The organism is Pseudomonas sp. LB3P58 (assembly GCF_054897895.1).
Map to the genome: position 1 here is coordinate 4,190,001 of NZ_JBUBVE010000001.1, position 229,071 is coordinate 4,419,071.

208 protein-coding genes, 8 tRNA genes and 1 pseudogene (1 of these 217 cut by a window edge) are annotated in these 229,071 nt (G+C 59.5%); 88 read left to right on the forward strand and 129 right to left on the reverse strand.

Annotated features, from left to right (window positions below):
* The first annotated feature begins 60 nt into the window (after positions 1–60).
* Together rhtA and ACYZTZ_RS19445 are read left to right on the forward strand one after the other, a co-directional pair.
* Entirely contained in the window at positions 61–948 is an 888-nt protein-coding gene (gene rhtA / locus ACYZTZ_RS19440) for a threonine/homoserine exporter RhtA (protein ID WP_056742334.1), read from the forward strand.
* Between the two features lie 168 nt (positions 949–1,116).
* The gene (locus tag ACYZTZ_RS19445) at positions 1,117–1,398 is read left to right on the forward strand and encodes a hypothetical protein (RefSeq protein WP_041069802.1); all 282 of its coding nucleotides are present in this window, start codon (positions 1,117–1,119) and stop codon (positions 1,396–1,398) included.
* Between the two features lie 15 nt (positions 1,399–1,413).
* On the opposite strand, the gene ACYZTZ_RS19450 is transcribed toward ACYZTZ_RS19445, so the two are convergent.
* Positions 1,414–1,974 (reverse strand): TetR/AcrR family transcriptional regulator, encoded by a 561-nt coding sequence (locus ACYZTZ_RS19450; RefSeq protein WP_461999419.1) that lies wholly within the window; start codon positions 1,972–1,974, stop codon positions 1,414–1,416.
* Positions 1,975–2,066: 92 nt separating this feature from the next.
* On the opposite strand from ACYZTZ_RS19450, the gene ACYZTZ_RS19455 reads away from it, so the two are divergent.
* Complete coding sequence (locus tag ACYZTZ_RS19455) at positions 2,067–2,795, forward strand: SDR family oxidoreductase (protein WP_102616716.1); 729 nt, start codon at positions 2,067–2,069, stop codon at positions 2,793–2,795.
* A 36-nt stretch (positions 2,796–2,831) separates the two neighbouring features.
* Positions 2,832–3,422: a 2-hydroxychromene-2-carboxylate isomerase gene (locus ACYZTZ_RS19460; RefSeq protein ID WP_461999420.1), complete on the forward strand. Its 591-nt coding sequence runs from the start codon at positions 2,832–2,834 to the stop codon at positions 3,420–3,422.
* Here the strand turns inward: ACYZTZ_RS19460 and ACYZTZ_RS19465 are convergent.
* Positions 3,419–4,417, reverse strand: coding sequence for a zinc-dependent alcohol dehydrogenase family protein (locus ACYZTZ_RS19465; protein WP_461999421.1), 999 nt, complete (start codon positions 4,415–4,417; stop codon positions 3,419–3,421). The genes ACYZTZ_RS19460 and ACYZTZ_RS19465 overlap by 4 nt on opposite strands.
* Before the next feature lie 116 nt (positions 4,418–4,533).
* Between ACYZTZ_RS19465 and ACYZTZ_RS19470 the strand changes: the two genes are divergently transcribed.
* On the forward strand, positions 4,534–5,442 hold the full coding sequence (locus ACYZTZ_RS19470) for a LysR family transcriptional regulator (RefSeq protein WP_461999422.1): 909 nt from the start codon (positions 4,534–4,536) through the stop codon (positions 5,440–5,442).
* On the opposite strand, the gene ACYZTZ_RS19475 is transcribed toward ACYZTZ_RS19470, so the two are convergent.
* The 4 genes from ACYZTZ_RS19475 to ACYZTZ_RS19490 form a co-directional block, all read right to left on the reverse strand.
* Positions 5,435–7,243, reverse strand: a complete 1,809-nt coding sequence (locus ACYZTZ_RS19475) for an aminopeptidase P family protein (RefSeq protein ID WP_461999423.1) — start codon at positions 7,241–7,243, stop codon at positions 5,435–5,437. The genes ACYZTZ_RS19470 and ACYZTZ_RS19475 overlap by 8 nt on opposite strands.
* A 65-nt stretch (positions 7,244–7,308) precedes the next feature.
* Positions 7,309–8,466, reverse strand: coding sequence for a cysteine desulfurase family protein (locus ACYZTZ_RS19480; RefSeq protein WP_461999424.1), 1,158 nt, complete (start codon positions 8,464–8,466; stop codon positions 7,309–7,311).
* 204 nt (positions 8,467–8,670) lie between these two features.
* The gene (locus ACYZTZ_RS19485; RefSeq protein WP_046054456.1) at positions 8,671–9,285 is read right to left on the reverse strand and encodes a LysE family translocator; all 615 of its coding nucleotides are present in this window, start codon (positions 9,283–9,285) and stop codon (positions 8,671–8,673) included.
* Positions 9,286–9,386: 101 nt separating this feature from the next.
* Entirely contained in the window at positions 9,387–9,656 is a 270-nt protein-coding gene (locus ACYZTZ_RS19490; protein WP_056742349.1) for a hypothetical protein, read from the reverse strand.
* 402 nt (positions 9,657–10,058) lie between these two features.
* Here ACYZTZ_RS19490 and msuE point away from each other — a divergent pair, with 402 nt between their 5' ends.
* The 4 genes from msuE (at position 10,059) to ACYZTZ_RS19510 (ending at position 14,228) form a co-directional block, all read left to right on the forward strand.
* Entirely contained in the window at positions 10,059–10,622 is a 564-nt protein-coding gene (gene msuE, locus ACYZTZ_RS19495) for an FMN reductase (RefSeq protein WP_046049228.1), read from the forward strand.
* 10 nt (positions 10,623–10,632) lie between these two features.
* Positions 10,633–11,778 (forward strand): FMNH2-dependent alkanesulfonate monooxygenase, encoded by a 1,146-nt coding sequence (gene ssuD, locus ACYZTZ_RS19500; RefSeq protein WP_461999425.1) that lies wholly within the window; start codon positions 10,633–10,635, stop codon positions 11,776–11,778.
* A gap of 135 nt (positions 11,779–11,913) precedes the next feature.
* Positions 11,914–13,101, forward strand: coding sequence for an acyl-CoA dehydrogenase family protein (locus ACYZTZ_RS19505; RefSeq protein ID WP_461999426.1), 1,188 nt, complete (start codon positions 11,914–11,916; stop codon positions 13,099–13,101).
* Positions 13,102–13,124: 23 nt separating this feature from the next.
* Positions 13,125–14,228, forward strand: a complete 1,104-nt coding sequence (locus ACYZTZ_RS19510; RefSeq protein ID WP_046049225.1) for a sigma-54 interaction domain-containing protein — start codon at positions 13,125–13,127, stop codon at positions 14,226–14,228.
* On the opposite strand, the gene ACYZTZ_RS19515 is transcribed toward ACYZTZ_RS19510, so the two are convergent.
* A complete protein-coding gene (locus ACYZTZ_RS19515) occupies positions 14,225–14,590 on the reverse strand; it encodes an antibiotic biosynthesis monooxygenase (protein WP_461999427.1) in 366 nt (121 codons plus the stop codon). The two genes, ACYZTZ_RS19510 and ACYZTZ_RS19515, sit on opposite strands and share 4 nt — an antisense overlap.
* A gap of 95 nt (positions 14,591–14,685) precedes the next feature.
* Between ACYZTZ_RS19515 and soxR the strand changes: the two genes are divergently transcribed.
* Entirely contained in the window at positions 14,686–15,153 is a 468-nt protein-coding gene (soxR, locus tag ACYZTZ_RS19520; RefSeq protein WP_461999428.1) for a redox-sensitive transcriptional activator SoxR, read from the forward strand.
* A gap of 126 nt (positions 15,154–15,279) precedes the next feature.
* Here soxR and ACYZTZ_RS19525 read toward each other — a convergent pair whose 3' ends face one another.
* The 3 genes from ACYZTZ_RS19525 to ACYZTZ_RS19535 form a co-directional block, all read right to left on the reverse strand.
* Positions 15,280–16,050, reverse strand: a complete 771-nt coding sequence (locus tag ACYZTZ_RS19525) for a MetQ/NlpA family ABC transporter substrate-binding protein (protein ID WP_046054452.1) — start codon at positions 16,048–16,050, stop codon at positions 15,280–15,282.
* A gap of 75 nt (positions 16,051–16,125) precedes the next feature.
* Positions 16,126–16,791: a methionine ABC transporter permease gene (locus tag ACYZTZ_RS19530; protein ID WP_033059210.1), complete on the reverse strand. Its 666-nt coding sequence runs from the start codon at positions 16,789–16,791 to the stop codon at positions 16,126–16,128.
* Positions 16,792–16,793: 2 nt separating this feature from the next.
* A complete protein-coding gene (locus ACYZTZ_RS19535; protein ID WP_461999429.1) occupies positions 16,794–18,008 on the reverse strand; it encodes an SfnB family sulfur acquisition oxidoreductase in 1,215 nt (404 codons plus the stop codon).
* 268 nt (positions 18,009–18,276) lie between these two features.
* Here ACYZTZ_RS19535 and ACYZTZ_RS19540 point away from each other — a divergent pair, with 268 nt between their 5' ends.
* The 9 genes from ACYZTZ_RS19540 to ACYZTZ_RS19580 all read left to right on the forward strand — a co-directional run bounded on the left by ACYZTZ_RS19540 (position 18,277) and on the right by ACYZTZ_RS19580 (position 25,377).
* Entirely contained in the window at positions 18,277–18,735 is a 459-nt protein-coding gene (locus ACYZTZ_RS19540; RefSeq protein ID WP_461999430.1) for a VOC family protein, read from the forward strand.
* 399 nt (positions 18,736–19,134) lie between these two features.
* Positions 19,135–20,334, forward strand: a complete 1,200-nt coding sequence (locus ACYZTZ_RS19545; RefSeq protein ID WP_461999431.1) for a PepSY-associated TM helix domain-containing protein — start codon at positions 19,135–19,137, stop codon at positions 20,332–20,334.
* Positions 20,331–20,873 (forward strand): thiamine pyrophosphate-binding protein, encoded by a 543-nt coding sequence (locus ACYZTZ_RS19550; RefSeq protein ID WP_461999432.1) that lies wholly within the window; start codon positions 20,331–20,333, stop codon positions 20,871–20,873. The genes ACYZTZ_RS19545 and ACYZTZ_RS19550 overlap by 4 nt, the downstream gene beginning before the upstream one ends.
* Positions 20,870–21,199 carry a hypothetical protein gene (locus ACYZTZ_RS19555; protein ID WP_461999433.1) on the forward strand — a complete coding sequence of 110 codons (330 nt, stop codon included), beginning with the start codon at positions 20,870–20,872 and terminating at the stop codon, positions 21,197–21,199. Before ACYZTZ_RS19550 ends, ACYZTZ_RS19555 begins: the two co-directional genes overlap by 4 nt.
* Positions 21,196–21,768, forward strand: coding sequence for a DUF6162 family protein (locus ACYZTZ_RS19560; protein ID WP_461999434.1), 573 nt, complete (start codon positions 21,196–21,198; stop codon positions 21,766–21,768). The genes ACYZTZ_RS19555 and ACYZTZ_RS19560 overlap by 4 nt, the downstream gene beginning before the upstream one ends.
* Positions 21,769–21,803: 35 nt before the next feature.
* Positions 21,804–22,730: a metal ABC transporter substrate-binding protein gene (locus tag ACYZTZ_RS19565; RefSeq protein ID WP_461999435.1), complete on the forward strand. Its 927-nt coding sequence runs from the start codon at positions 21,804–21,806 to the stop codon at positions 22,728–22,730.
* Entirely contained in the window at positions 22,727–23,575 is an 849-nt protein-coding gene (locus tag ACYZTZ_RS19570; protein WP_461999436.1) for a metal ABC transporter ATP-binding protein, read from the forward strand. Before ACYZTZ_RS19565 ends, ACYZTZ_RS19570 begins: the two co-directional genes overlap by 4 nt.
* A complete protein-coding gene (locus tag ACYZTZ_RS19575; protein ID WP_401354711.1) occupies positions 23,575–24,474 on the forward strand; it encodes a metal ABC transporter permease in 900 nt (299 codons plus the stop codon). Before ACYZTZ_RS19570 ends, ACYZTZ_RS19575 begins: the two co-directional genes overlap by 1 nt.
* A complete protein-coding gene (locus ACYZTZ_RS19580; RefSeq protein ID WP_461999437.1) occupies positions 24,475–25,377 on the forward strand; it encodes a metal ABC transporter substrate-binding protein in 903 nt (300 codons plus the stop codon). It abuts the gene before it with no gap.
* Positions 25,378–25,568: 191 nt separating this feature from the next.
* Here ACYZTZ_RS19580 and ACYZTZ_RS19585 read toward each other — a convergent pair whose 3' ends face one another.
* The 5 genes from ACYZTZ_RS19585 to ACYZTZ_RS19605 all read right to left on the reverse strand — a co-directional run bounded on the left by ACYZTZ_RS19585 (position 25,569) and on the right by ACYZTZ_RS19605 (position 30,152).
* Complete coding sequence (locus ACYZTZ_RS19585) at positions 25,569–25,796, reverse strand: MbtH family protein (protein WP_046049211.1); 228 nt, start codon at positions 25,794–25,796, stop codon at positions 25,569–25,571.
* An 81-nt stretch (positions 25,797–25,877) separates the two neighbouring features.
* Positions 25,878–27,290 (reverse strand): diaminobutyrate--2-oxoglutarate transaminase, encoded by a 1,413-nt coding sequence (locus ACYZTZ_RS19590; RefSeq protein ID WP_461999438.1) that lies wholly within the window; start codon positions 27,288–27,290, stop codon positions 25,878–25,880.
* Between the two features lie 77 nt (positions 27,291–27,367).
* Positions 27,368–27,853, reverse strand: coding sequence for a GNAT family N-acetyltransferase (locus tag ACYZTZ_RS19595; protein ID WP_461999439.1), 486 nt, complete (start codon positions 27,851–27,853; stop codon positions 27,368–27,370).
* Positions 27,854–28,146: 293 nt separating this feature from the next.
* Positions 28,147–29,472 (reverse strand): ATP-binding protein, encoded by a 1,326-nt coding sequence (locus ACYZTZ_RS19600; RefSeq protein ID WP_461999440.1) that lies wholly within the window; start codon positions 29,470–29,472, stop codon positions 28,147–28,149.
* Entirely contained in the window at positions 29,469–30,152 is a 684-nt protein-coding gene (locus ACYZTZ_RS19605) for a response regulator (protein ID WP_074878741.1), read from the reverse strand. Before ACYZTZ_RS19605 ends, ACYZTZ_RS19600 begins: the two co-directional genes overlap by 4 nt.
* A 153-nt stretch (positions 30,153–30,305) precedes the next feature.
* Here ACYZTZ_RS19605 and dsbD point away from each other — a divergent pair, with 153 nt between their 5' ends.
* Genes dsbD through dsbG form a run of 3 tightly spaced genes read left to right on the forward strand, consistent with a single transcriptional unit; the run spans position 30,306 to position 33,654 of the window.
* Complete coding sequence (dsbD, locus tag ACYZTZ_RS19610) at positions 30,306–32,042, forward strand: protein-disulfide reductase DsbD (protein WP_461999441.1); 1,737 nt, start codon at positions 30,306–30,308, stop codon at positions 32,040–32,042.
* On the forward strand, positions 32,042–32,908 hold the full coding sequence (locus tag ACYZTZ_RS19615; RefSeq protein WP_461999442.1) for a TlpA family protein disulfide reductase: 867 nt from the start codon (positions 32,042–32,044) through the stop codon (positions 32,906–32,908). The genes dsbD and ACYZTZ_RS19615 overlap by 1 nt, the downstream gene beginning before the upstream one ends.
* Positions 32,884–33,654: a thiol:disulfide interchange protein DsbG gene (gene dsbG / locus ACYZTZ_RS19620; RefSeq protein ID WP_461999443.1), complete on the forward strand. Its 771-nt coding sequence runs from the start codon at positions 32,884–32,886 to the stop codon at positions 33,652–33,654. The genes ACYZTZ_RS19615 and dsbG overlap by 25 nt, the downstream gene beginning before the upstream one ends.
* A gap of 94 nt (positions 33,655–33,748) precedes the next feature.
* Here the strand turns inward: dsbG and ACYZTZ_RS19625 are convergent, their stop codons facing one another.
* Positions 33,749–34,561, reverse strand: coding sequence for an alpha/beta fold hydrolase (locus ACYZTZ_RS19625; protein ID WP_461999444.1), 813 nt, complete (start codon positions 34,559–34,561; stop codon positions 33,749–33,751).
* A gap of 155 nt (positions 34,562–34,716) precedes the next feature.
* Positions 34,717–47,700, reverse strand: a complete 12,984-nt coding sequence (locus tag ACYZTZ_RS19630) for a non-ribosomal peptide synthetase (protein ID WP_461999445.1) — start codon at positions 47,698–47,700, stop codon at positions 34,717–34,719.
* 386 nt (positions 47,701–48,086) lie between these two features.
* Here ACYZTZ_RS19630 and ACYZTZ_RS19635 point away from each other — a divergent pair, with 386 nt between their 5' ends.
* A complete protein-coding gene (locus tag ACYZTZ_RS19635; RefSeq protein ID WP_458512271.1) occupies positions 48,087–48,635 on the forward strand; it encodes an RNA polymerase factor sigma-70 in 549 nt (182 codons plus the stop codon).
* 155 nt (positions 48,636–48,790) lie between these two features.
* Here the strand turns inward: ACYZTZ_RS19635 and ACYZTZ_RS19640 are convergent, their stop codons facing one another.
* The 3 genes from ACYZTZ_RS19640 to ACYZTZ_RS19650 all read right to left on the reverse strand — a co-directional run bounded on the left by ACYZTZ_RS19640 (position 48,791) and on the right by ACYZTZ_RS19650 (position 51,419).
* Entirely contained in the window at positions 48,791–49,804 is a 1,014-nt protein-coding gene (locus ACYZTZ_RS19640; RefSeq protein WP_461999446.1) for a GNAT family N-acetyltransferase, read from the reverse strand.
* Between the two features lie 99 nt (positions 49,805–49,903).
* Complete coding sequence (locus ACYZTZ_RS19645; RefSeq protein WP_461999447.1) at positions 49,904–50,698, reverse strand: substrate-binding periplasmic protein; 795 nt, start codon at positions 50,696–50,698, stop codon at positions 49,904–49,906.
* A gap of 94 nt (positions 50,699–50,792) precedes the next feature.
* Entirely contained in the window at positions 50,793–51,419 is a 627-nt protein-coding gene (locus tag ACYZTZ_RS19650; RefSeq protein WP_008145910.1) for a TetR/AcrR family transcriptional regulator, read from the reverse strand.
* A 190-nt stretch (positions 51,420–51,609) separates the two neighbouring features.
* Here ACYZTZ_RS19650 and ACYZTZ_RS19655 point away from each other — a divergent pair, with 190 nt between their 5' ends.
* From ACYZTZ_RS19655 to ppnP, 8 genes are all read left to right on the forward strand, one after another.
* Positions 51,610–53,400 carry an acyclic terpene utilization AtuA family protein gene (locus ACYZTZ_RS19655; protein ID WP_461999448.1) on the forward strand — a complete coding sequence of 597 codons (1,791 nt, stop codon included), beginning with the start codon at positions 51,610–51,612 and terminating at the stop codon, positions 53,398–53,400.
* A 12-nt stretch (positions 53,401–53,412) separates the two neighbouring features.
* Entirely contained in the window at positions 53,413–54,297 is an 885-nt protein-coding gene (locus ACYZTZ_RS19660) for an SDR family oxidoreductase (protein ID WP_461999449.1), read from the forward strand.
* Positions 54,298–54,300: 3 nt separating this feature from the next.
* Positions 54,301–55,917 carry a geranyl-CoA carboxylase subunit beta gene (gene atuC, locus ACYZTZ_RS19665; protein WP_461999450.1) on the forward strand — a complete coding sequence of 539 codons (1,617 nt, stop codon included), beginning with the start codon at positions 54,301–54,303 and terminating at the stop codon, positions 55,915–55,917.
* A gap of 23 nt (positions 55,918–55,940) precedes the next feature.
* The gene (gene atuD / locus ACYZTZ_RS19670; protein WP_461999451.1) at positions 55,941–57,098 is read left to right on the forward strand and encodes a citronellyl-CoA dehydrogenase; all 1,158 of its coding nucleotides are present in this window, start codon (positions 55,941–55,943) and stop codon (positions 57,096–57,098) included.
* Entirely contained in the window at positions 57,095–57,892 is a 798-nt protein-coding gene (locus ACYZTZ_RS19675) for an enoyl-CoA hydratase/isomerase family protein (protein ID WP_461999452.1), read from the forward strand. Before atuD ends, ACYZTZ_RS19675 begins: the two co-directional genes overlap by 4 nt.
* A gap of 131 nt (positions 57,893–58,023) precedes the next feature.
* Complete coding sequence (locus tag ACYZTZ_RS19680; protein WP_461999453.1) at positions 58,024–59,997, forward strand: acetyl/propionyl/methylcrotonyl-CoA carboxylase subunit alpha; 1,974 nt, start codon at positions 58,024–58,026, stop codon at positions 59,995–59,997.
* Between the two features lie 71 nt (positions 59,998–60,068).
* A complete protein-coding gene (locus ACYZTZ_RS19685; RefSeq protein WP_461999454.1) occupies positions 60,069–60,611 on the forward strand; it encodes a 3'-5' exonuclease in 543 nt (180 codons plus the stop codon).
* Positions 60,612–60,680: 69 nt separating this feature from the next.
* Positions 60,681–60,965 carry a pyrimidine/purine nucleoside phosphorylase gene (ppnP, locus tag ACYZTZ_RS19690; RefSeq protein ID WP_007940055.1) on the forward strand — a complete coding sequence of 95 codons (285 nt, stop codon included), beginning with the start codon at positions 60,681–60,683 and terminating at the stop codon, positions 60,963–60,965.
* 72 nt (positions 60,966–61,037) lie between these two features.
* Here the strand turns inward: ppnP and ACYZTZ_RS19695 are convergent, their stop codons facing one another.
* Complete coding sequence (locus ACYZTZ_RS19695; RefSeq protein WP_461999455.1) at positions 61,038–61,844, reverse strand: MOSC domain-containing protein; 807 nt, start codon at positions 61,842–61,844, stop codon at positions 61,038–61,040.
* 90 nt (positions 61,845–61,934) lie between these two features.
* A complete protein-coding gene (locus tag ACYZTZ_RS19700) occupies positions 61,935–62,870 on the reverse strand; it encodes a chemotaxis protein CheV (RefSeq protein ID WP_056742410.1) in 936 nt (311 codons plus the stop codon).
* A gap of 462 nt (positions 62,871–63,332) precedes the next feature.
* On the opposite strand from ACYZTZ_RS19700, the gene ACYZTZ_RS19705 reads away from it, so the two are divergent.
* The 3 genes from ACYZTZ_RS19705 to ACYZTZ_RS19715 all read left to right on the forward strand — a co-directional run bounded on the left by ACYZTZ_RS19705 (position 63,333) and on the right by ACYZTZ_RS19715 (position 65,695).
* Entirely contained in the window at positions 63,333–63,803 is a 471-nt protein-coding gene (locus tag ACYZTZ_RS19705) for a hypothetical protein (protein WP_150656970.1), read from the forward strand.
* 342 nt (positions 63,804–64,145) lie between these two features.
* On the forward strand, positions 64,146–65,039 hold the full coding sequence (locus ACYZTZ_RS19710) for a sensor histidine kinase (protein WP_462000690.1): 894 nt from the start codon (positions 64,146–64,148) through the stop codon (positions 65,037–65,039).
* Complete coding sequence (locus ACYZTZ_RS19715) at positions 65,036–65,695, forward strand: response regulator (protein ID WP_461999456.1); 660 nt, start codon at positions 65,036–65,038, stop codon at positions 65,693–65,695. The genes ACYZTZ_RS19710 and ACYZTZ_RS19715 overlap by 4 nt, the downstream gene beginning before the upstream one ends.
* Here ACYZTZ_RS19715 and yegS read toward each other — a convergent pair.
* Positions 65,679–66,596 carry a lipid kinase YegS gene (yegS, locus tag ACYZTZ_RS19720; protein ID WP_461999457.1) on the reverse strand — a complete coding sequence of 306 codons (918 nt, stop codon included), beginning with the start codon at positions 66,594–66,596 and terminating at the stop codon, positions 65,679–65,681. The genes ACYZTZ_RS19715 and yegS overlap by 17 nt on opposite strands.
* Before the next feature lie 228 nt (positions 66,597–66,824).
* Between yegS and ACYZTZ_RS19725 the strand changes: the two genes are divergently transcribed.
* Positions 66,825–67,139 (forward strand): hypothetical protein, encoded by a 315-nt coding sequence (locus ACYZTZ_RS19725; protein WP_461999458.1) that lies wholly within the window; start codon positions 66,825–66,827, stop codon positions 67,137–67,139.
* A gap of 59 nt (positions 67,140–67,198) precedes the next feature.
* Here ACYZTZ_RS19725 and ACYZTZ_RS19730 read toward each other — a convergent pair whose 3' ends face one another.
* Together ACYZTZ_RS19730 and moaB are read right to left on the reverse strand one after the other, a co-directional pair.
* Positions 67,199–68,425 carry a molybdopterin molybdotransferase MoeA gene (locus ACYZTZ_RS19730; protein WP_461999459.1) on the reverse strand — a complete coding sequence of 409 codons (1,227 nt, stop codon included), beginning with the start codon at positions 68,423–68,425 and terminating at the stop codon, positions 67,199–67,201.
* Positions 68,409–68,948 (reverse strand): molybdenum cofactor biosynthesis protein B, encoded by a 540-nt coding sequence (gene moaB, locus ACYZTZ_RS19735; RefSeq protein WP_046049182.1) that lies wholly within the window; start codon positions 68,946–68,948, stop codon positions 68,409–68,411. Before moaB ends, ACYZTZ_RS19730 begins: the two co-directional genes overlap by 17 nt.
* 81 nt (positions 68,949–69,029) lie before the next feature.
* Here moaB and mobA point away from each other — a divergent pair, with 81 nt between their 5' ends.
* Both mobA and ACYZTZ_RS19745 read left to right on the forward strand, forming a co-directional pair.
* Positions 69,030–69,632: a molybdenum cofactor guanylyltransferase MobA gene (gene mobA / locus ACYZTZ_RS19740; protein ID WP_056742422.1), complete on the forward strand. Its 603-nt coding sequence runs from the start codon at positions 69,030–69,032 to the stop codon at positions 69,630–69,632.
* Positions 69,633–69,708: 76 nt separating this feature from the next.
* Positions 69,709–69,930, forward strand: coding sequence for a YgdI/YgdR family lipoprotein (locus ACYZTZ_RS19745; protein ID WP_033059146.1), 222 nt, complete (start codon positions 69,709–69,711; stop codon positions 69,928–69,930).
* 88 nt (positions 69,931–70,018) lie between these two features.
* Here ACYZTZ_RS19745 and ACYZTZ_RS19750 read toward each other — a convergent pair whose 3' ends face one another.
* From ACYZTZ_RS19750 to ACYZTZ_RS19760, 3 genes are all read right to left on the reverse strand, one after another.
* Positions 70,019–70,909 (reverse strand): pseudouridine synthase, encoded by an 891-nt coding sequence (locus ACYZTZ_RS19750; RefSeq protein ID WP_461999460.1) that lies wholly within the window; start codon positions 70,907–70,909, stop codon positions 70,019–70,021.
* Positions 70,910–70,980: 71 nt separating this feature from the next.
* The gene (locus ACYZTZ_RS19755; RefSeq protein ID WP_046049178.1) at positions 70,981–71,298 is read right to left on the reverse strand and encodes a hypothetical protein; all 318 of its coding nucleotides are present in this window, start codon (positions 71,296–71,298) and stop codon (positions 70,981–70,983) included.
* Positions 71,299–71,466: 168 nt separating this feature from the next.
* Complete coding sequence (locus ACYZTZ_RS19760; protein WP_046049177.1) at positions 71,467–71,703, reverse strand: glutaredoxin family protein; 237 nt, start codon at positions 71,701–71,703, stop codon at positions 71,467–71,469.
* Positions 71,704–71,910: 207 nt separating this feature from the next.
* Between ACYZTZ_RS19760 and ACYZTZ_RS19765 the strand changes: the two genes are divergently transcribed.
* On the forward strand, positions 71,911–73,623 hold the full coding sequence (locus tag ACYZTZ_RS19765; protein ID WP_461999461.1) for a cation:proton antiporter: 1,713 nt from the start codon (positions 71,911–71,913) through the stop codon (positions 73,621–73,623).
* On the opposite strand, the gene ACYZTZ_RS19770 is transcribed toward ACYZTZ_RS19765, so the two are convergent.
* The gene (locus ACYZTZ_RS19770; protein WP_461999462.1) at positions 73,620–74,828 is read right to left on the reverse strand and encodes an ammonium transporter; all 1,209 of its coding nucleotides are present in this window, start codon (positions 74,826–74,828) and stop codon (positions 73,620–73,622) included. The two genes, ACYZTZ_RS19765 and ACYZTZ_RS19770, sit on opposite strands and share 4 nt — an antisense overlap.
* A 306-nt stretch (positions 74,829–75,134) precedes the next feature.
* On the opposite strand from ACYZTZ_RS19770, the gene ACYZTZ_RS19775 reads away from it, so the two are divergent.
* The 9 genes from ACYZTZ_RS19775 (at position 75,135) to ACYZTZ_RS19815 (ending at position 87,765) form a co-directional block, all read left to right on the forward strand.
* Positions 75,135–75,449 (forward strand): ElaB/YgaM/YqjD family protein, encoded by a 315-nt coding sequence (locus ACYZTZ_RS19775; RefSeq protein ID WP_046049174.1) that lies wholly within the window; start codon positions 75,135–75,137, stop codon positions 75,447–75,449.
* Position 75,450: 1 nt separating this feature from the next.
* Positions 75,451–75,840 carry a phage holin family protein gene (locus tag ACYZTZ_RS19780; RefSeq protein WP_008145878.1) on the forward strand — a complete coding sequence of 130 codons (390 nt, stop codon included), beginning with the start codon at positions 75,451–75,453 and terminating at the stop codon, positions 75,838–75,840.
* Entirely contained in the window at positions 75,837–76,178 is a 342-nt protein-coding gene (locus ACYZTZ_RS19785) for a hypothetical protein (protein WP_046049173.1), read from the forward strand. Before ACYZTZ_RS19780 ends, ACYZTZ_RS19785 begins: the two co-directional genes overlap by 4 nt.
* 919 nt (positions 76,179–77,097) lie before the next feature.
* Entirely contained in the window at positions 77,098–78,261 is a 1,164-nt protein-coding gene (locus ACYZTZ_RS19790; protein WP_461999463.1) for an EAL domain-containing protein, read from the forward strand.
* A 69-nt stretch (positions 78,262–78,330) separates the two neighbouring features.
* Entirely contained in the window at positions 78,331–79,659 is a 1,329-nt protein-coding gene (locus ACYZTZ_RS19795) for a deoxyguanosinetriphosphate triphosphohydrolase (protein ID WP_056742437.1), read from the forward strand.
* A 183-nt stretch (positions 79,660–79,842) separates the two neighbouring features.
* On the forward strand, positions 79,843–80,235 hold the full coding sequence (locus tag ACYZTZ_RS19800) for a response regulator (protein ID WP_461999464.1): 393 nt from the start codon (positions 79,843–79,845) through the stop codon (positions 80,233–80,235).
* A gap of 255 nt (positions 80,236–80,490) precedes the next feature.
* A complete protein-coding gene (locus ACYZTZ_RS19805) occupies positions 80,491–81,117 on the forward strand; it encodes a response regulator transcription factor (protein ID WP_033059130.1) in 627 nt (208 codons plus the stop codon).
* Between the two features lie 8 nt (positions 81,118–81,125).
* On the forward strand, positions 81,126–84,770 hold the full coding sequence (locus ACYZTZ_RS19810) for a transporter substrate-binding domain-containing protein (RefSeq protein WP_461999465.1): 3,645 nt from the start codon (positions 81,126–81,128) through the stop codon (positions 84,768–84,770).
* A 49-nt stretch (positions 84,771–84,819) separates the two neighbouring features.
* A complete protein-coding gene (locus tag ACYZTZ_RS19815; protein ID WP_461999466.1) occupies positions 84,820–87,765 on the forward strand; it encodes an HD domain-containing phosphohydrolase in 2,946 nt (981 codons plus the stop codon).
* Here ACYZTZ_RS19815 and ACYZTZ_RS19820 read toward each other — a convergent pair whose 3' ends face one another.
* Both ACYZTZ_RS19820 and ACYZTZ_RS19825 read right to left on the reverse strand, forming a co-directional pair.
* Entirely contained in the window at positions 87,766–88,248 is a 483-nt protein-coding gene (locus ACYZTZ_RS19820; RefSeq protein WP_076028162.1) for a GAF domain-containing protein, read from the reverse strand. It lies immediately after the preceding gene.
* The gene (locus ACYZTZ_RS19825; RefSeq protein ID WP_461999467.1) at positions 88,245–89,135 is read right to left on the reverse strand and encodes an ATP-binding protein; all 891 of its coding nucleotides are present in this window, start codon (positions 89,133–89,135) and stop codon (positions 88,245–88,247) included. Before ACYZTZ_RS19825 ends, ACYZTZ_RS19820 begins: the two co-directional genes overlap by 4 nt.
* A 166-nt stretch (positions 89,136–89,301) precedes the next feature.
* Here ACYZTZ_RS19825 and ACYZTZ_RS19830 point away from each other — a divergent pair, with 166 nt between their 5' ends.
* Positions 89,302–91,623: a hybrid sensor histidine kinase/response regulator gene (locus ACYZTZ_RS19830; protein ID WP_056742447.1), complete on the forward strand. Its 2,322-nt coding sequence runs from the start codon at positions 89,302–89,304 to the stop codon at positions 91,621–91,623.
* Here the strand turns inward: ACYZTZ_RS19830 and ACYZTZ_RS19835 are convergent.
* The 3 genes from ACYZTZ_RS19835 to msrB form a co-directional block, all read right to left on the reverse strand.
* A complete protein-coding gene (locus ACYZTZ_RS19835) occupies positions 91,607–92,068 on the reverse strand; it encodes a MarR family winged helix-turn-helix transcriptional regulator (protein ID WP_461999468.1) in 462 nt (153 codons plus the stop codon). The genes ACYZTZ_RS19830 and ACYZTZ_RS19835 overlap by 17 nt on opposite strands.
* Positions 92,065–92,550: a glutathione peroxidase gene (locus tag ACYZTZ_RS19840; protein ID WP_007983498.1), complete on the reverse strand. Its 486-nt coding sequence runs from the start codon at positions 92,548–92,550 to the stop codon at positions 92,065–92,067. The genes ACYZTZ_RS19835 and ACYZTZ_RS19840 overlap by 4 nt, the downstream gene beginning before the upstream one ends.
* Positions 92,551–92,654: 104 nt before the next feature.
* On the reverse strand, positions 92,655–93,050 hold the full coding sequence (gene msrB, locus ACYZTZ_RS19845; RefSeq protein WP_309677132.1) for a peptide-methionine (R)-S-oxide reductase MsrB: 396 nt from the start codon (positions 93,048–93,050) through the stop codon (positions 92,655–92,657).
* Positions 93,051–93,276: 226 nt separating this feature from the next.
* Between msrB and ACYZTZ_RS19850 the strand changes: the two genes are divergently transcribed.
* Both ACYZTZ_RS19850 and htpX read left to right on the forward strand, forming a co-directional pair.
* Positions 93,277–94,488: a pyridoxal phosphate-dependent aminotransferase gene (locus ACYZTZ_RS19850; protein WP_462000691.1), complete on the forward strand. Its 1,212-nt coding sequence runs from the start codon at positions 93,277–93,279 to the stop codon at positions 94,486–94,488.
* Positions 94,489–94,804: 316 nt separating this feature from the next.
* On the forward strand, positions 94,805–95,692 hold the full coding sequence (gene htpX, locus ACYZTZ_RS19855; protein WP_008145865.1) for a protease HtpX: 888 nt from the start codon (positions 94,805–94,807) through the stop codon (positions 95,690–95,692).
* A gap of 170 nt (positions 95,693–95,862) precedes the next feature.
* Here the strand turns inward: htpX and ACYZTZ_RS19860 are convergent, their stop codons facing one another.
* Positions 95,863–96,519: a thiopurine S-methyltransferase gene (locus ACYZTZ_RS19860; protein WP_461999469.1), complete on the reverse strand. Its 657-nt coding sequence runs from the start codon at positions 96,517–96,519 to the stop codon at positions 95,863–95,865.
* Positions 96,520–96,622: 103 nt separating this feature from the next.
* Here ACYZTZ_RS19860 and ACYZTZ_RS19865 point away from each other — a divergent pair, with 103 nt between their 5' ends.
* A complete protein-coding gene (locus ACYZTZ_RS19865) occupies positions 96,623–97,390 on the forward strand; it encodes a DODA-type extradiol aromatic ring-opening family dioxygenase (RefSeq protein ID WP_461999470.1) in 768 nt (255 codons plus the stop codon).
* A gap of 37 nt (positions 97,391–97,427) precedes the next feature.
* Here the strand turns inward: ACYZTZ_RS19865 and ACYZTZ_RS19870 are convergent, their stop codons facing one another.
* Complete coding sequence (locus ACYZTZ_RS19870; protein ID WP_008145862.1) at positions 97,428–98,141, reverse strand: UTRA domain-containing protein; 714 nt, start codon at positions 98,139–98,141, stop codon at positions 97,428–97,430.
* Positions 98,142–98,490: 349 nt separating this feature from the next.
* On the opposite strand from ACYZTZ_RS19870, the gene ACYZTZ_RS19875 reads away from it, so the two are divergent.
* The 6 genes from ACYZTZ_RS19875 (at position 98,491) to ACYZTZ_RS19900 (ending at position 103,847) form a co-directional block, all read left to right on the forward strand.
* Complete coding sequence (locus ACYZTZ_RS19875; protein ID WP_046049149.1) at positions 98,491–99,561, forward strand: ABC transporter substrate-binding protein; 1,071 nt, start codon at positions 98,491–98,493, stop codon at positions 99,559–99,561.
* A 176-nt stretch (positions 99,562–99,737) separates the two neighbouring features.
* Positions 99,738–100,544, forward strand: a complete 807-nt coding sequence (locus ACYZTZ_RS19880) for an alkaline phosphatase family protein (protein WP_461999471.1) — start codon at positions 99,738–99,740, stop codon at positions 100,542–100,544.
* A gap of 5 nt (positions 100,545–100,549) precedes the next feature.
* Positions 100,550–101,386 (forward strand): ABC transporter permease, encoded by an 837-nt coding sequence (locus ACYZTZ_RS19885; RefSeq protein WP_162247448.1) that lies wholly within the window; start codon positions 100,550–100,552, stop codon positions 101,384–101,386.
* The gene (locus ACYZTZ_RS19890; protein WP_046049146.1) at positions 101,373–102,173 is read left to right on the forward strand and encodes an ABC transporter permease; all 801 of its coding nucleotides are present in this window, start codon (positions 101,373–101,375) and stop codon (positions 102,171–102,173) included. Before ACYZTZ_RS19885 ends, ACYZTZ_RS19890 begins: the two co-directional genes overlap by 14 nt.
* Positions 102,170–103,159, forward strand: a complete 990-nt coding sequence (locus tag ACYZTZ_RS19895; RefSeq protein WP_046049145.1) for an ABC transporter ATP-binding protein — start codon at positions 102,170–102,172, stop codon at positions 103,157–103,159. Before ACYZTZ_RS19890 ends, ACYZTZ_RS19895 begins: the two co-directional genes overlap by 4 nt.
* A gap of 34 nt (positions 103,160–103,193) precedes the next feature.
* Complete coding sequence (locus ACYZTZ_RS19900; protein ID WP_461999472.1) at positions 103,194–103,847, forward strand: HAD family hydrolase; 654 nt, start codon at positions 103,194–103,196, stop codon at positions 103,845–103,847.
* A gap of 113 nt (positions 103,848–103,960) precedes the next feature.
* Here the strand turns inward: ACYZTZ_RS19900 and ACYZTZ_RS19905 are convergent, their stop codons facing one another.
* Complete coding sequence (locus ACYZTZ_RS19905) at positions 103,961–104,923, reverse strand: zinc-binding dehydrogenase (RefSeq protein WP_461999473.1); 963 nt, start codon at positions 104,921–104,923, stop codon at positions 103,961–103,963.
* Between the two features lie 182 nt (positions 104,924–105,105).
* On the opposite strand from ACYZTZ_RS19905, the gene ACYZTZ_RS19910 reads away from it, so the two are divergent.
* Together ACYZTZ_RS19910 and ACYZTZ_RS19915 are read left to right on the forward strand one after the other, a co-directional pair.
* Entirely contained in the window at positions 105,106–107,187 is a 2,082-nt protein-coding gene (locus ACYZTZ_RS19910; protein ID WP_177338863.1) for a carboxy terminal-processing peptidase, read from the forward strand.
* 164 nt (positions 107,188–107,351) lie between these two features.
* Positions 107,352–109,142: a bifunctional diguanylate cyclase/phosphodiesterase gene (locus ACYZTZ_RS19915; protein WP_461999474.1), complete on the forward strand. Its 1,791-nt coding sequence runs from the start codon at positions 107,352–107,354 to the stop codon at positions 109,140–109,142.
* Positions 109,143–109,191: 49 nt separating this feature from the next.
* Here the strand turns inward: ACYZTZ_RS19915 and ACYZTZ_RS19920 are convergent, their stop codons facing one another.
* The 5 genes from ACYZTZ_RS19920 to ACYZTZ_RS19940 form a co-directional block, all read right to left on the reverse strand.
* On the reverse strand, positions 109,192–109,611 hold the full coding sequence (locus tag ACYZTZ_RS19920) for an SEL1-like repeat protein (RefSeq protein ID WP_461999475.1): 420 nt from the start codon (positions 109,609–109,611) through the stop codon (positions 109,192–109,194).
* Positions 109,612–109,983 carry a hypothetical protein gene (locus tag ACYZTZ_RS19925; protein ID WP_046049139.1) on the reverse strand — a complete coding sequence of 124 codons (372 nt, stop codon included), beginning with the start codon at positions 109,981–109,983 and terminating at the stop codon, positions 109,612–109,614.
* On the reverse strand, positions 109,980–110,321 hold the full coding sequence (locus ACYZTZ_RS19930; protein ID WP_123369006.1) for a helix-turn-helix domain-containing protein: 342 nt from the start codon (positions 110,319–110,321) through the stop codon (positions 109,980–109,982). The genes ACYZTZ_RS19925 and ACYZTZ_RS19930 overlap by 4 nt, the downstream gene beginning before the upstream one ends.
* Positions 110,322–110,434: 113 nt before the next feature.
* Positions 110,435–110,890: a YkvA family protein gene (locus ACYZTZ_RS19935; protein ID WP_056742472.1), complete on the reverse strand. Its 456-nt coding sequence runs from the start codon at positions 110,888–110,890 to the stop codon at positions 110,435–110,437.
* Between the two features lie 293 nt (positions 110,891–111,183).
* Positions 111,184–111,900: an FKBP-type peptidyl-prolyl cis-trans isomerase gene (locus ACYZTZ_RS19940; protein ID WP_046056545.1), complete on the reverse strand. Its 717-nt coding sequence runs from the start codon at positions 111,898–111,900 to the stop codon at positions 111,184–111,186.
* Positions 111,901–112,170: 270 nt separating this feature from the next.
* Between ACYZTZ_RS19940 and ACYZTZ_RS19945 the strand changes: the two genes are divergently transcribed.
* Together ACYZTZ_RS19945 and ACYZTZ_RS19950 are read left to right on the forward strand one after the other, a co-directional pair.
* Positions 112,171–113,979: a di-heme-cytochrome C peroxidase gene (locus tag ACYZTZ_RS19945; protein ID WP_461999476.1), complete on the forward strand. Its 1,809-nt coding sequence runs from the start codon at positions 112,171–112,173 to the stop codon at positions 113,977–113,979.
* Entirely contained in the window at positions 113,976–115,109 is a 1,134-nt protein-coding gene (locus tag ACYZTZ_RS19950) for a catalase family protein (RefSeq protein WP_461999477.1), read from the forward strand. Before ACYZTZ_RS19945 ends, ACYZTZ_RS19950 begins: the two co-directional genes overlap by 4 nt.
* Before the next feature lie 141 nt (positions 115,110–115,250).
* Here the strand turns inward: ACYZTZ_RS19950 and ACYZTZ_RS19955 are convergent.
* From ACYZTZ_RS19955 to ACYZTZ_RS19970, 4 genes are all read right to left on the reverse strand, one after another.
* Positions 115,251–115,327 (reverse strand) — tRNA-Asp (locus tag ACYZTZ_RS19955).
* Positions 115,328–115,346: 19 nt separating this feature from the next.
* A tRNA-Val gene (locus ACYZTZ_RS19960) sits at positions 115,347–115,422 on the reverse strand.
* A 200-nt stretch (positions 115,423–115,622) separates the two neighbouring features.
* Positions 115,623–115,699 (reverse strand) — tRNA-Asp (locus ACYZTZ_RS19965).
* 19 nt (positions 115,700–115,718) lie between these two features.
* Positions 115,719–115,794 (reverse strand) — tRNA-Val (locus ACYZTZ_RS19970).
* Positions 115,795–115,954: 160 nt separating this feature from the next.
* Here ACYZTZ_RS19970 and rdgC point away from each other — a divergent pair.
* The 3 genes from rdgC to sugE all read left to right on the forward strand — a co-directional run bounded on the left by rdgC (position 115,955) and on the right by sugE (position 118,421).
* On the forward strand, positions 115,955–116,875 hold the full coding sequence (gene rdgC, locus ACYZTZ_RS19975) for a recombination-associated protein RdgC (protein ID WP_046056543.1): 921 nt from the start codon (positions 115,955–115,957) through the stop codon (positions 116,873–116,875).
* A 146-nt stretch (positions 116,876–117,021) separates the two neighbouring features.
* A complete protein-coding gene (locus ACYZTZ_RS19980; protein ID WP_056742477.1) occupies positions 117,022–117,987 on the forward strand; it encodes a bile acid:sodium symporter family protein in 966 nt (321 codons plus the stop codon).
* A gap of 119 nt (positions 117,988–118,106) precedes the next feature.
* On the forward strand, positions 118,107–118,421 hold the full coding sequence (gene sugE / locus ACYZTZ_RS19985) for a quaternary ammonium compound efflux SMR transporter SugE (protein WP_008151200.1): 315 nt from the start codon (positions 118,107–118,109) through the stop codon (positions 118,419–118,421).
* Positions 118,422–118,505: 84 nt separating this feature from the next.
* Here sugE and ACYZTZ_RS19990 read toward each other — a convergent pair whose 3' ends face one another.
* Positions 118,506–119,267 carry a TenA family transcriptional regulator gene (locus tag ACYZTZ_RS19990; protein WP_461999478.1) on the reverse strand — a complete coding sequence of 254 codons (762 nt, stop codon included), beginning with the start codon at positions 119,265–119,267 and terminating at the stop codon, positions 118,506–118,508.
* Positions 119,268–119,345: 78 nt separating this feature from the next.
* Positions 119,346–121,805: an EAL domain-containing protein gene (locus ACYZTZ_RS19995; protein WP_461999479.1), complete on the reverse strand. Its 2,460-nt coding sequence runs from the start codon at positions 121,803–121,805 to the stop codon at positions 119,346–119,348.
* A gap of 219 nt (positions 121,806–122,024) precedes the next feature.
* On the opposite strand from ACYZTZ_RS19995, the gene ACYZTZ_RS20000 reads away from it, so the two are divergent.
* On the forward strand, positions 122,025–126,197 hold the full coding sequence (locus ACYZTZ_RS20000; protein WP_461999480.1) for a hypothetical protein: 4,173 nt from the start codon (positions 122,025–122,027) through the stop codon (positions 126,195–126,197).
* Between the two features lies 1 nt (position 126,198).
* On the opposite strand, the gene ACYZTZ_RS20005 is transcribed toward ACYZTZ_RS20000, so the two are convergent.
* From ACYZTZ_RS20005 to ACYZTZ_RS20025, 5 genes are all read right to left on the reverse strand, one after another.
* Positions 126,199–128,016 (reverse strand): ABC transporter ATP-binding protein, encoded by a 1,818-nt coding sequence (locus ACYZTZ_RS20005; RefSeq protein WP_461999481.1) that lies wholly within the window; start codon positions 128,014–128,016, stop codon positions 126,199–126,201.
* The gene (locus tag ACYZTZ_RS20010; protein WP_178082691.1) at positions 128,009–128,611 is read right to left on the reverse strand and encodes a DsbA family protein; all 603 of its coding nucleotides are present in this window, start codon (positions 128,609–128,611) and stop codon (positions 128,009–128,011) included. Before ACYZTZ_RS20010 ends, ACYZTZ_RS20005 begins: the two co-directional genes overlap by 8 nt.
* Positions 128,612–128,650: 39 nt before the next feature.
* Complete coding sequence (trhO, locus tag ACYZTZ_RS20015; protein WP_046049127.1) at positions 128,651–129,592, reverse strand: oxygen-dependent tRNA uridine(34) hydroxylase TrhO; 942 nt, start codon at positions 129,590–129,592, stop codon at positions 128,651–128,653.
* 102 nt (positions 129,593–129,694) lie between these two features.
* Positions 129,695–129,994 (reverse strand): BolA family protein, encoded by a 300-nt coding sequence (locus tag ACYZTZ_RS20020; protein WP_008151216.1) that lies wholly within the window; start codon positions 129,992–129,994, stop codon positions 129,695–129,697.
* Between the two features lie 12 nt (positions 129,995–130,006).
* Entirely contained in the window at positions 130,007–130,537 is a 531-nt protein-coding gene (locus ACYZTZ_RS20025) for a DUF2059 domain-containing protein (RefSeq protein ID WP_046049126.1), read from the reverse strand.
* Between the two features lie 191 nt (positions 130,538–130,728).
* On the opposite strand from ACYZTZ_RS20025, the gene ACYZTZ_RS20030 reads away from it, so the two are divergent.
* The gene (locus ACYZTZ_RS20030; RefSeq protein WP_033053219.1) at positions 130,729–132,123 is read left to right on the forward strand and encodes a class II fumarate hydratase; all 1,395 of its coding nucleotides are present in this window, start codon (positions 130,729–130,731) and stop codon (positions 132,121–132,123) included.
* 104 nt (positions 132,124–132,227) lie between these two features.
* Here ACYZTZ_RS20030 and ACYZTZ_RS20035 read toward each other — a convergent pair whose 3' ends face one another.
* On the reverse strand, positions 132,228–133,187 hold the full coding sequence (locus tag ACYZTZ_RS20035; RefSeq protein ID WP_056742492.1) for a DMT family transporter: 960 nt from the start codon (positions 133,185–133,187) through the stop codon (positions 132,228–132,230).
* Between the two features lie 211 nt (positions 133,188–133,398).
* Between ACYZTZ_RS20035 and ACYZTZ_RS20040 the strand changes: the two genes are divergently transcribed.
* Positions 133,399–133,593: a DUF6316 family protein gene (locus ACYZTZ_RS20040; RefSeq protein WP_033055288.1), complete on the forward strand. Its 195-nt coding sequence runs from the start codon at positions 133,399–133,401 to the stop codon at positions 133,591–133,593.
* A 122-nt stretch (positions 133,594–133,715) separates the two neighbouring features.
* Here the strand turns inward: ACYZTZ_RS20040 and ACYZTZ_RS20045 are convergent, their stop codons facing one another.
* Together ACYZTZ_RS20045 and pap are read right to left on the reverse strand one after the other, a co-directional pair.
* The gene (locus tag ACYZTZ_RS20045; protein WP_461999482.1) at positions 133,716–134,900 is read right to left on the reverse strand and encodes a thiolase family protein; all 1,185 of its coding nucleotides are present in this window, start codon (positions 134,898–134,900) and stop codon (positions 133,716–133,718) included.
* A 101-nt stretch (positions 134,901–135,001) separates the two neighbouring features.
* Positions 135,002–136,525: a polyphosphate:AMP phosphotransferase gene (pap, locus tag ACYZTZ_RS20050; protein WP_461999483.1), complete on the reverse strand. Its 1,524-nt coding sequence runs from the start codon at positions 136,523–136,525 to the stop codon at positions 135,002–135,004.
* A gap of 160 nt (positions 136,526–136,685) precedes the next feature.
* Here pap and mnmC point away from each other — a divergent pair, with 160 nt between their 5' ends.
* From mnmC to ACYZTZ_RS20075, 5 genes are all read left to right on the forward strand, one after another.
* Complete coding sequence (gene mnmC, locus ACYZTZ_RS20055) at positions 136,686–138,668, forward strand: bifunctional tRNA (5-methylaminomethyl-2-thiouridine)(34)-methyltransferase MnmC2/FAD-dependent 5-carboxymethylaminomethyl-2-thiouridine(34) oxidoreductase MnmC1 (RefSeq protein ID WP_461999484.1); 1,983 nt, start codon at positions 136,686–136,688, stop codon at positions 138,666–138,668.
* 124 nt (positions 138,669–138,792) lie between these two features.
* The gene (locus tag ACYZTZ_RS20060) at positions 138,793–140,565 is read left to right on the forward strand and encodes an N-acetylglutaminylglutamine amidotransferase (protein ID WP_461999485.1); all 1,773 of its coding nucleotides are present in this window, start codon (positions 138,793–138,795) and stop codon (positions 140,563–140,565) included.
* Between the two features lie 3 nt (positions 140,566–140,568).
* Positions 140,569–142,317, forward strand: coding sequence for an N-acetylglutaminylglutamine synthetase (gene ngg / locus ACYZTZ_RS20065; protein WP_461999486.1), 1,749 nt, complete (start codon positions 140,569–140,571; stop codon positions 142,315–142,317).
* A 162-nt stretch (positions 142,318–142,479) separates the two neighbouring features.
* Complete coding sequence (locus tag ACYZTZ_RS20070) at positions 142,480–143,670, forward strand: osmoprotectant NAGGN system M42 family peptidase (protein ID WP_461999487.1); 1,191 nt, start codon at positions 142,480–142,482, stop codon at positions 143,668–143,670.
* Between the two features lie 187 nt (positions 143,671–143,857).
* Positions 143,858–144,085: a YheU family protein gene (locus tag ACYZTZ_RS20075; RefSeq protein ID WP_003199186.1), complete on the forward strand. Its 228-nt coding sequence runs from the start codon at positions 143,858–143,860 to the stop codon at positions 144,083–144,085.
* Positions 144,086–144,090: 5 nt separating this feature from the next.
* Here ACYZTZ_RS20075 and csrA read toward each other — a convergent pair whose 3' ends face one another.
* The 3 genes from csrA to ACYZTZ_RS20090 all read right to left on the reverse strand — a co-directional run bounded on the left by csrA (position 144,091) and on the right by ACYZTZ_RS20090 (position 145,642).
* Complete coding sequence (gene csrA / locus ACYZTZ_RS20080) at positions 144,091–144,276, reverse strand: carbon storage regulator CsrA (protein ID WP_046049117.1); 186 nt, start codon at positions 144,274–144,276, stop codon at positions 144,091–144,093.
* Positions 144,277–144,429: 153 nt separating this feature from the next.
* The gene (locus ACYZTZ_RS20085) at positions 144,430–144,762 is read right to left on the reverse strand and encodes a YnfA family protein (RefSeq protein ID WP_461999488.1); all 333 of its coding nucleotides are present in this window, start codon (positions 144,760–144,762) and stop codon (positions 144,430–144,432) included.
* Between the two features lie 64 nt (positions 144,763–144,826).
* On the reverse strand, positions 144,827–145,642 hold the full coding sequence (locus ACYZTZ_RS20090) for an SDR family oxidoreductase (protein ID WP_461999489.1): 816 nt from the start codon (positions 145,640–145,642) through the stop codon (positions 144,827–144,829).
* Between the two features lie 279 nt (positions 145,643–145,921).
* Here ACYZTZ_RS20090 and ACYZTZ_RS20095 point away from each other — a divergent pair, with 279 nt between their 5' ends.
* Positions 145,922–146,080: a DUF3309 family protein gene (locus ACYZTZ_RS20095; protein ID WP_174602692.1), complete on the forward strand. Its 159-nt coding sequence runs from the start codon at positions 145,922–145,924 to the stop codon at positions 146,078–146,080.
* A gap of 61 nt (positions 146,081–146,141) precedes the next feature.
* On the opposite strand, the gene ACYZTZ_RS20100 is transcribed toward ACYZTZ_RS20095, so the two are convergent.
* The 10 genes from ACYZTZ_RS20100 to ACYZTZ_RS20145 form a co-directional block, all read right to left on the reverse strand.
* Complete coding sequence (locus tag ACYZTZ_RS20100; RefSeq protein WP_461999490.1) at positions 146,142–148,235, reverse strand: LTA synthase family protein; 2,094 nt, start codon at positions 148,233–148,235, stop codon at positions 146,142–146,144.
* 994 nt (positions 148,236–149,229) lie between these two features.
* A complete protein-coding gene (locus ACYZTZ_RS20105) occupies positions 149,230–149,835 on the reverse strand; it encodes an START domain-containing protein (RefSeq protein ID WP_461999491.1) in 606 nt (201 codons plus the stop codon).
* 41 nt (positions 149,836–149,876) lie between these two features.
* Entirely contained in the window at positions 149,877–150,131 is a 255-nt protein-coding gene (locus tag ACYZTZ_RS20110) for a YkgJ family cysteine cluster protein (protein ID WP_461999492.1), read from the reverse strand.
* 163 nt (positions 150,132–150,294) lie between these two features.
* On the reverse strand, positions 150,295–150,762 hold the full coding sequence (locus ACYZTZ_RS20115; protein ID WP_461999493.1) for a translation initiation factor 2: 468 nt from the start codon (positions 150,760–150,762) through the stop codon (positions 150,295–150,297).
* A gap of 88 nt (positions 150,763–150,850) precedes the next feature.
* On the reverse strand, positions 150,851–152,290 hold the full coding sequence (locus ACYZTZ_RS20120) for an aminotransferase-like domain-containing protein (RefSeq protein ID WP_008146981.1): 1,440 nt from the start codon (positions 152,288–152,290) through the stop codon (positions 150,851–150,853).
* A 202-nt stretch (positions 152,291–152,492) separates the two neighbouring features.
* Entirely contained in the window at positions 152,493–153,305 is an 813-nt protein-coding gene (locus ACYZTZ_RS20125) for an OmpA family protein (RefSeq protein WP_123364827.1), read from the reverse strand.
* On the reverse strand, positions 153,302–153,658 hold the full coding sequence (locus ACYZTZ_RS20130) for a DUF4398 domain-containing protein (RefSeq protein ID WP_056745411.1): 357 nt from the start codon (positions 153,656–153,658) through the stop codon (positions 153,302–153,304). The genes ACYZTZ_RS20125 and ACYZTZ_RS20130 overlap by 4 nt, the downstream gene beginning before the upstream one ends.
* 9 nt (positions 153,659–153,667) lie before the next feature.
* On the reverse strand, positions 153,668–154,504 hold the full coding sequence (locus tag ACYZTZ_RS20135) for a substrate-binding periplasmic protein (RefSeq protein ID WP_461999494.1): 837 nt from the start codon (positions 154,502–154,504) through the stop codon (positions 153,668–153,670).
* Between the two features lie 80 nt (positions 154,505–154,584).
* Entirely contained in the window at positions 154,585–155,514 is a 930-nt protein-coding gene (locus tag ACYZTZ_RS20140; RefSeq protein ID WP_056745415.1) for an electron transfer flavoprotein subunit alpha/FixB family protein, read from the reverse strand.
* A 2-nt stretch (positions 155,515–155,516) separates the two neighbouring features.
* On the reverse strand, positions 155,517–156,266 hold the full coding sequence (locus tag ACYZTZ_RS20145) for an electron transfer flavoprotein subunit beta/FixA family protein (RefSeq protein ID WP_056745417.1): 750 nt from the start codon (positions 156,264–156,266) through the stop codon (positions 155,517–155,519).
* A gap of 548 nt (positions 156,267–156,814) precedes the next feature.
* On the opposite strand from ACYZTZ_RS20145, the gene ACYZTZ_RS20150 reads away from it, so the two are divergent.
* Positions 156,815–158,479, forward strand: a complete 1,665-nt coding sequence (locus ACYZTZ_RS20150) for an electron transfer flavoprotein-ubiquinone oxidoreductase (RefSeq protein WP_046049105.1) — start codon at positions 156,815–156,817, stop codon at positions 158,477–158,479.
* A gap of 60 nt (positions 158,480–158,539) precedes the next feature.
* Here ACYZTZ_RS20150 and ACYZTZ_RS20155 read toward each other — a convergent pair whose 3' ends face one another.
* Entirely contained in the window at positions 158,540–159,430 is an 891-nt protein-coding gene (locus ACYZTZ_RS20155) for an AraC family transcriptional regulator (RefSeq protein ID WP_461999495.1), read from the reverse strand.
* 192 nt (positions 159,431–159,622) lie between these two features.
* On the opposite strand from ACYZTZ_RS20155, the gene ACYZTZ_RS20160 reads away from it, so the two are divergent.
* Entirely contained in the window at positions 159,623–160,675 is a 1,053-nt protein-coding gene (locus ACYZTZ_RS20160; protein WP_461999496.1) for an NAD(P)-dependent alcohol dehydrogenase, read from the forward strand.
* Here the strand turns inward: ACYZTZ_RS20160 and ACYZTZ_RS20165 are convergent, their stop codons facing one another.
* The 6 genes from ACYZTZ_RS20165 to ACYZTZ_RS20190 form a co-directional block, all read right to left on the reverse strand.
* Entirely contained in the window at positions 160,676–161,479 is an 804-nt protein-coding gene (locus ACYZTZ_RS20165) for an IclR family transcriptional regulator (protein WP_461999497.1), read from the reverse strand.
* Between the two features lie 60 nt (positions 161,480–161,539).
* Positions 161,540–162,850 (reverse strand): MFS transporter, encoded by a 1,311-nt coding sequence (locus tag ACYZTZ_RS20170; RefSeq protein WP_149629305.1) that lies wholly within the window; start codon positions 162,848–162,850, stop codon positions 161,540–161,542.
* A gap of 160 nt (positions 162,851–163,010) precedes the next feature.
* Positions 163,011–164,159, reverse strand: a complete 1,149-nt coding sequence (dgoD, locus tag ACYZTZ_RS20175) for a galactonate dehydratase (protein WP_461999498.1) — start codon at positions 164,157–164,159, stop codon at positions 163,011–163,013.
* Between the two features lie 46 nt (positions 164,160–164,205).
* Positions 164,206–164,826, reverse strand: a complete 621-nt coding sequence (locus ACYZTZ_RS20180) for a 2-dehydro-3-deoxy-6-phosphogalactonate aldolase (RefSeq protein WP_283188808.1) — start codon at positions 164,824–164,826, stop codon at positions 164,206–164,208.
* Between the two features lie 19 nt (positions 164,827–164,845).
* A complete protein-coding gene (locus tag ACYZTZ_RS20185; protein WP_461999499.1) occupies positions 164,846–165,838 on the reverse strand; it encodes a 2-dehydro-3-deoxygalactonokinase in 993 nt (330 codons plus the stop codon).
* 191 nt (positions 165,839–166,029) lie between these two features.
* Positions 166,030–166,509 carry a GNAT family N-acetyltransferase gene (locus ACYZTZ_RS20190; RefSeq protein WP_461999500.1) on the reverse strand — a complete coding sequence of 160 codons (480 nt, stop codon included), beginning with the start codon at positions 166,507–166,509 and terminating at the stop codon, positions 166,030–166,032.
* A gap of 208 nt (positions 166,510–166,717) precedes the next feature.
* On the opposite strand from ACYZTZ_RS20190, the gene ACYZTZ_RS20195 reads away from it, so the two are divergent.
* Together ACYZTZ_RS20195 and ACYZTZ_RS20200 are read left to right on the forward strand one after the other, a co-directional pair.
* Positions 166,718–167,923 (forward strand): MFS transporter, encoded by a 1,206-nt coding sequence (locus ACYZTZ_RS20195; RefSeq protein ID WP_461999501.1) that lies wholly within the window; start codon positions 166,718–166,720, stop codon positions 167,921–167,923.
* A gap of 103 nt (positions 167,924–168,026) precedes the next feature.
* Positions 168,027–168,281, forward strand: coding sequence for a hypothetical protein (locus tag ACYZTZ_RS20200; RefSeq protein ID WP_056742783.1), 255 nt, complete (start codon positions 168,027–168,029; stop codon positions 168,279–168,281).
* Between the two features lie 159 nt (positions 168,282–168,440).
* Here the strand turns inward: ACYZTZ_RS20200 and ACYZTZ_RS20205 are convergent, their stop codons facing one another.
* The 10 genes from ACYZTZ_RS20205 to ACYZTZ_RS20250 all read right to left on the reverse strand — a co-directional run bounded on the left by ACYZTZ_RS20205 (position 168,441) and on the right by ACYZTZ_RS20250 (position 179,374).
* Entirely contained in the window at positions 168,441–169,370 is a 930-nt protein-coding gene (locus tag ACYZTZ_RS20205) for a PfkB family carbohydrate kinase (protein WP_461999502.1), read from the reverse strand.
* Positions 169,363–170,829: a purine-cytosine permease family protein gene (locus ACYZTZ_RS20210; protein ID WP_461999503.1), complete on the reverse strand. Its 1,467-nt coding sequence runs from the start codon at positions 170,827–170,829 to the stop codon at positions 169,363–169,365. Before ACYZTZ_RS20210 ends, ACYZTZ_RS20205 begins: the two co-directional genes overlap by 8 nt.
* 221 nt (positions 170,830–171,050) lie before the next feature.
* Positions 171,051–172,049 (reverse strand): ADP-ribosylglycohydrolase family protein, encoded by a 999-nt coding sequence (locus ACYZTZ_RS20215; protein ID WP_461999504.1) that lies wholly within the window; start codon positions 172,047–172,049, stop codon positions 171,051–171,053.
* On the reverse strand, positions 172,046–172,759 hold the full coding sequence (locus ACYZTZ_RS20220; RefSeq protein ID WP_008152295.1) for a GntR family transcriptional regulator: 714 nt from the start codon (positions 172,757–172,759) through the stop codon (positions 172,046–172,048). Before ACYZTZ_RS20220 ends, ACYZTZ_RS20215 begins: the two co-directional genes overlap by 4 nt.
* Positions 172,760–173,025: 266 nt before the next feature.
* On the reverse strand, positions 173,026–173,994 hold the full coding sequence (gene araH / locus ACYZTZ_RS20225) for an L-arabinose ABC transporter permease AraH (RefSeq protein WP_033056977.1): 969 nt from the start codon (positions 173,992–173,994) through the stop codon (positions 173,026–173,028).
* A gap of 9 nt (positions 173,995–174,003) precedes the next feature.
* Complete coding sequence (gene araG / locus ACYZTZ_RS20230; RefSeq protein WP_461999505.1) at positions 174,004–175,548, reverse strand: L-arabinose ABC transporter ATP-binding protein AraG; 1,545 nt, start codon at positions 175,546–175,548, stop codon at positions 174,004–174,006.
* A gap of 65 nt (positions 175,549–175,613) precedes the next feature.
* Positions 175,614–176,618 (reverse strand): substrate-binding domain-containing protein, encoded by a 1,005-nt coding sequence (locus ACYZTZ_RS20235; protein ID WP_461999506.1) that lies wholly within the window; start codon positions 176,616–176,618, stop codon positions 175,614–175,616.
* Positions 176,619–176,740: 122 nt separating this feature from the next.
* Entirely contained in the window at positions 176,741–177,559 is an 819-nt protein-coding gene (locus ACYZTZ_RS20240) for an SDR family oxidoreductase (RefSeq protein WP_095132073.1), read from the reverse strand.
* A 198-nt stretch (positions 177,560–177,757) separates the two neighbouring features.
* Positions 177,758–178,633 carry an SMP-30/gluconolactonase/LRE family protein gene (locus ACYZTZ_RS20245; protein ID WP_461999507.1) on the reverse strand — a complete coding sequence of 292 codons (876 nt, stop codon included), beginning with the start codon at positions 178,631–178,633 and terminating at the stop codon, positions 177,758–177,760.
* 24 nt (positions 178,634–178,657) lie between these two features.
* The gene (locus ACYZTZ_RS20250) at positions 178,658–179,374 is read right to left on the reverse strand and encodes a FadR/GntR family transcriptional regulator (RefSeq protein ID WP_046049087.1); all 717 of its coding nucleotides are present in this window, start codon (positions 179,372–179,374) and stop codon (positions 178,658–178,660) included.
* 191 nt (positions 179,375–179,565) lie between these two features.
* Here ACYZTZ_RS20250 and ACYZTZ_RS20255 point away from each other — a divergent pair, with 191 nt between their 5' ends.
* Positions 179,566–180,438 (forward strand): esterase/lipase family protein, encoded by an 873-nt coding sequence (locus ACYZTZ_RS20255; protein ID WP_461999508.1) that lies wholly within the window; start codon positions 179,566–179,568, stop codon positions 180,436–180,438.
* A 60-nt stretch (positions 180,439–180,498) separates the two neighbouring features.
* Here the strand turns inward: ACYZTZ_RS20255 and ACYZTZ_RS20260 are convergent, their stop codons facing one another.
* The 17 genes from ACYZTZ_RS20260 to ACYZTZ_RS20340 form a co-directional block, all read right to left on the reverse strand.
* On the reverse strand, positions 180,499–181,059 hold the full coding sequence (locus ACYZTZ_RS20260) for a DUF1285 domain-containing protein (protein ID WP_461999509.1): 561 nt from the start codon (positions 181,057–181,059) through the stop codon (positions 180,499–180,501).
* Positions 181,060–181,076: 17 nt separating this feature from the next.
* Entirely contained in the window at positions 181,077–181,685 is a 609-nt protein-coding gene (locus tag ACYZTZ_RS20265) for a DUF4823 domain-containing protein (RefSeq protein WP_461999510.1), read from the reverse strand.
* Between the two features lie 167 nt (positions 181,686–181,852).
* The gene (locus tag ACYZTZ_RS20270) at positions 181,853–182,821 is read right to left on the reverse strand and encodes a GTP 3',8-cyclase MoaA (protein WP_046049083.1); all 969 of its coding nucleotides are present in this window, start codon (positions 182,819–182,821) and stop codon (positions 181,853–181,855) included.
* Positions 182,822–182,960: 139 nt separating this feature from the next.
* Positions 182,961–183,599, reverse strand: a complete 639-nt coding sequence (locus ACYZTZ_RS20275) for a TetR/AcrR family transcriptional regulator (protein ID WP_007945721.1) — start codon at positions 183,597–183,599, stop codon at positions 182,961–182,963.
* Between the two features lie 342 nt (positions 183,600–183,941).
* Entirely contained in the window at positions 183,942–184,727 is a 786-nt protein-coding gene (locus tag ACYZTZ_RS20280; protein WP_056742763.1) for a TatD family hydrolase, read from the reverse strand.
* 14 nt (positions 184,728–184,741) lie between these two features.
* Positions 184,742–185,098: a PilZ domain-containing protein gene (locus ACYZTZ_RS20285; protein ID WP_033056958.1), complete on the reverse strand. Its 357-nt coding sequence runs from the start codon at positions 185,096–185,098 to the stop codon at positions 184,742–184,744.
* Between the two features lie 42 nt (positions 185,099–185,140).
* On the reverse strand, positions 185,141–186,130 hold the full coding sequence (locus ACYZTZ_RS20290) for a DNA polymerase III subunit delta' (protein ID WP_461999511.1): 990 nt from the start codon (positions 186,128–186,130) through the stop codon (positions 185,141–185,143).
* A complete protein-coding gene (gene tmk, locus ACYZTZ_RS20295; protein ID WP_046049079.1) occupies positions 186,123–186,755 on the reverse strand; it encodes a dTMP kinase in 633 nt (210 codons plus the stop codon). The genes ACYZTZ_RS20290 and tmk overlap by 8 nt, the downstream gene beginning before the upstream one ends.
* A 19-nt stretch (positions 186,756–186,774) precedes the next feature.
* Positions 186,775–188,031 carry an endolytic transglycosylase MltG gene (mltG, locus tag ACYZTZ_RS20300; protein ID WP_461999512.1) on the reverse strand — a complete coding sequence of 419 codons (1,257 nt, stop codon included), beginning with the start codon at positions 188,029–188,031 and terminating at the stop codon, positions 186,775–186,777.
* A gap of 3 nt (positions 188,032–188,034) precedes the next feature.
* Positions 188,035–188,850, reverse strand: a complete 816-nt coding sequence (gene pabC, locus ACYZTZ_RS20305; RefSeq protein WP_461999513.1) for an aminodeoxychorismate lyase — start codon at positions 188,848–188,850, stop codon at positions 188,035–188,037.
* Entirely contained in the window at positions 188,850–190,094 is a 1,245-nt protein-coding gene (fabF, locus tag ACYZTZ_RS20310) for a beta-ketoacyl-ACP synthase II (protein ID WP_461999514.1), read from the reverse strand. Before fabF ends, pabC begins: the two co-directional genes overlap by 1 nt.
* Before the next feature lie 108 nt (positions 190,095–190,202).
* Positions 190,203–190,439 (reverse strand): acyl carrier protein, encoded by a 237-nt coding sequence (gene acpP / locus ACYZTZ_RS20315; protein ID WP_003442511.1) that lies wholly within the window; start codon positions 190,437–190,439, stop codon positions 190,203–190,205.
* A 191-nt stretch (positions 190,440–190,630) separates the two neighbouring features.
* Positions 190,631–191,374, reverse strand: a complete 744-nt coding sequence (gene fabG, locus ACYZTZ_RS20320; protein WP_461999515.1) for a 3-oxoacyl-ACP reductase FabG — start codon at positions 191,372–191,374, stop codon at positions 190,631–190,633.
* 16 nt (positions 191,375–191,390) lie between these two features.
* Positions 191,391–192,329 (reverse strand): ACP S-malonyltransferase, encoded by a 939-nt coding sequence (gene fabD / locus ACYZTZ_RS20325; RefSeq protein WP_461999516.1) that lies wholly within the window; start codon positions 192,327–192,329, stop codon positions 191,391–191,393.
* A 125-nt stretch (positions 192,330–192,454) separates the two neighbouring features.
* On the reverse strand, positions 192,455–193,465 hold the full coding sequence (gene plsX, locus ACYZTZ_RS20330; RefSeq protein ID WP_461999517.1) for a phosphate acyltransferase PlsX: 1,011 nt from the start codon (positions 193,463–193,465) through the stop codon (positions 192,455–192,457).
* A 4-nt stretch (positions 193,466–193,469) separates the two neighbouring features.
* On the reverse strand, positions 193,470–193,652 hold the full coding sequence (gene rpmF / locus ACYZTZ_RS20335; RefSeq protein WP_008152339.1) for a 50S ribosomal protein L32: 183 nt from the start codon (positions 193,650–193,652) through the stop codon (positions 193,470–193,472).
* A gap of 13 nt (positions 193,653–193,665) precedes the next feature.
* Positions 193,666–194,193, reverse strand: coding sequence for a YceD family protein (locus ACYZTZ_RS20340; RefSeq protein ID WP_004371317.1), 528 nt, complete (start codon positions 194,191–194,193; stop codon positions 193,666–193,668).
* 106 nt (positions 194,194–194,299) lie between these two features.
* Between ACYZTZ_RS20340 and ACYZTZ_RS20345 the strand changes: the two genes are divergently transcribed.
* Positions 194,300–194,878 carry a Maf family protein gene (locus ACYZTZ_RS20345; RefSeq protein ID WP_461999518.1) on the forward strand — a complete coding sequence of 193 codons (579 nt, stop codon included), beginning with the start codon at positions 194,300–194,302 and terminating at the stop codon, positions 194,876–194,878.
* Positions 194,879–194,926: 48 nt separating this feature from the next.
* Here ACYZTZ_RS20345 and ACYZTZ_RS20350 read toward each other — a convergent pair whose 3' ends face one another.
* From ACYZTZ_RS20350 to rluC, 3 genes are read right to left on the reverse strand one after another with little or no spacing between them, the layout of a single operon-like run.
* Complete coding sequence (locus tag ACYZTZ_RS20350) at positions 194,927–195,916, reverse strand: S49 family peptidase (protein ID WP_461999519.1); 990 nt, start codon at positions 195,914–195,916, stop codon at positions 194,927–194,929.
* 24 nt (positions 195,917–195,940) lie between these two features.
* Positions 195,941–196,603 carry an HAD-IA family hydrolase gene (locus tag ACYZTZ_RS20355; RefSeq protein WP_461999520.1) on the reverse strand — a complete coding sequence of 221 codons (663 nt, stop codon included), beginning with the start codon at positions 196,601–196,603 and terminating at the stop codon, positions 195,941–195,943.
* Positions 196,590–197,552, reverse strand: coding sequence for a 23S rRNA pseudouridine(955/2504/2580) synthase RluC (gene rluC, locus ACYZTZ_RS20360; protein ID WP_461999521.1), 963 nt, complete (start codon positions 197,550–197,552; stop codon positions 196,590–196,592). Before rluC ends, ACYZTZ_RS20355 begins: the two co-directional genes overlap by 14 nt.
* A 700-nt stretch (positions 197,553–198,252) precedes the next feature.
* On the opposite strand from rluC, the gene rne reads away from it, so the two are divergent.
* Entirely contained in the window at positions 198,253–201,468 is a 3,216-nt protein-coding gene (gene rne / locus ACYZTZ_RS20365; protein ID WP_461999522.1) for a ribonuclease E, read from the forward strand.
* 184 nt (positions 201,469–201,652) lie between these two features.
* On the opposite strand, the gene ACYZTZ_RS20370 is transcribed toward rne, so the two are convergent.
* From ACYZTZ_RS20370 to ACYZTZ_RS20425, 12 genes are all read right to left on the reverse strand, one after another.
* Complete coding sequence (locus ACYZTZ_RS20370; protein ID WP_461999523.1) at positions 201,653–202,243, reverse strand: nucleotidyltransferase family protein; 591 nt, start codon at positions 202,241–202,243, stop codon at positions 201,653–201,655.
* Entirely contained in the window at positions 202,240–203,223 is a 984-nt protein-coding gene (locus tag ACYZTZ_RS20375; RefSeq protein ID WP_461999524.1) for an XdhC family protein, read from the reverse strand. The genes ACYZTZ_RS20370 and ACYZTZ_RS20375 overlap by 4 nt, the downstream gene beginning before the upstream one ends.
* Complete coding sequence (locus ACYZTZ_RS20380) at positions 203,223–205,544, reverse strand: xanthine dehydrogenase family protein molybdopterin-binding subunit (protein ID WP_461999525.1); 2,322 nt, start codon at positions 205,542–205,544, stop codon at positions 203,223–203,225. The genes ACYZTZ_RS20375 and ACYZTZ_RS20380 overlap by 1 nt, the downstream gene beginning before the upstream one ends.
* Positions 205,541–206,014 (reverse strand): (2Fe-2S)-binding protein, encoded by a 474-nt coding sequence (locus tag ACYZTZ_RS20385; protein ID WP_150657063.1) that lies wholly within the window; start codon positions 206,012–206,014, stop codon positions 205,541–205,543. Before ACYZTZ_RS20385 ends, ACYZTZ_RS20380 begins: the two co-directional genes overlap by 4 nt.
* Positions 206,015–206,260: 246 nt before the next feature.
* Positions 206,261–207,280 (reverse strand): UDP-N-acetylmuramate dehydrogenase, encoded by a 1,020-nt coding sequence (gene murB / locus ACYZTZ_RS20390; RefSeq protein WP_461999526.1) that lies wholly within the window; start codon positions 207,278–207,280, stop codon positions 206,261–206,263.
* Entirely contained in the window at positions 207,277–207,741 is a 465-nt protein-coding gene (locus tag ACYZTZ_RS20395) for a low molecular weight protein-tyrosine-phosphatase (RefSeq protein ID WP_046049063.1), read from the reverse strand. The genes murB and ACYZTZ_RS20395 overlap by 4 nt, the downstream gene beginning before the upstream one ends.
* On the reverse strand, positions 207,741–208,505 hold the full coding sequence (gene kdsB / locus ACYZTZ_RS20400; protein WP_008152377.1) for a 3-deoxy-manno-octulosonate cytidylyltransferase: 765 nt from the start codon (positions 208,503–208,505) through the stop codon (positions 207,741–207,743). Before kdsB ends, ACYZTZ_RS20395 begins: the two co-directional genes overlap by 1 nt.
* Positions 208,502–208,687, reverse strand: a complete 186-nt coding sequence (locus ACYZTZ_RS20405) for a Trm112 family protein (protein WP_007945752.1) — start codon at positions 208,685–208,687, stop codon at positions 208,502–208,504. Before ACYZTZ_RS20405 ends, kdsB begins: the two co-directional genes overlap by 4 nt.
* A gap of 25 nt (positions 208,688–208,712) precedes the next feature.
* On the reverse strand, positions 208,713–209,723 hold the full coding sequence (lpxK, locus tag ACYZTZ_RS20410) for a tetraacyldisaccharide 4'-kinase (RefSeq protein WP_461999527.1): 1,011 nt from the start codon (positions 209,721–209,723) through the stop codon (positions 208,713–208,715).
* Entirely contained in the window at positions 209,723–210,154 is a 432-nt protein-coding gene (locus ACYZTZ_RS20415; RefSeq protein ID WP_046049060.1) for an ExbD/TolR family protein, read from the reverse strand. Before ACYZTZ_RS20415 ends, lpxK begins: the two co-directional genes overlap by 1 nt.
* Positions 210,151–210,786 carry a MotA/TolQ/ExbB proton channel family protein gene (locus tag ACYZTZ_RS20420; RefSeq protein WP_046049059.1) on the reverse strand — a complete coding sequence of 212 codons (636 nt, stop codon included), beginning with the start codon at positions 210,784–210,786 and terminating at the stop codon, positions 210,151–210,153. The genes ACYZTZ_RS20415 and ACYZTZ_RS20420 overlap by 4 nt, the downstream gene beginning before the upstream one ends.
* Before the next feature lie 98 nt (positions 210,787–210,884).
* Entirely contained in the window at positions 210,885–213,107 is a 2,223-nt protein-coding gene (locus tag ACYZTZ_RS20425) for a DNA internalization-related competence protein ComEC/Rec2 (protein WP_461999528.1), read from the reverse strand.
* 135 nt (positions 213,108–213,242) lie between these two features.
* On the opposite strand from ACYZTZ_RS20425, the gene ACYZTZ_RS20430 reads away from it, so the two are divergent.
* A complete protein-coding gene (locus ACYZTZ_RS20430; protein WP_461999529.1) occupies positions 213,243–213,764 on the forward strand; it encodes a DUF2062 domain-containing protein in 522 nt (173 codons plus the stop codon).
* 45 nt (positions 213,765–213,809) lie between these two features.
* On the opposite strand, the gene ACYZTZ_RS20435 is transcribed toward ACYZTZ_RS20430, so the two are convergent.
* The 4 genes from ACYZTZ_RS20435 to ACYZTZ_RS20450 all read right to left on the reverse strand — a co-directional run bounded on the left by ACYZTZ_RS20435 (position 213,810) and on the right by ACYZTZ_RS20450 (position 216,978).
* The gene (locus ACYZTZ_RS20435) at positions 213,810–214,589 is read right to left on the reverse strand and encodes an ABC transporter permease (protein ID WP_056742732.1); all 780 of its coding nucleotides are present in this window, start codon (positions 214,587–214,589) and stop codon (positions 213,810–213,812) included.
* Complete coding sequence (locus tag ACYZTZ_RS20440) at positions 214,586–215,518, reverse strand: ABC transporter ATP-binding protein (protein ID WP_008152392.1); 933 nt, start codon at positions 215,516–215,518, stop codon at positions 214,586–214,588. Before ACYZTZ_RS20440 ends, ACYZTZ_RS20435 begins: the two co-directional genes overlap by 4 nt.
* 133 nt (positions 215,519–215,651) lie before the next feature.
* Complete coding sequence (locus ACYZTZ_RS20445; protein ID WP_461999530.1) at positions 215,652–216,275, reverse strand: glutathione S-transferase family protein; 624 nt, start codon at positions 216,273–216,275, stop codon at positions 215,652–215,654.
* 43 nt (positions 216,276–216,318) lie between these two features.
* Positions 216,319–216,978 carry a transglutaminase-like domain-containing protein gene (locus tag ACYZTZ_RS20450; RefSeq protein WP_461999531.1) on the reverse strand — a complete coding sequence of 220 codons (660 nt, stop codon included), beginning with the start codon at positions 216,976–216,978 and terminating at the stop codon, positions 216,319–216,321.
* 249 nt (positions 216,979–217,227) lie between these two features.
* On the opposite strand from ACYZTZ_RS20450, the gene ACYZTZ_RS20455 reads away from it, so the two are divergent.
* Together ACYZTZ_RS20455 and ACYZTZ_RS20460 are read left to right on the forward strand one after the other, a co-directional pair.
* Positions 217,228–219,675: an acyl-CoA dehydrogenase gene (locus tag ACYZTZ_RS20455; RefSeq protein ID WP_461999532.1), complete on the forward strand. Its 2,448-nt coding sequence runs from the start codon at positions 217,228–217,230 to the stop codon at positions 219,673–219,675.
* A gap of 83 nt (positions 219,676–219,758) precedes the next feature.
* On the forward strand, positions 219,759–220,166 hold the full coding sequence (locus ACYZTZ_RS20460) for a PA2817 family protein (RefSeq protein WP_056742723.1): 408 nt from the start codon (positions 219,759–219,761) through the stop codon (positions 220,164–220,166).
* A gap of 65 nt (positions 220,167–220,231) precedes the next feature.
* On the opposite strand, the gene ACYZTZ_RS20465 is transcribed toward ACYZTZ_RS20460, so the two are convergent.
* On the reverse strand, positions 220,232–221,230 hold the full coding sequence (locus tag ACYZTZ_RS20465; RefSeq protein WP_461999533.1) for a LysR family transcriptional regulator: 999 nt from the start codon (positions 221,228–221,230) through the stop codon (positions 220,232–220,234).
* A gap of 91 nt (positions 221,231–221,321) precedes the next feature.
* On the opposite strand from ACYZTZ_RS20465, the gene ACYZTZ_RS20470 reads away from it, so the two are divergent.
* The 4 genes from ACYZTZ_RS20470 to ACYZTZ_RS20485 all read left to right on the forward strand — a co-directional run bounded on the left by ACYZTZ_RS20470 (position 221,322) and on the right by ACYZTZ_RS20485 (position 225,385).
* The gene (locus tag ACYZTZ_RS20470; protein ID WP_461999534.1) at positions 221,322–221,948 is read left to right on the forward strand and encodes an alanyl-tRNA editing protein; all 627 of its coding nucleotides are present in this window, start codon (positions 221,322–221,324) and stop codon (positions 221,946–221,948) included.
* A gap of 92 nt (positions 221,949–222,040) precedes the next feature.
* Positions 222,041–222,811, forward strand: coding sequence for a 2OG-Fe(II) oxygenase (locus ACYZTZ_RS20475; protein ID WP_056742718.1), 771 nt, complete (start codon positions 222,041–222,043; stop codon positions 222,809–222,811).
* A 1-nt stretch (position 222,812) separates the two neighbouring features.
* The gene (locus ACYZTZ_RS20480; RefSeq protein WP_033056907.1) at positions 222,813–223,448 is read left to right on the forward strand and encodes a LysE family translocator; all 636 of its coding nucleotides are present in this window, start codon (positions 222,813–222,815) and stop codon (positions 223,446–223,448) included.
* A 197-nt stretch (positions 223,449–223,645) separates the two neighbouring features.
* Entirely contained in the window at positions 223,646–225,385 is a 1,740-nt protein-coding gene (locus ACYZTZ_RS20485) for a dipeptidase (protein ID WP_461999535.1), read from the forward strand.
* A gap of 148 nt (positions 225,386–225,533) precedes the next feature.
* On the opposite strand, the gene ACYZTZ_RS20490 is transcribed toward ACYZTZ_RS20485, so the two are convergent.
* From ACYZTZ_RS20490 to ACYZTZ_RS20505, 4 genes are all read right to left on the reverse strand, one after another.
* A tRNA-Gly gene (locus ACYZTZ_RS20490) sits at positions 225,534–225,609 on the reverse strand.
* Between the two features lie 3 nt (positions 225,610–225,612).
* Positions 225,613–225,688: transfer RNA gene (locus ACYZTZ_RS20495), tRNA-Glu, on the reverse strand.
* A 105-nt stretch (positions 225,689–225,793) separates the two neighbouring features.
* Positions 225,794–225,869 (reverse strand) — tRNA-Gly (locus ACYZTZ_RS20500).
* A 2-nt stretch (positions 225,870–225,871) separates the two neighbouring features.
* A tRNA-Glu gene (locus ACYZTZ_RS20505) sits at positions 225,872–225,947 on the reverse strand.
* A gap of 393 nt (positions 225,948–226,340) precedes the next feature.
* Between ACYZTZ_RS20505 and ACYZTZ_RS20510 the strand changes: the two genes are divergently transcribed.
* A complete protein-coding gene (locus ACYZTZ_RS20510; protein ID WP_461999536.1) occupies positions 226,341–227,099 on the forward strand; it encodes a hypothetical protein in 759 nt (252 codons plus the stop codon).
* Between the two features lie 491 nt (positions 227,100–227,590).
* Here the strand turns inward: ACYZTZ_RS20510 and ACYZTZ_RS20515 are convergent, their stop codons facing one another.
* Both ACYZTZ_RS20515 and ACYZTZ_RS20520 read right to left on the reverse strand, forming a co-directional pair.
* Positions 227,591–228,472 (reverse strand): methyl-accepting chemotaxis protein, encoded by an 882-nt coding sequence (locus ACYZTZ_RS20515; protein ID WP_371317146.1) that lies wholly within the window; start codon positions 228,470–228,472, stop codon positions 227,591–227,593.
* Positions 228,452–229,071, reverse strand: a pseudogene (locus tag ACYZTZ_RS20520) (HAMP domain-containing protein); its annotated part runs 484 nt beyond the window's last position; the annotation flags it as partial. The gene ACYZTZ_RS20515 and the pseudogene ACYZTZ_RS20520, both read right to left, overlap by 21 nt.

A 229,071-nucleotide genomic window follows, 5' to 3' on the forward strand; every position in this document is an offset into this window, starting at 1 on the left:
TGAATGCGCAGTATATTGCCCAATAACACTCTCGCTTCCTACTTCGGACGATGCCACGCCATGAATGACCAACCTCGCAGCCTTGCCTCGACCCTGTTTTCGGTTGGCCTGCTATTGATAGCCATGGCATCAATCCAGTCGGGAGCCTCCCTGGCTAAAAGCATGTTCCCCATTATCGGCGCGCAAGGGACCACCACCCTGCGGCTAATCTTCGCCAGCGTGATCATGATGCTGATACTGCGCCCCTGGCGAGCGAAGCTCACCGCAAAATCCCTGCGCACCGTCATCGTCTACGGAATGGCATTGGGCGGCATGAACTTCCTCTTCTATATGTCGTTGCAAACCGTCCCCCTCGGTATCGCGGTTGCGCTGGAGTTCACCGGCCCACTGGCGGTAGCCATCTATGCCTCACGTCGCGCGATCGACTTTTTGTGGATCGCCCTGGCAGCCGTCGGCTTGCTGCTGTTAATACCTATGGGAGAAACGACCGCGGGAATCGATCTGGTAGGCGCCGGTTATGCATTGGGCGCAGGTGTCTGCTGGGCGCTGTACATTCTGTTCGGCCAAAAGGCCGGCGCCGACAATGGCGTGCAGACCGCGGCACTGGGGGTGATGATTGCGGCACTTTTTGTAGCCCCAATCGGCATCGTCCATGCTGGCGCCGCGCTGCTCACTCCCTCGCTAATCCCCGTGGCCATCGCTGTCGCTATTCTGTCCACCGCCGTGCCTTACACGTTGGAGATGGTCGCCCTCACCCGAATCCCGACCCGGACCTTCGGCACGTTGATGAGCATTGAACCTGCGATCGGCGCACTGTCAGGCCTGTTGTTTCTCCATGAGTACCTCTCACTGTCACAATGGATGGCCATCCTGTGCATCATTCTGGCTTCCATAGGCGCGACCATGACGATGGGGAGTGCAGCCAAGCCTGCTGTCGCTGCAGATTGAGACAGGATTTGACGAGGGTCTGGTATTTGCCGCGCAATTAGGCCATGTTTAGACCCGTAACCCAGTGCCAGACATGGATTTTTCAGATAAGGACATCAGAACGCTTCAAGCGAAAGCGAATGCAGCCAGACCCGGGCGCAAAGATCCGGGGACGCTATAAGGACAGTAATGAAACGAATTTTGATACTGATCGCCGTACTTGCGGTTGCGGGCTGCGCGGCGACATCGAAAACCCAGGTAAAACACGGCAAGAAAGGGCTGCATATCAACTGTTCCGGGCTGTCGTCATCCTGGGACAAGTGCTACACCAGCGCTGCCAACTCGTGCGCTCCCAAAGGTTACAAGGTCATCGCCAAGTCAGGGGACGCTGTGGAAGAACCAGGCGATTACCCGTTCGGCCTCAACCCTGCCGGCTATACCAGCCGCAGCATGATCGTCATCTGCAAATAGATTGATGCCGCCTTGTCAGGTTCGTGGACCTGCAATCTGGCGGCCAATCTCATCGTAACTGGACTTCAGTACCGCACGCTGAATGTCCGGTGTGGCCAGCATTCGCGCAATGACCAACGCACCGATACATTGCGACAGAATCGCCCAGGCCAGGCTGTCGCTTTCCAGAACTTGCGCCCAACTCCCCTGAAGCCGACAAATCCAGTTCTCCGCCTGCTGACGAATCATCACGTCTGAACGTGCAATCTCAGCCCCCAATGCCGGCAATGCACAACCGGATTCCGGGTGCTCGACATGGGCCATACTCAGGTAGTGTTTCAGGCAGCGCTTGAGCTTGTCACGACTCTGGTCCGCCCCTAAACGCTCCAGGCTTTGAGACAGCTCACGCTCGACGATTGAAGCGAACAGCTCATCCTTCGACGAAAAGTGACTGTAGAAAGCCCCGCCACTCAAGCCGATTGCCTTCATCAAACCGTCGACACCAACCGTTGAAAAACCAGACTTCTTGGCCGACACCGCACTGCTTTCAAGTAGCTTCTCTTTGGTTTCCAGTTTGTGATTGGCCGAGTAACGCATTGCCTTGCCCTCAGGATTGATCGCCTTGACGCTTACTGAATCGTAGCATAACGTTCGTTTAGTTAACGATCGTTTAGCAAAGGGAACTACCCATGAATAACAAGAAGGTCGTACTGGTTGTTGGTGCCGGGGATGCCACCGGCGGCGCCATTGCAAAACGCTTTGCGCAGGAGGGATTTGTGGCGTGTGTCACCCGCCGCAGCGCGGACAAACTCCAGCCGTTGGTGGACGCCATCAAGGCCGATGGCGGTGAAGCCCACGGGTTTGCCTGCGATGCACGCAAGGAAGAGGACGTGATTGCGTTGGTTGAGCAGATCGAAAGCCAGATTGGCCCAATCGAAGCGTTCGTCTTCAACATCGGCGCCAATGTGCCTTGCAGCATTCTCGAAGAAACCGCGCGCAAATATTTCAAGATATGGGAAATGGCCTGCTTCTCAGGATTTCTCAACGCTCGTGAAGTGGCCAAGCGCATGGCCAAGCGTCAACGCGGGACAATCTTGTTCACCGGTGCTACTGCAGGCCTGCGTGGAGCCTCAGGATTTGCGGCGTTCGCCGGCGCCAAGCACGGGATTCGTGCCCTGGCGCAAAGCATGGCGCGTGAACTGGGGCCGATGAACATCCACGTCGCGCATGTGGTAGTCGACGGTGCCATCGATACCGATTTTATCCGCGAGAGTTTCCCCGAAAAGTACGCGACCAAGGATCAGGACGGCATTCTCAATCCAGAGCACATTGCCGAGAACTATTGGTACCTGCACAGCCAGCCCCGTGACGCATGGACCTTCGAGCTGGACCTGCGCCCCTGGAGCGAACGCTGGTAAGCCCTCCCCCACAATAATAAACAGAGCGCATCGACCATGAGCAAAACCGTGGAGTTCTATTTCGACCTCGGCAGCCCCGCCACCTACCTGGCCTATACCCAACTGCCGAAAATCTGCGAGCAGACCGACAGCCAATTGATCTACATACCGATCTTGCTGGGCGGCGTCTTCAAAGCCACAGGTAACGCCTCCCCCGCGGCTGTCCCTGCCAAGGGCCGCTACATGTTTCAAGACCTGGACCGCTATGCCAAGCGCTATGGCGTGCCACTGAAGTTCAATCCCCACTTTCCTATCAACACCCTGATGCTGATGCGCGCCGTCACCGGCATGCAATTGCGCCATCCCGAACGCTTTCTGGCGTTCATCGATTGCCTGTTTCACGCACTGTGGGTTGAAGGCCGCAGCCTCGATGACCTCGCAACCGTCGCGTCAGTACTGACACAGAACGGTTTCGAGCCCAATGCGGTGCTGGCCCTGACCGCCGACGAGGAAGTCAAAGCCACGCTCAAGGACAACACAGAGAAAGCAGTGCAACGGGGCGTATTCGGTGCCCCAAGCATGTTTGTCGATAATCAGCTGTTCTTCGGCCAGGATCGCCTGGACTTCGTCCTTGAAGCCCTGAGTTAAATCTCGACAACCAACCGCCCCTGCGCAGCTCCCGAATCGAGCACCTCATGGGCGGCCTCGGCGGTTTGCAGCGTGAACTGCCGAGGGTCGAGCAACGGTTTCAACTGACCCGCCTCGATCAACTGCGCAGCCTCCCGAAGTATCTCCCCGTGATGCTCGCGCCCCTTGCCAGTCAGCAACGGCAACAAGGTAAACACTCCGGAGTAAGTCGCCCCACGAAACGAGAGCGGCGCAAGACTGTGCTGCCCCCATCCAAGACAACTCACGACATGTCCCTCGTAGACCCGGGCAGCCTTGAATGAAGCGTCCAGTGTCTCACCACCCACCGTGTCGTAGACAATATCGAAACCCTCCCCCGCCGTGTGCTCAGCCACATACTCCTCAACCGAAGATTTACGGTAATCAATAAACGTCGCACCAAGCCCTTCAATGATCGCCTGCTTCCCGACCGACCCGGTGGCAAACACGTCGGCACCGAAAGCCCGGGCAATTTGCACCGCCACATGCCCGACACCACCCGCACCACCGTGAATCAGCACTTTCTGCCCCGCCCGAACCCGCGCCCGATCCACCAATCCTTCCCACGCAGTGATCAGTACCAACGGCAACCCAGCCGCCTCGCGCATGCTCAGATTGCCTGGCTTGTGCGCCAGCAGCCGAGCATCGACGGCGGCGTATTCAGCCAGTGAACCCTGCGCACCGCCAATGCCGGTGGCCATCGCATAGACCTCATCACCCGGCAGCCATCCACTGACGCCCTCCCCCAATGCCGCCACTGTTCCCGCCAGATCCATCCCCAACACCGCCGGCAACGGTTGACGTGCATGAGCAGCCTGACCCGACCGAATCTTTCCATCCAGAGGGTTCACTCCACTGGCCTTGATCCTGACCAATACCTGACCCGCACCAGGCACGGGGCGTTGAATGGAAGCCAAGCGTAAAGCCCCATTGGCCGAATCAACAATCAGAGCGCGCATTTCAAGTGAGTCAGTCATTTCGCAATTTCCCGTCAGAGGTGGCTGTGGGATTCATCTTCCTCCCACTCACTCATGCCGATAAGACGCTATATAGCTATAGTGACCATGCCCATTTGGCATCAACGAGAAACCCCGTGGACAAACTCAATGCAATGGCGATCTTCGTCCGCGTTGTCGAACGCGGCAGCTTTTCTGCCGTCGCCCGGGAATTGCAGACCAGCCAGCCGACCATCAGCAAAGTGCTGCGAGCACTGGAAACTGAGCTGGGTGGAAAGCTGATTTCCCGCAGCACCCGACAACTGTCCCTGACCGACGAAGGTCAGCGGTACTACAGCGAATGTCGACAAATTCTGGCAGCCGTAGACTCCGCAGAACACAGTTTTCACTCCGGCCGCGAAGCTGTTGCCGGAAACCTGAAAATCGGATCTTCCGTGAGTTTCGGGCGCTTGCAGATTGCTCCGCGACTGCCGGCTTTCCTCGAAAAATATCCCCAGGTGCAAATTGATCTGCAACTGAGCGATCAAAATCAGGACCTGGTCAGTGAAGGACTGGACGTCACGTTCAGGATCGGCGAGTTGAACGACAGCGGATTGATTGCCCGCCGCATCGGCACCACCCACCGAGTGACCGTCGCAGCGCCCGACTACCTTGCGCAACACGGCCACCCGCAAACACCGCAAGAACTGAGCGAGCACAACTGCCTGCAGTTCAACCTGCTGAACAGTCAGAACCTATGGGTTTACGAGAAAGAGGAACAACGTCACGAAGTGCGAATCAAGGGCAACGCACAAAGTAACAACTCCGAGGCGATTCGCGAGATGGTTTTGGGGGGATTGGGGATTGCACTGTCGCCGGTTTGGCTGTTCAGCGAGGACTTGAAGGCGGGACGTGTGACCGCGATTCTGCTGGAATACAGCGCGCAGTCGCTGCCAATTCATGCCGTGTCCCCGGCGAATCGTCGCCAATCCGCCAGGGTCAAAGCCTTTGTCGACTACATGAGCCAGGCGCTCGAAGAAGCGCCTGAACTCCAACCGATCAAATAGCCGCAGTCCGAGTGTTCAACCACTCAAGGGCTGCGCCGTCGAGCAATGGGCTCAAGCGCTGGCGCACCTCGGCGTGGTAGGCGTTGAACCACTGCTTTTCGTCATCGGTCAGCAGCGATGGCTCCAGGCAGCGAGTGTCGATCGGGCACAAGGTCAGGGTTTCGAACTTCAGGAATTCACCGAATTCGCTTTTGCCCGCCTCACGGTTCAACACCAGGTTCTCGATCCGCACACCCCAGCGGCCTGGACGGTAAGTGCCCGGTTCGATGGACGTGATCATGCCCGGCTGCATCGCGGTTTGCGGTGCAGCAGCGGCCTGATAGGCGATGACCTGCGGACCTTCGTGCACGTTGAGGAAGTAGCCGACGCCGTGACCGGTGCCGTGACCGTAGTCAACGCTTTCAGCCCAGATCGGCGCGCGGGCAATCGAATCGAGCAACGGCGAAAGAATGCCACGAGGGAATTGCGCACGGGACAACGCAATCACGCCTTTGAGCACTCGCGTGCAATCGCGCTTCTGCTCAGCGGTCGGCGTACCGACCGGCACCATCCGCGTGATGTCAGTGGTGCCGCCCAGGTACTGGCCGCCAGAGTCGATCAACAACAGACCGTCGCCTTCGATCACCGCGTGTTCTTCTTCGGTGGCGTGGTAGTGCGGCATCGCGCCGTTGGCGTTGAACGCGGCAATGGTGTTGAAACTCAGCGAAACATAACCCGGACGTCGAGTACGCGCGGCCGTCAGGTGTTCGTCGATGGTCAGTTCGGTGATGCGTTCACGGCCCAACGCAGTGTCCAGCCAGGTGAAGAATTCGCACAGCGCCGCGCCGTCCTGCTCCATGGCCTGACGAATGTGTTCGGCATCGGCCAGGCTTTTCTGCGATTTGGCCAACGTCGTCGGGTTCAGGCCTTCGACCAGCTTCACACCGCTATCCAGGTTTTCCAGCAAGCCAGCGGTGACGCGCGCCGGATCGACTTGCAGGCTCGCCCCGCTCGGTACGGCGCGCAAGGCGGCGGCCACTTCGCTGTAATCGCGCAGGGTCACGCCGTCCTGTTCGAGGACTGCGCGCAGTTCGGCATCGACCTTGCTCAGCGCCACGAACAGAGTCGCCTGCTCTTGGCTGATCAACGCGAAAGAAACAAACACCGGGTTAAACGACACGTCGCCGCCACGCAGGTTGAACAGCCAGGCGATGTCATCGAGGGTGGCGATGAAGTGCCAGTCGGCACCGCGATCTTTCAAAACCTCACGCAGCTTGGTCAGTTTCTCGCCGCGGCTGACTGTCGCCTGAGGCGGCAGGTGTTGATAGATCGGTTCATTCGGCAGCGTCGGACGGTCGCTCCAGACTTCGCTCAACACATCGATGTCAGTGCGCAGACGTGCGCCGCGTTCTTCGAGCTTACCACCCAGAGTACGCGCCGAAGCCACGGCCATTACCGCGCCATCTACCGCGACGACGCCGCCTTCAGGCGTTTGCTCGGCCAGCCAGTCCAGCGGGCCGGGCTGACCCGGTTGCAGCTTGACCAGTTCGATGCCGCTGCCTTTGAGTTCCTTGGTCGCTTGTTCCCAATAACGGCTGTCGGCCCAGACGCCGGCAAAGTCCGGCGTAACGATCAGCGTGCCGACCGAGCCATGGAAGCCCGACAACCATTGCCGCCCTTGCCAGTAACCCGGCAGGTATTCCGAAAGATGTGGGTCGGCCGACGGCACCAGCAGAGCATGAATACCCTCCCGGCTCATCAGTTCGCGGGTTTGCGCCAGGCGTTGAGGCACCAATCCATTGATCGAAGGCTGCGTACTCATCATGTCTCCTGCTAATCACTTCATCATTATTGTTGAGTGCCGATCAACGCCGACACTTTCAGACCTTATTGCCAGAATGCCGGAGCACTGGCGCAGGCCGCTTTAATCAGGTGTACCGCTTGGTCGATGTCTTGCTCGGTGGTGAACCGGCCGAGACTCAAGCGAATGGTGCGACTCGCCGAGCGGGCGTCATGCCCCAGGGCCAGCAGCACATGGGAGGGCGCATTGCTGGCGGAGTTGCAGGCCGAGGTCGCGGAAAACGCGATCGAGGTGCTCAACGCCGCGGAGTTGAACTCGCCTTCATTGAAGGTCAGGCTCAGGGTATGGGGGATGCGCTGGGTCGGACTGCCATTGAGGCGAACGCCGGGAATACTCAGCAGCTGTTCGAGCAAGCGCTCGCGCAACCGCTCGATCGTGGCTTTCTCTTCATCGAACGAGGCGGCCGCCAACGAGAACGCCACACCCATGGCAGCGATTTGGTGAGTTGCCAAGGTGCCGGAACGCAAACCGCCCTCGTGACCACCGCCGTGAATCTGCGCCTGCAAACGCTGCTGCGCGCGCGGCCCGACGTACAGCGCGCCGATGCCTTTTGGGCCGTAAATCTTGTGGGCGGAAAATGACATCAGATCCACTGGCAACCGGGCCAGGTCGATCACCACTTTGCCTGCACCTTGAGCCGCGTCGACATGGAACAACGCATCGCGAGCACGCACGACTTCGCCGATGGCCAAGATGTCGTTGACGGTGCCCAGCTCGTTGTTGACCAGCATCAGCGACACCAGAAAGGTGTCTTCGCGCATCGCTTCGCTGACCGCTTGCGGGGTAATCAAACCCTCGGCGTCAGGCACCAGATAGGTCACCGCAACACCGGCGTCCTGCAACTGCTTCGCCGTGTCGAGAATCGCTTTGTGTTCGATCTGGCTGGTGATGATGTGGCCGCCAGAAACGCCACGGGCCTGGGCCACGCCCTTGAGGGCAAGGTTGTTCGATTCGGTGGCGCCGGAGGTCCAGACGATCTGGTCCGCCTGGGCGCCGACCAGTTCGGCGACCTGACGCCGCGCCTGCTCAACCGTTTGCCGGGCCTGTTGACCGAACGCATGGGAGCTGGACGCCGGATTGCCGAAGTTGCCGGTAAAACCCAGACACTCGACCATGACCTTGATGACTCGCTCATCCACCGGCGTGGTGGCGGCGTAGTCGAAATACAGAGGACGTTTATTCATAGAAGACTCGCAGAGCATGTTCCGGGATCAGGAGGCTCGTCACTGAAACGTCAAAGCGCAGCCTCGTGAGCTGCGCCGATCATTCAGAGCGTTAGAAATACCTGATCGGAGGCCGTTAAAGAAGAACAACTTCATTTAAAAGTGCGTAGGAACGCTCCTGAAGTCGAGCTTAACAGGCATCGGGCAACCGGTTGAAGCAATGCGTCAGCTAAAGCTTTCGAGCAACAACGGATACAGCGAAGCCACCAGCAGCAAGGCCATGCCCCAGTTGAACAGCCGCAACCAGCGGCGATCCTTCAACACGTTGCGCAACAACGTGCCGCAGCCTGCCCAGACACTGACGCTCGGCAGGTTGATCAAGGCGAACACGGCCGCAATCACGATCACGTTGGTGAAATAACCCTGCATTGGCGTGTAGGTGCTGATGGCACCGATGGCCATGATCCAGGCTTTGGGATTGACCCACTGGAACGCTGCGGCGCCCAAATAGCTGATCGGCTTGCTCTCGCCCTTTTCACTCTCGGAAACCGGTCCCGAACGGGCGATTTTCCACGCCAGATACAACAAATACGCCGCGCCGACGTAACGCAGCACGCTGTAGAGCAAAGGATAGGTTTGAAACACGGCGCCCAAGCCGAAACCTACCGCCACGACGAGTACGAAGAAGCCGCAGGTGATGCCAAGCATGTGGGGGATGGTGCGGTTAAAGCCGAAGTTCACGCCCGATGCCAGCAGCATTGTGTTGTTGGGGCCGGGAGTAATCGAGGTGACAAGCGCAAACAGGGCAAAGCCCAGCAGCAAATCGAGCGAGAGCGTCATGGGTGGCAGTCCATTGGGGTCAGTCAGGTGTTGACCCTATCGCAGGACTTCAGGGAAACCCATGGACAGTTACGTGAAACTTCGAGCGGTACAGTTTTCGATCAGCTAGGACGACCATGAAGCTGTACAGCACGTTCGGCGTTCATCTCGCCTTGTTTGTCGAAACTGAACGACTTTTGCGGCTGGCCGAGCAATTCGGCTTTTTTCGCGTGGTATTCGTCGAAAGACAGTCCGCGACGATTCAACGCCTCAAGTGCCAATTCTCTGGTTTCTTCCGCGGTGTACGGCCGTAGTTCCGGGGAAACATGGCTGGCACATCCGGCGAGCACGGAGACCGCAAGCAGCAAGAAAGTAGCGATTAGAGGTTTCATGGTGAGCGTCCTGGTGTATCTGGGTTCGGGCAATGAACACAGGCTACGCCGGGCATCCGATCAGCAGAAATCAACGCTCTCGATAGTGGCTATCGACTTTGCCTAATACCGCTCAGTTAGAGCGTCTTATATCTCTAAACGATCTATAAATATTAATTTACGGTCTTTTACGGAATAACACTGAGCCTTTATAACAACTGTCATCGCTGCACGCACTGTTGCCCAAGCAACTGTTTGCCAAGCAACAGTCATTCAACAAACAGCTCTGCCATTCGTACAGTGTCTACCGGCCAACGCGCTGAAAGCCCCGTAAATCTGGGCTCCGAGGGATTGGTACAGCTCTTGCTCTCTGTCAGTGACTACTCACTGCTCCCTGAGCAACTGTTTAAAAAGGAACTGATCATGTCGCGTCCATTGAAAGTCGTTGCCCTCTCCGGCGGTACCTGGCGTCCGTCCCGTACGTTGGTGCTGACCCAGGCGCTGTTGGCGCAACTGGCCGAGCAATTGCCGATTGAAAGCAAACTGATTGAACTGGGTGACATCGCCCGACCGTTGGGTGCCGCGCTGTCCCGTCAGGAGTTGAGCGCCGAGATCGAAGCCGAGCTGCAAGCGATCGAGAACGCCGACCTGCTGATCGTCGCCGCGCCGGTTTATCGCGGTTCCTACCCTGGACTGCTCAAGCATCTGTTCGACCTGATCGACCTCAACGCGCTGATCGACACGCCGGTATTGCTGGCCGCCACCGGAGGCAGCGAACGCCATGCACTGGTGCTCGATCACCAGTTGCGGCCGCTGTTCAGTTTCTTCCAGGCATTGACCTTGCCGATTGGCGTCTATGCCACTGAAGCCGATTTCTCCAATTACCAAATAACCAGTGAGCCCTTGAAGGCCCGCATACGCCTTGCTGCAGAACGCGCGGCGCCGTTGTTTGGCGTGCACCCCAAAAATCTGCTGAAAATCGCTTAAGGATTTCTTCATGGATGTTTTCTGGTTTCTGCCGACTCACGGCGACGGCCATTACCTGGGCACCACTCAGGGCGCACGCCCGGTGACACTCAACTACCTGAAACAAGTGGCTCAGGCGGCCGACAGCCTCGGCTACCACGGTGTACTGATTCCCACCGGGCGCTCCTGCGAGGATTCGTGGGTGATTGCTTCGGCGCTGGTGCCGCTGACCGAACGCCTGCGTTACCTGGTGGCGATTCGGCCGGGGATCATCTCGCCGACGGTCTCGGCGCGCATGGCCGCAACACTGGATCGACTGTCCAATGGCCGCTTGCTGATCAACGTGGTCACCGGCGGTGACCCGGATGAAAACCGTGGCGACGGCATCTTCCTCGATCACAGCGAACGCTACGAAGTGACCGACGAATTCCTGAAAATCTGGCGCCGGGTGCTGCAAGGCGAATCGGTGGATTTCGAAGGCAAACACCTGCAAGTGCAGAACGCCAAGGCGCTGTATCCGCCGGTGCAAAAACCGTATCCACCGCTGTACTTCGGCGGCTCTTCCGAGGCAGCCCATGAACTGGCCGCCGAGCAGGTTGATGTCTACCTGACCTGGGGCGAACCACCGGCCGCCGTGGCCGAAAAACTGGCCGATGTGCGTGAACGTGCTGCGCGAAACGGTCGCACGGTGAAGTTCGGGATTCGCTTGCACGTGATCGTTCGCGAGACCGCCGAAGAAGCCTGGAAAGCCGCGGATAAACTCATCGAGCACATCAGCGACGAGACCATCACGGCCGCGCAAAAGTCATTCTCGCGTTTCGATTCCGAAGGTCAGCGGCGCATGGCCGCGTTGCATGACGGGCGTCGTGACAACCTGGAAATCTCCCCCAACCTGTGGGCCGGCGTCGGTCTGGTGCGTGGCGGCGCCGGGACGGCGTTGGTGGGCGATCCGCAGCAAGTGGCGGCGCGAATCAAGGAGTACGCGGACCTGGGGATCGAGAGTTTCATCTTCTCTGGCTATCCGCACCTCGAAGAGGCTTATCGCTTTGCCGAGTTGGTGTTCCCGTTGTTGCCTGAGCCGTATGCCAGCCTTGCGGGGCGCGGCGTCACTAATCTCACCGGGCCGTTTGGCGAAATGATTGCCAATGATGTGCTCCCGACCAAAGCCACGGCCTGACCCAGAAACCCTGTGGGAGCGAGCCTGCTCGCGATGGCGTCCGTCCAATCGACATTTATTTCGACTGTTATGGCGCCATCGCGAGCAGGCTCACTCCCACAGGGGGATTGCGTCGATTTTTATGAGGAACCCCGTGTGACTGCCAAACCGCAAAGCGCCCTGATATCCCCCTTGCAGACCGCCCGTCGATTGGCCGCCGAGTTTGCCCTGACCGCTGTCGAGCGCGATGAACGTGGCGGTACGCCCAAAGCCGAACGTGATGCCTTGCGCCACAGCGGTCTGCTCGCGTTAAGCATTCCCACCCAATACGGCGGCCACGGTGCCAGCTGGAGTGACACCCTGACCATCGTGCGTGAATTCGCCAAGGTCGACAGTTCGATTGCCCATGTCTTCGGCTTCCATCACCTGATGCTCGCCACCGTGCGCCTGTTCGCCCGGCCCGAGCAGTGGCAGCCGTGGTTCGAACAGACCGCGCGCAAGAACTGGTTCTGGGGCAACGCCCTCAATCCGCTGGACACCCGCACCGTGGTGAAAAACCTCGGTGGCTGGCGTGAGTTTTCCGGCAAGAAAAGCTTCTGCTCTGGCGCCAGCGATTCGGAAATGCTGATCGCCTCGGCGGTGGATGAAAGCGCCGGCGGCAAGCTGTTGATCGCGGCGATTCCCAGCGGTCGCAGCGGCATCACCTTGCACAACGACTGGAACAACATGGGCCAGCGCCAGACCGACAGCGGCAGCGCGACATTCGAACGGGTGCGGGTCGAAGAATCGGAACTGCTGCTCGATCCGGGCCCGCTGAGTACGCCATTCGCCTGCCTGCGGCCGTTGATTGCCCAGCTGACCTTCACCCACATGTTCCTCGGCATCGCCGAAGGTGCCTTCGAAGAGGCGCGGCAATACACCCTCACCGAGACCCGTCCGTGGCACAAATCCAGTGCTCAGGATGTGCGTCAGGATCCTTATGTACTCGGCCACTACGGCGAATTCTGGGTCGCCCTCGAAAGTGTTCGACTGCTGGTGGAGCGCGCTGCCGGGTTGCTCGACAAGGCCTGGGCCAAAGGCCCGAACCTCAGCGCCGAAGAACGCGGGCACCTGGCTAACGCCATCGCCACGGCCAAGGTCGCTGCCACCCGCAACGGTCTGGAGCTCTGTAGCCGATTGTTCGAAGTGACCGGCGCCCGTTCAACTCATGCCTCACTGCGACTGGACCGCCACTGGCGCAACCTGCGTACGCAAACTCTGCACGACCCGGTGGATTACAAACTCCATGAACTCGGTGACTGGGCGCTCAACCAGTCCCTGCCGATTCCGACTTTCTATTCATAGCCTTCTATTCATGGAGCCTGCCCATGCAACTGCTGACCTTACCGCCCTCGCCCGCTCTGGCCACCTCGATCCGCGCCACGGCGCAGGTGTTCGAAGACCCTAAATCCCAGGCCTTGCTCGCCCACATTCAACAAGTCGCACCGAGTGAAGCCAGCGTGCTGATCATCGGCGAAACCGGCACCGGCAAGGAGCTGGTGGCGCGACATATCCACAACCTCAGCGCCCGCCGTAACCGGCCTTTTGTGGCAGTGAATTGCGGCGCGTTCTCCGAATCCCTGGTGGAAGCCGAATTGTTCGGCCATGAAAAAGGTGCCTTCACCGGTGCGTTGAGCGCCAAGGCCGGATGGTTCGAAGAGGCCGACGGCGGTACGTTGTTCCTCGACGAAATCGGCGATTTACCGATGGCGATTCAGGTCAAGTTGTTGCGGGTGTTGCAGGAGCGCGAAGTGGTGCGACTGGGTTCGCGCAAGAGCATTCCCATCAACGTGCGCGTGCTGGCCGCAACCAATGTGCAATTGGAGAAAGCCATCAACGCCGGGCATTTCCGCGAGGATTTGTACTACCGCCTCGACGTGGTCAGCCTAGAGTTGAGCCCGCTGCGCGACCGCCCCGGCGACATCCTGCCGCTGACCCGACACTTCGTCGAAGCCTACAGCCAGCGCCTCGGCTACGGCACCATCACCATCAGCAAAGAGGCCGAACTGAAACTGCGCAGCTACAGCTGGCCGGGCAACATCCGTGAACTGGAAAACGTCATTCACCACACCCTGCTGATCTGCCGAAACGGCGTGATCGAACGCGACGATTTGCGCCTGTCGAACATGCGCATCGAGCGTCAGGACGATTACCACAGCACCGTCGACGATTCACCGGAGGCCCTGCTCGATCGGGCCTTTCAAAAACTTTTCGAAGAGCAGGCCGGGGCGCTGCACGAGAAAGTCGAAGACGCGTTGCTGCGAGCCGCTTATCGCTTCAGCCATTACAACCAGGTGCACACTGCAGCCTTACTGGGGTTGAGCCGCAACGTAACGCGCACGCGACTGATCAAGATTGGCGAACTGGCGGTGAACAAACGCCGGCCCACGGAAAACCTTCAGGGCGAGCGTGTCATGCAGCTGTCGATCTAACCCACCAGATTGCAGTGCAGCGCGTTGTCGTGGCTGCGTTCCAGGCTGTGCAGCACCTGGAACGAGCCGAAGGTCACGGTTTTCGCCTGGTGGGCGCGGATCAGTTGCCAGAAATCCTGCTCCCCGCTTTCAAAGCTTTGAAACGCGGCTTCTCCCGCTTCGCGTGTTTGCCATTGCAGGTAGTTGAGCACTCGCCGGCCATCGGCGCTGGCCTGGATGCTGGCACTCAAAAAACCTGTGAAGTCCTGGGCCAGACGTTCGGTCTGCTTCGACAGCGCCGACACCAGTGCGGGCTGTTGATGGGGTTCAATCTCGAATTCAATCAATTGGGTGAAGCTGCGATTTTTCTCTGACAGTTGCATGAAGAGTCCCCACTGACCTGTAAGCCGGATCTTGCGATCCGAAGGCTTGCAGGGTAAAACCTCGAGTTAACTTGAGGTCAAGGGGCATTTTTTAAATGATCACCTCGGAAAATCTGCATAAAGAACTCACCGTCGGCCAAGTGGCTGCGCGCAGCGGCGTCGCGGTCACCGCATTGCACTTTTACGAATCCAAGGGGTTGATCAAAAGTAATCGCAACCAGGGCAACCAGCGGCGTTATCCCCGGGAAGTGTTGCGGCGAGTGGCGTTGATCAAAGTGGCTCAACGATTGGGGATTCCGTTGGCGGAGATTGGCGAGGCATTGAAATCGCTGCCGGACAATCGGGCGCCGACGGCGGCGGACTGGAAGGTGTTGTCGGCGCAGTGGAGTCGGGATCTGGATGAGCGGATCAATCAGCTGACCTTGCTGCGGGACAAGCTCAATGGCTGCATTGGCTGTGGGTGTCTGTCGATGGAGGCGTGTCCGTTGCGCAACTTTGGCGATGTGCTGGGGGAACGCGGGCCGGGGGCGCAGCTGCTGGAGTCGACGGCTGGTCCAAAATAGCGGCGCGGCCATCGCGAGCAGGCTCGCTCCCACATTTGATCGGAGTCGGATGCAAGTTTTGCAGCCAATTGAGATCCCTGTGGGAGCGAGCTTGCTCGCGATGGCGTCCCGCCAGTCAACGAAGATTCAGAATCCCGGCGCAATCTGCCCTTTGTAGCGGGTCAAAATGAACTGCCGAACCTCATCGGAATTCAGCGCCTTGGCCAGTTTCTGCAAGCCTGGATCATTGATGTTGTCCGGGCGCGCGACCAGAAACTCGATGTACAAACTCTTGCCCTTCTCGACGATCAGCGCGCTATTGGTATCAATCCCCGCTTCCAGTGCGTAGTTGGCGAAGACAAACGCCAGGTCCACCTGACTCACCGACCGCGCCAGCAATGCACCTTCCAGTTCACGGATTTTCAGGTGCTTGGGGTTTTCGATGATGTCGCGCTGAGTAGCCAGGGTGTTGCTCGGGTCCTTGAGCTTGATCAGGCCGGCTTCGTGCAACAGCACCAGTGCTCGACCGGTGTTCACCGGGTCATTGGGAATCGACACCGTGGCGCCATCCTTCAGCTCGGCGATGTTTTTGATTTTGGTCGAGTAAGCGCCAAACGGTTCAATGTGCACGCCGACCACCGGCACCAGATCGGTATGGCGGGTTTTGTTGAAGTCATCAAGAAATGGCCGGTACTGGTAATAGTTGGCGTCGAGGTTCTTCAACGCCAGTTGCTGGTTGGGCTGGATGAAGTCGGTGAAGACCTTGATGTCCAGGTCCACGCCTTCCTTGGCCAGGGTCGGTTTGACGAATTCGAGGATTTCCGCGTGCGGCACCGGAGTGGCACCGACGATGAGTTTTTCGTTGGCGTGAGCGTTGAACGACAGGACGGCAGCCAGAATGGCCAGGGTCTTTTTCATGGTGTGCTCCTAGGCAGATTGAGTGGCCATCGTGGGGTGGACGTTGGGCCGATTTTTAAGGGTTGAATCGAGTTTTTATCGTCGGCTGTAGCGCGCCACCAATCGGTCGCCGGTCATTTGCAGGGCCTGGACCAGGATCAGCAGAAGCACCACGGTGACCACCATTACGTCGGTCTGAAAACGCTGGTAGCCATAGCGGATCGCCAGGTCACCAAGGCCACCGCCACCAATCACCCCGGCCATCGCCGTGTAATCCACCAGCACAATCGCGGTCACCGTGACCGCGGCCAGCAACCCTCCCCGTGCTTCGGGCAACAAGGTGTGGCGGATGATCTGCCACGTGTTGGCGCCCATCGCCTGAGTCGCTTCCACGACCCCGCGATCGACTTCGCGCAAGGCGGTTTCCACCAGCCGCGCGAAGAACGGCGTGCAACCCACCACCAGCGGCGGGATCGTCCCCGGCACGCCAAGTGAAGTGCCGACCAACAAAGTGGTCAGGGGAATCAGCACGATCAGCAAAATGATGAACGGCAGCGAGCGCAACATGTTCACGATCACCGACAGCACCCGATAAACACCGACCGCTTCATGCAATTGGCGCTTGCCGGTGAGAAACAACACCACGCCCAGCGGCAGGCCCAGCAGCACGGTAAAACCTAGGGCGGCGCCGAGCATGCTCAGGGTGTCGAGGCAGGCCTGGGCGATGTCGGCCCAATAGATATTTTTCAGCCACTCGGCCATGGTCACGACCAGTCGTGGCGCGGGGGTTTGACGCCATTGAGCAGCCAGTTGCCGACCACGTGATACTTCCAGCGCACCGGATCATGCAGGGTATGGACCCGGGCGTTGCGCCAGTGGCGGTCGAAGTTGTGTTTCCTCAGGGTCGAGCGGGTGCCGCCGAGTTCGAAGAGCTTGTTGCTGGCTTCGATGGCGATTTCGGTGGTCAGTACTTTGGCTTTGGCGACGGCCAATGAGGCTTGTGCAACGTTGTCTTCGTCAGGTGCCGAACGTGCGGCATCCAGCGCCCAACCGGCGCGTTCCAGCAAGGCTTCGGCCGCTTCCAGACGAATCTCCAGGCCGCCGACCTGAATGATGGTCAGCGGATCTTCACTGGCCTTTTCCACTCCGGCGTCGATCCACGGGCGAGCGAACTGCTGGACGAATGCGATGGTGTCACGCAGGGCCGCGCGGGCGATGCCGGCATCGATGGCGGCGGTGGTCAACTGCGCGAACGGGCCCGCCAGGGTGGGTGTTTCATAAGAGCGATACGTCGGGAACAGATTAAACGCCGAGACGTGCAGATCTTCGGCCAGCACCGTACCGCTGGAGGTGGTGCGCTGACCGATGCTGTCCCAGTCGTCAATGATCACCAGCCCTTTGGTGCCGCGCTCGACGAAGGCCAGCTGGCCCTTCTGCTCTTCGTCCAGCGCCAGCACCGCCAGCCAGTGGGCGTAGAGCGAACCGGTGCAATAACCCTTGCGGCCATTGATCACATGGCCGTCGCCGTAACGGCGAATGGTCGCCTGAATGTCCTGCACGTTCTTGCCGCCGGTTTCCGACAAGGCATTGGCAAAACGATGACCTTGCAGCGCCAGTTCGAAGAAGTGCGCTTGCTGCTCAGGCGTGCCTTGCAGGCGAATGTCTTCCAGCAGGCAATAATGGTTTTGCGGGATTTGCCCCAGGGACGGATCGGCCGCCGAGATGATCGCGATGACCTGCGCCAGCACCGCATAGGACACCTGCGCGCCGCCAAACTCCTTCGGCACGCTGATGCCCCACAAACCGCTGTTGGAGTACAGATCGACGATCTCGGCGGGCACTTGGCGGGTGCGGTCGCGCTCAGCGTCTTGTTCCAGCAGGATCGCGGCGACCTTTTCGGCGACCCGCAGGGCTTCGGCTTCGTTGGCGATCCGATGGGCGGCCGGTGGGTTGATCGGATAAATGGCAGATTCAGGCATACAAGTCTCTCGGTACCAATGTTTACCAGAGGGCATTGCAGCTTCTGTGCCTGACCGTCAGAGCCAATGTTTTCGGGACGTTCAACGGTATTTTCGCGATCTCGAGATAACGAGCAAGAGCAATCTGCTGCTTCGCTGTTGATGGCTGAACAGTGGTGCTGCTGCTCGTCGGACACTCGGTTGCAGAAAAGAGGCTGACCTATAGTTATCCGGCCGGAAAGCGGCACAGGATATTTCTCGACGGACAACAAAAACAGGGAGAACAGCCATGAGCGTCAAACCTATTCCAGAGGGTTATCACAGCATCACCCCGTATCTGGGGATTCAAAAAGCGGCCGAAGCCATCGAGTTCTACAAGAAAGCTTTTGGCGCCATTGAAGTCATGCGCCTGTCCATGCCCGATGGCGGCATCGGCCACGCTGAACTGCGCATCGGCGATTGCCCGATCATGCTTGGCACGCCGTGCGATCAGGGGCCACTGAGCAATCCGGACAAGTCGCCGTCCGTGGGGCTGCATCTGTATGTGAACGATGTGGACAAGTCTTATAAACAGGCGATTGCCGCTGGCGGCACGGTGGTGTCCGAGGTCAAGGATCAGTTTTATGGCGACCGCTCGGGAACCCTGAAGGATCCCTATGGGCATCTGTGGTTTCTGGCTACGCGCAAGGAAGATCTGACTCAGGAGCAGATCGAGCAGCGGGCGCAGGAGATGTTTAAACAGGGTTGAAATCTTCAGTGCCTGATCTGGCCTCATCGTCGGAACGCCGCCCGGAGCAAGCTCGCTCCCACAGTTTGATCTTGGGTGTTCACAAATAATGTGATCACAGAAGATCCCATGTGGGAGCGAGCTTGCTCGCGATGGCGTTGGGTCAGCCAACAACGATGTTGAATTGAAGATTGCAATCGTCGGAACGCCGCCCGGAGCAGGCTCGCTCCCACAAAGGGCAGGCTTCATTGCAATACGAAACATTTTCTTTCATATCCCCCTTCGGGATTTTCGATGCTCATCCGTCTTATTTAGATGCAGTCGGCCCGCGTAGGCAAAAGCCACGACCCGGCCCTTCATGGACCTCATCGCTGGGAAGCCCGCAGCAGAGGCCCACTCATCGAAACAAGACCTTTAATCATGTCGAAGAAATCCCGCTCAAAACTCTGGTTTCTGGTCCATAGCTGGCTGGCATTGCCGATCTGGTTTTTCGTACTGATCGTCTGCGTGACCGGCACCCTGGCGGTGGTCAGCCAGGAAATCGTCTGGCTGGCCAACCCGCAAATGCGCGCCAGCCAACCTTCGGACGATGCGCCGCTGCTCAGTTATGACCAGATCATCGCCGCCATCAAGAAGGCTGAGCCCAACACGCTGGTTGAGGCCATCAGCCGACCCGATGAATCGCACTTCGCCCTCGACGTGGACGTCAGCTACCCCGACGGTCGCTCGGTGACGGTTTACGTCAATCCCTACAGCGGCGTGATTCAGGGCACTGCCCCACAATTCAATTTCAAGGCGTTTACCCGCGCCCTGCACGGCTGGTGGCTGGTGCCGTTCACCAACGGTTACAGCTGGGGCTGGTACCTGGTGTCATTCCTGAGCTTGCCGCTGCTGGCTTCGGTGGTCACCGGGCTGGTGGTCTACAAGCGCTTCTGGAAAGGATTCTTGCGACCGACGTTGCGCATTCGTCACGGTGCACGGATTTTCTGGGGCGACTTTCACCGCCTCAGCGGCATCTGGTCGATCTGGTTCATCGCGGTGATTTCCATCACCAGCACCTGGTTTCTGATTCAGGCGTTCATGTTCGATAACCAGATTTCGATTTCCACCGCGCCGGTGGCTGCCGTGGTTCCGCGGGAAAGTGTCCCGCTGACTGCCGACGGTTCGCCGGCGCCGATGATCAGCCTGGAGACGGCGATTCGCGAAGCCAAGGAACGTATTCCCGGACTGGACGACAGCTTCGTCAGCCTGCCCGCCAATGCCTATAGCTACCTCTCGGTAGGCGGGCGCAGTTGGTATCCGCTGATGTTCCAGACTGCCGACATCAACCCGTACACCGGCGACATCGCTGCCACCCGCCTGTTGTCGGACCGCTCCGGCCTGGAGCTGGTGACCGAGTCCATGCGTCCTCTGCACACCGGGGATTTCGGCGGCATCTGGATCAAGCTGATCTGGTTCTTCTTCGGCCTGATCCTCAGCATGATGGTCCTCAGCGGCCTGTTGATCTGGACCAAGCGCACCGCCCTGGCCACGGCCAACGCCCTCAAGCGCGGCCATAAACGCCCGCGCAGTCAGACCGCTCCGGCCAACAGCCGTGAAACCACGGAGGTCAGCCAATGAGCCTGTTCGCCGCTGATAAACCGGGCTCGAAACTGAGCCGTTTCTGGCACAAATGGCGCTTCCACATCAACGTTCTGCTGTTGCTGGTGCCGCTGGGGTTCATGCCCAAGTACTTCGCCGACGCTGCGCTGTTTCGCGGTGACACCGGCCTGGGCGAGCGGGAGATCGGCGAGGTTCAGGTCGGCCCCTGGAGCCTGCGCCTGGCCGAGTTGCGAAACGAAGCACCGACCCTCGATGGTCCGGCCGGCTATATGAAAAGCTTCAACGCGGCGCTGTGCGACAGCTGTCGCAATCAGGTCAAGGCGACGTACCTGCGCATTGGCAAACCGCGCAGCCTGCGCGCTGCCGGGGTGATTTTCTTCGGCACGCCGTACCGCATGGGCGCGATGTTGCCGATCCCCGAGAAGACCAAAGCCGACGCCGAGCTGTGGATCACCATGGAAGGCTGGGACGGCGCCATGCATCAGGCCTCCGTCCCCCTGAGCCAGGCATCCCCGGCCACCCTCGCCTGGCTGAACCAACAAGGAGGCAAACCATGATCAACGTTATACGTCCTCTAAGCGCTGCGCTGCTGGTGCTCTGCGTCGGTTTCAGCGCCAGCGCCCTGGCCCACAACCCGATGTGCGAATGCAAAGCCATCGACGCCGAGCAGATCAAATGCACCGGCGGTTTCTCCGACGGCAGCGGCGCCCCCGGGGTGACCCTGGACGTGATCGGCTACGACGAAACCATCCTGGTGCCGGGCAAGCTCGGCGCCGATTCGACCCTGACCTTCAAGAAGCCCAGCGCCGAATTCTACGTGCTGTTCGATGCTGGCCCTGGCCACGTCGTCGAGATCGACCAAGCGGACATCGAAGCCCCATGAGTACGCCGACTACGCAAATCGTCCGCCCGGCCGGTGCCGGCCATGAAACCCTCTACGTGTTGCTGTTGTGCCTGATGATCCTCGCGGTGGCCGGCTCGGTGGTCGCCTGGCGCGGTGAGTCTCAGGAAGTCAGCAGCGTGGGCAGCCATCAACTGGACGCACGCCGTGACTTGAGCGCATCCGAGCAAGGCATCTACGCCGACCTGCGGGTGACGCTCGACGAGATTCACCTGCTGCGTCAGGAGCAACAGGCGCTACCCGCCCCCGCAGCCCTTGCCGATGAAGGTTTTGCGCCGTTCGCCCAGGATGCCAGTTCCGTCAGCCGTGGCGGTCATGCCTGGCAATTACTCGACGCCACGGCTTACTTCGGCCAGAGCCAGACGCCCACCGTGGCGGGTTCGTTTCTGATGCGTTTGACCGCTGACGACGATGCGCCGGACGTCTGGCTCAACCGCGGCAACGCCCTCGCTGCCCCGACCGACCTCACCGACGCCGCACTCGAAAGCGCTGGCTGGCAGCAGATCGTCGCGCAATTCGATGCCGGCGTGACCCGCCAGCACCGGCACTGAACCCTCGCCTTCACCCGAGAGAAGACCGCTTTCCCATGCCTATTTCATCTCAACGTTCTTTCTTGCGCCTGATGTTGGTCGGTTTACTGGCTTGTCTGCTGACCCCGCTGGCCAGTGCCGACGAGGCCAAGCGCCTGCGCATCGGCATCACCCTGCACCCTTATTACAGCTACGTGGCGAACATCGTCGGTGACAAGGCCGAGGTGGTGCCGCTGATTCCGGCCGGTTTCAACCCGCATGCCTACGAACCGCGCGCCGAAGACATCAAGCGCATCAGCGGGCTGGACGTGGTCGTGCTCAACGGCGTCGGCCATGACGACTTCGCCGACCGTATGATCGCCGCCAGCGAAACGCCGAACGTCCCGGTGATCGAAGCCAACGAAAACGTGCCGTTGCTGGCCGCCACCGGCGTCGCCGCTCGCGGTGCCGGCAAGGTCGTAAACCCGCACACGTTCCTGTCGATCAGCGCCTCAATTGCCCAGGTCAACAACATCGCCCGGGAACTGGGCAAGCTCGACCCGGCCAACGCCAAGACCTACACCCAGAACGCCCGCGCCTACGGCAAACGCCTGCGGCAGATGCGCGCTGACGCCTTGGCGAAACTGACCCAGGCGCCGAACGCCGAACTGCGGGTGGCCACGGTTCACGCGGCGTACGACTATTTGCTGCGCGAATTCGGCCTGGAAGTGACCGCAGTGGTCGAGCCGGCGCACGGCATCGAACCGAGCCCGAGCCAGCTGAAAAAGACCATCGATCAACTGCGTGAACTGGACGTGAAGGTGATCTTCTCGGAGATGGATTTCCCGTCCACCTACGTCGAGACCATCCAGCGTGAATCCGGGGTGAAGCTGTACCCGCTGTCGCACATTTCCTATGGCGAATACACCGCCGACAAGTATGAAAAGGAAATGACCGGCAACCTCAACACCGTGGTCCGGGCGATTCAGGAGTCCGGGGCATGACGGCGAAAGAAACCATCAGTTCGACCAACCCCGAATCCCCTGTGGGAGCGAGCCTGCTCGCGAAGGCGTCCAGTCAGTCAACATCATCGTTAAATGACACACCGCAATCGCGAGCAGGCTCACTCCCACAGGTTTCGGGGCCGACCTTGGGTTTCGCGGAAGTCAGCCTGACGCTGGGCCGCACGACGATCCTCGACAACGTCACGTTTCAGGTCCAGCCCGGCAGCGTGCATGCGCTGGTCGGCCCCAACGGCGGCGGTAAAAGTTCGCTGATCAAGACCCTGCTCGGGCAGATGCCGCATCAAGGTCGCTTGAGTCTGCAATGGCCCGGCACACCGGGGACCATCGGCTACGTGCCTCAAGCCCTGGAATTTGATCGCGGCTTGCCGATGACCGTCGACGATTTCATGGCCGCGATGTGCCAGCGGCGTCCGGCGTTTCTCGGGTTGAGCAAGCACTACGCCGCCGCGATTGGCGAAGCCCTGGAGCGGGTCGGCATGCAGGACAAACGCAAGCGGCGCATGGGTGCGTTGTCCGGCGGTGAGCGTCAGCGTGTGTTGCTGGCTCAAGGGTTGATTCCGGCGCCGCAATTGTTGGTGTTGGATGAACCGATGTCGGCTTTGGATGAGGCGGGAATTCAGGTGTTCGAACGGCTGCTCGGCGACTGGCGCCAGAGCGGCATCACCGTGCTGTGGATCGAGCATGATCTGGAAGCCGTGGGTCGTCTGGCGGATCGGGTCACCGGGCTCAATCGCCGGGTGCTGTTCGATGCCACGCCGAAACAGGCGCTGACCCCGGAACGCCTGCTGACCCTGTTTTCGACCCATCCACGGAGCGCTGCCTGATGAGTTACGAAGCCTTTCGTTTGATGGTCCAGGGTTGGGCCTCGTCAGGTTATCTGCCTGAGGCGCTGGCCTATGGATTTGTGGTCAACGCGTTGCTCGCCGGTTTGCTGATCGGCCCGGTGCTGGGCGGTTTGGGCACGTTGGTGGTGGTCAAGCGTTTCGCTTTTTTCTCCGAAGCGGTGGGCCACGCGGCGCTGACCGGCGTGGCCATCGGCATTCTGCTGGGCGAACCGTACACCGGGCCTTACGGCAGTCTGTTCGGCTACTGCTTGTTGTTCGGCATTTTGCTGAATTACCTGCGCAACCGCACGGGTCTGGCGCCGGATACCTTGATCGGTGTGTTTCTGTCGGTGTCGTTGGCGCTGGGTGCCAGTCTGCTGCTGATTCTGGCGGGCAAGATCAACGTGCACATCCTCGAAAACGTGCTGTTCGGTTCGGTGCTGACCGTCAACGGCAATGACCTGCTGGTGTTGGCCATCGTCGGTTCGCTGGTCATGGCGCTGTCCTTGCCGTTGTACAACCGCATCATGCTGGCCAGTTTCAATCCGCAACTGGCGGCGGTCCGTGGTGTGGCGGTGAAGACCCTGGATTATCTGTTTGTGATTCTGGTGACCCTGATCACCGTGGCGGCGGTGAAAGTCATCGGCGCGATTCTGGTCGGCGCGCTTTTGGTGATTCCAGCGGCGGCGGCGCGATTGTTGAGTCAGTCGCTGAAGGGCTTCTTCTGGTGCTCGGTGCTGATCGCCACGGTCAGCACGCTGTGCGGGATCCTTGCGCCGATTGTCTTCGACCTGCCTATCCCGTCCGGTGCCGCGATCATTCTGGTGGCCGGTATCGCCTTCGCTCTCGCCGCCATTGCGCGTGGCGTTGTCCCCAGCCTGAAAGGGAATCTCGGATAAATGTCTTTCTCTCTGCGTCAACTGACCCTGGCCGCAGCCCTGTGCGGGCTGGTCAATACATCCATCGCGGCGGACAGCGCCAAACCGCTGCGCGTACTGGCGTCGTTGCCGATCACTTACGGGCTGGGCGAAGTTTTGCTCAAAGGCACCGACGTCAACCTTGAACGTGCCGCGCCGGCGAACCTGCCCGGCAGCCGTCAGACTGCGTACTTCACAGGTCGTGGCGCTCCGGCACTGGCCAAACTGGCGACCGACGCCGATGCAGTGATTGGTCTGCGCTCGCTGTGGGCGGATGATCCGCTGTACCCGATCTCCCGGCGTAGCAACATCCGCATCGTCGAGGTCGACGCCGCACGCCCGGTGGACGGCGCCCTGCCCGGCATCGCCGTGCAGCCTGGCAACAAGGTTGATGGGTTGAACAGTCAGCCGTGGTTCTCCAGCAACAACATGGGGCGGATGGCGGACGTGATGGCGGCGGACCTGGTGCGTCTGGCGCCCGAGGCCAAGCCGAAGATCGAGGCCAACCTGGCGGCGCTCAAACAGCGCTTGCTCAAGTTCAGCGCCGACAGCGAAGCGCGACTGGCCAGTGCCGACAACCTCAGCGTGATGAGCCTGAGTGATCACTTTGGCTATCTGATCGGCGGTCTCAACCTGGAGCTGATCGGCCTCGATGCGCGGCCGGATGCCGAATGGACACCCGAAGCGCTCAAGCAATTGGGTACGACGCTCAAGGACAACGACGTGGCGGTGGTGTTGCACCACCGACAGCCGTCGGAGGCGGTGAAAGCGGTGATTGCCGAGGCCGGGAGTCGGTTGGTGGTGTTGAGTGTGGATGCGGCGGATCCGGTGGCCGAGCTGGAGGGGAATGTGGATTTGCTGATCAAGGGGTTGAGTGGCGTGTAACGTCAGTTAGTCCGCGTTATCGTTCTTCGCGAGCAAGCCCGCTCCCACATTTGACCGCATCCGCCCGGACAACTCGGTCAAGTGTGGGAGCGGGCTTGCTCGCGAAAGCGGCCCGACAAACGACACAAATGCCAGATCTGAAAAAGCCCGCTGACCTTACTGGTTCAGCGGGCTTCTTTTTGCGCGGTGACTTAATTAGCCACAGCCGCCTGTTCTTCCATTTTCTGACGCAGGCTCAGCGGACGCATGTCAGTCCAGGTTTCTTCGATGTAAGCCAGGCATTCCTTCTTCAAGCCGCTCTTGCCCACGGTGCGCCAGCCAGCAGGCACGGCTTTGTAGTCGGGCCAGATCGAGTACTGCTCTTCGTGGTTGACCACGACCTGAAAGAGGATGTCCTCGCGGTCGAATACTGAAGTCATGGTGTTTCTCCATCGCTGTAGGGTGGGCTGCACTGCGTGCGCAGCCGTTATGTAGAAGGAACGTGTCAGAGACTGAAAAATTTAGACACTGGCGGTGGCAGCAGCCATGGCCCTGCCGAAAATCTCGGCTACCCGATCGATTTCCGCGGCAGTGATCACCAGCGGCGGCAGGAAACGCACCACGCCGCCATGACGGCCGCCCAGTTCAAGGATCAAACCGCGCTTGAGGCATTCGCGCTGCACCAGCGGCGCCAGACGACCGAAGATCGGTGGATGACCCAAGGCATCCGGCGCGCCCGTCGGATCGACCAATTCGACGCCAAGCATCAAGCCGCGACCGCGGATATCACCCAGTTGCGGGAAGTCCCGTTGCAGGATGCGCAGGTGTTCGCTCAAGCGCTCGCCCATGGCGGCGGCGTGCTCGCAGACCTTGTGTTCGGTCAGGTAACGCATCACTGCAGAACCTGCGGCCATGGCCATTTGATTGCCGCGGAAGGTCCCGGCATGGGCGCCCGGCAGCCAGGTGTCGAGCCAGTCGCGATAGACCACCACGGCCAGTGGCAAACTGCCGCCGATGGCTTTGGACATGACCACCACGTCGGGAATGATCCCGGCGTGTTCGAAGGCGAACATCTTGCCGGTGCGGGCAAAACCGCTCTGAATTTCATCGACGATCAGCGCCACACCGGCCTTTTCGGTAATCCGCCGCAGGCCGCGCAGCCAGTCGAGATCGGCCGGGATCACCCCGCCCTCGCCCTGCACCACTTCGACGATCACCGCCGCCGGCAATTGCACGCCGGCTTCTGGATCATTGAGCAGGTTTTCCAGGTAATTCAGGTTGACCTGCACGCCTTGCGCGCCGCCGAGCCCGAACGGGCAGCGGTAATCGTAGGGATACGGCATGAACTGCACGCCGTTGCTGAGCAAAGCGCCCAAAGGCTTTTTCGGCCCCAGACTGCCCATCAGGCTCAGCGCGCCTTGGCTCATGCCGTGATAACCGCCCTGGAAGGACAACACGGTGCTGCGCCCGGTGGCGGTGCGCACCAGTTTCAGCGCGGCTTCCACCGCGTCGGTGCCGGTCGGGCCGCAGAACTGAATCCTGGCTTCAGCGGCCAAAGCCGGCGGCAGTAGACCGAACAGGTCCTGGACGAATTGATCCTTGACCGGGGTGGTCAGGTCGAGGGTGTGCAGCGGCAGTTCATCGGTCAGCACTTGCTGGATCGCTTCGATCACCACCGGATGGTTGTGCCCAAGGGCCAACGTCCCTGCGCCGGCCAGGCAGTCGATGAAACGGCGGCCTTCGACGTCTTCGACATAAATGCCCTTGGCACGCTTGAGGGCCAGGGGAATGCGTCGCGGGTAGCTGCGGGCATTCGATTCCTGCCGGTTTTGACGGGCCAGCAGCGGCGATTCGTTGAACTGATAAAGCGTCTCGGTCGGCGCCGGAGTGATCCGGGCCGACTGATCTTCCATAAGGCTGGTAGCGACTGACATCTCTCGACCCCTCAATAAGGTTTTCCTGTTCTGGAAACGCATCAGGGCGCCGAGGATTTAGACCCTCGATCAGCTTTCTATGAAGGGGGTGGCAGCGCCTTGTGCATGGGAATGGCGTGGAGCCCGGCTACGGCGAAGGTTTCGGCGCAAGGCTGGTAACCCAGATGACGGTAAAACGCTTCACTGGTGCGGGTGCTGTTGAGTCGTGCCTGGCACAAACCCTGATCGGTCAGCCAGCCTTCGAGGTCGCGCACCAGCGCTTGCCCGGCCCCGCGACGAAACCATTCCGGTTGCACATAACAAAACGCGACCTTGCCGCTGATCGCAGCCATCGCGACGCCGACCGGTTTGTCGTGCAACAGGGCGATGTTCAGGTACAACCGCTCGTCGGTCAGCCAGGGCTGCACGTGTTCGATGGTTTTGTTGTGGGTCCAGGTGGCGACGGTGAGCGGATCGTTGCGATGGTCGAGCGCGCAACCCACGCGAATGGAGCGCTCGACGATCCGACTGATGATGCCGGCGGCGGCGGGGGTTGCTTTGCAAATGTGCAGGGGTGCATCCATGGCGCTGTTACCTCAATCCATTGAGAAAAAGCTGCCGGGGACGATAGCGCTGTGGGGAGCGGGTGGCTAATGGAGAGACGTTACATTTGGTGTGCCTGCAGAATCCCCCTCACCCTAACCCTCTCCCCAGGGGGCGAGGGGACTGACCGAGGTGGTCTTAGAGCTACATCGACCTGAAAATCCGAGTCGAACTCAGTTTTTGAAAAGCATGAAAATCGGCTCCCTTTCCCCCTCTCCCCACTGGGGCGGTCCGACGTTTCGGGAGGGCTGGGGTGAGGGGTGGATTTTGAAGTTCACACCGGTTGCAACGGCATGGTCAGTTCAACCCGCAACCCGTCCGGCCGGCTGTCGAAATGCAGGGTGCAACCACAGCGCTGGACGATTGCCTGAACAATCGCCAGACCCAGGCCGCAGCCGGTGCTCTGACCGTTGCGCCAGAAGCGTTGGGTCAGGTGTTGCAGATCGTCTTCGGCAATCCCCGGGCCGTGGTCGCGGACCAAAAAGCGCACGTGACTGCCAGTGGTTTCCAGGCTCAGCTCCACCGCTCCTTCGCCAGGGGTATGACGCAGGGCGTTGTCCAACAGGTTGCGCAACGCCGCAATCGACAAAACTGCCGGCATTTGCACCGGTGCAGCGGAGAATTTGCTCGGCATCTGCAGCTTGATCCGCTGACGATCACCGCTGGCAGCATCTTGAATCGCCAGTTTCGCCACCTGCTCGGCGCTGCATTGCACGCCGTCATCGAACGACAGGCTGCCCTCGACCCTCGCGAGCAACAGCAATTGCTCAAGGGTCCGGTGCAGGCGATCGGCGCCCTCTTCGGCCCGGGCCAGGGATTGATCCCGGGCCGCGCCGTCGGTCATGCGCGCCACTTGCAGGTGGGTCTTGATCGCCGTCAGCGGGCTGCGCAATTCATGGGCAGCGTCACCGGTCAGACGGCGTTCCCGTTCGATGGTCTTGCCGATCCGTTGGAACAGCTGATTCTGGGTGTCCAGCAACGGTTGCAGCTCGCTGGGTAGCGGCTGGATCTGCAGCGGTTCCAGGGAGTCGGCGCTGCGGCGCATCAAGGCATCGCGCATGCGGTTGAGTGGCGCCAGCCCCTGGCCGATCCCCAGCCAAAGCAGGCACAGGCAGCCGAGCAAGGCCACGCCCACCGGCACCGAAGCGGCCAGCAGGATCGACATGTTCAGCGCCTCACGCTCGATCTGCCGGTCGGCGGTGGTGATGCGCACGTCGCCGCGGGCCAGGGTGAAACTGCGCCACGGTGCACCGTCGATCATCTGGTCGTGGAAGCCCATTTTCTCGGCTTCCAGGGTTTGTTGCGGATCGGTGTGACTGCGGGCGAGGATTTCGCCGCGCAATGAACTGACCTGGCAGGCCATGCCGCCGGGGAGGTTCAGTTGTTCTGCGCTGAAATGGGTGCCCTCGCCCTTGCTCGGCAATGGCGGCAATTGCTCCATCAGGCCCGCGACCATCCGCGCCGAGGCCACCAGCCGCTGGTCAAGGGAAAACATCATCTGATTGCGCAAATCGCTGAGCATCCAGGCTGCAGCCAAGGCCCAGATCAGGGCAAAAGCGGCGCCGAGTGTCAGGCTCAGGCGCAAACGCAGGCTCATCACTTTTTCAATTCCTCTGCGCCATCGGCCGGCCCCAGGCGATAGCCCAGGCCGCGCACCGTCTCGACAATGCCATTGCCGAGTTTGCGCCGCAGGTGATGGATATGCACGTTGAGGGCGTTGCTTTCCAGCTCATCGTTAAAACCATAAACGCTGTCTTTCAGTTGCTCGGTCGACAGCACCCGGCCACGGTTGTGCAGCAAGGCTTGCAACAGCGACTGCTCACGACGGGAAAGGTCCACCGGCTGGCCGCCGAGCATGGTTTCGCGGCTGCTTGGGTCGTAGGTCAGGCGACCGTGTTCGATCAAGTTGACGCTGCGCCCCGCCACCCGTCGTAACAAGGTGTGCAGGCGCGCGGCGAGTTCACGCAAATCGAACGGCTTGAGCAGGTAATCGTCGGCGCCGGCTTGCAAGCCGTCGACGCGGTCGGTGACTGAATCCCGGGCGGTGAGGATCAACACCGGGATTTCCAGACCGCTATGTCGCAACTGCTGCAATAGCTTCAAGCCATCCTCATCGGGAAGACCAAGGTCAAGCACCATCACGTCAAACTCAGCCACCTTGAGCATCGCCCGCGCAGACGATGCGGTGGCGACATGTTCTACCGTCAGGCCCTGAGCGGTGAGGCCGGCGACAATGCCGCTGGCGATCAACTCGTCGTCTTCGCAAACCAGTACGTGCATGGTGAGACCTGTTGAAAAAAGGTGATTAGGCCGGTGGCCGATTAAGCGGACATTATGCCGCAAGCGCCATTGCCACAAGGCCACTGTGGTTAATCATCGGTTAATCGCCGCCTCCCATCCTGCACCTCACTTGCACAGGGATAAGGCTTACCCATGCGTCGACTGTTTTTATTTTTTGTTCTCTTGATCTCGGGTCTGGCCCAGGCAGGGACTGATCCGTTCGCGACCAAACCCGATTTTCTTCCCGTCGGCAAGGCGTTCATCTTCACCTCCGAACGCCTTGATTCCGGTGAAACCCAGCTCTATTGGCAGATTGCCGACGGTTATTACCTCTATCAGAAACGCCTGAAGTTCGATGGTTTACCCGCTGAACACCATCCCGTATTACCTGAAGGCGAAGCGCACAGCGACGAGTTCTTCGGCGAACAGCAGGTCTATCGTCAGGGTCTGGAACTGAAGATTCCGGCAGGTGCGACCGGTCAGATCAAGGTCGGATTCCAGGGCTGTGCCGATGCCGGTTTGTGTTATCCGCCGCAAACGCAGGTGGTGGATCTGGGCGGTAAATCCGCTATCGCTGCGACAGACGAAGCACCGGATCAAGCCCTGGCCAGCGGCCTGCAACAACGAGCACTGGGCTGGAGCTTGTTGGTGTTCTTCGGTCTGGGGCTGTTGCTGGCCTTCACACCTTGCTCGCTGCCGATGCTGCCGATTCTGGCCGGTTTGATCGTCGGCAGTGGCGCCACGCCCAAGCGCGGTTTCGCCTTGGCCACCAGCTACGTCGTGAGCATGGCGTTGGTGTATGCGGCGATGGGCGTGCTGGCCGCGCTGCTCGGGGCGAATCTGCAGGCGTTATTGCAGAACCCCTGGTTGCTGGGCAGTTTCGCGGCGGTGTTTGTGTTGCTGGCGTTGCCGATGTTCGGCTTCTTCGAGTTGCAACTGCCGGTGGCCGTGCGTGATCGATTGGAAAATGTCTCGCGCAGTCAGCGTGGCGGCAGCCTGTTCGGTGCCGGTGTGTTGGGGGCCTTGTCCGGTTTGCTGGTGGGGCCGTGCATGACCGCCCCGCTGGCCGGTGCGCTGCTATATATCGCTCAAAGCGGCAATGCGCTGCATGGCGGGCTGATTCTGTTCGCCATGGGCATCGGCATCGGTGTGCCGCTGCTGTTGTTGGTCACCGTCGGCAATCGCTTCCTGCCCAAACCCGGCGCCTGGATGAACCTGCTCAAAGGTGTGTTCGGCTTCCTGTTCCTCGCCACCGCGTTGCTGATGCTGCGCCCGGTGCTGGATGAATCACTGTGGATTGGTTTGTGCGGTGCGTTGCTGCTGATTGCCGCGTACAGCGCCTGGAAGCAGTCGGAAGGTTTCGGTCGCGTCGCCCATGTGTTCGGCGCCAGCTCACTGTTGCTGGGTGTGTGGGGCAGCTTGCTGCTGATCGGTGCTGCCGGCGGCAGTGATGACTTGGTGAAGCCTTTGCAGGTCTACAGCGCTTCAAACTCGAGCAGCGCCGCAAACCCGGTCGGGCACGACGCATTCACCACGATCAAGGACCCGGCAACTCTGCAACGGGAACTCGACGCGGCACAGGCTCAAGGCCAATGGGTGCTGCTGGATTACTACGCCGACTGGTGCGTGTCGTGCAAGGTCATGGAAAAACAGGTGTTCGGCAAAGCCCACGTACTGCAAGCCTTGAGCGATGTGCGCTTGCTACGGCTGGACGTCACCGCCGACAATGCCGCCAGCCGCGAACTGCTCGGCCGTTATAAAGTGCCGGGGCCACCGAGCCTGTTGTGGATCGGCGCCGACGGCATCGAGCGTCGCAGCCAGCGCATCACCGGCGAAGTCGATGCCGACACTTTCCTGCAACGCTGGACCACCACCCGAGACGCCCGTTAATGCTGACCTTTACCCTCGGCACTTTTGCCATCGCGCTCAATCACCTGCTGCTGATCAGCGCCCTGGCGCTGGCGACCTTCGTCGGCTGGCGGGTGGCCAAGCGCGGCGGCGAGAATCCGGAGTCGGTGCTGTTCAGCCTGTTCCTGCTGGGCATGCTGGCCGCCCGGGTCAGTTTCGTGGCCGTTTACTGGGCCCATTATCGCGATGACCCCTGGCAGATCATCGACCTGCGCGACGGCGGTTTCCTCGCCTGGCCGGGCGTAATCGCACTGCTGCTTGCCGCGTTGTATCGAGGCTGGCGTCGCCCGGGCTTGCGCCGCCCGTTGGGCTTTGGCGTGGCCAGCGGCCTGGCGTTCTGGCTGCTGGCGACCTTCTCACTGACTATTTACGAACAAGGCACGCGCCTGCCGGAAATTACCCTGCGCAATGCCGCCGGTGAAACCGTGCAACTGGCCGATTACAAGGGCGGCCCGTTGGTGATCAATCTCTGGGCCACCTGGTGTCCGCCGTGCCGTCGGGAAATGCCGGTGCTGGAAAACGCCCAGCAACACCGCCCGGACTTGACGTTCCTGTTCGTCAATCAGGCTGAAAGCATGCAAAGCGTCAGTACTTTTCTGGAAACCCAGGGCCTGAGCCTGTCCAACGTGCTGTTCGACGGCAGTGGCCGATTGGGCCAGGCCGTCGGCTCCATGGCGTTGCCGACGACGCTGTTCTATAGCCCCGACGGTCGCCTGCTGGGCAGCCATCTGGGTGAGCTGTCGGAAGCCAGCCTGGCCCGCGCCCTGGAAAACTTCGACACCCCGAATCCTGCCGTACCGGCCACCTCTTCAAGGAAATTGCCATGCCCCGCCTCCGCCACCTGCTGACGTTGACCCTGGGCGCTGCCCTGCTGCATCTACCGTCGGTGCAGGCCGCCGAAGAATTGCCCGAAGCGATCAAGAAAATCGAAGCCAAGGGCGCGAAAATCGTCGGCCAATTCGACGCACCCGACGGCTTGCGCGGTTATGCGGCGCAGTACCAGAACCGTGGCATAGCGTTGTACCTGACTCCGGATGGCAAGCACGTGCTGCTCGGCAATCTGTACGACGCCGACGGCAACGACCTGAGCAGCGCGCCGTTGCAGAAGCTGGTTTACGCACCGATGGCCAAGGAAGTCTGGGGCAAGATGGAAGCCAGCAACTGGATCGGCGACGGGAAGAAAGAGGCACCGCGGATCGTGTACCTGTTCAGCGATCCGAACTGCCCTTATTGCAACGTGTTCTGGGAACAGGCGCGACCATGGGTCAAGGCGGGCAAGGTGCAGTTGCGGCACATCATGGTCGGCATCATTCGCGAAGACAGTCCGGGGAAATCGGCAGCACTGCTGGCCGCCAAGGATCCGCAGAAAGCGCTGGAAGACCATGAGAAGGCAGGCAAGAACAGCTCGCTAAAAGCCCTGAAAAACGTACCCCCGGCGATTCAGGCGAAACTGGCGGCCAACATGCAGTTGATGGAAGACCTGGAACTGCAGGCCACCCCGGCGATTTTCTACATGGACGACAAGGGCGAGCTGCAACAACAGCAAGGTGCGCCATCGCCGGACAAGTTGGTGCAAATTCTCGGGCCTAAGTGAATTTAATGGCCCCATCGCGAGCAAGCTCGCTCCCACATTGGAATGCATTCCCCTGTGGGAGCGAGCCTGCTCGCGATGGCGTCAGTAAGATCGACTAAGTTATGTCAGCCAGAAACTTCAGCAGTGCGTCGGTGACAAACTGCGGATTCTCCAGATTGGAGATATGCCCCGCCTCCGGTACCAGGAGATACGGGCAGCCGATCAACTCGGCCATCTCCCTTGTCTCCGACGGCGGCCGCGGTTTGTCCTGGTCACCACACATCAGCAGCGTGGTGTCAGGATTCAATTCGCCCAGTCGCGGCAACAGATCATCGCGCCCAAACGTAATCCGTCCCATCGGCACGATGCTTTCGCGCAGACGCTCCGGCGGCAGTGCGGCCAGTTTGGCGCGGAAATCCTGATACAGCGCCGATTGCGGATCGATGCCCGGACGGAAGAAGATCGGCACAACGATATCGAGCAACTGCGGCGCAATCACGCCGGTGTCTTCGATCTGTTTGAACAGCGAGAAATAGTACTGGCGAGTCGGTTCCGGCTCGACGCCGACGTAGGTGTCCATCAGCACCAGACCATTGATCCGCTGCGGTGCCGACAGCGCCAGACGCACGCCCCACATGCCGCCGACCGAGAGACCGACCAGCGTGACACGGTCGATGTCCAGGTGATCAAGCAACGCCAGTGCCTGGCGCGCAATGTCATCCAGCGACTGTGTGCACTCGGGCATCCGCCCGGATTCACCGTGCCCCCAAAGGTCCAGAGCGATCACCCGGTATTGCTGCGACAGGGCGGCGATCTGCGGCGCCCACATGGCCTGGTCCCACAGATAACTGCCGGCCAGCAGAACGGCAGGGCCAGTGCCTTGATCAAGGTAGTGAAGGGGTTGTCCATCAACCGTAACGAAGGGCATTGACTGTCTCCTCTCGCAAAAAATGGAGCAGGCAGACTGTGCCGGAGTCGTTCCACAGTCAACCTGCCAAAGATCAAAAGATCGCAGGCTTCGCCAGCTCCTACAGGGGTCTAAGTACACCCGTAGGAGCTGCCGCAGGCTGCGATCTTTTGACTTTAAAGCCCCTCCAACTCCGCCATCAGATCATTGAGGCGATCCACCTTCTCCTCGGTGATATCACTCGCCGCCAATCCATCGATGTACTCGGCCAACTCCGCCACCGTGCTGCATTCGAACATCGCCCGCAGCGGTACATCACGTTGCAGGGCTTTCTGCACCCGCGAAGCGATCTGCGTCGCCAGCAATGAATGCCCGCCCAGCTCGAAGAAGTTGTCGCGAATACCGACCTTCTCGACCTTCAGCACCTCGGCCCAGATATCCGCCAGCGTCTGCTCCAGTTCATTGCGCGGCGCCTGGTAGTCCTGACTCTGCAACTGACCGATCTCCAGCGCCGGCAAAGCCTTACGATCAAGTTTGCCGTTGGCGTTGAGCGGCATGCGATCCAGCCATAGCCAATGCAGCGGCACCATGTATTCCGGCAATTCAGCGCGCAGGCGTTGTTTGATGCGTTCCAGTCGCTCGGTTGGATTGATCAAAGCATCAGCCGCCACCAAATAGCCGACCAGATGTTTGCCGTTGACGCCTTCCTGTACACCGACCGCCGCTTCGCGGACTTCCGGTTGCTCATGCAGACGCGCCTCGATTTCACCCAGCTCAATGCGGTAGCCACGGATCTTCACTTGATGGTCGATACGCCCGACGTATTCCAGCACGCCGTCACTGCGACGACGGGCCAGATCGCCGGTGCGATACAGACGATCACCCGGTTCACCAAACGGATTCGGTACAAACACCTGCGCGGTGCGCAGCGGATCGCTCACATAACCGCGCCCTACCCCGGTGCCGGCGACACACAACTCCCCCACCGCACCCAACGGCACCAGTTCCAGCGCGCCGTCGAGCAGGTACAAACGGTTGTTGTCAGTCGGCGTACCAATCGGCAGGTAGCTACCGTGCGTCGACGCCATGTCGACGCGGAAGAACGCCACGTCATCCGAGCATTCCGCCGGCCCGTAAGCATTCACCAACCCGATCTCCGGGTAGCGCAGCAGCCACTGGTGCGCCAGCTCCGGCGGCATTGCCTCACCGGTCGGCAGCATCCAGCGCAAGCCATCGAGGCTCATGCGTTCCTGGGCGAGCATGCCCTGAATCAACGACGGCACGCTTTCCAGCACGGTAATGCCCTGGGCCGCCACATGCGCCAGCAACCCTTGCGGATCATGGGCGATGGTGTTCGGTACGATGTCCACCCGAGCGCCGAACAGCGGTGCGGCGAGGAACTGCCAGACCGAAATGTCGAAACTTTGCGAGGCGGTCTGGGCGATCACATCGGCATCGCTCAAGTTCAGGTAAGGCACCTTGCTCAACTGGTTATTGAGCATGCCGCGCTGTTCGACCATCACGCCCTTCGGCAGGCCGGTCGAACCCGAGGTATAGATCACGTAGGCAAGGTTGTCCGGGCCGCTGTAGATGCCCGGATTGGCAACCGAAACATCGCTCGCCTGCACCTCATCCCAAACCAACAACGTGGGCCGGTTGGCACAACCGAACTCATCCAGCAGCGCCAGCGCTTGCTCGCGGCAGGCCTGAGAACACACCAGCAACGGCGTGCGGCTCAGGTCGATGATCCGGCTCAGACGCTGACTCGGCAGCCCCGGATCCAGCGGCAAATAACCCGCGCCAGCCTTGAAGCTGCCGATGATCATGCCCAACAGATCGAGGTTACGTTCAGCCAGCAACGCCACCGGTTGATCCAGCCTCACGCCTGCAGCGATCAAGGCGTGCCCGAGACGGTTACTGCGCTCATTCAGCTCAAGGTAGCTGTGCTGCTGATCCAGGCAACTGGCGGCAATGCGCTGTGGATGCTCGGCAACCTGCGCTTCAAACAATGAGACGTAACTCTGCTCAAGCGGGTACTCGTGTTCGCTCTGGTTGCAGCCGTGGAGCAGAAAGTCTTGCTCATCAAAGCCCAGCAACGGCAGATCGGCCATGTCGCCGTGGAAACCTTCGACCAGTGCCAACAGCAACCGCTTGAACTCGCCGAGCATGCACTCGACGGTCGACTCATCGAAATAACGCTGGTCGTAAGACAGGTGCAAGCCCAGGTCATCGCCCGGATAGCAGACCGCCGTCAACGGGAAGTTGGTGTGGGTGCGGCCCGAATCCGAGGTCGCGTTGAGGCTTTGCGCACGGTCCAGCACCGAGACTTCCACCGGGGCGTTTTCGAACACGAACAGGCTGTCGAACAACGGCTGGCCCTTGGGCAGTTCGCTGTTTTCCTGAATGCTCACCAGCGGCAGGTATTCGTACTCGCGCAGTTGCATGTTGCTGTCGAGCAAACCGCTGAGCCAATGACGAACGCTGCAACGCTGGTCGTCTTCCGGCATTTTCACCCGTAGCGCGATGCTGTTGATGAACAGCCCCACGGTGCGTTGCATCTCCGGCATGTCCACCGGACGCCCGGCCACCGTGACACCAAACAGCACGTCGCGATCACCGCTCAAACGGCGCAGCACCAGCGCCCACGCCGCTTGAGCGAAGGTGTTGATGGTCAGCTGATGAGCCTGAGCCAGTTCGCGCAGTTGCGCACCGTCACGGGCATCGAGCCGCGTGTAGCGGTCGCCGACGATCATGCCGCCGCTTTCGCCGGCATGTTCGCGCAGGAACGGTCGGTCGCTCGGAATCGGCGTGGTCCGCTCGAAGCCTTGCAGGTTGGTTTTCCACCACTGCCGCGCCTCGGCCAGGCTTTGGCGTTGCAGCCAGCCGATGTAGTCGCGATAACGCGGTGGTACGGCCAGCTGCGCGTCCCGGCCTTCGCCCAGTGCGGTGTAGATTTCGAAGAAATCATTCATCAGCAGCGAACGGCACCAGGCATCGATGAGGATGTGGTGGTTGCTCATCATGAACCAGTAGCGCGCCGCGCCGACCTTGATCAGGCGCAGGTGGAACGGTGCCTGATTGAGCAGATCGAACCCGGCCTCGCGCTCGCTTTTGAGCAGCGCCTGCAACTTCGGCTCTTGCTCGGTTTCGGCGATTGCCGTCCAGTCCAGATACTCGATCAGCGTGCTGCCCGGCTTGTGGATAACTTGCAGCATGTCTTCGCCGACGTTCCAGCAGAACGACGCGCGCAGGGCTTCGTGACGGGCAATCACCGCTTGCCAGGCCTGGGCGAAACGTTGCGGGTCGAGCTCGCTGTTGATGCGGTAGCGATCCTGCATGTAGTAGAGGCCGGTGCCCGGTTCCAGCAAGGTGTGCAGCAGCATGCCTTCCTGCATCGGCGTCAGCGGGTAGACGTCTTCGATGGCGGCGGCCGGGATTGGCAGCGCGTCGAGTTGTGGCTGGGTCAATTTCGCCAACGGGAAGTCCGACGGCGTCAGGCCGCCCGCATCGTCGTGCAGGCAATGCTCGATCAGGCTCTGCAATTCGCCGAGGTAAGCGTCCGCCAGGTCGGTGATGGTCTGCGAGTCGTGGCGTTCGGCGCTGAAGGTCCAACGCAGCACCAGCTCACCGCCATAGACCTGACTGTCGACGCTCAGCTCATTGGGCAGCGGCGCGCGAGGATCATGGGCCGCGCCGACCGCTTCATCGAGAGGACGGAACAAGGCGTCCGCGCCGAAGCTCTGGTCGAATTGACCGAGGTAGTTGAAGGTGATCGGCGCCACCGGCAAGGCCGCCATGGTCTGCCGGCTCGAGTCATCGGCGAGATAACGCAACACGCCATAACCCAGACCTTTGTGCGGCACCGCGCGCAGTTGTTCCTTGATCGCCTTGATCGAGGCGCCCTGCTCGTCCGCGGGTATCAGCCGCAGCGGATAAGCGCTGGTGAACCAGCCGACGCTTCTGGTCAGGTCGATCTCGTCGAACAGCGCTTCACGGCCGTGGCCTTCGAGTTGAATCAGCGCCGATTCGTGACCGCTCCAACGGCACAGCACGCGGGCCAATGCGGTCAGCAGCAAGTCGTTGACCTGAGTGCGATAGGCACTCGGCGCTTGCTGCAACAATTGGCGGGTGCGCTCGCTGTCGAGGCGCACGCTGACGGTTTGCGCATGGCGATTCTGCCGGCCACCCTCGGGGCGATCACACGGCAATTCGGCGCTTTCACCGGCCAGTTGTGCCTGCCACCAACTCAGTTCTTCACGCAAGGATTCGCTACTGGCATACGCCTGCAAGCGTGCGGCCCAGTCCTTGAAGGCACTGGTTTTCGCCGGCAGTTTTGCCGACTGCCCCGCGTCCAGTTGGCGATACACCGTTTGCAAATCGTCCAGCAACACCCGCCACGAAACCCCATCCACGACCAAGTGGTGAATGGCGATGAACAGCCGTTGTTGCCCCTCGGGACCATCGACCAGCAGCGCGCGCATCAGCGGCCCGTCCTCAAGGTCGAGGCTGCGCTGGGCATCGGCGAACAGTGCCGCGCATTTGTCCATGGACGTAACGCGCACTTGCCAAAGCACCGGCGCGTTGGAAACCGCTTGGTGCTCGGCTTGCCATTGGCCTGCAAATTCAGAGAAGCGCAAACGCAAGGCGTCGTGCTGTTCGATCACAGCCAGCAGCGCTTGCTCCAGACGATGGGGCTCCAGCGCCACGGTCGGTTCCAGCAGCAATGCCTGGTTCCAGTGTTGGCGCTGGGGGATGTCGGTGTCGAAGAACCAGTGTTGAATCGGCGTCAGGCGCGATTCACCGGTCAGCAAACCTTGTTCGGCGGTGATCTGCTCGGTGCGGGTCGCCACGGAGGCCAGGGTCTGCACGGTCTGGTGCTGGAACAGGTCACGCGGGCTGAAGTGAATGCCCTGCTGCCGCGCACGGCTGACCACCTGGATCGACAGAATCGAATCGCCGCCCAGTTCGAAGAAGTTGTCGTTGAGGCCGACCTGCAGAACGTTCAGCACTTCGCACCAGATAGCGGCCAGCGTCAGTTCAAGCGCGTTGCTCGGCGCCACGTACTGCTGACGGTTCAGCTCCGGGTCCGGCGCCGGCAATGCTCGGCGGTCGAGTTTGCCGTTGGCGGTCAGCGGCATGCTGGCCAGCAGGATCAAATGCGTTGGCACCATGTAATCCGGCAACTGGGATTTGAGGTGCGCCTTCAACGCCTCACGCAGTGTGTGTTGTTGCGCTTCGTCTTGCTCGGTGACTTCAGTCACCAAATAGCCGACCAGTTGTTTGCCGCTCGGGGCATCCAGCGCCAGCACCACGGCTTCACGGACGGAGTCGTGTTCCAGCAGACGGGTTTCGATTTCGCCCAACTCGATGCGGAAACCACGAATCTTCACTTGATGGTCAATGCGTCCGAGGTATTCCACCAGACCGTCGGCGCGCTGACGCACCAGATCGCCGGTGCGGTACAGACGCCCGCCAGTGGCGGCGAACGGATCAGCCACAAACCGTTCGGCGGTCATCCCCGCACGCTGGTGATAACCCTGCGCCAGACCAGCGCCGCCGACGTACAACTCGCCGGTCGCGCCTTGCGGCACCAGCGCCAGATCGGCATCGAGGATGTACGCCACGCGAGCGCCAATCACACTGCCGATCGGCACGCTGCCGAGGCCTTCTTCCAATTGCTCTGGCGCCAGACTGGCCAGGGGCATGACCACGGTTTCGGTCGGGCCGTAGGCGTTGAAAAACAGGCTCGGCTTGAATGCCGCGCGAATTCGCGCCAGATGCTCGCCGGTCAGCGCTTCACCGCCGGTGATGCACATGCGCACCGGCAGGATTTCGCCCTGAGTCGCCAGCCACTGCGCCAATTGGCTGCCGTAGCTCGGGGTGAAGCCGAGAATGTTGATGTTGTGACGGCGAATCAGCCCGCAGATTTCTTCCGCGTCCCACTGGCCCTGTGCTCGCAACACAACCTGAGCACCACTCAACAACGGCACCAGCAAACGCTCGGTCGCGGCGTCGAAGTTGATGGAATAGAAGTGCAGCTCGCAATCGTCCGGGCGCATGCCGAAGCGTTCAATGACCGCTTGGCAATGCATGGCGATTTCACCGTGGGACACCACCACGCCTTTCGGTTTGCCGGTAGAGCCCGAGGTGTAAATCAGGTACGCCTGATGCTGCGGCAGGCTGATAAATGGCAGCTCGGTGGCCGGGTAATTGGCCAGCTCTGCTGCGTCCTCCTCCAGGCACCAGCGAGCGACAGTTGCCGGCAGTTCGCCGAGCGCCTTGAACATCGCCGCATCGCTGAGCAGCAAACCGATGCCGCTGTCTTCGATCATGTAGTGCAAACGGTCCAGCGGGTATTCCGGGTCCAGCGGCACGTAGGCGCCGCCCGCCTTGAGGATCGCCAACAGGCCGACGACCATGTCCAGCGAACGCTCAAGCGCCAGACCGACCCGAACCTGCGGTCCCACGCCCCGCTCGCGGAGCATCCAGGCCAGGCGATTGGCGCGGCTGTCGAGCTCGGCGTAGCTCAAGGTTTGCCCGGCGAAGGTCAGTGCCGGTGCATCTTTGCGCGCCAGGGCCTGCTCGCTGAACAGGTGATGAATGCACTGGTCGAGTCGGTGTTCGCCCGGCTCGACGCCGAGGCTGTCGAGCAGGTGTTGTTGTTCGGTGGCTTCCAGCAGCGGCAGCTCACTGAGGCGCTGTTGCGGATCGGCCAGCAGCGCTTCCAGCAGGTTGCGCCAATGCCCGGCCATCCGTGCAATGCGCGGTTCATCGAACAGATCGGTGCTGTAGGTCAGGCAGCAACCCAGACGATGGTCGAGGTCGGTGACTTCCAGGTTGAGGTCGAACTTGGTTGAGCGGGCATCGTTGGCCAGGTATTCGACGGTCATGCCGGCGAGTGTGCGGCTCTGCTGGAATTCCCAGCGCTGCACGTTGCACATCACCTGGAACAACGGGTTGTAAGCCGCGCTGCGCGGTGGCTGCAACGCCTCCACCAAATGATCGAACGGCAAGTCTTGATGGGACTGGCCTTCGATCACGGTGTGGCGAACCTGCTCGAACAATTCGCCGACGGACATCTGCCCGTCGAGCTGGCAACGCAGCACTTGGGTGTTGAGGAACGCACCGATCAGCCCTTCGCTTTCCGGACGAATCCGATTGGCCACCGGCGCGCCGATGCGCAGGTCGGTCTGGCCGCTGTAGCGGTAAAGCAGCACGGCCAGCGCAGCGGTCATGGTCATGAACAGGGTCAGACCGTTTTGTGTATTGAAGGCACGAACGCGCGCGGCAAGAGCATCGCTCAGGTCGAAACGGAACAGTTCACCCTGATGGCTTTGTACCGGTGGACGTGGACGGTCACCCGGCAACTCCAGCAGCGGATGTTCGCGACCCAGTTGCGCGGTCCAGTAATCGAGTTGGCGCTGACGTTCACCGGACTCCAGCCACTGGCGCTGCCAGACGCTGTAATCCAGGTAGTGCACCGGCAGCGGCTCCAGCGGCGATTCGCGGTCATCGACGAAGGCCTCGTAGAGCGCGCTGAGTTCCCGGGCGAAGATGTCCATCGCCCAGCCTTCGGTGACGATGTGGTGCAGGGTCAGCACCAGATAATGTTCGTGCTCGGCGGTCTTGACCATGCAGGCGCGCAGCAGCGGTCCGGTTTCCAGATCGAACGATGTATGGGCTTCGTCGTCGGCCAGTTGCTGCACTGCCCACTCGCGGCCATCGGCATCCAGCGCGGAGAAGTCCTTCCAGTCCATGCGCATGCCGGTGTCCGGGTGAACCCGTTGCCGGGCCACGCCATCGATGCTCGGGAACGTGGTGCGCAGGGTTTCATGACGCATGATCAGTGCTTGCAGCGCGGCTTCGAAGCGCCCGACATCGAGCACCCCGCGCAGCCGCGCCATACCGCCGACGTTGTAGGCCGGGCTGTCCGGTTCCATCTGCCAGAGGAACCACATGCGCTGCTGGGAATAGGACAACGGCACCGGTTGGCTGCGGTCGACCTTTTCGATCGGCGGCTGCTGGTTGGTTTTGCCGCTGGCCTGGATCAGTTGAACCTGTTCGGCAAACGCGCCCAGTTCACTGTTTTCGAACAACGCGCGCAGCGGCAACTCGACGTCGCAGGCCTGACGAGTACGGGAAATGATTTGCGTGGCCAGCAAGGAATGGCCGCCGAGTGCGAAGAAATCGTCACGCAGGCCGATCTGTGTTTGGCCCAGCACTTCGCGCCAGATGCCGGCGATTTGTTGCTCGAGGGCAGTGACCGGCTCGACGTGTTCGCGCACTTGCCATTGCGGCTCTGGCAAGGCGCGACGATCGAGTTTGCCGCTTGGGCTCAGGGGCATTTCGTCCAGGCGCATGAGTTGCGCTGGAACCATGTATTCCGGCAACTCGGTTGCCAGCGCAGCTTTCAGGCGTGCGGTTTGAGCATCAACATCTTCTGTGGAGTCGGTTGCGGTGTAGTAACCGATCAACTGCCCACCGGCCGCCGTTTCGCGCACCAGCACCACGGCTTGAGCGACACCATTCTGAGCCAGCAATCGTGCTTCGATTTCTTCCGGTTCAACGCGGAAGCCACGCAGTTTGACCTGCTGATCGAGACGGCCGAGGTATTCGATCACACCGTCGGCGGTCCAGCGCGCGCGGTCACCGGTACGGTACAAACGCGCGCCCTGCTCTCCCAGCGGATCGACGACGAAGCGTTCAGCGGTCAGACCCGGACGACCCAAATAGCCACGGGCCAGACCGATACCGCTGATGCACAGTTCGCCCGGCACACCGGCCGGAACGGGATTGAGTGCCTCATCGAGCACGCGGCACAGCACATTGCCCAGCGGACGACCAATCGGCGAGCGTTCTCCATCGGCGGTTGTGCAGTGCCAATGAGTGACGTTGATCGCGGTTTCGGTCGGGCCGTAGCGGTTGTGCAATTGCACGGCGGGCAGTTGTTCCAGCACGCGGTTGCGCAGTTCGGCGGGCAAGGCTTCGCCGCCGGAGAAAACGCGGCGCAGGCTGGTGCACTCGGCAGTCAGCGGTTCGTCGATGAACAACGAAAGCAGCGGCGGTACGAAGTGCAGCGTGGTCACGCCGAATTGCTGAACCAGTTGCGCGATGCGGTGCGGATCGCGGTGTTCGCCCGGCCCGGCAATCAGCAAGCCTGCACCGGTAATCAGCGGCCAGAAACACTCCCACACCGACACGTCAAAACTGATCGGCGCCTTTTGCATCAGCACGTCGGTGTCGTTCAGGCGATAGGTGTTCTGCATCCATTGCAGGCGCTCGGCGAGGGCTGCGTGGGTGTTGCCGACGCCCTTCGGCTGGCCGGTGGAGCCGGAGGTATAAATCACGTACGCCAGGTTGTCGCCGTGCAAGTGCAGGCCCGGTGCATGGCTCGGCCAGCTCTCCAGATGCAAGGCGTCCATGGCGATCACGCTGACGCCATCGGTGGCCGGCAAGCGCTCGAGTAATTGGGTCTGGGTCAGCAGCAATTCGACGCCGCTGTCGCTGAGCATGTAGGCCAGGCGCTCGGCCGGGTAATCCGGGTCCAGCGGCACGTAGGCGCCACCGGCCTTGATGATCGCCAGCAGGCCGATCAGCAACTGCGGCGAACGCTCGGCGGCGATGGCCACGCAGACATCCGGGCCGACACCTTTGTCGCGCAGGTAATGGGCCAGTCGATTGGATTGGGTGTGCAGTTCGGCGAAGTCCATGGCGCCGCCGTCCCACATAAGAGCGGTGCGCTCCGGGGTCAGGCGAGCCTGTTCGTTGAGCAATTCCGGCAGCCAAACGCTGGCCGGTGTGCACGGTGCGGCGCTCCACGATGCTTGCTGATCGAGCTCGGACGGGGTGAGCAATTGCAGATCGCCGATGGCGGTTTTCGGTTGTTCGCAAACGGTTCGCAGCAGGTTGCTGAAATGGTCGGCCAGACGCTCGATAGTCGCCACGTCGAACAGTTCGCTGGCGTAGTCGAAGGACAGACTCAGGCGACCATTACGGTCTTCCTCGCAGTGCAATTGCAGGTCGAACTTGGCTTCGCGGCTGTGCCACGGCAGCTCTTCAGCCAGCAGCCCAGGCAAGCGACGCAGTGCGCTCAAGTCCCGTTGCTGGTGGTTGAACATGACCTGGAACAAACCTTGTTCGCGGGCTTGCGGGAAGGCTTCGAGCAATTGTTCGAACGGCAGATCCTGATGCGCTTGTGCGTCCAACGCCGCCCGACGGGTTTGCGCCAGCAGTTCCACGAATGGCAGCTGCGAATCCAACTCGGCGCGCAGCACCTGAGTGTTGATGAAGAAGCCGATCAACCCTTGAGTTTCCAGACGCGGACGGTTGGCGTTGGGCACGCCGATACGGATGTCGCGTTGACCGCTGTAGCGGTGCAGCAGGCTCTGGAACGCGGCGAGCAACAGCATGAAGGAGGTGGATTCATGGGCCTGGGCGGTCTGGCGAATGGCATCGCTCAGGGTCGCGCCCAGCTTCACAGAATGGCGGGCAGCCGTGTGAATGTGGTGCGCCGAGCGCGGATGATCAGTGGCCAGGCTCAGGGTCGGATGATCAACGCCCAATTGCGCTTTCCAGTAAGCCAGCTGACGCTCGCCCTCCCCTTGCACCAGCCATTGACGCTGCCAGCTGCCGTAATCGGAGTACTGGGTCGGCAATGCCGGAAGTGTCGCTTTTTGTCCTTGTGACGCGGCGGCATACAGACGCGAGAACTCGTCGATCAGCACGTTCAGCGACCAACCGTCGGCGATGATGTGATGCATCGTCACCAGCAGTTGATGGTCCTCTTCATCGAGGCGCACCAAGGTCACCCACAGCAGTGGGCCTTTCTCCAGATCGAATTGAGTGCGGGCTTCGTCCTCACGAATTTGCTGCGCACGGACTTCACGCTCGGCAACCGGCAGGTCGCTGATGTCGATGAGTTGCAGGTTGAATTCGCTCGCTGCATCGACCTGTTGCAGCGCCACACCATCACGCTCGAAGAACCGGGTACGCAGGGATTCATGACGCTCGATCAGCTGTTGGAAACTGACGCGCAAGGCGTCTTCATCCAGCTCGCCGCGCAGGCGCAAGGCGCCGGGAATGTTGTAGGCGCTGCTCTGCGGGTCGAGTTGCCAGGTGATCCACAGACGGTTTTGCGCCAGCGATTGCGGCATGGTTTCGGTACGCGACAGCGGGGTGATCGTGCCTTGGGCGAGTCCGCCGTCCTGTTGTTGCTGAGCGACTGCGGCGGCAAACGCGCCGAGGGTCGGCGCTTCGAACAACAGGCGCAGGTTCAGCTCCAGACCGAGTGTTTCTCGCAGACGTGCGACCACCTGAGTGGCGGCAATGGAGTTGCCACCGAGCAGGAAGAAGTGATCGTCGGCGCCGATCTGTTTGACGCTCAGCTGTTCGCACCAGATCTGGCCGATCAGGGTTTGCAGTTCGGAACCTGATTCAGTCGCGGATTTGCTTTCGATGTCTGCCGACGGGAACAGCGCATAGCTGTCGAGGCTGCCGTCCGCCAGACGATTGCGGCATGCCGAGCGTTGCAGTTTGCCGCTGGAGGTCTTCGGCAACGCGCCCGGATTGAGCAACACCACCACGCTTGGCGCTTCCTGATACGCCTCGGCCACGGCTTGGCGGATGGCTTTGATCAGGGCGTCGGGCGGGAGGATTTTTTGCACGCTGCGGCTGATTTCCGCCACAATACCGATACCTTCCTGACCCTCGATGTTCACGGCAAAAGCGGCGACACGACCTTTGCGCACCACCTCCACTTCGCGTTCGATGGTTTGCTCGATGTCCTGCGGATATAGGTTGTGGCCACGGACGATCAACATGTCTTTCAGGCGCCCGGTGATGAACAGTTCACCGTTGCGCATAAAGCCCAGGTCGCCGGTACGCAGCCATGTACGGCCGGCGTGTTGAACGAAGGTTTTGGCGCTGGCCTCCGGGTTGCGCCAATAGCCGTGGGCGATGCTTGGCCCGGCGGCCCAGACTTCGCCGACCGCATTGTCAGCCAATTCGTTGAGCGCTGTCGGATCGACAATCAACACCGCGTGATCCGGCTGACTGATGCCGCAACTCATGATCGCGCTGCCGTCGCCCGGTTCGGCACGGTTTTGTGCCAAGGCTTGATCGTCCACGCGCAGGTTGCCAATGCCCTGGCCGCGAGGGCTGCCGGCCACGAACAGCGTCGCTTCGGCCAACCCGTAGGACGCCATGAAACTGTCTTGGGTGAAACCGCAGGCCGCGAATTTCTCGGAGAAGCGTTCCAGCGTATCGAGGCGAATCGGTTCGGAACCGGAATACGCCACCCGCCAGCCACTCAGGTCGAGGCGTTCCAGGGCCGATTCACTGACCCGCTCACTGCACAACCGATAGGCAAAGTCCGGCCCACCGCTGATGGTACCGCCGTACTCGCTGATCGCTTCCAGCCAGCGCAACGGCCGGCCAAGGAAATACGCCGGCGACATCAACACGCACGGCACGCCGCTGAAAATCGGCTGCAACAGACCGCCGATCAGGCCCATGTCGTGGTACAGCGGCAGCCAGCTGACGATCACATCGTCGGGATTCAGATCAATGCCGAAGCCGTGGCGAATCAGCAGTTCGTTAGCCACCAGATTGCCGTGGCTGACTTGCACCCCCTTAGGCAACGCGGTGGAGCCGGAGGTGTATTGGAGGAACGCGATGTGGTCGTCTGCAAGTTCCGGTGCCACCCAATGTTCGGCCAATGCACTGTCGAGCGTATCGACACACAGCAACGGCGGCGCGCCCTCTATGTGCTGCAACGCCTCGAGCAGACCGGCGCTGGTCAGCAGCAGACGCGGTTCGGCATCGCTGATGATCGACAGCAGACGCTCCTGGTGATGACGACGCGCCGACTCCGGCGGATAGGCCGGCACTGCGATCACACCGGCGTACAGGCAGCCGAAGAACGCCGCGACGTAATCCGGGCCGCTGGGAAACAGCAGCACCGCGCGATCGCCAAACGCAGCCTCGGCCTGCAACGCGCCAGCAATGGTCCGCGCCCGCTGATCCAGCTCGCGATAACTGAGCACCACAGCCTGATCCTCGGTTTCGGCGAGAAAACGCAAGGCCACCCGGTCCGGCGTCAGGGCCGCACGGCGCTGAAGGGCTTGGACCAGTGTGCTGGGGAGTTCGAACGCGTCGGTCATGAGGTTTCCTGCCTGAATTCGGCTTGCAAAGTGAAATCGGTTTTCTGACGTCACGCCCCTTCGAGGGCGTGCAGGACGCGGTCTTCGCCGACCGCGCAAGGCTTGGGAATGTTGTTTTGGCCGTAGCCGCTACCCGGAACCATTCACCAATGAGAACGGTTGACCTCTTGAAATAATTAGTCGGCAGGCCTGATCGCCAATGGGACTGCGGTGCCGCAAGCCGGTGCGGCAGCGTGTCGCAGTTCTCACTCTGCACCTTTGCGGAGCATTAGTTCTCTTTCTCATTTGACAATCATTATCATTCAGAATAATTTGTCGCTCGATGTGTTGGACGGCTCAGCCCCCGCGAGCCGTCCCACGAACCTATTGGCAGCAAGGTGATTTCCATGACGGAACAAGTGTCCACAAGCAGGTGCGATTCACCGCTACTTCAGGCATTCGTCGACAATCGACTGATTCTGGTCAAGATTGCAGCGCGCATTACCGGCTGCCGGTCGCGGGCTGAAGACGTGGTGCAGGATGCGTTCTTCCGGCTGCATTCCGCGCCGCAGATCACGTCCTCGTTCAAGGCTCAGCTCAGCTACCTGTTCCAGATCGTGCGCAACCTGGCGATCGATCACTACCGCAAACAGGCGCTGGAGCAGAAGTACTCGGGCCCTGAAGAGGAAGGCCTGAACGTGGTGATTCAAGGCGCTTCGCCGGAAACCTCGCACATCAACTTCTCGACGCTGGAACACATCGCCGACGCGCTGACCGAGCTGCCCAGCCGCACCCGCTACGCCTTCGAGATGTACCGCCTGCACGGTGTGCCGCAAAAGGACATCGCCAAGGAGCTTGGCGTCTCGCCGACCCTGGTGAACTTCATGATTCGCGATGCGCTGGTGCACTGCCGCAAGGTGTCGGGCAGTCGTGTGGATACCTTTGCCCGCCGTTAAGATCTGAAATCTGCGTCGCCCCCTTCGCGAGCAAGCCCGCTCCCACATTGGATCTTCTGTGAACACAAGCTTTGTGAACACTGGAGATCAAATGTGGGAGCGGGCTTGCTCGCGAAGGCTGACTCAAGACCGAAGCAGATCTTGAGCCTTACATCTCAAGCCAACGCACACCGATCAAAAAACCGCTCACGCCCCAACACCATCAACGCCGCGCGCTTGTGCGGGAAGTCGAACGCTTTTTCGCAGTAGAAACCCTGGTTCTGCATATGCCCGATCATCTTCGCGTTGTCGGCGCGAGGCTCGGCAACCACTCGCTGAGTGCGTGGGTCGTCGAGAAACAGGTAATGCGTCAACGCCGATAACCAGCTCGCCACCTTGTGCGGGCCACGGTGATTTTCCTCACCCACCAGCATGTGAATACCGCGATCGTAATCGCCGGCGTCATAGAACGGCGCGATGCGATCTTCCTTGGCCCAATACGCTTCAAAGTAGGCGAACGGCTGATCATCGAAACAACCGATCAGCGTCAGGGTATGGGGATCGGCTTCAAGTTTGCTCAGGTACTCGTGATGCTGCTCGAGGCTGCCCTCCTCCTGCCAGAAACTCGCCACGCGCGGGCTGTTCTGCCAACGATTGAAACGCTCCAGGTCCTGGTCGATGTCCACCGTGCGCAGGGAAATCCAGGCACCGAGGCGTGCATCAAAACGCCGATAGACTTCACCACGCGGTTTCACCGGGCGCAGCGGATGGCGCTTGCCGTCACTGATGACCATTTGCTGCGGATAACCCGATGTCAGTGACGCGCCCAGCCAAGGCTGAGGCAACTGCCAGAACAGCGTGCGTTCGCAACGATACTGGCCGACGATTTCGGTAGGGATCAGCAACCCGCTGAGCAATGCTTCGGTGGGGGTTTCATCGAGTTGCCAGGTCAGGCGCTGGCAGGCTGGGTCACGGGCAAACAGCCAATAACAGGCCGCCCAGACGGTACGATTGTCGGCGTGGTCGAAGCGCTCTTCTACTTGCACCTGCAACTCGGGCTCGCGAGTCAGCTGCAGCTGAATCAGCGGCTGCCCTTCAAGGCTGAGGCACAGGCGGCTTTCGGTTTCATCAGCTACAAGACGGCTTCCTGTCGGCAAGGCCAGGGCAGTCAGGTCATTCAGAGTGGACATGGGTCGGGCTCACGTTAATCGTCGACAGTTCAACGAGGTGACGTGAGCCAGTGCGGGAAATTTAAGAGAAGTCGGTAAATACGCGTCCCGTGGCATGAATCAGGGTTTGCCCACCGGCACCAGGGCAATTTTATAGGGATCGAAAATCTTCAGCATCTGGCCATTGTCTCGCAGGTCTTGCAGCAACCTGCCGAATGCTTCGCCAGTAATCGGCGCCTGAGGGCGGATCAGCGCGTAATGGTGATAGACCTGATCGATGCGTTGGGAAACCAACAATTGCTCGCCGACTTTCTCGTTACGCAGCAGGTAATCGCTCAGGTAGGAACGTGTTACCAAGGCAATGTCCGCTCGTGCGCGCAGCACCATCAGCAAGTTGCTGTCATGGGAATAGGTCAACGTGGCCTTGTAGGTGTCGGCCAGATACTTGGGATCGGCATTGAAATTGGCAAACTCGTAGTGATAGCCGCTGTACAACGCCAGGCGTTTGCCTGTCAGGTCCTTGAAGTAATTCTCATCGCGATCGGGTTTCTTCTGCGCGACAAAAATTTCTGCATCTTCCAGGCCCATGTCGACGAGGGTATGCGGGATGTCCTTCCAGCCCCAGTCCGGGTTCTCGAAAATCGCCATATCGACCCGGCCTTCCTTGAAGTCGTTGAAACGTCGAGGAATGGAAGTGGGCACCAGCTCGAACTGATAGTCGTTTTGCAAGGCATTGAGCGCCTCGACCATCTGAGGCAGCAAACCGGTGTCGGCCCCGGATTCCGGGCGCACGGTATAAGGAGGAAAATGTGCGGCACCGACCCGCACCAGCTGTGCAGCCTGGACCGGAACCACGCATAACACCGCAAGCGTCGCCAGCAAAAGCCGCGAAGCCGTCCGAATTGGCGAAGACATCAAAACAATCCACTCCCCAAAAAAATACGCATCAATGCATTCAAGCTAGGCGGTTTCGGCTACTTAGCCAGTTTCCTTCTGATTCAAAACAAAACTACTGCTTTTCTTCCAGCACGAGAATCAATGCCTCATCGGCCAATTGATCGAGGCTCATGCTGCCGCCGGCGCGAAACCAGGTGGTAGTCCAGGACAACGCTCCGGTCAGGAAACGACGTGTAATAAACACATCGCCGCGGATAAAACCGGCCTCCTTGGCTTCACCCAACACTTGCAGCCAAAGTTCTTCATAAATATCACGTAGCGCCAGCACCTGCGCCTGTCCGTCTGCGGACAGCGAGCGCCATTCATACACCAACACCGCCATGGCCTCGCCGCTACCGCCCATGATCGACTGCAATTCACAACGAATCAGCGCCAGTACCCGCTCGCGCACACTGCCGGCTTCTGCCAGGGCTGCACGCATCAACGCGGTGTTGTAGCGAATGGTTTCTTCCATCACCGCCCGCAGGATCTCGTCCTTGCTTTTGAAGTGATGAAAAATGCTGCCTGACTGAATCCCCACGGCGCCGGCCAGATCGCGCACGGTGGTGCGTTCGTAACCTTTGTTGCGGAACAGGTGAGCCGCCACTTGCAGCAGTTTGCCGCGGGCGCTGTCCGGGTCGGTCAATTGGCCGCTGTCGACCAATTCGCGCATCACCCTCAGGGCTTTTTGCTCGTCCACCCGTTCTCTCCTACAGTCGATCAATCAAATACGCCGCTCGCCGCTAAAACTGCGGGGTTGCGCGGGCAATTTAAGCTGGCCGGAGCGACCAAGCAAGCGCTCGGGCAGAAGATATTTCAGTCGTTTACAAACCAAGCGCTTGCTTGGTAGTCTCGATGTACTTCTGTCGGGGGTGGTTATGGAGTTGACTGTGCCAAAAACAATCCGCATCGGTTGCGCCAGCGCCTTCTGGGGCGACACCTCGACCGCCGCCGCGCAACTGGTGGAAGGTGGGCGTCTGGACTATCTGGTCTTCGATTATCTGGCAGAAATCACGATGTCGATCATGGCCGGCGCGCGGATGAAAGATCCCCAGGCCGGTTACGCCAGCGACTTCATCGAAGTCCTCAGCCCGCTGTTGGGTCAACTCGCCGAACAGAAAATCCGCGTCATCAGCAACGCCGGCGGGGTTAACCCGCAAGCCTGCGCCGCCGCCCTGCAAGCGGCCTGCGACAAGGCCGGAGTGGCGCTGAAAATCGCCGTGCTGCTGGGCGATGATCTGCAGCCGCAGCTCAAACAGCTGAGCAGCGGCGGTATCCATGAAATGTTCAGCGGCGCGCCCTTGCCGCCGATGTGCGTCTCGACCAACGCCTACCTCGGCGCACCGGGCATCGTCGAAGCCCTGCGTCTGGGCGCCGACATCGTCATCACCGGGCGCGTGGTCGACAGCGCCGTGGTCAGTGCCGCGCTGGTGCATGAGTTCGGCTGGTCGTGGCACGACTACGACAAACTCGCCCAGGCCGCATTGGCCGGGCACATCATCGAATGCGGCGCCCAGTGCACCGGCGGCAACTTTACCGATTGGCGCGAGGTGCCCGACTACGAACACATCGGCTTCCCCATCGTCGAAGTCAGCGCCGACAGCCAGTTCATCGTCAGCAAACCCGAAGGCTCCGGCGGGCTGGTCACCCCGCTGACGGTCGGCGAGCAGATGCTGTATGAAATCGGCAACCCGCAGGCGTATCTGCTGCCGGACGTGGTCTGCGATTTCACTGAAGTCAAACTCGTGCAACAAGGCAAAAATGCGGTTCAGGTGCACGGCGCAAAAGGCTTGCCGCCGACCGATCAGTACAAGGTCAGCGCGACGTACCCGGACGGTTTCCGCTGCACCGCCAGTTGCCTGATCGCCGGGATCGATGCGGTCGACAAGGCGCGTCGAGTCAGCGAAGCGATCATCAACAAGACGTCGGAGATCTTCAGTCAGCGTGGCTGGGCGCCCTACAGCGAAGTGAACATCGAACTGCTCGGCAGCGAGGCCACTTACGGCCCCCACGGTCAGCGTCAGGACAGTCGCGAAGTGGTGATCAAACTCGCGGTGCGCCATCCGGGTAAACAGGCGTTGATTGTGTTCTCCCGTGAGATCGCCCAGGCCGCCACCGGCATGGCGCCGGGACTGACCGGGATTGTCGGTGGACGGCCGACGGTGTATCCGCTGATCCGGCTGTTCTCGTTCCTTATCGACAAAACCGCCTGCACGCTGGAAATTGATCTCAAGGGCCAGCGCCACCCCTGCGCCCTGCCCGCCGTTGATGTGCTCGACACCGCCGACTTGCCCGTGGCGTGCGCCCCACCGAAACCCTCAGGCCAGGCCGATGCCAGCGTGGCCCTGGTCAAACTTGCGGTGGCGCGCTCCGGTGACAAGGGCAATCACAGCAACATCGGCGTCATGGCCCGCAAGCCGGAGTACCTGCCGTGGATTGCCGAAGCCTTGACGCCGGAAGTGATCGTCGACTGGATGAGTCACGTCCTCGACCCGATCCACGGACGTGTCGAACGCTGGTACCTGCCGGGCACCCACAGTCTTAATTTTCTGCTGGAAAACGCCCTGGGAGGCGGTGGTGTGGCCAGCCTGCGGATCGATCCGCAAGGCAAAGCCTTCGCCCAGCAACTGCTGGACATCCAGATACCGGTGCCTCAGCGCATCGCCGACCAGGTCAACTAGAGGACTGTCGCCATGGCTTACGATTCGATTTTCAAAGCCGATTTGTTTGCAGACAAAAACATCATCGTCACCGGTGGCGGCAGCGGCATCGGCCGTTGCACCGCTCACGAACTGGCGGCCCTCGGCGCCCATGTGCTGCTGCTCGGGCGCAAGGCCGACAAGCTGAAAAACGTCGTGGCCGAAATTACCGAAGATGGCGGCAAGGCGGATTGGATGGTCTGCGATATTCGTGAGGAAGAAGCGGTCAAGCATGTGGTCAGCGAGTTGATCCGCAAGTACGGACCGATTCACGGCCTGGTCAACAATGCCGGCGGGCAGTACCCGTCACCGCTGGCGTCGATCAATCAGAAAGGCTTCGACACGGTGTTGCGCACCAACCTGATGGGCGGCTTCCTGATGGCCCGGGAAGTGTTCAACCAGTCCATGAGCACGCACGGCGGCGCCATCGTCAATATGCTCGCCGACATGTGGGGCGGCATGCCCGGCATGGGCCACTCGGGTGCGGCGCGTTCGGGCATGGACAACCTCACCAAGACCGCCGCGTTCGAATGGGGTTATGCCGGGGTGCGGGTCAACGCCGTGGCGCCGGGCTGGATCGCGTCCAGTGGCATGGACACCTACGAAGGCGCGTTCAAAGCGGTGATCCCGACGCTGCGTGAGCACGTTCCACTGAAACGCATCGGCACCGAATCGGAAGTCAGCGCGGCGATCGTTTTCCTGCTCAGCCCGGCCGCGGCGTTTGTCAGTGGCAGCACCTTGCGCATCGACGGCGCCGCCAGCCTGGGCGGGCGCGCCTGGCCGATACACAAGGCGCAGATCAGTACGTCATATAACGGTTTTCACCGCGCGTACTTACCAGACGTGCTCAGTCCGGACGTCCTCAAGGATAAGGAATAAGCCATGCCGGTGATTCAGTCGCAAGTGGACCCGTTCAGCGAACAGTTCGCCCGCAATCGCGCGGCGATGCTGGTCGGCATCGAGCACGTCCGTCAGCTCGAGCAGAACTTGCTGAACAAGGCGGCCGAAGCCAAACCCCGGTTCGACAAGCGCGGCCAATTGTTGCCCCGCGAACGCCTCAACCTGCTGCTGGACCCCGGCGCGCCATTCCTCGAACTGGCCAGCCTGGCGGGCTACAAGCTGCACGACGACAAGGACGGCAGCTCGGCTGGCGGCGGTTTGATCGCCGGGATCGGTTACGTGTCCGGCGTGCGGGTGCTGGTGGTGGCCAACAACAGTGCGATCAAGGGCGGGACCATTTCCCCCAGCGGTTTGAAAAAATCCCTGCGCCTGCAACAGATCGCCATGGAGAACAAACTGCCGGTCATTACCCTGGCCGAAAGCGGTGGCGCCAACCTCAATTACGCGGCGGAGATTTTCGTCGAAGGTGCCCGCAGCTTTGCCAATCAGGCGCGGATGTCAGCCATGGGCCTGCCGCAAATCACCGTGGTCCATGGCTCGGCCACGGCGGGCGGCGCTTATCAGCCAGGGTTGTCGGATTACGTGGTGGTGGTGCGTGGCAAGGCCAAGCTGTTTCTGGCCGGCCCGCCGCTGCTCAAGGCTGCCACCGGCGAAGTCGCCACCGATGAAGCACTGGGCGGCGCCGAGATGCACGCGCAAATCGCCGGCACCGCGGAATACCTGGCCGAAAACGATGCCGATGGCGTGCGCCAGGTGCGCGAGATTGTCAGCCTGTTGCCGTGGAACGATCAGCTGCCCTGGGTACCCGAACGTCGGTGGGAAGAACCGCTCTACCCCATCGACGAGTTGCTCGGGCTGATTCCTGACGACGCGAAAAAACCTTACGACGTGCGCGAAATCATCGCGCGGATTGCCGACGGCTCGAACTTTCTCGAATTCAAGGGTGAGTTCGATCAGCAAACCGTCTGCGGTCATTTGCAGATTCAAGGCCGCGCCTGCGGGTTCATTGGCAACAATGGGCCGATCACGCCCAAGGGTGCGAGCAAGGCGGCGCAGTTCATTCAGCTCTGCGACCAGAGCCAGACGCCGCTGCTGTTTTTTCACAACACCACCGGTTTCATGGTCGGCACCGAGTCGGAACAGCAAGGCGTGATCAAACACGGCGCGAAAATGATTCAAGCGGTGGCCAACGCCCGGGTACCTAAACTGACCATCGTCGTCGGCGGCTCCTACGGCGCCGGCAACTACGCGATGTGCGGCCGCGGCCTCGACCCGCGCTTCATTTTCGCCTGGCCGAACAGCCGCACGGCGGTAATGGGCGGCGCCCAGGCCGGCAAAGTGCTGCGGATCGTCACCGAGGCCAAACAGGTCAAGGACGGTCTGGTGCCCGACCCGAAAATGCTCGACATGCTGGAACAGGTCACCGCGCAGAAACTCGACAGCCAGTCCACCGCGCTCTATGGCAGCGCCAGTTTGTGGGACGACGGGTTGATTGATCCGCGGGATACCCGGACCTTGCTTGGGTACTTGCTGGATATCTGTCATGAGGCTGAAGTGCGGCCGCTGCAAACCAACAGTTTTGGCGTAGCCCGTTTCTAAGGGCGCTCAGGAGAACAATAAGAATGATCTTCACCCAGGAACACGAAGCACTGCGCCGCACCGTCCGCCAATTCGTCGATCACGAGATCAATCCTCACGTCGAGGCATGGGAAAAGGACGGGCGCTTTCCGATCCACGAAATCTTCCGCAAGGCCGGCGACCTCGGCCTGCTGGGGATTTCCAAACCGGAAAAGTTTGGCGGCATGGGGCTCGATTACAGCTATTCGATCGTCGCGGCTGAAGAGTTCGGCACCATCCACTGCGGCGGCATTCCGATGTCCATCGGCGTGCAAACCGACATGTGCACCCCGGCGCTGGCGCGTTTCGGCTCCGATGAACTGCGTGAAGAATTCCTGCGGCCGGCGATCACTGGCGAGCAGGTCGGCTGCATCGGTGTTTCCGAAGTCGGCGCCGGTTCCGACGTGGCCGGTTTGAAAACCACCGCCCGCAAGGACGGCGACGACTACGTGATCAACGGCAGCAAGATGTGGATCACCAACTCGCCGAGCGCTGATTTCATCTGTCTGCTGGCCAACACCTCGGACGACAAACCGCACATCAACAAGTCACTGATCATGGTGCCGATGAACGCGCCGGGCATCAGCCTCAGCTCGCACCTGGACAAGCTCGGCATGCGCAGTTCGGAAACCGCCCAGGTGTTTTTCGACAACGTGCGCGTGCCGCAACGCAACCGCATCGGCCATGAAGGCGCGGGGTTCATGATGCAGATGCTGCAGTTCCAGGAAGAACGGCTGTTCGGCGCGGCGAACATGATCAAGGGCCTGGAGTACTGCGTCGACAGCACCATCGAGTACTGCAAGGAACGTAAAACCTTCGGCAGTGCGCTGATCGACAATCAGGTCATCCACTTCCGCCTGGCCGAACTGCAAACCGAAATCGAATGCCTGCGGGCGCTGGTCTATCAGGCTACCGAGCAATACATCAAAGGCCAGGACGTCACCCGCCTGGCGTCGATGGCCAAACTCAAGGCCGGGCGTCTGGGCCGGGAAGTCAGCGACAGCTGCCTGCAATACTGGGGCGGCATGGGCTTCATGTGGGACAACCCGGTGGCCCGCGCCTACCGTGACGTGCGGCTGGTGTCGATCGGCGGCGGTGCCGACGAAATCATGCTGGGGATCATCTGCAAACTCATGGGCATTCTGCCGGGGAAAAAGAAATGAGCACCCTGCAGGTTTGCCAGACCTTGTTGCTGGAATCGCACAACGGCGTCCTGCACATCACCCTCAACCGCCCGGAAAGCCGCAATGCCATGAGCCTGTTGATGGTCGCGGAACTGCGTGCCGTGCTGTTGGCCGTGCGCGATGACCGTGAGATTCGTGCCTTGGTGATCGGTGGTGCCGGCGGGCATTTTTGCGCCGGAGGCGACATCAAGGACATGGCCAACGCACGCGCTCAAGGCCCGAGCGCCTATCGCGATTTGAATCGCGCGTTCGGTGCGCTGCTGCAAGAGGTGCAACACGCGCCACAAGTGGTAATCACGGTGCTACAAGGCGCGGTGCTCGGCGGTGGTTTTGGTCTGGCTTGCGTCAGCGACGTCGCCTTGGCCGATCATCAGGCGCAATTCGGTCTGCCGGAAACCAGCCTCGGCCTACTGCCAGCGCAAATCGTGCCGTTCGTGGTGCAGCGGATCGGCCTGACTCAGACTCGCCGACTGGCGCTGACTGCGGCACGTTTCGATGGCACACACGCACGGCGCATGGGATTGGTGCATTTTGTCGAGCATGACGCGCAAGCGTTGGCCGAGCGCCTCGATGAAATTCTGGCCCACGTGTTGTGCTGCGCGCCGGAGGCCAATGCGACGACCAAAAAGCTGTTGCTGGCGAGTGCCGGACAGCCATCGAATGCGTTGCTGGATGAAGCGGCCGATTGGTTCAGCGAGGCGGTGACCGGGGCTGAAGGTATTGAGGGGACCATGGCCTTCGTACAAAAGCGTAAACCGGGGTGGGCCCTTTAAAAGCATCGTCGGAACGCCGCCCGGAGCCGGCTCACTCCCACAGGGATCTGTGTCGTTCACAAAACCCTGTGGGAGCGAGCCTGCTCGCGATGAGGCCCTGACATTCACCGCAAATCTCAAGGGAGGAACCCATGCCCGGACTCAGAAAAATCCTGATCGCCAACCGCGGTGAAATCGCCTGCCGCATCCAGCGCACCGCCCAGGCCTTGGGTTATCGCACGGTCGCAATCTTCAGCGATGCCGACGCCGATGCGCTGCATGTGCAGATGGCCGACGAAGCCGTGAACATCGGCCCGGCCCCGGTGCAGCAGTCCTATCTGAATATCCCGGCCATTCTCGACGCCGCCCGGCGCACGGGCGCTGACGCGATCCATCCGGGCTACGGCTTCCTCTCGGAAAACACCGGCTTCGCCCGCGCCTGCCAGGATGCCGGCATCACCTTCATCGGCCCCAGCCCTGAAGCCATCGAACTGATGGGCAGCAAACGCCTGTCGAAACTCGCCATGCTCGATGCCGGTGTGCCGTGCATCAAGGGTTATCAGGGCGAAGAACAGGACGACGCAACCCTGAGCCGCGAAGCTGCACGCATCGGCTATCCGCTGATGATCAAGGCCAGTGCAGGCGGTGGCGGGCGTGGCATGCGCCTGGTGCACGAGGCCAGTGATTTGCTCGAGCAACTGCGCACCGCCCGCTCCGAAGCGCTGCATGGGTTTGGCAGTGACGAACTGATTCTCGAGCAAGCGCTGATCGACCCGCGTCACGTCGAAGTTCAACTATTCGGCGACCAACACGGCAACCTGATCTACCTTGGCGAGCGCGACTGCTCGATCCAGCGTCGCCATCAAAAAGTCATCGAAGAAGCGCCCTGCCCGGTGATGACCGCCGAGTTGCGTCAGGGCATGGGCGAAGCGGCGCTCAAGGCGGGGCGCGCCGTGAATTACGTCGGCGCTGGCACCGTCGAGTTCCTGCTGGATGCGCGTGGGCAATTTTACTTTCTGGAGATGAACACCCGACTCCAGGTGGAGCACCCGGTGACCGAATTGATCACCGGCCTCGATCTGGTGGCCTGGCAGTTGCACGTCGCCGAAGGACTGCCTCTGCCGTTGCGCCAGGAGCAAGTGTCGCTCAGCGGCCATGCCATGGAAGTCCGTTTGTACGCCGAAGATCCGGCACACGGCTTTCTCCCACAAACCGGTCGCATCACCGGCTGGGGGCCCGCGTTGCAGCGCGGCGTGCGGATCGACCATGGCCTGATCGAAGGCCAGACAATCAGCCCGTTTTATGACCCGATGCTGGGCAAGATCATCGCCCACGGCGCCACCCGCGAAGAAGCCCGGCGTAAGTTGCTGCGGGCGGTGCAGGACAGCGTGCTGCTCGGCGTGCAAAGCAATCAGCGCTTGCTCGCGAGCCTGCTCGAACACCCACAGTTCATCAGTGGCGAGTTCAGCACCGGGTTCATCCCGACACACTTTGCCGAGCATCCCTGCCTGCATGCGCATGTGCCGAGCGCCGAAGAACTGGCCATCGCGGCTGCATTGTTCTATCAGGCCTCGGCGCAGGTTCACCACGCACCACTGGCCGGTTGGCGCAACAACGCCAGCGTGCCGTTGCACTATCGAATCGGCCTTGAGGATCAGGATTGGTCGGTGGAATTGAATGCTGTGCCGGGTGAACCGTATCGGATTCAAGTGGCCACAACGCCCTTTGAATTGAAGGTCATCCAGTGCGACGGACGCTGGGCCAGCCTGGAAATCAACGGTATCCGGCGACGTCATGCTTACCGTCTTGCAGCCGGACAACTCTGGCTGTTCACCCGTCCCGGCAGCCTGCGGCTGGTGGACCGGACGCAAGCCGTGGTCAACAGCCAGGCCAGCGTCAGCACCGGCACCGGCACCGGCACCCTCAAGGCTCCGATGGACGGGGCGATCGTCGATGTGCTGGTGACTGAGGGCTGCCCGGTCAGTAAAGGCCAGTTGTTGGTGGTGCTGGAGGCCATGAAAATGGAACATCCGCTCAAGTCGGGCATCGACGGCGTGCTCAAACGCTTGCAGGTCAGGGTCGGTGACCAGGTGAAAAATCGTCAGATTTTGTTGGAGGTCGAATAAGCCGCTAGGCGGATCCGCCGGGTTTGGCTACGCTCAAGCCCTATCAGGACGCGGATACCAGGAACCCTGCGATGCCTCACTGGCTGGTCATTGATCTAGAAGCCACCACCGATGAGGGTGGTTGGCCAGTAACGGAAATGGAAATCATCGAAATCGGCGCCACCCTGGTGGACCGAAAAGGCCGAGAACTGGATAGCTTTCAACGCTTCGTGCGCCCGACGCGTCGGCCTTTGCTGACGCCGTTTTGCCGGCAACTGACCCGCATCACCCAGGCCAACATCGATGCCGCGCAGCCTCTGAGTGAGGTCTGGACGTCATTCGAGCACTGGCTCGGCCAGCATCACTCGCGCCTCGAAGGTTGGGCCAGTTGGGGCGATTACGATCGCAAACAGTTGGTTCAGGAGTGGGAGCGCCTGCAACTCGACAGCGCCCTGAGCCGAGTGCCGCACATGAACCTCAAACAGCGCTTTGCCAAGGCTCGCCGGCTGGAACGCCCGCTGGGGCTCAACGGCGCGCTGCAACTGGCGGGCATGCAGTTCAATGGCCAACAACATCGGGCGCTGGAAGATGCGCGCAATACCGCACGATTATTGCCGCTGGTTCTTCCGTCTTAGAGAGGTGACGCCGGCATGGGCCTTGTGCATACTGGCCGGCCCTTTTTAGCCCTTTTCGAGGAATCGCCCATGTTTAAAGTCAACGAGTACTTCGACGGCACCGTCAAGTCGATCGCCTTTGGCACCGCTGAAGGTCCTGCGACCATCGGCGTCATGGCACCGGGCGAATACGAATTCGGCACCAGCCAGCGTGAAATCATGCACGTGGTGTCCGGCGCCCTGACCGTCAAACTGCCGGACAGCAGCGACTGGGAAACCTTCGCCGCCGGCAGCCAGTTCAACGTACCCGCCAACAGCAAGTTCCAGCTGAAAGTGGCCGTCGACACCGCTTACCTGTGCGAATACCGCGGCTAAAACCCTGGGTTTTCACAGCGACAAAAAAAATGCCCGCGTCCTTGGACACGGGCATTTTTTATTCTGATTATCTTATTCCAGGACCGTCACCGGCATACCGACTTCAAGTTGACCATTGCTGTCGTTGACCAGGTTCTGTCCGAACATCGCACCGTCGGCTTCGGCACGGTACTTCTGCAACGTGGCCAGTGGTTCGCGATCTTCGCTGCGTTCGCCGGTTTGCGGATCGATGGTGGTCAGAATGCAGCGTGAACACGACTTGACCACGCGGAACTCGACATCGCCGATGCGGATACGCTTCCAGCCATCTTCGGCATACGCCTCGCTGCCCTCGATCACCAGATTCGGGCGAAAGCGCAACATTTCCAGCGGGCGGCCGACCTTTTTCGACAAGTCCTCCAACGAGGCCTGTCCGATCAGCAACAGCGGAAAGCCATCGGCGAAGGCCACCTGATCATCGTCCTTGCCGTAGCCGGCCTGGGTGGTGCGTGCGCGATCAAGAGGGACTTGTACCAGGCGAGTCGGTTTGCCAATGAATTCACTGACCCAGGCACCCGCCTCGTCACCGGCATCCGGCACACGCAGTGTGTCGCGCCAGATGGTCACGCCACGCAGTTCCGCGTCGCTGGCGGGCAAGGCGATATCGATCGGTGAGCGGCCCGGCGCACTGAGGGTCAAGCCACCGTCGGCATTCCACAACGCCGACAGCTGACTCATCTGCGCCACCGCACGCTGGGTCAGAAAGCGCCCGCTGGCCTCGTCCACCAGCATCCAGCGTCGATCACCGTCCAGGCCCAGCTTGTCGAGGCTGACCTGCTGCAGGATCTCGCCCTTGCCGGATTTCAACGGATAACGATAAAGCGCGCTCAGACGCAACATGGCCAGCTCCCTGGTGGGCAAAAACGCCACCCTATACGAGCTTGATCGCCGAATCAAAGGCTGACTTCAGGCCAGCCTCTTGCACCGTTATCAGGCAGGCACTTCATCGAGCATCAAGCGCTGGCGTACCACATCGATGAGTTTGTCCGGCTGGAATTTGGAGAGGAAGTTGTCGCAGCCGACCTTCTTCACCATCGAGTCATTGAAGCTGCCGGACAACGAGGTATGCAGAACCACATAAAGGCCACGCAGACGCGGATCGTTGCGGATTTCCGTGGTCAGGCGATAGCCGTCCATTTCCGGCATTTCCGCATCGGTGAAGATCATCAGCAGTTTGTCGGTCATGTTCACACCGGTATCGGCCCAGGCCTTGAGCATGTTCAGTGCCTTCAAGCCATCGCTGGCGATGTGCATCTTCACGCCCAACTGACCCAAGGTGTCACGCAATTGCGACAGGGCCACGTTCGAGTCATCCACCAGCAGTACTTCACGGCCACGGGCGCGCTCAAGAACCGGATCGTCGAGTTTGTCGCGCGATACCTTGGCGTTGTACGGGACGATTTCCGCCAGGACTTTTTCGACGTCGATGATTTCCACCAACTGATCGTCGACCTTGCTGATAGCAGTCAAATAATGCTGACGACCAGCGCTGGCCGGCGGCGGCAGAATGGCCTCCCAGTTCATGTTGACGATACGGTCCACACCACCGACCAGGAACGCCTGCACCGAACGGTTGTACTCAGTAACGATGATCGTACTGGTCGGGCTTGGCACCAGCGGACGCATACCGATGGCCTGGGACAGGTCGATCACCGGCAGGGTCTGGCCACGCAGATTAACCACGCCGCAGACAAACGGATGACGCTGGGGCATCAGGGTCAGCTTCGGCAGTTGCAGCACTTCCTGCACTTTGAACACGTTGATCGCGAACAATTGACGTCCGGCCAGCCGGAACATCAGAATTTCCAGGCGATTCTCACCCACCAGTTGCGTGCGTTGGTCTACCGTGTCGAGAATGCCGGCCATCAATGACTCCTGGGCTTGTTCTGATGAATTCACTAAAGGGGGTTATCGGCTGTTTTCGCCGGACCTTGACCCCCGTGTAAAATGCCATGACCAAACATTGATGTCACATTAACATCATGCTTTACTGGCCAGGCGATTTCATCTGCCCCATTGCCTGCCGCGAGACCTTGTTTCGTTCGGTTGGTTCCCCTGTGTAAGGGATTCCCCTAGTAACAATCAGGCCCAACCTGATATTCGCAATATCCAATAGCCATTAATGTGACGCCATTCTCATTGCATGAACGGAGTCAGGCTTTTGTGTGCGATCGCAGGTAAGTGGCCATCCACCCTATCGAGTTCCCCAGCCTGCAGCCAGACAGGCCGGCGCGCGATCTCACGACGGCATGGCATTGCGGGGACTCTGATCGTCTCCGTCGACACACACGACATTCCCGCATTTGACATGACGTTGTGGAGATAAACATGCCGAACGATCGTAAAGAGTGGGCTCACCGGCTCCCTGAGTTTCTCGTCGAAGCAGAGACACTCCTGGTTAAAACCGAGGAATGCCTGAGTCATTTGCAACTGATCAGCAATGACAAGGATGCCATCGACTGCATGCTGAGCACCCTGCTCAAACTGGCCAACAAGGCCGATGCCCTCGCTCTGGCAGCCGTTTCGGAGTTTTCGTTGCACATCCATGGTTTGCTGAGCCATGCCCAGAATCACATGGATTTACACGACCAGGCCCTGAGTGCGCTGAAAGACTGCCTGACGTTGATCGCCTGGCAACTCGAGCTTATCGATCAGAAGACCGGCCAACTCAGCCTTGATGACAGCGAACAGACATCCCTGATCGAAGCCTTCGCCTTTCAGGTCGGACACAGTCAGTTTCAACCCCCCGCTAATTCCAAACCGTTCACACTCGTTTCCTTTGCAGGTCGACAAGCCTGAATTATCGGGCCTCTATGCTGTGCTGCGAGTTTTTATTGCCATGACTCCCCCTCTAACTTGAGCGGATTCATGTCGCAATTGAATATTCCATACCTGCTTACGACAACTCGAAACAAATAAACCATTCTTGCCACCCAACTTTTTCCATTATGGAACTGCTGTCCATAAACGCTTGTTTCCTGACGCTGCAGACCTATATACCAAACGCGACCAACGGTATCTTAAGTGGTATTATGCCGCCCATTAGTTGACGTCAATTAATGGCAGAGTGACTCCAGACAGAGACCCGTCATCCACGATGCCCGGTCTTCCCGCAGCGAACATCCATTGGCTCCATCCGCTATGTACGCCAGCCTCAAGTCGATCACCCTAAAGCCACCCTCCCGAAAAAACGCGCGTCTGGTCACGCTTGTGTTGTGTACCTGCTCGGCGCTTGGCTGCCTGCTGATTTATAGCCTGTCCACTCCCCTGCCGTTGAGTCTGCTGGTACTCAATATCGCGGCATTGACCTGCGTCGGGGTGCAGTATTGTCTTTCGCGCAAGTCGATAAAGTTTCAACCCCAGGAGTTGGCTGACCGGCTGTTGGAGGTTCAGGAAAACGAACGGCGCCGGCTCAGTCGGGAACTGCATGACGACATCGGCCAATTGCTGACCGCGGCAAAACTTCAAAGCGACTGGCTCAAACGCCGAATGCCCGAAGAACTTCAGAGCCAGTGTGCGGTGCTCTGCGACACGCTGGAAGAAACCCTGGCCAAAGTGCGAGACGTATCGGCCATTCTCAATCCGAGGCAGCTCACCAGTCTCGGGCTGGAAGCCAGTCTGCGGGCGCATTTACTCAAGACGCTGGCCAACACGCCGGTGCACTGGAGCCTGGAATGCCATCAGCGTTTGGCCGGTATACCGGAGGAAATGACGCTGGCCGCCTTTCGAATCACTCAGGAAGCGGTGACCAATATATTGCGCCATGCCGAAGCGAAAAATCTGTTGGTCCGCCTGCAACGTCAACCTCAGGGCCTGTCGCTGTTGATCAGCGACGATGGCCTGGGTTTCGCACCAGCGACCGATCCAGGTCGTGAAGGGCAACGTGGAATGGCAGGGATGTCGGAACGGATCAATCAGCTGGGAGGCACACTGAGCGTGACCAGCGAGCCAGGCAAAGGCACTCAAATCGAAGCACTCTTCCCCTGGGCGCCTCGTGCGCTCGAACGGGCCAGTTCGAATAAGGTTATGCGTTGACTTGTAACTTACTTCTGGTGGATGACCACTCGCTTATCAGGGCAGGCGTGCGCGCTCTGGTGCTGGATATTCCCGGCTACGCGGTAATCGGTGAGGCCAATGACGGCTCGCAGTTGCTCGAGATGGTCGAGCAACTATCCCCCGACATCATCCTGCTGGATATTTCCATGAAGGAAACCAGTGGCCTTGACGCCTTGCAGCGACTCAAGCGAGTACGCCCGCAGAGCAAGGTGCTGATCCTGTCGATGCACACCGATCCAGCACTCATCATGCAGGCACTGGAATCCGGTGCACATGGCTACCTGCTCAAGGACACCACGGCTACCGAGCTCGAACATGCCCTGGATGCCTTGCGTAACAACGAACGCTACCTGAGCCCGGCCATCGCCCACACTGTCATCAACCAGGCGCTGACCCGAACTCAAAAAAACCAGCCGGAACCTGCAGACTCGCACAACCTGACAGCGCGTCAGCTGGAAATCCTTCGGCTGATCGTTCGCGGAAAATCCACCCGGGAAATTGCCAATGGCCTGAGCCTGAGCATCAAGACCGTTGAAACCCACCGTTCGCAGATCATGAAGCGCTTGCAGATCTACGATGTGGCGGGCCTGGTGCTGTTCGCCGTTCGCGAGCAGATCATCAGCCTGGATGATTGATCAATTGCGATGACCCCAGCAGCGGCGAGTTTTCAGGTAAATGCACGCGCAGTGCCGCTGGACGTGTCGAGAAACGCAAGTTGTCACCTTCCAGAGGTTCGCCATCGAGGTTGATGTAGAGGCCTTCCGAGACCTTGATTTCGACCCACGGCAACCGGACTCGCACAAACATATTGTCGATGCCGAAGCCATCCGCCAGCAAGGTTTTCAAGGTGCCGACGACTTCCTGCGGCGCAGGCAGAATACTGATGTCCAGCAGACCGTCGTCAGCCAGCGCTTCTGGACACAACACATGCCCACCGCCGGCCTGCCGGCCATTGCCGATGCCCAATGCCAACAGCTCGCCACTCCACTGGAAATCAGGCCCCTGCAACTCGCCATAGGCTGCATGCAACTCACTGAAGCGCGATAAACCGGTGAACAGGTAAGCTGCGCCCCCGAGGATTTTTTTCAAGTCCTCCGAGGTGTTTGCCGTGACCTGACTGCCAAAACCGCCCGTGGCCATATTCAGGAACACCTGCCCGCCGACCTCCCCCAGATCAATGGCGCTCGGCGCAGCGTCGAGAAGTTCCAGCGCCTGCGCGGGCTCCAGAGGCACGCCGGCGGCACGCGCAAAATCATTGGCGGTCCCCAAGGGCATCAGTACCAGACTGGCCTGTGTCGAATGCGCCGCCAAGGCTTCGGCAATATCACGCAAGGTACCGTCACCGCCACCGGCGATGATCTGCGTGTAGCCTGCCGCCAGTGCTTCATCTACCAGACGCTGTGCGTCGCCCGCTTCCCAGGTCACTCGAACGGCCAGCTCCCAACCCTGTTTGCGTTTGTCCGCAACGGCAGAACGAACCGCCTCGTTGAGCGCTTGCTTGCCATGCAGAATCAACAGCGCCTTGCGTTCGCTCATTAGTTGTCACTCCCATGATTGAATTCCGTATGGGAGATGTTGACCTCATCTCGCCACATAAAAGTCGCAAGAATTTGAATTATTTGAAGTCGAGCCGTATGGCGTCCTACAAGGCAGGACTTTTCTTACAAGATGTGAGGAATCGGCTCAATTGACCGACCCATGCGATTGGTACACCTTGGCGCCTGCAGTTATCAAACATCAGCAGGAACTACACAGGGACGTGCCATGCAAAGCCAAGAGATCAGGTCACCGGTCATTCCGGTTGTACCGTTCGCAGAAAAACGCGCCAATCATCAAGCTGAATTCAAAAACAGCGCAAAGCCCATTGGAGAAGCTGCTATGGAATCTCGCGTCGTTGAGTTGGAGACACACCTCAAATACATCCGACGAGACATGGATGAAGTCCGTAGTGACGTCAAATCCATAAAACACAGGCTTGCCTATTCGGCTATCGGAACAGCCGTGGTCATCGGGGTTCTGGCCTGGATCGCCAATAGCCGTTTCGACCAGGTCGTGACACTCCTGGCTCACCAAGGGTAAGCCATGAACGCAAAACCCGGTTCGATCACCGGGTTTGCGCAGTAAGCCAGCGGCAGGAGTTAGCTCAGGACTTCGCTCAGCGGGATGAAGCTCACGTAGTCACCTTCGATCAGCGTGCGTTCCTCCAGCACCTCAACCAGACCATCAGCCCAGGCAGCGCTACGCAGTACACCAGAACTCTGATTCCTGTAGATAATTGCCCGGCCATTCTCCAGACGTCCGCGCAAGTACTCGCGTCGATTGCCTGCTTTTGGCCATGCAAACCCTGCAGGCACCTGAAACTTCAGGGGTTCAACCTCTTTTACACCCTGTCGGCGCAAGAGATAGGGCCTTGCCAACAAAGCAAAGGTCACCAGCGTTGAAGCCGGATTGCCAGGCAAACCAATCACAGGTACGCCGCGAAAATGCCCGAATGTCAGCGGTTTGCCGGGTTTGATGGCGAGTTTCCACAACGTCAACTCGCCCTCTTCACGCAAGGCAATGCCCAGAAAGTCCGCCTCTCCCACCGAGACACCACCGGTGGAAAGGATCAGATCGACATCTTTCAACTCACCCAGTTGAGTGCGGGTGGTCGCTAAATCATCCGGAAGAATTCCGGCATCGATCACCTCACAGCCCAGGCGCTGCAACCAACTGCACAGCAACACTCGATTGCTGTTGTAGATCTGTCCCGGCCCCAGAGCCTGACCCGGTTCAATCAGTTCATCCCCGGTGGACAGAACAGCAACGCGAACCTTGCGAATCACGTCCAGCTCTGCGCATCCCAGCGATGCAGCCAGCCCCTGCTCGATCGGCCCGAGGCGCGTGCCGGCTGGCAGAATCAACTCACCAACAGTAGCTTCCTGGCCTTGAGGACGAATGTTTTGTCCTGGGGCCATGGTTTCGGTGAAACGTACTCGCTCATCCGCCTGAACCTCGGTGTTTTCCTGCATCTCGACGCAATCTGCACCGGCGGGAACTGGCGCACCGGTGAAGATTCGTGCACAGGTGCCAGGCTTCAAAGGCTCCGGAGCCTGACCGGCAAAAATCTTCTGGCTGACCACCAGTGGCTCTCCAGTCCAGTCGGCCACGCGCAAGGCATAACCGTCCATGGCACTGTTGGGCCAAGGTGGCAGATCAAGCGTCGAGACCAGATCATCGCCCAGCACCCGGCCCTGAACCTGCGCCAATGGCAAGCGTTCACGCTCACGAATCGGTGAGGCTTCGGCCATTGCCAGCAAGCGTGCCAGTGCCACTTCGACAGCCATCAGACTGCCAGTCTTGCCTGGCTTACCCGCGGGATTCACAGGGTGCCGCCTGTTTGAGATGAGCGACGAAATTGCACGGACGGTGCCGTGAATCCAGTTGCTCGGCAAGAATGCCATCCCAACCGGTGCGCACGGCATTGGTCGAACCTGGCAAACAGCAGACCAGCGTGCCATTAGCCAGACCGGCCAAGGCACGGGACTGAACAGTAGAGGTGCCAATATCCGCCACCGAAATCTGCCTGAACAGCTCACCAAAACCGTCGACTTGTTTGTCCAGCAGGCAACTCACCGCTTCCGGAGTGCTGTCGCGTCCCGTGAAACCGGTACCGCCAGTGATCAGCACCACCTGCACGACATCGTCGGCAATCCAGTTGGCGACTTGCGCGCGAATTTTGTAGAGATCATCTTTGAGCAGAACCCGGGCCGCCAGGTTATGGCCGGCAGCGCTCAAACCGTCGACGAAGACCTGGCCTGAGGTATCGGTTTCCAGGGTACGGGTATCGCTGACCGTCAGCACCGCGATGTTGAGCGGTGCGAAAGGTACATCAGCCTTGGCTTTCATAGGCTCATCCAGTTGTAGGAGAAACAGCCCGGTGTTATATCACAGCGCTTCATTTTTTCGCCGCCCCCATGGAGACCTGCCATGACCTCGAATACACATTTGCCGCCCTGTTCCATTCTGCTCCTGGCAGGTGGTCGTGGCCAACGCATGGGCGGTCAGGACAAAGGGCTGCTGGAATGGCATGGCGAGCCATTGATTGCCCACTTGCACCGCAAGACCCGTTCACTGAGCGATGACCTGATCATCTCCTGCAACAGAAACCTGGAAAAGTACGCGCCCTACGCCGACCAGCTGGTTCATGACGATGAGGGCGACTTTCCTGGCCCCCTGGCCGGTATTCGCGCAGGCCTGAAGGCCGCCCGCCATACGCATCTGCTAGTACTGCCGTGTGACGTACCGCGCATCGACGCCGCACTACTCAACAGCATGCGCGACTCCGCCAACCAGCACCCGGACCAACCGCTGATGCTGCGCCATGGCGAACACTGGGAACCTCTGCTGTGCATTATCCCCGTGGCACTCTCGGCCGATTTCGACAGTGCCTGGAACGACGGCGAACGCAGCCCGGGTCGCCTCATGCGCAAACTGGGCGCTACCGCCCTGCAATGCCCCGACAATGACCCACGCCTGGCCAACCTCAACACACCGGAACTATTAAGTGCCCACAACACTGTGTCAGACTGACAGGAGAAGGAACTTGCGCTCGCTGTACACGTCTCAAGCACAGTAACCAAAAGAATTCATATTCGGAGACACACTCATGACTCAACGGACCCTCGCCACTTTCATGCTCGCACTGGGCCTCGCTACCCTCGCCGGTTGCGCATCGCCTACAGTGATCACCTTGAATGACGGTCGAGAAATCCAGGCTGTCGACGCGCCAAAGTTCGATAAAGATTCGGGTTTCTACGAATTCGAACAACTGGATGGCAAGCAGACCCGCATCAACAAGGATCAGGTTCGTACCGTTAAGGAGCTGTAATTTTTGCGGTGACAACCGGATATGAAAAAGCCCGCTTTATGCGGGCTTTTTCGTGGCTGAAGATCAGCAGATTCGCAGAACCTCGTGATCACCACTCCAGGGTGATGGTGCTTTCGAAGGCTCTTTCCTGGCCGGTGACCGGGTCCACAAACCGTAGCCCCTGAGCGAGCAGTTTCAAAGGATTGGCATAGTCATCCTCAACATCCTTGAGTACGTGCGGATAAAACGGGTCGTTGCAGATGCTGGCGCCCAAGGCTGTCATGTGCACCCGTAACTGATGCTTCTTGCCTGTCACCGGGTAAAGCGCATAACGCCAGAGATCACCGTTCTTCTCCCTGACGTCGACTGCTGTCTCGGTATTGCTGACGCCCGGGCCTTCCTGCATGCGGAAGAAAGGCTCACCATCGATGAGCCGACTCTTATGGACCAGTGGAAAAGAGAGTTCAGGCAACGCCCGGGCAATGGCCTCGTAGCGCTTTTCGATCTGCCGTGTAGGAAACAACGACTGATAGGCAGAACGGCTCTGCGGGTTGGCGGAAAACAGCACCAGCCCTGCGGTGTGCCGGTCAATGCGATGCAAAGGCACCAGATGCGGGTTATCGAGTCGACGGATCAGCCGTCGCAACAGGGTCTGCTCCACGTACTCACCCGCCGGAGTCACTGGCAGAAAATGCGGCTTGTCCGCCACGACCAGATGCTCATCCGCGTACAGAATCGACTCGACCACCGGGATCGGCTTTTCGTCCGGCACCTCACGGAAATAATGAATCCGCAAGCCTTCCTTGTAAGGCAGATCAAGGGCGATCGGCATGCCGTGACCATCGAGGACACGACCGCGAGCGATTCTGTCCAGCCATTGTTCACGACCGATGGCGCTGAAGTGTTCGCACAGACAATCGAGTACGGTCTGCCACGGACCAGGCGGCAAGTAGAGCGTACTGGCCTGGTTGTGTGCAGCAGAAAAAGATGAAGTGGACATACGAAAGTTCTAACCCTCAATACAGGGCGGCATTATCCAACAGCGGCCGGAACGAACCTAGAAGAGAATCCTCAAGCCGGTATCTGCGCGCGCGCTGCCGCTTCGGTGAACTCCTTGAGCCAGCGCAGCACATCGACTGCCTCCCAGCGACCAGGATCATAAAGCGCATACAACAAGCCCTGATAGCCCACGACATCCAGCTGCCGGTGATAACCCGCGCGCTGGAACAAGGCTTCGATTTCGGCGAAACAGGTATTGAAATGCAGTTTATTGAAGGGAGTTTTTCCTTCCGTCACCAGGCCATCCAGACGCAATTCGAGGACAGCCTCGCGCACCACGTCCGCCGACATCCGGTTCACGCTGTTCTTCAATTGTTCGACATTGACCACGATTCATCCCTCTCACGCCCGGACCGCCTGCCCAAACCCGAAAACCAGGGGTACAAGGCAAGCATCACGAATAACTGTATGCGCATACAGTATCCGATCAGTACCGGTAAAGCCAAGGGGATCCATCGCAAAGTTCGACAGGCGGAACATCGCCACCGCAACCACCGTTTAACGCAGGAACGCTACTACCTGATCGGCACTGAACGGCCAGCCCAGCTCAGCGCCAGTATCGACCCGCCGTAATATCGGAATACGCAGACTGTAAGCTTCGAACCATGTTTCGTCGTCCGCGATATCCACCAGTTCCACCAGCAGACCGCGCTCGACAAATTCCATCAGCATGGCTTCTGCCACTTCACAGAGATGACACCCAAGGGTGCCGAACAGCTGACATTCAGGAAGCATGAGCGCTCAACCGAAAAAATTAAGTCATCATTCTAGGCCTGCCCCGAAAAGCCGTCGAGCCATTGAGTACTCTACCCTTGAGCCATAACGGCAATGGATCGCGGCAATACGCTGACGCACATCAGTCGTCTTCAATACCCATTGCGCGATGCTCTCGGATTATTTGCCTCTACGCTTGAATTACCAGCGTCCATCACCGGAGTTTTTGTGTTTGCCAATCTGTTGATCATCTTCGCCTCCTCCCTGGTGGTGATTGCACTGTTCCAGCGCCTGCGATTGCCACCGGTGCTGGGCTACTTGTGCGTGGGGCTGATCGTCGGGCCAACTGCATTCAGCTGGGTGAATGAAAGCGAAGAACTGCCGGACCTCGCCGAGTTGGGCGTGGTGTTTCTGCTGTTCTCCCTTGGGCTGGAGTTTTCCCTGTCGAAAATGCTCGCGTTGCGCCGAGTGGTGTTTGGGCTTGGCAGTCTGCAGGTGCTGTGCTCCGGGATGCTGTTAGGGGGTTTGCTGATGCTGCTCGGCATGCCGATCACGCCTGCGCTGTTACTCGGCGCCGGCCTGTCGCTGTCTTCCACGGCCATTGTCAGTAAAGAGCTGAGCAGTCTCGGCGAGATTTTCAGCAGTCACGGCCAGAATGCCATTGCCGTGTTGTTGTTCCAGGACGTCGTGGCGGTATTGCTGCTGACCCTGGTGCCGGTGTTCGCTGGCAGCAGTGACCAGGCCTGGTATTGGGCGCTGCCACTGACGCTGGGTAAAACCGTGGTGCTGTTCGTCGGTCTGCTGCTGGCCAGTCGCTGGTTGCTGCCGCGGCTGTTCCATGAAGTGGCGGCTGCCCGCTCCCCGGAACTGTTCGTGCTACTGGCGCTGGTGATTGTTCTGCTGACGGCGTGGCTGACTCACCTGCTCGGTCTCTCCCCTGCCCTGGGTGCGTTTCTCGCCGGCATGCTGCTGGGGGAAAGCCACTACCGGCATCAGATCGAGGCCGACATCCGCCCGTTCCGCGACATCCTGCTCGGGTTGTTCTTCGTCAGTATCGGCATGCTGATCGACTTGCAGTTGTTCGCCAGCCACGGCCTGCTGATTCTCGGCCTGACCCTGGGGTTGTTGCTGCTCAAGGGCATCGTCGTTGCGCTGCTGGTCAAATGGCGTGGCAGCGATGGCGAAACCGCTTGGCGTAGCGGCCTGGCATTGGCCCAGGGCGGCGAGTTCTGCTTTGCGCTGATGGCACAGATGCAGCAGAACAAATTGATGCCCACGGATTTTGGCGGCCTGCTGCTGGCGGCGACCTTCTGTTCGATGCTCGTCACGCCGTTGTTGCTGCGCGCCGCACCCCGCATCGCCACACGCCTGCACCGCAAACCCAACGAAGAAGCAAAACTCGAAGAAATCAGCGCGCTCAATGCCGACTTGCATAACCATGTAGTGATCTGTGGCTACGGTCGTGTAGGTCAGTCTATCGGACGCGCGCTACGCAACGCGCAGCAACCCTATATCGCACTGGATAATGATCCGGTGCGTGTCCAGGAAGCCGCCGTGGGTGAATCCTGTGTGCATTATGGCGACTCACGTCGCGGTGAACTGCTGGTCGCGATAGGGCTGGAGCGCGCCAGGCTGCTGGTGATCGCCGTGGATCAGAGCGACATCGCGTTGCTGATCCTCAAGGAAGCGCGGCGACTCAACGCGACCGTGCCGATTCTGGTGCGCACGCGCGACGACAGCCAACTGGCCGAATTGAAGGCAGCCGGTGCCAGCGAAGTCGTACCCGAACTGCTGGAGTCGAGCCTGATGCTCGCCTCCCACGCGCTGATCATGCTGGGATTACCCGCGTATCAGGTACAGGAGCGGGCCGACCAGATTCGGCACGACCGTTATCGTCTGCTGCACGGTTTCTATCCAGGCGCTGACGACGAAGAGACCTAGTCCTGGCTGACGGCGCCAATCTTGTGCACCGACAAGTCAGCGCCGTAATACTCTTCTTCCTGACTCAGGCGCAGACCATGGAACGCCTTGATCGCGCCATACACGGCAAAGCCGCCGACCAGCGCCACGACCACCCCCAACGCAGTGCCGATCAACTGGCTGATCAGACTCACGCCGCCCAACCCACCCAACGCGCTCTGGCCGAAGATGCCGCAGGCGATCCCGCCCCAGACGCCACACAAACCATGCAACGGCCAAACCCCGAGCACATCGTCGATGCGCCATTTGACTTGAGCCGCAGTGAAGCACCAGACAAACAATGCGCCGGCGATGACGCCAGTGATCAGCGCGCCCACCGGGTGCATCAGATCGGAACCGGCACAGATCGCCACCAGTCCGGCCAGCGGGCCGTTATGCAGAAAGCCCGGGTCATTGCGCCCGACGATCAGCGCCGCCACGGTACCGCCGACCATGGCCATCAGCGAGTTCACCGCCACCAGTCCGCTGACACCTTGCAGGGTTTGCGCGCTCATCACGTTGAAACCGAACCAGCCAACGATCAGGATCCACGACCCCAGCGCCAAAAAGGGAATGCTCGAGGGCGCGAACGCCACCAGTCGTCCTTCGCGATAACGACCATTGCGCGGCCCGAGCAACAACACCGCCGCCAGGGCCAGCCAACCGCCCATGGCGTGAACCACTACCGAGCCGGCGAAATCATGGAAGCTGGCGCCAAAGCGCTCCAGCAACCAGGCTTGCAGGCCAAAGTTGCCGTTCCAGATCATGCCCTCGAAGAACGGATAGATGAACGCCACGATTAGTGCCGTCGCACATAACTGCGGGACGAAGCGGGCACGCTCGGCGATGCCACCGGAAATGATCGCGGGTATCGCCGCAGCAAAGGTCAGCAGGAAGAAAAACTTCACCAGCCCATAGCCATGATCCGCATTGATCACGGCCGCCGGTTGCATGAAGGTCACCCCATAGGAAATCCAATAGCCTATAAAGAAGTAGGCCAGGGTCGAAATGGCGAAATCGCTGAGAATCTTCGACAAGGCATTGACCTGGTTCTTTTGTCGAACCGTGCCGACTTCAAGAAAGGCGAAACCGGCGTGCATCGCCAGCACCATGACCGCGCCGATCAGAATGAACAACGTATTGGAGCTATGGACCAGACTGTCCACAGCGCTTTGCAGATTTTCCATGGGGTTGGCAGACCTGAAGGCTAAAAAAGCACCAAAGCAGTTCGCGCAGACAATTCATGCACCAAGTTGCGACTTGCCGGGATCAGCAGATTGATCCCGATGAGCCACTTTGGCGCACAAGGTTGGAACCTTTGCGCGAGTTTTCATTATTTGAGATAAGGTTTTGCTCGAATCCTGCCCAGCAACAGCGCAACGGCGCAGGCAGACGCACCATGACATAGCAAAAGTTGTACCAGTCATTTGTACTGAACCTTCGCGCAAGGCTCATACTCGAACGCTTCAGAAGCCACTAACGGAGATCCACCCATGGCCAGCATCAAGGCAAAGACTGCTCAAGAAATCCTGATGAATGATTTTCAGACCCTGGTCAGCGACACCGAACGGTTGCTGGAACACACCGCAACGTTGGCCGGCGATCAGGCTGATGAGCTGCGCGAGCAAATCCACGACAGTCTGCTGCGTGCGCGCGAAACCTTGAAATTGACCGAAGACTCCCTGCGCGAACGCAGCAAGGCCGCCGTTACCGCCACCGAAGACTATGTGCAGGCCAACCCATGGCAATCGGTAGGGATCGCGGCCGGCGTGGGCTTCCTGCTTGGCTTGCTGGCCACTCGGCGCTGATATGGCGATCGGCGAATCCGGCTCGTCCGCGACGGGCCCAAGCTCCTCACCGCGGCGCCTGGGTGCTGCTTTTCTTGGACTGTTGCACAGCCATGTCGAACTGTTCGGCATCGAATTGCAGGAACAAAAAGCCCGCACGGTAAGCCTGTTGTTATTCGCAGGCCTGGCGCTGGTTTTTGCCTTGCTGTTGCTGGTGGGGTTGTCGACGCTGGTGCTGATCCTGTTTTGGGACACCTATCGCCTGGCGGCCATCATCGGGCTCTGTGTTTTCTACACACTTGCGGCCATTTTCTGTGCGATGCGCTTGAGAGCGGCGATTTTCGATGAATCGTCGCCCTTCCACGGCACCCTGGAAGAGTTGGCCAACGATCGGGAGCGTCTGCTGCCATGAGCCTGCCTGAACTGCCTCACAACAGCTCGCGCACCGAAATGCGCAAGGCGCTGATCCGCCTGCGCATGGAAATGCATCGCCAGGAAATCCGCCACGAATCCGCGCAACTGCTGCAACCCTTGCAGCGCGTGCGCGGGATGACGCAAAACCTGCAGGATGGCTTCGGCATCAAGCACGCTCCACTCTGGGGCGTGGCAGCCGTTACCTTGCTGGGCTTTCTGACGGGTAAGGGCGCCAAGAGCGGTGGCGTCAGCAGCCTGACTCGACTGGTTCGTCTGGGCGCCACGTTGGGGCCATTGATCAAGCTGGTCATGCAAGGCTCTTCGCGTAACCCCTAAGGCCGTTATCTGGCTGTTCACTTAGGGTTGGGGTACATATCCGTTTCTGCGGTCACGGCGGCTTAGGGTTCCGCCCTTACGGCGGGTCACTTGGAAAAGCCCCAAGTAACCAAAGGCTCTTGCCCCGCCATTCGGTGCCTCGCCTAGGCTCGGCATGCCCTCACTCCGGCATTGCTCCGGGGGCCCGCCGCCATCGGCCATCCATGGCCGGGGGCGGCTACCGCGGCATCCTTGCCGCGGTGCCCCCTGCGCAACGCCTGCGTTCGGCCTCTGGGAAAGGGGCAGGCAGATCAAGATCAAAAGCCAGAGCCACAGCCACAGCAGGATCAAAAGATCGCAGCCTCGTTTCACTCGACAGCTCCTACAGGGGAGAGGGGGATGCACGCACGCTCCTCACCACTCAACAGGCCGAGCGTTAGCTCGCCTGCAGCTTTTGATCTTGATGCACCGCCCCATCGAGAGGCCGAGTGGAGGTTCTGCGCAGTGGGCAACCCGGCATGGATGCCGGGTTAGCCGCCCCCGGCCATGGATGGCCGATGGCGGCGGGCCCACGGAGCAGGACCGGAGCGAGGGCATGCCGAGCCTAGGCGAGGCACCGAACGAAAGGGGCAAGAGCGTTTGGTTACTTTGCGCTTTTCAAAGTGACTCGCTGTAAAAGCGAAACCAATAGCCGCCGTGACCGCAGAAACGGATATGTACACAAAAAAGAAAAGACAGGTCGGCCGCCTCGCTCTTGATCCACCGCCCCCTCGCTACGCATGTGTGTACCTGGAAACACCGAGTTAAGTAAACAGCATTACGTTATCTGGCTGCATTCTTGCAACATCGGGATTGGACCTCTTTATCGAGGGGTTCAATCCTGCGTGCCTACCCGGTGAACAGGTTTTATCCAATAACAAGACCTGACCAAGGAGGCCTCGTGATCGACGGGCAACCGCTCGCCTGTTTTCAACCCTTCATCGATACCGCCACCGGCCGTATCGCTGGCGTCGAGGCACTGGGAAGATTGCGCCAGGCCAACGGTCAACTGGCCTCGGTGGGGCCGCTGTTCGCCGACCCGCGAACGCCCGCCATCGCGCTGCGTCGTCTGGATCGCCAGATCCGCGATAACGCGCTGAGCCGCCTGCATGAAGCGCCCTCGGACTGGTTTCTGAGCCTGAACATATCGCCACGCTGGATCAACCGCTTGCGGCAGGACCAGGCGCTACCGAGCCTCAAGCAATTGAGCAGGCACAACGTCGACCCACAACGCATTGTCTTCGAGATCACCGAACTGGGGGGCGATATCCAGCGCCTGACCGAAATCGTGGCACGCTACCGACAGGCCGGCGCGAGGATCGCCATCGATGATTTCGGTGCCGGATACTCTCAGCTTGATCGCGTACTCGCGCTGCAACCGGACATTCTCAAACTCGACATGCGCTTGTTCCAGGCCGCTGCGCTAGGTGGACCGAGCAGCGACGTGGTCAAGGCTCTGGCGCAAATGGCGGAGAAAACCGGTTGCTGGATCATCGCCGAAGGGGTGGAAACCGAGGCTCAACTGAGTTTTGCTCTGGAGTGCGGTTCGCGCTACGTTCAGGGTTTTCTGTTCGCCCGGGCACAAGCCGGTTTCTTTGCCGCGGACGCCTTTGTCGAGCGCTTCGCGCAACTGCGTCAGCGCTATGTTCAGCAGAAGCTGGCTGAGCGCGGCCGCCTGATGATCATGCGCCAGCAACTCAGCGAGCTGATGACCATCCTGCAAGCATGGGCTCAGGCCCGCGCGCCGCTCAGCGCCTTGCCACAACTGGATGCATTTCCCTGGCTGCTGCGCTTCTATCAATGCGACCGCCACGGCACGCAGCTGACGCCCAACCTTGAATGGCGCAACAACGGCTGGGAGGCCGACAATCGCTATTTGGGCCACAACTGGTCATGGCGTCCCTACTTCTATCACCTGCTGGCAGAGGGTTGGGATGAGCGCAGGTTGACGCTCTCCAATACTTACCGCGATGCCACCAGCAACCAGTACTGCCTCACCGCCGGGCAATTTTTCGACCACGGCGAGCGACTGCTGCTCATCGATATCGACGCCGCCGGGCTGTAGTTCCGCTTGCAGGTCCGGACGCGAACCCGGAAGCTTAAGCAATCAAACACCTGACGGAGAGAACCCGCCTTGGATTGGCAAACCCTGCTTACCCGCGAACGCCTCGGAAAGCCTCTGCACAGCCCGGAAGAACTCGGCCGCAGCCCTTTCCACAAAGACCACGACCGGATCATTTTCTCGGGCGCGTTTCGCCGCCTCGGGCGTAAGACCCAGGTCCATCCGGTCACCAGCAACGATCATATCCACACGCGCCTGACCCACTCGCTGGAAGTCAGCTGCGTCGGCCGTTCGCTGGGCATGCGCGTTGGCGAAACCATCCGCAGCGCCCTGCCTGACTGGTGCGAGCCCAGCGACCTGGGCATGGTGGTGCAATCGGCTTGCCTGGCCCATGACATCGGCAATCCGCCCTTCGGCCATTCCGGCGAAGACGCGATTCGCCACTGGTTCCAGCAGGCCGCCGGCCGTGGCTGGCTGGATGCAATGAGCGAAGTCGAACGTAATGACTTCCTCAATTTCGAAGGCAATGCCCAAGGCTTCCGGGTACTCACCCAGCTGGAATATCACCAGTTCGACGGCGGCACCCGGCTGACCTACGCCACGCTGGGTACTTATCTGAAGTACCCATGGACGGCAAAACACGCGGACTCACTGGGCTACAAGAAACACAAGTTCGGCTGCTATCAGAGCGAACTGCCGCTTCTGGAACAAATCGCCCATAAACTCGGCCTGCCACAACTCGAGGAACAGCGTTGGGCGCGCCATCCGCTCGTGTACCTGATGGAGGCTGCCGATGACATCTGCTACGCGCTGATCGATCTGGAAGACGGTCTGGAAATGGAGTTGCTGGAGTACGCCGAAGTCGAGTCCCTGTTGCTGGACCTTGTGGGTGACGATCTGCCGGAAACCTATCGCCAGCTCGGCCCACTGGATTCGCGCCGGCGCAAACTGGCGATCCTGCGAGGCAAAGCCATTGAACACCTGACCAACGCCGCAGCACGGGCCTTTGTCGAACAACAGGACGCGTTGCTGGCCGGCACGCTGCCCGGTGATCTTGTGGAGCACATGCACGGCCCTGCCAAGCGTTGCGTCCTGAATGCGAAGGACATGGCGCGGAAAAAAATCTTCCAGGACAAGCGCAAGACTCTGCATGAAATCGGCGCCTACACCACGCTGGAAATCCTGCTCAATGCCTTCTGCGGCGCGGCACTGGAACAGCACAACGGTCGAACGCCGTCCTTCAAGAGTCGCCGAGTCCTCGACCTGTTGGGTAACAATGCGCCCGATCCTCACGGCCCATTGCACGCCTCGTTTCTACGGATGATTGATTTCATCGCCGGCATGACCGACAGCTATGCCAGCGAAATGGCGCTGGAGATGACCGGTCGTTCGAGCCACTGATGAGACCTGGGTGATCAGCCATTACGCCGCCTGCAATGGTTGATTTACCTCTCAAACCCCAAGTGCACTCAACGTTCACCGAATCCCCCTACAACATGCGCTGAGCTAACTGATCGATTATTCGGTAACTTCGCGAAATAATCTCGCTTCCTTCAGTTCGACAGAAGAAGCGTGAATACTCCTATGTTCAAAGACGATCTGCGCATCTTGCTGGTAGAAGATCACCCCTTCCAACTCCGGGCGACTCAATATCTGCTTGAGAGTTACGGTTTCACCCAACTGACCACCACCGACAGTGCCGACGGCGCCTTGCAACAAATGCTCAAGGCTGTGCAACCATTTGATATTCTTTTGTGCGATCAATGTCTGCCCGACCTCTGCGGTCTTGATCTGGTCGAATTCGCCAGTCACCGGGGGATGATTAGACAGGCAATACTGTTAAGTAGCCTGACATCTGCTGAACTGGATGAACTTGAAAAAAAGGCCAGCGAACACGGACTGCCATTATTGGGGTATTTGATCAAACCGTTGAAACAATCCGAATTTAGAAACTTGTTGACCTTGGCCTCATTGTAAAAAATCGCACACCAAACGCACTAAAAACTCAGGTAAAACACCACTCACAACTTATAATTAAATACTTCCAACCTCTCGACCAACTATCAACAACCTTTACCCTTCTTCATAAAAAACCTAGTTGATACGTAGTCCTATTCTTCTTCAGCTGTAGGATTGTTCCTATATTGCCGCTGCAGGTCCGTCAGCTCATGCGTCGCCTCAACTATCTGAGCTAAGGTGCGCGCTTTATTTGAGCTCGCATGGGATTTGATTATGAACTCCGTTTTTATTGTCGATGATCACCCGGTTATCCGCCTTGCCGTCAGAATGTTGCTTGAACATGAAGGTTACAAAGTCGTCGGCGAAACTGATAATGGGGTCGACGCCATGCAGATGGTTCGCGAATGCATGCCTGACCTGGTCATTCTCGACATCAGTATTCCAAAGCTGGATGGGCTGGAAGTTCTCGCCCGTTTCAACGCAATGAGTACTCGCCTCAAAACATTGGTATTAACAGCACAGTGCCCGACACTTTTTGGTATTCGCTGCATGCAATCCGGCGCATCGGGATATGTGTGCAAACAGGAAGAACTGAGTGAACTGGTCAGCGCTATAAAGGCCGTATTGTCGGGTTACAACTATTTCCCAAGTCAGGCCTTGAATCCTGTTCGCTGTGATGATGCGCGATTCGCCGACCTGGAACTGTTCAAGTCAGTCAATGACCGGGAACTAATGGTATTGCAACTCTTTGCCCAAGGCCGCACCAACAAGGAAATTGCCAAAGGTATGTTTCTGAGTAACAAGACTGTCAGCACTTATAAAAAACGCCTCATGCAGAAACTCAAAGCCAAATCCCTGGTTGAACTCATCGATATGGCAAAACGTAACGCGTTAGTGTGAGAAACAGGATGCCCAGTCGTATAAAGGATTATCTGACACTCATGGCCGCAGGTTTATGCCTGACCGCCTCAGTGGCCGCCGCGCAGACCGTCAGCGAGAACTACACCCTGATGAGTCGCTCGATGGCCGGACACCAGGAAGTCCAACTGGATAGCGCACAACGACAATGGATTGAGCATAAACGGGCACTGATCCTGGGCACATCCGCCCCGGACTACCCCCCTTTCGACCTGACCATCAGTGGTCACGACTACGAAGGTTTTACCGCCGATTACGCGGGCATCCTTGGCAAAACAACCGGTTTGCCAATCAAGGTTCTGCGCTTTGCGTCCCGGGAGGCCGCTATAGAAGCACTCGAAAACGGCGAGATTGATTTGCTGGGGACCGCCAATGGATTCGAAGCTCACAACGCTGACATCGTACTTTCCACCCCCTACGCCATAGACCAGCCGGTTCTGGTGACACGCGAAGGTGAAACCAGATCCTTGACCGATGGCCTGTCTGGTCTCCGGCTGAGCATGGTGTATCACTATTTGCCGCTGGAGGAGGTCAAGGCCATGTATCCGGGGGCGATCATCACGTCCTTTCCGTCCTACCAGAATGCGATCAATGCCGTTGCCTTCGATCAAGCCGACGTTTTTCTGGGTGACACCATTTCTACCCATTACATGATCAACAAGGGGTATCTGAACAACATCCGCATGGCCAACTTCGGCAAACACGAAGCCCACGGTTTCAGCTTTGCCGTGCACAAGGACAACTCGCAACTGCTCGGGATCATCAACGCAATGCTCATGGCCATCCCCACCAGCGAACGAGACAACATTGCCAAACGCTGGAGTGCCGGCAGTGACATGCTGCTCACCGATCAAAAACTGCAGCTCACCCACAACGAAGAACGCTGGCTGGCGCAACACCCGGTAGTACGTGTGGTGGTCAATGAGGCTTTTGCGCCGCTGACGTTTTTTGACAGTGATGGCAACTTTCGTGGGGTTACCGCGGACTTGCTCGAGCTGATCAGATTGCGCACCGGTTTGCGCTTCGACGTCCATCGCAGCCGCAGTGATGACGAGATGATCGAGCAGATCAGGGACAATAAGGCCGACTTGATCGCCGCCCTGCTCCCCAGCACCCAACGTGAATCGACGCTGAGCTTCACCCGCCCCTATTTGCAAAACTCCTTTGTCCTGTTGACTCGCAAAGCCGCCGACAGCCCGACAAGCCTTGCGCAGTTGCAGGACAAACGCCTGGCAATTGCCCAAGGCAATCCCCTGGTGGATTACCTTCGCAGCGAGTTCCCGCGGATCAGGCTGATTGAAACCCCGGACGCGTTCAGCGCCGTGGAGTTGCTGGCCGAGGGCAAGGCAGAAGGTGCGGTGAATTCACTGGTGATTGCCAACTACTTCATCTCATCGCAGCTCTTCGAGCAAACACTTCAAATCAGTACCACCATCGGTACCCGACAGGCCGCATTCTCCCTGGCCACAGGCCGGGAAGCCAAAGAACTGAACGCCATCCTCAACAAGGCGCTGCTGAGTATTGCACCGGAAGAACTGGGCATCATCAACAGCCGCTGGCGCGGCTATTCGGCGTCCTCGCAAAGTACCTGGCGCAACTATCACCGACTGTTCTACCAAATCGTTATCGGTGCCGGGGTGCTGCTGCTGATTTCCGTTGCCTGGAACGCTTACATGCGTCGCCAGATAAAGCAGCGTCAGGCAGCCGAGCGTGCATTGAACGATCAATTCGAATTCATGCGCTCTCTGGTCAACGGGACGCCTCATCCCATCTACGTGCGCGATCGCCAGGGACTGCTGCAAAGCTGCAACGACAGTTACCTGGAAGCCTTCTGCGCAAAACGTGAAGACGTCATCGGCAAAGGCGTCATGCAAGCCAATATGAGCAACGCGTTCGAAGCCCGGGAATATCAGGCCGATTACCAGCGCGTCGTGGCCGAGGGCAAACCGCTGATTCTCGATCGCGCGCTGCACATCGGCGACCGCAGGCTGACGATTTACCACTGGGTTCTTCCCTACCGTGATTCGAGCGGTGAAGTACAAGGCATCATTGGCGGCTGGATCGACATCAGCGAACGGCGGCAACTGTTCGATGATCTGCGCTGCGCGAAAGAGCACGCCGATAAAGCCAACCGGGCCAAAAGCACTTTTCTGGCGACCATGAGCCATGAGATCCGCACCCCGATGAATGCGGTCATCGGCATGCTCGAACTCACGCTGAAGCGCATCGATCATGAGCACCCGGATCGCCCAGCCATTGATGTGGCGTACAACTCGGCGAAGGACCTGCTGGAGCTGATCGGGGACATTCTCGACATTGCCCGGATTGAATCCGGACGCTTGAGCCTGAGCCCTGAACGGGTCAATCCAAGTGAAATCGTGGCCTCGGTGGTGCGGGTCTTCGATGGACTGGCGCGCCAGAAAAATCTCCGGCTGCTGCTGGAGTTCCGCCCTGCCAATCCGGGGTTTGATGTCCTGTTGGACCCGATGCGCTTTAAACAGGTGCTGTCCAACCTGATGAGCAACGCCATCAAGTTTACGGAGCACGGCCAAATCAGGATCATCGTCGACCTGCAGCCGACCGCCGCGCCTGAGCGGGTCCGGATGCTGTTGCAGGTTCACGACAGCGGCATAGGGATCAGTGAACAGGATCAGCGGCAGTTGTTCGAACCTTTTGCTCAGGCCGATCACTCCGGGCAGTCAGCCAGAGGCGGGGCGGGGCTTGGACTGGTGATCAGCCGCAGTCTGTGCGAAATGATGGGCGGCAGCCTGCAATTGAGCAGCCAGCCGGATGTCGGCACTCAAGTCGAGGTGTCGTTGCACCTGACAACGCTGCCACTCGAACAGATACCGGAGACTGCTGAAGCGCAAATCCGCACCACGACGACCCCGTTGAATGTTCTGGTGGTCGACGATCACCCGGCCAATCGCTTGCTCATGTGCCAGCAACTGGAGTTTCTGGGCCACCGATTCAGCGTCGCGCCGGATGGCCAGGCGGGATTTCAGGCATGGGAAGCCGAGCCGTTCGATCTGGTGATTGTCGATTGCAACATGCCGATCATGAACGGATACGAACTGGCCCGCGCCATTCGCCGACATGAACAAAAAACGCACCGACCGCCCTGTACCGTGCTGGGTTTTACCGCCAATGCACAACCGGAAGAAATACAACGCTGCAAACAAGCCGGGATGGACGACTGCCTGTTCAAGCCCCTTACCCTGACAGCCTTGAGTCAGTGGTTTGAAGGAATCAGGCCAATCGTCCGCGATCCCGCGTTCAGCCTGCAAGGACTGCGTCTTTTGACCGGCGGAGATCCGGTATTGGACCAGCGACTGTTGACCGAACTGTTGAACAGCAACCGTCTGGACCGACAGGAACTGCTGGCGCTGTCCCCCTCCAAAGAACCTCAGCCATTTCTCGACGTCGCCCACAAAATCAAGGGCGCCGCCCGAATCGTCCAGGCTTCCCGGGTGATCGACAGTTGCGAGGCACTGGAAAAGGCCTGCCATGAAGTGTTTCATCACGACGAAGTGGCCGATTGCAGCAAGGCTATAGAGCGCGCCATGCTCGACCTGGAGCAAGCATTGCAGCAACAGATCGGCCAAAACGACAAAAGCAGAATGACAGAGCCTTAACTATGCTTGGACGCTGAGCAGTGTGTTCACCATCATGGAGAGACCCGCAATGCCCAGCCCACTGCGCCCGGATCAACGGCGGTTTCCCCTGCACGTCCATATCAGTGTGATGTTCACTTTCCTGCTGTTGCTGACTGGCGTGGTGCTGGGCCTTTTCAACTACCAGCAAACCACGCAGATCATTCTTTCCAGTAGTGAAAAGCTCTTCAACCGCATCGAGCAGGACGTCCGTCTCGACCTGCATGCCACTTATGAACCGATTCGCCATCTGCTGACCCTGCTGGCGGAATACCCGGCGACCCAGGCACCTGACCTCGCGCAACGCCTGGCGCTGCTCAAACCCTTCAGCCAGTCGCTCAAGGACAACCCCGACCTGGCCTCGTTGTATCTGGGCTATGGCAACGGTGATTTCTTCATGGTTCGGCCCTTGCGAACCCCCGATCTGAAAACGCTCCTCAAGGCACCGGACACTGCGGCATATCAGGTGTGGAGCATTGAGCGAACAGGCAACAGCGGTCAGGTCCGCTCCCAATCATTGTTTTTCGATCAGGATCTGACCCTCATCAGCCGCCAGGACAACCCCGACGAAACCTACGATCCGCGAACCCGCGCCTGGTATGCCAGCGCCCGCAGCGACAGCGATCAGATCACTACCGAACCCTACATCTTTTTCTCCACCCACATTGTCGGCACTACCCTGGCCCGACGCAGCGGCGAACAGGCCATCATGGGTGCTGATCTGACCCTGGCGGAACTCTCCGCAACCCTGGCCAAACATGTCGTGACACCCAGTACCGACATCGTGCTGTTCGATGCAGAAGGGAATGCCATCGCGTATCCCGACAGCAGCAAATTGATCATCGACGATCAGACTGCCCGCCTGATCAAAGCCGCCGACCTGAGCCCCAGCCTCGGCGCATTGCTCAACAATCCCCCCGCAGGTAATCGCCTGGATGTCGCCGGTCGTCAATGGATCGTTGCCCGCAGCAGCATGCAGGAGGGCGGCCCCCAGGGACTGCAACTCGCGCTGCTGGTGCCGGAAGATGAATTACTCGTCGATGCCTACCGCATGCGCTGGCAAGGTGCGTTGATTACCCTGGCCACGCTGTTGCTGTGCCTGCCGCTGGGCTGGCTGACCTCGCGGATTCTGGTTAAACCCCTGCGCGCGCTGGTAAGGGAGGCCGATGCGGTTCGCAGTTTCGACTTCAACTTTCCGGCCTCACGTCGCTCTCCCGTGCTCGAAGTCGACCAACTGAGCGTGTCGATGTCACGCATGAAAGACACCCTGGCGAGTTTTTTCCAGATCACCGACAGCCTGAGCGCCGAGACTCGCTTCGCCCCCTTGCTGGAACGGGTGTTGTTTGAAACCGTGAAAATCGCCCAGGCCCAGGCCGGTCTGATCTACCTGCGCGAAAGTGATGGCGATCGCATGGAGCCCCATGGTCTGGTCGTCAACGGCACCTCACGGGCATTGCCGTCGTTTGATCTTCGAGGACACGAACTCCAGGCTCCGCAAAGCCCTGCATGGCTACAACAGCTGTCGAATGCCGACAACGTCGTCACCACACTTGGTTTTGAACAGGCCGGGGATTTGCAGAAGGTGTTGCATGCGCTGGAATGTCCCCGCGTTCATCTGATCGGCATTCGGCTGCACAATCGTCATAACGAAACCGTGGGCCTGCTGATCCTGCTGTTGGCCGATACCGGCAACCAGAGCGATCTGGAAAAACTTCGTCCGGACCGCATCGCGTTCCTCCAGGCCGTGTCCGGCGCGGCCGCCGTGAGTATTGAAAGTCAGCGTCTGCAAGCCAAACAAAAACAACTGCTGGATTCCTTCATTCAACTGCTGGCGGGGGCGATTGACGCCAAAAGCCCCTATACCGGCGGTCACTGCCAGCGAGTGCCAGCGCTGACCCTGATGCTCGCCCAAGCCGCCGCTGCCAGCCAGGACCCGGCCTTCAGTGGCTATCAACCCACCGAAGATGAATGGGAAGCGCTGCACATCGCCGCCTGGCTGCACGATTGCGGCAAGGTCACCACCCCGGAATACGTGGTCGATAAAGCCACGAAGCTGGAAACCCTTAACGACCGTATTCACGAAATCCGCACCCGCTTCGAAGTGCTCAAGCGCGATGCCTGGATCAGCTATTGGCAAGCCATGGCCCTGGGCGGTGACGAGCAGCGCCTGGCCGAACTGCGCAACGCTACGCTGACGGGGCTGGACGATGATTTTGCGTTCATTGCCCGATGCAACCTGGGTAGCGAGGCGATGGCCGAATCCGACCTGCAACGCCTGCGCAGCATCGCCCAATGCACCTGGACCCGAACCCTGGATGACCGGCTGGGCGTTTCCTGGGAAGAGAACCGGCGTCAGGCGCGGACCCCGGCGCCGACACTGCCGGTCAGCGAGCCATTGCTGGCGGACAAACCCGAGCACCTGTTCGAACGGCCTGAAGCCGAACTGATTCCGGAGGATAATCCGTGGGGGTTCAAGCTCGATGTGCCGCCCTACAAGTACAACCGGGGCGAGCTCTACAACCTGAGTGTTGCCCGAGGCACCCTGACCCGCGAGGAGCGTTACATCATCAATCACCACATGGTGCAGACGATTCTGATGCTCAGCCACCTGCCCTTCCCCGGCCACCTCACCAACGTCGCGGAGATCGCCGGGGGCCACCACGAGAAAATGGACGGCACCGGGTATCCCAAACAGTTGAAGCGCGAAGAAATGAGCCTGCCGGCGCGGATGATGGCAATTGCCGATATTTTCGAAGCACTGACCGCCGCCGATCGCCCCTACAAGAAAGCCAAGTCGTTGAGCGAAGCGCTGGGCATCATGGCCACCATGTGCCGGGATGCCCACATCGATCCTGAGTTGTTCGGGCTGTTCATCAACGCGCAAATCTACTTGCAGTACGCCGATCGATTCCTCGATCCCCAACAGATCGATGCGGTGGACCCGGCAAGCCTGCTGGTCAAGGCAGGCCTGGCATGATCAGCAGTCGGTCAGGCGCAGGAAAATCGCCGCCAATTGCTCGATACCGGCCTGATCTTCAGCGGTAAAACGCGCCAGTTTCGGGCTATCGAGGTCCAGCACGCCGATCAGGCGACCGTCCTTGACCAGTGGCACCACCAGCTCGCTGTTCGACGCACTGTCGCAAGCAATGTGTCCGGGGAACGCGTGCACGTCCTCGACCAACTGGGTCTGCAAGGTGGCCGCCGCCGCTCCGCACACACCCCGGCCGAACGGAATCCGCACGCAGGCGATCTGCCCTTGAAACGGGCCAAGCACCAGCTCTTCGTTGCGATTGAGGTAGAACCCGGCCCAGTTCAGGTCATCGAGCTGGTTGAACAGGAACGCCGAGAACTGCGCGGCGTTGGCAATGAAATCCCGCTCGTCCGCCAGCAGTGACTCCAATTGCGCCCACAGCATGCCGTAGCCTTCGAGGCCCTGGCCGCTCTTCTGTAAATCGATCATGCCTTGTGCTCCAACAGCTTCAGCCCGACCCAATAGCGGGCAAATTGATACGCGCAACGTCCGTTGCGATTGCCCCGGCCCGTGGCCCAGCGCACCGCGAGGATGTCCAGTGCTTCGTCTCGCTGCCACTTAAGGCCCGCCTTGTCGGCCAGTTGACCGATCCAGTGTTCGACGACGCTGAGGAAGTGTTCCTGGGTAAACGGATAGAACGACAGCCACAATCCAAAACGGTCCGACAGCGCAATCTTGTCTTCCACCGCCTCGCTGGGATGGAGTTCACCGTCAACGCGTTTCCAGTTTTCGTTATCGCTTTCCTTTTCCGGCACCAGATGGCGACGGTTGGACGTGGCGTACAACAAAACGTTATCCGGCGCCTGTTCGAGAGAGCCGTCGAGCACGCTTTTGAGCACGCGATAATCGCCCTCGCCCGACTCGAATGACAGGTCATCGCAGAACAGCACGAAACGCTGGGGCAGCTTGGCGATCTGTTCGACCACGCGCGGCAAATCCGCCAGGTGATCGCGTTCGATCTCGATCAGCCGCAATCCGGCCTTGGCGTGTTCGGCCAGCAAGGCACGAATCAGCGACGATTTACCGGTGCCGCGCGAACCCCAGAGCAACGCGTGGTTAGCCGGCATGCCATCGAGGAACTGCTGGGTATTTCGCCCCAGTTGCTCCAGTTGCCGGTCGACACCGATCAGGTCGGACAAACGCATGTCGAGGCTGACTTCCAGCGGCAACAGGAACCCGCTACGCCCCTCGCGTTGCCAGCGTGCGGCAAGGCAATGATTCCAGTCGATAGCTTGCCGAGGGGTGGGCAGCAACGGTTCGATACGGGCCAAAACGGCATCGGCGCGTTCAAGAAAAGCATTTAATCGGGAATCCACGTCTTCTCCTCGGGCACGTTCACAGTAATGATGGCGATACAGCGACAATACACAGCGTTCGGTGTCCGGTTCATCCCTTTGCACAAGGGCTCGCGAGAACATCGGTATCCATGCATGATCGACTATGCTTGAGCAGCGAAGGGAAACGGAAGTGGTTCGACACCCCATGGATATCAAGTTCACCAACCGGCTGTCCTACAAGCAAGCCAGGCTTACCGTGCTGGTCGGTTTCATTCTGGGCACGCTGCTCAGTCTGCTGCAAATAGGCATCGATTATGCCAGTGAAGACGCCTCCATCAACCGCGAAATCCTGTCTTTGCTGGAAATCAGCCACAACCCCGCGTCCCGCATCGCCTATAACATCGACGCCGAACTCGCTCAGGAACTGACCCTGGGCCTGTTGCGCTCGCCGGCGATCATCGGCGCGCAGTTGATCGACAACAACAGTACCGTGCTCGCCAGCGTCAAACGCCCGGAGGTGCAAAGCGGTTATCGGGTGATCAGCGACTTCCTGTTCGGCGCCAACCGGCAGTTCGAAGACCGTCTCTACCTGGATCACTTGCCGACTGAATCCCTCGGCACCCTGCGTCTGGACGTCGACACTTATTCATTCGGCAACCGGTTCCTGCGCCGGGCCGAGGTGACCCTGCTCAACGGCTTCGCTCGCAGCCTGCTGCTGACCGGCATCCTGCTGGCGCTGTTCTATGTGATGCTGACCAAGCCGTTGGTGCGGGTCATCCGTGAACTCAGCAGTCGCGACCCGCGCAGCACGGAGTCAACGTCGCTGGAGTGTCCGACGGACCATGAAAACGATGAGATCGGTGTACTGGTCAAAGTTGCCAATCAACAATTCGAAAACATCGCCACCGAAATCCAGCAACGACGCAACGCCGAAAACCGCCTGACCGACTACCTCGGGCAACTGGAGAACATCGTCTCGGCCCGCACAGCGGAGCTCAAGGCGATCAACTCGCGGCTCAGCCAGTCCAATCAGGAACTGGAAGTCGCCCGCAGAACCGCCCTGGACATGGCCGAAGCGCGCTCGGTGTTCCTGGCCAACATGAGCCACGAGATCCGTACGCCGCTCAACGGCCTGCTGGGGATGATCGCGCTTTCCCTGGACGGCCCGCTCAATGCCGAGCAACAGCAACAGCTGTCCATCGCCCATGACTCGGGCAAAGTACTGGTGGAACTGCTCAACGATATTCTCGATTTGTCGAAGTTCGATGCCGGCCAACTTGAGCTCGAACATATTCCGTTCGACCTCGGCTCGCTGATCGAAGACACCGCGAACCTGCTATCGCAAAACGCCGCGCCGAGTGTCGAGCTGAGCTGCCTGATCGACCCACACTTTCCGGCCCTGGTGCTTGGGGATCCGACCCGGGTCCGACAGATCGTCAGCAACCTCTTGTCCAACGCCCTCAAGTTCACCCGTTTCGGTCGGGTCGATGTGCGTCTGTCGACATTCGGGGACGGCGTCAGAATCGAAGTCTGCGACACCGGCATCGGTATCGCCCAGGACGCCCAGGTCAAGATCTTCCAGCCCTTCACGCAAGCGGGTGCCGGCATTACCCGGCAATTCGGCGGGACCGGGTTGGGTCTGGCATTGACCTACAACCTCTGCGAAGCCATGCAAGGGCGCCTCACCATCAGCTCGGAAGCAGGCTTCGGCAGCCAGTTCTGTGCGGATCTGCCGCTGCCCAGCCACACCCGCGCCCTTCCCCCGGCCTCTTTACAGGGCAAGGTCATCGCCATCACTGCCGCCAGCAGCGGTCTGGCAGAACTGTTGAACAGTGTGTTGCCCGGTTGGGGGCTCGACTATGAGCAGCGTTCAATCGATGACTCGTTGCTGGGCCTGAACCCGGATGTACTGATTACCGATTGCCCCGAATGCCTGTTTGGCCTACGCCCTTCGTGCACAGCCCCCATTCTGCTGGTCACCGCTTACGGCAGTTTCATGCCCAGCGAAGAAGCCAGTGCCCTCGCCCCTTTGCAACAACAGGCGCGGCCTCTGGCGCGCAACGCGCTGTACCAGACACTGCGGCGAACCCTGCAGCCGGAACTCAACACGATCAACGGTGCCCGGCTCGACGCCCTCTCCCCACAACGACGCGGACGCGTGCTGCTGGTGGAGGACAATCCGGTCAACCAATTGGTGGCCAAGGGGATGCTCGGAAAACTCGGTTGCGAGGTGATTGTCGCCGGTCACGGTGGCGAGGCGCTGGATCAGCTGGAGCAGAGCGAATTCGATCTGGTGCTGATGGACTGCAACATGCCGGTGATGGACGGCTACGAGGCCAGTCGGCAAATCCGTCGCAGCGGACGCTGGCCACAGCTGCCCATCGTCGCCCTGACCGCCAACGCCATGTCCGAAGAGCGCGAACGCTGTCGTGCGGCAGGCATGAGCGATTACCTGGCAAAACCCTTCCGCCGGGAGGAGTTGGCGGCCCTGCTGGACTTGTGGGTTCCTACTACGACAGCGCTTTGATTTGCCCCAAAAGGTGATCAAGACCATCGCGCAGATCATTCAGGCGATCCAGATCCACACCGCTGTCGCATAGCAGACGGGCCTTGAGCGGCCCGACCTGATCGCGCAAAGCCTTGCCGGTTGGCGACAGGCTCAAGTGCATTTCACGCTCGTCCCGCGCCGAGCGCTGACGCTGAACCAGTTGCAGTTGCTCAAGACGCTTGAGCAACGGCGTCAGCGTGCCGGAATCCAGCGCCAGGCGTTCGCCCAACGCCTTGACCGTCGGCTGCTCCGGGGCGGCCTCCTGCCATTCCCACAACACCAGCATCGCCAGGTATTGCGGGTAGGTCAGGCCGAGCTGATCGAGCATCGGCTTGTAGGCGCGGATCACCGCCCGGGAAGCGGCGTACAGCTTGAAGCACAGTTGACTGTCAAGCTTCAGGGAATCGACTGACAAGGTGTTCATTTGAGCAGGGCTTCGATCTCGCGGGTCAGGTCCTGCGGCTTGGTCGCGGGGGCGAAGCGCTTGACCAGTTGGCCATCCTTGCCGATCAGAAACTTGGTGAAGTTCCACTTGATGCCCTGGGAACCCAGCACACCCGGCGCACGTTTTTTCAGCTGAACGAACAGCGGATGGGCGTCGGCGCCATTGACTTCAATCTTTTTGAACAGCGGAAAACTGACGCCGAAGTTCAACTCGCAGAACTCGGAAATCGCCCCTTCGTTGCCCGGCTCTTGCTTGCCGAACTGATTGCACGGAAAACCCAGCACCACCAGACCTTGATCCTTGTAGGTCTGCCACAACTCTTCAAGGCCCTTGTACTGCGGGGTGAAGCCGCATTTGCTCGCGGTATTGACCACCAAAACGGCCTTGCCGGCGAAATCCGCCAGGGTCTTTTGCTCACCCTTGATGGTGGTGCAAGGGATGCTCAGCAGGTTGTCGCTCATGGTTCGGACTCTGAATGAGGGAAGATGGGACAAACATAGCGAGCAATTGAATTGCGTGCAATTTAAATATCCGAAGGGCGATCATCGGATCGCCCATTGGCTTATTACCCGCGGGGTACCAGGTCCAGGCACACCGAGTTGATGCAATAACGCAGGCCGGTCGGCGGCGGGCCGTCCGGGAACACGTGTCCCAGGTGCGCATCGCATTTGGCACAGACCACTTCGGTGCGGATCATGCCGTGGCTGACGTCACGGATCTCGACCATGGCGCTGTCACCGATCGGTGCATAGAAGCTCGGCCAGCCGCAGCCGGAGTCGAATTTGGTCTTGGAGTCGAACAGCGGCTCGTTGCAGCAGATGCAGTGGTAAACACCATCGACCTTGCTGTCGTTGTATTTGCCGGAGAACGGCCGTTCGGTGCCTTTGAGGCGGCAAACGTTGTACTGCTCCGGATCGAGCATCGCCCGCCATTCTTCCAGGGTTTTTTCCAACTTTTCCATCATCACACCTCAGCAGCTGAAAAAGCCCGATCTGTACCTTTTCCACGGATCGGGCGGCACGTATGATTGCGCCTCGTCAAACGCCAGTCTGGCAGCCAGACCACGCGCATTCAAACGGATTTATGGGTGCTGCCTCTCAAGGCGCCAGGCCTGTGTGAATACGCAGGATTCCCAGCACGGTCGTTCATACGCCGCCTGGATCGTTCATTTTCGGGAACACATCGCCATGCAGGTCAGCAAATCGAACAAGCTCGCCAACGTCTGCTACGACATTCGCGGCCCAGTGCTCAAGCACGCCAAACGCCTGGAAGAGGAAGGCCATCGCATCCTCAAGCTGAACATTGGCAACCCGGCGCCTTTTGGTTTCGAAGCACCGGATGAAATCCTTCAGGACGTCATCCGTAACCTGCCGACTGCTCAGGGCTACAGCGATTCCAAAGGCCTGTTCAGCGCCCGCAAGGCCGTGATGCAGTACTACCAGCAAAAGCAGGTAGAAGGCGTCGGCATTGAAGACATCTATTTGGGCAACGGCGTTTCCGAGCTGATCGTGATGTCGATGCAGGCCCTGCTCAACAACGGCGACGAAGTGCTGGTGCCGGCTCCGGACTACCCGCTGTGGACCGCCGCGGTGAGCCTGTCGGGCGGCAACCCGGTGCATTACCTGTGCGACGAGCAGGCCAACTGGTGGCCGGATCTGGCCGACATCAAGGCCAAGATCACCCCGAACACCAAAGCGCTGGTGATCATCAACCCGAACAACCCGACCGGTGCGGTGTATTCGAAAGAAGTCCTGCTGGGCATGCTGGAACTCGCCCGTCAGCACGACCTGGTGGTTTTTTCCGACGAAATCTACGACAAGATTCTGTACGACGATGCCGTGCACATCTGCACGGCTTCCCTGGCGCCAGACCTGCTGTGCCTGACGTTCAACGGCCTGTCCAAGTCTTATCGCGTGGCGGGTTTCCGTTCCGGCTGGATCGCCATTTCCGGCCCGAAACACCACGCCCAGAGCTACATCGAAGGCATCGACATGCTGGCCAACATGCGTCTGTGTGCCAACGTGCCGAGCCAGCATGCGATACAGACCGCCCTCGGCGGCTACCAGAGCATCAATGATCTGGTATTGCCCAACGGACGACTGTTGGAACAGCGCAATCGCACCTGGGAACTGCTCAACGACATTCCCGGCGTGAGCTGCGTCAAGCCAATGGGCGCGCTGTATGCGTTCCCACGGATCGACCCGAAAGTCTGCCCGATCCATAACGACGAGAAATTCGTGCTCGACCTGCTGCTGTCGGAGAAGCTGCTGGTGGTTCAAGGCACCGCCTTCAACTGGCCATGGCCGGACCACTTCCGTGTGGTGACCCTGCCACGCCTGGACGACCTGGACATGGCCATCGGACGTATCGGCAACTTCCTCAAGACCTATCGCCAGTAACCTGCCTGTCACCGTGCGACGCTTACGCAAGTCGCACGGTGATCGATTCAGCAACATTTCTTTGCGTCCTGCCGAACATCGCTGCTTCAATCGCTGACTGATGACTCGTTGAGTGCTCGCGTCTAACAACGGCGGGGTCTATGACGCTAATTGGCTGACAAACGCTTCCCGCATCGACGTCGGAAATGCCCTTCAAACAGCTAGACTGTTGCCGTAGGACACAGTTTGAAATAGTCACCTGGTTGAATAGCCCGGGTCAGCACCTTATATACCCCGCAGTACGCTACATCTTTAGCATGAGGAGATTTCTACAACCATGATGCGCATCCTGCTGTTTTTGGCCACTAACCTGGCGGTCGTGCTGATTGCCAGCATCACCCTGAGCCTTTTCGGCTTCAACGGGTTCATGGCGGCCAACGGGGTTGATCTCAACCTCAATCAGCTGCTGATTTTCTGTGCGGTCTTTGGTTTCGCCGGTTCGCTGTTCTCGCTGTTCATCTCCAAATGGATGGCGAAGATGAGCACCAGCACCCAAATCATCAGCCAGCCGCGCACACGTCACGAGCAATGGCTGCTGCAAACCGTCGAGCAATTGTCCCGGGAAGCCGGGATCAAGATGCCCGAAGTCGGTATTTTCCCGGCCTACGAGGCGAACGCCTTTGCCACCGGCTGGAACAAGAACGACGCGTTGGTCGCGGTCAGCCAAGGGCTGCTCGAGCGTTTCTCGCCAGATGAAGTGAAGGCCGTTCTCGCCCACGAAATCGGCCACGTAGCCAATGGCGACATGGTCACCCTGGCATTGGTCCAGGGCGTGGTGAACACCTTCGTGATGTTCTTCGCACGGATCATCGGCAATTTTGTCGACAAGGTGATCTTCAAGAACGAAGAAGGCCAGGGCATCGCCTACTACGTGGCAACCATCTTCGCCGAACTGGTCCTGGGCATTCTGGCCAGCGCCATCGTCATGTGGTTCTCGCGTAAACGCGAATTCCGTGCAGACGAAGCCGGTGCACGTCTGGCCGGTACCGCCGCAATGATCGGCGCCCTGCAACGCCTGCGTGCCGAACAGGGGCTGCCGGTGCACATGCCGGACACCCTGACGGCTTTCGGCATCAACGGTGGCATCAAACAGGGGTTCGCCCGCATGTTCATGAGCCACCCGCCGCTGGAAGAGCGTATTGACGCACTGCGTCGTCGGGGCTGAGAGGTTCCGCACTAAAAGAAAAGGCCCGCAGTGATGCGGGCCTTTTTTTGTCTGCTGATTTTTGTGGTGTTCATTCGGGCCCCATCGCGAGCAGGCTCGCTCCCACAGGGGAATGCATTCCAATGTGGGAGCGAGCCTGCTCGCGAAGAGGCCAGCACAAACAACATCAATTACCGAGTAGAAACCCGGTACACCCGCTCTTCAAGCCGCGTAACACCATTTTCCAGGAACTTCCAGCTTTCGCCCAGAACGTCCTGGTCCTCCAGAATCTTCAACTCCCACGAAGCACCGAACAACTGTTGCACTTCGTCATCCAGCACTGCAAAGGGCGGCCCCTCCATTTGTGCCTGGTCGTAATCCAGGGTAATCAGCAGCCCCAGCGAATCCTTCGGCACAATCCGCTTCAGATGCTCGGCGTATTGCTCGCGCATCTTCGGTGGCAAGGCGATCAACGCAGCGCGGTCGTACAGCGCACTGCAATCGGCGACATCGCCGGCCGTCAACGCGAAGAAATCACCACACCAGATCTCGATCGAGCCCGCCCGATAGACGGTGAAGGGGCCTTGGTCGCTAACGTCCGGGTCAAATTGATGCTCGTGGAAAAAGTCTTCCACCGCTTTTTCCGACAACTCGACGCCCAGCACCTCGTGACCGCATTTCGCCAGCCACAGCAGATCCAGGCTTTTGCCACATAGCGGCACCAGTACGCGCGCGCCCTCTTCCAGGCCCAGCTGCGGCCAGTACCGTTGCAGATATGGATTCACTTCCGGCAGGTGAAAGCCGATCTGATTCGACGTCCACCGCTTGTGCCAAAACTCCGGCTGCATAATTAATCCCGAAAATTCGATCAAAAGACCCTAAAACTTATATTAGATTTAGATCAATGATCTGACTGAAGATGATGCCATCTTACCCCTCAGGAGCTCATTCATGTTCCCCAGCCTGTACATATCCCATGGCTCGCCCATGTTGGCACTGGAACCGGGCGCCAGCGGGCCCGCCCTCGCTCGCCTGGCTGCAGAATTGCCGAAACCCAACGCCATCGTAATTGTATCTGCGCATTGGGAAAGCAATGAGTTGCTCGTCAGCGGCAATCCCCAGCCTGAAACCTGGCATGACTTCGGCGGCTTTCCGCAGGCGTTGTTCGACGTGCAATACCCGGCGCCCGGCAATCCACAATTGGCCGCAGAGGTTGTCGAACTGCTGAAGAGCGATGGCCTGCCCGCACGCATCGACGCCGAACGGCCGTTCGACCATGGTGTCTGGGTGCCCTTGTCATTGATGTATCCACAAGCCGACATCCCCGTGGTGCAAGTCTCGCTGCCCACCCGCGGCGGCCCGGCCCTGCAGACCCGCGTCGGTCATGCCCTGGCCAGTCTGCGCGAACACGGCGTGCTGCTGATCGGTTCCGGGAGCATCACCCACAACCTGCGTGAACTGGATTGGCACGCCGGCCCGGAAAGCGTCGAACCCTGGGCCCAGGCATTTCGTGACTGGATGATCGAAAAACTCGCTGCCAACGACGAAACCGCGTTGCACGATTACCGTCAGCAAGCACCGAATGCCGTGCGCAACCATCCAAGCGATGAACATTTGCTGCCTTTGTATTTTGCCCGCGGCGCCGGAGGCAACTTCAGCGTGACCCACAAGGGATTCACCATGGGAGCCTTGGGCATGGACATTTACCGCTTCGGATAATGTCGCCGTACAAGCGCTCAACCTGTGGCGGCCAGGCTCAGACCACATCGACCCCGACATGAATCGCATCGTGCCGCCAAAACTCCAGATCACAATCGATCAACCGCTCATGTTGATCGTAATTGACCCGAGCGATGCGCAAGCCCGGACTCCCCACCGACACCCGTAAAGCCGCCGCCGCATCCACCGACAACGCCGTCGGCACAATCTCGAAACGCACCCGCCCATAGTGCAAGTCGTAATGCCGCGCATACAGCTCGGTAATCGACTGATTCAAATCGAAATCCAGAATCCCCGGAAAAAACTGCGGATTCAAATAGTGCTCCACATACAACACCAGCCGCTCATCAATCCGCCGTGCCCGGCAAATTTGAATCACGCTGGACAACGCCGGCAACTGCAACCAGGCACAGACCGCTGCCGACGCCGGTTGCAACCGCGCTGAAATCACCTCGGTGGACGGCACCCGCCCCTGTGCACTGACCATCGCGTGAAAGTGACTGCGCTGCATCAGGTTATAGGCCAGGCGCGGTGGCGACACGAACCAGCCACGGCGCTCCTCCCGATAGATCTGCCCCTGGGCTTCCAGCTGCAACAACGCTTCACGCACGGTGATCCGGGTGGTACCGAACAACTCACTGAGCTTGCGCTCGGCCGGCAGTTTGCTCCCGGGCGCCAACAGGCCATGGTCGAGCTGTTCCTGCAGAACCTGCCCGATGGCTGTCACCGCTTTGGTTGTCTCGATGCGCATCAACGTTACCTATCTGGACTAGACCAGCACTGTTTCGGGGCGGAACCGCGATTCAAATCGATTCCCTCAACTCCCGACAAGCCTAGGCACTGCACATGACTGACAGATGACAAAGCCGCCGAACGGTTGATCCAGACGCCTGCAATTTCACGGCCAAGTCCTTTTATATCAGCCTATTAGCCATGGTCTACGCTTACTCCGAAGCCTGAGCATTGCAGCTCAAAAAATATAGGCCGACCAGTCGTCGACATCAAAATGTCATCAGAGGCGCCTAAATTGGCTCAGGTATTGCTGACCTAGACCAACACAACCGCAATCGCAGCGTTGAAAACGCCCAAAGGAGCTTCGGATGAAACAGCTTTTCCTGGCCTCACTGTTAGGCTCGACCATTGCCATGTGCACCGCCGCGATGGCGGCTGATACCGATTTGAAAACCCTGGAAGCCGCGGCGAAAGCGGAAGGTGAGGTCAACAGCGTCGGCATGCCCGACAACTGGGCCAACTGGAAAGGCACCTGGGATGACCTGGCCAAGAACTACGGCCTGAAACACATCGACACCGATATGAGCTCGGCCCAGGAAATCGCCAAGTTCGCCGCTGAAAAAGACAACGCCACTGCCGATATCGGTGATGTCGGTGCCGCGTTCGGTCCGATCTCGGTGAAGCAAGGCGTTGTACAACCTTACAAGCCAAGCACCTGGGATCAGATCCCGAGCTGGGCAAAGGATAAGGACGGCAACTGGGCGCTCGCCTACACCGGCACCATCGCGTTCATCGTCAACAAAAAGTTGCTGCACGGCTCCGACGCTCCGACCAAATGGGCTGACCTCAAGGACGGCAAATACAAAGTGTCCATCGGTGATGTGAGCACCGCGGCCCAAGCGGCCAACGGCGTTCTGGCTGCCGCGCTTGCCAACGGCGGCAATGAGAAAAACCTACAGCCGGCGCTGGATCTGTTTTCCGAGATCGCCAAGCAAGGCCGCCTGTCGATGGCCAACCCGACAATTGCGACCATGGAAAAGGGTGAAATCGAAGTCGGTGTGGTCTGGGACTTCAACGGTCTGAGCTACAAGGCCAAAATGGTCAACCCGGATGACTACACCGTGCTGATTCCATCCGATGGCTCGGTGATCTCCGGTTACACCACCATCATCAACAAGTACGCCAAGCACCCGAATGCCGCCAAACTGGCCCGCGAATACATCTTCAGCGACGCCGGCCAGACCAATCTGGCACGCGGTAACGCCCGTCCGATCCGCGCCGAGCATCTGACTCTGCCGCCTGAGGTTCAGGCCCAACTGCTGCCTAACGAGCAGTACAAAAAGGTCACGCCGATCAAAGACGCCGACGCATGGGAAAAGACCTCCAAAGCCCTTCCTCAGAAATGGCAGGAAGAAGTCATCGTCAATATGAAGCAGTAATGCGGTAGATCCCATTTGGAGATCTGATGGAGATCCAATGTGGGAGCGAGCTTGCTCGCGATAGCGATCCGACATTCAACATTTATGTTGACTGACAGTCCCTCATCGCGAGCAAGCTCGCTCCCACAGGGGATTCGTTACGTTCTTGAATCATCTGTTTGCGGAGTCATCGCCCTATGAAGCACAACGTCATCCTTGTCGTGCTCGACGGCCTCAATTACGAGGTCGCCCGTCACGCCATGGGGCACCTGCAGGCTTACGTCGGCGCAGGACGCGCGGCGCTCTACAAACTGGAGTGCGAACTGCCGGCCCTGTCTCGACCGCTTTACGAGTGCATCCTGACCGGCGTCACGCCGATCGACAGTGGCATCGTTCACAACAACGTCTCGCGCCTGTCCAACCAGCGCAGCATCTATCACTACGCCAGCGATGCCGGCCTTGTAACCGCCGCCGCGGCCTATCACTGGGTCAGCGAGCTGTATAACCGTTCGCCGTTTATTGCCGCGCGGGATCGTCACACCGACGCCCCGGACCTGCCAATCCAGCACGGTCATTTCTACTGGAGCGATCACTACCCGGACTCGCACTTGTTCGCCGACGCCGAAAACCTGCGCCTGCGTCATGCGCCGAACTTTTTACTGGTCCACCCCATGAACATCGACGACGCCGGGCACAAGCACGGCCTCGACACCCCGCAATACCGCAACAGCGCCCGCTCGGCCGACATTATTCTGGCCGACTACCTGCACACCTGGCTTGACGCCGGGTATCAGGTGCTGGTGACCGCCGACCATGGCATGAACAACGACCGCTCCCACAACGGCCTGCTGCAGGAAGAGCGCGAAGTACCGCTGTTCGTCCTCGGCGACGCTTTCAGCTTCAATGCCAACGCCGCACCGAAACAGACTGAAATCTGCGGCACCGTCTGCGAACTGCTGGGTGTAGCCCACAACAAACCTGTGTGCCGGGAGCTGCTCAAGTGAACACCATGACGCGCGGCAAATGGCTGGCAGCCTTGTGCCTGGTGCCTTTCGCACTGTTCTTTATCGTGTTCCAGATCGCCCCGCTGTCCTGGGTGATGATCAACAGCCTGCAATCGGAAGAGTTCGGCTGGGGCATCGCCAACTTCACCAGGATTTTCAATTCGAAGTTCTATCTGCAAGCAATCCAGTTCAGCCTCGAGATCAGCTTCTGGTCCAGCGTGTTCGGGATCATCATCGCGGTGCTCGGCGCCTACTCCCTGCGCCGGGTCGACTCGAAACTGCGCAACTTCGTCAACGCCTTCGCCAACATGACCAGCAACTTTGCCGGCGTGCCTTTGGCCTTCGCGTTCATCATTCTGCTGGGTTTCAACGGCAGCTTCACCATCATGCTCAAGCAGGCCGGGATCATTCAGGACTTCAACCTGTATTCGAAAACCGGGCTGATCATTCTCTACACCTACTTCCAGATTCCGCTCGGCGTGTTACTGCTCTACCCGGCCTTTGATGCCCTGCGCGAAGACTGGCGTGAATCCGCCGCGCTGCTCGGCGCCAACGGCTGGCAATACTGGCGGTACATCGGTTTGCCCGTGCTGACCCCGGCGCTACTCGGCACCTTCGTGATCCTGCTGGCCAACGCCCTGGGCGCGTACGCCACGGTGTACGCCCTGACCACCGGCAACTTCAACGTGCTGACAATCCGCATTGCGGCGATGGTTTCCGGCGACATTTCCCTTGACCCGAACCTCGCCAGTGCCCTGGCTGTGGTGCTGGTGGCGTTGATGACCCTGGTGACCATCGTGCATCAGCTGCTGTTGAAGAGGAGCTACCATGTCTCGCGCTGAACTGGGCCCCGTCGGCATCTACCACCGGGTGGTGGTGTATTTGCTGTTTGGCATACTGTTGCTGCCGTTGCTCGGGACGCTGATCTACTCGATCGCCAGCAGTTGGTCGGCGACCATTCTGCCCAGCGGCTTCACCGTTAAATGGTACGTGGAGCTGTGGAGCGATCCGCGATTTCTCCATTCGTTCGGCCAATCGCTGCTGGTCTGCGTCGGCTCGCTGATTCTGTCGGTGGTGCTGATTCTGCCGCTGCTGTTTGTGGTGCATTACCACTTCCCGAAACTCGATGCGCTGATGAACATCCTGATCCTGTTGCCCTTCGCGGTGCCGCCGGTGGTGTCGTCGGTGGGGCTGCTGCAGCTCTACGGTTCCGGGCCGTTCGCGATGGTCGGGACGCCGTGGATTCTGATCGGTTGCTACTTCACCGTGGCGCTGCCGTTCATGTACCGGGCAATCACCAACAACCTGCAGGCGATCAACCTGCGCGACCTGATGGACTCCGCCCAGCTGCTCGGTGCCAGCACCTGGCAAGCGGCGTTCCTGGTGGTGCTGCCAAACTTGCGCAAAGGTTTGATGGTGGCGTTGCTGCTGTCGTTCTCGTTCCTGTTCGGTGAGTTCGTGTTCGCCAACATCCTCGTCGGCACCCGCTACGAAACCCTGCAGGTCTACCTCAACAACATGCGCAACAGCAGCGGCCACTTCACCAGTGCGCTGGTGATTTCCTATTTCTTCTTTGTGCTGGTTCTGACCTGGGCTGCCAATATTTTGAACAAGGACAAAAGCCAATGAGCTTCGTCAGCGTCCAACACCTACTGAAAAGCTACGCGGGCACCACGGTGTTCAGCGACATCAACTGTGAAATCCAGAAGGGCGAGTTCGTCACCCTCCTCGGCCCGTCCGGTTGCGGCAAGTCCACACTGCTTCGCTGCATCGCCGGGCTGACCTCGGTGGATGGCGGCAAAATCCTGCTCGATGGCGTCGACCTCGTGCCGTTGAGCCCGCAGAAACGCGGGATCGGCATGGTGTTCCAGAGCTACGCGCTGTTTCCCAACATGACGGTTGAGCAGAACGTCGCCTTTGGTTTGCGCATGCAGAAGGTCAACGCCGACGACAGCCATAAGCGTGTTGCCGAAGTACTGAAACTGGTGGAACTCAACGACTTCGCCGCGCGTTATCCGCATCAACTGTCTGGCGGCCAATGCCAGCGAGTCGCCCTCGCCCGCTCGTTGGTGACCCGGCCTCGCCTGTTGTTGCTGGATGAACCGCTGTCGGCCCTCGATGCGCGGATTCGCAAGCACCTGCGCGAACAGATCCGTCAGATCCAGCGTGAACTCGGCTTGACCACGATCTTCGTCACTCACGATCAGGAAGAAGCCCTGACCATGTCCGACCGGATTTTCTTGATGAATCAGGGAAAGATCGTACAAAGCGGTGACGCCCAGACCCTTTACACTGCACCCATCGACTATTTTGCCGCTGGTTTCATCGGCAACTACAACCTGCTGGACGCCGACAGCGCCACCAAACTGCTGCAGCGACCGATTACCCACCGCATCGCGATTCGCCCGGAAGCCATCGAGCTGAGCCTCAACGGCGAACTCGACGCGCAAATCCGCAGCCACAGCCTGTTGGGCAACGTGATTCGCTACCGGGTCGAAGCCCGGGGCGTGGAATTGGTGGTGGATGTGCTGAACCGCTCGGCGGCCGATCTGCATCCCGATGGTCAGCGTCTGGCGCTTTCCATCGATCCAACGGCCTTGTGTGAGGTAGCCTGATGACTTTGCTGATGTTGAAGAGAGAACCGCACTGATGGCCCTGGCAATTTTTGATCTGGATGAAACCCTGATCCACGGCGACTGCGCCACCCTCTGGAGCGAGCAAATGGGCCGCCTGGGTTGGGTCGATCCCGAGTCGTTCATGCGTCAGAACAACGAACTGATGGACGCCTACAGCCACGGCAAGCTGCGGATGGAGGAGTACATGACTTTCAGTCTGGAGCCGATGATCGGGCGCACGCCGGAAGAGGTCGACCATTTGGTAGGGCCTTGGGTGGAAGACTTCATCGAGCCGATCATTTTCAGTGACGCCACCAAAGCCATTGCGGCCCATCGCAAGGCCGGTGATCGGATTTTGGTGATTTCGGCGTCGGGCACGCACCTGGTCAGGCCGATTGCCGATCGCTTGGGCATCGACGAGATTCTCGGCATCGAGCTGGAAGTGACGCATGGGGTGTATAGCGGCAACACGGTGGGCACGCTGACCTACCGCGAAGGCAAGATCACGCGCTTGCTGGAGTGGCTGGATGCGGAAGAGGAAAACCTCGAGGGAGCCAGTTTCTACTCCGACTCACGCAATGATTTGCCGTTGCTGCTGAAGGTGGATTTCCCACACGTGGTAAACCCGGATCCGGTGCTGCTTGAACACGCCGAAAAGGCCGGCTGGCCAATCCATATCTGGAAGTAAAAGCAAAAGATCGCAGCCTCGCTTCGCTCGACAGCTCCTACAAATGAATTACTTACACCTGTAGGAGCTGTCGAGCGAAGCGAGGCTGCGATCTTTTGGCAGCCAACCCGATTTCAGGTCAGGCTTTCGTCGATCACCAACACCAACTTTCCCGACACTTTATTAGTCGCCAACTCCGCAAACGCCGCTTCGGCGTCCTTGATCGGGAAGGTCTTGGCCAATTGCGGACTCAAACGTCCTTCAGCAAACAACGGCCAGACGTGTTGGCTGAGATCGCTGAACAGATCCGCCTTGAACTGCTCGTCGCGACTGCGCAAGGTCGAACCCAGCAGCTGCACGCGCTTGGCCAGTACCTGCGCCAGATCCAGCTGCGCCTCACGACCGCCCATCAGGCCGATCAGCACCCAACGGCCATCGCGCGCCATCAGTTTCAGATTCAGCGCGGCGTAGTTGCCGCCCACCGGGTCGAGAATCACATCGAATGGCCCCAGGTCGCTCAAGCTGTCCAGATCCCCGTTGCGCACGACCCCACCTTGGGCTCCCAGCGCTTCGCAGTAAGCCAAACGCTCGGCGGAACCGACGCTGACCCAGCACGGGTTACCAAACGCCTTGCACAGCTGAATGGCAGCTGAACCGATTCCACTTGCTCCGGCGTGCAGCAGAACTTTCTCACCCGGCTTGAGCGCAGCCAGTTGAAACAAATTCAGCCAAACGGTCGCATACACTTCTGGCAGCGCTGCGGCCTCAGCCAGGGACAAACCTTCGGGAACCGGCAACACATGCCGTCCGTCGACAACTACCTCCTCGGCCATCCCGCCCCCGGCCAGCAAGGCGCAAACCCGATCCCCGACGTGCCAGGACGAGCCCGGCCCCACCTCGCTGATGACCCCCGAACACTCAAGACCCAGTACCTGGCTGGCTCCCGGCGGTGGCGGATAAAGACCCGCCTTCTGTAACAAATCGGCGCGATTGAGACCCGCAGCCGCCACTCGAATCCGAACTTGTCCTACATCGCATGTAGGACTGGGCTCTTCAAGCCACTCCACTCGACCTTCAACGCCTTGCAATGCTTTCACAGTGCCTCCATAGTGAGTCTGGACTGAGCCCGTAGCTGTAGCGCCGGGCTTTCTTGCATTATGCGACCGGCCCTGGGGCCTATACGAAACCTAGCAGGCAGTTTTCGTACAGAGCCTAGTGGTACCGGCGACTTCAAAGACGGCCTAATATGCGTGATCAATTGTCCCCGCGTCGAATCAGCATGAAGCATTTTTTCCCCAGCACCGCCCTAGCCCTATTCATTGGTATCGGTCTGTTGCCGATGTCGACCAATTCGTTTGCAGCCAATAGCTGGGACAAGCTTCAGCCTGATCGTGACGAAGTGATCGCCAGCCTGAACGTCGTCGAGTTGCTCAAGCGCCATCACTACAGCAAGCCGCCGCTCGATGACGCGCGCTCCGTGATCATCTATGACAGCTATCTCAAGCTGCTGGACCCGTCGCGCAGCTACTTCATGGCCAGCGACATTGCCGAATTCGACAAGTGGAAAACCCAGTTTGATGACTTCCTCAAAAGCGGCGACCTGAATGCCGGGTTCACTATCTACAAGCGCTACCTGGACCGCGTCAAAGCGCGTCTGGACTTCGCCCTTGCCGAGTTGAACAAAGGCGTCGACAAGATCGACTTCACCACCAAGGAAACCTTGCTGATCGATCGCAAGGACGCCCCTTGGCTCAAGTCCACCGCAGAACTCGACGAGCTGTGGCGCAAACGCGTCAAGGACGAAGTGCTGCGGATGAAGATCGCCGGCAAAGAGCCCAAGCAGATTCAGGAAACCCTGACCAAGCGCTACAAGAATCAATTGACGCGCCTGGACCAGACCCGTCCGGAAGACATCTTCCAGGCGTACATCAATACCTTCGCCATGTCCTACGACCCGCACACCAACTATCTGTCGCCGGATAATGCGGAGAACTTCGACATCAACATGAGCCTGTCCCTCGAGGGCATCGGCGCCGTGTTGCAGAGCGACAACGACCAGGTGAAAGTCGTGCGTCTGGTGCCTGCAGGCCCGGCCGACAAGACCAAACTCGTCGCACCGGCCGACAAGATCATCGGCGTTGCCCAGGGCAACAAAGAGATGGTCGACGTGGTCGGCTGGCGCCTGGACGAAGTGGTCAAGTTGATCCGTGGGCCGAAAGGCACCGTGGTGCGCCTGGAAGTGATCCCGGCCAGCAATGCGCCGAACGACCAGACCAGCAAGATCGTCCCGATCACCCGCGAAGCGGTGAAGCTTGAAGACCAGGCGGTGAAGAAGTCGGTCCTCAACCTGAAACAGGACGGCAAGGACTACAAGCTCGGCGTCATCGAGATCCCGGCCTTCTACCTGGACTTCAAGGCTTTCCGTGCTGGCGATCCGGACTACAAGAGCACCACTCGCGACGTCAAGAAACTGCTGACCGAGTTGCAGAAAGACAAGGTCGACGGCGTGGTCATCGATCTGCGCAACAACGGCGGCGGTTCCCTGCAGGAAGCCACCGAGCTGACCAGCCTGTTCATCGACAAAGGTCCGACCGTTCTCGTGCGTAATGCCGATGGCCGGGTCGATGTGCTGGAAGATGAAAACCCGGGTGCCTTCTACAAAGGGCCGATGGCGCTGCTGGTCAACCGCTTGTCTGCCTCGGCTTCGGAGATTTTTGCCGGCGCCATGCAGGACTATCACCGCGCGTTGATCATCGGCGGCCAGACCTTCGGTAAAGGCACCGTGCAGACCATTCAGCCGCTGAACCATGGCGAACTGAAACTGACCCTGGCCAAGTTCTACCGGGTTTCCGGCCAGAGCACCCAGCATCAGGGCGTACTGCCAGACATCGATTACCCGTCGATCATCGACACCAAGGAAATCGGCGAAAGCGCACTGCCTGAGGCCATGCCGTGGGACACCATCCGCGCGGCCATCAAGCCTGCGGTCGACCCGTTCAAGCCATACATTTCGCAGCTTAAATCCGAGCATGACCTACGCTCGGCCAAAGACGCGGAGTTCGTGTTCATCCGTGACAAACTGGCCCTGGCGCAGAAACTGATGGCGGAAAAAACCGTCAGCCTCAATGAAGCCGATCGTCGTGCACAACACGCCGATATCGAAGCCAAGCAACTGGCCATGGAAAACATCCGTCGCAAGGCCAAGGGTGAAGAGCCGCTCAAAGAGCTGAAGAAAGAAGACGAAGACGCGATCGCGGCCGAGCCAGACAAGACCAAACCAGAAGACGATGCCTACCTGAGCGAGACCGGGCGGATTCTGTTGGACTACCTGAAACTCAATACCGCGGTAGCCAAGCACTAGGTTGTTACGAGCAAGGTTGTTACAAGCAAGATGATGGCAATTTAATGCTGACGCTCTCCGGAGCGTCATCATACAGTCATCATTCTGTCGTGAAATAAAGGACTGGGAGCCCCTCTTTATCCAAGAGAGTGCTCCCAGTCCTTTTTTTATCGCCAGAGAAAGCCATGACCACCACAGAACAGCTGAGTGCCTTGAGTTCCATACTGGCTCAAAGCGGTTTGCACAGCTTGTTCCAGCCGATCATTTCCCTCTCTGAGCGACGCATTGTCGGTTACGAAGCCCTCAGTCGCGGCCCCTCCAACAGTCCGCTGCACTCCCCCCTCGCACTGTTCGCCGTCGCCCGTCAGGCCGGCCGCCTGAGCGAGCTGGAAATCGCTTGCCGTCAAAGCGCCTGCCGACGCTTCAATGAGCAGCAACTGCCCGGCAAACTGTTCCTCAACGTTTCCCCTGAATCCCTGCTCGAAGCCGCCCACCAACCCGGTCGCACCCTGCAACTGCTGCAGGATTTCGGCATACCGCCGAGTCAGGTGGTGATCGAACTGACTGAACAAACCCCGACCGACGATTTCGAGCTGCTGCAAACTGCTCTGCATCACTATCGAGCGATGGGGTTTTCCATTGCTCTGGATGATCTGGGCGCAGGCTATTCGAGTTTGCGGCTGTGGTCTGAATTGCGTCCGGACTACGTGAAGATTGATCGACACTTCATCGACGGCATTCACCAGGACGCCCTCAAGCGCGAATTCGTCGGCTCGATCCTGCAAATCGCCAAGGCCTCACGGGCACAAGTGATCGCAGAAGGTATCGAGTTACCGGAAGAACTCGCCGTGTTGACCGAGATGGGCGTCGATCTGGTTCAGGGTTATCTGCTCTGCCGCCCCCAGGAACAGCCACCTCGTGATGCCCGAGCCCTGATGCCCAAACACGACAGCTCCGCCTTGGCGCTGAACGATGAAGGCAGCGACCTCAGCGCACTGCTCAACGACCAACCGGCAGTGGGTCGCGATACCCCGACCGCCACCGTCCTGGAAGCCTTTCGCCGCCAGGCCAACCTGAACTCCCTGGCGGTGCTCGACGAGCAAGGCCAGCCCTGTGGCATCGTCCACCGGCATTCGCTCTCCGATGCACTGCTCAAGCCTTTTGCCACCGACCTGTTCGCCCGCAAGCCGATCAGCCGTTTAATGAGTGATGACTTCCTCGCCGTTGAGATGAGCCAGTCGTTGCAACAAGTGAGTCGCCTGATCACCAGCCGCGCGCGGCAGCGCATCGAAGAAGACTTCATCATCACTCTCAACGGCGGTTACCTGGGATTGGGCCGAGTGATCGACGTACTCAAACTGATTACCGAACTGAAGATCCAGCAAGCCCGCTATGCCAACCCGCTGACCCTGCTACCGGGCAACGTGCCGATCCAGCAATGCCTGACGCGACTGCTGCAACAGCAACGGGAATCGGTGATCTGCTACGTGGACATCGACAGTTTCAAACCCTTCAACGACATCTACGGCTACGGCCGTGGGGACGAAGTCCTGCTGTGCCTGGCGCAATGCCTGAATGATCGCGTAGACCCTTCCCGCGACTTTGTCGGCCATATCGGCGGCGATGACTTCCTGCTGGTGCTCGGCCCGGAAGACTGGCGCAAACGCTTGAACCAGTTGCTGGATGACTTCCAGAGCCAATGCCGACGCTTTTATCGCAGCGAACATCTGGAAGCCGGCTGCTTCATTGCTCCAAACCGTCAGGGCGTGCGGCAGGAGTTTGCATTGTTGTCACTGTCGATCGGCGTGGTGCATTTACATCCACAGGCCTGTGGACAACTCGATGCAAGCCAGTTGGCGGAGATGGCATCGCAGGCCAAGCATCACGCGAAGAATGTGCCGGGGTATAGCCTGCATGTGATTGATAGTCTGGCGGTGCCTGAAGCCGAAGAAGAATTGCTCGTCGGGCAGCGGTGATTGCTGATCCTGATCGTTCCCACGCTCTGCGCGGGAACGATCATTCAACTCAGATTGAGGGCGGAGCCTCGGAACCGCGAGACGCCAACTCTTTCAGTTTAAGCTCGGCCAGCGGATGCCCAGCCTTCGCAGCAATCTCCCAAAACCGCGCAGCTTCAACCGCATCCGGCGCCTTGCTCGGCGTTCCGGCGAGACTGATCACGCCAACTTGATACGCCGCCTTGCCATCCCCCGCCAACGCCGCCAGGCGCAGCAATCGCACACCTTCCTCACGAGCCCCAAGGCCGACGCCGCGAAAGGTCAGGATGTGGCCATAGAAGCTCTGGGCGCCGACATCTCCCAGGTTCGCCATGCGTGCGAACTGGCCTTCGAGCCAGCTCCAGCCACGCGGTTGGCGCACAAACCATGACCAGTGAAACAAGCGGCGAGCCAGCCAGTAGCTGGCCCGCGCCTTGAGTTTTAAAAACACTCAGGCCTCTGCCGATTCGGGGTATTCGTACTCGAACACCCGCACCACTTCCGAGGCATGCCAGGACGCTGCGGCCACCCCATCGGACGGCCCGGAGAAACGCCCCAGACGCTCGACACACTCAAAGAACCCGGTACGCGGCAGGCGACTGGCGCCCTGGCTGATCACCAGCGAACTGCGCAGTGGCTGCTCGGCCTTGGCGTCCAGCGCGGCCAGATGCTCCAGGGCCGCCGTGAGGGTTAGCATGGCCGGCGTCGGCAATTGCAAACGTTCCAGCAGCGCCCGATAGGTCAAAAGATGTCGCTGACGGCGCGCCTGATCCAGTTCGCCCAGCAACCCGTCCCAATGTTGACGACTGATGCGTACGCTCACGATTCATCCCTCCACCCTGGCACCGTCAGTTCCCAGGCCAGGCTGCGGCGAATCGCAGCGTCGGGTAGACGCTCGCCACTTTCGATCAAGGCCAGATAAGACGGGCTGATGCCTACCGTGCGGGCCAACGCCTCGATGGCGATGCCCTTCCCTTCGCGCAAACTGCGTAGTTGATCCAGACCCGGAAGAATCTGGTCTGGTGTTGCCGCGTGACGCTCTGGGGCGACCCGCGGCGGTTGTTCATTGATGCCTGCTGCTTTTAGTAGAGCCTGATACTGAGCCCATGGCAGAACCGCATACTCGGGCTCTCCTTCGCGTGTAATTATCTGAATATCCATGACTACCCCGTAGGACAACAACACTTAGCGAGTCGGCACTTTTCCCTAGAAGTGTAATCCTAACAGCGGCCAAGGTCGCGGGGGTATCAATCTATGGATGAGACTGAATCAGTTCAGTTTTTTTTCGGACCCTGAAGTTGAAGTTGTTCCGGGGTATCGGGCAGGCGTTCAACCACTGCAAGCTTTTCCGGCAACTGACGCTTGCGCCAGGCGCGGAAGGCGTTGAGTTCATCGTCGAGAACTTTCATCAGCCAGGCCAGCACCGCAATGTCATCCAGCATGCCGAACACTGGAATGAAGTCCGGAATGGCATCCACCGGACTGAGGAAGTACATCAGGCCTGCCACGACCGATATCAGGGCTTTGGGGCTGATGGCCCGATACTCACCGCGCCAGTAAGCCAGGCAGAGTGCCTGCAACAGGCGTAGATCATCCTTGAGCTTGCCCAGCCGGTTACCCTGGCTGGCACCTTTGCTGGCTACCGCGAAGAGTAAGGTCGGCAAACGTCCACGCGCGAGCAAGCGTCCGGCCAGAGGCAGGAAACGAGCGAAATTCCAGGGTGTTTTCATTATTCCTCCCGCTGAAATGTTATCCACACAAATTGTGGATAACCTTGTGAACAGAGCTGCTTTTCACGGCTGAAAGCCCCGTTTCATAAGGGCCCAACTCAGATCGGGCGTTTTTTACTCACATAAAAAAGCCCAAGATTTCATTGACTTGGCGCTCTGGCGCGGCTAGCACGGGCGTCCTCAATGGCTATGACTCCAGCCTACAGCATCCGTTCGCTTTGTTTACCGTTGCTGAACGCCAGATGCAACAACGCCCCGCATAAGCGAGGCGTTGTTTTTAGAGCAGACGCTGATTACTTGGTAACGGCGTCTTGTTTTGCTGGATCCTTGATTGCCAGCAGTTCCAGATCGAATACCAGCACCGAGTTGGCTGGAATCGCCGGACTTGGGCTTTGGGCGCCGTAAGCCAGTTCGCTAGGGATGTACAGTTTGTACTTCTCGCCAACGTGCATCAGTTGCAGGCCTTCGACCCAACCCGGAATCACACCGCTGACCGGCAGATCGATCGGGCTGCCACGCTCGACGGAACTGTCGAAAACGGTGCCGTTGGTCAGGGTGCCGGTGTAGTGAACGGTCACTACGTCGGTCGGCTTAGGCTGTGCGCCATCGGCTTTCTTGACCACTTCATACTGCAGGCCCGAAGCGGTAGTGGTTACACCGGCTTTCTTGGCGTTGTCTTCGAGGAATTTCTTGCCGGCAGCTGCCGACTCTTCGCTCATTTTGGCCATACGCTCTTCAGCACGCTTTTGCAGTGCTGCGAAGGCTTCGACCAGTTCGTCATCCTTCAGCTTCTGTTCTTTCTTGCCGACGGCATCTTCGATGCCTTGGGCTACGGCTTTGGAGTCCAGATCATCCATGCCTTCCTGAGCCAGGCTCTTGCCCATGTTCAGGCCAATCCCGTAGGAAGCTTTTTGCGCCGGGGTTTTCAGCTCTACGCTGGTCTGCGAATCACAACCCGCAAGTACCAGGCTAACCAGGGCCACCGCCGCCGCCAACCGATGCTGTTTCATGCTATTTCCTTGTTCATGCGCCTAAAGGGCAATCGAATAAAGCCGCGAGCTTATCAGGCGGCCACGACCAATGGCTACCGGCATGAGAGCAGGAAACTTCTGATAAGTTCAGGTGTTTTAACGCATTTCGGGAATGGGCTGATGAAGCTTCTGTCATCTTGCGCCCACAGAGACCGATGGCAGAACCCCCAGCATCTGGCGTAATGGCCACTTGCCGCACCTCCGGTTGCTAAGGCATAAGGGAGCTACAAATCGACAAGGACGTTTATCTTGCGCCTCTTCTTTCGCTTGCTGGTTCTGTTCGCAGTTCTGCTGGGGCTGGGCCTCGCCGTGGTTCTGTATTACGTTGCCAATCCTAAACTGCCGGCCTGGTCACCCGTGCAGCAGGTGCACTACCTGGAGCAATGGAGCGCCGCCGACCGTGAGACTTACTACTTCACGCCCCAGGGCACTCAGGTCAAAGGCTTGCGCTATGACTGGTTCAAGGCCCTCGAATTACCGTTCTCGCAACAGCGATTCGCCGCCCCCGAATACCTCGCCCGCTTCGGTTTTCTGATCGACCCCAGCCAGAGACCCACGCCGAACAACCCCGGCAATCTGCCAGTGGGCTTTGCCCGTCATCAGAACCCTGGAAGCCAGGACGAGTTTCTGGACATTACCTGCGCCGCCTGCCACACCGGCGAACTGCGCTTTAACGGCCAGGCCGTGCGCATCGATGGCGGTTCGGCTCAGCACGTTCTGCCATCCAGCGTTCCTACGTTGCGCGGCGGCAGTTTCGGACAAGCGCTGGTAGCGAGTCTGACGTCGACTTACTACAACCCGTGGAAATTCGAACGTTTCGCACGCAACGTATTGGGCCAGGACTACGATGCCCGGCATCAACAACTGCGCAAAGATTTCAAAGTCTCTCTCGACACCTTCTTGAAGGTGGCCTGGAACGACACCCATCGCGGGCTCTATCCCACCGAAGAAGGCCCCGGCCGCACCGACGCTTTCGGGCGCATTGCCAACGCCAGTTTCGGCGATGCTATTTCCCCCGCCAACTACCGTGTAGCCAACGCTCCGGTCGACTATCCGCAACTGTGGGACATGTGGACCTTCGACTGGGTGCAGTGGAACGGTTCGGCGCAGCAACCGATGGCCCGCAACATCGGTGAGGCCTTGGGCGTGGGTGCCACGCTGAATTTCTTCGACGCTAACGGCCAACCGCTTAAAGGAGACGCCCGTTATCCGTCCAGTGTCCGCTTGCGCGATCTGCACCTGATCGAACAAACCCTGCAACGGCTCAAACCACCGGCCTGGCCAGAAGAATTGCTGGGGGCCATCGACAAAACCCAGGCTGCAAAAGGTCGCGAATTATTCACTGAGAACTGCGCCGGCTGCCATGTACCTCGATCGGTCCAGAGCGACGAGCGCTGGACGCAACATTTGAAAATGCTGCCCGTGGAGTTCATCGGCACGGACCCCGGCGCGGCCAATAACATTGCCGACCATCGCTTCGACCTCACAGCCTTGCAATGGGATCCGGCAGAGCTGGCGCGACTGGATGTGCAGTTGCAGCCGACGCCCACCGAACCGCTGGATTTGAGCAAGCTCTCATCGGCTAAAGGGTTGGCCTACGTCACCGCTTTCGTCGGAAACCGGGCCTTCCGTGAAGCAAACATTCCTGCGGCCGAACGACCGGACATGGATGGCTTCGGCCTGCCGATTGGCGTGCGCGAATTGCGCGCCTACAAGGCGCGACCATTGGCGGGAGTCTGGGCCACCGCACCGTTTCTGCACAACGGTTCGGTGCCGAGCATTTATCAGTTGCTCTCGCCCCAGGATGAACGCGCAACCACCTTCTACAAGGGCACTTTCGAGTACGACCCCAGGCACCTGGGTTATCGCACCGAGGCCTTCACCAATGGCTTCATGTTCGACACACGCATCACCGGCAATCACAACAGCGGTCACGAATTTCGGGCAGGCATGCGTGGCAACGGCGTCATCGGTCGCCTGCTGCAACCAGAAGAGCGCTGGGCGCTGCTGGAGTATCTGAAAGTGTTGGGCGGTCCGTTAGAGGCACAATTGCCATGAGCAGACTCTGGATGCGTTTTGGCGCCTTTCTCGGCAAAACCCTGTTGTGGTCGCTGGGTCTTGGATTGCTCGGCTGGGCGCTGGCCACGGCGTGGTTCGCCTGGCACCACAGCGGCCCGGTTTCGGCTGAAGAACTGATTCCGGATGGCGAATCAGCGATGACCCAAGACATCATCCAGACGGCCGTGCGCATCGTCGATCAGCACCGTGAAAGCATCCGCTACCTGCGCGACGCCCATGCCAAGGCCCATGGCTGCGTGAAGGCCGAGGTTCAGGTGCTGCCGGACCTGGCGGGCGAACTGCGTCAGGGTGTGTTCAGCGAACCCGGCAAAACCTGGCAAGCGACGATGCGGCTGTCCAACGGCAATGCCTACCCGCAGTTCGACAGCATCCGCGATGCACGGGGCATGGCGATCAAGTTGCTCGATGTGCCCGGTAAACAACTGCTGCATGACCAACAGAGTCGTGGTGAACAGGACTTCGTGATGTTCAGCCATCCGAATTTCTTTGTCAGCAATGTCGCCGAGTATCGTCAGAATGTGGCCGCACAGGCTGACGGCAAGAAGCTGATGGCGTTCTTTCCGGGTTGGGACCCGCGGACCTGGCAGGTTCGCCATCTGTTTATCGCGCTGGCGACACTGTCACCCGCCCCGCAAAGCCCGACCCAGACGACTTACTTTTCGGTTTCACCCTACAAATTCGGCGAAGCCAATGCCAAGTTCCGCGTCATGCCCGATCCGACAAGCTGCCCGACCTACAGCTTGCCCGCGCAAAACCAGAAGTTGCCGAACTTCCTGCGCAATGCGCTGAACCAGCAACTGTCGACCGACCGGATGCCGGCCTGCTTCGTCCTGCAGATACAACGCCAGGACCCGGCCAAGTACATGCCGATCGAAGACACGAGCATTGAGTGGCAGCAAAGCGATGCGCTGTTCGAGACCGTGGCGCGGATCAACGTACCCGCCCAGGACTTCGATACGCCTGCGCTGAACGTGCAATGCGATAACCAGTCGTTCAACCCGTGGTTTGGCCTTGAGGCTCATCGCCCCATTGGCGGCATCAACCGGTTGCGCAAAGCCGTGTACGAAGCCGTGAGCGACTACCGACACAGCCGCAACGCCGAACAATAAGAAGGCAAAACGAAAGAAAGCGACCCGAAGGTCGCTTTCTCGGTGGAGCCTCGGCAGAAGCCAAACCCCAGACAGCAAAAAGCCCGCATTAAGCGGGCTTTCTGTGGTGACCTGGCGTTCAGCGTTCCAGGTTACCGAATATGGCGCAGCGGACGGGACTCGAACCCGCGACCCCCGGCGTGACAGGCCGGTATTCTAACCGACTGAACTACCGCTGCGCGTAGCGTTGAAAGTAAGTGGTGGGTGATGACGGGATCGAACCGCCGACATTCTGCTTGTAAGGCAGACGCTCTCCCAGCTGAGCTAATCACCCTTTACCTTCGTTGCGGGGCGCATTGTGCCACAGATTTTCATAAAGTGTTGATTTAATTGAGTAATTTTTCAAAAAAATCTGAAAACCCATAAAACGACGCGACCTGCAGGAACAACGTACAAACTTTGGACAGAAAAAAACCCGCGTTAAGCGGGCTTTTCCGTGGTGACCTGGCGTTCAGCGTTCCAGATAACCGAATATGGCGCAGCGGACGGGACTCGAACCCGCGACCCCCGGCGTGACAGGCCGGTATTCTAACCGACTGAACTACCGCTGCGCGTAACACTGGAAGCGAATGGTGGGTGATGACGGGATCGAACCGCCGACATTCTGCTTGTAAGGCAGACGCTCTCCCAGCTGAGCTAATCACCCTTCACTTTCGGTGTGGCGCGCATTCTACGGAGCGACCACATCTCTGGCAAGCACTTTTTAAATTAATTTTTTCAGGCCTTCCAAAGGCTTAGAGAAGGGTTGGCCTATGGCGCTGCGAAGAGAATAATGCCCCCCTTTGTATAAAGGAGAGACTCGCCCCATGTGGTTCAAAAACCTGCTTATCTATCGCCTGACCCAAGATCTGCCTTTTGATGCCGAGGCGTTGGAAACTGCACTGGCCACCAAACTGGCGCGTCCATGTGCAAGCCAGGAGTTGACCACCTACGGTTTCGTCGCGCCATTCGGCAAGGGCGAAGATGCTCCGCTGGCGCACATCAGTGGCGACTTCCTGCTGATCGCCGCCCGTAAAGAAGAACGCATTCTGCCGGGCAGCGTCGTGCGTGACGCGGTGAAGGAAAAGGTCGAAGAGATCGAAGCGGAGCAAATGCGCAAGGTCTACAAAAAGGAACGCGACCAGATCAAGGATGAAATCATCCAGGCCTTCCTGCCACGCGCCTTTATTCGTCGCTCGTCGACTTTCGCTGCCATCGCGCCGAAACAGGGCCTGATCCTGGTCAACTCGGCCAGCCCGAAACGTGCCGAAGACCTGTTGTCCACCCTGCGTGAAGTCATCGGCACGCTGCCGGTACGTCCGCTGACCGTGAAGATGTCCCCTACCGCGACCATGACTGAATGGGTCACCACCCAGAAAGCCGCGGACGATTTCTTCGTGCTGGACGAGTGCGAGCTGCGTGATACCCACGAAGACGGCGGTATCGTGCGTTGCAAGCGCCAGGACCTGACCAGCGAAGAAATCCAGCTGCACCTGAGCACCGGCAAAGTGGTCACTCAGCTATCGCTGGCCTGGCAAGACAAGCTGTCTTTCGTTCTTGACGACAAGATGGTGGTCAAGCGCCTGAAGTTCGAAGACCTGCTGCAAGACCAGGCGGAACAGGACGGTGGCGAAGAAGCCCTCGGCCAACTGGACGCCAGCTTCACCCTGATGATGCTGACCTTCGGCGACTTCCTGCCGGCACTGGTTGAAGCGTTGGGCGGCGAAGAGACTCCGCAGGGGATCTAAAAGTTTGTGATCTCAAACTGTGGGAGCGAGCCTGCTCGCGAAGGCGTCATGTCAGTCAGCATCATTGTTGAATGACAGACCGCTTTCGCGAGCAGGCTCGCTCCCACATTGGTTTTATGGTGTTACTCAAGAATAAGGATCAGGCCATGCGTGCACTGGCTGCATTGAGTCGTTTTGTCGGCAACACCTTCGCTTACTGGGTACTGATTTTCGCCGTCGTGGCGTTCCTGCAACCGACCTGGTTCATCGGTCTGAAAGGCGCGATCGTGCCGCTGCTGGGGCTGGTGATGTTCGGCATGGGCCTGACCCTCAAACTTGAAGACTTCGCCGAAGTCGCTCGCCATCCATGGCGCGTGGCCTTGGGCGTGGTTGCGCATTTCGTGATCATGCCCGGTGTGGCGTGGTTGCTTTGCCAGGCTTTCCACTTGCCGCCGGAGATCGCTGTCGGCGTCATCCTGGTCGGCTGCTGCCCAAGCGGCACCTCGTCGAACGTGATGACCTGGCTGGCCCGCGGCGATCTGGCGCTGTCGGTGGCCATCGCCGCTGTCACCACCCTCCTCGCCCCGCTGCTGACCCCTGCGCTGATCTGGCTGCTGGCCTCAGCCTGGTTGCCGGTGTCGTTCATGGAGCTGTTCTGGTCGATCCTGCAAGTGGTGCTGTTGCCGATCGTGCTTGGCGTGGTTGCCCAGCGTCTGCTGGGTGATCGGGTTCGCCACGCGGTGGAGGTTCTACCGCTGATCTCGGTGGTCAGCATCGTCATTATTGTCACAGCCGTAGTGGCCGCCAGTCAGGCGAAGATTGCCGAATCCGGCCTGCTGATCATGGCCGTAGTGATGCTGCACAACAGCTTCGGCTATCTGCTGGGTTACTTCACCGGGAGACTGTTCAAGTTGCCACTGGCCCAGCGTAAATCCCTGGCGCTGGAAGTCGGCATGCAGAACTCCGGGCTGGGTGCAGCGCTGGCCAGTGCGCACTTCTCGCCGCTGGCGGCGGTGCCGAGTGCGTTGTTCAGCGTCTGGCACAACATCTCCGGGGCGCTGCTCTCGACCTATTTCCGCCGGATGAGCGAGAAAGAAGATCGGGAAACTGCGGCGCAGCAGGCTATCGACTGATCCGAAAACTTGATCCCCAGGTTAATGATGGGCACTCTATTGCAAAACGCGAGGACGACCTCGCGGCTCGATCGAGTCATTAATCTGGGGACGACCCCGTCAATCGATGGAGGTCTCTCATGTCCTGGATCATTCTGTTTTTCGCCGGCCTGTTCGAAGTTGGCTGGGCCGTCGGCCTGAAATACACCGATGGCTTCAGTCGCCCTCTCCCCACCGCATTGACCGTTGCCGCCATGGCCATCAGCCTTGGCTTGCTGGGCCTTGCCATGAAGGAATTGCCGCTGGGCACGGCCTACGCGATCTGGACGGGCGTCGGTGCAGTCGGGACGGTGATCGCCGGGATCATTCTGTTTGGTGAATCCATGGCGCTGTTCAGGCTCGCCAGTGTGGCGTTGATCATTTCCGGGCTGGTCGGACTGAAGATCAGCGCCTGACTGTTTGCTGCCATTACGAAAAAGCCCGCCCCCCTTTCGATACAGACAGGGGAGCGGGCTTTTTCAATGGTGTGGATTAACGGATCAACTTTCGGCCAGCTCCCTGCGCTCACGCGCGACCGGGGCCTTTTCCGCATGCTCAAGCTGCATGCAGCGCTCCAGGAACAGGAACATGTAGTCGTAGCTCTTGCAGACGGCCTGACGCAATTCCACTTGCAGGGATTTGCTTGGGTTCATGCCAGCCAGCGTGCAGATGATTTCCAGCGCTTCCCACGGATGGGCATCGTCGTACTGGGCATGCATCTTCAACCACTTCATGGCCCGCTTGCGATCTTCCTCCGGGAACGACGCCGCGTAGACGCCACTGGAACAGACCAGCGCCGACCACTCCCCGGTCGCACCTTCAATGGCGTAGTTGGTGGCGGCAATGGCAACGATCAGCGAATCCGACGAACTGGTGTGCCAGCACCAGTGGCTCAAGGCGTGAAGTTCAGGGGCAACCTTTTGCGTTTGCAAATCTTCCAGGCTGACACCGTGAGCACGGCTCCAGTGCACCCAGTAATCGGCATGGTTCAATTCGACGCGTATGTTACGCATCAGCCAGCGACGCGCCATGTCTTCACCTGGGTGGCGGGCAAAACGAGTCTTGCTCAGGTTCTGTGCCATATATAACGCGAACTGTTCGACTACCGGCCAGCCACCAATCAGGTACTGACGCATGGTCTTTGCACTGAGTTTGTTATCACGCAGACGCTTATACAGTTCGTGTTCGACAACCCGGCGTTTGCTCTCGCTGCAATCCTGGATCAGGCGTTGAGCCCAGGCGGGATAACTTGCAGCATCCATGAGTGGTCCGGTTCGGTTGAATGTGTCGATCACTGTCGAGCTCCTTTTGATTGTGATTATAAGGATCAGCAAGAGATTTCAACGGAACGTGCCAGGCGCCTTGAATAACAAAGGCTGTGGCCTGGCTGGACGACTTTGTAAACTGTCGCAGGTAAACAAATGCGGGCGTTCAATAACATACCCTTGAGCGTAATCCACCCCGATCTCCAGCAATGCCTGCTCGATCTGGGGTGTTTCAACAAACTCGGCAATCGTACGCTTACCCATAACATGACCGATGTGATTGATCACTTCGACCATGGCGCGGTTAATCGGGTCGTCCAGCATATCCTTTACGAAACTCCCGTCGATCTTCAAGAAGTCTACAGGTAAATGTTTCAAGTAGGCGAATGAGGACATTCCGGCGCAAAAGTCATCCAGTGAAAAGTGGCAACCTAAACCTTTGAGTTCATTAATAAATCTGATTGCACTTCCGAGATTGGAAATAGCACTGGTTTCAGTGATTTCAAAACAAATCATTTCAGGCGGTATGGAGTAAGTAACAAACTGTTCACGCAGGAAGTGCAGAAACGCCTCATCTCCGATAGTTGTGCCTGACAGATTAATCGCACACATGGCCAATGGTCCTTTGCGCTGTTCGGCAATGCATTGGGCAATGATCTTGAAAACGTTCTGCACTACCCAGCGGTCAAGGGACGTCATCAGACCATAACGCTCAGCCGCCGGAATAAAACTGTCGGGCAAAATCATGCGTCCGGCTTCGTCATGCAGGCGCAACAGAATTTCGATATGTCCACCGCCCTTCTCGATATGACCAAGGGGCGCGATTTCCTGTGCGTACAGACAGAAGCGGTCTTCTTCCAGCGCCATGTGCAAGCGCTGCACCCAAGCCATCTCGCCGAAGCGCAGGGACAGTTCCGAATCGTCGGCGTGATAGACCTGAACCCGATTGCGGCCCTTCTCCTTGGCCATGTAGCAGGCCATGTCGGCAGCGCGCAGCGAAGCTTCGAGGGTGGTCGGATTCTGAGCGATGTGAACCAGCCCGATACTCACAGTGGTCACGAACGGTCGGCCTTTCCAGACGAAGTGCAGGTTCTGCACGGTCTGACGCAGGCCCTCGGCGATTTTTTCTGCGGCTTCCGGGGCGCAGTTCTCCAGCAGGATGCCAAACTCGTCGCCACCCAGGCGGGCCAGGGTATCGCCTTCGCGCAAACCGGATTGCAACAGAGCGCAGATATGCCGCAGCAACTCGTCACCCGCCGCGTGGCCGCAGGTATCGTTGACCAGTTTGAACTGATCCAGATCGAGGAACATCAGGGCATGGCGCCCCGACTGCCGCGCCAGGATGTGAAGCGCCTGCTCCAGGCGATATTCGAACTCGCGACGGTTGGCGAGCCCGGTCAAGGCGTCATGGGTCGCCTGCCAGGACAGATTGGCAATGTACTGTCGCTCCTGGGTCATGTCGTGAAGCACCAGCACGGTGCCGCTGACCTTGCCGGCGTTGCGGATCGGCGCACCGACCAGGGTGACCGAAACCGTGCTGCCATCCAGGCGCTGGATCAGTTTTGAGTGTTCGCTGCCACCGCTCAGCTGTCCGCTCAAAATGTGCTCGATCAACGTGAAGCCATCGGCCTGAGCGTTCTCGTCCAGCAGATTGAACAGCGCCGCCAGCGGCAAACCCGTCGCCTGCTCGGCCTTCCAGTGGGTCAGTGCCTCGGCGGCCGGATTCATATAGGCGATCGCGCCGTCGACATTCGTGGTGATCACGCCATCGCCAATCGATTGCAGGGTGATCTGCGCTCGGTCCTTCTCCAACTGCAGGGCCTCGGCGAACGCATTGCGGTGCTTGAGCAGTTTGTGAGTACGCATCAGTGCTAATGCAATCAAGCCCAGGGCGGTGGCGAGGTTGGTCACCAGCAACACCCGCAGGATCATCCGCGAGCCTTCGCCCAAGGCATCGCTGAAGGCCTTCGCTGCCGGTGTCACACTTTCGTTGATGACGAATATCTGGTCTTTCCAGCGCTTGATGTCGGCCTCGGAGGCCTGATTGGCGGTGATGTACTGATGCATTTCCTTCGCGACGTCATCGAGTTGCACCAGATATGCATCGCCCACCGTCCAGAGGTCGATGGCTTTCTTGTGGTAAGTGAAGTGCCGGAAATTCAGGTACAGCCAGATCACACTATTGATGTCATCCGGGTGGTTGCCGCCCTTCAGGATCGCCACGCGCGCGGCTTCGATATTCGGCGGCCGATGATCCAGCGCCACACGCAACTCGTGGCCACCCTGAGGTACGGCAATGGCGTTCTGGTATTTGAGGAAAATCGTCTCGTCGCGGCTGTCGGCGTAGAGATTGAGGTAATAGATGGCGTCTTTTTGGCCTTTTGACCACAGGCTTTCACCGGCAACGTAGCCGCGAACCGCCGACAGAACATACAGGCTGACACCGCCCAGCAAGGCTTGAAATAACACGACGGCAATAAATGGCCAGACAATGCCCAACAACCGTGGCGTTCCGAGAGTCCGCGCTTGATTCATGAAGTCCCTTGTTTTAGCACTGCCAGATCAGCATCCCGACGTGATCGCTACAGCTAGACTAGGGTGCGTTCCCGGTTCCGGCAAGCAGAGGATCGGGCTCAATGCCGTACACGTGCGCTCCCTATAGATATATACCGCCAAAGCCGGTTTGCAGATCTGTTTACTGGGCACTTCGGGCTCCCCCTATTCGTTGCGGGAACCCTTTCAAAGGAGTGCAACATGACAGAGACGTCTTTACCTTCACCTGATCAACGCCCCCTGTCACCGGCGGACGAAGAATTCCGCGCCAGACAGGCTCTGGGACTCGACGACGGCCCGGATATCGAAGTCTTGGGCCTGCGCCCCACTGCCCAGGATCGAAGACGGTTCAAGACTATTCAGCGCGCGGAAACCAACCTCGCGCAACCCATGACCATCGACACTTACAAGTCAAAACGCATCGATGCTCAAATCACCGACATCGTGAGGACTTTCCTGAACGGTAAACGTTCGTTAATCGGTCATCTCGGCGCCTCTGTACTGGCTTCCGCCTCCATGGATCAACTGCGCGCGACGCCCTCTGTATTCCTCCAGCGAATGCTGAACACGGTCGAAGCAAAAGAGCTGGGCGACAGGCTGCTCAGGACGCTCAAGTGGTATGGCGCAGGCCCTGGCGAACAAACTTCGGCGTCCGTGCGCCATCAACTGGTTTGCAAAGCCATATGCCTTTACTTGCACGCCCCGTCAGCCGATGAGCCGCAGGAAGTCGCCGGATTCCGCTGGCAAGACCCGGCTCACTGGGGCAAAAGCTACCAGACCCTGCGCAGCGATTTTGAACAGCACTTGCTGCGCACCAATCGGGTCACTTATGCAAAACAGGCGGCCCTTCTCGCGCGGGTGTTCGAGACCCGTCTGTCAAAGGACTTCGCTGTGCGCGATATCCCGTCCGACCTTCCTTACAAAAGCTCGGTGGTGTGGGTGAACTTCATGCACGGCGTGCTGCTGGCAGATGAACTCGGCCTTGATCGATTGCAACCGCTGTCCTTTCAACAACTCGTCGACCTGCCCCTGACCCGGAGCGCCGACGCCTCGTCCGAACAACTTGAGAAGATTGCGCGACTGAGGATGGATCCAGCGCTGGAATGGGCGGTCTGCAGTGGCATCGTTCAATCGCGAACAGAATCCGATTACGACGAGGACGATATGACGCGGGCGATGGCGGCTCTGGAAAGCCACAGCAAGAGCCTGAACAACGCCGTCATGACAGTCGATTTGCCGCCCCCTGAAAGACTGAAGATGGCCAAACGGGTAAAGGATGATCTGTTTGGCGATGCCATGTTCGAATCGGACGGGCGCAAGTTGCTGCGTGATGAGCCACCGAGCAGCTTGGGGTTCAGAGATATGCCCTCATTGAAACTGCCAGGCAATGCTTTCCTCGATGTCTATGCCGACGGCCAATTGGATGACGGAAGCAAATGGTTTGTAACCCAATCCGATGGGAAAACACGAAACAATCACTGGATCAATATCGACGACAAGCGAACCCTGCATCATGAGGAATTTCTCAAGGATCATAAGGGGATCGAAAGGCGTGTGATTAGCACATACGGGGGCAAGACGCTGCCTGATATCAACACGCAGTTTGAAACAGACTTCACAAACTACCTCTCGAAAATCAGGACGGCCTACCAGACCCTGATCGCCAGTCTACTGACCTCGCTGCCACTGGCCGACCGCCAGGCCCTTGAACGGGGTGACGTCCGCTTGCTGAGCCTGCACCTGGAAAAAACACTCATCCAACTAAGGGGAGACATCCGGCCAAGAAAAGGTTTCGTTCTGCAGGTGACACACAATCATGAAATCACCTATTACGAACTGATCCCCAGTGCTGGCGTTATTCGTTGCCGCCCCCACTTGAGGTTTTCAACAGTTAACGGGGTTCGCACCACGTTTCCCTTGCATGCCTCAATTCCCGGACAAACCTATACGGCTGAAATCAGCACTTCTCTGCTTCTCGATTGGTCAGCACACTTAGATGGCACACAGCCTGCTGACAGGATCTGCATAGCGATCCTCGGCGTGGTAGGTGACGTGCCGGCGGCTGTATCGCCAAGCGCGGCCGATAGCCATAGCGAAGAAATGGCGCGGGTATCCTCCCGTTTGAATGCAGTGGCCCACTACATTGCAATGAATTTTCTGTACGTAGATGAACGGCAGTTGCATACCCAGGCCCGCGGCATGACGGCATTCGACACCATCAGGGCTAGAAACGAACAACGGCGGGATACGTTCGTAGAGTTGGCCAAAGGGTTTGTGCCCTTCTGGGGCAGTATTGAGGACCTTTTGTCGGGCAAAACTGACCGGATACTCATAGGCGTGGCTGGACTCCTGTTGGACCTGGCTTCATTCATCACCCCTATCGGGAAATTCATGTCGGGTTCGGTGCGGTTGATCAGGGCCGGGGCCACAGCCTCGCGCATGACCGCCAAAGCAAGTCTGCCTTCCTTTTCAACGTTGACCCGAAAACTGCTGACCGCTTCGCTGAGCAACCTCAATCCGGTGGACGGAGTACCGTCACTATTCAAGTCAATAGGAAGCGGTGCGTGGAAAGGACTGCACACCGCGGGCCGCATTGGTGTCAGAGGGTTCAAAAAACTGGCAGGACACGCCGACAGCTACCGACTGGTGCACAACCTGCCCCAGACAACCGATCCGGGGCGCTGGAGGCCACTGACAAACAATGATCGACTGGCAACGATCAACGGTGTCGATGATGTACTTGTGCGCAATACCAGCCCGTCGGACCTGACCCGATTCCACCCCGTCGACCCGGTGACGTCCTTGCCCTATGGCCCCCGCCTGCACAATCACAGCGACAACCTCATACAGGGCCGGTCAACCTTCAAAACGTTACCGCCTACCGAATCCCACGTCCTGGTAGAACTCCCGGAATACGCCCATATCCGGGAAGTACTTGAGGTCGATGGTCGAACCACACTGTTCGTTGATGACATTCCCTATCGTCTGGACGGCAACCAACTGCGCCGTGCCGACTTGATTGATGATCAGGCGATGTTCAAATCCTTGCCTTGCCGGGTACGACGCAGCCCGGGTGCCGATGTATGCACGACCACATTCGTCACCCGTGATCCGGCACCGACGCCGAACATTGGCAGTTTCGACAAAAACAAAGGCTGGGCGCCGTGGTTCGGAGACAGTATCTATACGCCGGCCACTGCGGATCGGGCGATGTTGCGTAAAACCCTGAAGAACAAAAACCGGCTCCTGGCTACGATGGAATTCCAAAAAGGGATTTATGGGAGGATCAAGGTGAGTATTCCCTACGGGAACCAGAATCAATTTGACACCTTCGAGGCCGGCGCCATCATCGTCCCGGCGATAGACGATTCGAAGCACTATGTGTTCACCCGACTGGATGCCGGATATTTTTACGTCGCCGAACTGGCACAAGGTCAAAGCATAAGAGACACGCTGAATTTCAAGAAAGCTTCCACATTGCCGGAAGATCTCAAAGCAGAATTGCTGACTGTGTACACCGGATCGTTGAATGCCAACAATATGGCAAGGATTCACGGTACGGAAGCGGTGGAACGTGCGTTGAAAACAATGGAAGAAATTGCCATTCCGATTGGCGGCCACGTGAACCCGCCCGATACCCTCAAGCTACTCAAGGTCGATACCAGTCCAGGCGAAGCGGTGCTGTTCGATCACTCGACCCGAATGATTGTCACCCAGCTGCCGAAAGGTGCGACAAGCTGGTCGCGCAGCAAGGTCGCATCAGAAGCCTTCCGTCAAAGAACAATGGCAGTTTTCAATACATTATTCCTTGGGCCGAGCATCGTGCTGAACAATGCCGACAGCGCATTGAGGATCAACAGCACGATGAAAAAGCTTCACAGCCTTATCCCTCGTCACCAGCGCCCGTTCAATGCTAGAAACATCGCCTATGCAGAAGTAGTCACCACCACCGGGAAGCGGGAGGTTTATGTAAGTGTTTCGGGAGCGCAGGGGGCGACCGGACATCTGCCTTTGTTCAAACAAAATCTTGGCGCAGATCAGGTCAAGGTGGGTGAAACGACCTACTTCAATGTTGATATGAACGAAGTTTTTCCCAGCACATCACTCCGTGTGTCTGATGAAGGCAAATTACTCGCTGTGCCAGCGACAATAAAAGATATTGAAAGCTATCGCCCGACACTGACTCTCAAGCCCACGTCACTGGACAGCGAAAGCAAGTTGATCAGCGTGATTCGCGAAAAATACCCCAATCCCGAATCGATCGAAACGGTTAACGTCGCCACCACCATGTCACCCTGCGAATCCTGTTCGGTTGTTATCAAGGAATTCGGTTTCGACGGCGGTGAAAATGCGCTGAACGTCCTGTGGCACTGATCTAATGTTGCTGCAAATGCCCATAAAGCTTGGCATACAACCCCCCATCGGCAATCAATTGCTGATGGTCGCCATCCTCGGCAATTTGCCCGCCATCGAACACCAGCACCCGGTCGGCCTGCTTCACCGCGGACAACCGGTGCGCAATGATCAGCGTGGTGCGGTGGCTCAGGAACCGCGCCAGCGCCTGGTGCAGGTTGTATTCGGTGGCGGCATCCAGCGCTGAAGTGGCCTCATCAAGGATCACCACTTTAGGGTCGGCCAGCACCATCCGCGCAATCGCCAGGCGTTGGCGCTGGCCGCCGGACAAGCGCACACCTGAACGTCCGACGATGCTGTCCAGGCCATTGGGCAACTCTCGAATCGTGGCGTGCAATTGCGCGATTTCCAGCGCTTGCCAGCAGGCTTCGTCGCTGCGCTCACGACCCATCGTCAGGTTGGCGCGCACGGTGTCGTTGAACAGCGCCGGATGTTGCAGGACCACGGCGACATTTTCCCGCACGGTTTCCAGGCCGATCTCTTGCTGGGTCGAGCCGCCGAAGCGAATCGTTCCGGCAAGCGGCGTGTACAGGCCCAGCAGCAACTGCACCAAGGTACTTTTGCCGCCACCGCTGGCGCCGACAATCGCGACCTTTTCACCGGGGGCGATCGACAGGTTCATCTGGTTCAACACAAGCTCGTCGCCGTAACCGAAACTCAATCCCTGGACTTCGATACCCACGGTTTCGCGACCGTTGAACGGATCGACACCGCCCGGGTACTCAGGCTCATCGGCCCGGGCCAGCAACTCGTTGATCCGCGACAGCGCGCCGCCGGCCGCGTAATAGGCGTACTGCAGATTCAGCAGCTGTTCCACCGGACCGATCATGAACCACAGGTAGCTGAACACCGCGAGCATCTGGCCAATGGACAGGTCGGAAAACAGCACGGTGAGCATCGCCGCCGCACGGAAAATATCGATGCCGAACTGGAACAACAAGCCACTGGCACGGTTCGAGGCATCGGTTTTCCACTGCGAGTTCACCGCGTAATCGCGCACTTCCCGGGCGCGCTGACCCAGGCGCCCTAGGAAAAATCCCTGACGGTTGCCGGCACGCACTTCCTGAATGGAGTCGAGGGTTTCGGTCAGCGCCTGGGTAAAGCGCGAGGTGCTGTCGTTCTCGAGTTTCTTCAGGTGCTTGACCCGTTTGCCCAGCAGTACCGTGGCGTAGATCACCAGTGGGTTGAACAGCAGGATCAGCAACGCCAGCTTCCAGTGCATCCACATCAGGATGGAGGCGGTGCCGACCAGGGTCAGCATGGCCACAAGGAAACGACTGAGGGTTTCGCCGACGAATTTGTCCACGGTGTCCAGGTCGGTGACCAGATGCGTGGTGACCGTGCCGCTGCCCAGGCTTTCGTATTCGCCCAGGGAAATACGCTTGAGCCGTTCGATCAGCCGTGTGCGAATGCGATACACGATGTCTTTGGCCAGTGCCGCAAACAACTTTGCCTGAACTACGTTGAAGAACAAGGCACCACAGCGTAGCAACAAGGTCACCAGCAGCATCAGGCCGATGTAGCCCGCCGCTTTTTGCCAGTCGTCGGGCAACGCGTGGTTCATGATTTTCAGCGCGGCGTCACCGTGGCCCAGTAGCACTTCGTCCACCAGCAACGGCAGGAGCAAGGGAATTGGCACACTACACAGGGTTGCCAACACCGCCACGCCGTTGGCGATCCACAGGGATTTTTTGTGATGCAGCGCCAGGCGACGGATTTCTGCCCAGCTCAGACGGTCGACACGTGTAGCGGTTGGGGCGTCGTCGGGCAGATCATGCACAGGCAGCGCGCTCCAGCCAACGGCCGAGCAACGGAGACAATACGCTGAGCGGCTGATAGCCATTGGTCAACAGCGCCAATTGACCATCACGCTCAGCCAGTAAGGTAGGGAAACCGGCAATGCCCAGGTCCTGGACCCAGGTGAAATCGGCCGCCGTCGCGGCGTGCTGATCGGCACGGTCGAACGCAGCGGCGAACTCGATGCGCGGCAGGCCGGCCTGCTCCGCCAGCTCCACCAGAACACTGGCATGAGTGACGTCGCGACCTTCGGCGTAAAACGCGTGCTGAATCAGCCCGAGCAGTTTCCACGCGCAATCCGGCGCCAGGCTGCGTGCAGTCACCAGCGCCCGACAGGCAGGTTCGGTGTCGTAGACAAACCCGTCGGGCAACGCGCCTTCCAGCTTGAACGGTTGGCCAGTCGCCTCGTTGACCGCCTGCCAATGCTCAAGGATGTAGCGCCGGGTGGTCGGCTCCAGCGCGGAGCCGCTGCCGGTACGCAAACCGCCCACCACCAGGTGCACGTCCACCCCCGCTGCTTGCGCCTGCTCGACCAGCGCGTTGGCCACTGGCGCGAAGCCCCAGCACCAGGAACACATCGGGTCCATCACATAGAGCAGGCGTTGCACAGACATGGTTCAAGCCTCGGAAGGAGTTTGCTTGTAGTTGTAGCCGATCGGATGAGGCAGGTTACGAGCCTTGGCCAGTTCGATCTGCTTTTGCCGGTCGATGGCACTGCGACGGGTTTTCTCGCTCAGTTTATCCCAGCAATGCGGGCAACTGATGCCGGCCACGTAGTGCTCGGATGCGCGGTCGGAGGCGCTGATCGGTGTACGACAGGCATGACATTGATCGTAGTCGCCTTCGCTGAGGTCGTGGCGCACGGTCACACGGTTATCGAACACGAAGCAGTCGCCCTGCCATTTGGTTTCTTCCTGCGGCACCTCTTCGAGGTACTTCAGAATGCCGCCCTTGAGGTGATAGACCTCGTCGAAGCCTTGGCTGAGCATGTAGCTCGACGCCTTTTCACAACGAATGCCGCCGGTGCAGAACATCGCGACTTTCTTGTGCACGGCCGGGTCGAAATTGGCTTTGATGTAGTCGGGGAATTCGCGAAAACTGGTGGTCTTCGGGTCGATGGCGCCTTCGAAGGTGCCGATCGAGACTTCGTAATCGTTGCGGGTGTCGATCAACAGCACTTCCGGATCGCTGATCAAGGCGTTCCAGTTCTCTGGATCGACGTAGGTGCCGACCTTTTTGTTCGGGTCCACGCCTTCGACGCCGAGGGTGACAATTTCTTTCTTGAGTTTGACTTTGGTGCGATAGAACGGCTGGTCGTCGCAGTACGACTCTTTGTGGTCGATGTCGTCCATGCGCGGGTCGTTCTTGAGCCAGGCCATCAGCCCGTCAATGCCTTCGCGGCTGCCGGACACGGTGCCGTTGATGCCTTCTTCGGCGATCAGCAGCGTGCCTTTGATGCCGTTGTCGACCATCGCTTGCAGCAGTGGCTCGCGCAGGGCGACGTAATCTTCCAGGGTGACGAACTTATACAGTGCCGCCACGACAATCTGTTGTGTCATGGGTGATTCTCCAGGTGGCTACCCTCGTAAGGGGTGAACCGGATGCGAAAAAAAACGCGCCGGGTGAGCGGCGCGTTGCGGATTCTAGCAAAAAACCGATGCTTAATGCTTGCTGCCGCCAGCACAGGTCGGCGAGGCCGGAGCCGCGTCGATCTGTGCCCATTCCTCTGGCGTGTAGGTATGCAGCGCCAACGCATGGAACTCGCCCATCAGCTCGCCGAGCGTGCCGTAGACTTTCTGGTGACGCTTGACGCGGTTGAGCCCTTCGAATTGCTGGCTGACCACCACGGCCTTGAAGTGGGTCTGCAACCCACGGCTGTGCATGTGGCTTTCATCCAGCACTTGCAGATGCTGCGGCTGCAACAGGCCCAGCGTCGATTCGATGCGTTGTTGCATGGTCATACCGAACTCCGCTTAAGGCTTTTTCTTGGCTGGAGCTGGAGCGGCGGCGCCTTTAGGCTCCAGCTCGGCCGTCATGTCAGCCAGCAGTTTGTTGACCACAGGCACGGCGCTTTCCAGCTTGGCTTGAGTCATCTGGGCCGATTGCTGAGTCAGCTGCGGCATTTTTTCCAGGACTTTCTTGCCCAGTGGCGACTGGTAGAACGCGACCAGGTCTTTCAGCTCGGATTCGCTGAAGTTGGTGGTGTAGAGCTTGACCATGTCCGGCTTCAGCTTGTTCCAGCCAATGGCTGCATCCAGAGCTGCGTTAGCCTTGGCCTGGTAGGTTTCCAGCAAGGCTTTTTTCGATTCAGGGGCTTTGGTCTGTTCAAAGCGCTGAGCGAACATTTGCTGCACTTGCATGTACACCGGAGTGCCCAATTTGTCAGCGTGCGCCAGAGTCAGGAAAGCTTCGGCACTGGCGTTGTGGCTGGCGGTATCGGCAAAAACAGGGCCGCTGGCGCAAACCAGTGCAACCGCGGTACAGATGGCACGAAGACGAGTCATCGAGTTTCCTTTCTAGCAGGCGAGGTCATTACCCCAAGGGCGACCATTCTGCACCTAAAAAAGTGTGTCACTCAACCCCAAGCCTTGTCTGGCCTGATTTAGAGGGGTTAAACGGTCAAAAAACAGACTGATGGAACCACGGCCGGCGATCACGGCCTAAACTGCGCTATCGACCTACAGGAGTGTGCATGATGAGCCGTATCGAAACCGACAGCCTTGGCCAGGTGGAAGTCCCGGATGAAGCCTACTGGGGCGCTCAGACGCAACGCTCGCTGATTAACTTCGCCATCGGCAACGAAAAAATGCCGCTGGCGGTGCTGCATGCCCTGGCGCTGATCAAGAAAGCCGCGGCGCGGGTCAATGACCGCAACGGTGACCTGCCCGCCGACATCGCCCGGTTGATCGAACAAGCCGCCGACGAAGTGCTCGACGGCAGCCACGACGACCAGTTCCCGCTGGTGGTGTGGCAGACCGGCAGCGGCACCCAGAGCAACATGAACGTCAACGAAGTGATCGCCGGTCGGGCCAACGAACTGGCGGGTAATGCTCGTGGCGGCAAGTCGCCGGTTCACCCTAACGATCACGTCAACCGCTCCCAGAGTTCCAACGACTGTTTCCCGACCGCCATGCACATCGCGGCAGCCCAGGCCGTGCAACAGCAACTGCTGCCGGCGATCAGCGAACTGTCGGGCGGATTGGCCGAGCTGTCCGCGCGGCACATGAAGCTGGTCAAGACCGGTCGTACCCACATGATGGACGCGACGCCGATTACCTTCGGTCAGGAACTGTCGGCGTTCATCGCGCAACTGGATTACGCCGAACGGGCGATCCGCAGCGCGCTGCCGGCCGTCTGTGAACTGGCCCAGGGCGGCACTGCGGTCGGCACCGGGCTGAACTCGCCCCACGGTTTTGGCGAAGCCATCGCTGCCGAGCTGGCCGCCCTCTCCGGCCTGCCGTTCGTCACCGCCCCCAACAAATTCGCCGCCCTGGCGGGTCATGAGCCGCTGACCACGCTGTCCGGCGCGCTGAAAACCCTCGCTGTGACCCTGATGAAAATCGCCAACGACCTGCGCCTGCTGGGCTCCGGGCCCCGAGCAGGTTTCGCCGAAGTCAAACTGCCGGCCAACGAACCGGGCAGCTCGATCATGCCGGGCAAGGTCAATCCAACTCAGTGCGAAGCGCTATCGATGCTGGCGTGTCAGGTATTGGGCAACGACGTCGCCATCGGGTTTGCCGCAAGTCAGGGGCACCTGCAGCTGAACGTGTTCAAACCGGTGATCATCCACAACCTGCTGCAATCGATCCGTCTGCTGGGCGATGGCTGCAGCAACTTCCAGCAGCATTGCATCGCCGGTCTGGAACCGGATGCAGAGAAAATGGCTGAACATCTGGAGCGTGGGTTGATGTTGGTGACGGCGCTGAATCCGCACATTGGTTATGACAAATCGGCGGAGATCGCCAAAAAGGCTTACGCAGAAGGGCTGACCTTGCGTGAGGCGGCGTTGCAACTCGGGTATCTGACGGACGAAGAGTTTGATGCGTGGGTAAGGCCGGAGAATATGCTGGAGGCCGGTGCCAAGGGCTGAGTTTTGTAGCGCCTGACACTCAGCTTTCGCGAGCAGGCTCGCTCCCACAGGTAATCGCATGCTCCTGTGGGAGCGAGCCTGCTCGCGAAGAACGATGACGCAGTTTAACTGGCTGCCATCCGCACCTTCCGGGCCCTGAGCCCGGCAATCAACGACGGCCCCAACGCCACCAGCGCCGACCCCAGCACCACCAGCACTGCCCCGCCATAACCCAGACCATTGATCGTCTCGGCATGCACATAGTCCGGCCACAACCACGCAGCCACTGCCACCGCAGCGAACGTCACCAACGGCGTAATCGCCAGCGTCGCACTGACCCGCGATGCCTCCCAATGCGCCAGAGCCTCGGCAAACGCGCCATAGGCGATCAGGGTGTTCATGCAGCACGCCAGCAGTAGCCAGCCTTGCAGCGGACTCAGTTGCAGCGCTTCCAGCGGATGCACCCACGGCGTCAGCAACATCGCGCAGAACAGGTAGATCACCATCATCACCTGCAGCGAATTCCACACCGTGAGCAATTGCTTCTGGCCCAGGGCGTAGAACGTCCAGACCGTGGACGCCAACAGCACCAACAGCACGCCGGTGGTGTACTCGGTCAGCGAGGTCAACAACTCGGCCAGCCGCTGATTGAAAAACAGGGCAAAACCGATCAACAGCACCAGCAGGCCAATCCCCTGCCCCACGCTGAACCGTTCCTTGAACACAAACAGACTGGCAATCAGCAACATGATCGGGCCCATCTGCACCACCAGTTGCGCGGTGCCGGGGCTAAGCAGGTTCAGGCCCATCAGGTACAGCACGTAGTTGCCCACCAGGCCGAGCACCGCCATCAACACCAACCAGCCACCACGCGGCCCGAGCACCTTGCGGCTCGGCAGGCGTTTGGTCGCCGCCAGATAAATGAACAGGCACCCGCCGGATACGATCAGGCGAAACCACGTCACCGTCACCGGGTCCATCACCAGCAGCACTTGCTTGAGTTTGATCGGCAGGATTCCCCACAGCAGCGCGGTCACCAAGGCCAGGAACAGACCGTAAACCCAGCGACCCGATGAAATGTGCATTGCGAACCCCGAAGCCAAGTGGCGAGAAAGGTCATTCTAGGCTTAGAGCCGTTCGGCACACAGGGACAGTTGGGCGTTGGCCGCGAATGAAACTGTGCAGGTCGCACCATTAAATTGGCGCTATGCCGTCGATCGGTTGGCCAGGCGTTGCAAGTGGTTCATGCATAAGCTCATGGGATTCGCCAACAGGAACATTCCTCAGGAGATCGCCATGTACGGCAAACGCGCCCAGGACAATGCCCCCGCCACGCACTTTCGCTGCGACCGGGTGTGTCGTGTGAATGGGGATTTGTATTTCAGCACCCGGGAAAACACCCTGGAAGGGCCGTTTGAAAATCCGGAGAAATTGGCGCGGGAGGTACAGGCTTACATTGAGCGGATGCTGCTTTTGCGTATGAGCTTATAGACCGCGGCGCCGCCATCGCGAGCAGGCTCGCTCCCACATTGGATCTATGTCGCACTCCAGATCCCTGTGGGAGCGAGCCTGCTCGCGATAGCGGTTAACCAGACAACACAAATCTTGCAGACTTAACGCACCGCTTCAAACAACCCGGTCGCCCCCATCCCGCCACCCACACACATGGTGACGATGCCGTAACGCACATTGCGGCGCTGCAATTCACGCACGAGATGCCCGACCTGACGCGAACCGGTCATGCCGAACGGATGGCCAATGGAAATCGAGCCGCCATTGACGTTGTACTTGTCGTTATCGATCTCCAACCGAATACGGCTATACAAACATTGCGAGGCGAACGCTTCGTTGAGCTCCCACAGATCAATGTCGGAAATCCGCAACCCCTTGGCCTTGAGCAACTTCGGCACCGAGAATACCGGGCCGATGCCCATTTCATCCGGCTCGCAACCGGCCACGGTGAAACCACGGAAGAACGCCTTGGGCTTCAACCCCAGTTGCAGTGCTTTTTCCAGGCTCATCACCAGCGTCATCGACGCGCCATCGGACAGCTGCGAAGAGTTGCCGGCCGTCACCGAGCCGTCTTCGGCAAACACCGGTTTCAATCCCGCCAGGCTTTCCAGGGTGGTGTTGGGGCGATTGCAGTCGTCGTGATCGACGATGCCGTCAAGGATCTGCACCTGATCGGTGGCCTTGTCTTCAACCCGATACTTCACCGCCATCGGCACGATTTCATCGTCAAACAATCCATCGGCCTGAGCCTGAGCGGTACGTTGCTGACTTTGCAGCGCGTACAAATCCTGTTCTTCGCGCCTGACGTCGTAACGACGAGCGACGATTTCGGCTGTCTGGCCCATCGGGAAATAAATGCCCGGCACCTGCTCTTTGAGCAGCGGGTTGATCAGGTTGTCGGTGTTGATGCTTTTCATGGTCAGGCTGATGGACTCGACGCCACCGGCGACGATGATGTCGCTGCAACCCGAGGCAATCTGGTTGGCGGCGATGGCGATCGCCTGCAAGCCCGACGAGCAAAAACGGTTGAGGGTCATGCCGGCAGTGCCGGTGCCCAGGCGCGACAGCACCGCGATGTTGCGGCCGATGTTGAAGCCCTGGCCCCCTTCGTTGGAACCGGCACCGACGATGCAATCCTCGACGCTGGCCGGGTCGATGCCCGAGCGCGCCAGCAGTGCATTGACGCAATGGGCCGCCATGTCGTCCGGACGGGTCAGGTTGAACTTGCCGCGAAAGGATTTGGCCAGGCCGGTCCGCACGCTGTCGACGATCACCACTTCACGCATGGCATACCTCATTGTTGTTGTCGGTTGAGAGTGGACCGAGCATAAGTCCACTGCATTACCGACCGCGACAATCATTCACCCCGCGTATGCGTAACCATCGCTCACTTCTTGTGCTGTTTCACTTTCCGGTCGTGTTTGTCGGACTTTTCAAACGCCTCTTCCAGCGCCAGATTGATGGTGCGCAGGACTTTGACCCGCGCCCAGCGCTTGTCATTGGCTTCCACCAGCGTCCAGGGCGATATCTCGGTGCTGGTGCGATCGACCATGTCACCGACCGCCGCACGGTAGTCGTCCCATTTGTCACGATTGCGCCAGTCATCTTCGGTGATCTTGAAACGCTTGAAGGGAATTTCTTCCCGCGCCTGGAAGCGCTCCAGTTGCGTCTGCTTGTCGATGGCCAGCCAGAACTTGACCACGATCACCCCGGCCTCGGCGATCAGCTCTTCAAAATCATTGATTTCACTGTAGGCCCGCAACCAGTCCGCCGGCGGGCAGAAGCCTTCGATGCGCTCCACCAACACCCTCCCGTACCACGAACGATCGAACACCGTGAACTTGCCCTTGGCCGGGATGTGCCGCCAGAAACGCCACAGATAAGGCTGCGCCCGTTCTTCTTCGGTGGGCGCGGCAATCGGCACGATGCTGTACTGACGCGGATCGAGGGCCGCCGCAACCCGGCGGATCGCCCCGCCCTTGCCAGCTGCATCATTGCCCTCGAACACCGCCACCAAGGCGTGCCGACGCATGCGTTTGTCGCGCATCAGGCCGGAGAATCGCGCCTGCTCGGTAATCAGTTGTTCTTCGTAATCGTCCTTGTCCAGGCTCAGGGTCAAATCCAGGCTATCGAGCAGGTTCAACTGATCGACATGGATGGGCAACGGCGCGGCATTGACCTTGTCGGGATGAACCTTGGGTCGATTCAGGGCATTTTGCAGGCCTTCGAGCAGGATCTTGCCCACCGCCAGGCTGCGGTAATGAGCGTCCACCCCTTCGATTACATGCCAAGGCGCGTAGTCGCGGCTGGTACGGCGCAACACGCGTTCGCCGTACTTCACGAATTTGTCGTAGGTTTTCGATTGTTGCCAATCCAGTGGACTGATGCGCCAGCTGTGCAGCGGGTCATCCGCCAGTGCCTTGAGCCGCGCCTTCATTTGCTTCTTGGAGAGGTGGAACCAGAACTTGAAGATCAGCGCGCCTTCATCGCAGAGCATTTTTTCAAAACGCTCGGACTGGTTGATCGCCTGATCCAGCACTGGGTCCTTGAACAAGCCATGAACCCGGCCTTGCAGCATCTGGCTGTACCAGTTGCCGAAGAAAATCCCCATGCGGCCCTTGGCCGGGAGCATCCGCCAATAGCGCCAGGCCGGCGGCCGCGCCAGCTCTTCGTCGGTCTGCTGATCGAATGTGCGGACCTCGATCAGGCGTGGGTCCATCCATTCGTTCAGCAACTTGACCGTCTCGCCCTTGCCGGCGCCTTCGATGCCATTGATCAGAATGATCACCGGAAAACGGCTTTGCTGATGAAGTTCGAACTGCGCTTCGAGCAAGGCTTCACGCAGGGCAGGTTCTTCGGCGTCGTAGGTTTCTTTGTCGATGGCGTGACCGATTTCGGCGGATTCGAACATGGGACGGCTCCTTCCAGGATTGAGCAAGACTAGCGGATTGACCTCTCCTGCGTGGGAGAAATCCCATTTTCACCGTTCGAGCTGGCTCGGACGTTGCCATGGATCAAGCACCGCTCCAGCGATCGGCTAGAATGGCCGCCTTGCCGTTGCCGAGCCTGCCATGAAACCTGTATTGCCCCACGCCCAGCTCGACTGGGACGACCAAGGGCTCCCGCGTTCGCGGGTGTTCGATGATGTGTATTTTTCCGATCTGTCGGGGCTGGACGAAACCCGCTACGTATTCCTCGAACAGAACGCTTTGCGTGAACGCTTTGCCGCGTTGCCGGCCGGCGGTCGACTGGTGATTGGCGAGACCGGTTTCGGCACCGGGCTGAATTTCCTTTGCGCCTGGCAGCTGTTCGAACAACACGCGGTGGCCGGGGCGCGGCTGCATTTTGTCAGTGTCGAAAAGTACCCGCTGAGCCTGCCCGATCTGCAGCGTGCCTTGGCCTTGTGGCCGGAGCTCAAACCGTTTGCCGATCAACTGCTGGCGCAATACGTCGCGATCCACCATGGCTTCCAGCGCCTGGTGCTGGACAACGGCCGCGTGACCCTGACCCTGCTGATCGGTGATGCGCTGGAACAATTGCCGCAACTGGACGCGCAGATCGATGCCTGGTTTCTCGACGGCTTTGCCCCGGCGAAAAACCCTGACATGTGGACCGCCGAGCTGTTCGCCGAACTGGCGCGCCTGGCGGCCCCCGGCTCGACCATCAGCACCTTCACCAGCACCGGTTGGGTGCGTCGTCTGCTGAATGCGGCGGGCTTCAAGATGAAGCGCACGCCAGGCATTGGCCACAAATGGGAAATCCTGCGGGGCGTGTTTCTCGGCTGGCCTGAAGAAGTCCCTGCGCCCGCCGTGGCTAAACCGTGGTTTGCGCGGCCGACGCCACTGAACGGCGAGCGTCGCGCGATAGTGATCGGCGCCGGACTGGCCGGTTGCGCCAGCGCCGCCAGCCTGGCGGCGCGGGGTTGGCAAGTGAGTCTGCTGGAGCGTCACAATGCGCTGGCGCAGGAAGCCTCGGGCAATCCTCAGGGCGTTTTGTATCTCAAGCTGTCGGCCCACGGCACTGCGTTGTCGCAGTTGATTGTCAGTGGCTTCGGTCACACCCGTCGCTTGCTCGAACATCTGCAACGGGGCGCCGACTGGGATGATTGCGGAGTCTTGCAACTGGCCTTCAACGCCAAGGAAGCCGAGCGTCAGGCGCAATTGGCCGCCGCCTTTTCGCCAGACCTGGTGCACTTGCTCGATCAACCGCAAGCCCAGATTCAGGCCGGCATCGCCCTGGAGCACGGCGGATTATTCTTCCCGCAAGGTGGCTGGGTTCATCCGCCGGCGCTGTGCCATTGGCAGGCGTCTTCGGCGAACATCCAGTGGCTGCCCCATCGCGATGTCCTGGAACTGCGCAAGGTTGATGATCAGTGGCAGGCCTGGGACGGTGATGATTTGCTGGCCAGTGCCCCCGTGGTGATCCTGGCCGGCGCCGCCGAGATCAAGCGTTTCCCTCAAAGCGCCGAGCTGCCCCTCAAACGCATTCGTGGCCAGATCACCCGACTGGCGCAAACCCCTGAAAGCCAGAGCCTGGCCACCGTCGTCTGCGCCGAAGGCTATGTGGCGCCGGCGCGACTGGGCGAACACACCCTCGGCGCCAGCTTCGACTTCAAGAGCGATGACCTGACCCCGACACTCACCGAACACCTCGGCAACTTGGCCTTGCTCGAAGAAATCTCCCCCGACCTGGCCATGCGACTGCAGGCTCAGGCACTGGACCCGCAGCAGCTCGAAGGACGCGCCGCGTTCCGCTGCACCAGTCCGGACTACCTGCCGATCGTTGGCCCGTTGGCCGAACCAGCAGCCTTCGCCGATGCCTACGCCGTACTGAGCAAGGACGCCCGGCAAGTACCGGACATTCCCTGCCCCTGGCTTGAGGGTTTTTACGTCAACAGCGGCCACGGTTCTCGCGGCCTGATCACCGCGCCACTGTCGGGTGAATTGCTCGCGGCATGGATTGAAAACGAGCCTCTGCCCCTGCCCAGAACGGTCGCCGAGGCCTGCCATCCCAACCGTTTTGCCGTGCGCCAGTTGATCCGCGGAAAAGTCTGACGGCGCGCCTTATAACTTATCGGTCTAAAACTCCGGGGATTCAGCCGGGTCAGTTTCTGAGTACCCGCCGTTTTTGGCGCGGTATCGATTGACCCTCCCCAACGGAAAAACCGGTAAGGAATTTATGTGCGGATTAGCTGGCGAGTTACGTTTTGATCATCAACCTGCAGACCTTGCAGCCATTGAGCGAATCACCCATCACCTGGCCCCTCGTGGCCCCGACGCGTGGGGCTTTCATGCCCAAGGGCCGATTGCCCTGGGCCATCGTCGCCTGAAAATCATGGACCTGTCGGACGGCTCGGCGCAGCCGATGGTCGACAACCAACTGGGCTTGTCCCTGGCCTTCAACGGCGCGATCTACAACTTCCCGGAACTGCGCACCGAGCTTGAAAGCCTTGGTTACGCGTTCTATTCCGGTGGTGACACCGAAGTGCTGCTCAAGGGTTATCACGCCTGGGGCGAAGCCTTGCTGCCCAAGCTCAACGGCATGTTCGCCTTCGCCATCTGGGAGCGTGACGCCCAACGCCTGTTCATCGCCCGCGACCGTCTCGGCGTGAAGCCGCTGTACCTGTCGCGCACCGGCCAGCGCCTGCGCTTTGCCTCGGCGTTGCCGGCGCTGCTCAAAGGCGGCGACATCAACCCGATCCTCGATCCGGTGGCGCTCAATCATTATCTGAATTTCCATGCCGTGGTCCCGGCGCCGCGCACCTTGCTGGCCGGCATCGAAAAACTGCCACCAGCCACCTGGATGCGCATCGAAGCGGACGGCACCACCGAGCAGAAAACCTGGTGGACCCTGCCCTACGGCCCACACGCCGACGAGATGAATCTGACACTCGAAGACTGGCGCGACCGTGTACTCGACAGCACCCGCGACGCGGTGGCGATCCGTCAACGTGCAGCGGTCGACGTCGGTGTTTTGCTTTCGGGCGGTGTCGATTCAAGCCTGCTGGTCGGTCTTTTGCGTGAAGTCGGTGTTGAAAACCTGTCGACCTTCTCCATCGGTTTCCAGGATGCCGGCGGCGAGCGCGGCGACGAGTTCCAGTATTCGGACCTGATCGCCAAGCATTACGGCACCCAGCATCACCAATTGCGCATCGACGAAAAAGAGATCATCGGGCAACTGCCCGCAGCGTTCCGCGCCATGAGCGAACCGATGGTCAGCCATGACTGCATCGCCTTCTATCTGCTGTCCCGGGAAGTGGCCAAGCATTGCAAAGTAGTGCAGAGCGGCCAAGGTGCCGACGAGTTGTTCGCCGGTTATCACTGGTATCCACAAGTCGACGGTGCCGAAGATCCGTACGCCGCCTATCGCGATGCGTTTTTCGACCGCAGCTACGACGACTACGCCGCCACCGTGCAGCCGAAATGGCTGACAGCGAATGACGCCGCTGGCGACTTCGTGAAGGAACATTTCGCACAGCCCGGCGCCGATGCAGCGGTGGACAAAGCCTTGCGTCTGGACAGCACGATCATGCTGGTGGACGACCCGGTCAAACGCGTCGACAACATGACCATGGCCTGGGGCCTGGAAGCGCGTACGCCGTTTCTCGACTATCGCCTGGTGGAATTGTCGGCCCGCGTGCCGGGCAAATTCAAACTGCCGGATGGCGGCAAGCAAGTCTTGAAAGAAGCGGCGCGGCTGGTGATTCCGAGTGAAGTGATCGATCGCAAAAAAGGTTACTTCCCGGTCCCCGGTCTGAAGCATTTGCAGGGCGATACGCTGAACTGGGTGCGTGAACTGCTGCTCGATCCGAGCCAGGATCGCGGCCTGTTCAAGCCAGAAATGCTCGATCGCCTGCTGACCGATCCACAAGGTCAATTGACCCCGTTGCGCGGCTCCAAGCTGTGGCAATTGGCGGCCCTGAACCTGTGGCTCAGTGAACAAGGAATCTGATCGATGAAACCCCACGCCACGGCCTACAGCCAACGCTTGTTGCGCGGTCAGGCGCCCTCGTACGAACGCTTGCAGGCACGCCTAGCCGAAGACGGCAGTGAATTGGGCGCCGCACCGATCGCCGTGCATTGCGGTTGGGGCCGGTTACTGATCGGCCACACCTTTCCCGATGCGGCGAGCCTGGCCCAAGAGTTGCTCAACGAGCACACCGGTGAGCGCGACATCGCCTTGTACGTGGCTGCGCCTCAGCAAGTGCTGGGGCTGGAGCCGGCCCAGCTATTCCTCGATCCGTCCGACACTTTGCGCCTGTGGTTCAGCGACTACCGCCAGTCGACTCGGGTGTTTCGCGGCTTTCGCATCCGCAGGGCCCAGAGCGATGCGGACTGGTTGGCGATCAATCAGCTGTATCAGTTGCGCGGCATGCTGCCGATCGACGCAAGTCTGCTGACCCCGCGCCATGAGGGCGGCCCGGTGTATTGGCTGGCCGAAGACGAGGACAGCGGCGCGATCATCGGCAGCGTCATGGGCCTCAATCATCACAAGGCGTTCAACGACCCAGAGAACGGCAGCAGCCTGTGGTGTCTGGCGGTCGATCCTCAATGTTCGCGACCGGGTGTCGGTGAGGTGCTGGTGCGGCATTTGATCGAGCACTTCATGAGCCGTGGGCTGAGTTACCTGGACCTGTCCGTGCTACACGACAACCTGCAGGCGAAAAGTCTTTACGCCAAGCTGGGGTTTCGCAACCTGTCGACCTTCGCGATCAAGCGCAAGAACTGCATCAATCAACCGTTGTTTCTGGGCCCGGGTCCTGAAGCGGAGTTCAATCCTTATGCACGGATCATCGTCGAGGAAGCTCACCGTCGCGGCATCGATGTACAAGTCGATGACGCCGATGCCGGCCTGTTCACCTTGATCCATGGCGGACGCCGCGTACGTTGCCGTGAATCCCTCAGCGATCTGACCAGCGCCATCAGCATGACGTTGTGCCAGGACAAAAGCCTGACGCACAAAGTGCTCAAGGCCGCCGGTTTGAACCTGCCGTCGCAGCAACTGGCCGGTAATGCCGATGACAACCTGGCGTTTCTCGACGAGCACGAACGGGTGGTGGTCAAACCGCTGGATGGCGAACAGGGCCAGGGCGTCGCGGTGGATTTACGGACCATCGAAGAGGTCCAGCAGGCTATCGAATCCGCCCGCCAGTTCGACAGTCGAGTGCTGCTGGAGAGTTTCCACGAAGGCCTCGATTTGCGGATTGTGGTGATCGGTTTTGAGGTGGTCGCCGCAGCGATTCGTCGTCCGGCAGAAGTGGTGGGCGACGGTCAGCATTCCATTGGTGCGCTGATTGAAGCCCAGAGCCGGCGTCGTCAGGCGGCGACCAGCGGTGAAAGCAAAATCCCGCTGGACCATGAGACCGAGCGCACCTTGCACGCGGCGGGTTATGACTACAGCAGCATTCTGCCGGCTGGTGAGCATCTGTTCGTACGGCGTACGGCAAATCTTCATACCGGCGGAATTCTTGAGGATGTCACTGCGATTCTGCATCCGACCTTGGTGGATGCGGCGGTGCGGGCGGCTCGGGCGCTGGATATTCCGATGGTCGGGCTCGACCTGATGGTGCCCGCCGCCGATCAACCGGAGTATGTGTTTATCGAAGCCAATGAGCGCGCCGGGTTGGCCAACCATGAACCGCAGCCGACGGCCGAGCGGTTCGTGGATTTATTGTTTCCGCACAGTCAGTCGGCGGCCTCATAGATGTGCGTCGCCTGAACTGACGCCATCGCGAGCAGGCTCGCTCCCACAGTTGACCGCATTCCCCTGTGGGAGTGAGCCTGCTCGCGATGGGGCCCTGACAGACAACAACGATTCTTTCCCTTCATCGAAACCATCGATGGCCTCAACTCATCAGGAGTTTCCATGACCAGCAAAATTCCAGAACCGGATCTGAACTACCTGCAAAAAGTCCTGCTGGAAATGCTCGCCATTCCCAGCCCGACCGGGTTCACCGACACCATCGTGCGTTACGTCGCCGAACGGCTTGAAGAGCTGGGCATTCCCTTTGAGATGACCCGCCGCGGCACCATCCGCGCCACCCTCAAGGGCAAGAAAAACAGTCCCGACCGCGCGGTCTCCGCTCACCTCGACACCATCGGCGCGGCGGTTCGCGCGATCAAGGACAACGGCCGTCTGACCCTGGCGCCTGTCGGCTGCTGGTCCAGCCGTTTTGCCGAGGGCAGCCGGGTCAGCCTGTTTACCGACAACGGCGTGATTCGAGGCAGCGTGCTGCCGCTGATGGCTTCCGGGCATGCGTTCAATACCGCCGTGGATGAAATGCCGATCAGTTGGGATCACGTCGAATTGCGCCTGGACGCCTATTGCGCCACGCGTGCAGATTGCGACTCGCTGGGGATCAGCGTCGGTGACTTTGTCGCCTTCGACCCTTTGCCGGAGTTCACCGAAAGCGGCCACATCAGCGCCCGACATCTCGATGACAAGGCCGGCGTTGCCGCATTGCTGGCGGCGCTGAAAGCGATCGTCGACAGCGGTGAAGAGCTGATGATCGACTGTCATCCGCTGTTCACCATCACCGAGGAAACCGGCAGTGGCGCGGCGGCGGCGTTACCGTGGGACGTCAGCGAATTCGTCGGCATCGACATTGCCCCGGTCGCGCCGGGTCAGCATTCCAGCGAACACGCGGTGAGCGTGGCGATGCAGGACTCCGGCGGGCCTTACGACTATCACCTGTCGCGGCATCTGCTGCGCCTGGCCAGTGACAACGAGTTGCCGGTGCGCCGCGACCTGTTCCGCTACTACTTCAGCGATGCCCATTCGGCGGTCACTGCCGGGCATGACATTCGCACCGCCCTGCTCGCCTTCGGCTGCGACGCCACTCACGGCTACGAACGCACCCACATCGACAGCCTCGCTGCCCTCAGTCGGTTGCTCGGCGCCTACATTCTGAGTCCGCCGGTGTTTGCCAGCGATGCACAACCGGCCAAGGGTTCGCTGGACCGGTTCAGTCATCAGATTGAACATGAGACGCAGATGGAAAGCGATACGCGGGTACCGTCGGTGGATAGTCTGGTGGGGCAGCGCTCCGACAGCTGAGTCTGGCTTGAGATAGGCTGTGATTGAAAGATTGCCATCGCGAGCAGGCTCGCTCCCACAGGAGTACGCGGTCACCTGTGGGAGCGAGCCTGCTCGCGAATACGCCAGATCAGACAACACAGAACCCCAGGCTAGCCGTCGTTGGTCATTCGCCGTAGCATCGCGCCATTGTTTAGCCGAGGTGCCTATGCTGATCCCCCACGACCAACTTGAAGTCGACACCCTCACCCGCCTGATCGAGGATTTCGTGACCCGTGACGGTACGGACAACGGCGATGACACGCCGCTGGAAACCCGTGTTCTGCGTGTTCGCCAGGCATTGACCAAGGGCCAGGCGCTGATTGTCTTCGATCCGGAAAGCGAGCAATGCCAGTTGATGCTCAAGCACGATGTGCCCAAGCACCTGTTCGACTGAGGCCTTCAGCGTCCTTTGTTTTTCGCCAGTTTGAGCTGGATGCGGTCGTAGACCTCGGCCCGGTGCACGTTGACGTTTTGCGGCGCTTCGACACCGAAGCGCACACTGCCTCCGTTGACGGCAAGAATGCGCACGGAAATGTTGTCACCGATGGAAATCAACTCGCCCACAACGCGACTGAGTACAAGCATGGCATTCGTCCTTCAGGGTTATCGAACCCTGAAGATGCCCTGCACTCAGCGGGCCTACAATGCGACAGCAGCAAATCAGTCCCGCCCTACAGCGCACCCCGAACAACTCCTATGGAAACGTCCGACAATTCCATTGAATGAAGGACCAATCCTTCAGGACGCGGAGAAGCGCGGGCCGAAAAGGATGACGCTGGCCCCGATCACACACAGCACCACGCCGAGCCAGTCCGAGCCCAGCGGACGAATTCGCTCGACCACCGCCAGCCAGCCGATCGACGCGATAATGTAGATGCCACCGTACGCGGCATAGGCGCGACCGGCGTAGGTCGCTTCGATGCGGGTCAGCAGCAGCGCGAACAAGGTCAGACTGAGCAGAGCCGGCACGACCCACCAGGCGCTTTTACCCTGGCGCAGCCACATCCAGAAGGCGAAACAGCCGGCGATTTCGAACAGCGCGGAGAGGAAAAACCACAAATAATTGAGCATGCAAACGTCCCGCGAGGATGGCCGATGGCGGCCACCCTAACGGCGGTGTTGCGTACGGGCAAGTTCAGCCTGCGGTTTGTTTGGCCTTGGCGCGCATTTTATCGGCCATGGCGGTCATTTCGTCGTAGAGCAATTGCGGATTCTTCTGCTTGAGCGCCCAGGCCATGCGGCCCTGTTCGTGAGGCAGGATCATGAATTCGCCAGCGGCAACGTGCTGATAGATGTAGTCGGCAATGTCGGTCGCGCTGATCGGCGAACTTTCCAGCAACTTGCCGACCTGGGCTTTCATGGCCGGCGTCGGGCCACGGAACGAGTCCAGCAGGTTGGTCTGGAAGAACGACGGGCACACCACATGCACGCCGATTTCCTGCTGCGCCAGTTCGACCAGCAGGCTTTCGGACAACGCCACCACGCCAGCCTTGGCCACGTTGTAGTTGCTCATGGCCGGGCCTTGCATCAGGGCGGCCATCGACGCGATGTTGATGATCTTGCCTTTGCTTTTTTCCAGCAGCGGCAGGAAGGCCTTGCAGCCCTTGACCACGCCCATCAGGTTAATCGCGATCTGCCAGTCCCAGTCTTCCAGGGACAGTTCACTGAAGAAGCCGCCCGAGGCAACGCCGGCGTTGTTGACGATGACATCGATGCCACCGAGTTTCTCGTCGCAGGCTTGGGCGAAAGCGGTCAGCTGACTGTAATCGCGCACGTCGCAACGCTGGATAAAACCGTCGCCGCCGGCGTCGCGAACCAATTTCAGGGTTTCCTGCAAACCGGGTTCGCTGACATCCGACAAGGCCAGCTGCCAGCCTTCACGCGCCCAGCGCAGTGCGATTTCGCGACCTAAGCCCGAGCCCGCACCAGTGATCATCATGCGATTTTGCATAGCAAACAGCCTTGTTGTTCCGGGGAAGATGCATCGAGTGTAGCGAAGGACAATGCCCGACCCACGCTCCATCAGATTGCTGAATGGCCCGAGCAAACCGGGAGAGTGCCTGAACCCACTAGAGCAATAAAAACGAAATAAGCCTTTCTTCGAAAAACATTAAAAAAACTTGGAATTTTCCTTCATTCGCCACAGTCGGAATTTGTAAGCAGCCCGGTTTTATAGCAGCCCGGCTGACCATTAAACGCCAGGTAATTCCAGAACACTTCCAACAAGGAAATAGACATGGGCACAATTCTAATCATTATTCTGATCCTCCTGCTGGTAGGTGGTTTACCGGTCTTCCCGCACTCCAGAAGTTGGGGTTATGGCCCGTCGGGTATCATCGGCGTGGTGTTGGTGGTGCTGTTGATCCTGCTGTTGCTCGGCAAGATATAAAGGTTTAACAGGCAAAAAAAAGAGGCCCTTTTCAAGGGCCTCTTTTTTATTGCATCAAGACTTAGTCCGGCTTGCCATCAACCACACCGGCGGTGTTGTCGATCAGGCTCTTGGTCGCCGTTTGCAGGAACGCTTCGAGCTTGAGCTTCAACTCAGCGGTACGCGGCGCATCCGGAACGATCTCGGCGTGAGGTGTCGCGCCCAGTTCGTACTGGTACATCTTCGGCGCCATTTCCTTTTCCTTCGGCAGCACCAGAATCTGATCAGCCGTGATGATGGCGGTGGTCTGCTCGCTACCCGACGGCTTGATCACGCCAAAACCGGTGTCGCCTTCAGGCAGGTTGAGCAAATCGCGGCCCCAGCACTGATGACGCACTTCGCCACCAATCCGGCCCATGATGGTCGGCACGATGTCGATCTGCGTGCCCACGGTATGGTCACGCTGGCCGAACTTTTCCTGGATGCCCGGTGCGATCATCAGCATCGGCACGTTGAAGCGGCCCAAGTCCATTTCGGTGATCTGACGCTCGTTGCCAAAACCATGGTCGCCGACGATCACAAACAGGGTTTCCTTGAAATACGGCTCCTTGCGGGCCTTTTCAAAGAACTGGCCCAGCGCCCAGTCCGCGTAACGCATGGCGGTCAAATGCTCGTTCAGGCTACCGCGATCGGTCACGCGCTCGACCGGCAATGGGGTCGGCAAGGCGTAAGGCGTGTGGTTGGACAGGGTTTGCAGCAACGCATAGAACGGCTTGCCGTTTTCCCGCGCCTTGAGCTCGACCAGACCACGGTCGAACATGTCCTGGTCGGACACGCCCCAGGTCGGATCGGAGAACACCGGGTTCACGAAGTCGTTACGACCAATGAAGTTGGTCATGCCCTGGTTGCTGAAGAAACCCGACTGGTTATCCCAGGCGAAGTCGCCGTTGTAGACGTACACGTCTCCATAGTTACGGGCACTGAGCAATTGCGGCAGGCCGGACAACTTGTGGCTGCCTTCCGGCGTCTGCATCAGGTATTCGAAACCTGGCAGGTTCGGGAAACAGGCCATGGTGGCGAACATACCCTGGTGGGTATGGGTCCCGTTGGAGAAGAAGCGGTCGAACAGCAGGCCTTCCTTCGACAGTTTGTCGAGGTACGGCGTGATGTTGCCCGGTGCGCCCAAGGCGCCCACCGAGTGACCGGCCATGCTTTCCATCAGGATTACGACGACGTTCTTGATCGGCAGGGTCTTGTCGGCCGGCGGTGTGTAATCGCGACGCACGGCGGCGGTCTCGGCATCCACCAGTTTGTCGTCCGGCATCACCAGCATGTCACGCACGATTTTCTGCGCTTCAGGCTGTGGCAACGTGGCCTTCCAGACGTTGTCGCGATCTTCGGACATGCGGCTCTTGGCCGCGGCGACCAGCGACAAGGTGCCGTTGAGGCCCAACTGGTTGGCGAAGTTCGAGTTGGTGGTGTAAACGTCACCCCAACGCAGTGGCGGGCCCTGACGCAGGGTGCCACGAGCGGCCACCACGCAAACCAGCAGGCAGACGACGAACACCGTGATGCGCGCATACCACGGGGCGATCTGGCGCGTGCCAATGCTGCCGCCGCTGAAGGGGCCACGAGGCCGGGTGGCGCGGTCGGCGCCCTTGAACGCCAGGGTCAGGATCAACGTGCCCACGGCCCAGGCCAACAGGTAGCGAACCACCGGGAAACCGTACCAGAGCATGCTCATCACGGTTTTCGGGTCTTCCTTCACATATTGGAAGACCAGGCCGTTGAGGCGCTGGTGGAACTCGCGGTAGAAATCCATCTCCATCAGGCCCAGGAACAGCGCGATGCTCGAGGCAATGGTCAGCCAGAACCGGAAGAACCCGCGTGCGGCCATCGCCCGGGCGCTGAACAGCGCCAGCAGCAATGGAATGCTGAGGTAGACCACCAGGCGCAGGTCGAAACGCAGACCGTTGGCGAACGCTTCGAGAAAGGTCGAGGCCGGGGTGTCGAGGATCATCTCGCGGTTGTAAACCAGCAGCGCAACGCGCAGCAGGCTGAACATGACCATCATGACCAGGGCACACAGCAGCGTGTAGGCCAGATGCGATTTGACGGTCGGTTGCAGCAGGCGACTAGAAGCTCGCTGCTGACTCAGGGCGTCCGGGTTTGCCATGTCGTTTTAGGACCCATTGGAAGTTGAAGTTTCAAAAAATACAGCGGCGCCCTGCCCTCTGTTGGCCAGTTCTCGGCCCCGGGGCTTGCGCGGTGCGCAAATGTTGCACGATCACTCGCGGCATTGCCATTGATTACTGTCTGCATGTTGGCGCGGGCGAATTGTCTTGGAGGCTTTGTGAAAATTTCGTGCAACGCATATCTGGAAACAAAATAAAACCCCGCAGCCCTAATGCAGTTAGTTCGGGGGGTATATCCGTTTCTGCGGTAACGGCGGCTGGCGGTTTCGCTTTTACAGCGAGTCACTTGGAAAAGCCCCAAGTAACCAAGGGCTCTTGCCCCGCCATTCGGTGCCTCGCCTAGGCTCGGCATGCCCTCACTCCGGCATTGCTCCGGGGGCCCGCCGCCATCGGCCATCCATGGCCGGGGGCGGCTACCGCGGCATCCTTGCCGCGGTGCCCCCTGCGCAACGCCTGCGTTCGGCCTCTGGGAAAGGGGCAACAGATCAAAATCAAAAGCCACAGCCACAGCCACAGCAGGATCAAAAGATCGCAGCCTCGTTTCACTCGACAGCTCCTACCGGGGAGAGGGGCTGCACGCATGCTCCTCACCACTCAACAGGCCGAGCGTTAGCTCGCCTGCAGCTTTTGATCTTGATGCACCGCCCCATCGAGAGGCCGAGTGGAGGTTCTGCGCAGTGGGCAACCCGGCATGGATGCCGGGTTAGCCGCCCCCGGCCATGGATGGCCGATGGCGGCGGGCCCACGGAGCAGGACCGGAGCGAGGGCATGCCGAGCCTAGGCGAGGCACCGAACGAAAGGGGCAAGAACCCTTTGGTTACTTTGGGGTTCTTTTCCAAAGTGACTCGCTGTAAAAGCGAAACCACCAGTCGCCATGACCGAAGAAACGGATATGCCCCCGATCAAATAAGCAGCCCTACCAAATAGCAAACGCCCCGAACAAAGTCAGGGCGCTTTATCAAAAAAACGGAGCGCTTACTTCTCAGCGCGTGCCTTCAGGGCTTTCAAGGTATTGAACGGCGCATCAACCACAAACTTGTTGGCAACCATCGACGGTATGCTACCGCCCGGCTCGGTGTGCACCTGATAGGTCACTTCGATCTGATCGCCCTTGGGCACGAACTTCCAGAAACCGTCGACCTTGGTAACCCGCACAAAGCCTTTTTCTTCAGGAATGTACTTCGGCACACCTTCGAGTTTGCGGGTCAGGCTGCCATCAGCCCCTTCGACGGTGGTTACATGCAGCACCGAATCACGCTCGGTGACCGGCCAAGGGGTATTGAACTGGGTGTAGGTCCAGCTCTGATCACCTTCGTGTTTGAGCAACTTCTGGGTCTTGCATTCGTGAATCCAGGCGCAGGCCCCCGGCACGTCTTCCTGCAATGCGCGCAGTTTGGCCACGGTGGTCTTCATTAGCGTGACACCACGGTAGGCCTTGTAATCGGAGCCGGCCACCTCGCTCAAGGAGATCTTGATGCCGTCCTGTTCCTTGGCGACTTTCCAGTCTTCGGCCTGAGCAGCCGTGGTGGCGAGCATTACCGTCAAACCACACAGCACAGCCATACGTTGCAGCGAACCCATAGTCTTATTCCTTATTGTTGAAGTTCCGTTCGTTGAACACATCACGCCGCCGTCATTTGCTCCCACCAACCCAGCAATTTGATCGCTTCGTCACTGCTGCTTCCGCAGACTTCGATGTCGGCTTCGAACGCCGAGCACACTGCTGGACGTTCCGGTTTGCCGAAAATGCCGCACAGGTTATCGACAGAGAGTTGTACGCAACGTTCTCCGGCGGGCTTGCCATCGGGCATGCCGGGAATCGGTGAACTGATGGAAGGGGCAATGCAACAGGCGCCACAGCCTTCACGGCATTTCATGACGACGAGCTCCTCGACGGGCGATGTGTTAAAGGACGTGGCACAGAGTAACCGCTAAAACGCTTGTTTAAAATTGTCTGGACCCGGGTTTTTTCGCTTAAACGAGCGTGACTGACCAGTCTCCGACAAAGCGTCTGGCCAGCGGGTCACGGACGGGGAGAAATTATCGTTTGAACTCGAATTCCAGGGCTGCGCCTTCGACTTCACGGCGCTCTTCGTTGCGCAGTTGCAACTTCATTTCGTTGCTGATCAGCCTTCCGTTGAGCTGAAACGGACCGGCCTTCTCACCAAACATTTGCGGCAATAGTGCATCGTGCCGGGGCAACGCTACCGTGCCGATCGGTTTCAGCTCCTCGGCCATGTCTTGGGGCAGGCTTAAATCCAGGTCGGCCGAAGGAAGCTTGGTTTTTACGATCTCACTGGCGGATTTGGACTTGGAGGCAATCGGCGGTCGCTTTTTCACCTTGGCCACTGTCTTTTTGACCGGCGCTGCTTTCTTGACCTGTGCCGGTTTTTTCGCGGTGGCGCTGGCTGCCGGTTTTTCTTGAACGGAAGCCGCCAATACGCCTTCGGCCTGGAAGGTCATCAGCAGGCAGATCGATAGCCAGACGGCGGGGAAAATCGGCTTCATGGACCCAACGGTACAAACGGCAGGAGCCATATGCTCGCCTGTTGCACGCGACATGACAAGCTCGGGCAGGAATATCCTGCCCGCCCCCTCAAAAGCCGCCGACCATCTCCTGACAGAGCTGGGTGGCGAGCATGCCCAAGGTCATCAACGCACGCTCGGCTTCACGGTTCCAGGGTGTGCCGCAGTTCAGCCGAATGCAGTGATTGAACTGCTCGGTGTTACTGAAAATCAGCCCCGGCGCGATGCTGATGCCCTGCTGCAACGCACGAACGTGCAGCTCCTGCGTATTGACCCGCCCCGGCAGGCTGACCCACAGAATGAAGCCGCCGGTCGGCCGGGTCATCTGCGTGCCTTCCGGGAAGTATTGCTGCACCGCCAGCTGGAAAGCGCTGAGGTTCTTGCGGTACTCCTGACGGATGTAGCGCAAATGCCGGTCGTAGCCGCCGTTCTCCAGGTACGCCGCAATGCCCATCTGCGTGACGCTGCAGGCCGAATGGGTACTGAAGGTCTGCAAACGCTGGATTTCCTGCTGGTACTTGCCGGCAATCATCCAGCCGATCCGCACGCCCGGCGACAGGGTTTTGGAGAAGCTTGAGCAATAGATCACCCGATCCAGCCGATCGTAGGCTTTAAGTGATTTGGTGCGACCCTGCTCGAACATCAATTCGCCGTAGATATCGTCTTCGACAATCTGGATATCGAAATCCGAGGCCAGGCGCAGCAGTTGCTTTTGCCGCTCTTCGGGCATGGTGCCGCCCAATGGATTGCTCAGACGAGTGGTCAGCACCAGCGCCTTGATCGACCACTGGTTGGCCGCCAACTGCAAAGCTTCGAGGCTCATACCGGTGGCCGGATCGCTCGGGATCTCGATGACCTTGAGGCCCAGCAGGTCAGCCAGTTGCAGCAAACCGTAGTAGGTCGGCGACTCGGCGGCGATCAGGTCGCCCGGGCGGGTCAGCACGCGCAGGGACATCTGCAACGCATCAACGCAGCCGTGAGTAATCACCACTTCCGACGGATCGACTACCACGCCGGCATCGCGCATGCGGATTGCCACTTGTCGGCGCAACGGTTCGAAACCCGGGCTGAACATGTAGCTGAACGCCCGCGGGCTATGGAAACGGGTGACTTTGGCCAGTTGCTGATGCAGCGCCCGCACCGGCAGATAATCAACGCTCGGTACGGCGGCGCCCAAAGGGAAAACACCTTCGCGGCGGGATTCGACCAGGACTTGTTGGATGATGCTGCTGCGAGTGACCAGACCGGGACGCTCGACCCGGGCGATGTCCGGTGTCGGCGCGGTCAGGGCCGGGGTCTGGTGCACGTAGTAACCGGACTGCGGCCGGGCGCGGATCAGCCCCTGATCCTCGAGGTTGGCGTAAGCCTGCAACACCGTCGCATGGCTGACGTTGAGCTGCGAGCTCATCTTGCGCACCGAAGGCACGCGCTCCCCCGGTTGATAGACGCCACGGCGGATGTCTTCGGCCAGTTGCTGAGCAATACGTTGGTAGAGCAAAAGATTGGTCATGACGCAGCACTCGATTTCACGGGCATTTTATTCTTGTGTGAAACAATACCGGAACAGTTTAGAAGTGTACTGGGACAGTTGCCACAATAGTCGACCGTACAGTGCAGTGTCAGCAAAAACTGTACTGTTTTTTAGAGTTGATTAGCAGGCGTAAAAAAACCCGGCGCTGACGGGCAGGCCGGGTTTTCTAGTGACGCAGCCCTTAGCGGGCAGCGCCGAGCTGGCCTTTTTCGTCAGAGAACACAATTTCCACCCGGCGGTTCTGTGCACGTCCCCGTTCGGAGGCGTTCACGTCAACCGGATATTCATCACCGTAGCCTTCGACCTGAATACGTTTATCGTCGATGCCCAAATCCATCAGCACGTCCGCCACCGATTGCGCACGGTCACGGGACAGCTTGAGGTTTTCCTGCTTGCCGCCGGTACTGTCGGCATAACCTTCGATGCGCACCACGCGCTTGGGGTTGAGCTGCAGGAACTGCACGATCTTCAACACCACGCGGTTCGCCGAGTTTTTCAACTCCGCTTCGCCTGTGTCGAACAGTACGTCGCCCAAGGTCATCACCAGGCCGCGGTCGGTCTGGGTGGTCGCCAGCGCGACAATCTGCTCTTCGAGCCACTTGCCCTGCTGTTGCACACTGAGCAGTTTGGATTCGCGCAGGGCCAGTTGCAGGCGCTGACGCTCCAGTTCGAGCTTCGCCGCACGTTCTTCGTTGAGCACCTGATTGGTGTGTTCGCGCGCGATTTCGCTATAGCGTTCACTCAGGTAAGCGTAATGCAGCACGTCCGATCCACTGCCCCAATAGCTGGACAGACGATCGGCACGGGCCAGCGACTCTCCGGCGCGAATCACGTCCTTGGGCGCGATTCGCAGCACGTTGGAGTCTTCCTTGACCTTCTGGAAGTCAGTGCTGGCCTGCTGCAACGCGGCTTCGCTGTGCTGACCGGCACAACCATAAAGGCTGGCGCAGCCTGCCAGGATCAAACCGCCCAAGGCTTTGGTCTTGAGGCTCATTGGGCATCTCCCAGTTGCTTGCGCAGGCGAGTGATGCGGGTATTAAGCACGTTCAACTGCTCCTCGCTCTTGAGGGTCAGAACCCGGGCTTCGGCCAGACGCGCATCCAGCTCAGCCTGTTCGGCCCGCATGCGCGCGTTCTTGAAGGATTGGTCGTTCATGCTGCCCTTGGCGCGGTTGAACTTTTCTTCAGCCAGTTTCATTTCCGGCACATCGGCGGGGGTGGCGCCCACGGCCTTGGCCTGTTCAAGTGCCTGTTCGGTCAGGCGCATTTGTTCATTCGGCGCCGGATCGGCTGCACAACCCGCCAGAGCCAGAACGGCCAGGGCAGCGAAAAGAGGTCGAATACTCACTAAAAATCCCTACTGTTTTGGGGTACTGACAGGTTGTTGCTGCGGTTGTGAGAGCTGCGCCTTCCAGCGCTCGATATTGCGTTGCAGCACGGCTTCCGTCAGTCCGGACGCGGGCAATTCTGTCATCTTTTTGGCCAGCTGTCCGCGCAACCACGGATCGTTACAGGCTGAGTTGTGGGAAACCGCGAGGAACAGGCCGGGTTTGTCGATCGGTTGTGGACGGGCGATCAGGTCGTTGGCCAGGTTAAGTGTCTGCGCGGCCGCCATGCCCGAGTAGCGTCCGGCAAGGACAAATTCCACCTCGCCCAGTAGCAATTTCTGAAAGGCCTGGGTCAGGTTAGGTGTACGTACGAGGGTCAATTGCTGCTCGGCGAACGCGCCAAATGCCGGGGTCATACGAGACTTTTCCGACAACGCGCCGGGATGACCGTGAAGGTCCTGCGCTTCGTTGTAGATCAGCGTCGAGTCTTTGCGGGTCCAGACCAGGTAATCGTTTTCCAGTAACGGAGGATGAATGTAATCCAGAGTGTCCAGTTCGCTGACCGTCAATGACGCATCCGCCAGCATGTCCATGCGTCCACTACGCACTTCGTCCAGAGCCTGGGAACGTTTACCGGCGTAAAGCAGTTGGACCTTGATCCCCAGCTCCCCCGCCACTTGCTGCAACAAATCTGCACTGGCGCCGATCAGGTGCTTGGGGTTTTGCGGGTCCTGCCACAGGTACGGCGGCGCGTCCGGGCTGCCGGTCACCACCAGGCGTTCGCACTTGCCCGCGGCGACGGACAGCGCCGGCAATACTGTCAGACCCAGCAGCAATGACCAGCCGTAAACACGGCGCAGATCCATGGCGACACTCTCCCACTCAAATCCGGAACAAAAAAAAGCCCGACCAAAAGGTCGGGCTCTTTATAAGTCAGGCCGCTGGATTAGACCAGCTTCTCGAACTCAGGGATTGCTTCGAACAGGTCCGCCACCAGGCCGTAATCGGCCACCTGGAAGATCGGCGCTTCTTCGTCCTTGTTGATCGCAACGATCACTTTGGAGTCTTTCATGCCGGCCAGGTGCTGGATCGCGCCGGAGATACCGACCGCGATGTACAGCTGTGGAGCAACGATCTTGCCGGTCTGACCGACCTGCATATCGTTGGGTACGAAACCTGCGTCGACCGCGGCGCGGGAAGCACCGACGGCAGCGCCCAGCTTGTCGGCCAGGGCGTACAGGTGTTTGAAGTTGTCGCCGTTCTGCATGCCGCGACCGCCGGAAACGACGATCTTGGCAGCGGTCAGTTCCGGACGATCGGACTTGGCCAGTTCTTCACCGACGAAGCTGGAAATACCAGCATCGTGAGCAGCTGCAACGGCTTCAACAGCCGCCGAACCACCTTCAGCCGCCACCGGGTCGAAACCGGTAGCACGAACGGTGATGACTTTGACCGCAGCGTTCGATTGAACGGTTGCAATGGCGTTACCGGCGTAGATCGGGCGCTTGAAAGTGTCAGCGCTTTCGACCGAGATGATCTCGGAGATCTGGTCAACGTCCAGCTGAGCGGCAACGCGCGGCAGGATGTTTTTGCCGTTGGAAGTCGCGGCAGCCAGGATGTGGCTGTAGCCCTTGCCCAACTCTGCAACCAGCGGCGCTACGTTTTCCGGCAGCTGGTGAGCGTAGGCGGCGTTGTCGGCCACCAGCACTTTAGCCACGCCAGCGATTTTCGCAGCGGCTTCAGCAACAGCACCCACATTCTGGCCAGCGACCAGAACGTGAATGTCACCACCCATTTTGGCGGCAGCAGCAACGGTGTTCAGGGTGGCAGGAGCCACAACCTTGTTGTCGTGCTCAGCGATTACCAAGATAGTCATGATTAGATTACCTTCGCTTCGTTTTTCAGTTTCTCGACCAGTTCAGCCACCGACTTGACCTTGATACCCGCGCTGCGTGCAGCTGGCGCTTCGACTTTCACGGTCTTGTTGGTGGAGGCGGTGGAAACGCCCAAAGCGTCCGGAGTCAGCACTTCGAGAGGCTTCTTCTTGGCTTTCATGATGTTTGGCAGGGACGCGTAGCGCGGCTCGTTCAAACGCAGGTCGGTGGTGACGATGGCCGGCAGTTTCAGGGAAACTGTCTGCGCGCCGCCGTCGACTTCGCGAGTCACGGCAACGGTGTCGCCGCTGATTTCGACTTTGGACGCGAACGTGCCCTGACCGTAGCCGCTCAATGCAGCGAGCATCTGGCCGGTCTGGTTGTTGTCGCTGTCGATGGCTTGTTTGCCAAGGATCACCAGCTGAGGCTGTTCCTTGTCGACAACAGCCTTGAGCAGCTTGGCAACGGCCAGCGAAGTCAGGTCTTCAGCGGATTCGACGAGGATGGCGCGGTCGGCACCCAGAGCCAGCGCGGTGCGCAGTTGCTCTTGAGCGGTGGACGGGCCGATGGAGACGACGACGATTTCAGTCGCAACACCTTTCTCTTTCAGGCGTACGGCTTCTTCCACTGCGATTTCGCAGAACGGGTTCATCGACATCTTGACGTTGGCGAGGTCGACGCCGGAATTGTCCGCCTTGACGCGAACCTTGACGTTGTAATCCACAACGCGTTTGACAGCTACAAGAACCTTCATGGATTCCTCGTTACTCTCCGGTGAAAAGAAAGTCGCCTAGGCGAACCTGGCGGTTTGATGCTCATCGGCGCAAGGGCACCTCTAAAAACGCTGGCAAAGGTGTCAAGTGACAAGCGCTCACGATGAAGATGACCGTTCGTCAGTGGTGACTGACGAGTCATTCATTATCGCGGCGTGTAAACTGCGCGCCGGAACCTGCGCTGCGCATCACCTTGTACTGCCATCGCCCTGTCTTTAGAGGTGCTCTTGAAACCAACAGTCAGCCTACGGCGAGCGCAAAACCGACCGTATCTTGACCGGAACACCTATTCCGGTCAATACGGCAAAATGGCCAGTCATAAGCCGCGTGACTTTGATTTCTCTGGCTTTGAGCCGATTCAAACAAACGTTTGTATTGGACGCTAGGAGTGGTGTAGATATAATGCGCCACCTTAGAGAGAAAGGTGGCTCATCGATTGTCCTCTTCCTGCATTGCGCAGGGATTCATGGATGCGACACCAAACCTCCAATTAGAAAAAAACTGTTGAGCCTTGAGTAGGAGATAACCTGTGGAACGCGAATACATGGAATTCGACGTGGTCATCGTCGGTGCCGGCCCCGCTGGTCTTTCCGCCGCCTGCCGATTGAAGCAGAAGGCCGCCGAAGCCGGTAAGGAAATCAGCGTCTGCGTGGTCGAAAAAGGCTCCGAAGTCGGTGCTCACATCCTGTCCGGTGCCGTGTTCGAACCACGCGCCCTGAACGAATTGTTTCCTGACTGGAAAGAACTCGGCGCCCCGCTGAACACGCCGGTCACCCGCGATGACATCTTCGTTCTCAAGAACGCCGACAGCGCGCAAAAGATTCCCGACCTCTTTGTGCCCAAGACCATGCACAACGAAGGTAACTACATCATCTCCCTGGGCAACCTGTGCCGCTGGCTGGCACAGCAGGCCGAGAACCTGGGCGTGGAAATCTACCCAGGCTTCGCCGCTCAGGAAGCGCTGTTCGACGAGAACGGCGTGGTTCGCGGGATTATCACTGGCGATCTGGGCGTTGACCGCGAAGGCAACCCGAAAGAAGGCCTGTACACCCCAGGCATGGAACTGCGTGGCAAGTACACGCTGTTCGCCGAAGGTTGCCGTGGCCACATCGGCAAGCAACTGATCAAGCGCTTCAACCTCGACAGCGATGCCGACGCTCAGCACTACGGTATCGGCCTGAAAGAAATCTGGGAAATCGACCCGGCCAAGCATCAACCAGGCCTGGTGGTCCACACCGCCGGCTGGCCGCTGGACATCATGGGCACCGAGAACACCGGCGGCTCGTTCCTCTATCACCTGGAAAACAACCAGGTCGTAGTCGGTCTGATCGTCGATCTTTCCTACAGCAACACCTACCTGTCGCCATTCGACGAGTTCCAGCGCCTCAAGCATCACCCGGTGCTCAAACAGCACCTGGAAGGCGGCAAGCGCATCAGCTACGGCGCTCGCGCCATCTGCAAGGGCGGCCTGAACTCGCTGCCGAAAATGGTCTTCAAGGGCGGCGCGCTGATCGGTTGCGACCTCGGCACCCTGAACTTCGCCAAGATCAAAGGCAGCCACACCGCGATGAAGTCCGGCATGCTCGCCGCTGAATCCGTGGCCGAAGCGCTGTTCGCTGAAAAGGACGGCACCGAAGAGCTGACCACTTACGTCGACGCGTTCAAGAAGAGCTGGCTCTACGACGAACTGTTCGCCAGCCGCAACTTCGGCCCGGCGATCCACAAGTTCGGCGCCATCGTCGGCGGCGGTTTCAACTGGCTCGACCAGAACATCTTCGGCGGCAAACTGCCGTTCACCTTGCACGACACCAAGCCGGATTACGCTTGCCTCAAGCTTGCGGCAGATTGCAAGAAGATCGACTACCCGAAACCGGACGGCAAGATCAGCTTCGACAAACTCAGCTCGGTGTTCATCTCCGGTACCAACCATGAAGAAGAGCAGCCGTGCCACCTGAAGTTGACCGACCCAAGCATCCCGATCGCCAAAAACCTGCCGCTCTACGATGAGCCTGCCCAGCGTTACTGCCCGGCCGGCGTGTACGAAGTGGTGACCATGGAAGACGGTGAGAAGCGCTTCCAGATCAATGCCCAGAACTGCGTTCACTGCAAGACCTGCGACATCAAGGACCCTGCACAGAACATCACCTGGGTGGCGCCGGAAGGCTCTGGCGGCCCGACTTACCCGAACATGTAAGTCGAACGGCTGAACATCAAGGCTCCCGAACGGGGGCCTTTTTGTTGCCTGCGATTCCTGTCAGGCAGCGCGTTCGTCACCGGGATTACGTTCGAAGTAGCGCTTGTACTCGCGACTGAACTGCGACGTGCTTTGATACCCGACCCGATGCGCCACCTGTGCCACGCCCAACCCCTCGCCCAGCAGTAACTGCTGGGCCCTGAGCAAACGCAAGCGCTTCAGATACTGCACTGGCGACAACAACGTGCTGCGTTTGAAATGCTCATGAAAGGTCGACGCACTCATGTTTGCGCAACTGGCCAGGGTCTCGACGTTCAAGGGTTCGGTGTAATGTGCATGCAAATGACTGAGCGATGCCGCAATCCGGGCGAACTGCCCCTGTTGCTCGACCAACGCACGCAACACATCGGCTTGCGGACCACGCAAGGCGACGAACAACAATTCCCTCAATCGCGCCTGCCCCATAACCTGGCATTCCAGCGGATCGTGCAGGCAACGCAACAACCGTTCAACACAACCACGCATCCCATCGTCGAGCACTGCCGAGGTCATCGACTCGGGTGTCTGCGCAGGAATATTGCGCCCCGGCGCCAGCCCCATGGCCAACACCAACTCACCGAGCAACACCCGGTCAATGGCGATGGACACCCCGAGCATCGGCCCATCCGGCGCCGAAAACGTTTCGCACTCAAAGGGCACCGGCAATGCCTGAATCAAATAATGCCCGGCGCCGTACTCCAGCGTACGCGGCCCCAGATACGCCAGTTTGCTGCCCTGGGCGATGATGACCAGACTCGGCTCATAAATCTGCGGGCCGCGAGCCACATCACAACTGGCCCGCAAAACCTGCACACCCGGTAACGCCGTAGGAGCGAAACCATCGCGATTAGTCAAAGGCTGGATCAGCGAAACCAGCGTGGCATTGGCATCGAGATGACGGGTCAACAACATGAGGAGCTCTTCACAGAAAAAGTCGCGGAAATCGGGATGAAAGCATCATCGCAGGTCTGATGGCCAATGCGACCCATTGAAGGCTGATGCCGGAGGATTAGGCATGACACCCGGAGGAATCGCCATGGCCGGTGGCCGGTGCGGCGCCCAGAATGCGCCACCTCACCCGTCACAGCTTTTGCGAGGTTCCTCATGTACACCGCCATCGGATACGCCGCCCAGTCGGCCACCACTCCCCTCGCCCCCATGAAATTCGAGCGCCGCAGCCCACGGACCGACGACGTCGCGATCGACATTCTCTACTGCGGCGTCTGCCATTCCGACATCCATCAGGCACGCAACGAGTGGGGCATTGCCGTTTACCCACTGATGCCCGGCCACGAGATCGTAGGCAAAGTTACCGCCGTCGGTGCGAACGTCACCCAACATAAAGTCGGCGATCTGGTTGGCGTCGGCTGCATGGTCGATTCGTGCCGCAGCTGCGAAGCCTGCCAATCGAACCTCGAGCAATACTGCCTCGAAGGTCCGACCATGACCTACGCCACCCCGGACCGCGTCGATGGCAGCAACACCATGGGCGGCTATTCCGACAGCATCGTGGTCAGCGAACACTTCGTGGTGCGCATCCCGGAAAAACTCGACCCGGCCAGCGCCGCGCCGATCCTGTGTGCCGGCATCACCACCTACTCGCCGCTCAAGCACTACGGCGTGAAAGCGGGCGACAAGGTCGGGATTCTCGGCATGGGCGGCCTCGGCCACATGGGCATCAAGTTCGCCAAGGCGATGGGCGCTGAAGTCACGCTGTTCACCCGCTCGGCGAGCAAGGCTGAAGAAGGTCGTCGCCAGGGTGCGGACCACGTGATCGTGTCCACCGATGCCGAACAGATGAAGGCCGCGGCAGGACATTTCGACTTCCTGCTGGACACCATTCCGGTGCAGCATGACCTCAATCCCTACCTCGATACGCTACGTTTCGACGGCGTGCACATTCTGGTGGGCTTGATCGAACCGGTCGATCCACCGGTCCACGCCGCCAAACTTGTATTGGGCCGTCGTGTGCTGGCCGGCTCGCTGATCGGCGGTATCGCCGAAACCCAGGAGGTGCTGGATTTCTGCGCCGAGCACAACATCACCTGCGACATCGAAATGCTCGACATCCGCCAGATCAACGAGGCTTACACCCGCATGATCGCGGGTGACGTGAAGTACCGCTTCGTCATCGATATGGCCACGCTGAAGGTCTAATCAGACCTTAGCGCCAAGCTCCGCCGACAGCCGAGCTGTGACCCCTTTGATCAGGGGAATCAGCTCGGCCATTTTCTCCAGTGGCATATACGGCACGGTGCTGGCGATGCTGATACCGGCGACGATACGTTTGCTGGCATCGCGGATCGGCGCCGCCACACAGCGGATCGACGGTTCGTTGTCTTCCAGATCGAACGCATAACCGCCCGCCACATATTCCACCATGCGCTGCTGAAACTGCTCCCAGGACTGCTCCGGGTGCTGCGGCCAAAACTGATTTTTCCCACCCGCTGGCAAACTGACTTCGTACAGCCGCTGCCATTCTTCCTGCGAGTCATCGAGCATCAACGCCTTGCCGATCCCGGTACGCGCCAACGGCATGCGATGGCCGACACGCGAACGCATTTCCGGGCCATTTCGCCCCGGATTCTTGTGCAGGTACAGCACCTCATCGCCTTCACGAATCGCCAAGTGAATGGTGTCACCGGTCAACGCCGACAACTCATCCAGATACGGTCCGGCAAGAGTCACCAGCGGCAGCTCTTCGCGTGCCTGGAAACCCAGTTCGATCAGCTTCGGCCCCAACAAATAACCGACTTGCGGCACCACCCGCAGATAACGCTCGTCCACAAGGCAACTGGCCAGACGATGAGTGGTGCTGCGCGTGGTGCCGATCAGCCGGGCGATTTCCTTGAGATCGCGGGCGCCACTGGCCACCGCCTGAACCACACCCAAGCCACGAAGCAGTGTCTGGGTGCCGGTCGGTGCGGCGTCCTTGGCGATTTTTGGGGCGTCTTCCTGCATATCCAGCCTTTACCGTTGAGCGAGTGAACGGGCGGCATTATGGTCGCCCGCATGCCGCAACTACAACTTGATACGCTCGACTTTGCCGACCAGCAAGATGTAGGAAAGCGCGCCGATCAACGCCAAAACCGAGATATAGGTGATCGCCGGAGCGAACGAATCACCGGTGGCGAGGAAACCGATGACGATCGGCGTGGTAATCGCCGACAGGTTGCCGATGAAGTTGAACACACCACCAGTCAACCCGAGCAAGCGCGCCGGGGCCAACGTTGAAACCAGCGACCAAGTGATCGACGCGAGCCCGTTGCCGAAGAACGCCAACGCGAGGAAGGCAATCACCAGCGGTGTCGACTCGACGAAGTTGGCGCCGATGATCGAGGTGGAAATCAGCAGGCCGCCAATGATCGGTAGCTTGCGGGCGAAACCCACGGTGTAGCCGCGGCGGATCAGCCAGTCGGAAAAGAACCCGGAACATAGCACACCGACGAAGGCGGCGAGAAACGGCAGCGACGCCAACAGGCCGGACTTGATGAAGTCCATGCCGCGATACTTCACCAGGTAGGTCGGGAACCACGTCAAAAAAAACCACAACGTCGAGTTGAGGCAGAACTGACCGAGGTAAATGCCCCACAACTTGCGTTTGGTCAGCACGATGCCGAGATCGGTCCAGCTGAACTTGGCTTTGACCTTGGCTTGTTCAGCCTGGATATCCACCAGCCCGCCACCTTCGCGGATCAGGTCGATTTCGGCGTCATTGGCGCCTTTGAAATCCCGTGGCTCGCGATACACCGCGTACCAGATCACCGCCCAGAGAATGCCCACCGCACCGGTGCTGACAAACACCATGTGCCAGCCATATTGATGCTGCAGCCAGGCCAACACCGGCGTCAGGAACGCCAGTCCGACGAATTGCCCGGACGTGTAGAAACCGATGGCTGTGGCGCGTTCGCGCTCGGGGAACCAGGTAGTGACCACACGGCTGTTGATCGGGTACGCCGGTGCTTCCAGTGCACCGACTGCCATACGCAATACGAACAGTGCGATGAAGCTGGCGGCGAAGCCGAGCATCACTGTGGCGATCGACCACAGCAGCAGCGCGACGCTGTAAAGGATGCGCGGCGGGACGCGATCCACCAGCCAGCCGCCGGGGATTTGCATCGCGGCGTAAGTCCAGCCGAATGCCGAGAAAATCAGCCCGACGTGGATCGGGTCGATACCCAGTTCGCTGGTCAGCGCCGGGGCGGCGATGGACAGGTTGCTGCGGTCCAGGTAGTTGATCACCACGGTGATAAACAGCAACACCATGATGAAAAAACGCTTGCGACTGGGCGTCACCAACGACGCCTGCCCGGTAAGGGTTTGCGGTTGCATGGGGAATGCCTCTTCTTATGTTTATTGAGGTCGACGTAGATCAAGTGTGGGAGCGGGCTTGCTCGCGAAAGCGGTGTGTTAGTCGACATCAATGTTGAATGATCAACCGCCTTCGCGAGCAAGCCCGCTCCCACATTGGAACTGTGGGGTCAGATAAAACTCACCACTCAGCAAAACTGCCATCGGCATGGCGCCAGATCGGGTTGCGCCAGCGGTGGCCGACGGCCGCGCGTTCGATCACGTACTCCTCGTTGATCTCGATCCCCAGGCCCGGGCCATTGGGGATCTTCACGAAGCCCTTGTCGTAGTCGAACACCCGCGGATCCTTGACGTAATCCAGCAGGTCATTGCTCTCGTTGTAATGAATGCCCAGGCTCTGTTCCTGGATGAACGCGTTGTAGCAAACCGCATCCAGCTGCAAACACGCCGCCAGTGCAATCGGGCCCAGCGGGCAGTGCAGCGCCAGCGCCACGTCGTAGGCTTCAGCCATGTTGGCGATCTTGCGGGTTTCGGTGATACCGCCGGCGTGAGACGCGTCCGGCTGAATGATGTCGACATAACCTTCGCTGAGCACACGCTTGAAATCCCAGCGCGAGAACAGCCGCTCACCGAGGGCAATCGGGGTGCTGGTCAGCGGCGCCAATTCTTTCAGCGCTTCGTAGTTTTCGCTGAGCACCGGCTCTTCGATGAACATCAGTTTGTACGGGTCGAGTTCCTTCATCAGGACTTTGGCCATGGGCTTGTGCACCCGGCCATGGAAATCGACGCCGATGCCGACGTTCGGGCCCACCGCATCGCGCACGGCGCCGACGTTGGCCAGGGCCAGGTCGACTTTTTCGAAGGAATCGAGGAATTGCAGCTCTTCGGTGCCGTTCATTTTCACCGCAGTGAAACCACGCTCGACGGCTTCCTTCGCAGCGCGAGCGGTGTCCGCCGGCCGGTCGCCGCCGATCCACGAATAGACGCGAATCTTGTCCCGCACCTGCCCACCGAGCAGGTCGCTGACCGACACACCCAAAGCCTTGCCCTTGATGTCCCACAACGCCTGATCGATACCGGCCAGGGCGCTCATGTGGATCGCGCCACCCCGGTAGAAGCCGCCGCGGTACAGCACGGTCCAGATGTCTTCGATGTTGCGTGGGTCTTTGCCGATCAGGTAGTCGGATAATTCTTCAACGGCGGCAGCGACAGTGTGAGCGCGGCCCTCGACCACGGGTTCGCCCCAGCCGGTCACGCCCTCGTCGGTTTCGATCTTGAGGAAGCACCAGCGCGGCGGAACGATGAAGGTGGTGAGTTTGGTGATTTTCATCTTTTTGTCTCTCTTATAGATGTAGCGCGCTCGGCGCCAAAAAGTCTTAACGCAGAGCGTTCCATGCAGCGACATATGCCTTGGCATTGGCCGCCACTTCATCTGGCGTCATGCCCGGTTTGAACAACCCGGAACCGAGGCCGAAACCTTTGACGCCCGCGTCGATAAACACCTGCATGTTGTCCGGCGTGATCCCGCCGACCGGCGCCAGAATCGTTCCCGCAGGCAGCACTGCGAGCCAGGCTTTGACGACTGCCGGGCCCATCTGCTCGGCCGGGAACATCTTCAGCACGTCCGCCCCTTCGGCCAATGCCGCAAAGGCTTCAGTCGGCGTCGCCACACCCGGCGACAGGAACAACCCCGCCGCTTTCGCTGCGCGCAACACCTTGGCATCGCTGTGCGGCATGACGATCACCTGACCGCCCGCCGCTTTCACTTGCTCCACCTGCTCCGGCGTCAGCACCGTGCCCGCGCCGATCAGGCAATCGGCGGGCAAGGTACTGCGCAGGATGCGGATACTTTCGTACGGCTCAGGGGAATTGAGCGGCACTTCGATGACGCGAAATCCGGCGGCGTAAAGGACTTCGCCGATGGCTGCCGCTTCTTGCGGGCGCAGGCCACGCAAAATCGCGATCAGACCGTTTTGCGCCAATGCTTGCTTGAGCATGTCAGACCTCCAGTCAGGTTTAACGGGATGGGTTGGGTGTGATCAGTCCAGCGGCAACCGCCAACTGCCACAAGCCGCGTTCGGTGGCCTGTTCGGCCAGGGTCACCCGGGCAAAACCGCAGGCGTCGAGCGCCCGGCTGTAGCGGGCACAGAGTTGGGAATTACCGATGAGGATGATCGAAGGCAAATGAACGCTGTTGCGGCGGCGTCGCTGAACACTCGCCAACGCTGACAGTTCATGGCCGATCAACAGACCGGACAAGTAATCCGGTTGGGCGGTGGCGCTGAGTTCGCCAGTCAAACCGAGGCTGCGGGCACTGAACAATGTCGACAACGGCCCGATCTCGCCATCCGCCGACAGCGCCACCTGCACACCACGATCAAAGGCGTGGCCATCGAAGGACGCGCCCTTTTGCTGGGTGCGCCCGAGAATGCTGTGTTCGCTGAGCACGGCGAAGACTTCGCCGGTCATGAAGGTATCGAAATGCACGATGCAGCCGTCGGCCACTTCCACCCACTTCGAATGACTGCCCGGCAGGCCGATCAACAGATCGTTGCCCGCCTCGCCCGGCAGATTGTGCAGAACGCCGAGCACTTGGGTTTCTTCGCCGCGCATCACGTTTGGCAAACGAGACCGCTGAATCACGCCCGGCACGATGTGCACATCGACACCGCGAAGACTGCGAACCGTTTGTAGGGAGATTCCGAGATTGGCGACGTTCGCCGGCGTATCGCGGTAAGCCGCTTCACGCCAACCTTGTGCGCTGCCGACCATGCCGCACGCAATCACCGGCAAATCGGGCTGCGCGTCGAGCCAGTCACCGCAGGCCTCGTCAAAGGCCAGTTCAAAACCTTCGGCACATTCCTGACCCGCGATCATTCGCGGCGTCCTGGGCAGCTGCATGATCCCCGACGACAGCGAACGCTGTTCGAGCACCTGGCCACCCGCGGCGAGTTTGTAAGCACGTAATGAGGTTGTCCCCCAATCGAGCGCGATCAATTGCGCCAGCATCGCTTCACCTGTTTTGTTTATTGGCAGTGAGTGAGCTGGACTATAAACCCGGACGCATAAAAATCTCAATATATAAATATAACTCCCATATATTGGGATGCAGTCAAAAAAAGATCGCAGCTTTCGGCAGCTCCTACGGATAGGTGTAGGAGCTGCCGAAGGCTGCGATCTTTAATAGACGCCGGTGCGATCTAGCCCTCGGCAAACTCCCGCAACACCGCCCCGTCCATCCGATACCGCACCCACTCTTCCTGCGGCTGCGCACCCAATGACTTGTAGAACTCGATCGCCGGTTTGTTCCAGTCCAGCACGCTCCACTCAAATCGACCGCAATCATTGGCGCAGGCGATTTTCGCCAGGTGACGCAGCAAGGTTTTGCCCGCGCCGCCGCCACGCTGATCAGGGGTGATGTAGAGGTCTTCGAGGTACAGGCAGTTGCTGCCCAGCCACGTGGAATAGCTGAAGAAAAACACCGCGAAGCCGATCGGAATACCGTCGCGCAAACAGATCAGGCCGTGGGCGGTGGCGCCTTCGCTGAACAGGCTGCGCTCGATGTCGGCGACGCTGGCGATGACTTCGTGGCGGGCACGTTCGTAGTCGGCCAGTTCAGTGATGAACCCGAGGATTTGCGGTGCATCGCTCGGGGTCGCCGGGCGGATCTCGATCGTCATGGACGTGCCTTCGTCAAAAGTTGAAAACGCCATACTAAGGCGGCAAACGGCGCTCGTCACATATGAAATCAAAACGTCATCCGTGGCACCTGCTGAAGGCTTTACTCCGGCCAACACTAACCCTGAAATCGATAACCTCAGACCTAACATCAGCGCCTTGCATGATAGATAGATGAAGCTCTCTTCTATCGGGTCAAGGAACCGCGTCATGCCTAGTGCAACACCCCAAGTCTCAAGCAGGTTGTTCGGCCTGTTTTGCCTCGCCAGCTATTTGCTGTCGCTGTCCTATGGCTCGACCTTTTTGCTGTCGTTGTTGATCGGTTCCCGCGGCGGCAACGAGCACGATGCCGGCAGTGTGATTTCGGCGGCGATGCTCAGTACGTTTGCAGCGGTGATCGTCTCCGGGCACTTGTCCGATTTGCTCGGCGCGGCGCGCTCGATTGCGCTGTTCGGCGTCTTGCTGGTGGCCGCCAGCCTGGGCTTCGCCTTGGCGCCAGGGTTCGGCAATCTGCTGTTGTTTTTCGGGCTATTGCTGGGGCTGGGTTGGGGCGTGTTCTACACCTTGGGGCCGATCATTGTGGCGAGTCTGGTAACGCCTGCCCAACGCGCGAAATACTTTGCGCTGTTGTCGGGCAGCATGATGACCGGGATTGGCAGCGGTCCCTTGTTAGGTCGCGCTGCCAGTGCCCTCGGCTATCCGATCACCGCGGCGTTTTACCTCGCGGCGCTGGCCAGCCTGATCGGCGTGTTGCTGTTCTGGCGGTTGGATTCGCATCTGAAAAAAGCGCCGGGCCACTCGGCAGCGGTGTCGCGAATTTCATGGCGTGCAGCGGTGCAAGTGCTGTCGTCCAGAGCGGTGTTTCCGATCATCATGGTCGGCCTTGGCGGTTGCGTTTTCGGTGGTCTGTCGAGTTTTCAAACCAGCTATGCGGCGGCGCGTTCACTCGACTATTCATTGTTCTTCCTCGGCTTCATGAGCGCAGCGATCAGCAGCCGAATGCTGATCGCCGGTTTCGTGGTCAAGCGCGACCCGTTCCGGGCGTCCTGCCTGTTGTCGGGCTTGATGATGGGCTCGATCCTGATGTTCGGGTTTGTCGTCGACGACGGGGTCAGCTACGTGCTGGCGGCGGTGATGCTCGGGGTCGGTTACGGGCTGACCTATTCGGTGATCAACGGCCTGGCGGCCAACGAGGCACCGCACGGCACCACCGCGCAATCCTTGCTGCTGTTCAGCCTGTCCTACTTTATCGGCGTGTTTGGCTTCCCGTTGCTGGCCGGGAAAATCATCGTGGAACAGGGGATGGCGACGCTGTTGCTCACGGTATTGGCGGTTGCTGTACTGAATTGGCTGATCAGCGTCGGCCGGCTGGTCTGGCGCCGAGCCGTTACCAGCAAAGCGCTGCAGCAGGCCTAGACCGTTCGTCGTTCATCAGGCACCAATCCCAATCGGGTGCGGACCAACCTCTAGTAAAGGACTCTAATTAAATGGACCTATCCACATCCATGAAGAGGTAACCATGAACGTCGATAAAAACCTTGAGAAAGAAGTCCTGACCCGTCTGCTGCACGCCCATCCAATCGGTTTGGGCAAAGAGGTCCTGGACAATTACCGGGGGGAGAGAGTCGTGGCCAGCACCCTCGCCACGCTGCAGGATCGTGGATTGATCCAGCATGGTCATGTGATCTGCAACGAGGCCGGTGAGCACTCGTTGAACCTGCCGATCAAACTCAGTGCCGCTGGGGTGGAGGCGGCGCGCAAGCTGGACGTTTAACAAGACGATTCAGGTCGCAGTCGTGCGCGGCTGCGACCGGGTAAGGTCAGGATTGATGGTGAATCTTATGGCCCCATCGCGAGCAAGCTCGCTCCCACACTGAATCTGTGAACGACACAAATCCCCTGTGGGAGCGAGCTTGCTCGCGATAGCGGCCGATCAGGCACCGAAAGTCTTCCTGATCAACTCATCCACCTCAGCAGTCCCCGGCGAAGTCGCCGGCCCCCATCGAGTCACCGCCAACGCAGCCGCCGCATTGGCCCGCCGCGCCGCCTCACCTGCCGACAGTCCTCGCGCCAACCCGGCCACAAACACCCCGGCATGCGCATCCCCCGCGCCGTTGCTGTCCACTGCCTCAACCTTGAAACCCGGCACATGCTGGCGGTCTCCACGCTGGCTGATCCAGCACCCTTGCGGGCCGTCACGCACCACCATCAAGACGTCGACCGGCAGATGATCGGCCAACCGGTTCAATGCCTCGGCAATGTCCAACGCACCGGTAAACTTCAACGCCTCGACACTATTGCTGGTCCACAGATCGATGCGCGCCAGCAAGGCTTGCATCAACGGCTCATCCGGCGAATCCACCAGCGGGCCCGGATCGAAAACCACGTTGATTCCTCGCGGCAAATCCAGCACCCAATCCACCAGCGCCTGGGCTTTACCGCCATGCAGCAGGCTGTAGCCGCTGACGTAGACATAGTCACCCGCCTCGGCCGGCACGCTGGCCAGATCCTCGGCCGTCAGCTCACCTTCGGCACCGATATAGGAAATGAAACTGCGTTCGGCCGAGGCTTCGGTTACCGCGACGCACAATCCCGTATCCCGTTCGGTGCTGCTCTCAATGCCAATCCGGATACCTTCAGCCTTCATCGCCTCACGGGCAAGATCACCGAAACGCCCTGTTCCGTGGCGCCCGAGGTAAACCACCGGCAAACCATTGCGCTGGGCGGCAGCCATCACATTGAAGCCGCCGCCAGCCTCGAAACTGGCGGATTGCGCCAGCACGTCGCCGCCCGAATGCGGCAGTTTATCCACGGCCATGACCAGGTCGATCATGACCTGGCCGGTGTGCAGCAATCTAGGCATGAGCGTTCTCAGTCATCGCGGCACGACGATCCTTGGCGCCACCGAGTACAAAATAAATGCCACCCGCCACCAGGAACGTCACGATCCAGCCGAGGCCGTTATGGCCCAGCCAGGAGTCGGACAGGAAACCGCGGAACCACACGGTTTGTTCGGTCGTACCGATGGTGGTGAAGCTGAAGCCCAGCACGATCGCCAATGCCCACGCACCGAAAGCACGCCACTCGATACCGCCGCTGTACCAGTAAGCACTGCTCGGGCTGACGTCCAGCAGGTCTTTTGGGCTGTAGTAATGACGATGAATCAGGTCGACGACGAAGATCCCGACCCACGCGGTGATCGGCACCGCCAACAGCGAAATGAAGGTAATGAACGGGCCGTAGAAACTGTCGGCGATCAGCATGAAATAGATCGAACCAGCGAAGATCGCGACGATGTCGACAACCACCGCGTAAACGCGCTTGACCTTCAGGCCGAGGGTCAGCGTAGTCAAACCGGCGGAGTACACCGACAGGTTGTTCGACAGCAGCAGCCCGCCGAACGCGGTGATCAGGTACGGCACGGCCATCCAGGTCGGCAGCATGTCGCGGATCGCGATGATCGGATCAGTGGCCGAGGCCAGGTCGTTGTTGCCCACTGACAGCAGGCCGCCGAGGGTGATCAGCAGCACCAGCGGAATCCCCGCACCAAACGCTGCCGACGCCACCAGACGTGCGGCTTTGACGCTGCGGTGCTGGTAGCGCGACATGTCGGCACCGGCGTTGGCCCAACCGATCCCGGTGCCGGCAGCCATGGTGCCGACGCCGATGATCATTGCGCTAAGCGGTGCCGGCGTGGCGTTGAACACCGCGCTCCAGTCGATAGTGGCGCAGAGGAAACCGCCGACCAGAATGTTCAGCGCACCGAACACGTAGGTTGCCCACTTCTGGATCACCAGCAAGGTGGCGTGACCGAGGCCCGACACCGACAGGGTCAGCAGTACGAAAATCGCAATGAAGATCAACGTCAGCACGGGTGCGCTTTTGGCTTCCACCGGCGAGCCGAACAGGATCGAGCACAGCGACAACAGCACGAACGCGGCGGTGGTGGTGTTGACGGTTTCCCAGCCCAGACGCGACATCAGCGAGACCAGGGTCGGGCCGATGTTGCCGCGTACGCCGAAGATCGCTCGCGACAACGTCAGGCTTGGGGCGCGACCACGGCGACCGGCAATGGAGATGATCCCGACCACCGCGAAGGAACCGGCAGCACCCAGGATCGCGACGATGATCGCCTGCCAGATCGCCAAGCCGCGAAAGGCTACAAGGGTCGCGCCCAGCGGCAAGCCGAGGATGGAGATGTTGGCAGCAAACCAGACCCAGAACAGCTGCAGCGGATGACCGTTGCACTCCGCTTCCGGCACGGGCTCGATGCCACGGGTTTCCAGTTGCCCGGCGCTTGGCCCGACGTTCGATGAACTCATGTGAAATGCTCCTGTTGCCTTTGTTGTGGTTGTGGGCAATGACGGAAGACGAAACAACATCCCGGCTGTCCTGGCCAAGTTCGTGCGATCCATTGCGGTGAAAAATTCAAGTAGGCGGCGCGTCCATCGCGAGCAAGCTCGCTCCCACAAGGGACAGTGCAAGTCTTCAGGTACACGCCGTACCTGTGGGAGCGAGCTTGCTCGCGATGGCGTCAGTGCAATCAGCGCAAGGCCAACAGCCCCTGCACCAACGGTTCCAGCTCCAGATCGTTAACGGTTTTGACCTTGTCGATCATCGCCGCCGGCCAACTCTCAAGGCCCAGGCAAGCCCCAAGCATGGCGCCGAGAATCGCCGCGATGGTGTCGGTGTCACCGCCAAGGCTCGCGGCCATGCACAGTGCTTCGAACGCGTTCATTTCACCAATGGCCACTTGCTGGGCCAGGGCAAACGAGACCACCACCGATTCCTGTGAAGCCACCGATGTGCCGATCACGTCGTACATCAAATCCGCCAGCAACGCCTTGTCGCTGTCGACACTGATGGTCCGCGCCCAGCTGATGCGCGAGGCGATGCGTCCGCCAGCCACCCAATAACCGTGGCTTTCAGCTTGTTGAGCGATTTGCTGGCCGAGGTTCAACGCCTCGCCCAGGTCCATGCCGTTGATACCGGCCGAAACCACCGCCGCCACCGCCGCCGCACTGGAAATGCCCAGCGTGGTGTTGTGGGTGACCTGGCAAGCCTGCACGACAGCGTTAATGAAACGCTCAGGGTTGGCGACATCCGCCGCGATCCCGACCGGCGTGATGCGCATTGCCGCGCCATTGGTGGTGCCGTAGCGCCCCGCTTCTTCCGGCGAGTGGCCGGCGAGGATCATCTCGATGGCACGTTTGGTCGAAGGGCCGAGCAAGTCTTGCGAGCCCTTGGCCTGCATCGCGGCTTCCCATTCGATCAACCGTTGGGCGAGCAGCGACGGTTCGATCCGGCCCTCGCCGTCGACCAACAATTGGCCGACCAGAATCGCCTGTTCGGTGTCATCGGTGATCGAGCCTTTGAGCATGTTGGCGGCGATCGGTTGATCGGGACCTGCGTCTTCCAGATCAGTGATTTTGCCGAAGCGCACCTTGATCTCGGCGCGGCTCAGGGATTGGGTCGGCATGCCCAACGCATCGCCCAAAGCCAGTCCGTAGAACGCGCCAAGAGCACGGTTGAGCGCGGTCATTTTGACTCTCCAAACTGCAGGTGCAGGCGAAAATGCACCGGGTCGAGCAAGCTCTCGACCTGCTCCATGAATCGGTTTTGCCGGTCGTAGGTGGTGCGCAAGGCCTTGAGGAACACCGTGCCTTCCGGACGGCCGAGCAGTTCAGCATCTTCGGCGTTCAAGGGTTCGGCGCCGATCCATTGATCGCCGCGCTCGCCGATATAGCCGTAGGCGGCCAGGGTGATGGTCAGGGAGTTGTCGATAAGGCCAACCCGCGGCAGGCTTTCCAGGCCTCCGGTGGCGGGCATCAATGAGCGTTCAAGGGAGACCAGCTTGCCTTCGTTGGAACGACGGCGACGGTCGAGGGTGATGAATTGGTCGGTGCCGAAACGCGGCAACAGGTCAGGACGGGTGACCGCCTCCAGCCGCAGCACTTCGGTATTGATCAGCGCCCCGCTGTCGGCCAGTGCCTGCGCCCAGCCGCTGCGCTGATCGAGCACCACACCGTCGAAGGTGACGATGGAGCCCACCCCGCTTTGCGTCGCGATGTAGTTGCGCCGTTTCAACTCGGCCAGGGCTTCGCGCAGCGTTCCTCGGCTGACTTTGAATTCTTGAGCCAATTGATGCTCGCCCGGCAGCAGAAAGCCGTCCTCCATGAGGCCGCTTTCGATGCGCCGGATGAGTTCATCGACCACCCGTTGTTTCTTGTCAAATCGTACCTGTCTAATCATGTACAAAGTGATAACCGAAACGGGGTTGGGCGGGCAAGGAATATTTAGGGGAAGTGACGAGAGGCGGGATGTTCGGAGGTGTGGTGTCAGATGAATCCACCCCTCACCCCAACCCTCTCCCCAGGGGGTAGAGGGGGCTGACCGAGGGGGTTTGGAGGATTTACTGCGACCTGAGATACCAAGTCGAACTCAGGTTTTGAAAGGCTTGAAGATCGGCTCCCTCTCCCCTGTGGGGAGAGGGCTGGGGTGAGGGGTGGATCTTGATCTCAGCGTTGCTTGAGGCGATCAATGACCACGGCCAGCAGCAAAATCGAACCGCGAATCACGTACTGGTAAAACGTATCGATATTCTTCAGGTTCATCGCATTCTCGATGATCGCCAGAATCAACACCCCGGCAATCACATGCCGGATCATGCCGATCCCGCCGCTCAACGACACTCCGCCCAACACACAGGCAGAAATCACCGTCAACTCAAAACCCTGGCCAATCATCGGCTGACCGGACGTCATGCGCGAAGCCAGAATTACCCCGGCCAACGCACCAATCAACCCATGCACGGCAAAGATAATGATCTTGGTCCGGTCAACGTTCACCCCGGCCAGCAACGCCGCTTCCTGGTTACCGCCAATGGCCATGGTGTTGCGCCCGTAGGTGGTGTAGTTCAGCAGCCAGCCGAAAAACAGGAAGCAGACGATGGTGATCAGGATCGGCACCGGCACACCCAACAACTGGCCATTGCCGAAAACAAAGAACTGCTCTTGCGACACGCCGACCGCTTTGCCATTGGCGAAGATGTAAGCCAGGCCGCGAACGATCTGCATGGTCGCCAGCGTGGTAATCAATGCATTGACCCGCAGCTTGGCGATCACGATACCGTTGATCAACCCGACGATCAGCCCCATGAACAGCGCCGCCACCACACCGAGAAACACGCTGTCGGTGTCGCGCATCACCACCGCCGCAACCACGCCGGCGCAGGCAATCACCGACCCCACCGACAAATCGAAGTGCCCGGACGCCAGGCAATACAACATGGTGCAAGCAGCAATCCCCGTCGTCGAAATCGCCAGGCCCAGGCCGCGCATGTTCAGCGGCGAGAGGAAGTTGTCGATCAGCAAGGTGCAGAGCACGAAGATCCCGACGGCCGCCAGCAGCATCACCCAGTCATCGAGAAAGCGCCGCAGGTCCAGAGGTTTGCGCTGGGTGGGCAAAGCATTGTTTTGGATTGTCATAGTCACCTCTCAGTTCGCCACGCCGTCAGCGCGTTGGCGCGGCAAAGCCAGTTGCAGCAAGTTGGATTCATTGGCCTCTGCGCGAGACAACTCGCCGCGCATCGCGCCTTCGCAGAGCACCAGGATGCGGTCGGAAATACCCATCACTTCCATCAGGTCACTTGAGACCACGATCACCGCAATGCCGCTGGCGGCCAGGTTGTGAATGATCTGGTAGATCTCGGCTTTGGCGCCGATGTCGATGCCGCGAGTCGGTTCGTCGAGCAGCAGGACTTTCATCGGCATCGACAGCCAGCGGCCGAGAATGGCCTTCTGCTGATTGCCGCCGGACAGGTACATGATTTTCTGCGCCGCGTTGGGGGTCTTCACTTTCAGCGCTTTGATCTGCTTGTCGGCGTTGTCTTTCTCCCACAGGCCACGCAACAGGCAACCGAAGGTGGAATGGGCGCCGCGGGCGCTGATGTTGATGTTCTCGGCGACGCTGGCGAGCGGCAGGATGCCCTCTTTCTTGCGGTCCTCGGGGCACAGAAGAATCCCGGCGGCAATCGCATCACGGGGTGAACGCAACTTCAGTTCATGACCGCGCAACTCCAGGCGTCCGGCGGTATTGCGCTCAAGGCCACTGAGCATGCGGAACAGTTCGGTACGACCGGCGCCGACCAAACCGAATAGCCCGAGAATCTCGCCTTTGTGCACCTCGAAACTCACCGGCTCACGCAAACCCGGCCCCAGCAAACCGTCGACCTTGAGCGCCACCGCGCCACGCTGACGGTGGCGGTAATCGTAGATGTCCTGAATGTCGCGACCGACCATGCAGGTCACCAACTGATCATGAGTCAGCTCGCTCATGTCCTCGAACGTGCGCACAAAGCGACCGTCCTTGAACACCGTCACCGCGTTGCAAATGCGGAACACTTCTTCCATGCGGTGGGAGACGTAAAGCACCACTTTGCCTTCGTCGCGCAGGCGACCGATGATCGCCATCAAACGATCAATCTCCCGCGCCGACAGGCTGCTGGTCGGTTCGTCAAACGCGATCACATGCGCCCCACGGGACAAGGCCTTGGCGATTTCCACCAGTTGCCGCTGACCCAGGGACAGGCGCCCTACTTTCTCTTGCGGATCGATTTCATCGGCCAGGCCCTTGAGGCAGGCCAATGCCTGTTGCCGCAACGCGCCACGATTGATCAGACCGAAACTGGCCGGCAGATGACCGAGGAACAGGTTCTCTGCCACGGTCATTTCCGGGACCAGATGCAGCTCTTGGTGGATCACGGCGACGCCACTGCCGATGCTGTCGGCGGTGGACTTGAAGACCCTCGCCTGCTCGCCAATCTGCAGGTCGCCGCTGCTCGGGGTGTAAGCCCCGCCGAGGATTTTCAGCAGGGTCGATTTGCCGGCGCCGTTCTCGCCCATCAAAGCGTGAACCTGCCCCGGGTGGGCGACGAAGCTGATGCCATCCAGTGCCTTCACCCCGGGAAAGGTCTTGCCGATCCCGTTGAAGCGCAAGCTGCCGCTGGCAGTGTGTTGTTGTGTTTTTGATTGCGCGTGCATAACCCACCTCTTCACACAGATCAGGCAGCCCCGTCGCCAGGGCCACCGATGAAATCAACCGCGCCTCAGTTCCAGAGGCCGATCTTTTCCAGTTCCTGCTTGAAGTTCTCGCGAGTGATCAGCGTCACGTCGTCCATCGCGGTGTACTTCGGCGGTTCTTTGCCGGTGGTGACCCACTCGTACATCATGCTGGCGGTGTTGTAGCCCTCGATGTGCGGGCTCGGCAGCATCGAGCCGAAGAAGCCGCTGTTGGCCTTCTTCAATTCGCCGATGGCGTCGGTGCCATTGATGCCGATGCCGATCACATTGGCCGCGGCAAAACCGGCGCTCTCGGTGGCGCGCACGCCGCCCAGCACGGTGTTGTCGTTCATGCCGCCGATGATCAGGTTTTTCGCCGCGCTCGGCAGTTTCACCAGCGCCGAGTTGGTGGCGTCCATGCTGCCGGGTACGTCGAGGGTTTTCAGTGCCGAGAACAGGATGTGGTCTTTCGGCATGCCGGCGTCTTCCAGCGCTTTCACCGAACCGTCGGTGCGTTTCTTGCCGGTGTCGAGTTCGTTGAAGGTGTTGATCACCGCGTAGGTGTCTTTCCAGTCCCAGCCACGTTTCTTCGCTTCGGAGGCCATGGCGCTGCCCTGCTTCTGGCCGACTTCGAACGCGGCCATGCCGAGGTACGGAACGTGTTCCATGAACTTGCCGCCGGCATCGACGAAGCGGTCATCGACGGCGATGACTTTCAAACCGTTGAGCTTGGCCTTGGCCATGATCGCCGGGCCCAGGGACACGTCTGGCGGACAGATCACGAAGCCCTTGGCACCGTTGGCGGCGAGGCTGTCGATGGCCGAGAGGGTTTTCTCGCCGTCCGGCACGGCGATCTTGATGACGGTGAAGCCCTTCTCTTTCCCGGCCTTTTCGGCAAATGCCCATTCCGTCTGGAACCAGGGCTCTTCCGCCTGCTTGACCAGAAAACCGATCTTCACTTCCTCGGCCGCCAGTAATGAACTGCTCAGGCTGACCGCGGTGACCGCCAAAGCGGCACAGCACAGGGAACGGATCCCACGACGACGATTCATAAGCTGACTCCTTGTTATTTTTTTTGAGTGTTATTTGAAAGCCAATCAAACTGTGCAGCTAATAGTCATATCGTATGATGATTGGATTTCAGACGTAGTTCCGCGCCTGAAACCCGATTGACTCAGTCGTGGTACATGACCGAGCGACCGCCATCGATGGTGATGCACGAGGCATTGATGAACGGCGCTTCATCGCTGGCCAGGAAAACAGCGGTCATGGCGACTTCGATTGGCTGCCCGATGCGACGCGGTGGATGCAGGTCGAAGGCGCGCTGACGTTCGGCATGCGGGTCGGCAAAACCGTTCCAGTAATCGACGTTCAGCTGGGTTTCGATGTAACCCGGCGCGATGGCGTTGACGCGAATGCCCTTCGGCGCATATTCGATGCCCAAAGCGCGGGTCAGTCCGAGCAGGCCATGTTTGGCCACCGGGTACGGGAAGCAGCCGGGAATGATGTGAGTGGAGTGGGTCGAGGCGATGTTGATGATGCTGCCGATGCCCTGCTCGATCATCTGCGGCAGCACCGCTTTGCAGCCATACCAGGCGCCGTCCAGGTCGATGGCGAAGCAGCGACGCCAGTCTTCCTCGGTCATTTCCAGCGGATCGCGGAACACGTTGACCCCGGCGCAGTTGACCAGCACGTCGATCCGACCGTGCAGATCGATCGCCAGTCTGGCCATGGCGTGCAGGTCTTGCTGGTTGGAAACGTCAGCCTTGATTGCCTGAACGTCGAAGCCTTTGTCCCGCCAGTACGCCGCGACTTTTTCGACTTTCTCACCCTGGATATCGCTGATGATCAGCTTGGCCTGCTGGGAAGCGAAGGTCGCGACAATCGCTTCGCCAATACCCTGAGCAGCACCGGTCAGCAGCACGACCTTGTTTTTCAGGCGCTCACCCTTCGGCGGTTCGGGCACCGGTGGCAAGGAAAGAGGTTCAGCCATGGATCAAGACTCCTTTTCGAAGGCACGACAAAAACCGGGCATCTGTCGATGTCCGGTCAAAAGGCTTTTTGGAAAATCGCTGCATCACTTCACCTGTTTTGTTTTTTTAAGTGTGAGTGCGTGTAACTGATGGAGCCGACTATAAACCCGACTGCCAAATAATCTCAATATATAATTTTACATCCCATATCTTGGGATTTATCCGGAAAACCGAGTACAGGTTTTTCCGGGCACATCGACTCGAATCGACAGCAACGCGCCGTCCAACGGATGGTTGAGCGGGCTCGTGGCGCTGGTGATGTACAGGGTTTTCAGATCTTCACCGCCGAATACGCAACTGGTCGGGCGGCTGATGGGTAGTTCGATCACGCGATCAACCTTCCCGTCCGGGGTCAGCCTGAGCAGACAACTACCGTCCCAGCGGGCGTTCCAGAGGTAACCTTCGGCATCCATCGCCGAGCCATCCGGCTTGCCGCGCTCATGCGGTCCGAACCAGACCCGGGCCGGGTCGAGGTTGCCGTCGGTGCGGATGAAGTACTGGTAGAGCGTGTTGTCGAGGCTGTCGGCGAAATACACGGTGGTCGCGTCGTCGCTCCACAGTAACGTGTTAGGAATGCCCAACCCGCGAAGCAACGGCGTGACCCGAGCATCGCGATCGATGCGAAACAGGCCACCGGAACGCCGCACGATGGGCACGTCTTCGCCCTGCTCGCCGATGTTGTTCTGCATGGTGCCTAGCCAGAGCTGGCCTTGAGCATCGCAGCGGGCTTCATTGGCGCGATTGCCGGGTTGTGGATCGGCGACGCAGAGCAAGGTCAGTCGTGGTTCCAGGCCAGGGGAATCAAGATCGAGTCGATACACGCCGCTGTTCAACGTCACCAGCGCATCACCGCGTTCGCAAGGGATGAAGGCAGACACGTGCTCGGGCATTTGCCAGATCTGCACGTTGGCGCCAATCAGCCGCAGCGCCTGTTGACCGGCGATATCAACCCAGTACAGCGCCTGGGTCGGCGCGTCCCAGAACGGGCCTTCACCCAGTTGTGCCCGGTGTTCGGTAACCGCAGTCCACGTCATGAAACCTCCTGCTTTTTATTGTTGTCAGCTGGCCTTTTTGTCGGCCATGACTTGCGGGTAGAAGCGCTTGATGGCCAGGTCGGCGTTATCGATCAGGGTCATGCAGGCCCAGACACCCCGCGCGGCATCCCGGGCGGCGATGGCCTCGGCCATGTCTTTGTGAATCGGTAGCGTGCGGCGCAATTCGTCCGGGTCGGCGGCGGACACCTCGAACGACACCGCCAACAGCGCACCGAGGGCCGGGACCATTTGTTCGATGAATTGATTGTGGCTGGCAGCGAGGATGCACTCGTGGAAGAACTGGTCGGCGCGGTTGTAATCGACGCCGCTGTCCACTGCCCGCTCCAATGCGTTGTAGGCCTGAAGGATGGCGTGAACCTGTTCGACGGTAGCGCGCTCGCAAGCCCAGCGCACGGCCATGGGTTCGATGGTGCGGCGCAAGTCGAGCAAGTCGTCGACGAAGTTTTCCGGCAAGCCGCTGCGTGACAGCCAGCCTACGACTTGCGGATCGAAGAGGTTCCAGCGGCGCACCGGCAACACCCGCGTGCCGACCTTCGGCCCGACTTCGAGCATGCCCTTGGCGACCAGGGTTTTGATGGCTTCGCGGATAACGGTGCGGCTGACACCGAGCTGCTCGCCCAGGTCGGCTTCGACCTTGAGCGTCTCACCCGGTTTGACCTGCCCCGTGGCGATCCAGCAACCCAGCCAATCGACCGTCGACGCATGAAAACTGCTGGACATGGACACCTCAGTTCAGGGACGGCACACAGCCGTTCGCGATGGGTGTCTACGCTAATCATCATACGATTGGGTGTCAATTTGATTTTTCTGCCTGACGGCAGATGGGGCGATTTGAACGAACCCGCTTTGTGACCTACGGTTAGCCGCGACAGATCAAGCGCAACTAAAGTCCGCTATCAACAGGTATCAGCATGAACATGGATGCGTCTACGCAATACCCGATTGTTTTGGTCCACGGCCTTTTTGGCTTCGATAAAATTGCCGGTTACCCCTACTTCTTCGAGATCAAGGAAGCTCTGGAACATGCCGGGGCCAAGGTGTTTGCCGTTAACATTCCAGCCGTTAACGGAAACGAGGAGCGTGGTAAAAAACTGCTCGAACACGTCAATCGCATATTGCAGGAAACGGGAGCTGCCAAGGTCAATCTTATCGGCCACAGCCAAGGTCCATTGGCTGCTCGTTACGTAGCGGCGTTACACCCGGAAAAGGTCGCATCAGTCACGTCTGTCAGCTGCCCCAATCATGGCTCTGAGATTGCCGACCAATTGCATAAGGCGCTGACGCCGGGTGAGTTGCCCGAAGCCCTCGTACTCGCCCTGTTCAAAGCCGTCGGCATCTTCATTTCGTTGATCAGCGACCATCCGGAAAACCCTCAGGACCCTCAAGCGGCTTTCGAATCCCTGACCAGCGCAGGTTTGGCAGCCTTCAACAAGAAGTACCCGCAAGGGCTACCGCAACATTGGGGTGGGGAAGGCAACGAAATTGAAAACGGCGTGTACTACTACTCCTGGAGCGGGATCCTGCAAAACTTTCAAAGCCTGCAACCTCTAGATCCGTCTCACTTGAACTGTATCGTGCTGTCGAAGTTGTTTTATAAAGAGAAACACGCCAACGATGGGCTGGTCGGACAGTACAGCTCGCACCTGGGCAAAGTCATTCGTTCGGATTACCCGATGGACCATTTCGACGCAGTCAATCAAATGGCCGGGATCACGAGCTGGAACGTAAGCCCGGTCCACCTCTATCTTGAACATGCTGCCCGGCTAAAGGACAAAGGTTTGTAGGCAAAAAAAATGGCCCGCTTGAATAGCGGGCCATTTTCCAGAACACAGCAACTTGGCGAGTTACGGCTCAAGCCCGATAGGGAAGAACTCGCCAGCGCTCCACACGCCTAACCAGCGCTGCCCGTCGATCTCACGGGTGACGGCCAGCTCCACCAGTTGGTAGAACACGTTGCGGTGGATCAAGGCTTCGAGGTTGGTGCGCACATGCACGTACGGCGCCGGTTCCTGCGTGACCGGGTCGATCACCACGCGCACGGGGTGTTCGGTGCCGGCCTCGGCGGTCTCGTCAACATTGGTGGTGAAGCGCAGGACCTGGGTTTCACCTTCGCCTTCGACCTCCACGGCAATCGCCACAAAGGGCGCATCGTCGACCTTGATGCCAACCTTCTCGACCGGGGTGATGAGGAAGTAATCGTCACCATCGCGGCGAATGATGGTGGAGAACAGCTTGACCATCGGCTTGCGTCCGATCGGCGTGCCCAGGTAATACCAGGTGCCGTCACGGGCGATACGCATGTCGATGTCGCCGCAGAAGTCGGGGTTCCACAGGTGGACCGGCGGCAAGCCTTTGGTTTTGGGGATTTGCCCCAACAGATCGTTGGCTTTTTGCGGGCCACTCATGGCGTTCTCCTTTTGAATTACTGGTCGCTGAGCCCCAGCAGGCTGCGCGCGTATTGTTCCAGCGGCGGGCCCATCAGGTCTTCCGGCTTTTTGTCGTGGAACGTCAGTAAACCGCCACGACCCTTGATGCGTGCAGTATCAATCAAATACTGGGTGCTGGTCTCGATCAACATGATTTGAATGACACCACCGTCGATACCGAGGCGATCCAGGGCTTCCTGATCAAGCCACTCGTCCGAGTTGCCGATACGGTCGTCAGACTTGGCGAACCGGGTATAGAGCAGGTAATGGGCACCGGCGGCACGGGCTTCACTCATGGCTTGATCAAGACCTTCCGGGGCACGGGCGCGGCGGACCATAGGGAAGTATTCGACGAATCCATCGAAGGCGACTTCGGCGATCACGTTAGGTCGTGGGTAGACAGTACTGCCTGGCGGCACAAAGGCGCCCTGGGCGATATAGACGAATGAGTCCGGTTGAATGCGCAGGTTATTCACACGGCGGCTGTCGCTATGGTCGAGCAACCCCGCGTCGCTCATGTGGTAGCGTGTCCCTTCAGCCAGATCGCTGACATTCATGCAGCCACCAAGCGCCAAAACGGCCAGCAGCAAAACCAGGCTACGCATCCTACCCTCCAGAGGCCGGTGACGGAAAACCGGCGAATGGCCATGGGATGCAGCTTCCGCGCCAGCTCGGGATCAGCACCGTCTCACAGATCGCATCGCGAGCAAGCTCGCTCCCACAGGGTTGGCACAGGACCTGTGGGAGCGAGCTTGCTCGCGATGAGGCTCGATCAGCCGCCGATGATTTTCATGATGGTCGCGCCGCCAGAAAATGCCACTTCCTGCTTATCGCCCAAGGCTTTCACCAAGAGTCTCTGCAAGGCGGGCAGCGCTTGATGACGGGGCTTGTCCAGCAGGTCGCCGACATAGTGGCGGTTGCTCGACGACAGGCAACCATGCAGCCAGCCCGTGGAGGACAGACGCAGCCGCGAACAGGTGCGGCAGAAAGGAACGCTTTCGTTGGCGATAACCCCGAAGTAGCCCTGCCCCGGAATCTGGTAACGCACGGCGGTGGCGTCTACCGGCGCATCGGCCTGAAGGTATTCGTAGCGCTCGCCGATCAGGCTCAGCAACTGCTGAAGGCTGACAAACTGTTGCAGGAAAGCATTGGAGTCGCTAGCCAGGTGGCCCATGCGCATCAACTCGATGAAGCGAAGCTCATAGCCGCGCTCCAGACAGTAATCGAGTAGCGGCATCACCTGATCGAGGTTCTGCCCACGCAGCGGCACCATATTGACCTTGATCTTCAGGCCGGCGGCGCTGGCTTGATCCATACCATCGAGCACCGTCGCCAGATCGCCGCCACGGGCAATGCTGCGAAAGGCGCTGGCATCCAGGGTATCGAGGGAAACGTTGATGCGACGAATGCCGGCATCCACCAGCAGTGGCAGCTTCTTCGCCAGCAGCTGACCGTTGGTGGTCAGGCTGATGTCCGCCAGGCCCATCTGCCCGACAGCGGTCATGAAGGTTTCGAGTTTGGGGCTGACCAGCGGCTCGCCGCCGGTGATGCGCAAACGCTCGATGCCCGCCGCTTCAATCAGATAGGCCACGCCACGCGCCATGGCCTCGGCCGACAATTCATCCTGCGCAGCCACCAACCGCTTGCCGTTGGGCACGCAATAGGTACAAGCGTAATTGCAGGCGGAAGTCAGACTGATTCGCAAATTGCGAAAACGCCTGCCTTGACGGTCAACGATCATGGACTACTCCGGCGGAAGAATATTCGGACCGCTAAAACTTGACTCACAAATCAAGTTTTAGCAAGTCCTATGCCTGAGTATATTCCTGCGGTACTGCGCCACGTAGCGAAATAATGGCGCAATAAGGCAACTGAATGGTTCAGCTGCTCGGGGTGTCGCTATCGCGCTTGCGCTTGTTGCCCATGCGCACACCGATGTCCATCAGGAACTGGAAGAAACCTTCCTGATCTTCCAGCACATTGCTCCAGAACGGCGAGTGATACAGCGCCACGGCGCCGTGCACCAGCGCCCAGGATGCGCAGTAATGGAAGTAAGGTGGAACGTCTTCAAGTTTGCCTTCGCTGATCCGGCCCTTGATCAGCAGGGTCAGGCGTTCGAAATTCGAGGCGCGGATCTTGTGCAGCTCCTCGACCATCTCCGGCACCTGATTGCCCTTGACCACCTTTTCTTCCAGGCGATCGAACAACCGATAGCGTTGAGGGTCGCGCATGCGGAATTCGAAGTAGGCCCGGGACAGGGCTTCCTTGTCCTTGTCGACATCGGCCGAATGCAACAGCTCGTTCAAATCGCGCTCGTAATCGAGCATCAGGCGCAGATAGATCTCGGCCTTGGATTTGAAGTGCTTGTAGATCGTGCCTTTGCCGATACCGACGGCATCAGCAATCATCTCGACGGTGACACTGTCTTCACCTTGATCGAGGAACAGCTTGAGCGCGGTATCGAGAATTTCTTGCTCGCGGCGACGAAACTCACGGACCTTACGAGGTTCTTTATGCATAAGAAAAGGTCTGTAGGGGTCAAAATTCGAAGCCGCGTATTATGCCTAACTTGCGCAAAAATGCACGGATCATCCGACCATATATATGTTTCTTGATGAATTCCGGCAGCCTCGCAGATTAATGAGAACTCAACCGAAGCGCCCGTATTCCAAATTTGTTTAAAAACCGGCGCCGGTAAACTGGACTCGGCGCAATACTGATCAATACTTCAACTGTCGGCGGGACATCTCCCCCAAGTGTTGCGCCGATATAGGTACCAACGGACCGCGTGCCTTTGTTTTACTCCTAATGGTCTTAACCCGGATTCACCCCCCAGAACCCGGGTTTTTTTTGCCTGCGATTTAACCTTTCACATGCGCCAGCGGAAACAGTCGCTTGAAATTCTCGGTGGTTTGCTCGGCAAATCGCTCGTAGGGCTCACCTCGCAACATTGCCAGAAATTCCGCTACGTCGCGCACGTACTGCGGCAGGTTCGGTTTGCCGCGATGAGGGATCGGCGCCAGGTAAGGCGAGTCGGTTTCCACCAGCAAGCGGTCAGCCGGCACTTTACTGGCCACGTCACGCAGAGCGTCGGCATTGCGGAAAGTGACAATCCCGGACAAGGAAATGTAATACCCCATGTCCAGTGCCGCTTTGGCCATGTCCCAGTCTTCGGTGAAACAATGCAGCACGCCAGCCTGGGGCAGCGCCGCTTCACGCAGGAGGTTCAACGTATCGGCGCGGGCACCACGGGTGTGAATGATCACCGGTTTTCCTGTCTGCTGCGCCGCTTGCAGATGCAGGCGAAACGACTCCTGTTGCAACTCCGCTGCTTCCGGCTCGTAGTGGTAATCCAGACCGGTTTCACCGATCGCCACCACACGCGGGTGGTTGAGCTCGCGCAACAGCCAATCCAATGCTGGCGCAGCGCCCGGTTGCACGTCCAGCGGATGCACGCCAACCGAACAGTCGACGTCGTCGTAACGTTCGGCCAGGGCTTTGACGTCGGCGGCATTCTCGACGCTGACGCCGATACACAGAAAGTGCCCTACCCCGCGCTGACGGGCCGCATCCAGTGCGGCATCCAGGGAGCCGTCGTGGGCGGCGAGGTCGAGGCGATCAAGGTGGCAATGGGAATCTACGAGCATAAAAGGGCTGCAACTTACATCGTATGAGTGGGACGGTCGGACTTCAGGGCTCCGGCCAGATGGGTTTCGATTCGACTGCGCGCGGTATTGTCGCCATCGTTGAATTGTACGCCGACCCCGGCGGCCCGGTTGCCCTGCGCACCTTTGGGGGTGATCCAGGTGACCTTGCCGGCGACCGGAATCTTCTCCGGCTCGTCCATCAGGTTCAACAGCATGAATACCTCATCGCCCAACTTGTAGCTCTTGTTGGTCGGGATAAACAGTCCACCGTTCTTGATGAACGGCATGTAGGCCGCGTAAAGCACGGACTTGTCCTTGATGGTCAGGGACAAAATGCCGTTGCGCGGCCCCGGATTGACGAGTTCATTCATGCTGACCTCCGTTGCTGATGCTCAGAGTCTAGGCACAGACCGTCACTTCTGGGTAGGCAAACCCACCCATTGCACCAACAGCGCCTCCAGCAACAACACCCGATTGAGGTTGGCTTTGCTCATCACTTTCTGGCGCTGGGCGAGGATCCAGTCCTGAATATTCAGGACTTTGTCCTGGCCGGCTTTCTGCGCCAGGTACTGAATCACCTTGCGCATGTCCGTCAGCCCCAGACCTTCTTCGTCCTGAGTCAGCTGATAACGCAGGATCAGGCTCGACCAGTCGCAGAACCAGTCGAACAACAGCAACAGCGGAATCGAATTCCAGCCTTCGGCCAGTTGCGTCGGTGACTGTTGCTGCTTGAGCAACTTCTTCACGCCATCGACCACCAGCGCCCGCTGCTCGCGCACGCCCTGGGCCTGCAAGTTGACGGCGGCCAGTGGCGAACCGGCGGCCAGGGTCAGCAACTCGATACGCTCTTCTTCCGCGCAGTCCGGCAAAGCCTTCGCCAGCCACGCAAGACTCATGGCTTCGCTCGGCAGCGGACAGGCCTGCTGCTGGCAGCGGCTCTTGATCGTCGGCAGCAAACGACTGGTCTGGTGACTGACCAGCAGCAACACGGTATCACCGGAAGGTTCTTCAAGACTTTTGAGCAAAGCGTTGGCGGCGTTGATGTTCATCGACTCGGCCGGCTCGATCAGCACCACTTTGCGACCGCCCATCTGAGCGGTCTGAACCACGAAGCTGACCAGATCACGAACCTGATCGACCTTGATCGCCTTATCGGCTTCTTCCGGTTCCAGGATGTAGTTGTCAGGGTGACTGCCGGCCTTGAGCAACAGACAGGATTTACATTCGCCGCAAGCATCGTGGGCAGCGCTCGGACGCTGGCACAGCAAACTGGCCATCAAGCGCTCGGCCAATGCACGCTTGCCGATTCCGGCCGGGCCATGCAGCAGATAGGCGTGGGCATGTTGCTTGCGACCGGCCAAATGCTGCCAGAGACTGTCCTGCCACGGATAGGCTTCAGCCACGGGTCAACTCCAGCAGGCGCGGCAGCAAGGCATCCAGTGCCTGCTGAACCTGCGCCAGCGGCTGGGCGGCATCGACCAGAACATAACGCGCAGGATCCGCTTCAGCACGCTTGAGGAAAGCACTGCGCACCGCATCAAAAAAGGTTCGGCCTTCGAGTTCGAAACGATCAAGACGACCACGAGCACTGGCGCGGGCCAGGCCCACTTCGACCGGCAGATCGAATATCAACGTCAGGTCCGGGCGCAGATCGCCCTGGACGAAGGCTTCCAGGGTCGCGATGCGCTCCAGCGACAGGCCACGACCGCCACCCTGATAGGCGTAGGTCGAATCGGTAAAGCGATCACACAGGACCACCGCACCGCGGGCCAGCGCCGGACGAATCACCTCGGCCAGATGCTGGGCACGCGCGGCGAACACCAACAGCAACTCGGTGTCGGGGTTCATGACTTCGTCAACCGGCGCCAGCAGCACTTCGCGGATCCGCTCGGCCAACGGCGTGCCGCCTGGTTCGCGAGTCAGCACGACCTCGATACCCGCGGCGCGCAGGCGCTCGGCCAGGTATTCGCGATTGGTGCTCTTGCCGGCCCCTTCCGGGCCTTCCAGGGTAATAAACAAGCCAGTCACAGGCAGTCCTTAGTCAGAGTCATTGCAGGCTTTGCGGCGCGGTTGCATCCGGTTCGGGCACGGGTGCGGCTGCGGGTTCTTGAGCGGGTTCTGGAGCAGGCGCCGGCGGGGTCTCTTGAGGCTGCACCGGCGACGATTCCTGCACCGGATCCTGCGGCGACACTTGCGGCAAAGCCTCGGAGGCTGTGTCGGGCGAAGCAGCCGGAATCGGTGCCTGCTGATCCGTCGCCTCTGGTGCCGTAGCCGGCGCCGGGCTGGAGCGGTAGTCGGCACGGCGCTTGATCTGGAACTCACGCACAGCGTTATTGTGCGCGTCCAGATCATCGGAGAACACGTGGCTGCCATCACCACGAGCAACGAAATAGAGGCTATTGCCCGCCACCGGATTCAGCGCTGCATGAATCGCTTCACGGCCGACCATGGCGATCGGGGTCGGCGGCAGTCCCGAAATCATGTAGGTGTTGTACGGCGTCGCTTCCTTGAGGTGGGCGCGAGTCAATTTGCCGTTGTAACGATCACCGAGGCCGTAGATCACGGTCGGATCAGTCTGCAACAACATGCCCATTTCCATGCGCCGTACAAACACGCCAGCGATTTGCCCGCGCTCCTGCGGCACGCCGGTTTCCTTCTCAACCAACGAGGCCATGATCAGCGCTTGATAGGGTTCGGTGTACGGCACGTCAGCGGCGCGCTGGCTCCACTCCTTGGCCAGGACTTCGTCGAGGCGGTCGTAGGCTTTTTTCAGCAGCTCGACATCGGTCATGCCGCGCACGAAGCGATAGGTGTCAGGGAAGAATCGCCCTTCCGGAAAAATTCCGGTGTGGCCGAGTTTGTCCATCACCTCGCTATCACTCAAACCGTCGAGGGTCTTTTCGAGTTTTTCATCCTTGGCCAGAGCAGCGCGGACCTGATGGAAATTCCAGCCCTCGACCAGGGTCAGGCTGTACTGAACCATTTCCCCGCGTTTCCACAGGTCAATCAGCCCTTCGACGGTCATGCCGGGCTGCATGCGGTATTCGCCCTTGTGCAACGGTTGTTTGGCGAGATTGAAGCGCCAATACACCCGCAGCCAGAAAGCATCCTTGATGACGCCATCGGCTTCGAGTCGATAGAAGGTGCGGGTCGGTGTCGTGCCTTTGGGCACTTCCAGCAGCTCTTCCTGAGTGATGTTCAGCGGCTGTTCCAGCGCCGAATGGATTTTCCAGGCGCAAGTGCCCAGACACAGCCCTGCCAGAACCAATCCGGTTTCCAGCAGCAGCAAGAATTTACGTCTCACGTATCAAGCATCCAGTAGCGCGCGGGCAATGGTTTGGAGTTTACGGGTGAGCGGACCAACCGGCCAGCTCAGTGCGGCATAGGCGCGCACCGGCCAAACGCCATACACGCTGTTGCAGACAAAGACTTCATCAGCCCATTGCAGCTGATCGAGGGTGATATCGGTGATTTGCGTGGGAATCCCCAACGACTCGGCTTGAAACAATAATTCGGCACGCATCACGCCGGCCACGCCGCAGCGCTTCAAATCAGCCGTGATCAGCACGCCATCGCGGATCAGGAACAGATTGCTGAACACGCCTTCAATGACGCGCCCGGCCTGATCGAGCATCAAGCCTTCGGCATGATCGGTATCTTGCCATTCAGAACGGGCGATAACCTGCTCAAGACGGTTCAGGTGTTTGAGTCCGGCGAGCAGAGGCTGTTTGGAAAGCCGCGTTGCACAGGGGAACAGGCGAACACCCTGCTCCGCAAGGGCAGCAGGATAAACCGCGGGTGGGTTGCCCAACATGATGCGGCGCGCCTGAGCCGAAGGATCGGGCGCATAACCACGCGCGCTTTCGCCACGCGTGACAATGAGCTTGAGCACACCTTCGCCCAACGCTTGGGCATAGGTCAGTAACTCTGTGCACACAGCCGCATGATCGAGATTAATTGCCAACCGCTGGCAACCTTTGACCAAACGCACCAGATGCCGATCCAGCAGCACCGGAGCGCCGTTGCGCACGGCAATGGTCTCGAACAGACCATCACCGTAAGCCAGGCCGCGATCCTTCAGCGACAAAGCGTCAGCCGGCTGACCGTCGACCCAGCTGTCCATCAGTCAGCGAACCGGCGGAACACCAGCGAGCCGTTGGTGCCGCCAAACCCGAAGGAGTTGGACAACACCACATCGATATCCATATTGCGCGCGGTATGCGGTACGAAATCGAGGTCGCAACCTTCGTCCGGCTCATCAAGGTTGATGGTCGGCGGTGCTACCTGACTGTTGATCGCCAGCACACTGAAGATCGCCTCGACCGCGCCCGCCGCACCCAGCAGGTGACCGGTCATGGACTTGGTCGAACTGACCGCCAGCTTGTAAGCGTGATCGCCGAATACCGACTTGATCGCACGGGCTTCGGCAAGGTCGCCGGCCGACGTCGAGGTGCCGTGGGCGTTGATGTACTGAACCTGATCGCCATTGATCTTGGCATCGCGCAGCGCATTGGTGATGCAACGTGCAGCCCCTGCACCATCAGCCGGTGGCGACGTCATGTGGTAGGCATCGCCACTGGTGCCAAAGCCGATCAGCTCGGCGTAGATCGTCGCACCACGAGCCTTGGCGTGCTCCAGCTCTTCCAGAACCAGAGCGCCGGCGCCGTCGGACAGCACGAAGCCATCACGGCCCTTGTCCCATGGACGGCTGGCGCGGGTCGGTTCGTCGTTGCGGGTCGACAGTGCGCGGGAGGCACCGAAGCCGCCCATGCCCAGACCGCAAGCCGCCATTTCAGCGCCGCCGGCAATCATCACGTCGGCTTCGTCGTACATGATGTTGCGTGCCGCCATGCCGATGCAGTGCGTACCGGTGGTACACGCGGTGGCGATGGCGTAGTTAGGTCCCTGTGCGCCCAGATGGATGGACAGGAAACCGGAAATCATATTGATGATCGAGCCAGGCACGAAAAACGGAGAAATCCGTCGTGGGCCGGAATCATGCAGTGTGCGACTGGTTTCTTCGATATTGGTCAGTCCGCCAATACCCGAACCCATGGCCACGCCAATGCGCTCACGGTTGGCGTCGGTGACTTCCAGACCAGAGTTACGAACTGCCTGAAAACCTGCGGCCAGACCGTATTGAATGAACAGGTCGAGCTTGCGAGCTTCCTTGACCGACAGGTATTCCTCGACATTGAAGCCCTTTACCGAGCCGCCAAAACGGGTGGAATAGGCAGAAAGGTCGGTGTGTTCGATCAGACCAATGCCACTGCGGCCAGCCAGAATGCCCTGCCAACTGCTCGGCACATCCGTGCCCAGTGGCGACAACATACCCATACCGGTGACTACGACGCGTCTACGCGACACAGCACTCTCCTTTTTCAAATGACGACTTTGCATCAGGCCTAAAGAAAAAACCGCACGCCGTGATGGCAGTGCGGTTTTTCCATGACAGCAAGCAACGATTACAAGCTATTAAGCCTGGTGGTTAGTAACGTAATCGATTGCGGCTTGTACAGTAGTGATCTTCTCAGCTTCTTCGTCAGGGATTTCGGTCTCGAATTCCTCTTCCAGAGCCATCACCAGCTCAACGGTGTCAAGGGAGTCGGCACCCAGGTCTTCAACGAAGGAAGCAGTGTTGACCACTTCTTCTTCTTTAACGCCCAGTTGCTCAGCAACGATTTTCTTGACGCGCTCTTCGATGGTGCTCATACCTTGTTTTCACTCCTAATGGACAAATTCAGGCAGCTGGCCAGTGGGTAAGTGTATAGAAAGACTTTTCAGTTTTTCAACTGAAAGCTTCACTCCTCAAACCCGACGACCCTCTGCCTATAAATAGATTGCAGCTTTATAACGGATTTTAGACAGCTCGTATGACATTTTTTTGAAGCGATCCGTCACATTTAACTCATGTACATCCCGCCGTTCACCGGGATTGTAGCCCCAGTAACGTAAGCCGCACCGTCGGACGCAAGAAAAGCGACCACAGACGCGATCTCTTGAGCTTGCCCCAGACGGCCCAGCGGAATCTGCGTCTGCAAGGCTTCACGCTGTGCCTCGGGCAGTTCGCGGGTCATATCGGTGTCGATGAACCCAGGGGCCACCGAGTTTACCGTAATCGAACGCGAACCGACTTCACGCGCCAGTGAACGGCTGAAACCTTCCAGACCGGCCTTGGCGGCTGCGTAGTTTACTTGGCCTGCGTTGCCCATGGCACCCACAACCGAGCCAATACTGATAATTCGTCCCCAACGGGCTTTGGTCATACCGCGCAAAACGCCCTTGGACAGGCGGAACAGACTGTTCAGGTTGGTATCGACGACGTCATGCCATTCGTCATTTTTCATGCGCATCATCAGATTATCGCGGGTGATACCGGCATTGTTGACCAGGATCGCCGGCGCACCGAACTGCGATGTAATGCTTGCCAGTACTGCAGCAACGGATTCGTCGCTGGTGACATTGAGTTCCAGGCCAGTGCCTTGAATATCGTTTTCCTTCAGGGTAGCGGCAATGCGCTCGGCACCTGAGGCAGATGTCGCGGTGCCAATTACGATAGCACCCTGACGACCCAGTTCCAGGGCGATAGCCTGGCCGATACCGCGGCTCGCGCCAGTGACCAGTGCAACTTTACCTTGCAGACTCATGCAGGCTTCTCCTGATTCAAGCCAACGCTGCGCGAGCGGCAGCGAAGGCGTCGGGGGTATTGAGGTTGGATGTCGACACGCCTTCGGCGCAACGCTTGTTCAGGCCAGCCAGCACTTTGCCAGGGCCGCATTCGACCAACTGGGTAGCACCTTTGGCGGCCAGCGCCTGAACCGATTCGACCCAGCGCACAGGCTTGTAAAGCTGCTCAAGCAGATCGCGCTTGAGGGTTTCCAGATCGGCCGGCACAGTGGCGCTGACGTTCTGAACCACTGGAATCTGCGGCGCCTTCCAGTCGATCGCTGCGATCGACTCGGCGAAACGCTCGGCCGCCGGACGCATCAGCTCGCAATGGGACGGCACGCTGACCGGCAATGGCATGGCGCGCTTGGCACCACGGGCCTTGCAGCCTTCGATGGCGCGCTCGACCGCTGCCTTGGCACCGGCGATGACCACTTGGCCAGGGGAGTTGAAGTTGACCGCACTGACCACCTCGCCTTGCGCCGCTTCGGCACAGGCTGCCAGCACATCAGCATCGTCCAGACCGAGAATGGCGGCCATGCCACCTTGCCCGGCCGGAACGGCTTCCTGCATCAACTGACCACGGCGTTCAACCAGCTTCACCGCATCACCCAGGCTCAGGCTGCCCGCGGCAACCAGAGCGCTGTATTCGCCCAGGCTGTGCCCGGCAACATACGCCGGACGCGCGCCGCCTTCAGCCAGCCACAGACGCCACAAGGCAATCGAGGCGGTCAGAATGGCCGGTTGGGTTTTATCGGTTTGGTTGAGTTGCTCTTCCGGCCCTTGCTGGATCAGTGCCCACAGGTCGTAACCCAAAGCATCGGAAGCTTCTTTGAATGTTTCGAGGACAACCGGATGTTGCGCGCCCAACTCGGCCAGCATGCCGAGGGACTGCGAACCCTGTCCCGGAAAGACGAATGCGAGGGAAGCAGACATGTAACAAGCCCCTAATGATCTTGTCGTCGGAGAATTGACGTCCCGCTTGGGGGACGCAAGAAACTGACAGTTGGATGGCAAATTGAACTGAGCGGTCACATTTAAGCATTGTCCGACGAAAACGCCTAAAGCAACAAATCCTCCAGGCGACCGTGAATGCGTTCCGGCAGGTTTTCCTGGATCTCGATCAAGGCGCGCTGAATCGCACTCTGGAAGCCCTGAACCCCCGCCGAACCATGGCTTTTCACCACAATCCCCTGCAACCCGAGGAAGCTTGCACCGTTATGCCGCGCGGGCGCCAGATCGGCTTGCAAGCGCTTCATCAGTGGCAATGCCAAAGCACCGACCACTTTCGACGCAAGGTTTTTCTTGAACAAGGCCTCGATGCGCCCGGCAATCATGGTCGCCAGGCCTTCACTGGATTTGAGCAGGATATTGCCGACAAAACCGTCACATACCACCACATCCGCCTCGCCACGGTACACACCGTCACCTTCGACAAAACCGATGTAATTGATGCCGCGAGCACTCTGCAACAAGGTGGCCGCCAGCTTGACCTGCTGATTGCCCTTGATGTCTTCAGTACCGATGTTCAGCAGCGCCACTCGCGGACGAACGATGCCCAGGGTTTCCGCCGCCACCGACCCCATCACGGCGAACTGCAACAAGTGCTCGGCACTGCAATCGACATTGGCGCCCAGGTCGAGCAACTGGCAATAACCCTTCTGTGTCGGAATCGCCGCCACCATCGCCGGCCGATCAATACCCGGCAAGGTCTTGAGCACAAACCGCGACAACGCCATCAGCGCACCGGTATTGCCGGCACTGACACAGGCCTGGACCTTGCCATCGCGCAGCAATTCCAGCGCCACGCGCATCGACGAGTCGGGCTTGCCGCGCAGGGCCTGTGCAGGCTTTTCGTCCATGGTGATGACTTCGGACGCCGGAGCAATCGATAGGCGCGAGCGATCCGCAGCCGATTGGCCAGAGAGCAATTCTTCAAGAAGGGAGGGTTGACCGACGAGGGTCAGGTGCAGCGAGGGCGTAGCAGACAGACAAGCAAGGCTGGCCTGAACAATGCTGCGGGGACCGAAGTCCCCGCCCATTGCGTCAATCGCGATGACTTGAGCAGACAAGTGATTACTCGTCAGCGCCCTTGTCGATCACTTTACGGCCACGGTATACGCCTTCTGGCGATACGTGGTGACGCAGGTGAATTTCACCAGTGGTTTTTTCTACAGACAGAGTGCTTGCCGTCAGGGCGTCGTGCGAACGACGCATGTCACGGGCAGAGCGGGATTTTTTGTTCTGCTGAACAGCCATAATTGATTAACTCCTAAACGTTTGGGTCACGCTTTAACTGCGCCAATACACTGAACGGGTTGGACCGCGTTACCTCGTCCTCGCTCGGTTCGGGCTCATCGAGACCCGCCGGCTGCTGGCATTCTTCCGGATGATGAGCAGGCACAATGGGCAAGGCGAGCAGAAGCTCCTCCTCGATCAGTGACTGCAGATCCAAAGGATCTTCGCCCAGTTCCAGCACGTCATAACCTTTCGGCAACGACTGGGTATTCGCACCCTCCTTCACCACAGCATAACTGCATTCGCTATGGATCGGCAGGGTGACCAGCTCAAGACAACGCTGGCAAACCATTTTGACCTCGGTGTCGATAAAGCTGTGGATTACCACAGACTTACGTTCATCTCGTTCAAAAACGAATTTAGCCTGCACCGTACCGACAGTGTCGGAAAGCGGGTCGCAGAGTCTCTCCAAATCGGCCAGCAGCAGTTCACCTTGAAGGGTGGTGCCACGATCAGCCAATTTGCGCGGGTCAACGTGAGGTGGAATCGGGTCATTCAACATAGGCGCAGCATTATAGGGATGCCCCCAGCCATGTCAAAGGAAATTCAGCCCTGTCCGTCACTTGCAAGCCTCCGCTAGAATTCGCGCCTGTCTTCTGGAGATGCGCATGCTGCCTTTATTACTCGCTTCAAGCTCGGTTTATCGCCGGGAATTGCTGGCCCGCTTGCAGCTGCCGTTTACCTGCAGCTCGCCGGATATCGACGAAAACCATCGTCCGGGCGAGTCCGCCATCGAGCTGGTCAAGCGCCTCGCCGAGGAAAAAGCACGTGCGCTGGCCGGCGGTCATCCCGCTCATCTGATCATCGGCTCCGATCAGGTCGCGGTGCTTGGCGAGCGGATCATCGGCAAACCGCACACCTTCGAAAAGGCCCGCGAGCAATTGTTGGCTTCGAGCGGTGCCAGCGTGACCTTCCTCACCGGCCTGGCACTGCTCAACAGCCAGACTGGTGAATGCCAGGTCGACTGCGTGCCGTTTACCGTACACATGCGCTCGCTCGATCAGGCGCGCATCGAACGCTACCTGCGCGCCGAACAGCCCTATGACTGCGCTGGCAGCTTCAAGGCCGAAGGTTTAGGGGTGAGCCTGTTTCAAAGCACCGAAGGCCCTGACGCCACCAGCCTGATCGGCCTGCCATTGATTCGCCTGGTGGACATGTTGCTGACCGAAGGCGTGCAAATCCCCTAAAGACAAAAAACCGGCCACGAAGGCCGGTTTCTGATGCAACCAGGAGAATCAGCGCAACGAAGGCCCCTGGAAGCCCATCCACATCGCCAGATGCTCAGCCACGCTGGCACCGAGTTTTTTCGAGAAGCGATCGAACGGCGATTCCTGAACGGTGAAATCCACCAGCTCTTTCTCGCCGATCACGTCACGCGCCACCGAACTGGCATTTCCCAGACCATCGATCAGGCCCAGCGGCAGTGCCTGCTCGCCAGACCAGACCAACCCGGAGAACAGCTCCGGATGCTCCTTGTCCTTGAGACGGTCGCCACGTCCCTTCTTGACGCTGCTGATGAACTGCTGATGAGTGGTATCGAGCACACCCTGCCAGAACTGAGTTTCTTCAGGCTTCTGCGGCTGGAACGGATCGAGGAACGATTTGTGCTCGCCGGAGGTGTAAGTGCGACGCTCGACACCCAGCTTCTCCATCGTCCCGACAAAGCCATAACCGGCCGCCGTCACACCAATGGAGCCCACCAGGCTCGCCTTGTCGGCGTAGATCTGATCCGCCGCACTGGCGATGTAGTAAGCACCGGAAGCACCCAAATCCGAGATCACCGCATAAAGCTTGGTGTCCGGATGCAAGCCGCGCAAACGGCGGATCTCGTCATAGACGTAGCCCGACTGCACCGGACTGCCGCCCGGACTGTTGATTCGCAGGATGACACCTTTGACCTTCTCGTCCTCGAACGCTGCACGCAGGCTGCCGACGATGTTGTCAGCGCTGGCAGGCTCTTTGTCAGCAATCATGCCGGTCACGTCGATCAGCGCGGTGTAGCTGCCACTGCGGGTGGCAGCTTTTTCCATGTCCATCAGCGGCGTGAACAGGATCAACGCGCCAAACAGGTACACAAAGGTCAGCAGCTTGAAGAAAATCCCCCAGCGACGGGACCGGCGCTGCTCCTGCACGCCAGCCAGCAGGGTCTTTTCCAGCAGCTTCCAGCTTTTCTCGTCACCGCTCTCTGCGCTCGCCTTGGCGGGCGCTTTCCATTCGTCGGTCATGACATGTACCCCAGCAAAAACCTATTAAGCCCGCTGACTCAGCCAGGCATGCAATTCTGAAAAACGATCAATGGCCAGCGCCGGCTCGAACAACTTCAACGCTTCGATCGATTGCGCGCCATAGCTGACGGCCACCGAATCCATGCCGGCGTTGCACGCCATCTGCAAGTCAAAGGACGAATCGCCCACCATCAGCGCCTGCTCCGGGCGAACCTCGCAGTGAGCGAGGATCTGCTCGAGCATCAGCGGATGGGGTTTGCTGGCGGTTTCGTCGGCCGCGCGGGTGATGTCGAAATAATCTTCCCAGCCGTGAGACTTCAGCACCCGATCCAGCCCGCGACGGGCCTTGCCGGTCGCGACCGCCAAGTGATAACCCTCGGCGCGAAACGCTTCCATCGACTCGACCACACCTTCGAACAACGGCGAAGGCACAGCTTCCGAGGCGATGTAGTGATCAGCATAGTGCTGACGGAAGGCTACCAATTCGTCGTCGCCGATTTCCGGATACAACGTGCGAATCGCTTCCGGCAGACCCAGACCGATGATGCCTTTGACAGCAAAATCATCGCGCAACTGAAATCCGGATCGCTCGGACGCGACATGCATCGACTCGACAATCCGACCAATGGAGTCGGCGAGAGTGCCGTCCCAATCGAAAATCAGCAGCTTGTAATCAGATGGGTGCACTCAGGCGCTCCACGGTTTTGGCCCACATCTCGTCGACCGGCGCCTGCAACTTCAGCTCACCACCATCCGGCAGCGGCACGGTCAGCATGTAGGCGTGCAGGAACAGGCGCTTTCCGCCCAAGTCACGAATCTCTTTGCTGAAGGCTTCATCGCCGTACTTGGTGTCACCGGCAATGCAATGCCCGGCATGGAGGGTATGGACGCGGATCTGGTGAGTCCGGCCGGTAATCGGTTTGGCTTCGATCAGGGTGGCAAAGTCGCCAAAACGACGCAGGACCTTGAACACGGTCACGGACTCCTTGCCCTCCTCCTCGTCGACCTCGACCATACGCTCGCCGGAGCGCAGGTTGCTCTTGCCGAGCGACGCCCGGACTTGCTTGATCGAGGCCGCCCAGTTGCCGCGAACCAGCGCCATGTAGCGCTTATCGACGCCATCGCCGCGCAATGCCGTGTGCAAGTGGCGCAGCATGCTGCGCTTCTTGGCGATCATCAGCAGGCCGGAGGTGTCACGGTCGAGACGGTGAACCAGTTCGAGCTCCTTGCAATCGGGACGCAACTGACGAAAGGCTTCGATCACCCCGTAAGTCAGGCCGCTGCCGCCATGAACCGCGATGCCGCAAGGCTTGTTGATCACGATCAATGCCTTGTCTTCGAAGACAATCGAGGCTTCGAGGCGCTGCAGCAAGCCTTGGGCCAGCGGCACCGGCTCGTCGCGCTCGGGCACGCGAACCGGCGGCACGCGCACGATATCACCCGCCTGCAGCTTGTATTCGGGCTTGATCCGACCTTTGTTCACTCGCACTTCGCCTTTGCGCAAAATGCGGTAAATCAAGGTCTTGGGCACGCCTTTGAGCCGAGCGAGAAGGAAGTTATCAATACGTTGGCCGGCATATTCCGGCGAGACCTCCAGCAGTTGTACGGCTGGGGTCGAAGGGGCAGTAGTCGTCATGGCGCGGATGATAACAATTTTTTATGGAATTGAAGCACTTAATCATTGCTGCTATAGTCGCGAACGCCGCCAAAAGTGGCCTGGACAGCGGACTAACGGTCAAAAACCGGCCCTGACCAACGCAATTCACGAGGACGAGAGGCCGTCCTACGGCGCTTTCGCTACGAAACGGTAGAGTTTGCAGTTGTAACGAGCGCAGGTGACATGAGGCCTGAAGCATGCCGCAAAGCAGAGTTTTCACTCGCCTTGCGAGCAAATATTCACGGCCAGTTCACAAAGTGCAGTCAGCTACGAGCAACCCCGAGCGAACGCTTCGGAAACAACGCCTAAATTAGCCATGATGCGTGACCTCCCCTTTCGGAGCTCACGGTAAATGCCAACCCGCTGCGGATTCTGCGCGCGGCAGCACCCGAATTATCAGGGATACGTGTAGGGTGGAGATGCACAACCGCTGGACTGTGTAGCAATAGGCTTTATCAAGACGCTTCATCTCGTCCACAGCCGCTGGTTGATTCCTCCTCCTGACTGAGTGCTTAAGTAGCCACAGCAAGCAGGACGCGTACGTCGCGACGCCGGCCCAATTGGTCGGGGTTCGCTAGACACTGGAGTGTCCAACCACTCCTGACGCACCTGACACCGACCATGAGAAGTCGTGTGTGCCGAACGCCGTTTCCGGCAGCCCGGAAACCGACGGTACTACATGAAAAGAATGCTGATTAACGCAACTCAACCCGAAGAGTTGCGTGTTGCACTGGTAGATGGCCAGCGCCTCTACGACCTGGACATCGAATCCGGTGCACGCGAGCAGAAAAAGGCCAACATCTATAAAGGCCGGATTACTCGCATCGAACCAAGCCTTGAGGCTGCCTTTGTCGATTTCGGCTCTGAGCGCCACGGCTTCCTGCCCCTCAAAGAAATCTCCCGCGAATACTTCAAGAAAGCCCCCGAAGGCCGCGTCAACATCAAGGACGTCCTGAGCGAAGGCCAGGAAGTCATCGTTCAGGTCGAAAAAGAAGAACGTGGCAACAAGGGCGCAGCCCTGACCACCTTCATCAGCCTGGCCGGTCGTTACCTGGTTCTGATGCCGAACAACCCGCGTGCCGGCGGTATTTCCCGTCGCATCGAAGGTGAAGAGCGCAACGAACTGCGTGAAGCCCTGAACGGCCTGGTTGCCCCAGCCGACATGGGTCTGATCGTTCGCACTGCAGGCCTGGGCCGCAGCAGCGAAGAAATGCAGTGGGACCTCGACTACCTGCTGCAACTCTGGACCGCTATCAAAGAAGCCTCGCTGGATCGCTCCGCGCCGTTCCTGATCTACCAGGAAAGCAACGTGATCATCCGCGCCATCCGCGATTACCTGCGCCAGGACATCGGCGAAGTGCTGATCGACAGCGTTGAAGCCCAGGACGAAGCCCTGACCTTCATCCGCCAGGTGATGCCGCAGTACGCCAGCAAGATCAAGCTGTACGAAGACAGCGTTCCGCTGTTCAACCGTTTCCAGATCGAAAGCCAGATCGAGACCGCTTTCCAGCGCGTCGTTGAACTGCCTTCCGGCGGCTCCATCGTTATCGATCCGACCGAAGCCCTGGTGTCCATCGACATCAACTCGGCGCGCGCCACCAAAGGCAGCGACATCGAAGAAACCGCTCTGCAGACCAACCTTGAAGCCGCCGAAGAAATCGCCCGTCAGTTGCGCCTGCGCGACATCGGCGGCCTGATCGTCATCGACTTCATCGACATGACCCCTGCCAAGAACCAGCGCGCCGTGGAAGAGAAAGTCCGCGAATGCCTGGAAGCCGACCGCGCTCGCGTGCAAGTCGGTCGCATCTCGCGTTTCGGCCTGCTGGAAATGTCCCGTCAGCGCCTGCGTCCATCGCTGGGCGAAAGCAGCGGCATCGTTTGCCCGCGTTGCAACGGCACCGGCATCATCCGTGACGTTGAATCGCTGTCGCTGGCGATTCTGCGTCTGATCGAAGAAGAAGCCCTGAAAGACCGCACTGCCGAAGTTCGCGCCCAAGTGCCGATCCCGGTCGCCGCGTTCCTGCTCAACGAAAAACGCAACTCGATCACCAAGATCGAACTGCGCACCCGTGCCCGCATCGTCATTCTGCCGAACGATCACCTCGAAACGCCGCACTTCGAAGTGCAGCGTTTGCGCGATGACAGCCCGGAAGCCGCAGTAGGCCAGTCCAGCTACGAAATCGCTGCTGCCGCTGCCGAAGTCGAAGAAGTTCAGCCTGCCGCTGCGACCCGCACCCTGGTTCGCCAGGAAGCCGCGGTCAAGACTGCTCCGGCCCGCGCCAACGCTCCGGTTCCGACCGAAGTCGTCGCTGCCGCCCCTGTTGCCGCACCGGCCGCCGCGCCAGAGCCAAGCCTGTTCAAAGGCCTGGTGAAGTCGCTGGTCAGCCTGTTCGCGAGCAAGGAAGAGCCTGCTGCTCCGGTTGTGGTTGAAAAACCGGCGACCACCGAGCGTCCGGCCCGCAACGAAGAGCGTCGCAACGGTCGTCAGCAGAGCCGCAACCGTAACGGTCGCCGCGATGAAGAACGCAAGCCTCGTGAGGAACGTGCACCGCGTGAAGAGCGCGCACCACGTGAGCCACGCGAAGCCCGCGAAGAAACTCCGGCAGTAGCAGTCGCCCGCGAAGAACGTGCTCCACGTGAAGAGCGCGCACCACGTGCCCCTCGTGAAGAACGTGCACCGCGCGCTCCTCGTGAAGATCGCAAGCCACGTGGCGATCGTGAAGAGCGTCCGGTTCGTGAACTGCGCGAGCCTCTGGATGCTGCTCCGGCCGCTGCTGCTGCTGCTACTGCTACTGCTACTGCTGAAGAGCGTCCAGCTCGCCAGCCACGTGAAGAACGTGCTCCGCGCCCACCGCGTGAAGAACGCCAGCCACGTGCCGAGCAAGCCGCTGCCGCAGTAGCTGAAGAAGAGCTGGTTACCAACGAAGAGCAACTGCAGGAAGACGGTCAGGAAGGCGCCGAAGGCGATCGTCCACGCCGCCGCTCCCGTGGCCAGCGTCGTCGCAGCAACCGTCGCGAGCGTCAACGCGATGCCAACGGTAATGTGATCGAAGGTTCGGAAGAATCCGAGTCCGCCGAAGGTAACGAAGCCACCGAAACCAACGAAGCGCCAAGCGCTGCCGATCTGGCCGCCGGCCTGGCTGTTACCGCAGCCGTTGCCAGCACCGTGATCAGCGCTCCAGCCGAAGCACAGGCTAACGAGCAAGCCGAACGCGCGACTGCCGCCACCCTGGAAACTGCTCCAGTGGAAGCGCCAGTGGTTGAAGCAACGACTCCGGTTGAAGCCACCGCTGCTCCGGAAATCGAAGTAGCCCCGGTTCGTGAAGCACAGCCTGTCGTTGAAGCTGCCGCTGAGCCAGTGGTTGCCGCAGAACCGGTTGTTGAAACAGCCAGCGAAACAGTGACCGAAGCTGTCCGTGAAGTTCGCGAAGAGCAAACCGCGTTCAACTGGGTTGCCGAGCCAGCCGCCGCCGAAGCGCCAGTAGCCGAGGCCATGGTGTCCGAGCCAGTGGTTGCTGCTGCCGAGCCTGCTCCGGTGGTTGAAGCGCCGGTTGTTGCCGAAGTGGCCGCACCGGAAGTCGAAGCCGCCCCTGTCAGCGCCCTGACGCCAAGTGGCCGTGCGCCGAACGATCCGCGTGAAGTGCGTCGTCGCAAGCGTGAAGAGGAGCGTCTGCAGAAGGAAGCCGAACTGGCTGCCGCTGCTGCTCCGGCGGCTGTCGAACCAGCACCGGTTGTCGCTGAAGTCGTCGAGGCAGCACCTGCCCCGGTTGCTGAAGTCGCTGCTGCCGAACCCGCTGAATCGGTGATCGACGAAGCACCGCGCTCCGTTCAGGAAGCGGTAGAGCAACACGAGCAAGCCCTGGAAAAAGAACACGAGCCTAAACCTCTCGTCTGATTCCATCGGCCACTAAAAAGCCCCGCCTGGTGATCCAGGCGGGGCTTTTTTATGCCCGTAAATATCACGGTGATCCAATGTGGGAGCGGGCTTGCTCGCGAAAGCGGTTTAACATTCAACATTGATGCAAGCTGAGCCACCGCTTTCGCGAGCAAGCCCGCTCCCACATTGGATCTGGTCGAGGCTACCGGAAGATCAATTTCTCTGGCACATCCACATCCCACAACACCCCGGGATCGTCCACGACCACCTCGACCACCCTCGCCTGCGCAAACAACGCCTTGGCCCCTCGATCACCGGACAACGCCATCAACGCCGGACCAAAACTGCGCCCAAATCCCACCGGGTGCCCAAACTCACCTTGATGCACCGGAACACTGACGGCGTCATCAGCAATCTCCGCCACCACACGTTCAATACTCGCTGGAAGGATGAACGGCATATCCCCCAGCACAATCAGCCAGCCGCCGAGCTGCGGACACGCCGCCACCCCGGCCGCGATGCTGTCGCCCATGCCGGTCGATTCGGTCAGCACAATCTCGCAGCCATAAGCCTTGGCCATGCGAATCACTTGCGGTCGATCCACAGTGGTCACCAGGACGCGCTTCTCAAGGGAGGCCGGCAAATTCACCAGCACTTGCTCGATCATCGAATGAACAGCACCCTCGCGCCCCGTGCAATCCGCCACCAGCTTGTCCCTCTCGGCACCGGCCACCTGTCGAAACCGACTGCCCAGCCCCGCTGCCAGCACGATGACGCCGATGGGCTCGCTCATACCACCTCCTGCAACAGCTTCTTCTGCTTCAATTCGACGCCGTTTTTGATCGCCACGATTTCGGCCAGCAGCGACAAGGCGATTTCCGCCGGTGTGTGGCTGCCAATGTGCAAACCGATCGGGCCGTGCAGCCGAGAGATAGCCTCTTGTGACAAGCCTAGCTGAGCCAGATTGTCCCGGCGCTTGAGGCTATTGACCCGCGAACCCAGCGCACCGACATAAAACGCCTTGGAGTCCAGCGCCGTGAGCAGCGCCATGTCATCGAGTCGAGGATCGTGGGTCAGCGCGACGATGGCCGTACGCTCGTCAGTCTGGATGCTGAGCACCGCTTCATCGGGCATGCCCGAAACAAATCTCCCGTGCTGCTCTTCCCAGCCGTAAACGAACTCGGTGCGCGGATCGCAGATCAGCACTTCGAAATCCAGCAGCCGCGCCATCTCGGCGACATACCGGGACAACTGCCCCGCACCGATCAGCAACAGCCGCCAACGCGGGCCGTAAATGGCCCGCAACGTCTTGCCATCGAACGTCAGCACATCCGTCTTGTCAGTCGGTTGCAGCATGACTTCACCCGTCTCGACACTGAGTGAGCGAGCCACGATTTCATGCGCCTCGCAGCGCGCCAGCAACTCGGCGACCCAAGCCGGGTCGCCGACCCGTTCCTCGGTCAGGCGCAAGGTCCCACCGCACGGCAAACCGAAGCGTGCCGCCTCCTCGCGGGTGACGCCGTAAGTGATCAATTGCACCGGCGGCCCATCGGCTGGAATACGACCGTCGTGCAGCCGGGCAATCAAATCGTCCTCGACACACCCGCCGGACACCGAGCCAATCACCACGCCATCTTCACGCAAGGCCAGCATTGCGCCAGGTGCTCGCGGCGCGGTGCCCCAGGTCTGGACCACGCTGTACAACACCACCCGCTGACCGGCGCGGCGCCATTCGAGCACGCTGCGCAGGACGTTCAGATCGACGCTGTCCATCAGGCTTGCGCCTTCTGCCAACCTTGCAGCTGATAGCGAACCGGCAGGTCCCGGATGCGCTTGCCGGTGGCGGCAAAGATTGCGTTGCACAGTGCCGGCGCAATCGGAGGCACGCCTGGTTCACCGACACCGCCCAGTGGCACATTGCCTGGCGGCGTGACCAGATGAACCGCAACTTCCTTCGGCGCCAGCGACATGCGCGCCACTTCGTACATATGGAAGTTGTCCTGCTGGACCTTGCCGTCCTTGAAGCTGATTTCCCCCAGCACCGCGTTGCCCAGGCCCATGACACAGGCGCCTTCGAACTGCGCGCGAATCCGCTCGGGGTTGATCTGCGGACCGCAATCCACCGCGATGTCGGCCTTGTGCACGATCAGCGTGCCGTCGTCTTTGACTTCGACCTCGATCACCGCCGCCACATAGGTCACGAAACTGTAATGCACCGCCAGCCCCAGGCCTCGGCCCTTGGGCAACTCGCGGCCCCAACCGGCAGCTTTGGCGGCGGTTTCCAGCACCGTACGCATCCGTGCGGTGTCGATCGGATAACGCTCGGGGGATTCGCCGTAGTTCCACTCTTCACTCAAGGTGCGCGGATCGATCTGCCGGTCAGGGCCAAGCAATTTGATCTGGTACTTGAGCGGATCCTGGCCGGCCTTGTGCGCCAGTTCATCGACAAAGCTCTGAATCGCAAACCCGTGAGGAATGTTCGACACCGAGCGATACCAGCCGACGCGTGTGTGAATCGCCGCTTCCGGGTTTTCCAGGCGCACGTTGGGGATCGCGTAAGCCATGTTGGTGAAACCCATGCCCAGTTCGAAGGCCGCCTCGTGGTTCATGCCCGGCGCAAACAACGCGGTGATGCTTGGCGCCACGGTGCGGTGCAACCAGCCGGACGGCAGGCCGTCCTTGTTCAGGCTGGCTTTCAGGTACTCGGCCGACACCGTGTGGAAATAGGAGCAGTGGATGTCATCCTCACGGGTCCATTGCACCCGCACTGCCTTGCCAGGGAATTCCTTGGCGAGGATGGCGGCTTCAATGATGAAGTCCGGTTTGGATTTACGACCGAAACCGCCGCCCAGCAAGGTGACGTTAAAGGTGACGTTATCGAACGGAATACCGAGGCGTTCGCCAATTCGTTCGCGGGTGACTTGTGGCGCCTGGCTTGGAGCCCAGGCTTCGCACACGCCGTCCTTGAAGCGGGCGATGGCGACCATCGGTTCCATCGGTGCCTGCGTGAGGTGCGGCAGGTAATAGGACGCTTCCAGGGTGCTGTCGGCGCTGCCCATGTCTTCATCGATGTTGCCGGTATTGCGCACCACTTTGCCGGGTTTGAGGGATGCAGCCTCAATTTCCTTGCGGTAAGCGATCGAGTCGTAGCTAGCGTTGGGGCCATCGTCCCACTCGATTTTCAGCGCTTCGCGGCCCTTGATCGCCGCCCAGGTATTGCTGGCGACCACGGCGACGCCACCCAACGGCTGAAACTCCGACGGCAGCGGATGACCTTCGATCTGCACGACCTTGATCACGCCCGGGACTTTCATCGCGGCGCTGGAGTCGACGGACTTGACCTTGCCGCCGTACACCGCAGGGCGCGCAATGGTGGCGTAGAGCATGCCGTCGAAATGTACGTCTGCACCGTAAATAGCGCGGCCATTGACGATGTCGGCACCATCGATAGCCTTGGTGCCTTCCTTGCCGATGTAGCGGAATTCCGACGGTTGCTTGAGTCGCAGGCTGTCACGCGCCGGCACTGCCAACGCACCGGCAGCGGCGGCCAAGGCGCCGTAACCCAGCTCACGACCGGACGGTTTATGGATGACCTTATGCAGTTGCGCATGGCATTCGCTGACCGGCACTTTCCACTGATTTGCAGCGGCTTGTTCAAGCATGGTCCGCGCGGCAGCACCGCAGCGACGCATCGGCTCGTACCAGTGACGCATGCTGCGCGAGCCATCGGTGTCCTGGTTGCCGAAACGCACTTCGTCGCCCGGCGCCTGTTGCACCTTCATCATCGCCCAATCGGCTTCCAGCTCATCGGCCACCACCATCGTCAGGCTGGTGCGCACACCCTGGCCCATTTCCGAGCGGTTGCAGACCACCGTCACTATGCCGTCAGCGGCGATGCTGACGTACACCTTGGGATCGTCGATCCAGCCGTTGGGCATGCCATCGGCGCCGAATTTCTTCTCTTTCTCGGCAGCGAAAGCGTCTTGCCAGCCCCAACTCGCCACCAAAACCAACGCACTGGTGGCGCCAACGCCTTTGAGGAAACCGCGGCGACTGAGGTTGCTCAGCGCGAAATCATTCGGTAACTGGCTCATGCCTTGGCTTCCTTCAGGTGAGTGGATGCCTGGCGGATAGCGGTCTTGATGCGGTTGTAAGTGCCGCAGCGGCAAATGTTGCCGACCATCGCCTCTTCGATCTGTTCGTCGCTGGGGTTCGGGTTGGTCTTGAGCAGCGCTGTCGCCGACATGATCTGCCCGCCCTGGCAGAAACCGCACTGGGCCACGGCAGTGTCGAGCCAGGCTTGCTGGACGACTTGCCCGATCGGGTCGTTGTGCAATTCGTCGATGGTGGTAACGTTCTGCCCGTTCACGGAACTGATCGGCGTGATGCACGCCCGCGCAGGCTGGCCGTCGATATGAATCGTACAGGCACCGCACAGCCCCATGCCGCAACCGAATTTCGTGCCTGGATGGCCGCCCGCTACATCGCGAATAGCCCACAGCAGCGGCATCTCGTCCGGCACATCCATTTTGTAGTCTTGACCGTTAAGCTTCAGGGTATTCATGGGCACGCCCGCATAGTTATTGGTTATGGGGTCGAGCAATCTGCCGCCAGTGGGGTTGGCGGTTGGCATCACGCAGATCGGCTCAGGCTAATGAGGCTCTCTTATGCGGACGTTAGCGCCTGCATCGGGCCTTCGGTGGAGCAAACGTTTGCATCGTTAGGTGGCTAAGTTAACCCAGCATTAACAAAAAAGCCCTGCACCGTTAAACGTGTGCAGGGCTTTGAGATCAGTCTTGAAAGCGTAGCCTCAATACCGATTGGGCTCCATTTCCAGGTCAACATGAAAACGTTCTGAAATGTCTTTCTGGATGCGTTGTGCCAGGTTCAGCAATTGCAGACCGGTCGCGTTGCCGTAGTTGACCAGCACCAACGCCTGCAATTTATGCACACCGGCGTCGGCATCACGGAAACCTTTCCAGCCGGCCCGTTCGATCAGCCAGCCCGCCGCCAGTTTCATCTGCCCGTCGGGTTGCACGTAGGCCACCAGATCCGGGTATTCACCTTTGAGTTGCGCGACGAGCGCCGCTGGCACCAACGGATTCTTGAAGAAGCTGCCGGCATTGCCGAGCACTGCCGGGTCTGGAAGCTTTTCGTTGCGGATGCTGCATATCGCCTGGCTGACATCGGTGGCGGTCGGGTGATCGATACCTTGCTCGGTCAGGCGCTGGCGCACCGGGCCGTATTCCAGATGCAGGTGCGCGGCGCGGTCCAGGATGAACCGAACCCGCAGGATCAACCAACGCCCCGGTTCCTGCTTGAACAGGCTGTCGCGGTAGGCGAAGTTGCATTCTTCCAGAGTGAAGTCCCGCAGGTTGCCGGTCTGGCGATCCAGCGCGGTCAGGCCGGCGAACACGTCCTTGATCTCCACGCCATAAGCACCGATGTTCTGCATCGGTGCCGCGCCGACGGTGCCGGGAATCAGACTGAGGTTTTCCAGGCCCGACAAACCTTGCGCCAGGGTGTGCTGCACGAACGGATGCCAAGGCTCGCCGGCCTCGGCTTCGATCACGACTTTGCTGCCGTCGTCGCTCAGGATGCGAATCCCGCGCGTGGCCATGCGTAGCACCAGCGACTGGATATCGGCCGTCAGCAGCAAGTTGCTGCCACCGCCAATCACCAGCAGCGGCACGTCATGTTTCACCGCATAAGCCAGGGCTTCACGCACGTCGGCATCGCTGTGGGCCTCGGCAAACAGCCGGGCCTGAACATCGACACCAAAGGTGTTGAACGGTTTGAGCGAAACCTGGGCGCGCACCTGCAAACTCATAACCGTCCCTTCAATTCGATCACCAGCAAATCACTGGCGCGCTCGATCAGGTCCAGCACCTGCTCGAAGCCTTGGTCGCCGTCGTAGTACGGATCCGGCACTTCATCGATTTCCGACTGGTAGCGACGCAGGAACAGATCCAGCTCGGCCTTGCCCTTGGCCGGTTGCAAGGCTTTCAGGTTGCGCAGGTTGCTGTGGTCCATCGCCAGAATCAGGTCGTAGGTGGCGAAATCGGCGCGGGACACTTGCTGGGCGCGCTGAGCGGACAGGTCATAACCGCGCAGCTTGGCCGCCGCCTGGCTGCGCTTGTCCGGGGCTTTGCCGACGTGCCAGTCACCGGTGCCAGCGGAGGCCACTTCGATTTGATCGGCCAGCCCCGCTTCGCGCAGTTTGTGTCGCAACACGCCTTCAGCCGTGGGCGAACGGCAGATGTTGCCCAGGCAGACGAACAAAACCCGCATCAGGCCTCCAGCAGGCGACGAACGCGCTCAAGGTCTTCCACGGTATCGACGCCGGTCGGCGGTGCGATCAGCGCGTCGGCAACGTGAATCCGCACGCCGTGCCACAAGGCACGCAGCTGTTCCAGGGATTCGGTGTTTTCCAGCCAGCACGGGCCCCAGCTGACGAAGTCATGCAGGAAACCGGCGCGGTAGGCATAGATGCCGATATGCCGACGATACGGCACGCCTTCCGGCAATTGCTCGCGGCTTTTGGCGAACGCGTCCCGGGCCCACGGCAACGTGGCGCGACTGAAGGTCAGCGCCAGGCCATTAAGGTCGCTGACAACCTTGACCACGTTGGGATTGAACAGGGTTTCCACGTCTTCGATCGGCTCGGCCAGCGTGGCCATGCGCGCTTCGGTGTGGGCGGCCAGGTTGGCGGCAACCTGATCGATCACGCTTGGCGGGATCAACGGTTCGTCACCCTGGACGTTGACCACAATGGCGTCGGGGGCCAGGCCCAGCTTCGCGGCGACTTCGGCCAAACGGTCGGTGCCCGAATTGTGATCTTCGCGGGTCAGCACCACTTCAGCGCCAAACCCTTTGCAGGCCTCGACGATGCGCGCATCGTCAGTGGCGACTACCACCCGTTGGGCGCTGCTTTTGCTCGCCTGTTCCCAGACGTGCTGGATCATCGGCTTGCCGGCGATCAGCAGCAGCGGTTTGCCCGGCAAACGGGTGGAGGCGTAACGCGATGGAATGACAACGGTAAAGGCTGTGGTCATTTATCCAGACGCTCGTCGGTGGTCAGGGTGCGGGCTTCGGTTTCGAGCATCACCGGGATGCCGTCGCGAATCGGGTAAGCCAGGCCAGCGCCCTTGCTGATCAGCTCGGTTTTGTCGGCACTGAGCTTGAGCGGGCCTTTGCAGACCGGGCAAGCGAGGATATCGAGCAATTTGGTGTCCATGAGCATTCCCTGGATAAAAACGGATTTAAGGCAAAAGACGAGCCGGCAACAGGCGCATCAGCTGCGTATCGAACCAGGCCACGAAGGCCGGCGATGGCGCAGCATCGACCGCCAGGTACCACCAATCGGCAGCGGCGAAGGCACGGCACTTCACCGCGTCCTTTTCGGTCATCACCAACGGCAATGACGGTGTGAAATTCAAGGCCTGCACGCTGTATTCGGCGTGGTCGGCAAACGCATGCGGCACTGGCTGCCAGTGTAGCGTTTCGAGGGTTGTGAAGAAACGCTGCGGATTGCCGATCCCAGCCACGGCGTGCAGGGCCTGGCCAGCGGGAAAGTGGTCGAGGGGATGCCGTTTGCCGCTTTGCAGATTGATCAATTCGGTAGGTTGAAGCTGGAAGGCAAAACCGCCGTCGCGATCGGCATCGGCACCGTTGTAGAGCACCGCATCAACGCTTTGCAGGCGCTCGGCCGGTTCGCGCAACGGCCCGGCGGGCAGGCAGCGCTGGTTGCCCAAACCTCGGGCGGCGTCGATCAGCACCAGTTCAAGGTCGCGGGCCAGACGGTAATGCTGCATGCCGTCGTCGGACAGGATCAGGTCCAGTGGCTCACTCGCCAGCAGGGCTTTGACGGCGCTGCTGCGGTCGGGGTCGATCATCAACGGAACGCCGGTACGCTGGACGATCAACAGCGGTTCGTCGCCTGCGATCTCGGCGCTTTGATCCGCCTCCACCCGCCAAGGCAGTTGCGGCGGTTTGGCGCCGTAACCCCGGCTAACCACGCCGACCCGCAAACCGCTGCGCTGGCAGTGCTGGATCATCCAGAGAATAAGCGGCGTCTTGCCGGTGCCGCCGACGGTGATATTACCCACTACGATCAGCGGCACCGGCGGTTGATAGATCTCGCCCTCGCCCGCCAGAAAACGCTTGCGCTTGTTCATGACCACGCGCCGATACAGCCACTCCAGCGGCTGCAACAGCTTCAGGGCCGGATGACCTTGGTACCACGCGGCGAGCAAGCGATCGGACATGGCCATCAGGGTGCGGGCGGCGCCGCCTCGACAGTGGTCATGCGCAGGTGGCTGAAACCGAGTTTACCGGCGGCGTCCATGGCGGTGATGACCGACTGATGCTGAGTCTTGCCGTCGGCGCTGATGGACAGCGGCAGGTTGGTGTCGCCACTGGATTCTTTCTGCAGCGCGTCCATCAGGGTGGCCAGATCGTTCTTCGACAACAATTGGTTGTTCACCGAAAACACGCCTTCGGCGCTGATGGCAACGTCCAGATGCTTGACCTGTTGGTCTTCGGCAGGCGAACCGCTGACCGCTTCCGGCAGATCGACGCGCAACTGGGTTTCACGGGTAAAGGTGGTGGTGACAACGAAAAACAGCAGCAGGATAAACACCACGTCGATCAGCGACGCGAGGTTGATGTCCACATTCTCCCGTTGCTTGCGACGGAATTTCACGCTTTGCCCCCATTCAGGTCAACATCACGATCGCCCTGTACCACTTCGACCAGTTTGATCGCTTCCTGCTCCATGCCCACCACCAGTTCATCGATCCGGCGTTGCAGGAAACGGTGGAAGAACACCGACGGGATACCGACCATCAGGCCTGCGGCTGTGGTTATCAGCGCCTTGGAGATACCACCGGCCAACACGGCGGCGTTGGTGGTCATGCCCGAGCCCATGAATGCGCTGAAGATATCGATCATGCCCAACACCGTCCCTAACAGACCCAGCAACGGGGCCATGGCGGCGATGGTGCCCAGCGCATTGATGTAGCGTTCGAGCTCGTGAATCACTCGTGCGGCGGCTTCTTCAATGCACTCTTTCATGATCTCGCGACCATGCCTGGAGTTGGCCAGGCCAGCGGCCAGGATCTCGCCCAACGGCGAGTTGGCGCGCAGTTCCTTGAGCTTGTCTTTATTGAGTTGTTTGTCCTTGATCCAGACCCAGACCTGCCCGAGCAAATGCTCCGGGGTCACACGGCTGGCTCGCAGGGTCCAGAGACGTTCGGCGACGATCGCCATGGCTGCGATGGAACTCAGAATGATCGGTATCATCATCCATCCGCCGGATTTGACCAATTCCCACACAGTGACAGTCCCCTCGAAAAAGTGCGCCACTCTAACATAGGGGGTGAGCGCACCGAAGACCGTGATGTCGCATCCAGTCGGTCTTTAATCACTCCGGGCTACTGCGTAGAGCGCCAGAAACGCCGTTCTTGACGCATCGTCCATGGCGGCTTGAAGCGTCCCAGTTGCAGACGGATGGCACCCTGTTCGGCGCTGTCATGGATCGAAATGCCACGCTTTCGGTAGCGCGCCATGATCGTAGGATGGGGATGACCGAATGAATTTCCCTGGCCGCGGGAGATCAGCACTGCTTTGGGTTGCAGCCCGGTAAGCAGCGCCATGGAGGATGAACTGCGACTGCCGTGGTGCGGCGCTTGCAACCAATCGGTGGTGACGGCCAGTGGACTGTCGAGCAGCGCCCGCTCGGCTGCGGCGTCTATATCACCGGTCAGTAATATACGTTCACCGTTGGCTTCGATTTGCAGGACGCAGGATTTTTGATTGCTGTCGCGGGCCGAAGACCATTGCCAGAGCTGGAACTTCACATCATCCCAGACCCATTGCTTGCCGCTCTCGCAGCCTTCTGCCTGCAACTCGGCCGGCAGCACCAGGGGATCGCCACTGACCACCCGTTTCACCGGCAGGCCATTGGCAACGGCCCGGGCGCCGCCCGCGTGATCGGCGTCGGCATGGCTGATCAGCATCAAATCGAGTCCCTCCACGCCCAGTTTGCGTAATGCCGGCAGCACCACCCGCTCGCCCAGGTCGAAATCGCCGAAACGTGGTCCGGTGTCATACAACAGTGTGTGATGACGGGTACGCACCAGGATGGCCAAACCCTGGCCAACATCCAGCTGCCAGATTTCGGCGATGCCTTCTGGCAAGACCTGCCGGGGCGGAAAAACCAGCAACAGCAGCATCGGCCAGCCCAACGAACGAAACGGCACACCCCGAGGCATTAATAGTAGAAAGGCACCGAGTGTTCCCAGTGCCCATACCCACAACGGGATAGCCACCGGCACCCACGCGGGTAAATACCCGGCCATCAGCGTCAGGCCCTTGAACAAGAGGTCGATCAAACCTCCTGCCAACCACAGCAACCCTTCGCCCACGTAAGGAAGGGGTAAAAACAACGTCCCCAGCAATGCCGGAGGCAGCACGACCAGACTGATCCATGGCACCGCGAGCAAATTGGCCACCGGCCCGCTGAGACTGATCGGCAACCCGAGCACCAACAGCAACGGGCACAGACCGATCGCGATCAGCCATTGGGCGCGGGTCCACGTTTGCCACCAACGCCATGGGCCCAGCCGACCACCGAAGGTGAAGATCAACACCGCCACCGCCGCGAACGACAGCCAAAAACCCGGTTGCAGGCTCGCCAGCGGATCCAGCAGCAAAACACCGTCGAGCGCCAGCAACAGCGGCCACCAGGCGCCGAGGTGACGAAATCGCAGGCGCCACAACAGCACCAGGCCGATCATCACGCAGGCCCGCCGCACCGGCACCTCGAAACCGGCCAGCAGCCCGTAACCGAGAGCGGCCGCGAACGCCAGTCCACAGGCCCACGGCAGCCAAGGCAAGCGTTTCGGCCACAGGCCAAAACGGGCCAGCCCGGCGATCAACAGATACACCAGCCCTGCCAACAAACCGACGTGTTGTCCGGAAATCACCAACAGATGGACGGTGCCGGTGTCTTGCAGCACCTGCCAGTCTTCGCGACTCAGTCCGGCGCCATCCCCCAGCACCAACGCCGTCAGCGCACCCGTTCGCCCCTGGGCATCCACGGCCTGTAAACGCTGGCGAATACTGTCGCGCCAGGCCCATTGGGCTTCCTTGAGTCGCAAGCCATCCTTGACCGTCCCAGTCGCGCCGATGCGTTGCGCCAGCAGCCAGGCGTCGTAATCGAAGGCATGGGGATTGAGCAGCCCCGCAGGACGCTTCAACTTGACCGCCAGTCGCCACTGTTCGCCGCTGTTGACCGGCGGCCCGTCATACCAGGCCAGGCGCAGCAGTTTCGGCACCTTGCCGTGTCGCGACCGGGCGTCCGCCAACTCGAAACGCACGACGGCCTCATTGTTCTGGGGCAATCCCGTCACCCGACCTTCGACCCAACGGGTTTCGCCATCGAGGCTCACCGGTAGCCGATCATCCAGCGCCCACTGTGCATTCGCGCCTGCCCAACTGAAGCCGAACAGCAGAAATGCCAGTGGGTAGCTGCGAAACGGCAGCAACATCAAACCGATTACCGGCAGCAACATCCATAACCAGACCGGCGGTAATACCGGTAAAAAACGCAGGATCAACAGACCCAACGCCAGCGCCATCATCCCTGTGCGCATACGCCCGTCCTTGAGAGTCCCCTCCTAGGCATAGACGGCTAATCGCACAGGCATCGTTATTAATTGTCACAAAGTCTGAATGGGCGGTGCATAGAATCCAGACATACTTGCCACCTTAACCGACCGAGAAGCCTTATGCCCCGGCGCTTATTCAAACGTTACATGCCAGACCCGACCAGCATCAGGGAACACAAGTCCTTACGCTTTCTCGGGACCCTGCTGCATGACCCGAACCTCTGGCACCTCAACCGCCATTCCGTCGCACGGGCCATGGCGGTGGGTCTGTTCGCGGCGTTCCTGCCGATTCCGCTGCAGATGCTGGTCGCCGCCATTCTCGCCATTATGGTGCGCGGCAACATGCCGATTGCGGTCAGCCTGGTCTGGTTGACCAACCCGATCACCATGCCGGCGGTGTTCTTCTGCACTTACCAGACCGGTGCCTGGCTGATGGACGTCCCCACCCGCCATTTGCCGGACGAGCTGACCTGGGAATGGATCAGCGGCGAACTCTCGACACTTTGGCAGCCATTTTTACTCGGCTCGGTGGTGACGGGGCTGGTGCTCGGCGCACTGGCCTATTGCCTGACCATGATGTACTGGCGTTGGTGGGTCGGGCGGCAGTGGCGGCGGCGCCAGAAAAGACGGATGCAAGAATAAAAAAACGGCACCCTGAGGTGCCGTTTCTGATTGAGCAGTGCGCGATTACGTGCGCATCCCGCGACCACTGACCAGCAACCGTGCGCAACCGATGTACAACACCACGGTCGCCACCAGCATGAAGGTGATCGCTACGCTGATCCTGATGTCCGAAACGCCAAGAATGCCGTAACGGAAAGCGTTGACCATGTGCAGCACCGGGTTGGCCAGGGACACGGTCTGCCAGAACGGTGGCAGCAAGGAGATCGAGTAGAACACCCCGCCCAGGTAGGTCAGCGGTGTCAGCACAAACGTCGGGATGATCGAGATGTCATCGAAGTTGCGCGCAAACACGGCGTTGATGAAGCCCAGCAGCGAGAAGATCGTCGCCGTCAGCACCACCACCAGAATGGTCACGCCCAGGTGATGCACCTGCAATTGGGTGAAGAACAGCGACAGCATTGTCACGATGACCCCGACCATCAGGCCGCGCAGCACGCCGCCCAAGGTGTAGCCGATCAGAATCGTATGCGGCGACACCGGCGACACCATCAATTCTTCGATGGAACGCTGGAACTTGCTGCCGAAGAAACTCGAGACCACGTTGCCGTAGGAGTTGGTGATCACCGACATCATGATCAGCCCCGGCACGATGTACTCCATGTAGGTGAAGCCACCCATGTCACCAATCTGCCGGCCGATCAGATTGCCGAAGATCACGAAGTACAGAACCATGGTGATGGCCGGCGGCAGCAGCGTCTGCGGCCAGATCCGGGTAAAGCGTTTGACCTCTCGGTAAACGATGGTGTTGAGGGCTACGAGGTTGGGTTGCAGCTCGGAACTCATACCGCCACCTTCGACAGATTTTTCTCCACCAGGGACACGAACAACTCCTCGAGGCGATTGGTTTTGTTACGCAGGCTCAACACTTCGATGTTCTGCTGCGCCAATTGGGTGAACAGAGCGGTGATGCCCATGGCCTTGTCGACCTGAACTTCAAGGGTGTGGCTGTCGAGCAGCTTGGTCGGGTATCCGAGCAACTGCGGCGCGGTTTGCACAGTGTTTTTGAGGTCGAGCAGGAACGTTTCCACATGCAGCTGGCCGAGCAACTGTTTCATGCTGGTGTTCTCGACGATGGTGCCGTGGTCGATGATGCCGATGTTGCGGCACAACTGCTCAGCCTCTTCCAGGTAGTGGGTGGTGAGGATGATGGTGATGCCTTTCTTGTTCAGCTCAGTGAGGAACGTCCACATCGAGCGACGCAGTTCGATGTCCACTCCCGCCGTCGGTTCGTCGAGGATCAGCAGGCGCGGTTCGTGAACCAGCGCACGGGCGATCATCAGTCGACGCTTCATGCCGCCGGACAGTGAACGCGACGGCGTATCGCGCTTGTCCCACAGGCCCAATTGGGTCAGGTACTGCTCGGCGCGTTCCTTGGCGATTTTCGGCGGGATGCCGTAATAACCGGCCTGGGTCACAACGATGTCGAAGGTTTTTTCGAACTGGTTGAAGTTGAATTCCTGAGGCACCACGCCGATGGAGCGCTTGAGCTGCGCAGGATTCTTGTCCAGGTCGTGACCGAAGATATTGACCGTGCCGCTGGTCTTGTTCACCAGGGTCGAGAGAATGCCGATGGTCGTGGATTTGCCGGCGCCGTTAGGGCCGAGCAAGGCGAAAAAGTCACCTTCGGCGACGTCCAGATCGATACCACTCAAGGCCTGGAAACCGTTGCCGTAGGTTTTGGTTAGCTGCCGGATGGACAGAGCGGAACTCATATCGGATTTACGCACCAAGAAGGGAAGAAAGGGACAAATAAGGGCGGGCGGCAACTAATACAACCGCGGCGCACGAGCGCAATGGTGCTTGTCGCCGCCACACAAGTACAGTCAAGTGTGTCGATAGTGAGTATTAAGTCAACGCGGTCATAACCGCTTTCTGATACGCCGGCCGCTGTTTCAGACGTGCATACCAGGCTTGCAGATGAGGCTGCGGCGCGCGCTCGATCGGCATCTCGAACCAGGCATAAATGAAACTGCCCAGAGGAATGTCGCCCATGCCGATCTCATCGCCGGACAGGTACGGTTGGGTCGCCAGTGCCTGATCGGCCATGGACAGCAGGCCATCGCACTCCTTGATCGCGGCGTTGATTGCGGGCCAGTCCTGCTTGTCTTCCGGCGTACGCAACACGCCCCAGAACACCGTGCGGAAGGGGCCGGCAAAACTTGAAGTGGTCCAGTCCATCCACTTTTCGGCAGAGGCCCGGGCCTGCAGATCCTCTGGATACCAGGCTGTACCGTTGGCGTGGCGAGCCATCAGGTAACGCACGATGGTGTTGGACTCCCACAGCACGAAACCATCGTCTTCAATCACCGGCACGCGCCCATTGGGGTTCATCGCGCGGTACTCCGGCGTATCGACAACACCAAAGGCGCCGCCGGCGTCGATGGCTTCATAAGCCAGGCCCAGCTCCTCGGCGGCCCACAACGGTTTTCTGACATTCGACGAGTTTTTCCGACCCCAGATCTTCAGCATGACCGCCTCTTTATGGATGAATGCGCAGGCAGCATACGCCGGATCAGGCGCGACTCAAATCGCTCTGCATGTCACCCAGCAGCGCAGGCAGTGTGTCGCTGAACAGATGCGGATAGCACTTCTCAAGGTGCTCGAAAAAGAACGTTTCAGGCACGTCGGTGAACTGGCCGTGGTCGATCAGGTACTCCATCAATTGCTCGCCGTCGCGATTGAACGGATGGAAAACGCTGTCGTTGATGCCGTCGAATTCCAGTGGTGCGACATTGAACAGTTCGCACAAGCCTTGGTTGAACGCTGGCGTGGCTTTGACCCAGCGGTCGTTCAGGTAAAGCTCCGTATAGCCGTGCATGGCGAACACGTCACTCTTGAGCAACTCGAGCAACCGCGGCGTCGACAAATGATTGCGCACGTCCGCCAGACCGATCCGCGCGGGAATCCCGCAATGCCGGGCTGCACCTGCCAGCAGCGTGGCTTTGGGCACGCAATAACTCTCCCCCGCCGCCAACGCATAACTGCCGCGCAAGGTGCCCGGGTCGCGACTGAAGGTGTAAGGGTTGTAACGCACGGCTTCGCGCACGGCGTAATAGAGATTGATCGCCTGCTCTAGAGGATCGCGACAGCTGCCGCGATGTTTTTCGGCGAACTCCACCACCGACGGGTGGTCACTATCGATGAAGCGGCCGGGACTCAGATACTCGTGCATGAGAACAATCTCCTGGGGAAGCCACGAGTCTAGCGACACGTTCAGCACAGAGATAACGACGTTTCGGCCAAACATGGACGCTTTGCCGTCCGCCCAACGAACGATTTCCGCGGCCTGTTGCCCACCGGGCCTACAAAACTCATCCATGGTTTCCCACGAATTCAATCACATCGCTCTGACCACCCTGTTTTGCGGATGCCGTCTAAGCTCTGAAAGTTGGTTTTGCCCTGGTTTCACGGAGGATTAAATATGCTGCTGTTGTGGATACTGGTTCTGGTTGTCGGGATTGCTTATTTAGCCCACCGTCGTGTCGCGCCGCTGCCCGCCCTGTGCGTCGTTGCCGTTTACGTGGTGGCGATGGGCGCTTTCAGCCGCGCGCCAGGCTGGCTGTTGCTGATTTTCTGGGTGTTGATCGCGGCGGTGGCTGCGCCATTGTTGTTGCCCGACCTGCGCCGCAAATTTTTCAGCGCGCCGCTGTTCAGCTGGTTCCAGAAAACCCTGCCGCCGATGTCGCAAACCGAGCGCGATGCAATCGATGCCGGCACGGTGTGGTGGGACGGCGAACTGTTCAGCGGTCGCCCGGACTGGAAAAAACTGCTGTCCTATCCAAAAGCGCAGCTGAGCGAAGAGGAACAGGCCTTTATCGACGGCCCCACCGAAGAACTCTGCGCCATGGTCAGCGACTGGCAGATCGGTCAAACCATGGACCTGCCTCCCGAAGCCTGGGCCTACATCAAGGAAAACGGCTTCTTCGCCCTGATCATTCCCAAGGAGTTCGGCGGCAAAGGTTTCTCCGCCTATGCCCACTCCCAGGTGGCGATGAAACTGGCTACCCGCAGCGGCGACCTTGCCTCCACCGTGATGGTCCCCAATTCCCTCGGCCCGGCCGAACTGCTGCTGCATTACGGCACCGACGAGCAACGCAACCACTACCTGCCACGACTGGCGCGCGGCGATGACATCCCGTGCTTTGCACTGACCGGCCCCCTGGCCGGCTCTGATGCCGGCTCCATGCCCGACACCGGGGTGATCTGCAAAGGTGAATGGGAAGGCAAGGAAACCTTGGGCCTGCGCCTGAACTGGGAAAAGCGTTACATCACACTAGGTCCCGTTGCTACCCTGCTCGGCCTCGCGTTCAAGGCCTATGACCCGGATCACCTGCTCGGTGAGGAGGAAGACCTGGGGATCAGTCTGGCGTTGATCCCGACCGATACCGCCGGTGTTGAAATCGGCCGCCGTCACTTGCCGTTAGGCGCGTCATTCATGAACGGCCCGAACTCCGGCAAAGATGTATTCGTACCGTTGGAGTTCCTCATCGGCGGCCAGGAAATGATCGGCAAAGGCTGGATGATGCTGATGAACTGCCTGTCGGTCGGGCGTTCGATTTCGTTGCCAGCGGTCGGCACCGGCGCCGCCAAGTTCACCAGTCTGGTAACCGGCCAGTACGCTCAGGTCCGTGAACAGTTCAATGTTCCACTGTCGGCCTTCGAAGGGATTCAGGAAGCGATGGCGCGCATCGGCGGCAACGCCTGGATGATGGACGCGGCGCGGATGCTCACGGCCAATGCGGTGGATTTGGGCGAGAAGCCGTCGGTGCTGTCGGCGATTCTCAAGTACCACCTCACTGAACGCGGCCGCGAGTGCATCAGCCACGCCATGGATGTTCATGGCGGCAAGGCAATCATCATGGGGCCGAACAATTACCTCGGCCGCAGCTGGAATGGCGCGCCGATCTTCATCACCGTGGAAGGTGCGAACATTCTCTCGCGCAACCTGATGATCTTCGGTCAGGGTGCGATTCGCTGCCATCCCTTCGTACTTAAGGAAATGGCCCTCGCCGGTCGTGAAGACAAGGATCAGGCCCTCACCGAATTTGATGGCCTGCTGCTCAAGCACATCGGTTTCGCCGTGAGTAACGCCGCCAGCACGCTGGTGCTGAACCTTGGTTTCGGTCACTTCGAACACGCGCCAGGCGACAAGCTCAGCCAAGGCTACTTCCGCGCCCTCAACCGCCAGGCTGCTGCGTTCGCCATGCTCGCTGACCTGAGCATGATGCTGCTGGGCGGCGAATTGAAACGACGCGAACGTCTGTCGGCGCGTCTTGGGGATGTGCTCAGCAACATGTACCTCGCCTCCGCCGCACTCAAGCGTTACCACGACCTCGATTCACCGGAACACATGGCACCGCTGTTTACCTGGGCCATGGAAGAAAGCCTGGGTCAGTCGGAACGAGCGCTGGATGAACTGCTGACCAACTTCCCGAACAAGGTGTTGGGTTGCCTGTTGCGGGTGATCGTGTTCCCGTTCGGTCGTCGTCACAAAGGGCCATCGGACAAACTCGGCGCCGAAGTGGCGGCGGTGATCGGCCGCGCCAAGGGCGATCCGACCCTGGAAGAGTTGCTCGGCGGTTGCTACCGGCCGCAATCCACTGATGACCCGGTTGGCGCCCTGCAACATGCGTGTAACCTGCTGAGTGCCGCGCAACCGTTGCGCAAAAAGCTTCATATCGCGCTCAAAAGCGGCCAGGTCAAACCGGTCGCCGGGGAACACGTCATCGATGCAGCGCTTGAGGCTGGTGTGTTGCAGCCTGGGGAAGCGCAGACCCTGCGTAACGCCGAAGCGGCGCGGCGCAAGGTGATTGATGTCGATGATTTCGACAAAAAGGAGCTGGCGCTGGGCAAAGGAAAGGTCCGCTGATCCATCCTGCGTCCTCCACCATGTAAAAAAGGGCGCGGGCGCTTTATACTCCCGCGCCCGTTTTGCTCTTGAGGACTTATCTCGTGTCCAATGTCGTTGCCGATCATCTTGTCTTGCTCGACCACCTGCGCAGCATCCTGGTCGCCGTAGGTGAGGCCGAACAGGTTCCCGAAGAAAGCCATGCCTTGTTCCTGGAGCGCTTCGACGAACTGCGTGCGTTGCTGCCGGTCGACCCGATCGAAAGCCAATACCTGGGCCAGGACATTCTGTGCCAGGTGATTACCCGCTACCCGCAAATCGTTCACCTGGTCCCGCGCGACCTGCTGTGGTACTTCGCCGGTGACTGCCTGCATTACATGCCCGACGATGAAATCGACTTGTATCAGGCGCTGGAAGAACGTCGTTTCGAAGCTGAACAAAACGACGAGCCGTTCGACTGGAACCAGGAAAAACAGCTGCTGGCGATGTCGAAAGACGACAGCAAGCACTGATCCCCGGTCAGAAATTCAAAAGGCCCGCATGGTTGAACATGCGGGCCTTTTTTTTGATCTTCGCTTCAGAGCAATCCATCACTCTCCGGCAACTCATACTCCGCTGCGAGCTTGCCCGCACTACTCAACTTGCCCGGCTTGCTCAGGGTCGGCTCCTTCTCCAGGCACTCCACCAGATAGTCGATCAACACCCGCAACTTCGGTGGCAGATAACGGGTCGGCGAATGCAGCAACCAGGCACCGCCGTGGTAAGACGCCAGGAAGGTCCAGTTCGGCAACACCTGCACGATCAGCCCCTGCTCCAGCGCATAACGTGCGGTGAAGTACGGCAGGCTGCCAATTCCGATGTGCTGCAACACTGCGCCCAACCGCACGCCGGTGTGATTGGCCGCATAACGTCCGCGCACGCCAACGGTGACAGCCTTGCTGCCTTTCTTGAATTTCCAGCGTGCATCGCTCGGCGTTTCGCCCAGATAGATGCAGCTGTGGTTGAGCAAGTCGTGAGGGTGGGTCGGTGTGCCGTGTTCGGCCAGGTATTGCGGCGTTGCACAGAGCAAATGATCGATGGTCAGCAATTGCCGCCCGACCAGTCCAGCGGGTGGCCGATCAGTAATACGAATCGCCAGATCAACGTTGTCGTCGATCAAATCCACCTGGCGGTCCTCAAGCAACAGCTCCACATCCACTTTGGGATAACGCCGCAGAAATTCCGGCATATGCGGATGAATCACGAACCGCCCCACTGCCTTCGGCACACTGACGCGCACCAGTCCTTCCGCTTCATGGGTGAACTGACCGCTGATTTCCATCACCGACTTGGCTGCGCTGACCATCTCCTGGCAACGCTTGAACACCTCTTCGCCACCGTCGCTCAAGCGCAACTTGCGCGTGGTTCGCTGCAGCAAACGGGTGGCGAGCGCCTTCTCCAGACGCGAAATGCTGCGACTGACTGCCGAGGGTGAAGAACCCAACTGTCGAGCAGCCTCGGAGAAGCTGCCGGTCTCGACAACCTTGACGAAGATCGCCATTTCACCGAGCAGCGGAAGTGGAAGATTTATGCTCACAGCGCAACAGTCCTTTGATGTTTGAACGGATTATCACGCAATTCCACGCTTCATATAATAAAAAATAGAATTGTTAATAAGGGCATGGAATATGACGCTTCGCCTCTTTTTCCATAGTGATGACCTCAAGGCCAATGTGGAAGTCCTGGATTGCACGCCCCACGAGAACGAATTTGCCGTAGTGCTGCGCGCCACGTTGTTTCACCCTCAGGGCGGTGGACAGCCCTTTGACACCGGCTGGATCGGCGAAAGCCAAGTACTGCGGGTTGTTCAGGATCCGGACCGGATCATTCATTTCGTCGACCATCCGGTAAAACTGGGCATGACTCAGATTCGGGTCGATGAACAACGCCGCCAGTTCAATTCACGCATGCATTCCGCCGGCCACCTGATCGGCCACTTCGTCCAGGCCATGGGCTGGATGCCGATCAAGGCTCATCACTGGCCGGGCGAAGGACGTGTGCAATTCAAACCGGCAGAGTCGGCAAAAGAGGTTGATGCCGAGATGATTCAGCGCGGCATCGAGCAGTGGATCACCCATGATCTGCCGCGCCTGACGTCGATGCGTGAAGGCGCCCGGGAAATCGGTTTCGGTGAACTCCCCGCCTACGGCTGCGGTGGCACCCATGTACGCAGCCTGAAGGATTTGGGCACGGTCACGATCGCTTCCCTTTCACTGAAGAAGGGAACGCTGTCAGTCCACTACAGCGTGGATTGAGCATTTGGGCGATGCCGTTCCTGTCATCGCCTGACGCCGGGGGAACCTGCGGTCGCGGGTTCTGTTGACTATCTGATAGATGGACCTAAGACATGATGCTTGACGTCGAGCGTCTCGATGAGACGTGCATAAAAAAACTGGCCAACGAAGAAGTCCTCGCCATCCGCGTCAAAGGCTTGTTGCCCAAGCCGCTGGCGATTCAGATTGGCGACAAGATCCTCGCCCCCGGCTTCGAAGGCTATATCAATGCGCCGAGCATCGGTCGCATCGGCATGGCATTTTATGAAGCGGAAAACCAGCCGCTGCTGATCGAAGATTATTTCGAACGCGCCACCCGCAACATTGCGGAATTGCGCAACCGGTGTGCGCCCTATTCGTCCCCCGTCGACACCCTGCGCTGCATGCTCGACGAGTCCTGGCCGGCGGGTGCGCACCTGGAAAACCTCTACGGTCGCAAGATGTATGTCGGGCTGTCCCGGGTGGTGAAACCCGGGATCTGTTTTCTGGCCCACCACGACATTTTCGCCAAGGACGCCCCGGACAGTTACCAGGCCAAGAGCCTGGAAGCACAGTTCGCCTGCAATGTTTACCTGAACATGCCCGCCGAGGGCGGTGCACTGCAGATGTGGGACCACGACATCTCCCCGGACCAGTTCGACGAAATGCGTGGCGACAGTTACGGAATCGACCCGGCTCTGCTCGGGACTCCGACCCTGGAGATTCTTCCCGAACCGGGTGATTTCATCATGTTCAATTCGCGCTGCATGCACTCGGTGACACCGGGTGTGGCTGATCCGCGCTTGAGCCTTTCGTTCTTTGTCGGCTATCGCGGCAATGCTTCACCCCTTACTTTCTGGAGTTGAGATGCTTTCGAATTACCTGGGCGAGTTTCTGGCGCTGGCAACTATCCATTTTCTGGCCGTGGTTGCACCCGGACCGGACTTCGCAGTGACCATCCGTCAGAGCGTGCGCTTCGGTCGACTGGTCGGGATTTGCACGGCGCTGGGCATCGGTGCGGGTATTTCCGTGCACGTGCTTTACACCTTGCTCGGCGTCGGCGCGCTGATGCACACGACGCCTTGGTTGCTGACGGTGGCCAAGGTTGTGGGTGGTGCTTACATTTTGTACCTCGGTGTCAGCCTGCTGCGCAGCAAGCCCAAGACCGTACTGGAAGGCGACAAGCCTGACGAACCGGTCGTAGAACAAACGTTGCTGAAGGCATTTACCACCGGTTTCCTGACCAATGCGACCAACCCGAAAGCCACACTGTTTTTCCTGGCGATCTTCACCACCATCATCAGCGCCACAACGCCACTGAAGATCCAGGCGCTTTACGGAATCTGGATGTGTTTTGTGAATGCGCTGTGGTTTGTGATCGTCGCGTTGTTCTTTTCCAGTGCCCGGGTACGGCTGCTGTTTATGCGCATGGGGCACTGGTTCGAACGCACCATGGGGGTGATTCTGATCCTGTTCGCCGGGCGCCTGATTCTGTCGATGTAAAACCTGCGCCCATGCAAAAGGCCCGCTCAGTCGGCTGACGGGCCTTTTTCGTTTCTGCGTCGCTTTTGCATTTCTGTGCGACAGATCTCACTTCAGGGACTCCCGTACTGCTCACTCGTGGTGTTAGTTTGGGAACGTTTTCTTGTCCCATCGATCAGAAACTTCTCACAAACGCCTGCAAAGGAATGCCCCAAGCAATGAATTTCTCACTCAAGCACCTGGCCGCGTCGACCCTGATACTGGCCAGTCTTTCGTCGTTCACCCTGACAGCGCACGCTAACATCACCCCGCAACAGAGCGCGGCCATCCTCAAGACCTTCAGCGACGCATCGGTAACGGATTTCAGGCAGTTCCTGGGAGGCCTGGCCAAAAGCGACCTTGGCAAAACCGACGACCTCGGCCCGGCCATCGGTGCCTTTCTCGACAACAAGACCCTTTCTCCCGATCAGCAGAACGAGATCCATCGCCTGCTCGGCCTCTATGCACGCGTGAAGTACGGCAGCGCCGCCACCGAAACCCTGCGCGAGTTGGTGGCCATCCCGACCTTCCGCGTGGACGGCGTTGACCAGCACGACAATCCCGAATTCATCAAGATCGCCGACAAGATCAAGAGCCTTGCCCAGGCCTTCAACCTGAACTTTCGCAACATCGACAACCGCGTCTATGAGATCTCCCTGGAAGGCAGCGGCGATGAAGTCGTCGGTATTCACGCGCATGCCGATGTGGTGCCTGTGACGCCGGAGAACTGGGTCCTGAAAGACGGCACTCGACTCGATCCGTTCAAAATCACTCTGATCGGCGACCGCCTGTATGGCCGAGGCACCGAGGATGACAAGAACGGCATCGTGGTAACGCTCTACGCCATGAAGATCATCAAGGAAGAGAAGCTGCCGCTGGCCAGGAATCTCAAGTTGCTGGTCGACACCACCGAAGAAACCACCGGCGACGCCATCCCTTATTACTTCGAAAACAACCCGACACCCAACTACAACCTGGCGCTGGATGGCGGCTACCCGGTGGTAATTGCCGAGAAAGGCTACGGCACCGTCATGGCGAACTTTGCCAAGCGCAAGGCAGAGGGCAAGGGCGCTGAAATCATATCGATGACGGGCGGCATGGCCACCAACCAGATTCCGTCGACATCGGTCGCCACCCTTTTGAGTGACAAGCCTGCTGAATTGGCCGCCAGCCTGCAGAAGGCCGGTAGCGATTATGCCAAGCGCAATGGCGGCAACTTCGAGGTAACCGCCAAGGTCGTCGACAAGGACGTCAAGCTGACGGTCACCGGCGTATCCGCACACTCCTCCGAGCCCGAGTCAGGTGTTAACCCGGTGGCCAGGATGCTGGACTTCATCAATAGCCTCGACGGAAAAGTTGCGTTCAAGCACAACCACATTACCGATGCTGCTCGCTACGCCGCCGACAACTGGGGACTGGATTACCTGGGTGGAAAATTGGCGGTCGGCTTTTCCGATGCCTTCATGGGTCCGCTGACCACTTCCCTGACCTATGTCGGGGTGGATGAGAAAGCCTTCAAGCTCGCGGTCAACCTGCGGGTGCCGAAGGGCAAGTCCCCCGAAGTGCTCAAGGCCGAAATCGCCGACAAGCTTGGCGCCTGGAGCAAGAAGACCCACGTTGCGGTGGCCTTCGACTACTCGATCGCCGAGCCGATGTTCCGCAACCCTGAGGGTGAATGGGTCAAGGCCCTGCTGGCCGTTGCCAGCGAAAACCTTGGCATGGAACACAAGTTCGGTACTTCCGCTGGCGCCACCTCGGTCCATGAACTGCCCAATGGCGTGCAATTCGGCCTGGCCAGGCCTGAGGTCAAGTACACCGGCCACACTGACAACGAGTTCAAGACCGTCGACCAGTTCCTGCTGGATCTGCAGATCGTGACCGAGATGATGGGGCGCATCGGGCAGTTGCCGAAGCTCTGATCCCCTTTCGGGCCCGCTATTTTGGCGGGTCCGATGCTTTGATCGTCTTAATTCCAACACAAACAAAAAAAGGACCTTAAGGTCCTTTTTCATGAATAACGCACAAACAAAAACGCCGCTCATTGCTGAGCGGCGTTTTTGTTAAATATGGAGCGGGAAACGAGACTCGAACTCGCGACCCCGACCTTGGCAAGGTCGTGCTCTACCAACTGAGCTATTCCCGCAAATGGCGTCCCCTAGGGGACTCGAACCCCTGTTACCGCCGTGAAAGGGCGGTGTCCTAGGCCACTAGACGAAGGGGACACGCTAACTGAAACACATGGTGTGTATTTCAGTGCCCAAATCCGCATCCGAAGATGCTGGTTCTGGTTTCACTCAGCGCTGCCCGAAAGCAACACTGTTTAAAATTGGAGCGGGAAACGAGACTCGAACTCGCGACCCCGACCTTGGCAAGGTCGTGCTCTACCAACTGAGCTATTCCCGCATTGGCGTCCCCTAGGGGACTCGAACCCCTGTTACCGCCGTGAAAGGGCGGTGTCCTAGGCCACTAGACGAAGGGGACACACGTACAACATTCACTCCCTACCGCGTTTCGCTGTGTGCTTTACGCTGTAAGTGGCGCGCATTCTATGGATGGATTGAGGGGTCGTCAACCCCCAGATATAAATTTATTTAAATCAATGACTTCGCCCTGCTTTGAGACACTAATCCGGCCTTTCCGTCGCCCGGGGTTTGACGCCTATATTCTGACACCCGCCAAGACGTTATAGTCCACCCACGCCAAAGATGATGGCAATGTGCACCTCGCACGCTATTACTTATATAAGCAGGAACGCGGCCGATACAGGCAGTGCAGTAGCCGATTCAACTCGCTGAGCGGCGCTATGCGTCCCAATGCCAAGCTACTACACTCGCACGCGAACCCCATAAAGAGGTCTTACCGGTGACACCACTCATGATCACCCTGCTAGTCGTAGCCGGGATCGCACTATTGATCGCCATTGGCTACATGAACCATGTGGTGGAAAACAATAAGCTGGAAAAGGCCCGCGCCAAAGTTGAGCTCAACGATCGTCTGCGTCGTTGCGGCGAAATCACCGAGACCTTCCCCGGCCAATTGATGACACCGGCACTCAAGCTGCTGTTGACCCGTCTGGAATTGAACGTCTGCCAACGCCTGCTCAATCTGGAAAAAACCAGCTCCAATCTCAAGGCACGGATTGGCGAACTGAGCGCCTTGGTCGGTCAGGGCGAATCGATCCCGGTCAACAACCCGCCGGCACCGATCCAGACCGAAGCCAAAGCCAAGGACGTACGCTTCCTGCTCGAAGCCCTGCACGGCCAAATTACCCGCGCCGCACAGGACGGCTTCCTGCCAACCAACGAAGCCAAACGCTGGATCCGCGAAGTTCGCCACATCCTGGTCCTGCTGCACATCGAATTCTTCAACAACCTCGGCCAGCACGCCCTGCAACAGAACCAGCCCGGCCAGGCCCGCCTGGCGTTCGAACGCGGCGTGCAATACCTGCGCAAACAACAGGAACCCCAGATCTACGCCGAACAACTGGAATACCTGGAAAAACTCCTGGCCCGCGCCAACGCACAAGTCATGGACAACATCGCCCCGGTAGAAGGCGAAGTGAACCAGCTGACCGAAGGCCTCAAAGACGTCGAGGCCGATGCGGACTGGAAGAAAAAAGTGATCTACGACTGATCAGAGAAAGTAGAAAAGAGAGCCACCTGAACAGGTGGCTTTTTTTTGCGTTGAGTTTGATGGGCGGGTACAGCCGGAATAGAAAAGTCGAATATCACGCCGCCATCGCGAGCAAGCTCGCTCCCACAATGGATCGGGTACGCCTTTCGCTTCTCACCACTCAACAGGCCGAGCGTTAGCTCGCCTGCAGCTCTTGATCTTGACCCACCCGCCCCCTCGGGAGGCTGAGTGGAGGTGTTCATCTGGGGGGTAGGCGCGCAGCGCCGTTCGACGAAGTCGAACACATCGAGAGGAGGTTGAAGCGAAGCCAACCGGAGGCGATGCCCCCAGATGGACGCCGGAGCGAAGGAACGCCGAGCCTAAGCGAGGGGCCGGACGCTCGGGGCGAGACCTTTTGGTTCCTTTTGGGGCGTTTGCCAAAAGGGACTCGCTGTAAGAGCGAAACCGCCAGCGGCCGTTACCGCAGCAACGGATATGTACTCACTCAAAAATCAAAGCCGAAAGTGCCCCACCATCCCCTTCAACTCAACCCCCAACTGCGCCAACTCGATACTGGAAGCCGCATTCCCCTGCATCGCCAACGAAGACTGATCCGCACTGGCGCGAATACTCGTGACACTGCGGTTAATCTCCTCAGCCACTGAACTCTGCTCCTCGGCAGCCGCTGCGATCTGCTGGTTCATCTGCTGAATCAAAGACACTGCCGCCGCAATACTCCCCAGCGCACTCTCCGTCTGCAACGCATCACTCACCGCCAGCTTCACCAGCTCGCCACTGTTCTGAATCTGCTGGACAGAAGACTGAGCCGCCGAGCGCAAGGCACTCACCAGTCGTTCAATCTCCTCGGTCGATTGCTGAGTACGCTTGGCCAGGGCCCGCACTTCATCGGCCACCACCGCAAAGCCCCTGCCCTGCTCGCCGGCTCGAGCCGCCTCGATCGCGGCGTTGAGGGCAAGCAGGTTTGTCTGCTCGGCCACACTCTTGATGACGCTCAGCACCGTGCCGATGTTCTGGATTTCCGCACTCAAACTTTCGATGCTCGAACTGGCCGAGGTGGCTGAATCCGCCAACTGTTCGATCCGCGCCATGCTCTGGCGCACCACCTGCTGACCACTTTCAACCTTGCCATCCGCCGTCTGCGCCGCCTGAGCGGCCTCCTCCGCGTTACGCGCAACGTCGTGCACGGTGGCGGTCATCTGGTTCATCGCGGTAGCAACCTGTTCGGTTTCTTCCTTCTGGCTGCTGACTTCAAGATTTGTCTGCTCGGTCACCGCCGACAGCGACTGCGCTGAACTGGCCAACTGCTCGATACCCGCCTGCAAACCGCTGACAATACTGCTAAGCCCTGCGCCCATCTGCTGCATGGCCTGCATCAGCTGCCCGATCTCATCACGACGGGTCACTTCAACCGTTGCACTCAAATCGCCAGAGGCAATCTGTTGAGCAACACGGATCACACTGCGCAGCGGTGCCACGATCAACCGGGTAATCACCCAGGCCGCAATCAGCCCGACCAGCAGTGCCAGCGCCGAGGAACCGATGATTAGCAGCGAGTTCTTTTTCAGCTCCGCCTGCATCGACTGGTCTTCGGCGACATAGGCCTGATCCACCCGCTCCACCACCTGAGCGGCGCGCTGATGGAGTTGCTCATAGACGGTTTTTTCCTGCGCCAGCAGGCCGGTGTACTCGGCGAGTTTTTCACTGAATCCGCCAATGTGTCCGACGACTTCATTGAGGACAGTCTGGTAACCCTCATCCTTGACCGTGGTTTTCAGCTGCTCGGCCTGGGCCAGTGCCTGGTCGGCCTGCTCAATCTTGCCCTGCCCTACGCTGTCGTCGCCCTTGCGGCTCAGGTCCAGGCGCACACGCGCTTCGTTCATGGCTTGCAACATCAACCGCGACACCTGGCTGACCTGACTGGCCTGTTCGATAAACTGCCCACCATCCTTGCCTTCGGATTCCTTCAAGGTAT

Excerpts from the sequence above, each read along its gene's own strand:
- ACYZTZ_RS20010 (WP_178082691.1), bottom strand. The coding sequence starts at position 128,611 with ATGTGTTCCTGGTGCTGGGGCTTCGCGCCAGTGGCCAACGCGCTGGTC.
- ACYZTZ_RS20480 (WP_033056907.1), top strand. The coding sequence starts at position 222,813 with ATGCTTTCGAATTACCTGGGCGAGTTTCTGGCGCTGGCAACTATCCAT.
- ACYZTZ_RS20180 (WP_283188808.1), bottom strand. The coding sequence starts at position 164,826 with ATGCTCAAGCAAGCATTGGCGCAAAACGGTCTGATCGCGATTTTGCGT.
- araG (WP_461999505.1), bottom strand. The coding sequence starts at position 175,548 with ATGCACGCGCAATCAAAAACACAACAACACACTGCCAGCGGCAGCTTG.
- acpP (WP_003442511.1), bottom strand. The coding sequence starts at position 190,439 with ATGAGCACCATCGAAGAGCGCGTCAAGAAAATCGTTGCTGAGCAACTG.
- ACYZTZ_RS20510 (WP_461999536.1), top strand. The coding sequence starts at position 226,341 with ATGATCACCCTGCTAGTCGTAGCCGGGATCGCACTATTGATCGCCATT.
- ACYZTZ_RS19930 (WP_123369006.1), bottom strand. The coding sequence starts at position 110,321 with ATGGATATTCAGATAATTACACGCGAAGGAGAGCCCGAGTATGCGGTT.
- ACYZTZ_RS20110 (WP_461999492.1), bottom strand. The coding sequence starts at position 150,131 with ATGAAATGCCGTGAAGGCTGTGGCGCCTGTTGCATTGCCCCTTCCATC.
- ACYZTZ_RS19995 (WP_461999479.1), bottom strand. The coding sequence starts at position 121,805 with ATGAATCAAGCGCGGACTCTCGGAACGCCACGGTTGTTGGGCATTGTC.
- ACYZTZ_RS20370 (WP_461999523.1), bottom strand. The coding sequence starts at position 202,243 with ATGAGCGAGCCCATCGGCGTCATCGTGCTGGCAGCGGGGCTGGGCAGT.
- ACYZTZ_RS19550 (WP_461999432.1), top strand. The coding sequence starts at position 20,331 with ATGAGCCTGTTCGCCGCTGATAAACCGGGCTCGAAACTGAGCCGTTTC.
- ACYZTZ_RS20280 (WP_056742763.1), bottom strand. The coding sequence starts at position 184,727 with ATGCTCGTAGATTCCCATTGCCACCTTGATCGCCTCGACCTCGCCGCC.
- ACYZTZ_RS19815 (WP_461999466.1), top strand. The coding sequence starts at position 84,820 with ATGCCCAGCCCACTGCGCCCGGATCAACGGCGGTTTCCCCTGCACGTC.
- ACYZTZ_RS19590 (WP_461999438.1), bottom strand. The coding sequence starts at position 27,290 with ATGTCAGTCGCTACCAGCCTTATGGAAGATCAGTCGGCCCGGATCACT.
- ACYZTZ_RS19950 (WP_461999477.1), top strand. The coding sequence starts at position 113,976 with ATGAGCAGACTCTGGATGCGTTTTGGCGCCTTTCTCGGCAAAACCCTG.
- ACYZTZ_RS19565 (WP_461999435.1), top strand. The coding sequence starts at position 21,804 with ATGCCTATTTCATCTCAACGTTCTTTCTTGCGCCTGATGTTGGTCGGT.
- ACYZTZ_RS19465 (WP_461999421.1), bottom strand. The coding sequence starts at position 4,417 with ATGACTGACTCACTTGAAATGCGCGCTCTGATTGTTGATTCGGCCAAT.
- ACYZTZ_RS20270 (WP_046049083.1), bottom strand. The coding sequence starts at position 182,821 with ATGATCGTTGACCGTCAAGGCAGGCGTTTTCGCAATTTGCGAATCAGT.
- ACYZTZ_RS20020 (WP_008151216.1), bottom strand. The coding sequence starts at position 129,994 with ATGACCATGCAACAACGCATCGAATCGACGCTGGGCCTGTTGCAGCCG.
- ACYZTZ_RS19680 (WP_461999453.1), top strand. The coding sequence starts at position 58,024 with ATGCCCGGACTCAGAAAAATCCTGATCGCCAACCGCGGTGAAATCGCC.
- rluC (WP_461999521.1), bottom strand. The coding sequence starts at position 197,552 with ATGACGACTACTGCCCCTTCGACCCCAGCCGTACAACTGCTGGAGGTC.
- ACYZTZ_RS19585 (WP_046049211.1), bottom strand. The coding sequence starts at position 25,796 with ATGACTTCAGTATTCGACCGCGAGGACATCCTCTTTCAGGTCGTGGTC.
- ACYZTZ_RS20485 (WP_461999535.1), top strand. The coding sequence starts at position 223,646 with ATGAATTTCTCACTCAAGCACCTGGCCGCGTCGACCCTGATACTGGCC.
- ACYZTZ_RS19885 (WP_162247448.1), top strand. The coding sequence starts at position 100,550 with ATGACGCGCGGCAAATGGCTGGCAGCCTTGTGCCTGGTGCCTTTCGCA.
- rhtA (WP_056742334.1), top strand. The coding sequence starts at position 61 with ATGAATGACCAACCTCGCAGCCTTGCCTCGACCCTGTTTTCGGTTGGC.
- ACYZTZ_RS19660 (WP_461999449.1), top strand. The coding sequence starts at position 53,413 with ATGGCTTACGATTCGATTTTCAAAGCCGATTTGTTTGCAGACAAAAAC.
- ACYZTZ_RS20255 (WP_461999508.1), top strand. The coding sequence starts at position 179,566 with ATGAACATGGATGCGTCTACGCAATACCCGATTGTTTTGGTCCACGGC.
- ACYZTZ_RS19805 (WP_033059130.1), top strand. The coding sequence starts at position 80,491 with ATGAACTCCGTTTTTATTGTCGATGATCACCCGGTTATCCGCCTTGCC.
- ACYZTZ_RS19635 (WP_458512271.1), top strand. The coding sequence starts at position 48,087 with ATGACGGAACAAGTGTCCACAAGCAGGTGCGATTCACCGCTACTTCAG.
- araH (WP_033056977.1), bottom strand. The coding sequence starts at position 173,994 with ATGACAATCCAAAACAATGCTTTGCCCACCCAGCGCAAACCTCTGGAC.
- ACYZTZ_RS20200 (WP_056742783.1), top strand. The coding sequence starts at position 168,027 with ATGAACGTCGATAAAAACCTTGAGAAAGAAGTCCTGACCCGTCTGCTG.
- ACYZTZ_RS20470 (WP_461999534.1), top strand. The coding sequence starts at position 221,322 with ATGACGCTTCGCCTCTTTTTCCATAGTGATGACCTCAAGGCCAATGTG.
- moaB (WP_046049182.1), bottom strand. The coding sequence starts at position 68,948 with ATGAAAGCCAAGGCTGATGTACCTTTCGCACCGCTCAACATCGCGGTG.
- ACYZTZ_RS20375 (WP_461999524.1), bottom strand. The coding sequence starts at position 203,223 with ATGGACAGCGTCGATCTGAACGTCCTGCGCAGCGTGCTCGAATGGCGC.
- csrA (WP_046049117.1), bottom strand. The coding sequence starts at position 144,276 with ATGCTTGTACTCAGTCGCGTTGTGGGCGAGTTGATTTCCATCGGTGAC.
- ACYZTZ_RS19775 (WP_046049174.1), top strand. The coding sequence starts at position 75,135 with ATGGCCAGCATCAAGGCAAAGACTGCTCAAGAAATCCTGATGAATGAT.
- ACYZTZ_RS19475 (WP_461999423.1), bottom strand. The coding sequence starts at position 7,243 with ATGAGTACGCAGCCTTCGATCAATGGATTGGTGCCTCAACGCCTGGCG.
- ACYZTZ_RS20160 (WP_461999496.1), top strand. The coding sequence starts at position 159,623 with ATGTACACCGCCATCGGATACGCCGCCCAGTCGGCCACCACTCCCCTC.
- ACYZTZ_RS19700 (WP_056742410.1), bottom strand. The coding sequence starts at position 62,870 with ATGGCCGGCATTCTCGACACGGTAGACCAACGCACGCAACTGGTGGGT.
- ACYZTZ_RS20245 (WP_461999507.1), bottom strand. The coding sequence starts at position 178,633 with ATGACGTGGACTGCGGTTACCGAACACCGGGCACAACTGGGTGAAGGC.
- ACYZTZ_RS19935 (WP_056742472.1), bottom strand. The coding sequence starts at position 110,890 with ATGAAAACACCCTGGAATTTCGCTCGTTTCCTGCCTCTGGCCGGACGC.
- ACYZTZ_RS20075 (WP_003199186.1), top strand. The coding sequence starts at position 143,858 with ATGCTGATCCCCCACGACCAACTTGAAGTCGACACCCTCACCCGCCTG.
- ACYZTZ_RS20445 (WP_461999530.1), bottom strand. The coding sequence starts at position 216,275 with ATGCTGAAGATCTGGGGTCGGAAAAACTCGTCGAATGTCAGAAAACCG.
- ACYZTZ_RS20125 (WP_123364827.1), bottom strand. The coding sequence starts at position 153,305 with ATGAGCCTCAAGACCAAAGCCTTGGGCGGTTTGATCCTGGCAGGCTGC.
- msrB (WP_309677132.1), bottom strand. The coding sequence starts at position 93,050 with ATGGAAAAGTTGGAAAAAACCCTGGAAGAATGGCGGGCGATGCTCGAT.
- ACYZTZ_RS19675 (WP_461999452.1), top strand. The coding sequence starts at position 57,095 with ATGAGCACCCTGCAGGTTTGCCAGACCTTGTTGCTGGAATCGCACAAC.
- ACYZTZ_RS19530 (WP_033059210.1), bottom strand. The coding sequence starts at position 16,791 with ATGGCCGAGTGGCTGAAAAATATCTATTGGGCCGACATCGCCCAGGCC.
- ACYZTZ_RS19510 (WP_046049225.1), top strand. The coding sequence starts at position 13,125 with ATGCAACTGCTGACCTTACCGCCCTCGCCCGCTCTGGCCACCTCGATC.
- ACYZTZ_RS19980 (WP_056742477.1), top strand. The coding sequence starts at position 117,022 with ATGCGTGCACTGGCTGCATTGAGTCGTTTTGTCGGCAACACCTTCGCT.
- rpmF (WP_008152339.1), bottom strand. The coding sequence starts at position 193,652 with ATGGCTGTTCAGCAGAACAAAAAATCCCGCTCTGCCCGTGACATGCGT.
- ACYZTZ_RS19880 (WP_461999471.1), top strand. The coding sequence starts at position 99,738 with ATGAAGCACAACGTCATCCTTGTCGTGCTCGACGGCCTCAATTACGAG.
- ACYZTZ_RS19890 (WP_046049146.1), top strand. The coding sequence starts at position 101,373 with ATGTCTCGCGCTGAACTGGGCCCCGTCGGCATCTACCACCGGGTGGTG.
- ACYZTZ_RS20265 (WP_461999510.1), bottom strand. The coding sequence starts at position 181,685 with ATGCGTAGCCTGGTTTTGCTGCTGGCCGTTTTGGCGCTTGGTGGCTGC.
- ACYZTZ_RS20450 (WP_461999531.1), bottom strand. The coding sequence starts at position 216,978 with ATGCACGAGTATCTGAGTCCCGGCCGCTTCATCGATAGTGACCACCCG.
- ACYZTZ_RS19595 (WP_461999439.1), bottom strand. The coding sequence starts at position 27,853 with ATGGATGCACCCCTGCACATTTGCAAAGCAACCCCCGCCGCCGCCGGC.
- ACYZTZ_RS19875 (WP_046049149.1), top strand. The coding sequence starts at position 98,491 with ATGAAACAGCTTTTCCTGGCCTCACTGTTAGGCTCGACCATTGCCATG.
- ACYZTZ_RS19810 (WP_461999465.1), top strand. The coding sequence starts at position 81,126 with ATGCCCAGTCGTATAAAGGATTATCTGACACTCATGGCCGCAGGTTTA.
- ACYZTZ_RS19560 (WP_461999434.1), top strand. The coding sequence starts at position 21,196 with ATGAGTACGCCGACTACGCAAATCGTCCGCCCGGCCGGTGCCGGCCAT.
- ACYZTZ_RS20285 (WP_033056958.1), bottom strand. The coding sequence starts at position 185,098 with ATGAATGAACTCGTCAATCCGGGGCCGCGCAACGGCATTTTGTCCCTG.
- ACYZTZ_RS19850 (WP_462000691.1), top strand. The coding sequence starts at position 93,277 with ATGCAGGTCAGCAAATCGAACAAGCTCGCCAACGTCTGCTACGACATT.
- ACYZTZ_RS19820 (WP_076028162.1), bottom strand. The coding sequence starts at position 88,248 with ATGATCGATTTACAGAAGAGCGGCCAGGGCCTCGAAGGCTACGGCATG.
- ACYZTZ_RS20000 (WP_461999480.1), top strand. The coding sequence starts at position 122,025 with ATGACAGAGACGTCTTTACCTTCACCTGATCAACGCCCCCTGTCACCG.
- ACYZTZ_RS19725 (WP_461999458.1), top strand. The coding sequence starts at position 66,825 with ATGCAAAGCCAAGAGATCAGGTCACCGGTCATTCCGGTTGTACCGTTC.
- ACYZTZ_RS19785 (WP_046049173.1), top strand. The coding sequence starts at position 75,837 with ATGAGCCTGCCTGAACTGCCTCACAACAGCTCGCGCACCGAAATGCGC.
- ACYZTZ_RS20190 (WP_461999500.1), bottom strand. The coding sequence starts at position 166,509 with ATGACGATCGAGATCCGCCCGGCGACCCCGAGCGATGCACCGCAAATC.
- ACYZTZ_RS19580 (WP_461999437.1), top strand. The coding sequence starts at position 24,475 with ATGTCTTTCTCTCTGCGTCAACTGACCCTGGCCGCAGCCCTGTGCGGG.
- ACYZTZ_RS20100 (WP_461999490.1), bottom strand. The coding sequence starts at position 148,235 with ATGGCAAACCCGGACGCCCTGAGTCAGCAGCGAGCTTCTAGTCGCCTG.
- ACYZTZ_RS19685 (WP_461999454.1), top strand. The coding sequence starts at position 60,069 with ATGCCTCACTGGCTGGTCATTGATCTAGAAGCCACCACCGATGAGGGT.
- atuD (WP_461999451.1), top strand. The coding sequence starts at position 55,941 with ATGATCTTCACCCAGGAACACGAAGCACTGCGCCGCACCGTCCGCCAA.
- ACYZTZ_RS20250 (WP_046049087.1), bottom strand. The coding sequence starts at position 179,374 with ATGTCCAGCAGTTTTCATGCGTCGACGGTCGATTGGCTGGGTTGCTGG.
- lpxK (WP_461999527.1), bottom strand. The coding sequence starts at position 209,723 with ATGGCCATGTCCGATCGCTTGCTCGCCGCGTGGTACCAAGGTCATCCG.
- ACYZTZ_RS20405 (WP_007945752.1), bottom strand. The coding sequence starts at position 208,687 with ATGGACACCAAATTGCTCGATATCCTCGCTTGCCCGGTCTGCAAAGGC.
- fabG (WP_461999515.1), bottom strand. The coding sequence starts at position 191,374 with ATGAGTCTGCAAGGTAAAGTTGCACTGGTCACTGGCGCGAGCCGCGGT.
- ACYZTZ_RS20380 (WP_461999525.1), bottom strand. The coding sequence starts at position 205,544 with ATGAGCCAGTTACCGAATGATTTCGCGCTGAGCAACCTCAGTCGCCGC.
- fabD (WP_461999516.1), bottom strand. The coding sequence starts at position 192,329 with ATGTCTGCTTCCCTCGCATTCGTCTTTCCGGGACAGGGTTCGCAGTCC.
- ACYZTZ_RS20240 (WP_095132073.1), bottom strand. The coding sequence starts at position 177,559 with ATGGCTGAACCTCTTTCCTTGCCACCGGTGCCCGAACCGCCGAAGGGT.
- ACYZTZ_RS19555 (WP_461999433.1), top strand. The coding sequence starts at position 20,870 with ATGATCAACGTTATACGTCCTCTAAGCGCTGCGCTGCTGGTGCTCTGC.
- ACYZTZ_RS20275 (WP_007945721.1), bottom strand. The coding sequence starts at position 183,599 with ATGCATAAAGAACCTCGTAAGGTCCGTGAGTTTCGTCGCCGCGAGCAA.
- ACYZTZ_RS20155 (WP_461999495.1), bottom strand. The coding sequence starts at position 159,430 with ATGTTGTTGACCCGTCATCTCGATGCCAATGCCACGCTGGTTTCGCTG.
- ACYZTZ_RS20350 (WP_461999519.1), bottom strand. The coding sequence starts at position 195,916 with ATGACCGACGAATGGAAAGCGCCCGCCAAGGCGAGCGCAGAGAGCGGT.
- ACYZTZ_RS20135 (WP_461999494.1), bottom strand. The coding sequence starts at position 154,504 with ATGGATCTGCGCCGTGTTTACGGCTGGTCATTGCTGCTGGGTCTGACA.
- ACYZTZ_RS20235 (WP_461999506.1), bottom strand. The coding sequence starts at position 176,618 with ATGAATCGTCGTCGTGGGATCCGTTCCCTGTGCTGTGCCGCTTTGGCG.
- ACYZTZ_RS20045 (WP_461999482.1), bottom strand. The coding sequence starts at position 134,900 with ATGCGTGAAGTGGTGATCGTCGACAGCGTGCGGACCGGCCTGGCCAAA.
- yegS (WP_461999457.1), bottom strand. The coding sequence starts at position 66,596 with ATGAGCGAACGCAAGGCGCTGTTGATTCTGCATGGCAAGCAAGCGCTC.
- murB (WP_461999526.1), bottom strand. The coding sequence starts at position 207,280 with ATGAGTTTGCAGGTGCGCGCCCAGGTTTCGCTCAAACCGTTCAACACC.
- ACYZTZ_RS19460 (WP_461999420.1), top strand. The coding sequence starts at position 2,832 with ATGAGCAAAACCGTGGAGTTCTATTTCGACCTCGGCAGCCCCGCCACC.
- ACYZTZ_RS19445 (WP_041069802.1), top strand. The coding sequence starts at position 1,117 with ATGAAACGAATTTTGATACTGATCGCCGTACTTGCGGTTGCGGGCTGC.
- ACYZTZ_RS20030 (WP_033053219.1), top strand. The coding sequence starts at position 130,729 with ATGAGCCGTATCGAAACCGACAGCCTTGGCCAGGTGGAAGTCCCGGAT.
- ACYZTZ_RS20220 (WP_008152295.1), bottom strand. The coding sequence starts at position 172,759 with ATGATTAGACAGGTACGATTTGACAAGAAACAACGGGTGGTCGATGAA.
- dgoD (WP_461999498.1), bottom strand. The coding sequence starts at position 164,159 with ATGAAAATCACCAAACTCACCACCTTCATCGTTCCGCCGCGCTGGTGC.
- ACYZTZ_RS20385 (WP_150657063.1), bottom strand. The coding sequence starts at position 206,014 with ATGAATACCCTGAAGCTTAACGGTCAAGACTACAAAATGGATGTGCCG.
- ACYZTZ_RS19710 (WP_462000690.1), top strand. The coding sequence starts at position 64,146 with ATGTACGCCAGCCTCAAGTCGATCACCCTAAAGCCACCCTCCCGAAAA.
- ACYZTZ_RS19640 (WP_461999446.1), bottom strand. The coding sequence starts at position 49,804 with ATGTCCACTCTGAATGACCTGACTGCCCTGGCCTTGCCGACAGGAAGC.
- ACYZTZ_RS19770 (WP_461999462.1), bottom strand. The coding sequence starts at position 74,828 with ATGGAAAATCTGCAAAGCGCTGTGGACAGTCTGGTCCATAGCTCCAAT.
- ACYZTZ_RS20215 (WP_461999504.1), bottom strand. The coding sequence starts at position 172,049 with ATGACCGCGCTCAACCGTGCTCTTGGCGCGTTCTACGGACTGGCTTTG.
- ACYZTZ_RS19575 (WP_401354711.1), top strand. The coding sequence starts at position 23,575 with ATGAGTTACGAAGCCTTTCGTTTGATGGTCCAGGGTTGGGCCTCGTCA.
- ACYZTZ_RS20455 (WP_461999532.1), top strand. The coding sequence starts at position 217,228 with ATGCTGCTGTTGTGGATACTGGTTCTGGTTGTCGGGATTGCTTATTTA.
- ACYZTZ_RS19900 (WP_461999472.1), top strand. The coding sequence starts at position 103,194 with ATGGCCCTGGCAATTTTTGATCTGGATGAAACCCTGATCCACGGCGAC.
- ACYZTZ_RS19540 (WP_461999430.1), top strand. The coding sequence starts at position 18,277 with ATGAGCGTCAAACCTATTCCAGAGGGTTATCACAGCATCACCCCGTAT.
- trhO (WP_046049127.1), bottom strand. The coding sequence starts at position 129,592 with ATGACACAACAGATTGTCGTGGCGGCACTGTATAAGTTCGTCACCCTG.
- ACYZTZ_RS19780 (WP_008145878.1), top strand. The coding sequence starts at position 75,451 with ATGGCGATCGGCGAATCCGGCTCGTCCGCGACGGGCCCAAGCTCCTCA.
- ACYZTZ_RS19870 (WP_008145862.1), bottom strand. The coding sequence starts at position 98,141 with ATGCGCATCGAGACAACCAAAGCGGTGACAGCCATCGGGCAGGTTCTG.
- ACYZTZ_RS20040 (WP_033055288.1), top strand. The coding sequence starts at position 133,399 with ATGTACGGCAAACGCGCCCAGGACAATGCCCCCGCCACGCACTTTCGC.
- ACYZTZ_RS20430 (WP_461999529.1), top strand. The coding sequence starts at position 213,243 with ATGCCCCGGCGCTTATTCAAACGTTACATGCCAGACCCGACCAGCATC.
- ACYZTZ_RS20105 (WP_461999491.1), bottom strand. The coding sequence starts at position 149,835 with ATGGGTTCGCTGCAACGTATGGCTGTGCTGTGTGGTTTGACGGTAATG.
- ACYZTZ_RS19910 (WP_177338863.1), top strand. The coding sequence starts at position 105,106 with ATGAAGCATTTTTTCCCCAGCACCGCCCTAGCCCTATTCATTGGTATC.
- ACYZTZ_RS19750 (WP_461999460.1), bottom strand. The coding sequence starts at position 70,909 with ATGTCCACTTCATCTTTTTCTGCTGCACACAACCAGGCCAGTACGCTC.
- pabC (WP_461999513.1), bottom strand. The coding sequence starts at position 188,850 with ATGGACAGCTGGGTCGACGGTCAGCCGGCTGACGCTTTGTCGCTGAAG.
- ACYZTZ_RS19830 (WP_056742447.1), top strand. The coding sequence starts at position 89,302 with ATGGATATCAAGTTCACCAACCGGCTGTCCTACAAGCAAGCCAGGCTT.
- ACYZTZ_RS19745 (WP_033059146.1), top strand. The coding sequence starts at position 69,709 with ATGACTCAACGGACCCTCGCCACTTTCATGCTCGCACTGGGCCTCGCT.
- msuE (WP_046049228.1), top strand. The coding sequence starts at position 10,059 with ATGTCGCGTCCATTGAAAGTCGTTGCCCTCTCCGGCGGTACCTGGCGT.
- ACYZTZ_RS19615 (WP_461999442.1), top strand. The coding sequence starts at position 32,042 with ATGCTGACCTTTACCCTCGGCACTTTTGCCATCGCGCTCAATCACCTG.
- ACYZTZ_RS20070 (WP_461999487.1), top strand. The coding sequence starts at position 142,480 with ATGACCAGCAAAATTCCAGAACCGGATCTGAACTACCTGCAAAAAGTC.
- rne (WP_461999522.1), top strand. The coding sequence starts at position 198,253 with ATGAAAAGAATGCTGATTAACGCAACTCAACCCGAAGAGTTGCGTGTT.
- ACYZTZ_RS20475 (WP_056742718.1), top strand. The coding sequence starts at position 222,041 with ATGATGCTTGACGTCGAGCGTCTCGATGAGACGTGCATAAAAAAACTG.
- ACYZTZ_RS19940 (WP_046056545.1), bottom strand. The coding sequence starts at position 111,900 with ATGAAACAGCATCGGTTGGCGGCGGCGGTGGCCCTGGTTAGCCTGGTA.
- dsbD (WP_461999441.1), top strand. The coding sequence starts at position 30,306 with ATGCGTCGACTGTTTTTATTTTTTGTTCTCTTGATCTCGGGTCTGGCC.
- ACYZTZ_RS19455 (WP_102616716.1), top strand. The coding sequence starts at position 2,067 with ATGAATAACAAGAAGGTCGTACTGGTTGTTGGTGCCGGGGATGCCACC.
- ACYZTZ_RS19990 (WP_461999478.1), bottom strand. The coding sequence starts at position 119,267 with ATGGATGCTGCAAGTTATCCCGCCTGGGCTCAACGCCTGATCCAGGAT.
- ACYZTZ_RS19485 (WP_046054456.1), bottom strand. The coding sequence starts at position 9,285 with ATGACGCTCTCGCTCGATTTGCTGCTGGGCTTTGCCCTGTTTGCGCTT.
- mobA (WP_056742422.1), top strand. The coding sequence starts at position 69,030 with ATGACCTCGAATACACATTTGCCGCCCTGTTCCATTCTGCTCCTGGCA.
- ACYZTZ_RS19630 (WP_461999445.1), bottom strand. The coding sequence starts at position 47,700 with ATGACCGACGCGTTCGAACTCCCCAGCACACTGGTCCAAGCCCTTCAG.
- ACYZTZ_RS19895 (WP_046049145.1), top strand. The coding sequence starts at position 102,170 with ATGAGCTTCGTCAGCGTCCAACACCTACTGAAAAGCTACGCGGGCACC.
- ACYZTZ_RS20185 (WP_461999499.1), bottom strand. The coding sequence starts at position 165,838 with ATGCTGGCGCAATTGATCGCGCTCGATTGGGGGACAACCTCATTACGT.
- ACYZTZ_RS19605 (WP_074878741.1), bottom strand. The coding sequence starts at position 30,152 with ATGCACGTACTGGTTTGCGAAGACGACGAGTTGATCGCCAGCGGCATT.
- ACYZTZ_RS20425 (WP_461999528.1), bottom strand. The coding sequence starts at position 213,107 with ATGCGCACAGGGATGATGGCGCTGGCGTTGGGTCTGTTGATCCTGCGT.
- ACYZTZ_RS19840 (WP_007983498.1), bottom strand. The coding sequence starts at position 92,550 with ATGAGCGACAACCTGCTGAGCATCCCTTGCACCACCATCAAGGGTGAG.
- ACYZTZ_RS20340 (WP_004371317.1), bottom strand. The coding sequence starts at position 194,193 with ATGTTGAATGACCCGATTCCACCTCACGTTGACCCGCGCAAATTGGCT.
- ACYZTZ_RS20060 (WP_461999485.1), top strand. The coding sequence starts at position 138,793 with ATGTGCGGATTAGCTGGCGAGTTACGTTTTGATCATCAACCTGCAGAC.
- ACYZTZ_RS20210 (WP_461999503.1), bottom strand. The coding sequence starts at position 170,829 with ATGAGTTCATCGAACGTCGGGCCAAGCGCCGGGCAACTGGAAACCCGT.
- ACYZTZ_RS20205 (WP_461999502.1), bottom strand. The coding sequence starts at position 169,370 with ATGCCTAGATTGCTGCACACCGGCCAGGTCATGATCGACCTGGTCATG.
- ACYZTZ_RS20515 (WP_371317146.1), bottom strand. The coding sequence starts at position 228,472 with ATGCAGGCCATGCAGCAGATGGGCGCAGGGCTTAGCAGTATTGTCAGC.
- ACYZTZ_RS20435 (WP_056742732.1), bottom strand. The coding sequence starts at position 214,589 with ATGAGTTCCGAGCTGCAACCCAACCTCGTAGCCCTCAACACCATCGTT.
- ACYZTZ_RS19525 (WP_046054452.1), bottom strand. The coding sequence starts at position 16,050 with ATGAAAAAGACCCTGGCCATTCTGGCTGCCGTCCTGTCGTTCAACGCT.
- sugE (WP_008151200.1), top strand. The coding sequence starts at position 118,107 with ATGTCCTGGATCATTCTGTTTTTCGCCGGCCTGTTCGAAGTTGGCTGG.
- pap (WP_461999483.1), bottom strand. The coding sequence starts at position 136,525 with ATGTTCGAATCCGCCGAAATCGGTCACGCCATCGACAAAGAAACCTAC.
- htpX (WP_008145865.1), top strand. The coding sequence starts at position 94,805 with ATGATGCGCATCCTGCTGTTTTTGGCCACTAACCTGGCGGTCGTGCTG.
- ACYZTZ_RS19695 (WP_461999455.1), bottom strand. The coding sequence starts at position 61,844 with ATGTTGCGTCTGAGCGCGCTTTATCGTTATCCGTTGAAATCCGGCAAG.
- ACYZTZ_RS20170 (WP_149629305.1), bottom strand. The coding sequence starts at position 162,850 with ATGCAACCGCAAACCCTTACCGGGCAGGCGTCGTTGGTGACGCCCAGT.
- ACYZTZ_RS20345 (WP_461999518.1), top strand. The coding sequence starts at position 194,300 with ATGCTGCCTTTATTACTCGCTTCAAGCTCGGTTTATCGCCGGGAATTG.
- rdgC (WP_046056543.1), top strand. The coding sequence starts at position 115,955 with ATGTGGTTCAAAAACCTGCTTATCTATCGCCTGACCCAAGATCTGCCT.
- ACYZTZ_RS19705 (WP_150656970.1), top strand. The coding sequence starts at position 63,333 with ATGCCGAACGATCGTAAAGAGTGGGCTCACCGGCTCCCTGAGTTTCTC.
- ACYZTZ_RS19535 (WP_461999429.1), bottom strand. The coding sequence starts at position 18,008 with ATGCCTGAATCTGCCATTTATCCGATCAACCCACCGGCCGCCCATCGG.
- soxR (WP_461999428.1), top strand. The coding sequence starts at position 14,686 with ATGATCACCTCGGAAAATCTGCATAAAGAACTCACCGTCGGCCAAGTG.
- ACYZTZ_RS19545 (WP_461999431.1), top strand. The coding sequence starts at position 19,135 with ATGTCGAAGAAATCCCGCTCAAAACTCTGGTTTCTGGTCCATAGCTGG.
- dsbG (WP_461999443.1), top strand. The coding sequence starts at position 32,884 with ATGCCCCGCCTCCGCCACCTGCTGACGTTGACCCTGGGCGCTGCCCTG.
- ACYZTZ_RS20165 (WP_461999497.1), bottom strand. The coding sequence starts at position 161,479 with ATGCAGGAAGACGCCCCAAAAATCGCCAAGGACGCCGCACCGACCGGC.
- ACYZTZ_RS19480 (WP_461999424.1), bottom strand. The coding sequence starts at position 8,466 with ATGAATAAACGTCCTCTGTATTTCGACTACGCCGCCACCACGCCGGTG.
- ngg (WP_461999486.1), top strand. The coding sequence starts at position 140,569 with ATGAAACCCCACGCCACGGCCTACAGCCAACGCTTGTTGCGCGGTCAG.
- ACYZTZ_RS20260 (WP_461999509.1), bottom strand. The coding sequence starts at position 181,059 with ATGAGTGGCCCGCAAAAAGCCAACGATCTGTTGGGGCAAATCCCCAAA.
- ACYZTZ_RS20195 (WP_461999501.1), top strand. The coding sequence starts at position 166,718 with ATGCCTAGTGCAACACCCCAAGTCTCAAGCAGGTTGTTCGGCCTGTTT.
- ppnP (WP_007940055.1), top strand. The coding sequence starts at position 60,681 with ATGTTTAAAGTCAACGAGTACTTCGACGGCACCGTCAAGTCGATCGCC.
- ACYZTZ_RS19835 (WP_461999468.1), bottom strand. The coding sequence starts at position 92,068 with ATGAACACCTTGTCAGTCGATTCCCTGAAGCTTGACAGTCAACTGTGC.
- ACYZTZ_RS19625 (WP_461999444.1), bottom strand. The coding sequence starts at position 34,561 with ATGCCCTTCGTTACGGTTGATGGACAACCCCTTCACTACCTTGATCAA.
- ACYZTZ_RS19915 (WP_461999474.1), top strand. The coding sequence starts at position 107,352 with ATGACCACCACAGAACAGCTGAGTGCCTTGAGTTCCATACTGGCTCAA.
- ACYZTZ_RS20025 (WP_046049126.1), bottom strand. The coding sequence starts at position 130,537 with ATGACTCGTCTTCGTGCCATCTGTACCGCGGTTGCACTGGTTTGCGCC.
- ACYZTZ_RS20395 (WP_046049063.1), bottom strand. The coding sequence starts at position 207,741 with ATGCGGGTTTTGTTCGTCTGCCTGGGCAACATCTGCCGTTCGCCCACG.
- ACYZTZ_RS19860 (WP_461999469.1), bottom strand. The coding sequence starts at position 96,519 with ATGCAGCCGGAGTTTTGGCACAAGCGGTGGACGTCGAATCAGATCGGC.
- ACYZTZ_RS19490 (WP_056742349.1), bottom strand. The coding sequence starts at position 9,656 with ATGAAACCTCTAATCGCTACTTTCTTGCTGCTTGCGGTCTCCGTGCTC.
- ACYZTZ_RS19800 (WP_461999464.1), top strand. The coding sequence starts at position 79,843 with ATGTTCAAAGACGATCTGCGCATCTTGCTGGTAGAAGATCACCCCTTC.
- ACYZTZ_RS20035 (WP_056742492.1), bottom strand. The coding sequence starts at position 133,187 with ATGCACATTTCATCGGGTCGCTGGGTTTACGGTCTGTTCCTGGCCTTG.
- kdsB (WP_008152377.1), bottom strand. The coding sequence starts at position 208,505 with ATGACCACAGCCTTTACCGTTGTCATTCCATCGCGTTACGCCTCCACC.
- ACYZTZ_RS19760 (WP_046049177.1), bottom strand. The coding sequence starts at position 71,703 with ATGCTTCCTGAATGTCAGCTGTTCGGCACCCTTGGGTGTCATCTCTGT.
- ACYZTZ_RS19865 (WP_461999470.1), top strand. The coding sequence starts at position 96,623 with ATGTTCCCCAGCCTGTACATATCCCATGGCTCGCCCATGTTGGCACTG.
- ACYZTZ_RS20085 (WP_461999488.1), bottom strand. The coding sequence starts at position 144,762 with ATGCTCAATTATTTGTGGTTTTTCCTCTCCGCGCTGTTCGAAATCGCC.
- ACYZTZ_RS19515 (WP_461999427.1), bottom strand. The coding sequence starts at position 14,590 with ATGCAACTGTCAGAGAAAAATCGCAGCTTCACCCAATTGATTGAATTC.
- ACYZTZ_RS20120 (WP_008146981.1), bottom strand. The coding sequence starts at position 152,290 with ATGACCAATCTTTTGCTCTACCAACGTATTGCTCAGCAACTGGCCGAA.
- ssuD (WP_461999425.1), top strand. The coding sequence starts at position 10,633 with ATGGATGTTTTCTGGTTTCTGCCGACTCACGGCGACGGCCATTACCTG.
- ACYZTZ_RS19570 (WP_461999436.1), top strand. The coding sequence starts at position 22,727 with ATGACGGCGAAAGAAACCATCAGTTCGACCAACCCCGAATCCCCTGTG.
- ACYZTZ_RS20115 (WP_461999493.1), bottom strand. The coding sequence starts at position 150,762 with ATGAAGCCGATTTTCCCCGCCGTCTGGCTATCGATCTGCCTGCTGATG.
- ACYZTZ_RS19450 (WP_461999419.1), bottom strand. The coding sequence starts at position 1,974 with ATGCGTTACTCGGCCAATCACAAACTGGAAACCAAAGAGAAGCTACTT.
- ACYZTZ_RS20140 (WP_056745415.1), bottom strand. The coding sequence starts at position 155,514 with ATGACTATCTTGGTAATCGCTGAGCACGACAACAAGGTTGTGGCTCCT.
- atuC (WP_461999450.1), top strand. The coding sequence starts at position 54,301 with ATGCCGGTGATTCAGTCGCAAGTGGACCCGTTCAGCGAACAGTTCGCC.
- ACYZTZ_RS20090 (WP_461999489.1), bottom strand. The coding sequence starts at position 145,642 with ATGCAAAATCGCATGATGATCACTGGTGCGGGCTCGGGCTTAGGTCGC.
- mnmC (WP_461999484.1), top strand. The coding sequence starts at position 136,686 with ATGAAACCTGTATTGCCCCACGCCCAGCTCGACTGGGACGACCAAGGG.
- ACYZTZ_RS20145 (WP_056745417.1), bottom strand. The coding sequence starts at position 156,266 with ATGAAGGTTCTTGTAGCTGTCAAACGCGTTGTGGATTACAACGTCAAG.
- ACYZTZ_RS20440 (WP_008152392.1), bottom strand. The coding sequence starts at position 215,518 with ATGAGTTCCGCTCTGTCCATCCGGCAGCTAACCAAAACCTACGGCAAC.
- ACYZTZ_RS19645 (WP_461999447.1), bottom strand. The coding sequence starts at position 50,698 with ATGTCTTCGCCAATTCGGACGGCTTCGCGGCTTTTGCTGGCGACGCTT.